Here is a 224,376-nt window from a genome sequence, read left to right on the forward strand (position 1 = left end):
TATGTTAGCTTGTCATTCTTGACAGCGCACGGTTTACCTTAGTCGCGATATTTCAACCCAAGGGGTCACCAGCATGTCCGAAATGCGTCTTTCCCATGTCATCGCTGGATTTGTCGCTGTTCTGGCCGGATATGCGGGCAGCGTGGCCATCATCTATCAGGCAACTTTGGCAGCTGGCGCGACGCCTGCGCAGGCCAGCAGTTGGATGCTGGCTCTGGGTTTGGGGTGCGGAATTTCGAGTATCTATCTGTCACTTCGCCACCGCGTGCCGATGTTAACAGCTTGGTCCACGCCTGGCGCGGCTCTCTTGGTGGTGGCTCTGCCGGGTGTGCCACTGGAGCAAGCCATTGGAGCCTTCGTGGGCTGTGGCGTGCTTTTGTTGCTGACGGGCCTAACCGGCTGGTTCGAAAAGCTGAACGATTGGATCCCCGATGCTTTGGCGAATGCGATGCTCGCGGGCGTCCTCTTTCGTTTTGGGGTCGAGGCCTTTGGATCCCTGCAGGTCGACATGGTCTTTGCCGGCACGATGATCGCCGTCTATGTGCTCGCCCGCAGCTTTGCCGCGCGCTTTGCCGTGCCATTGCTGTTGATCTATGGCCTAGGGTTCGCCGTGGTGACAGGCGCCTTTGACCTCTCCGCATGGCAAGGTGCGGGCATCGCGATGCCGGTGTTCATCATGCCAGAGTTCAACGTTTCGGTTCTGATCTCTGTCGGCGTCCCGCTCTATCTTGTGACAATGTCCTCGCAAAACATGGCCGGAGTCGCCGTGCTGCGCGGCGCTGGGTATCGGGCACATGTATCGTCCGCGCTGAATGTCACCGGATTTCTGACCACGGTGCTCGCGCCATTCGGAGGCTTTGCCTTCAACCTCGCCGCCATCACCGCCGCCATTTGCGCCAATGAAGAAGCAGGCGAAGACCCCAAGACCCGCTATTGGGCCCCTGTGTTCAGCGGCCTGATGTATATCCTGCTGGGCATCTTTGGCGCGGCGGTCATCGGGCTGTTCCTCGCCGCTCCGAAAGTCTTCGTCGCTGTGCTCGCGGGTCTGGCGCTGTTGCCTACAATCGCAGCCTCTTTGTCGGCCTCCCTTGCTACACCTGCCCACCGCGAGGCGGCATTGATCACGTTCTTAACAACCGTGTCAGGCATCTCCTTCTTTGGCATTGCCGCGCCGGTCTGGGGATTGCTGTTTGGTGCGCTGGCCTATGGGCTCACAACGCTGCGAAGGTGATCGCTTCTTTGTTTCCTGACTGAACTCCCTGCGCTAGCATCGTCGCAAACGCAGGGGGATTGAGATGGAGATACGACCGCTCACAGGTGCTTTAGGTGCCGAAATTCTGGGTGCAGACGTTAGGGATCCCAACCAGTTCGACGCGATTCAGGCGGCCTTTGCGGAACACTCCGTGATTGTCATGCGCGACCAGTCCATCTCTCCCAACGATCACCTGACCTTCGCCCGCCGCTTCGGCCCCATCAACGTCAATCGGTTCTTCAAACCCGTGGACGGCCACCCGGAAATCGCAACGGTGCTTAAGGAAAAAGACCAGAAAGAAGCCGTCGGAGAAGGCTGGCACACGGATCATTCCTACGACCAGATCCCAGCACTCGGGTCGATCCTGCATGCCATCGAGATGCCGCCCTTTGGCGGTGACACGCTCTTTGTGTCCATGGGTGCAGCCTATGAGGCCCTCTCAGGCAAAATGCGGGGCTTTCTGGACGGGCTGACCGCGATCCATTCCTCGCGTCACGTCTTTGGCGCAACCATATCAGACAGCGAGGCTGCCAAAAGCGGACGGTTGTTTAACGCCGAAGCCGCCACGCAGGATGCCCGTCACCCGGTTGTTGTCACACATCCTTTAAGCGGGCGGCGCGGCTTTTACGTCAATCCAGTCTTCACCACCCACATCGAAGGCCTGAGCCCTGCCGAGTCCGACGCCCTGCTGCAGATGCTTTATGCCCACTGCATGCAGCCCGAGTTCCAATGCCGTGTGCGCTGGCAGGTAGGTGATTTAACGATGTGGGACAACCGTGCCACCTGGCACAAGGCGATCAATGACTATCACGGCTATCGACGCCTCATGCACAGGGTAACAGTAGAGGGCGTGGCGCTCAGCTAACACCCAATAAAAAACGCCGCCCCAATCTGGGACGGCGTTCTCGAAAAACCAAAGTGGCGAGGCTTAGAAGCCCAGACCTTCGTATTTCTTTTTGAACTTGGAAACACGGCCGCCCGCGTCCATCAGGCGAGAGTTGCCGCCGGTCCATGCTGGGTGCACGGATGGGTCAATATCCAGCGCCAGCTGGTCGCCTTCCGCACCCCAGGTAGAGCGCATTTTGACAACGGTGCCATCGGTCATTTTGACGTCGATGAAGTGGTAATCTGGGTGTGTATCTTTTTTCATCAGTCCACTCCTTACGCCTTAGGCGCCTTGTAGTTGGTGTCTTCTGCGATACGTGCGGATTTACCGCGACGGGAACGCAGGTAGTACAGCTTGGAACGACGTACGCGGCCACGGCGTACAACGGTGATGCTGTCGATGTTGGTGGAATACAGTGGGAACACACGTTCCACGCCTTCACCAAAAGAAATCTTGCGAACTGTGAAGGAACCCGCGATGCCGGAACCGTTTTTGCGAGAAATGCAAACGCCTTCGTAGTTCTGAACACGAGTGCGGCTGCCCTCGGTCACTTTAAAGCCTACGCGAACGGTGTCGCCGGCTTTGAAATCTGGGATATCTTTGCCCAGAGAGGCGATTTGTTCCGCCTCGAGTTCTGCGATCAGATCCATCTGACCTTCTCCTATTTTGCCCGTGGTTTGGTCCACGAAGTTAGGTGCCGTCTAAGAACTCTGTGTCTTCACCGGGTCCGCAAATGCGCCCGCCAGAGGGTAGCCGTCGTTGCTTGTGTCTCTTTTGCGATCCGCGTCGCCCTCGAAGAAGAAAGCGATATGCCAATACACAAAAGGCCCGAACGACTCAGAAAGAGTGCCGGACGGGCGGTGTATAGGGGGGAAATGGGGGGCTGGCAAGGGGGCTTAGGCCCGCTTTTGCTGGGATTTTGACCGCCCAAGGGTCAAGAAATCAAGGCCCGTGCGTTCTTCGGCCAGCAAGACTACCTCGGCGGCCGCGCGTGCGTCTTCTTCGGCGTCGTGGTGGTGAAACACAAGCCCAAGTTCCGACTTCAGGTTGGCAAGCCCATGCCCCCCGTTGCCCTTAAATTCCGGCCATGCGCGTCGCGCCACAGACACGCTATTGATCCATTCGCTGCTTAGCGGTCCAATTCCATAGGCATGACACGCCATATCAAATGCCTGTTTGTCGAAGGTGCTGTGCTGCACAAGTATGCTTTCTTCCAGGCGATGCCTGAGGGCTTCCAGAACCTCAGGGAAAGCCGGGGCACCCGCAACCCTGTCAGGCCCAATGCCATGCAGCTGAATATTGAACGCCGAAAAAGGCTCTTCCGGATCGACCAGATAGCTTTCCGTTCGCAAATCTCCGGATACCGAAACATAGGCGAGGCCGATCTGACAGATGCTATGCCGACCACGGTTCGCGGTTTCCACATCAACGGCAATGAACCTATACATCGGAAACTGTGCGCAAGCAGAAGGTCACGTGTCTGCCTTCTTTGCCCATAAATCCGGCCGCCTCTCTTGCGTCAAAGCCTCACTCTGTGCGCGCCGCCAGTCTTCGACCTTACCGTGATTGCCAGAGGTCAGAACCTCGGGGATCTCCATCCCGCGCCATTCAGCAGGCCGCGTGTACTGCGGATGCTCAAGCAGCCCGTTTGAATGGCTTTCGTCCTCGATGCTTTCAGCATTCCCCAGAACCGCAGGCAACAATCGCACCGTCGCGTCAATCATCGCCTGAGCCGCAATTTCGCCGCCCGTCATGACGAAATCCCCAAGCGAGACCTCTTCGATCTGATAGTGATCCAGCACGCGCTGATCCACGCCCTCAAAACGGCCACATAGCATCACCACACCGTCATTGCGCGCCCAGTCGCGGGCCATCGCCTGATCAAAACGGCGTCCACGTGGGGACAGATACACCAGCGGACAGCGCCCTTTAACCGACTTCAACGTGTGATCGATGGCTTTGCCCAAAACGTCAGGCCGTAACACCATTCCTGCACCACCACCTGCAGGCGTGTCGTCCACATTGCGATGTTTGCCCTCGCCAAAAATCCGCAGATCCGTGGTCTCAAGCTGCCATTTCCCGTCCTTCAGCGCTTTACCCGTCAGGCTCTCGCCAAGCACGCCAGGAAAGGCTCCGGGGAAGAGCGTGATGATGTGAGCGGCCCAGATATTGTGCAGCTTTGGCGCTTGCGTCATCAACTCGCGCGGCTTGAGCGACGCGCTCATGGATTTGCGCCCATGCGACTTGGTCAGATTACCCTTGCCCCCATGCGACAGCATGCCATGGGATTTGGATCCAGCGGATTTCGGTGTGTCACTCATGTCGCGCTTTTGGCCATAGAGCGTCTGAATTGCAAGCCTCTAGCCCTCTTGGCGCCGTGCCCGCCAATAAGCGCGCCGTGCTTGCAGTTTGGCTTGTTTCAGCTCCATCGGATCCAGATCCTGACGATTGAGCGCCAGATAGGTTTCCGCCAGCTCCGCAGGCAACGTGCCATTGGCGATGCCCGTGGGATGCAGCAGATCGCGGTGCTCTGAGAGCTGTGGTAAATGATCAATCGCAGCCTCTGCAGGGCCAAGCCTGAGGGTGCCAATATCTTCGAGCCATGCGCGATGGACGGTCACAGGGGCGATGGCCGTCGCGATCTCATCGGCGCAGGCGGCCAGATCACATTTCGCGGCGGGCGTGGTCATATAGGTTTCAAGGTCGCTCACCATCGGACGGCTGCGCAGATGTTGGCTGTAGCAGCTTTTCGCCCAGGGTTCGGTTTGGCGCAGGGTCAGAAGAACCGCGATGTCATGATCCGCGAAGCCTGTTTGGTGCAGCTCTTCGATCAGGATCGAGAGCGTTTTCGGGGCGGTGTCATAACGTGTCTTGCCGTGACGACCGGGCATCGAACCCGCGAGGTCTTCTTCCGTAATCAAGACATCGCGTGGGTCTTGCGCGTCGAATTGGGCGAAAAACGCTTGGATGGCCTCGCGCAGAAGCTCTTCGGTTTCCTCATCGCTATTTCGCGCAAAAAGCCAGGCCGCAAGGCGCAGATCCTTGGTTTCCTCGGGCGTGTTGACCCGCACCCAATCCGCGATCTTGCCTGCGTTCTTGCGCATCGTCGCCTGCAGAGACGACGTGCCTGTCTTGTGAAACCCCGCATGGATCAGCAGGCGCGGCATAGGGTTAAAACAACCCATCCGGAGGATCCGCGATCAGGCGACCAGCGGCCATATCGACCGTGGGGACTACGGCTTTGGTGAAGGGCAAAAGCACGGTGGCTTTCAAGCCTGGCCCATGGACTTCCAACAGATCATCTGCGCCATTATTTTGCACGGATTTCACATGACCGAGCGTCGTACCGCCAGTGTCGCGCACCTCTAGGCCAATGAGGTCGGTGTAATAGAACTCGTCTTCCTCAAGTTCCGGCAACCGATCCCGCGGCGCATAAAGCTGCGTGCCTTTTAGGGCGTCAGCCTCTTCTTTGGTGGTCACACCTGAAAGCCGCGCGGCAAGGCCGTTCTTGATCGACCGCGTGAGCACGAGTTCAAAAGATGTCGCGCCATCCTCCGTCGTCAGAGGCGCATAGTCCGCAATCGCCTCGGCCTCAGCGGTAAAGCTCTTAAGGCGCACTTCGCCATGCACGCCGAATGCTCCGGCGATTGCTCCTACGCAGATGAGATCGGAAGGGGTGGTCATGAGGCGACGTCCGTTTTTGCTCTTATTTGGGTGATAGCGCGTTGAGGGTGCGGGGGCAAACATGGAGACATTGATTTCTTGTTTTGCTGACGTACCTTGCTTGGAAAGTAGGTTGGCTGGGGCCGTCACCCAGGATTTTTGACAGAGAGGTTTTTAACATGCGGACAATGGCTGCCTTTGTCTTCCCCGGGTTTCAGACGCTGGATTTCTTTGGCCCTATGGAAATGTTGGCAGGCTTTTTTGATGAAATAGATTTGGTGACCGTGGGCATTGATACAAATGCTGTACCAAGCAGACATGGCCAAAAAATCGTGCCAGATTGCGGGATCGACGCGGGTGACACCTATGATTTGTTATTCGTCCCCGGTGGCGACGCCGCCTTGGATCTCGCGAAAGATCCCAAAGTCATGGACTGGCTGCGCGTCGCATCAGGTAATGCCGAAAGGGTTATGGGTGTTTGCACCGGTACCGTCTTGCTTGGCATGGCAGGTTTGCTTGATGGGAAACGGGCAACGACGAACAAGCTCGATTTCAAAGCAACCGTTCCACTGGCACCAAATGTCGATTGGGTCAAACAAGCGCGTTGGGTTCAGGACGGTAAGTTTTTTACATCTTCGGGGGTGTCGGCCGGGATGGATATGGCGCTGGCCGTGGCCGCGGATTTGTTTGGAATTGAGAAAGCGCGCGAAATGGCCGAGGGCTGCGAATATGTCTGGCAAGAAGATCCAGACAACGATCCTTTCGCGGCTGGCGCTGGGCTCGTTTGAGCTGAGCCCTTCTGGGTTGGACAAAAGGTTACCTTACCTCAACCGGCAACGCCCTTCGCCGATCTTCCCAACCCTGCTGCTCAAGTTCAGGCGTATCGGACGCCTCCTGCGGGAAGCCCACGCATAAATACGCCACCAACGACCAGTCCTCAGGCACATCCAGATCCCTATTCAACCGAACCGGATCCAAAATCGAGACCCAGCCCACGCCAAGCCCCTTGGCCCGCGCGGTCAGCCAAAAGAGGTTGATCGCTCCGACCACAGAATAGCGGCGCATCTCGGGCATCGTGCCTGCGCCAAGGCCTGCGCCCTTGTCTGTGGCCTCATCACAATAAATCGCCAGTTGCACCGGGCTTTCGTGCATACCCGAGAGCTTCAGGCCCGCATAAAGTTTGGCCTTCTCGCCGGAATAGCCCTGAAGCGCCTGATCATTGGCTTCTTTGAAATTCTCAAAAGCTGCCCCGCGCGCCGCGTCGCTTGCGACACGCACCACACGCCAAGGCTCTGACAGACCCACCGACGGGGCCTTTAAAAACGCGTCGAGGCACTCCGTTAAGAGCGCCTCGTCCACTGGATCGGTTTTGAAATGGCGAACGTCGCGGCGCCATTTCAGCAACCGGTCGAGGTCATTTTGGAACGCGTCAGAAAACGCCGCCATCTCTAGGCCCGTCTTACTCTTCTGCCGCTGCTTCTTCAGCAGGAGCCGCTGCTGCTTCGGCTGCTTCCGCGGCTTTAGCTGCTTTTTCTTCCGCACGGTCTTGTGCTTTTTTACCAGGCGTACCTTTGTTCGGGTTGTTACGCTCGGTCTTCGCGTTCACGCCAGCCGCTTCCAGGAAGCGTGCGACACGGTCGGTAACCTGTGCGCCTTGACCAACCCAATACTGGATGCGCTCAACGTCCATTTTCACGCGCTCTTCGCTGTCTTTAGGCAGCAGAGGGTTGTAGGTGCCGAGCTTCTCGATGAAGCGGCCGTCGCGTGGCATGCGGGAGTCCGCTGCTACGATGCGGTAAAAAGGACGCTTTTTGGAACCGCCGCGGGCGAGACGAATTTTCATTGCCATGGTGAGTATCTCCTATGAATGGCTGTATCGGGGATAGGCCCCGTTATTCCTGATGTTTCTTGTGATGTCGGATGACTTCCCCAATGATGAAATTGAGGAAAGCCTTGGCGAAGTAGGGATCCAGGTCGGCTTTTTTCGCCAGGTCTTCGAGCCGTGCGATCTGCAGGCTTTCGCGCGCAGGATCGGACGGAGGCAGCGCGTGTTCAGCCTTTAGCTTGCCCACGGCCTGTGTGTGTTTGAACCGCTCGCCCAGAGTATAGACGAGGATCGCGTCCAGACGGTCGATCGAGTCGCGGTGCTCGGCGAGGATTTCTGCCGCGCGTGCGGTGGCGTCAGTCATGCGTCAGCTCCTTTGGCTTGCGGTTGATTTGAGTATTTGGGGCAAGATGAAATCATTTCTTTTTCCCAAATCCAGAGAGCCCTGGCGGCAGAGCGCCACCGCCGAGGCCGGGCAGGCCGCCAGGCATGCCTTTGCCGAGGCCACCGGCCCCCAGTTGTTTGGCCGCCGCTTCCAGCGCTTTGGGGTCCATGGCGGATGGGTCCATACCCGCAGGCATCTCGGGCATGCCGCCTTTGCCAAACATGCCCTTCATGGCCTGTTTCAGCATGCCGCCTTTGCCCATTTTCTTCATCATGTCTGACATCTGACGCTGCATCTTGAGCAGCTTGTTGAGGTCCGAGACCTCCATGCCAGCGCCTTTGGCGATCCGTTTTTTGCGCGACGCCTGCAGGATCTGCGGGTTGGCGCGTTCTTTCTTGGTCATGGACTGGATCAGGGCGATCTGCTGTTTCAGGATCTTGTCATCCATCCCAGCCGCTTGCGCCTGTTTCGCCATTTTGCCCATGCCGGGCATCATGCCCATGACGCCTTCCATGCCGCCCATCTTGAGCATCTGCTCGAGCTGCATTTTCAGGTCATTCATATTAAAGCGCCCCTTCTGGAAGCGCTTCATCATCTTTTCGGCTTGTTCAGCCTCGATGGTTTCCTGAGCCTTCTCGACCAGAGCAACAATGTCGCCCATACCAAGGATGCGGCCTGCGATCCGGTCCGGCTCGAAGGTTTCGAGCGCGTCCATCTTTTCGCCGAGGCCGACGTATTTGATTGGCTTGCCGGTGACCGCGCGCATGGACAAAGCCGCACCGCCACGGCCGTCGCCGTCCATTCGGGTTAGAACGACGCCTGAGATTCCGATCTTGCCGTCAAACTCTTCGGCGACCTCAACGGCGACCTGACCGGTCAGGCCATCAACCACCAAAAGCGTCTCGCGCGGGTTAACCGCGTCGCGGACGTCCTCGACCTCTTGCATGAGGGTCTGGTCGATTTGCAAACGGCCCGCGGTGTCGAGCATATAGACGTCATAGCCACCAAGCGTCGCCTGTTGTTTGGCGCGTTTGGCAATTTGAACCGCGCTTTCCCCTTGCACGATAGGCAAGGTGTCCACACCAATCTGCGTGCCAAGGATCTCAAGCTGTTGCATCGCCGCCGGGCGGTAGATGTCTAGCGACGCCAAAAGCACGCGTTTGCCGTCTTTTTCCTTCAGACGTTTGGCGAGCTTACCAGTTGTCGTCGTCTTACCCGAGCCCTGCAGACCGACCATCAGGATCGGGGCGGGTGGGTTGTCGATCTTGAGCGCGCCGGGATCTTCGGCGTCACCCGCCAGAACATGTTTCAGCTCGTCATGGACGATCTTGACGACCTGCTGGCCCGGCGTAACCGATTTCGTGACCGCTTGACCTGTGGCCTTATCCTGAACCGCTTTGACGAAATCACGCGCAACCGGAAGCGAGACGTCGGCCTCAAGCAGAGCAACCCGCACTTCGCGCAGAGCCGCTTTGACGTCATCCTCAGACAGGGCGCCTTGCTTGGTAAGCCGATCAAAGACGCCAGAAAGGCGTTCGCTGAGATTTTCAAACATCGCTTTCGGCTCCTTTTCAGCCCGTCACGTTTCAATAAAGGCCGAGATAGTCACGACCCGCCCATTCGCCAAGATGTTCCAAACGCCCAATGCACGAATGCCCCCGTGGGCGAAACTCGCTGACGGGGGGCGATCCTGGCAGAGGCCTAGGACCGGAAGTTTTGACGGACTTCCGGAATTAAGCGGGTCTCTAAAGGAGTGGGGGAAAGGAGTCAAGCAAGGCCAAATAAGGCGCAATCTGGGCGAATTGTGGCGAAAATCTGGCGAAAAGCGCGGGTTTCGAAACAAATTGGTTAAGAAACCCTTAAATGGTCACAATTGGATTGAGTTGCTGTTGTATTACTGTCGTAAAAGTAGAACATACAATCTTAACGGGAAAAAATTCCGAGCGGACAAGCGATAATAAATGCCTCGTAAGACTTTGAACACAAGCAGTAGTTTCCGGCAGGGCTTTGGGTGGGCCCCGATTTACGTGGCGACCTCATTGATCGGAATACTTGTCGCTGGGGCTATTCTGTATTTCGTCGAACAGCGCAATCGCTCCGAGTATGAAAGTGAAATGCGTAGCAAGCTTCAGTATGAACTGAACAAAGCAGCGCTGGATCTATCGCTGGTTTTTCAGCGCAACGCGGATACGATCCGTGCGGTCTCTGCTCTGATCTCGATTGAGCCGGATATCTCGTTTGAAAGGTTCTCCGAGTTTTCAGAAAAGATTTTTGTCGATCACAATGACTTTCTGCAAATCGCCGCAGCACCGGATCTTGTGGTTGACCGCGTCTATCCGAACACGCTCGCGGACGGCTTACTGGGTCTCGATTACCGTGCACCTGGCAACGAAGAATTAATGGGGCATGTGCTTAGGGCGCGTAAAGCGCAGTCGGTGCTATTTTCAGGGCCGGTGGACTTGTTTCACGGCGGTCAAGGCGTGATTGGTCACGACGTCGTTTATCTTGAAGGCGCCAATGGCGAGCCTCAGTTCTGGGGGTCGATCAATCTTGTGATCGACTATGAAGAAGAATTGCACATCCTGGGTCTGGACGATGTTCCCTATCGCCTTGCGATCCGCGGCAAAGACGCGCGTGGCAGTCATGGGGCCATTTTCTGGGGAGACAGGTCCACCTTTGCGGCGGATCCCGTGTTCGCGACAGTGAACCTTCCGGTTGGATCCTGGGTTATGGCTGCTGCTCCTACTGGGGGCTGGCACAACTATTCAGCTAGCGTCACCCGGTTCTACGGTATTGTTGCCGGGACGACTCTGATTGTCATTCTGCTGCTCAGTGCGGCGACGCGTCTTGTCCAGTTGCGCATTCGGGCTGTGGCTCAGATGTCCAGTGCGATCAACTCGATCCAGGATGGCTTTGCCTATTACAACAGTGATGACCGACTGGTCGCTTGCAACGAAAAGTACCGCGATTTCCATGGTGGCGCCTCAAAACTTTTCACCGCAGGAACGAGGTTCGAGGACATCCTCCGGTCTGGCGTTTCTCGTGGCCACTATGCAGAGGCGATTGGGAACGAAGAGGAATGGCTTCAAAACCGCCTGGCCCAACACAGAGCGTCTGAAGGGGCCGTCGACCAAAAGCTCGACGATGGTCGTTGGGTGCGCATGTCAGAATCGCGCACGCCTGATGGCGGTACAGTGGGTTTCCTGATGGACATCACAGAACTGATGAATGCCAAGGAAGAGGCCGAGCGCGCCAATCTCGCGAAATCCGAGTTCCTGGACGTTATGAGCCACGAACTGCGCACGCCCCTCACTGTTGTTCTCGGCGGTACGCCCTTCTTGGTTAAGCCAGAGCTTTTGCCCGCAACCCAGAAAGTCACCGCGCGGCTCGCGTCTATGGGCGACGAGGCCGCGCCGATTGCAAAGGATGTCGACACGATGCTCACGTCCTACAAAAGTCTTGCAGGCAAGGTCGAGCGGTCAGCCAAGAGCCTCCTGACTCTGATCAATGAGGTTCTGGATTACTCCAAAATCGAAGCAGGCCGTATGAAGTTGGCACGCGAAATGACCTATTGTGACGAGATCATCGAAGATGTCGTCGAAGAATACCGTAACAAAGCGGCCGAAAAGGGACTCACAATCGAAACCGAATCCCCGGAATTGGCCATCTATGCGGACGAACCACGTGTGCGTCAGGTGCTTGAAAATCTGGTCAGCAACGCGATCAAATTCACGGAAGATGGCAGTGTTCGCGTACAGGCGCAGACGTTTGGCGACTTTGCGCGCTTCAGAGTGATCGATACCGGTATTGGGATCCCTGCAGACCGCGTCGACGGAATCTTTGAAAAATTCTCGCAAGCCAATACGTCCGATCGGCGTCGCGCTGGCGGAACTGGACTGGGCTTGGCCATTTCCAAGAAATTCGTCGAAATGCACGGTGGCACAATTGCTGTGACAAGCCGCGAAGGCGAGGGCAGCGAGTTTTCTTTCACCATTCCAAAGCACATGGTGCAAAAATCTCGGGCCGACGTGGAGCAACGCGCAAAACCGGCAGCATAATGGCGCGAAACTTGGCTTGAAAACTGCCCGACTTGCTGACAGAGGTCCCCTGGTCTGATCGATCCAAGGGAGCCTCAAGATGGATGCGTCTTCGAAATTTCAGGATAGTTTGCCGATAAGCTCGGATGCTCTGTTGGCGCAGCTTGACGATTGGGGCATCGGCTATCGCCTGTTTCATCACGTGCCCTTGCGGACAGTTGCCGACGCCAAAGAGGTCGAACGGGACATGATGACCCCGGGTGAGACAGCCTTTCTGACAAAGAATCTCTATCTGCGGGATCGCAAGAAACGCAACTATCTGGTGACGCTCGATCAGGACCGCGATGTGGACCTGAAGGCACTGGGCAAGGCCTTGGGCGTCGGGGGGCTGTCCTTTGGCTCTGCAGATCGTTTGCTGGAAAACCTTGGCATCCGCCCTGGGGCCGTCAGCCCTCTGTCCATGGTCAACGGGGCCAAGGCAGGCGTGACCTTTATTCTGGATCCCAAAGCGCGTGAGGCGGATGTGCTGTTCTTTCATCCGCTTGTGAATGATCGCACCATCGCGATCACTCTGGTCGAGCTAGAGGTGATCTTTGGCCATATCGGCGCAGAGATCACCTGGTTGCCCGAACTTTAAGAGTTACGCCGCCAGATCAAGTGTCTCGACGGTTTCGGCATTCACGAAGGTCACATCCTGCAGGCCAAGGAAGCCGAAGAACACCTTCAGATGCGGCGTCAGGAAGTCAGCCGGAGAGCCGATCTGAACGCCTCCGGAAGCGACGGCAACGATGACTTTCTTGTCCGCCAAAAGACCCACCGGACCGTTTTCAGTATAGCGGAAAGTTACGCCGGCACGGGCCACCTGATCGACCCAGGCTTTCAGAACCGCCGGACCCGAGAAATTGTAGATCGGCGTGCCAATCACGATCGTGTCGGCTTTCTGCAGCTCTTCGACAATCGTGTCCGAGAACGCCAGCGCTTCGGCCTGTGCGTCGGTGCGGTCTTGCGGTGGAATGAACGTGGATGTCACCCAGCCCTCATCCAAAAGCGGAAGTGGCTCGGCGAGGTCGCGACGGATCACTTCGGTCGCGTCGAGTTTGGCGACAATATCGGCAGACAGACGACGAGAGACAGAATCTTGTTGGCGCGCAGAGGCGTCGATGTGCAGAACAGTATGGGACATGGGTCTTTTCCTTTGCTTGTCTGCCTCCCAAAATGGACCTTGCAATTTTGAACTCAACAGGCGTTAATGCGCATCTAGTGTTGGAATTTGCACAGGTTAACGATGGACAATTGGGATGAAATCCGCACCGCCTATCAGGTTGCGCGTTTGGGCACCGTAAGCGCGGCGGCTGATGTACTGGGCGTGCACCACGCGACGGTTATTCGCCACATCGACGCGCTTGAGGGTCGTCTGGGCGTCAAACTCTTCCAGCGTCACGCACGTGGCTATACTGCGACCGAGGCTGGCGAAGATCTGATGCGGGTTGGTCAGGCGACCGACGATCAGTTCGGCCAGCTCGAAGGCCGCATCAAAGGACGCGGCAGTGATGTAAGCGGCGAATTGGTTGTGACCTCGCTGGCCAGCATCGCGCCATTGCTCAGTCCGGTCCTTGTCGAATTTCAACGAGACTATCCCGATCTGTTGATCCGCTATCTCACGGATGCCCGCGTGTTCCGCCTAGAATATGGCGAGGCGCATGTTGCGATCCGCGCGGGCTCGGTGCCGCAAGAGCCTGACAACGTTGTGCAAAGGCTGGGGTATCTGAACGTCGGGCTCTATGCGTCGAAATCCTATGTCAAAGAGCATGGCAAGCCGGACGGCGTTGAAGATTTCAAGAACCACCGCTTCGTGGCGGATGACAGCCTGAAAACCCGCGCGCCTTTCCATAAATGGCTCTTTGAGGTCTCGCCCCGCGAAACCCATGTGTTCCGAGGCACAGATCAATTGGCGCTCGAAAACGCGGTTTTCGCGGGGGCTGGTATTGGTTTCCTGCCACGCTTTGTTGGTGAAACCCGAGACGATGTGGTCGAGGTTATGGAGCCTCTGGATGATTGGCACGGCAACCTCTGGCTTGTGACACACGTGGATCTGCACCGAACCGTCAAAGTCCAGTCCTTCCTGACATTCCTTAAAGACCGCGCGAAACATTGGATCTAAGGCTCTCGCGACCCGCCCAAGGGCATTTGGCGATGCTGACGTTTTCGGCCCTTGTGGCCGGGTCGTTTTCGCTCGGCTCTTTGGCAGCAAACGAGATTGCGCCGACGGCCTTGACTGCGCTCAGGTTCCTGATTGCGTCTTTCGTGATCGGAGCCGCTGCCCTCGCAACAACCGGCCTGCCTAAAAGCGCCGCGCGAGCGCCATGGCGGTATGTCGTTTTGGGTGGGCTGTTTGCGATCTATTTTGTGCTGATGTTTGAAGGCCTCAAGACAGCGCCGCCGGTCAGTACGGCGGCTGTCTTTACCCTGACGCCGGTGATGAGCGCGGGTTTCGGGTATCTGCTGCTGCGCCAGATTACGACCCCTCGGATGGCGTTGGCCTTAGTGATCGGGGCCATAGGCGCGATCTGGGTGATCTTTCGCGCAGACCTCGCGGCCTTTCTGCGGTTCAATGTCGGGCGTGGTGAGGTGATCTATTTCTGGGGTTGCGTCGCCCACGCGCTCTATACGCCGCTTGTGCCCAAACTGAACCGCGGAGAGCCGCCGGTCGTTTTTACCTTTGGCATGCTGCTTGCTGGTTTTGTGATTTTAACCGTGATCGGCTGGCCTCAAATCATCGCAACCGATTGGGCGGCCCTCCCGATGATCGTCTGGGTCACGGTCTTCTACCTCGCGATCTTTGCCTCTGCTGCGACCTTTGTCCTGCTGCAGTTCGCAGCCCTAAACCTGCCAAGCGCCAAGGTCATGGCCTATACCTATCTGGTGCCAAGCTGGGTGATCCTCTGGGAAATCGGACTGGGGAATGGAGCGCCGAAACTTCTGGTCGCAGTCGGCGTGTTGATGACCTGCGGCGCGCTCTTACTGCTTTTGCGTCAGGAGGCGTGATCGTCGCCAAGCTCAGTTTCCAGGAACTTCTCAAAGGCCTCAAGGTTCACCGGTTCAAACTGCCCAAAGGCCTGCATCCAGACCGAGGCGTCCTTCATGGCGTTGGGCTCGAGTTTACACCATTTCACCCGCCCGCGTTTTTCCTGACTGATGAGGCCAGCCTTGGTCAGGATCGTCAGATGCTTCGAGATCGCTGCCAGGGACATTTCAAAGGGCTCAGCGACATCGGTCACGGCCATGTCGTCCTCCAGCAGCATCGTGAGGATGCTGCGGCGGGTTGGATCGGCCAAGGCACTGAAGATGTCGTCAAGCGAAGTCATTGGCGGGACTTTATAGATCCAAGCAAAGTAACGAAACCCAGGATCGGCTCGACAAGCTCTCAAAGATCGGCTTAGGTCGCAGCGATTTACTGCGAGTTCCAAAATGCCAATGCGTTACTGGGCCGCCATCCTGCTTTTGGCCGTAGGGTGGGGCGCGTCTTTCTTCTTTAATGAGATCCTGCTCAGAGAGCTTGGACCTTTGATGGTCGGGCTTGGGCGTGTCGGATTTGGCGCTTTGGGGTGCTGGATCTGGCTGGTTGGTACGAAGGTGACCCGCGGAGCAGCTGTGGGGTTGGGCGGCGCAAGCCTTGTTGCATTGGTTCTCTTTAGTGCGTTCCAATACGCCATCCCGCTGACGATCTACCCGCTGACCCAGCAGTATATCACCTCTTCTGCTGCGGGGATTGTGAACGCTATGACGCCGATCATGGTGGTGATCGTCAGCCATCTCTGGCCACAGGGCGAGAAGATGACACTCTTGCGCAGCATTGGCGTTCTGTTCGGCTTCCTTGGTATTGTTCTCTTGGCCCTGCCATCCTTAAAGGGGCAGGGCGAGTCCGATCCCGTCGCGCTTTTAGCCACAATGGGTGCGCCGCTCTGTTATGCGATTTCGATGAACCTGATCCGATGGCTCGATGCGATGGATCGCGTGCTTCTGACCACGTGGTCTCTGAGCATAGCCACCGTGATGCTCGCCCCCTTCGCTTTTGCAGTCGAAGGCATTCCAGTGATTGAGCAGAGGGCAACTTGGTACGCGCTCTTTGTGATTGGCTTCGTTCTGACCTCAGCGGCTTTCATCCTCTTGTTTTGGCTGATCCCGCGCGTGGGCGGCACGACCGCATCGACGATCACCTTCATCGCGCCGGTGTCGTCGGTGCTCTTGGGCGTGTTGATCCTGCAGGAACAATTGCTGCCGATTCACATGATGGGCATGGGAATGATTTTCATGGGGATGATCTTTGTCGATGGTCGGTTGCTGAAATTCCTCGGGCGCTGATGTCACAGCGCCTTCGCGCCTGAGTCCAAAGTTCAACCAAATCGTTAAATATTGCCAATTGGCAATTTTAGCCATTTGCTAACCAATTCACGCAACGCGCGCGCCGGTAGGGGATTTGAAATAGTGTTTAATTACAGCGTATTGCACGTCATTTCCCCGCGTCATCCCGCCGCTTGACTCTAAACACCCACGCCCTTAGCACTGCGCTCAGGTTCAACCATTGGATTTGCGCGTGCCCGACCCGAGCGACAGAGATCAACTGAAGCATCTCGAAGAGCGGATCGAGGCGGTCAAAAAGACCCAGGCACCCAAACCTCATATGGAGGAACACTATTCTCAGGCACAGCTGGCCTGGCGGATGGTGATTGAGCTTGTGGCCGGTATGTTGATCGGCTTTGGGATTGGGTACGGGCTGGATACCTTGTTTGGAACGCAGCCGCTTTTCTTAATCCTGTTTATATTTTTGGGTTTCGCCGCCGGGGTCAACGTGATGATCCGCAGCGCACGCGAAATTCAGGCGAAACAAGAGGCCGACTCGCAAGAGGACGCCGAGTAGAGACGAAGAGGATAGTCACGTGGCAAAAGACGCACACGGCGCAGAAGAAGGCGGTCTGGTCTTTCACCCAATGGATCAGTTCATTGTGAAGCCTCTGTTTGGTGGCGACCACATTGGCATGTTCACCATCACCAACGTGACCCTTTGGATGGCGCTGGCCGTTGTCGCAGTGATCGCGATGATGGTGTTCGGCACCTCGAGCCGCAAAATCGTGCCGGGCCGCAGCCAGTCTGTTGCCGAGCTTGCTTACGGCTTCATCTACAAAATGGTCGAAGACGTTGCCGGCAAAGACGCGGTGAAGTTCTTCCCATACATCATGACGCTCTTCATGTTCATCGTCTTCGCCAACTTCCTTGGCCTGATCCCGATGTCCTTCACCACCACCTCGCATTTCGCTGTGACTGTTGTTCTGGCTCTGCTGGTTTTCGTCACCGTAACTGTGGTTGGTTTCGTTAAGAACGGCCTTGGCTTCCTCGGCCTCTTCTGGGTGTCCTCAGCGCCACTGCCGCTGCGCCCGATCCTGGCGATCATCGAACTGATCTCTTACTTCGTGCGCCCTGTCAGCCACTCTATCCGTCTGGCCGGTAACGTTATGGCGGGCCACGCGGTTATCAAAGTTTTCGCAGGCTTTGCGGCCATCGCAGTTGTCTCTCCGGTTTCCGTTGTAGCGATCACCGCGATGTACGGTCTGGAGGTCCTGGTGGCCTTTATCCAAGCCTATGTCTTCACCATTCTGACTTGTGTTTACCTGAAGGACGCTCTGCATCCGTCGCACTAAGGTACGAGCCGGGCTGAAGCCCGGCCTACGCAAGCCAAACGAACTTCACCCTATTCAGACTAACTTCCAACGTAAGGAGAAATCACCATGGAAGGTCAACTCGCACACATCGGCGCAGGTCTCGCAGCTATCGGTTCCGGCGCAGCCGCAATCGGTGTTGGTAACGTTGCTGGCAACTACCTGGCAGGCGCTCTGCGCAACCCATCCGCAGCAGCATCCCAAACCGCGACGCTCTTCATCGGCATCGCGTTCGCAGAAGCACTGGGCATCTTCTCGTTCCTGGTTGCTCTGCTTCTGATGTTCGCCGTCTAATCCAGCGGAACAATCCTTACGTGCGGGCTGGCGCGCTTTAGCCGCGCCGCCCGTAATCAAACGGAAGTTCCCAGGAGGACGTTATGGCGACTGATACACACGCCGCCGAGGCAGCATCAGCTCCCGGCATGCCACAGCTGGACTTTACCAATTGGGGCAACCAGATTTTCTGGCTACTGGTCACGCTCGTCGTGATCTATGTCGTCCTGTCGCGCATCGCACTGCCGCGCATTGCAGCAGTTCTTGCCGAGCGTCAGGGGACGATCACCAATGATATCGCCAAAGCCGAAGAGCTGAAGGCGCAAGCGGTAGAAGCAGAAGAGGCCTATAACAAGGCGCTCGCAGATGCACGGGCGGAAGCCTCTCGCATCGTTGCGGAAACCAAAGCAGAGATTCAGGCCGATCTGGACGCGGCCACCGCGAAAGCGGATGCAGAGATCGCGGCCAAAGCGGCCGAGTCGGAAAAGGCCATCGCCGAGATCCGTGCCGGTGCGGTCGAGAGCGTCCAAGCGGTTGCGACCGATACGGCAAGTCAAATCGTAGCGGCCCTGGGCGGCAAGGCGGATGCCAAAGCTGTCAAAGCGGCTGTGACCGAGCGGATGAAAGGCTAAGAGACATGCGTAAACTGGCTACTCTTTTCGCCCTGACCGCGGCCACCCCGGCATTTGCTGCCTCCGGCCCGTTCTTCTCGCTGACGAACACGGACTTCATCGTGACGATGGCGTTCATCCTGTTCATCCTCGTGCTGTTTTACTTCAAAGTGCCTTCCATTCTGGGCGGCATGCTGGACAAACGCGCCGAGGGCATTCAGTCCGAGCTCGACGAAGCCCGTGCGCTGCGCGAAGAAGCTCAGACCATTCTGGCCTCTTACGAGCGCAAGCAGAAAGAAGTTCAGGAGCAAGCGGATCGCATCGTGGCGCAAGCCAAAGACGAAGCGGTTGCGGCGGCGGAACAAGCAAAGCTTGACCTGCAGGCGTCTATTGCACGCCGTCTGGCGGCTGCTGAGGATCAGATTGCCTCTGCTGAGGCATCGGCGGTCAAAGAAGTACGTGACCAAGCGATCACCGTCGCGGTTGCGGCTGCGGATGCTGTGATTGCCAAGGGCATGACAGCGACTGACGGCAACAAGCTGATTGATGCTGCGATTGCAGAGGTTGATGCGAAGCTGCACTAAGCCTCGCTAGATCGTTAAACACAAAGGCCGCTCTTTTGGGCGGCCTTTTGTTTTCGGATCCTTTGAAAGGATCCGATGTCGATTTCTTTTAAAGAAATCGCGGCCTCATTCCCGCCCTTGCTCATGCTCAAACCGTTGCTTGGCAATCTCTTCGTTTTTCTGCGCTTTTCCATGGTCCTCAAGCGCGCGTTCCACATAGCTGAGATGTGCCTCAACCGCCGCCCGCGCAGCCTCCGGATCCCGCGCCTGAAGCGCGTCGTTGATCGCGCGGTGCTGCTCTAGCAAGACCTCACGGGTTGTGCGCAGTTTGAACATGACAGAGCGGTTATAAAACACGCCTTCGCGCAACAGATCATACATCGAGCGCATCATATGCAGCATCACGACGTTATGGCTCGCCTCGATGATGGCTTGATGGAAATCCGCATCCAGCCGCGCTTCATCCGTTGGGTTGCGCTTCGGGTGGGCGGCCTCCATCTTCTCAAACACCGCGTTGATGACTTTGAGGTCGGTATCAGACGCAAAGGTCGCCGCACGCTCAGCGGCCAGCCCCTCCATGTCGCGCCGAAACGCAATGTAGTCAAAGACCGCCTCATCGTGGCTTGCAAAGAGCGAGGTCAGCGCCGGGGCGAAGGCACTGCCCAGGACGTCGGCCACAAAGATCCCGGCGCCTGCTTTGGCGCTGAGCAAGCCACGGTCCTGCAATTCGGACACAGCCTCCCGCAGAGACGGGCGCGAGACGCCCAACTTGTCCGCTAGCTCGCGCTCGGCAGGTAGGCGTTCACCGGGGCGCAAAATGCCCCGCAGGATCAAAAGTTCGATCTGACGAACCACAGAGTGGCTGAGTTTTTCGGGCGTTACTTTCTGGAAAGGCATGACGCTTTTTGGCGGGTTCGGGCAAACTGGTCAAGTGATTTGACCACATTCTTGATGCTCAAACCGCCCTTAAAGGTCAGGTCTATTGACTTTATAAAAGGTCACAGTTACTTACTTAAAATCGTAATTTTAGTGTGTGAGTCGCTATGTCCTTGAAAGAAAATTTCGCGCGCCGGGCCGAACGCATGAAAGCCTCTGAAATTCGAGAGCTTCTGAAGCTCTTGGATCAACCGGATATCATTTCTTTTGCCGGCGGGATTCCCGATCCAGCTTTGTTTCCAACGGACGCCTTTGCAGCAGCCATGAGCAACGCGGTGAGCGGAGATGCGGGGGCCTTGCAATATTCGTCCAGCGAAGGTTACGCGCCTTTGCGGGAATGGCTTGCGCAACATATGACCGAATTGGGCGTGCCTGCGGATGCCGACAACATCTTCATTACGTCAGGGTCCCAACAGGCTCTGGACTATCTCGGTAAGCTATATTTGTCCGCGCAAGACACGGCCCTGGTCACATGGCCAACATATCTGGGCGCGTTGGGGGCCTTTAACGCCTATGAAGCGCGCTTTGACCAGTTGAACCTGACCGGCAACAGAGGCGCGGATGACTATGCCGCGGGGGCAGAGGCGGCAGGAGGTGCGGTTAAGTTCGCCTATCTTTCCGCCGATTTTTCCAACCCAACCGGAGAAACCGTAGACCGTGCGGGTCGGCTGAAATTGATCGAGGAATGCGACCAGATGGACTGCGCCTTGATCGAGGACGGCGCTTATCAGGCACTGCGGTATGACGGTGAAGCGGTTCCCCCGATACAGGCGCTGGAGGTGGCGCAAAAAGGCAGCCTTGAGGAATGCCGGACGATCTATTGTGGCAGCTTTTCCAAGACTCTGTCGCCGGGGTTGCGCGTTGGATGGGTATGCGCGCGTCGCGACGTGATCCAAAAACTCGTTTTGATCAAGCAAGCCGGAGATTTGCACTCCGCAACGCTCAACCAGATGGCGGTCTACCAAGTGGCGGAAAGTCTGTTTGAGCGCCATATTCCCAAGTTGCAAAAAACCTATGCGGCGCGTCGTGATGCGATGTTGGCGGCGCTTGCTCGAAACATGCCAGAGGGCGTTGAGTGGACGCGTCCAGAAGGGGGTATGTTCGTCTGGCTTACCCTTCCCAAAGGTCTTGATGGCAACGATCTTCTCGCACATGCGGTCGACGCCCACCGCGTGGCGTTTGTACCCGGAGGAGCGTTTTTTGCGGATGGTTCCGGAAGCAATACGATCCGATTGAGTTTTTCTTTGCCGCCAGAAGACGTGATCAACGAGGGCGTGGCGCGTCTTGGGGCGGCGATGCGCGATTGCATCGGCCGATCCTAGAAACATTCGCATTTTATTAAAGTTTTTCGCACAGGCTCGTATCTATGCGATGGGCGATACTTGTTTTGACGGTTTTGGCGGGCTGCGACAGCCCCGGTTTTGGGTTTAGTGCCGCAGAGGCCACACGGATCGACGCCGGTGGCCATGCGTTCTCGCTCAGGCGATCGGGCAATGTCGTGCAAGCCATTCGTACAAACTTCGTGCGCCGGCCGGATATCAATCTGATCGGTCGAGACGCAGAGCTGGCGATCGAGCGCACCTATGGGTGTCGCGTCACCAAGATGCGTGGGGATGTTGCGTTGATGGTAGCTCAGCTTGATTGCGAACGCGCGCCGCGCGATGGGGACTGGGCACGGTGGGTGAAACCTAGGCGTAGTCTGGCGTCTTGCTTGGGTCATATCTCGTCAGGCCAAGCCGGCCGGCGCAAGGAAATTGACCTAGTTTGCTTTTAAACGGATTTTTGCATGAAAATTGAAGCAGGACTTTCGGCATAGTTTCCGAAAACACCGCAGCGCTGAAAGCCTGCGCGCTCGTAGAGTCGATGCGCGTCGTAAAGCGAATTGCCGGTTTCCAGCTTGAGGTCCTTGAGGCCCATGTCGGCTGCAGCGGCTTCCAGATGGGTCAAAAGTGCTGCGCCGATACCTTTGCCCCGTGCTGTGGGTGACACAAACATCGATTTAACCTCACCGTAGTCGGCCATTCCCGCGAGTGCGATACAGCCTAGCGCATCGTCTCCGTCCCAAGCCGCAAAGAAATGGATATGGTCCTGACAAAGTTCGGATATCTCTAGGTAGTGATTGTCTTCAGCGTCAAAAAGCGACTGCATCAAGGCGTGGCTCGCTTCCAATAAGGCAGTGGCTTGCGGCGTGCGCGGGTCAGTGGGTCTTATTGTGAAATCACTCATGAGATGTCCTGAAACGGTCTGGATGAAGTGTGCCGTGCGCCAAAGTGGTAGGTCTAGTCATTGAGCGACCTCGTGATCTGTAGCGAGGAAAATTGGAGCGGTACGCCTAGGAAATAAGCACGTTGGTTCACGCTGGGAGGTAGGCGGCGGGTTGACGTGATCGTTTGGTGCATACCTCGCGCGCCCGCCGTTCACGTACCCTTGCTTTGCGTGGCCAACGGCTAGATCGCTATGGCGGCATTCCCACCGATCGGCGCAATATATTGTGGATAACTCTTGTGGATATACCGTATTCAGGGGAAATCCGTTGACAGGATCGCCTTTGGCTCCGCAGACTCAAAGCCAAAGGAATCATAAGGAACTGCTGCTTGCGGTTTTCCAAACTCAGACTGACAGGCTTTAAAAGCTTCGTAGATCCGACGGACCTCATCATTGCCGATGGGTTGACCGGCGTTGTCGGTCCCAATGGCTGCGGTAAGTCGAATTTGCTGGAAGCCTTACGCTGGGTGATGGGCGAAAACCGCCCCACCGCGATGCGTGGCGGTGGTATGGAAGACGTGATTTTCGCAGGCGCTGCGACGCGGCCAGCGCGCAACTTTGCCGAAGTCGCCTTGATGATCGACAACAGTGAGCGGGTCGCGCCTGCAGGGTTCAACACCGAGGATGCGATCGAGATCGTGCGGCGGATAACGCGCGATGTGGGCTCTGCCTATAAGGTGAACGTCAAGGACGTGCGCGCGCGCGATGTGCAGATGCTCTTCGCCGATGCCTCCACTGGCGCGCATTCCCCGGCTTTGGTGCGGCAGGGGCAGATTTCCGAGCTGATCAACTCCAAACCCAAGGCGCGGCGGCGAATCTTGGAAGAGGCGGCTGGGATCTCGGGGCTTTATCAGCGGCGGCATGAGGCCGAGCTGAAACTCAAGAACGCGGAACTGAACCTCACTCGCGTCGATGATGTGATCGAACAGCTGGCTTCGCAGCTTGCGAGCCTTGCGCGGCAGGCCAAACAGGCCGCACGCTATCGGGCCATCGGGGCAGAGCTGCGTCAGTCCGAAGGTATGTTGCTGTATCGCCGCTGGCGCGAGGCCGAAGAGGCGCGGGCCAAGGCCGCTGACGATCTGAAAACCGGCACGATGAGCGCAGCGCAGGCCGAAAGCGCGGCACGCGCGGCCGCCAAAGTGCGGGAAGAGGCCGACGCGATGTTGCCGCCTCTGCGCGAAGAAGACGCGATTGCGAGCGCCGTTCTCCAACGGCTGTTGGTGCAGCGAGACAGCCTGAAGGATCAAGAGGATCACGCCCGTCAGATCATCACCACTCTGACAAATCGGATCGATCAGTTGACGCGCGATATGGCGCGCGAGGCTGAGCTGAACAAAGATGCGGGCGAGACGATCTCGCGTCTGGAATGGGAGCAGCGCGAGCTGGCGAAAGCCGCGGAAGGCCATGAGGATCGGCTTGAGACCGCAAGCTCTGAGGCGCGCGAGGCGGCGACCGTGTTGCAGGATCGCGAGACCGACCTGGCCGAGCTGACCGAGGATGTGGCGCGTTTGGCGGCGCGGCATCAGTCGGCGCAGCGATATCTATCGGATATGCGTCGCCAGCTCGAGAAAAACGAAGCCGATGCAACGAAGGCGCGTGAGGCCGTGGACGGCAGCAAATTCGCTTTGGCCAAGGCCGATCAGGATTTCGAAACCGCGCAGGCCGAAGAGACCGCTGCCATCAAGTTGGCGCAAGAGGTTGAGGAGCAACTCACCGCAGCCGAGGACGCGCGTGCCGAGGCGCAATCGCGCGAAGCGGACGCGCGTGCGGAACGGTCCGAGGCTGAGGGCGAGTTGAATGCTCTGCGCGCCGAAGTCACGACGCTCGCGAAATTGGTCGAGCGGGACACGGCAGAGGGTGGCCATATTCTGGACCGTCTACAGGTGCAGCAGGGGTTCGAAAAGGCGCTTGGTGCGGCGATGGCCGACGATCTGCGCGCGCCTGAGGTCGAAGAGGACGGGCCAAGCGGTTGGCATGTGCTGCCGCAATATGATCAGGTGCAGGATCTGCCTGCAGGCGTGACCTCTTTGGTGCAGCACGTCTCGGTGCCAGAGGTGCTGGAACGCCGGATGAGCCAGATTGGGCTGACCACGGCTGAGGATGCTTTGGCGTTGCAGCCGCTGTTGAAACCGGGGCAGCGGCTCGTGTCCATTGAGGGTGATCTCTGGCGCTGGGATGGGTTCCGGGCCTGGGCTGAGGACGCGCCTTCGGCTGCGGCCTTGCGCTTGCAACAGCTCAACCGTTTGGAAGAGTTGAAACAGGAATTGGCGCGGGCCACGGCGCGGGCGGATGGCGCGGTGCAGGCACATGAAAGCCTGCAGCAACGCTTGCGGGATCTGACCGAGGCGGATCGTTTGGCGCGGGAGGCTCGGAAGTCTGCGGATCGTGCTCAGGCTGACGCGGCGCGGGCTTTGAGCCGGGCTGAGGCAGATCGCAATTTGGCGGCAGGCAAGCTGGAAACTCTGGGTCAAGCTGTTGCACGCCACGAAGAAGAGGCGATGGAAGCGCGGGGTCGCGTCCAAGAAGCCGAGCGCGCGATGGGCGATCTTGGCGATCTGGATGCCGCACGGGCGGGTGTTGAACAGATCAAACTTACGGTCGAGGCTGCTCGGATCACCATGATGTCCAAACGCTCGGCCCATGATGAGGTGCGTCGCGAGGGCGAAAGCCGCACGGCACGCAGCCAGCAAGTGTATAAAGAGATCAACGGCTGGAAGCACCGACTGGAAACTGCCGAAAAACGCAGCTCAGAGCTGTCTGAACGCAAGGTGACATCCGAGGCCGAGCTGGTGGATGCGCAGGCCGCTCCCGAAGAGATTGCAGCCAAGCGCGCAGAGCTTGGCGCGCAGATCGAGGCCTCGGAAAAGCGCAAGGGCGAGGCGGCGAATGCCTTGTCCGAAGGCGAGAGCGTGTTGCGCAAGGCCGAGCAGGGCGAGCGGGACGCGGAACGCGCGGCCTCGGATGCACGCGAGGCGCGGGCACGGGCCGAGGCCCTGGCGGATGCGGCGCTGGAGAGCGTGACGCAGGCAGCCGAGCGCATTCAGGACGAGATGGAATTGACGCCTGAGGGCTTGCTGAAAACACTGGATCTGGCGCCGGAGAACATGCCGTCGAGCCATACGATTGAGGGTGATGTGAACCGGCTGAAGCGCCAGCGGGATGCTTTGGGCGCGGTGAACCTGCGGGCCGAAGAAGACGCGCGTGAGGTTCAGGAAGAGCACGATACTCTGGTGAATGAAAAGCAGGACCTTGAGGAGGCGATCCGCACGTTGCGGTCTGGCATTGCGAGCCTGAACTCTGAAGGGCGCGAGCGTTTGTTAACGGCCTTTGAACAGGTGAACGGCAATTTCGCGATGCTGTTTAAGCATCTTTTTGGCGGTGGCGAGGCGAACCTTGTGATGGTCGAGAGCGAGGATCCGCTGGATGCGGGTCTTGAGATCATGTGCCAGCCGCCGGGCAAGAAACTCTCGACGCTGTCCTTGTTGTCGGGTGGCGAGCAGACGTTGACGGCCTTGGCGCTGATCTTTGCGGTCTTCTTGGCGAACCCCGCACCGATCTGCGTGCTGGACGAGGTCGACGCGCCTTTGGATGACGCAAACGTCACGCGGTTCTGCGATATGCTGGATGAGATGCGCCGTCAGACGGATACGCGGTTCTTGATCATCACCCACCACGCGGTGACCATGGCGCGGATGGACCGGCTGTTCGGCGTGACCATGCAGGAACAGGGCGTGAGCCAGTTGGTTTCCGTGGATCTGAAGGCGGCTGAAACCTTGGTGGCCTAAGCCACGTGGTTAACATCCCATTGAGATTTCATCTCTAGGTCTAATTCTGCTGCAATCCTTTGCAGTAGAAGGAGGTGATTTGGTTGAGAGACTCAACATTTCGACGACTGATGTTGACGATCGCGGCGCTAAGCCTGCTTGTTGCCTGCATCAGGCTTTGGATCAGCCTTAAAGGTTCGTGAAAAAGCAAACCCCGCAGAGCAGCCACTCTGCGGGGTTATTTAGGTGATCTGTGAAAGAACACATTTCGACACGAGCAGCATTCTCCACTTTCCTTTCAAAAAAGTAAAGATGCCGCCAAAATCGTGGTTAAAGCCGCGACAAGAGTGCTGCTGTTGGCCAAGCGTCTGCAGGTAGGCCGAGACGTTGCTGTTCAGCTTGCACGGCAGCCCGCGTTCCGGCACCCAGGATACCGTCAATTTTGCCAACGTCATGCCCGCGGGCTTGTAGTTTGCGCTGCAACTGTTTCATCTCGGCGCCCTGCAAGCCAGGCTCAGGATTGCCTTGATTATAGGGTGCCGCGCCCTCTAGGCGGGTCGCGAAATAGGCGGCGGTGGTGACGTAGATAAAGCTCTGGTTCCATTCAAAATAGACCTTAAAGTTCGGGTAGGCGATAAAGGCCGGACCCTTGCGGCCTTGCGGTAGGATCAGGGACGCTGGCAGGTTCGCGAGCTTTCCTTCGCGGGGTTTCACACCCATGCGCGCCCAGTCGCGGGCATCAAGCGTGGTGTCCACGCCAGACAGCGACCAATCCATATCGGCGGGCACGGTGACCTCTTGCAGCCAAGGCTCGCCAGAGCGCCAGCCGAGGTGGTTGAGCATCTTGCCGCCGGACATCAACGCATCTACGGCAGAGGTCTTGAGACGCACATGGCCGTCTCCGTCGCCGTCTACGCCGTTCTCGATGATGTCGCCGGGCAGCATCTGGACCATGCCGATTTCACCCGCCCAGGCGCCGGTGGTTTTGGTTGGTGAGAAGTCGCCCTGCGCGTAAAGCTCAAGTGCCGCAAAGACCTGCGGGCGGAACAATTCGGGGCGACGGCAGTCGTGCGACAAAGTCACCAAAGAATTCAACGTATTAAAGTTGCCCTGATAGCCGCCGAAGTCGGTTTCAAAAGCCCAGAACGCCAGCAGTACCCCGCGAGAGACGCCGTAGTCGCGCTCGATCCGGTCAAAGGTGCGGGCATATTCCTGCCCTTTGGATTTACCGGTGTTAAGGCGGTTTGAGCTGATCAGGCGTTGAGAAAACTCCAGAAATGGCTTCTGGAAAACCCCCTGAGCGCGGTCTGCGTCCAGCGTTTTTTGATCCTGCGAAACCGAGGCGAAGAAGTCGTTCACCATGCCGCGCGAATACCCCATGGCGCGGGCTTCTTTTTTCAAATCGTTGACGAAACCGTTAAAAGATCCGCCGCATGGCGTGTTGGCGGCGGCGACACCGGCGCTGAAAACCAGCGCGGCGATACTCGTGACTAGGCGCATGAAAAACCCTCGTGGCTGTTGTTGGCCGAAAGGTTAACACGCTTTTTTTGCGACGTCGTGGTTACAGAAGCGCGAGTAGGAAAATTATGACCAGCATCAGGCCCCAAGCGCGCCAGAGGGCGGTAACTGCGGCATCAATGTCATTCGCCGTGAGGCTTTTGCGACCGAAATCGTGAACAAAAGGATAGTCCACAAGTTGATTGTCATAGGTCCGAGGGCCAGAGAGCGCGATATCCAAAGCGCGCGCCATGGCGGATTCGGGCCAACCTGCGTTGGGCGAGCGATGCAGGGCGGCATCGGCGCGGATGTCGGTCCAGAGCGTCAGGCCTTTGTGTGTGACCGCAATCAAGAGCGCGGTCAGGCGGGCGGGGATCCAGTTTAGCACATCGTCCAGACGTGCAGAGGCCCAGCCGAAATCCTTATAGGTTTCGGTCTTGTACCCGATCATACTGTCGGCGGTATTGACGGCTTTGTAGATCAAGAGCCCCGGCAGGCCTGCGATAAGGAACCAGAAGGCGGGGGCGATGACGCCGTCCGAGAGGTTCTCGGCGGCGCTTTCGATGGCGGCGCGGCTGACGCCGGAGTCATCCAGCGTTTTGGTCTCGCGGCCGACGATTTTCGCGACGGCTTTCTGGCCGTCTTCGACTGAGGTGCGAAGGGCTGTGGCGACGTCTTTGACGTGATCCACCAAGGAGCGTTGTGCCAGAAGGATTGCTGCGATGAGCAAGGTTGGCAGCCAGCCGAGCCAAGAGATGACGCAGCCGATGATCCAGCCGCCGACTACCAGCGCCACGGCCACGAGTACCCCTTTCAGTTTGCGTGATGCGCCCGTATTCAGCTGTGTGTCCATCCATGAGATCGCTTTGCCCATGAGGACGGCAGGATGGGGCACGCGATCCCACAGCCATTTTGGTTCTCCAAAGAGGGCATCAAGCAGAAGGGCGAGGCAGAGAATGCTGGCGGTACTCATGAAAAACTCTTGTCGATGGCGGCCTCAAGCTGGTCCCAGCGGTCGGGCGCGGGTAGGCCGAGGCGGATGTAGGTTTTGGAATAGGGGAAGATACGCGACCAGATGTGGTTTTCTGCGAGGCGGGTTTGGGTGGTCTCGGCGTTCTGGACTTCGTAGAGGCGGAAGAGGGAACAGCCACCCGCGATGCGCGCGCCTTTGGCGATCATCATCTGGTCAAGGCGGTCTGCGTCGGCGGCCAGACGCGCGCGGGTGGTCCTCGCCCAGTCGCTGTCGCTGAGGGCCTCGGTGCCGATGGCGAGCGCGGGGCCAGAGACGGCCCAGGGGCCGATGTGGCCCGACATTTTGGCAATCAGATCGGGGCGGGCGATCATGAAGCCAAGGCGCAGACCGGCAAGGCCCCAGAATTTGCCGAAACTTTTGAGGATGACGCGATCGCCGTCTAGGGCTGAGGCCATGAGAGAGCGTTCTGGTGCGATGTCGCAGAAGCTTTCGTCGATGACGGTGGCTTTTGTGATCAGATCGCCGAGGCTCCAGAAATGGCCGGTGGGGTTGTTGGGATGCACCAACACGCGCAGCTCTTGCGAGGTGCCGACGGACCAGCCCTGGGCCTCGAAAGAGGCAGCATGTTCATTGTAAGTGGGCTGCGGAATATCCACCGTGTTGCCTGCAAAGAGGGAGGGCATCCGACTGATGAGCGCCGAGGCTCCGGGGGTGGCGAGGATGTCGAGGCTTTCGGGCACATTCCAGAAGCGGCGCGCGGCCTCGGTTAAACCCGTCTGAGCCGAGGAGTCTGGCAAGGCGGTCCAACAATCTGGGCTAAACGCGGGCAGCGGATAGGGCACCGGGTTGATCCCTGTGGACAGGTCAATCCATGTCTCTCGCGTGCCGCCATAGCGGGCGATTTGCGCGTCCAGATTGCCGCCGTGATCTCTTGTTTCGCCCATGATTGGCCCTTTGCTATCGCCTGTTCCTTCGCGGAAAACAGGCTGTTTTGCAAGGGGGGAGCATGGGGGCAGAGCGGCGGGTCTTTGCCTGCGCAAGATGCACCGGCACATGCCCGCCGCGTAAAGACGTTCTGCGCTATCCGCGCCCGTGCGGTTCCAGATAATCCAGAACCGGATTGATCGGCACGATCCGATGCGGGTTAATGCTCTCGTGGCTATAGTGATAGTGGCGCACGATGTGATCCATATCCACGGTCTCGGCGACGCCCGGCATCTGATAGAGCTCGCGCGTATAGGCCCAGAGGTTCGGGTAGTCGATCAGCCGCTTGCGGTTGCACTTGAAATGCAGGTGATAGACCGGATCAAAACGGATGAGCGTGGTGAAGAGCCGCCAATCGGCTTCTGTCAGGCGGTCCCCCATGAGGTAGCGGTTGTCCGCGAGCCGTGCCTCAAGCCAGTCGAGCGTGTCAAACAACGGGTGCACGGCGGCGTCATAGGCCGCTTGCGTCGTGGCAAAGCCCGACTTGTAGACGCCATTGTTCAGCGTGTCATAGATCCGCGCATTGACCTCTTCGATGGCGTCGCGCATCTCTGCGGGCCAGTAGTCAACCGTGTTGCCCGTGATCCCGTTAAAGGCCGAATTGAACATGCGGATGATTTCAGAGCTTTCGTTGGACACAATCGTCTCCTGCTCTTTGTCCCAGAGGATCGGCACGGTCACGCGACCGGAATAGGTGGGGTCGGCGCGGGTGTAGAGGTTGTGAGTGAACTGAGAGCCATAGAGCGGATCGCCCTGCGCGACGCCGTCTTTTTCAAAGGTCCAGCCCTGATCGAGCATGTCCGGATGGACCGCCGAGACGTCAATGTGATCGGACAGCCCCTTCAACGCGCGGAAAATTAGCGTGCGGTGCGCCCAGGGGCAGGCCATAGACACATAAAGATGATAGCGCCCGCTTTCGGCCTTGAACCCAGCCTTGCCGCTTTCGCCCGCGCTCCCGTCTGCGGTGATCCAATTGCGAAACTGCGCGGCAGAGCGCACGAATTTCCCGCCACTGGATTTGGTGTCATACCATTGATCCACCCATTTTCCGTCAACCAGCAGGCCCATTGAGATCTCCTTCAATATTTGCAGTTAACCTAGAGCGCCAATACGCGGGCGCATAGTGAACTGATGCAGAAGAGTTGCGCTTTGACGCACAATTGCAGTGAGCCTGCCGGGCTGTCTTGATTTTCGGGCGATGCGCGCACAAGTTGAGTGTCGGGTAAGGGTATGAACGCGATGAATTTTCTTCCGAAAGAGGTTCAGGCTGGGCTGGACGCTGCGCGCAAGCGCGATCTGAAACGCAAAACGCGCATGCGTGTGCGGGTGGGCGACGAGGTCTATCCGCTGCTGCGCTTTGAGGACAACGGCTTTACGCTGGATAGCGCCAATGCGCCCTATTTGCGGGGGCTGGTCGATCTTTATGACGGCTCAAAGCACCTCTATCAGTGCCTGATCGTGGCTTCGCAGGAAGAAGACGGCGAGATGCTATACGAATTCAAACGCGCGACGGTCGCGGAGGATCAAGCGCCGTTGGATTTTGCCCGCGATGAAAACGCGCCGGTCGCCTTGGTGACGGACCAGCGCGATTAAGTCTACTGTAGATCTTTGAACGCTTCGGCCAGACGCTCGACCGCAGTCTGAACCACGCTACGCGGCGTGGCAAAGTTGAACCGCAGGAAGTTCTCGCCACCTTTGCCAAACGTCGGGCCGTGGTTCACCGCGATCCGGGCGTCTTTCTCAACCCGCTTTGTGAACTCTTCGCGCGCCATGCCGGTGCCCGAGAAATCGACCCAGCCCAGATAGGTCGCTTCCATCGGCATCGACGCAAGCCCCGGAATATCGGCAATCGCTGCATCCAGCAGCTGGCGGTTGCCGTCCAGATAGGTGACCAGAGCATCCACCCATTTCGCACCTTCTGGCGTATAGGCGGCCTCGGCCATATAGAGGCCAAAGCTGTTGGGGCTGAGGCCAAGCGCGGCCATACGGCCTGCAAAGCGCGCGCGCAAATCCGGGTCAGGAATGATGACATTGCCCGAATGGCTGCCCGCGATATTGAAAGTCTTGGTGGTCGCGGTCATCATGACCAGACGGTCCATGATCGAAGGATCCACCAGCGTCATGGGCGTGTGTGTCACGCCCGGAAAGACCAGATCGTGGTGGATCTCGTCACTCACCAAAATCAGATCGTGACGTTTCGCAAAATCGGCCACGCCTTGCAGTTCTTCGCGCGTCCAAACTCGTCCGCCCGGGTTGTGCGGAGAGCAAAGGATCAGCATGGTCTCGTGCCCTTTCATCTGCGCGTCCCAGGCGTCGAAGTCCATTTCGTAGCGGCCATTTTTATTGGCCAATTCGCATTCCACAACCTCGCGGCCTGCAGCTTTAATGACGCGCGCAAAGGCGTGGTAGACTGGGGTCATCAGGACGATGCCGTCTCCGGGTTGTGAAAAGGCGTCAACGCAGACGGCTGTGCCATTCACCAACCCATGGGTGGTGAAAATCTCGGGCGCGGTGACTTTCCAGCCATGGCGGTTTTCCATCCACCAGCAAATCGCGTCTTTGTAAGGCGCCTCATCGCCGTAATAGCCATAGACACCCTGATCCTGCATCTTGGTGATCGCGTCGGCCACGCATTGGGGCGGGCGGAAATCCATATCGGCCACCCACATCGCGATGCCATCTTTGGCGGGCACGCCGTAGATCGGCTCCATCATGTCCCATTTTACGGAATGGGTGCCAAAGCGATTGATGACTTCGTCGAAATTCATGGGGGACCTCACTCTAACTGTTGTCCCGCACGCTACCCGAAAGCGCGAGACGTGCAAGAGCCGTTGCAGATGAAAGCTGCTTGGCCTATGTCAGCCTTATGTTAAAGCCGATCCTGATCCATCCCGATCCCCGTCTGAAAAAGACCTGCGCGCCGGTTGCCGACCTGACCGACGAGCTGCGCAAGTTGGCCGCTGATATGCTGGAAACCATGTATGATGCGCCGGGCATCGGGCTGGCTGCGCCTCAGATCGGCGTACTGGATCGTCTGATCGTGATGGATTGCATCAAAGAGGGCGATCCGGAACCGGTGATCATGTTCAACCCCGAGGTTCTGGCCTCCTCAGACGACACCAGTGTCTATGAGGAAGGCTGCCTCTCGATCCCCGATCAATACGCCGAAGTGACCCGCCCCGCAGAGGTCCGCGTCGGCTGGATCGATGAGAACGGTAACCCGCAGGAAAAGGACTTCGACGGGCTTTGGGCGACCTGCGTGCAGCATGAGATCGACCATCTGAACGGCAAGCTGTTCATCGATTATCTCGGCCCGATGAAGCGCCAGACCATGACGCGTAAATCTGCGAAACTGAAACGTGAAAGGGCGCGTGCATGACCGTCCGCAAGTGCATCCCATGGCCGGACAAACGTCTGCGGACCACTGCTGAAGAGGTCAAGGACCTGACCGATGAGGACCGCCAGACCTGGCAGGATCTGATCGACACGATGGAGGCCATGCCCGGCGTTGGCATGGGCGCAAACCAGATCGGTGTCATGCGTCAGTTGATCGTTGTGGATGCCTCAAGCGAACGTGGGCAGGCCGTGAAAATGGCAAACCCCTCGATCCTGCACAGCTCAATCGAGGATCGCGAGCACGAAGAGGCCAGCCCCAACTTGCCCGGCGTCTCCGCCAAGATCAAACGCCCGCGTGCGGTCACGGTGCGCTATATGAACGAAGACGGCATGGTCACACGCCGCGATTTTGTTGGGCTCTGGGCGACGTCGGTGCAGCATCAGATCGACCATATCAATGGCAAAATGTATTTCGATCACCTCAGCCGCACTAAGCGCGAGATGCTGATTAAAAAGGCGCGGAAGTTGGCATGAGGGTTGTCTTCATGGGCACGCCGGACTTCTCGGTTCCGGTGCTGGAGGCTTTGGTTGCGGCGGGTCACGAGATCTCTGCGGTTTATTGCCAGCCGCCACGTCCTGCCGGTCGCGGCAAGAAACTGCGGCCTACGCCTGTGCACGCCCGCGCCGAGGCTTTGGGCCTTGAGGTGCGCCACCCTGAATCGTTGAAGACACCTGAGTCTCAAGCGGATTTCGCAGCGTTAAGCGCAGATGTCGCCGTGGTCGTTGCCTACGGGCTTTTGTTGCCCCAGGCCATTCTGGATGCCCCCAAACACGGCTGTCTGAATATCCACGCGTCGCTTCTACCTCGCTGGCGCGGCGCAGCCCCAATCCACCGTGCGATCATGGCGGGTGATGCGGAAACCGGCGTTTGCATCATGCAGATGGAAGCAGGCCTTGATACCGGCCCCGTCCTATTGCGCGAGGCCACGCCGATTGGCTCCGAAGAAACCACAGCCCAGCTGCATGACCGTCTAAGCCAAATGGGCGCTGAGGCCATCGTCGCAGCGCTGGCGAAGCTCCAAGATCTCACACCAGAGCCACAACCTGATCAGGGCGTGACCTATGCCCATAAGATCGACAAGGCTGAGGCGCGGGTGGATTGGGCTGAAGACGCCAAGGACATCGACCGCAAAATCCGCGGTCTCTCGCCCTTTCCCGGCGCGTTCATCGAATATGACGGACAACGCATCAAACTCCTGGCCTCGCGCTTTGTGGAGCTCAATGGCGCGGCGGGCACGTTGCTCGACGATGCATTGACCGTGGCTTGCGGAACTGGAGCAGTCCAACTGACCCGCTTGCAACGGGCAGGCAAATCCGCGCAGACTGCAGAGGAATTCTTGCGTGGCGTGCCGCTGACCAAAGGCATGTCGCTACTTTAGGAGGCCTCTCATGTTCCCAACTCTGATCGGCACGGTCGTGATCGCGGGTATCGTGGGCTATCTCTCTGAAAAGACGAGCTTTACCCGCAATGGCATCCTGCCCTCGATCATCATCTGCGTGGGCGGGGCCTTCCTATTTTATTTCGTGAGCCTGATGTTCGGAATCTCATTTGGCGCGCCGGGCATAAATGCAATCATCGCCTCAGTTGGCGCCTTGATCATCATTCCGACCCATTGGCGCAAATAGCTTCGGCTTTCATCTTGCCAAAAATACTCAAAATCCCACGTTATCCGCGCGGGGGACGTGCCTTGTAGACAGGCAGCCGCCAGCCAAATTGCAGAGACCCTGCACGCAAACACCACGTCACCGTGGCGCAGATCGCAAGGGTACCAAACCCTTGCATGCCAAGGGCCGTCGCGCCGACGGCACTCAGGGCACCCACGAAAGCTGCCGTCACGTAGATCTCGCCCTGTTTCAGAACCAGCGGCACCTCGTTGCAAACCACATCGCGCATGAGGCCGCCCATCGTGCCCGTCATGATCCCCATCAAGACCACGATGACCGCGCTATGCCCCAGATCCAGAGCGACACCGGTGCCCGCGGCGACTGCGACGGCGAGCGCAATAGAGTCGAGCCAAAGCAAAACGCGGTACCGGCTTTCAAAGAGATGTGCTGAGAAGAAGACCAGCAGCGCCGCCGCGACCGCGACCAAAATATAGCTCGGCTGCCCCACCCAAAAGACCGGGTCGCGTCCGAGCATGAGGTCGCGCAATGTGCCGCCTCCGACCGCCGTGAGGCAGGCGACAAAGGCAAATCCAACGGGGTCAAGCTGCGCTCGGCTGGCGACCAAGGCCCCTGTCAGTGCAAAGACAAAGACCGAAGCGAAATCGAGGAACACCAGCGCGGTCATGAGTCTTTCTTGGGCTTAAACGGAGCCATACCCGCCCTCGCCAGCTCGTCGGCTTTTTCGTTTTCGGGATGGCCTGCGTGCCCTTTGACCCACTCCCATGTCACGGAATGGCGAGCCTGAGCGGCGTCAAGTCTTTGCCAAAGCTCGGCATTTTTCACGGGCTTCTTGTTAGACGTCCGCCAGCCATTGCGTTTCCAACCGTGGATCCAGCCGGTCACACCGTTTTTCACATAAGCGCTGTCGGTGACCACTGTGACTTGGCTCGCGCGCTCCAGCGTCTCAAGCGCCATGATCGCGGCCATGAGTTCCATCTGATTATTGGTGGTTTCAGCCGCGCCGCCCGAAAGCTCGCGTTCTTTGAGAACCTCGTCGCCCTTCATGGCACGCAACAAAACGCCCCAGCCTCCGGGGCCGGGATTTCCGGAACAGGCGCCATCGGTATATGCAAAGAGGTCAGTCATAGGGTGGCGATAGCCAATCCGGGCGGGGGGCGTCCAGTGGAAAGTGCCTCAAAGCCCGCGCTGGGCGGTGATCAAGACAAAGGGATGCACTTCGCCAGACAGGCCCGCGCCTTGGCCGACGGTCCAGTCTTTCACTGTGAACCCGCGTGTCGCTAGATGGTCGCGCAGTTCATCCTCGTGAAAATAGGAATAAAACCGGCCAATCGAGTCGCGCTTTTCCCCTTCGCCGAGCTTTAGGCCAAGATAGAGGTGACCTTCGGGTTTCAGGGCCGTGTGGATCGCGTCCAGATGTCTTGGGAAGTCCGAGCGAGGCGCGTGCAAGAGGCTAAAGGACGCCCAGATCGCGTCGTATGCCGCCACTTCGGTGAGGTCGTCAAACAGGCCGACCCGCGCATTGACACCACGCGCGCGGGCGGCGTCTACGAATTCCTGCGTTGCGTCAATGGCTGAGACCTGAAAGCCAGCCCCCAGCATCTGTTCAGAGTGATGCCCGGGACCGCAGCCGAAATCCAGAATATGCGCGCCGGGGGAAAGATGCGTGAGGAAGCGGCTGAGGGCCGTGCTTTCTTCCTCGGTCATGGCGACCTTTTGATACGCGTCCACCTGTTTGGAATAGGTTTCAATGGTTTCGCGGTCGGCCATGTTGTGTTCCTTATCCGGGGATTTCAACGTCTCTGAGAACGCGGGGGACTTTGAAATTCACGCGTTCGACGGCGGTTTCGACGACCTCCACCGCGACGTCATATTTGTCGCGGAAGGCGTCAATGACCTCGTTGACCAGAACCTCCGGTGCTGATGCTCCAGCAGTGATGCCAAGCGAAGAGATCCCCTCCAGCGCGCGCCAGTCGATGTCTTTGGCGCGTTGCACCAGCTGTGAATAGTTGCAGCCTGCCTTGGTGCCGACCTCGACCAGACGCTTGGAATTGGACGAATTCGGAGCGCCCACCACCAGCATCGCGTCGCATTGTGCGGCCATGGCTTTCACGGCCATCTGGCGGTTGGTTGTGGCGTAGCAGATGTCCTCTTTGTGAGGGCCAACGATTGTTGGGAACCGTGCGTTCAAGGCCGCGACGATGTCGATTGTGTCGTCCACCGATAGGGTGGTTTGGGTCACAAACGCCAGCTTGCTTTCTTCGCGTACTTTCAGCGTTGCGACGTCTTCAACGGTCTCGACCAAAAGGACTTCGCCTTCGGGCAATTGTCCCATGGTTCCAATGGTTTCCGGGTGTCCGGCGTGGCCGATCATAATGATCTGAAGGCCCGCATCAGAGTGACGTTCTGCTTCGATATGGACTTTGCTGACAAGCGGGCAGGTGGCGTCGACATAGATCATTTCGCGACGCTCTGCCTCGGCTGGAACGACTTTCGCCACCCCATGCGCCGAGAAGATCACCGGGCGGTCATCGGGGCAATCCGAGAGCTCTTCGACAAAGACAGCGCCTTTGTCACGCAGCCCATCTACGACGAATTTATTGTGCACGATCTCGTGGCGCACATAGACCGGCGCGCCCCATTTCTGCAGCGCCATCTCGACGATTTTGATCGCGCGATCCACGCCTGCACAGAACCCACGCGGCGCGGCCAGATAGATTTGAAGATTGGGCTTGGACATTACGACCTCAACTGACGTTCAAGACAGAGCTAGAGGCTCCCTTCACATTCGTAAAGGGGCCTCGTGCTGCTGATGTAGTCAGAAGGGTGTTTGGATCAATGCGACATGAATGATCCAAGGCGTTCCGGCTATTTCGCCGGAACGTAGTCGTCAGAGTTGGTTTCGCCCGGCATTGGGTCGCGTGGAGGGCGGCCAACCACGTCGCGCAGACCTTCCAGATCGATGAAATTGTCGGCCTGACGGCGCAATTCATCAGAGATCATCGGAGGGTTAGAGCGGATCGTAGAAACCACGGAAACGCGTACGCCCTGGCGTTGCAGGCATTCGACCAATGGGCGGAAATCACCGTCGCCCGAAAACAATACAATATGGTCTACATGCGGAGCGAGCTCCATTGCGTTGACCGCCAGTTCGATATCCATGTTCCCCTTCACCTTTCGGCGACCTTGGCTATCGACATATTCTTTGGCGGGTTTGGTGACCATGGTGAACCCGTTGTAGTGCAACCAGTCTACCAGTGGCCGGATCGGAGAGTATTCGTCGTTCTCGAGCAGAGCGGTATAGTAAAACGCTCGCAGGAGTTTCCCCCGACGCATGAACTCTTGCCGAAGCAGCTTGTAATCGATGTCAAATCCGAGCGATTTCGCAGCCGCGTACAGATTTGATCCATCGATGAACAGCGCAAGCCGTTCGTCTTTGTAAAACATCAAATGTCCTTTCATTAAAACCGCGCATGGCTGTGAGTGTGGTGAGTGTAGTGTTGCATGCGCAGCGCTTGTAATTTAATTTTGCAAGTGCCTTTCAAAGGTGACCAACCAATACTTGTGTATCTTAACCTATCACTATGGACAGGTGGTGAAAAAATAATGAATGAAATCAGCATTTTGGCGCTGGGTGGAAATTCAAATTCTGATTTCGGATCGCCGGGAAAGACACTGGTACACGCTATAGGTGTGCTTCGAGCGCGCGGCTTATCCATTGAAAAAACAAGCAAATTCTATGCGACGCCCGCTTTCCCCAAGGGAAGTGGCGCAGATTACGTAAATGCGGCGCTTTTGATCAATTCGAATCAAAATCCGAGGGAATTGCTGTCTCTTTTGCATGAGGTTGAGGCAGATCTTGGACGCACCAGAGAGGCGCGTTGGGCAAGCCGGCCGATTGATATCGACCTGATTGCGTACGGGCAAAGGTTGCTGCCGGATGCCGAAACGCATGCGAAATGGCGGGGGCTTTCACCTAAAGATCAGGCGACGCTTTGGCCCGATCAATTGATACACCCTTTGGATCGCGATCGTCTTGGTCTTGCCTGCCGGCTAGCGACGCGTTCACGGACTGGGTCACCAACGCGTTAATGATGGAAAACCTGCCTGATCCGACCGAAAAAAGGAAAAGAGCTTTGAGCTGTGACTATTCCGCGAAGGAATGGCCCTAGATAGCGGGCTTCTAATCCCATTGACGAATGGAGTGCCCGCATGGCCCGCGTGACAGTTGAAGACTGCGTTGACAAGGTTCCAAACCGTTTCGAGCTTGTGATGCTCGCTGCACATCGTGCACGCGAAGTCTCTGCAGGTGCCGAAATCACCGTGGACCGCGACAACGACAAAAACCCTGTCGTGTCCCTGCGCGAGATCGCTGAGGAAACTCAGACCGCGGACGAGCTGCGTGAGCGTCTGATCGAAAGCAACCAGCACCAGATCGAAGTCGATGAGCCTGAAGAAGATCAAATGGCTCTGTTGATGGGTTCCGAGCCAGCGGACAAGCCAGCAGAAGACGACCTTTCTGAGGAAAAACTGCTGCGCGCACTGATGGAAGCACAAGGCCAGGGCTAAGCCCCTTGGGGAAATGAAGGCGCATTATGATTCCGGCTGATGATCTGGTCGAACTGGTCCGCGCCTATAACCCTAAAACCAATGAAAAGCTGATCCGCGAGGCCTATGATTTTGGCCTTGCGATGCATGAAGGGCAGTTCCGCCATTCCGGCGAGCCCTATTTTTCCCACCCCATCGAAGTCGCGGCAATCCTGACGGAACAGCAGTTGGATGATGCCACCATCATCACGGCGCTGTTGCATGACACGATTGAGGACACCAAAGCCTCTTATTCCGTCGTCACAGAAAAATTCGGCGAAGAAGTCGCGATGTTGGTGGATGGAGTCACAAAGCTGACCAACCTTCAGCTTAGCTCGACCGAGACCAAACAGGCCGAGAACTTCCGCAAGCTGTTTATGGCGATGTCCAAGGACCTGCGGGTGATCCTGGTCAAGCTCGCCGACCGTTTGCACAATATGCGCACGATCCGCGCGATGAAGCCGCATAAGCAGCAGCAAAAAGCGCGTGAAACCATGGATATCTATGCCCCGCTCGCGGGTCGCATGGGGATGCAGTGGATGCGCGAAGAGCTTGAGGACTTGTCCTTTAAGGTGCTTAACCCAGATGGCCGCGCCAGTATCATTCGCCGCTTTATCATGCTGCAGAAGGAAACCGGCGATGTGATCCAAAGGATCACCGGCGATATGATCGCAGAGTTTGAAAAGGCGGGCGTTGAGGCCGATGTCTTTGGTCGCGCCAAAAAGCCCTATTCGATCTGGCGCAAGATGCAGGAGAAGGAACAGAGCTTCTCGCGTCTTTCTGACATTTACGGCTTCCGGATCATTACCAAATCTGAAGAAGATTGTTACCGGGCCTTGGGCGCGATCCATCAGCGCTGGGCCGCTGTACCTGGGCGCTTTAAGGATTACATCAGCCAGCCGAAATCCAACGGCTATCGCTCGATCCACACCACGGTGTCCGGGCGCAACGCGCGGCGGGTCGAGGTGCAGATCCGTACCCAGAAAATGCATGATGTGGCCGAAACCGGCGTTGCGGCGCATTGGTCTTATCGCGACGGTGTTCGGGGCGAGAACCCTTTTGCCGTCGACCCTGCGCGCTGGATCCGGTCCTTGACCGAACAGTTCAACACTGAAGAAGACCACGACGAGTTCATGGAAGCTGTGAAGCTGGAAATGTACTCGGATCAGGTGTTCTGCTTTACGCCCAAGGGTGATGTGGTGAAACTGCCGCGCGGAGCGACCCCGATTGATTTCGCCTATGCGATCCACACGCGGATCGGCAACGCTATTGTCGGCGCCAAAATCGACCACATGCGTGTGCCGCTTTGGACGCGGGTGAAGAACGGTCAGTCCATCGAGATCATCACCGCCGAGGGGCAAACGCCACAACCGACCTGGCTAGAGATTGCCACCACCGGTAAGGCGAAATCCGCGATCCGGCGGGCTCTGCGTGATCTGGACCAAGAACGCTTTGTGAAGCTGGGCTATGAACTCGCACGCTCTGCCTTTGAGAGGGTAGGGAAGAAAGCCACCGAGAAAGTGTTGGATATGGCGGCCAAGCAGCTGTTTCAATCCAGCCGCGAGGTGCTTTTGGCGCATCTGGGCAGCGCGCAACTGAATGCCTATGAGGTCGTGCAAGCGGTCTATCCAGAACTGACGCCAAGCGAAGGCGAAGAGGTTGCTGCATCCAAAGCGGTGATCGGTTTGACCGAGGGCCAAAGCTTTAATCGCGCGCCGTGCTGCGAGCCTTTGCCGGGTGAACGTATCGTGGGCATCACCTTCCGCGGAAAAGGTGTTGAGGTGCACTCGATCGACTGTGAACGCCTGATCGGTTTTGAGGATCAGCCGGAACGTTGGCTTGATCTGCATTGGGAGGTTGGCAAGCACCAAGCCATCCACGGTGCCACGTTGAAAATGACACTGTCCAATGACGCCGGCGTCCTGGGACGAATTTGCACATTGATCGGCGAGCAGGGCGCGAATATTGCAGACCTTGAATTTACTGATCGCAAACCCGACTTCTATGCCCTTGAGGTTATTGTCGAGCTGAGAGATGCCGAGCACCTGCATACGCTCATGATGACTCTGCAAGCGGAATCAGACGTCGCGGCCATAGAACGAGTACGCGACCCAAACCGCGCAAGCCCACAGGCTGCGCCAAAGGAATAGGACGGGCTCTTGGTCTTTAAGCGCCGAGACAGAAGATCGATCCTGCAAGCCGCGCTGGATTTTCTCTGGCCGCGCGGAGGCTGGACGCGTGCGTTCTATTACATTCGTCATCGTTTGCGGCGTCTTCCCGGATCTCCGGAACGGATCGCGCGTGGAGTTTGGGCCGGCGTTTTCGTGACCTTCACGCCATTTTACGGGCTGCATTTCATCGTGGCGGCCTTGGTGTCGCGGCTTGTGCAAGGCAATCTTTTGGCGGCGTTGCTTTCGACGTTTTTCGGCAATCCTCTGACCTATATTCCGATTGGGGTCGTGTCTTTGCAGACCGGCCACTTCCTGCTTGGCACTGAGTTTGAACGCGGCTCCGAGCGCTCGTTGATCAACAAGTTCACCGATGCCGGCGGCGATCTCATGCATAACTTCTGGGCGATCTTTTCGGATGCGCGCATGGATTGGCATGGGCTGCAGATTTTCTGGAGCGAGGTGTTTTACCCTTATCTGATCGGCGGCATTGTACCGGGCATCATTGTGGCGACGATTGCCTATTACCTATCGGTGCCGGTCATTCGGGCCTATCAGAAACGCCGCGCCAAAGGGATCCAGAAGAAATTTGAAGCCCTAAAGGAACGCGCGGCGAAGGTGAGTGCCCAAACAGAAGCAAGTGACACACCAGAGTCCTAACTGGACTTAAGAGAATCGCTGTTACCTCTCCAGAATCCGCCTTATTTTCCAATTCAGACATCGAATTCAGGAGTCTCGCCATGCGCCTTGGAGTGAACATCGATCACGTTGCCACCGTTCGCAACGCCCGCGGATCCGCCTATCCGGACCCGGTGCGCGCAGCGAAACTTGCCGAAAAAGCCGGCGCGGATGGCATCACCGCCCACCTTCGCGAGGACCGGCGTCACATCATGGATGAAGACATCGACCGCCTGATGGCAGAGCTAGAGGTGCCGTTGAATTTCGAGATGGCGGCCACCGAAGAAATGCAAAAAATCGCGTTGCGTCACAAACCCCATGCGGTCTGCATCGTGCCAGAAAAACGCGAGGAGAAGACCACAGAGGGTGGCTTGGACGTGGTCGGTGACGACAACCGCTTGGCCGGTTTTGTGTCGCCATTGGTGGACGTCGGTTGCCGCGTCTCGATGTTCATCGACGCGGACGCGCGTCAGGTTGAGGCATCCAAACGCATTGGGGCTGCCGTTGTTGAGCTCCATACGGGTGCGTATTGTGATTTGCACTATGAAGGTCGCTTTCAGGAACGCGACGCAGAGCTTAAGCGCCTGTCGGATATGGCGACCTATGCGCATTCTTTGGGTCTAGAGGTCCATGCCGGGCACGGGTTGACCTATGACACAGTGACCCCGATTGCGGCCTTGCCAGAGGTGATGGAGCTGAACATTGGCCATTTCCTGATGGGTGAAGCGATGTTTGTCGGCCTAGAGGCTTCCATTGCAGAAATGCGCCGCCTGATGGAGGCCGCGCGCACCGTCGACGCTTAATCTTGCGTTAGCCATCTTCTGGTGGTCTGTTTGGTCAAAGATTTATGGCGAACAGACAGGTTACAGAGCGATGTTCAGTGCTGAGATTTTCTTGATTTTGATTGGCTGGGCCGTCGCGGGTGGAAGCCCGGGGCCTGCTACTCTGGCGGTCTCGGGTGCTGCCATGGGCGGTGGGCGCGCGGCTGGACTTGCGATGGCGGCGGGTGTGGTTGCTGGGTCGGCGAGCTGGGGTGTCGCTGCGGGATTGGGTATGAGCGCTTTGATGCTGGCAAATGCCTGGATCTTTGAAATCATCCGCTATCTTGGCGCGGGATACTTGCTGTATCTGGCGGTGAAATCTTTGAGGTCTGCGCTCAAAGGCGGCGGGCTTACGATGCAGACGGTCTCGGTTGAGCGCCTGTTTGTGAAAGGATTTCTCATTCACATCACAAATCCAAAGGCGATCCTGGCGTGGGGGGCCATCTATGCGATTGCCTTGCCCGCAGGGGCCGGGGCCGCACAAGTCTGGCAGCTTTTTGGGTTTTTGATTGTGACATCCATGTTCGTGTTTTTTGGGTATGGGATTTTATTTTCCAACCCAGCTATCGTTCGCGGCTATACTGCGGCGAAGCGTTGGTTTGATGGTATCTTCGCGGCACTATTTGGGGCGGCCAGCCTCAAGATCCTGACCGCGAGATTGGAGGTTTAGATGAAACATTGGATAATGGCTGCATTGGTGGCGTCGGCGGCATCGATGGCCAGTGCGCAAGAAGCCGTCGATTGCGATTGGCAAGCGCGCGCGGACGCGATTGTGGAACCTTGGGAGGACTTCTCTCGCACATTCGCCAACGGCAATGTGCGTCTGGCCCTGCTAGATATGGTGGAGCCTGCGGCTGCGGCCTTTCATATACTGATCATCTCTCCGCCCTATGACGAGCTTGGTGTGCGTCAGTGTAAAACCTTGGGCATGGGCGGTGGTGCGGGCTTTTCCGGCGTCACCTTTGAGGCGTTGGATGCGGCCTATGATCCGTCTGTGGGGCTGATATTTGACCTGCCGGTGTCCACCTATGACGGCAGCAGCGGAGATTTCGTTACAGGAAACCTGCTGTTCACGTTGAATCAAGCGACAGGCCAGATTGACGCTTGGTTGGATTAGTATATCTGGGCCAGAGCAAGCCCTAAGGGGCGGTAAGGAAATCACTTTATGATCCTAGGCATCGGCACTGATCTGGCCAATATCGAACGTATTCAGGGGACGCTGGACCGCTTTGGCGACCGCTTTAAAAACCGTGTTTTCACCGAGCTTGAGCAGCGCAAAGCCGAGCGTCGCAAAGACGTGGCGGGCACCTACGCCAAACGCTGGGCCGCGAAAGAAGCATGCTCTAAGGCGCTGGGCACAGGCCTTGCGATGGGGATCGCCTGGAAAGACATGAGCGTCAGCAACCTGCGCACAGGTCAGCCGATCATGCATGTCACGGGCTGGGCTAAGGAGCGTTTGGACAAGATGACGCCCGCGGGTCACGAGGCCACCATCCACGTCACCCTGACCGATGATCACCCCTGGGCGCAGGCCTTTGTGGTGATCGAAGCCTTGCCGATCCGTAACGAACCTGCAACGCCGGGTTGACAGTCCGCGCCGGGAACCGCATGTAAATCCGGACGAAATTCCCAAAGGGTGACCCATGGCGACTGAGGCCGAGAAAAAGCCAAACGGCATTATCGAAACCATTAAAACGGTGGTTTACGCGCTGTTGATCGCCGGGATCTTCCGGTCTTTGTTCTTTCAGCCGTTCTGGATCCCGTCGGGGTCGATGAAAGACACGCTGCTGATCGGCGATTTCCTCTTCGTCAATAAAATGAGCTATGGCTATTCCTACGCCTCTTGCCCGTCGATCCGCATTCCGCGCTTTGGCATCGACATTGATGCGCGCGACATCTGCGGGATCTTTGACGGCGACAACAAACGCCTCTTTGGCTCTGAACCAGAGCGCGGAGACTCCGTTGTTTTCCGTCACCCGGTGAATGGCACAGACTATATCAAACGTCTCGTCGGCCTGCCCGGTGACACAGTGCAAATGAAGAACGGCGTGTTGTTCATCAATGGCGCAGCCGTTGGCTTGAAGGCGGGCGGCGTGTTTGAAGAAACCTACGACGCGCAAGGTCCGCAAGGTCGCTTCCCTCGCTGTGAAAACGCACCTGTCGGCCAAGGCGGCACCTGTGAAAAGACCCGTCTGATCGAAACCCTACCGGGCGGTGTTGAGCATTCTGTTTTGAACATCGACAATTCCGGCACGGACAACACCGGCATCTATAATGTGCCTGAAGGCCACTATTTCTTCATGGGTGACAACCGCGATAACTCCACGGATAGCCGCGTGCCTCAACAGCTGGGTGGCGTTGGCTTTGTGCCGTTTGAAAACCTGATTGGTCGCGCGGACCGGATTGTGTTCTCTTCTGCCGGACGCAGCCTCTTTGCCTTCTGGACGTGGCGCGGCGACCGTTTCTTTAAGGCGATCGAGTGAAACTTTCTGCTGAACTGAAAGCTCTGGAAAACCGTCTGGGTCACCGCTTTGGTGACCCTGCGCTTTTGGTGCGCGCGGTGACTCATAGTTCAATGTCTTCGCCAACGCGGTCTGACAACCAGCGACTCGAGTTTCTAGGCGACCGCGTGTTGGGCCTTGTGATGGCCGAGGCATTGTTAGGCGCGGATAAAGCCGCGACCGAAGGCCAGCTTGCGCCACGGTTCAATGCTTTGGTCCGTAAGGAAACCTGTGCGGAGGTTGCCCGCGAGATTGATTTGGGCGCGGGTCTAAAACTGGGCCGCTCTGAGATGCTGTCGGGTGGCCGCCGCAAACAAGCCTTGCTGGGCGATGCGATGGAGGCGGTCATCGCAGCCGTCTATGTGGACGGAGGCTTTGAGGCCGCCAAAGAGCTGATCCTGCGTCTTTGGGGCGACCGCGTGACGCGTGTCGAAGCGGATGCGCGCGACGCCAAGACCTCTTTGCAGGAATGGGCGCAGGCGCGGGGGCTTCAGCCTCCGAAGTATGAAACGGTTTCCCGCAGCGGACCAGACCACGCGCCGGTCTTTACGATTTCGGCCACGCTGGAGAATGGCGAAAGCGATCAGGCGACAGCAGGATCAAAACGGTTGGCGGAACAGGCCGCTGCCAAAGTGCTTTTGGATCGCCTGACCTCGTGATGGCAAGGCCATCTGGCACAACCATGAATTCTACGCTAGAAGCACGGCTTCTGAACACGCGAAGGACCGCGACATGAGCACACGCGCCGGATTTGTTGCCCTGATTGGCGAACCCAATGCCGGGAAATCGACCCTGACCAACCGCATGGTGGGGGCGAAGGTCTCGATTGTGACCCACAAGGTGCAAACCACACGCGCGCGCATCCGTGGCGTGGCGCTGGAAGGTGAGAGCCAGATCGTCTTTGTCGACACGCCCGGCCTGTTCCGTCCGCGTCGTCGTCTGGACCGCGCCATGGTGGCGGCCGCTTGGGGTGGCGCTGCGGACGCTGATATCATCGTGCTGATGGTCGAGGCCCATCGGGGCATCACCGATGGGGTTGAGACGATCCTTGAAGGGCTGGAAGAGATCGGCCAGGGCCGCCGCGTGGCGCTGGCGATCAACAAGATCGACAAGGTGAAATCCGAAGTGCTGCTGGCGCTGTCCGAAGAATTGAACAAACGCTACAGCTTTGAGCGGACCTTCATGATTTCGGCCGAAAAGGGGCATGGCGCGAAAGATCTGAAAGAATGGCTGGCCGCGGAATTGCCAGAAGGGCCTTGGCTCTATCCAGAGGACCAGATCGCCGATCTGCCCATGCGCATGATTGCCGCCGAAATGACCCGCGAGAAACTGACCCTGCGCTTGCATCAGGAATTGCCGTATCAGTTGACTGTCGAGACTGAGGCCTGGGAAGAGCGCAAAGATGGCTCGGCCCGCGTTGACCAGATGATCTATGTTATGCGCGACGGCCATAAGGGCATCGTGCTTGGCAAAAAGGGCGAGACGATCAAGGCGGTATCCAAGGCTTCGCGCGAAGAGCTTGAGGAATTTCTCGGCCGTCGTGTGCATCTGTTCTTGCAGGTCAAAGTCCGTCCGAACTGGCTTGAGGAAAAAGAGCGCTATTCCGAGATGGGACTCGATTTCAAAGACGGCAACGCATGACGCGATTAACCGCAGAGTTCTGGGTGAGCGCCTATCTCAACCGGCTGCGCCTTTACGAGATCCCGGCCTTTGTGGTGACCCATGGTGACGACACGGCTGGGGCGGTTTTGGTCAAACTGAACACGCTAGACGGCAATGCCAAGGCTTTTCAACGCAGCTTTGATCTTATGAGCGGCGAACGCGCCTGGATGGTTCTGGCCGAGGGTGCCGAGTCTGATGTCGACGCGGCATTGGCCAAGCAGCGCAGCTTTGATCCGGATCTTTGGGTGATTGAGGTCGAAGATCGGCAAGGTCGGCACCTTCTCGATGAACCGGGGCTGGCTGACTGACCGTCGGAAAATGAGTATTTTTGGCCAGATGAAGATCCCGCGTCCTTTCATCTTGCTCTAAATACTCAAATCCCACTGCGGCCACTGGCGCAGGCCTTTGCGTTCTGCGCATATTGACGCCATGGATTGGCGAGATCAGGGCATCATTTTATCTACGCGCAAGCACGGCGAGACCTCGGTGATCCTTGAGGTCTTTACGCCCATGCACGGTCGTCATGCAGGCGTTGTGCGGGGGGGCGTGAGCCGAAAGATGACTCCGATCCTGCAGCCCGGCGGGCAAGTCGATTTGCATTGGCGCGCGCGGCTTCAGGAACATATCGGATCGTTTTCCGTGGAACCTTTGCGCAGCCGGGCTGATGCTCTGAGTGACCGATTGGCGCTGGCGGGGCTTAATGCGGTGACGGCGCTGCTTGGCTTTGCTTTGCCAGAACGCGAGCCCCATGAGGCGCTTTATGCGCGCACCGAGCCTTTGTTGGATCTTTTGGGGCAGAACGATCTTTGGCCTCTGGCCTATCTGCGTTGGGAAATGGCGCTGCTCGAGGATCTGGGCTACGGGCTGGATCTGGGCAGCTGCGCTGTGACGGGGACAACGGAAAACCTGATTTTTATCTCACCCAAGTCGGGGCGCGCCGTGTCCAAACAGGGGGCCGGAGATTGGGCGGATCGGCTTTTGCCCCTTGTACCATGCCTCAAAGGGCAAGGGGACAGCAGCGATCAGGCCATACTAGAGGCCCTCTATGTCACCGGGTATTTTCTTGAGCACAAGCTGGCCGCCAGCCTCGGCAACCGCCCACTGCCTGAGGCACGTGCTCGGTTTGTGGATCGGTTCAGCCGCCAGATTGCGCGGTGAAGACCATCTCGCCGCCTTGGTCGTTAGACAAGATCAACACGTCGCCTGCGATCTCGACAAGGGTCATGCCATTGAGCGCCGTAAAGAAAATCTGTTCTTGATCCAAATCTGCGCAGGCTGCACGGGTCGCGCGTAAAGCTGAAAGCGAAAACCATGGGTAGGGCGAGGTTTGCTCTGCCGAGAAGCTGTTACAGGGCGCTTTTCCGCTGACAGAGCCCTCGGCCGGGAACATCATTGTCGCGCTCGCGGGGTAGGTTGCGCCGTCAACGCTGCGCAGAATCCATGTTTTGTCGGCGGCACCGTAGCCGGTCAAAGTTTCATCTGCCTGGCAGGCTACAAGGCAAATCGACAACGCTGGAACAAAAAGCTTCATGCCTCTTCGTATAGGGCAAGAATGAGGTCGACCAAAGTCACAAGACTCTGACCAGAGACCTCGGGCTGTTGTTTCGCGAGCAGTCCGAGACCCAAGTGGCTTGCATAGATCAGATGAGCCAGTTCGGCATTCGTGAGATCTATCTCGGTAAGCAGGTCTTTGATCAGTTCCAGGCGCTGTGCGTCGATGCGTTTGATCGTTTCACGAGCCAGTACGCTTTCTTGCGCCCAGGACCGCAGTGCGGCTTCGGTGCCCGGTGTGTTCAACCCTGTTCCGGTTTCTGCGTTGATCTCGGTCACAAGGCGCAGCTTGCTGACGGCTTTGGCGTCGAGTTCACGCAAAGCCTGCAGTTTCGCGGTCGCATGGGTTTCCCAAGCCAGAAGCAGCGCTTCGTGAAAGGTCGGGACGTCTTTGAAGTGCCAGTAAAACGAACCCTTGGTGGTGTCGAGGTCCCGCGCCAAAGTCTCAGCGCGCAGCATGCTGGGACCTTTTGAGGTCAGCGCCGCAACACCTGCGGCGATCCAGTCCTGTGGAGAGAGACGATTCTTGGCCATGCTTTAGGGATAAGTGCTCTTTGCACCTGCAGCAAGGCTCGTAGTACTACGACCCGCGCATCAGCGGTGTGATGCGCGGGACTGTGTCTATTATCCCAGCAAACGGCGGGCGATCACCTGCGCCTGGATCTCGGCCGCGCCCTCAAAGATATTGAGGATGCGGGCGTCACAAAGGATCCGGCTGATGGTGTATTCCAGCGCAAAACCGTTGCCGCCGTGGATCTGCAGACCATTGTCCGCGGCAGCCCAAGCCACACGCGCGCCCAGGAGTTTCGCCATGCCCGCTTCTAGGTCGCAGCGGCGGTCGTTGTCTTTTTCCCAAGCCGAGAAATAAGTCAGCTGGCGCGCGATCATGATTTCCACTGCCATCATCGCCAGTTTGCCGGCAACCCGTGGGAATTCGATCAAAGATTTGCCGAATTGTTTGCGGTCGATTGCGTATTGCATCGAGACATCCAGCGCCGATTGCGCCACGCCAACAGCGCGGGCTGCGGTCTGGATGCGCGCGCTCTCAAAGGTCTGCATGAGCTGCTTAAAGCCCTGACCTTCTTCGCCACCCAAAAGGTTCTCGCCTTTGACCTTAAAGCCATCAAAGCTGAGTTCGTATTCCTTCATGCCGCGATAGCCGAGAACTTCGATCTCTGTTCCGGTCATGCCTTCGGTTGGGAAGGGGTTTTCGTCGGTGCCAGGCGTTTTCTCGGCGATGAACATTGAGAGGCCGGTGTGGTTGATGGTGTCAGGCTTGGTGCGCGCCAGAAGGGTCATGATCTGAGTGCGGGCGGCGTGGGTGATCCAGGTTTTGTTACCGGTGATCTCCCAATCGTCGCCGTTCTTCACAGCGCGTGTGCGCAGGGAACCGAGGTCGGACCCTGTGTTTGGCTCAGTAAACACAGCGGTTGGCAGCACTTCGCCGCTGGCCAATTTCGGCAGCCAATGTTGTTTTTGCTCTTCGGTGCCGCCACAAAGGATCAGCTCGCAGGCGATCTCTGGCCGTGTGCCCAGAGACCCCACACCGATATAGCCGCGCGAAAGTTCCTCGGTCACAACCGCCATCGAGGCCTTGGACATGCCAAAGCCACCGTATTCCTCGGGCAGGGTCAGGCCAAAGACGCCCATATCTGCCAGTTCCTGGATGGTTTCCAGCGGGATCAGCTCGTCCTTGAGGTGCCATTCGTGGGCATGGGGCAGGACTTTTTCGACCGTGTAGCGGCGGAATTGCTCGCGGATCATTTCGAGCTCTTCGTCCAGACCCGAACCGCCGACGGTGAGGTTGGCCGATTGTTCTTGCATCAGCTCAACCAGACGCAGACGCGCGGCTTGGCTGTTGCCTTGGTCACAGAGCGTCATGACCGCTGGGATCATCAACCCGCGCATTTCGTCCTGTGTCAGACCCATGTCCTGCAGGCGGATGATCTCGCCCTGGCTCATGGGGATGCCGCCATAGATCTGCCAGAGGTATTCGCCGAAAGCGATCTGGTGGATCAGCTGTTCAATCTCGCCGAATTTGCCCTCGGACTGCAGCTTCTCCGCCCAGCCTTGCATTTGTTTGAGCGATTGCGCGTAGGTCGCAAGCCACGCCAGCGCATGGGCGGCGGTCTGGTTTTCCTCGATTTTGCCGCCAGAGACGCGGCCTTCGACCGTGACCATCCCGCGCAGTTTTTCGGTTGCGGTGTCGACCAATGCATCCACCGGGGCAAGCGCCGCGCCGGTCAGATCCAGAAGATCAGAAATCAATGCAGATTGGGTCATGTCGAGGTCCTGTCCGTCGTGCGCCATGAATCATATCCTTTGTTATGCTGCAGTGTGACATATCTATTATGCATCTGCAGCGCAATTAAAATACGTCAAGAGCATTAAATGAATAAAAATGTTACGCGACGAAATTTTGCACCTTCCCTTTAGAGATCGACTTTCAACACGCCGCCCGGGTCTTTGGCGCGGGATTGGCAGAGGATGATCTGGCTTTCGCGTTGCTTGTTGGAAAGCACGAAATCGCGATGCTCGGCCTCGCCCTCAAGCAAGCCGCATTTGCAGACGCCGCAGATGCCGTCAGAGCATTTCACATCCACATGAACTCCGTTTTCAGCCAAGACATCTGTGGCGACACGGTCGGCGGGCACGAGGATCTGACGCCCGTCGTTCAGTTCCAGCGTGAAATCATGGTTTTCATAATCGGGCTGCTCTGGAACGTTGAAATATTCCAGATGCCGCGCCTCTTCCGGGAACCCTTGGCGCTCGGCCGCTTGCATCACGCCGTCCATGAAGCGATCCGGCCCGCAGGTATAAACGTGCCAGCCGTCCTGATGGTCCTTCAACACCGCATCCAGATCGGCGCGGGTGCCTTCGTCTGAGAAATGGAAATGGACTTTGTCGGCCCATGGGAACCCTGCGAGATCGTCAAGATATCCGGCCGAGGCGCGGCTGCTGCAGGAGTAATGCAGCGCGAAATCAGCCCCAAGTGCATGCAGTCGGTGCGCAAAGGCGATCATCGGCGTGATGCCGATGCCGCCGCCCATGAGGAAGGTTTTGGTGGCGGTTTCGTCCAGCTCAAAGTGGTTGATGGGTTTGCTGACAAAGACGCGGCGGCCTTCGGTAAAGATGCGATGCAGGAACTTCGAGCCGCCACGGCCCTCGTCCTCACGCAACACGCCGATTTCATAGGTGCCGCGGTCGGCGGGGTTGCCGGACATTGAATATTGACGCAGGAACTCTGGCGCGACGACCACATCCAGATGCGCGCCTGCGGTCCATTCGGGCAGGGCACTGCCGTCAAAAGCGGTGAAGACGTACTTGGTGACGTCAGACGTCATCTTCTCGACCTTGGCGATTTTGGCCATGACGACGGGGCTGTCAGCGTCGATGGAAAAGCGGTGGATGTGGGCGGTTTCGCCCTGGGCGGATTTCGCTTTGTAGTCCTCCGCGGAAATCATCGCCTCATAGGCTTTGATGCCCGCCTCGCGGTCCATTGGGAACGGGTAGGGATGTGGGTGGGGCGCGAGCATGGCGGGGTAGACCGCGAGCGTTTGATCTTCGTATTTCAGGTCCAGATCAGTCTGTAGGTCGCGGCGGTTCACGGGCTCATCCGTCGGATGATACCCTCCGTCTTCGCCGAGTTTCAGGTCCCACCACCATTTCTTGGTGTCATTCAGACCACCCCGTTTCATGCGGTCATCCAGCTTGGCGAGCATCGGCGCGGCGGAGGGGATATTGGAGGCAGCCCAGCGGAAAGGGGCCTCGGCAAAGAGGCCTTCGAGATTCCAGGGGCAGGTCTTCATGCAACGTCCGCACATGGCCCCGCCTGGGGTGGTGATGCGGTAAGTTGCGCATTTCTGGCTGTCGGATTTCCAGATCTCATAGCCGTTGAACATCAGTTTTGGGCCAGCCGTGATCGCGCCAGAGGGGCATTCGCGCGCGCATTTGTTGCAGTTCTCGCAGAAGTTCTGCAGGCCAAAGTCGATGGGTTTGTCGTGCGTCATTGGCATGTCAGTGGTGACGACGCCGGACTTGAGGCGCGGGCCGAGATATGGGTTCAGGATGACTTCGCCGATGCGCGAGACTTCTCCGAGGCCTGCGAGCAACAGTAAGGGGGGCTGGAGGACCTCGCCGTCCATCACGGTGTGGGCTTTGGCCTGATAGCCGAGGTTGCGGATCTGTTTGGCGATAACGCCGCCCAAAAGTGAAAACCGCAGATAGGCGCGCATCGATTGGGCAACGGCGATCCAGTCGTCGCCGGAAGAGCCCTCCATGGTCTCATAGCCCTGGTCGATGATCATCGAGATCGCTTGATCCTGCGTCGGATGGATCTCGGCCCCTGTGGCGTCGTGGCTGTACCAGGTCCAGTCGGGGCATTCGGAAATGCCGACGGCGTCGACGCCGAGGAAATAGCTGGCGGCCTTGATATTCGCGGCATTGCGCTGGGCGTCTGTGGGGCGGGAGCCGTCAGGATTGGCGGGGCCGTCTTGTAGCAGAACAAAGGCCCCCAGCGCGCGGCGTTGCGCGATCGAAGGCGCGGCCTTGCGGGCGTAGTAGCCACCCTTTGCATTGTCCTGCAGTGTTTTGCCCATGTCGCCGAACTGCGCGCGGGCGAACATGTCGGCGCGCTTGGGGACGCGGGCGACATTGGCGCGGTCGATATAGGTGGTTGGCTCATCGACGCGTTTCAGACGTTCGAATGGATGCGGGCCGTCGGCAAAGTTGCGTTTCTTATATGGGTCGCCGTTCAGAGCCCCCTTGGCGTGACCTTTGCCCAACCACCAGCCGGGGCCTTGGGTGGACCAATAGGGCTGGGCCTCCATAGGGGCGATGGGCACATCGATGGTCAGATCAAGCGCGCAGGTGACCGCTGCGAGGCCGAAATTGCGGCCGATCCAGGGGGCCGCAATGCCGTCCCCGTCGACGTAGCCGAGACCCGCAGCGACAGCGAGCGTGTTGAGGTCTACGTCCGAGGCAGTGGCGGAATGGGATTTGGCCGAGACGCCAAGAATGCGCAGGTAGTTCCCAATAACACTGGCGGTTTCATTGGCGCGCAGGGCGGCGCGGTGGTGGAGCGCATCCTTGAGCCAGTCCACGCCCGGTTCCTCGCGGATATCGCGGGGGTTTTCATAGAGGAAAACGATGGCGTGCGTATGGGTGTCAATGCTGCTGGGTTTGGCTTCTATACTGTCGCGCAGATCGGCCATGATGGCGTCGATGCCAGCCGCCAGAGTCTTGGTCTGGCGGGTGCGCAGGTCCTCAGAGAGGCGCGCGACGCCGGGGTTCACGCGGGTCTCGGAAAGATGTGCTTCACTTGGCAGGCGGCAGATCCCCACCATAGAAGCGTCGTTGAAATAGCCAAAAGATTTCAAGTGGTTCGCGCGCTCTTCAGGGTCCGTTGGGATACCGCTTTTGGCAGGGTTCACCAAGCCATCACGCAGGGCGTCAAGCATAGCTTGGTATTCGTCCATCGCGTTTACGATGCTCTCGGGCATGTCAGGGCGCACGAAGGACAGGGGCTTCATCGCGGGGATTTTGGCGAGGTTCGCGGCCTCGACCCTCGTCAGTTTTTCAAGCGGATAGGGCCCCAGATGGACGGGCCGTTTCTTGTCAGAGAAAAACCGAACCGTCATGCCGCATATCCTTCTTCACTGGCCGCACGCCATGGTTGCGTCGGCTCCGCTACAAGGAGGACTGTAGTGGAAAATTAACGGTTTAATAGACCCTTTGGTCAAAAGTTCTGGTGATGATCCACTGGCAGCCCGCTTGGCACCGTTTCAGGCACGACCGACGCCTGTGCTGCGGCTTTCTCGCCCGTGAGAGCGCCAAGAAACGCGACCAACGCGTCGATATCGTCTTCGCTCACCTGTTTGAGCGCGATATCCAGAACGCCTGCCTGCCGCGCCATTTCGAACCGGTCGTTTTGGATCATGAAGTCAGCGGCGCGGAACCAAGGCACGTCGGGCAAAACCAGATCGCTGCGTTGCCATGTGGCGCGCCCCTTTTCCGGGTTCATGTGATGGCGCACCATTGCCTCAAGTGTCGGGTAGGCGCCGTTGTGGCCGTAGGGACCGGTCAAAGCAACATTGCGCAGCATGGGTGTGCGGAACCGGTAAGCGTCGGCCAGGCTGTCGCTTTCCCCCATACGGCCGACATCGCGGTTGATCAGGTCGAATTTTCGGGTGCGTCCGGGGCCAAAGGCAGGCAGGCCGAGAGCGTGGAACCCTTGGTCCGACAGCAGGCTACCAACGTGGCAGTTTGAGCAACCGGCCGTGCCGAAGAAGAGCTCCATGCCCTCGCGCTGCAAGCTATTCAAAGCGGTGGAATCACCCGCGAGATAGGCGTCAAAGGGGCTGTCGAAACTGGTGAAGTCTTGGATAATAAAGGCAGAAATCGCATTTGCAATTTCGACCATCGTAACGTCCTCAGCCGTGTCGATGTTGTCATAGGCAGCCACAAAAGCCGCGCCATAGGCCGGGATTGTCCGCACACGTTTCGCAAGAATTGGCCAGACATTGTCGATCCGGTCAAATCGCGCGCCGACGACTTCGTTCTCGCCGGTATTGCCTGCCATTTCGATCTTGGAGGTCACGGGGAACATGGCTTGCGCCGCGAGGATGGTCTCAAGCCCCATGGGCAGCCATTCTTCGGCGGGCGTGTCAAAGCCGTTTCCGTAAATGTCGTCAACGCTGATACGGCCATCATGCATCACAACATCGATGTCTTTGTGGCCCAGATTCCAAAGCGCGGGTGCATTGCGTGGCACGCGCCGGATGACGGGGTTTTCACCGGTTTCGGACACGCGTTTCGGACCCAATCCGACCCCACCTTCGCCGAGTCCCAACGACAACCCATCTGAGGTTCCAAATGCCGGATGATGACAAGTTCCACAGCTAATATTTCTGTTCCCCGACAATATTTTATCGTAAAATAACAGCCGACCGATCTCGGCCTTTTCTGGCGAGTGGGGGAGGAAATCTGACGCGGTCAGAGGCTCTGGAAGATCTGAGGAAAAAACCGGGCCTGCCAGAAGGGCTGACAGCGTAATTGGGAGTAGACGATGAAGAAACATGTGCTTGCTTTGATGCTTTTGGCGGGACCCGCTTTTGCCGATCTGGAGACCGCGCGGGACCTGATGGAAGCGGGCGAGTTTGAAGCGGCGCGCGAGATGTTCTTGCCATTGGCGCGCTCTGGGAATGCGGACGCCGAGGAATTGATCGGCGTTATGTATGCGATGGGTCTTGGTGTTGAGCGCGACGATCAGCGGGCGTTTGAATGGTATCTGCGAAGCTCGCTTAAAGGACATCCCGGCGCGCAATCCGGTATCGGATGGTACTACGAGATCGGTCGCGGCATGCCCGCGCCGGATTTGGTGCGCGCTTATATGTGGTACACTTTGTCCGCCATCGGCGGCGATCCCGACGCGGCGATTAGCCTTGAAGAGGTGGTCAAAAAGATGACCCAAGCTGAGATCGATAAAGCGCATATACTCGTCGAAGATTACAGAAGTTGGATGTACCCGCTTCGTTAATTCTTTACGAAAAAGCCTTCATGTACAGGCAAATATGCGTGTTTGCCTGTACTTTTTTCACTTACGCAGCGACCGAGTTCCCAACCTTCTTCGCGTAGCGTTTTGGTTTGCCGGTTTCCGGGTCAATAATGGTCTCAACCGAGTACTGGCAGATGTATGCACGACGCGGTTTGTCGGTGGTGTTTGGCCCGGACCGATGCAAAGTTTCTGACGAGAAGGCGACGATCGTGCCAGCGGGGCACGTCATGGCCTTGCCGGGATCTTCGCCGGAATATCCGTTGAGCTCGTTGCTTTCCTCAAGCCATTCATGAGGGTCGAGTCCCGGAGACTCATTAAGATTCCTTGGCAAAACATAGACGCAGCCGTTTTCTTCGGTCGTGTCATCAAGGGCGATCCAAATCGTCAGATAGGCTTTGTGATCAAACCCCACATAGGCGCCATCCTGATGCCACGCAAAGCTGGCACCGGTGCCCGATCCCTTAACCACGAACTGTTCATTAAACAGCGTGCCAGAATCGCCAAGGCAAGTTTCATTGATCTTTGCGATTGTGTTGCCCAGCAGAAAGGCCTCGAGTTCGGGAAACTCTTCGTGGCGGTGTGCAAGAAACCGGCGCGCGGATCCCAGACCGATTTTATGTTTGCCGCTGTGCCCGCCGTCGTCGATTGGTTCGTCCAATAGTGTCTGACAGCTTTGAAGCAGCATTGACAGCTCGGCGTCGGACAATGCGCTGGGGAAAACCGCGTATCCGTTTTCGCGAAATGACTGATGTGTAGTGTTCATCATGTTTCTCCTCTCTCATATTGCAAAATAGCGCACGAATTTGATTGTTCTTTGCGAATTTAACCAATTACATTGCATTTATGGTCGATATTGCCGCACACCCGCTTATCGTTGTTGAACCAGGAGCTGCGATTTGGAAGCGCTCCGATCAGCCGGGCCATGCTTTCCGTCCGCAACGCCACGCTGAGCTTGTGGTTCTCTTGGCGACGGCTGGACACGCCAGCTATTTCATCGACGGAAATATAGTAGATTTGACGTCAGGCACGTTGCTCTGGGCGCTTGCGGGGCAGGCGCATTTCCTGATGCAAGATTCCAGTGATTTTGACATGTGGGTGCTGTTGATCTCTGACCGAGTTCTGACCAATGAGCTGCGCAAGTCTCCTCTATTTCCGCCTTTGACGAAAGATGATCGCGGAGGGGCGCAGTTTGCGCGCGTACTAAGTGGCGCAGATTTGGACGCATTGACGAGATTGGCCGGTCTGGTGAAAGAGACAGCGGATCCCGAGGCGCAAAGGGTTGGCTTTCAATGGTGGATGACGCGCGCCTGGACTGCTTGGCAAAATGCGTCGACGGGAAAACGGCGCGCTGTGCATCCTGCCGTGGATCAAGCCGTTTTATCGATAGAGACGGATGTGACCAAAAGCTGGGAGGAGGTTTGCAAACCTATCCCGCTCAGCCCAGGTCGCCTGGCGCGATTGTTTAAACAGCAGACCGGGCAATCACCTTTGGAATTTCGCAATGAGCGGCGGTTACAGCGGGTAGACGATCTTATGAACTTGACCAACCCGCCGGACTTGTTGACGGCCTGTCTTGATGTCGGCTTCGGCAGTTACTCTCAGTTTTTTCGCGTCTTTCGAGACCTTAGAAATATGTCGCCCCGAAGCTATTATGCTCCGGGGCGACACGAGATTTTGTCAAAAGATGTGAACGATTAGTTCAGGTCTTTTGCACGTCCTCCGTTGATGTCTGCTTCTGCTTCAGCAACAGCTGCGGTCAGAGCGTCAAAGATTTTCTCGCCACCCTGAACGTTCTCTTTGAACCAGTCGTAAACAGGTGCCGCAGCGTCTTTGAAAGCAGCTTTCTCTGCTGGGGTTGGAACGTAAAGGTCACCACCACCGGCAACAAAGTCAGAGTATGCCTGAATGGACTTACGCTTAGGAGATGCGAAAGTCGCCTGTTGCAGTGCGTAGAAGCCGTCAACAATAACAGTTTTCAGATCATCTGGCATGCCCATGAAGGTTTCGTTGTTCATCCACCACAGCGCACCCATGTAGGCGTGGCCGTCGAGAGTCACATACTGCAGACCCGCATCTGGGAATTTCATGCCCATGATGTCGGTGATGCCGTTTTTGGACCCTTCAACAACGCCGGTCTGGAAAGAGGTGAAGAGCTCTGGCCATGGGATAGGCGTTGGGGATGCACCCAGTGCACGCACCAGTTCCTGCGGCAGGTCGGCCACAACAGTCCGGATTTTCAGGCCTTCCATGTCGGAAGGATTCTGAATGCGGCGCTGCGTGTTTGCGAAGTTACGCCAGCCGCCGGTGTTGCCGATGGTCATCAGGCGGATGGTTCCACCGGAGTCTTCCAACGCCATGTCACGCATGGTGCGTGTGAAATCGCCAGACATGACGTGCTCTGCAACACGGTCGTCCGCCATCAGGTAAGGCAGGTCGAGAACCTGAACATATGGGAACAGGCCTGCTGCACCACCGGAGGTCGAGATGTTGATGTCGATGGTGCCATCAGAAACACCCTGCAGACATTCCGCACCGTTGGAGCACAGCTGAGTACCGATGAACAGTTCGACTTCAATCGCGCCGTTGGATGCGGCTTCGACATAGTTTTTAAAGACGATCAGACCGTCATAGTCTTCGTCGTTTTCGTTGGAGTTGGCTGTTGCACGCAGCTTGTAGTCTGCGGCCGTCGCCGTCATCGCGGTGCCTGCCAAAAGGGCAGAGACAGCGATCGTTTTGATCATAGTTTTGAGCATATAGTTACCTCCCATGAGCTCGAAGTACTTGTTAATTCAGAAAGCCGGTCAGACGCGGAACAGTCAGCGAAATCGCGGGTACAAAAGTGATCAAAAAGATCACGAAGATTTCCACCGCAAGGAAAGGCAGGATCGCCTTTGCAATGGTGGCCACCTTTTCTCGGGACACCGCCGCGGCCACGAACAACACGAGCCCCATGGGCGGTGTGGCGAGGCCAACGGTCAGGTTAACGGACATGATGATCGCAAAGTGGATCGGCTCGACGCCAAGGCCCAGGAAGACGGGGCCGAGGATTGGGCCTAGGATGATGATCGCAGGGCCTGCATCGAGGAACATACCCACAACGAACAGAAGAAGGTTGATAAGGAACAACAGAAGCAGCGGGTTCTCGGTGAGCGTCAGGATCCATTGCGCCAAGAGCTCCGGTGCGTGGCTCAGGCTGACGACGGTTTTGAACGACATCGCCGCGCCAACCAGCAAAAGGACAACCGCAGAGGTGATGCCCGCGCGGGTCAGAACGTCTGGCAGCTCACGGAACTTCAGCGTGTTCAGAACAAAGAGCCCGATGACCAGCGCATAGGCAACGGCAACGGCTGCGGCCTCAGTCGGGGTAAAGACACCACCGAGGATGCCGCCCAGAATGATGACAGGTGTCATCAGCGGGAAGAAGGCTTTCAGAGACGCCTGACCCCGTGCTTTCCAGGTGTATTTCTCTGTGGCGACTGGGAAGTCATAGCGGTCGGCCATGACCTTGATCATCAGCATAAGGCCAACGCCGACGAGGATGCCGGGCACAATGCCTGCAAGGAACAGAGCGGCGACGCTTTCGCCCATCACATAGGCATAGATGATCATAATGCCTGACGGCGGAATGATCGGACCGATGACCGAGCTCGCAGCGGTGATCGCCGCTGCGAAACGGGTGGTGTAGCCCTGTTTCTCCATCGCGGGGATCAGCATGGAGCCAAGCGCCGAGGTGTCTGCCACTGCAGAGCCTGACAGCCCTGCAAAGAGCATAGAAGACAGGACGTTGACGTGGGCAAGGCCTCCGCGGAAGTGACCCATGAGGGCCTGGGCGAATTCGACCAGACGCAGGGTGATGCCACCGCGGTTCATAAGCTCTCCGGCCAGCATAAAGAAGGGGATCGCCATCAGCGGGAAGCTGTCCATACCGTTGTAGAGGTTACGGTATAGCAGCGTGATATCCCGTTCCTGAGCGGCCAGCCACAAAAGCGCGCCGGGGGCTGCCAAGAGGCAGAAGAACACCGGCAGGCCGATCAGGAGGAGGAAAAGAAAGACGGGTAGGAACCAGAGCAACATTATTCAGCACCTCCAGACACAGGGCCGCCAATGACGGGCAGGCTCTCGCCTCCGCCAAAGAGAGAAATCACACGACGCAGGATCAGCTCGACATTGACGAGGATCAAAAGCACGACGCCGACGAACAAGGACAACATCATCCAGCTGCGCGGCACGCGGTACCATTCGTCAAAGCCAAGTGAGGTTGGGACATAGAGCGACGCCGTTGCAAAGCGACCGCCGAGGCCGTTGACCTCTTTCCAGCCAATCTGGACGGCAAAGATAAGCACGACCAGACAGACCACCAAAAGGATGATCTGCAAGAGTTGCAGGGCTTTGGAGGGCAAGAGCGAGTCAATCACATCAATCGCCACAAAGCCTCCGCTACGGAAGGCTGTGGGTGCCATGAGGCCGGTCATCCAAAGCATACAGAACCGCGCGGCCTCATCAGGCCAGGGCAGCGCGTTGTTGAGGATGTATCGGAAAAAGACCTGGATCAGGATGGCAACAACCATCGCCGCAACAGCGACAACGCCGATGCCACGACCAATGCGCAGCAAGAGGTCGTTGATCACCTTTAACACCGTGGCCAAGGCCAGCAAGAAACTCATATTTTTTACCTCCCACGCAGCCTTAAGGGGGCCGCGACCCCTAGTCGTTTGTCGAGAAGACTCCCATTTTTCCTTTGAAAAACCCAAGAGCCTCGCCGTCGCCGCGCATCGTGGCGCGATCGATGGATCCCAGAATGATCGTGTGATCTCCGGCATCTATGGTTTGGACTTGGGTACATTCGAACCGCGCCAGACAGCCGTCGATCAGGGGCGCATCTCCCTGATTGAACGTCAAATCCATATCGCGCAGCCCATAGGCGTCTTTCGCAATCGCCCAGCACAGATCAACCTGATCTGCGGCCAGAACGTGAATGGCATAGTGTTTTGCATTCAGAAAATGCACCGCCCGCCGAGAGCCCTTGTCTGGCGACCAAAGCGCCAAGGCAGGATCCAGCGAGACGGACGAAAAACTATTGGCGGTGATCCCGATGGGGCCATCTTCGGTCATGGCGGTCACGATGGTGACTCCGGTGACAAACCGACCGAAAGCATCGCGCAGAAGGCGCGTGTTGTCCGCGTCTGGAACAAAGCTTTCCTGAGTTTCGGTTTGCGTCATGACGTTCACGGAACCTCCTTGCCGAGTGCGGCCTCATAGAGAGTGAACCATGCTTCGCGGCTCAAAGATACTTTCATCGCATCAGAAATGGTCTTGATGCGATCGAGATTGTTCGTACCCAGCACCGGCAGAATGTTCGCAGGGTGGCGCAAGAGGAAGGCCACGGCAACGGCCGCCCGATCCACGCCGACCTCGGCGGCAATCGCGTCCATGCGTTTCGCCAGATCGCTGTCCTGCGTCATCAGCCCGCCGCCGCCCAGAGGGGACCATGCCATCATAGGCTGGCCATTCTTTTGGTGGAACGCGATGTCGCCATTGGTGAAAGGTGAGATTTCTGACAGAGAGATTTCCAGTTGGTTGGTGACAAGCTTATTGCTCATCGCCGATTGCAGCAGATCCCAGTCCCACGGGCGGAAGTTCGATACGCCGACGCTGCGCACTTTGCCTGATTTTACCAGATCATCCAGCGCCGCGCCGGTCTCCTCGTGATCCATCAGCGGATCCGGGCGGTGGATCAGCAGCAGGTCGATGTGATCAATGCCCATACCCTTGAGCGACTGGTCGACAGAGGCTTCGATATGGGCACGAGATGTATCGTAATATTTGACCGGCGCATGGGACCAACGGCCAATCGGCGCGATGATGTCGCATTTGGTGACGATCTCCATCCGGTCGCGCAGCGCAGGGTTGGCGCGCAGGGCACCGCCCAGGATCTCTTCGGCGCCATAGTCGCCATAGATATCGGCCTGATCAAAGGTGGTGATACCTTGGTCCAGACATGCCTGAATTTTTGCCTCGACATGGGCTGGCGAGGTGTCTTCGACATCGCCAATGCGCCACATGCCATAGACCAGTCGGCTGAAGCTGAGATCAGAAGTGAGGGATACGCGATCCATTATTTGCGCTCTCCTACGCCCAGTGGCGTTGCAGGTGTGGATGCCGGAACGCGGCCATAAGCCTCTGGCATCGAACAGGTTTTCAAGTGTGGCATGACGAGTTTGCCGAAATATTCGGCTTCGTCAATGTGTGGATAGCCCGAGAAGATAAAGGCGCGGATGCCCATCTTTTGGTATTCTTCGATCTGGCTTAGGACTTGATCTGCGCTGCCGACGAGGGCCGCTCCACAGCCCGAACGCGCGCGACCGACGCCAGTCCAGAGGTTTGGTTCCACATAGCCGAATTTATCTGCCAGCTCGCGCGCCTTGGCTTGGTGTGCCACGCCCAGCGAAATGCTGTCATGCGCACGGTCACGGATCAGTTTGCCGTATTCGTCATCCAGCTTGGATACGATGTATTCTGCGTATTCCCGCGCCTCGGCCTCGGTGTCGCGCACGATCATGTGGACGCGCAAGCCGTAGTCCAGCGTGCGGTTGTACTTTTCGGCCACAGCGTTCACATCTTTCATGCGCTGGGCGAGGTTTTCTTTGGGCTCGGGCCACATCAGATAGACGTCGCAATGCTGACCGCAGAGGTCGAGCGCCGCAGGGGAGTAGCCGCCAAAGTACAGCAGAGGACCGCCGGTCTGATATGGCTTGGCCGGATCGGTGGTCAGGCCTTCGAAGTTATAGACTTCGCCTTTGTAATTGATCTCGTCCTGCGTCCAGGCCTGTTTCAGGATCTCGACCACTTCACGAGAGCGCTGATAGCGGAAGCCGCTTTCGGCCACTTCACCGGGGAAATCCGAGCTGATGATGTTAACGGTCAGACGCCCCTCAAGCATGTGATCGAGCGTCGCAATGGTGCGCGCCAGCATGATCGGTTGCATTTCGCCACAACGCACAGCGGCGAGCAGGTTGATCTTGTCCGTGATGGGCGCGCAGCCTGCCACAAAGCTCAGAGTGTCCTGGCCAACTTGATAGGAAGAGGGGCATAGGATGTTGCGAAAGCCCTGTGCTTCAGCGGTCTTCACGATGTCAGAGCAATGTTTCCAGGACGACCGCAGGTCGCCATTCGGAACGCCCAGAAACTGATAATCGTCCGAGCAAAGTGCTGAAAACCATGACACTTCTGCGGCGTCTAGGTCTGGCGACGTGATGGGGACGACGGTCATTGATTCCTCCGAAGGCGAGCAGGCATTTTCATCTTGCATAACCAGCGCTTTGATGTAGATCAATGGTGTATCAATTTTTTTTGTTAGCGGTAGCGCGGTCACATGACGTCCATCGGCGAAGCAACAGCGATCCCTCTTTACTTGCAGATCAGCGAGACTCTGATCCGCGAGATCGGCTCTGGCCGACTAGAGGATGGCGCGCGTCTGCCGCCTGAACGCGCGCTTGCCGTTCGGTTCAACACAACCGTCCGCACGCTGCGCAAAGCCCTGTCAGAGCTCGAGAAAAAAGGCCTCTTGGAGCGGATCCAAGGGTCTGGAAACTATGTGCGCAGCAGGGATCAGGTCCTCAGCATCTATTCGATGCTGCGTCTGGAGCTGCACGAGGGCGGCGGGCTGCCGACGGCGCAGTTCCTTTCGGTAGATGAACTCAGAAAACCTTCAGACTTGCCGGATTTCGGTCGCAAGGGCTGGGGCACGCGATTCCGCCGGTTGCGGTTCATGGATAAGATTCCAGTTGCGGTCGAAGAGATTTGGCTTGATGGATCCGCCGGTCACGTGGATCCCAAACAGGTGCAGGATTCGATGTACCGCTACTATCGCTTGGCGCTGGATGTCTGGATCAGCCGCGCCGAGGATCGAGTGGCGATCGGAACCGTCCCTGATTGGGCACCCGAAGCCTTCGGGAAAACCCACGGTGACATTACAGGATATGTAGAGCGGTTGAGCTGGGCCAAGGATGACGCCCCCGTTGAGTTCTCCCGCACTTGGTATGACCCAGACAAAGCACTTTACGTGCAGCGTCTGACTTAGGAGCAAGAATGTCTAGAACGACACATTACGGAATCATCGGCTGCGGCATGATGGGCAACGAACATATGCGCAATATTGCGCTGTTGCCGGATGCCAAAGTCTCTGTGATTTTTGAGCCCGACGCGGGGATGCGCCAGGCGGCGCAACATGTTGAACCCGATGTGGCTTTCGCCGACAGCATCGAAGATCTGCTGGCCTTTGAGAATTTAGATTGCGTGCTGATCGCCAGCCCGAATTTTCGCCATGTGGAACAGCTGGAGCTAATGGCCGAAAAACGCGCTTTGCCGGTTCTTGTGGAAAAACCGCTCTTCACGGATCCGGCGGATGTCGCGCGGATGGATGCGTTTATTGCGAACTACCCCGCACCGGTCTGGGTTGCGATGGAGTACCGCTATATGCCGCCGATTGCTGCCTTTCTGGAGGCGGCCGATGAGGCGACTGGCGGGATCAAAATGCTGACCATTCGCGAGCATCGCTTCCCGTTTTTGCCAAAGGTCGGCAACTGGAACCGCTTCAACGCCAAGTCCGGCGGCACCTTTGTTGAGAAATGCTGTCACTTCTTTGATTTGATGCGTTTGACCATCGGGGCTGAGCCCGTGCGCGTGATGGCCTCGGGCGCCCAAGATGTGAACCATCTGACGGAAACCTATGACGGTGCGGCCAGCGATATTCAGGACAACGGCTATGTCATCGTTGATTTCGATAATGGCGCGCGCGCGATGCTGGAGCTCTGCATGTTTGCTGAAGGGGCAGAGTATCAGGAAGAAGTCTTTGCTATTGGCCCCAAAGGCAAGGTCGAGGCGCAGGTGCCGGGGCCGGGTCGGTTCTGGCCTGCGCATCTGGGCGATGCCCCTGTGCCGAAACTTGTGATCAGCCCGCGTAACCCCAAGGGGCCTGAAGTGCGGGATATTCCGGTTGATCCTGACATCCTTGAGGCGGGCGATCACAATGGCTCGACTTTCTATCAGCACCAAAAATTCCTCGAAGTGGTGCGCGGCGAGCGTTCCGAACCCGAGGTCAGCTTCAACGACGGCAAGATGGCCGTGCTGATGGGCATGGCGGCCCAGCTCTCGATTGCCGAGCAACGGGTCGTGAAAATGAGCGAGATGCTCTAAACAAAGTTCAGAGGCCCCGCGGGGCCTCTTTTCTTTTATGAAGTGTCGCTTTCTGCAATCAGATTTCGGGAATCTACAGGCTTAATCAATCGTTCGTTCGCATGATCTCTGTTAAAAGGAGAGCCATATGAACGCACCACTTCAACGAGGCCGTGGCGGTGGACGTGCCGCCCGCCGGGCGCTGCGCACAGCCGTAAATTTCGACATGCTGCCGGGTTTGACCCGCAAGATTCCCCTTTGCGAAGTGATGGATGGCGCGCAGGTCGAAGCGATTGACGCGGCCTCGATGGATATCCTTGAGAACGTTGGTGTGCAGTTTCGCGACGAAATCGCCTTGGCAGATTGGAAACGTATTGGCGCCAAGGTCGAAGGAGAACTGGTCTATCTGGATCGCGGCCTCGTACGCGAGTTGATTGCCTCGATCCCGTCGGAATTCACCTATCACGCGCGCGATCCGCAAAAGAATGTTGCCTTGGGCGGTAATGCCTCGGTCTTTGTGCCGATGACAGGCGCGCCCTTCCTGCGAGACCTCGGCGATGTGCGCCGCAACCCGACGCTGGATGACTTGGCGATGTTTCATAAACTCAGCCACATGCTGCCAGCGCTGCATTCCTCGGCCCACCATATTGTCGAGCCCTATGATCACCCGATCAGTCATCGGCATTTGCGGATCACATATTCCTCGATGAAGCATTCCGACAAGATGTTCATGGGCATGACCACCAGCCCCAAGAACGCCGAAGACGTCATGGACATGTGCGCGATCCTCTTTGGTGAGGAGTTTATCGACAGCCATCCGGTGACGACGGGCAATTGCAACGGCAACAGCCCGCTGGTCTGGGATGAAACCATGCTAGGCGCGATGCGGGCGTTTTGTAAGCGGAACCAGCCTGTGCTGTGTTCGCCCTTCGTCTTGGGAGGTGCCAATACGCCAGCCTCTGTGCCTGCGACGGTGGCGCAGCTAAACGCTGAGGCTTTGTCGGCTCTGGCCTATACGCAAGTCATCCGCAAGGGCGCACCGGCGATCTATGGGCACTACCTGTCGACGGTCTCTATGAAGTCCGGAGCGCCTATGGCGGGGACACCGGAAATCAGTTTGATGAATTTCATGATCGGTCAGATGGCACGCTACTATGATGTGCCTTGGCGGACCTCCAACACTTTGGGGGGCGCGAAAACCTTTGACGCGCAGGCAGGCTATGAAAGCGCCACGACTCTGCAAGCGGTGATCCATGCGGGCGCGAACTACATCTGGCATTCCGCCGGCTGGAATGAGGCCGGCATGCACTGTTCCGTCGCAAAATTCATCGTCGACGCCGAGCAATGCGCCATGGCCTATCGCATGGCCGAAGGCCCGAAATGGGGTGACTTTGATGCCGCTTTGAAAGCTGTGCCGGACGTTGGGCCGGGCGGGCACTATCTTGGGCATCCGCACACGCAGGACAATTTCCAAGAAGCCTTCTTCATGCCAGAGCTCTTTGACAACAACTCAATCGAGCAATGGGTGGCCGAAGGCGAGGTCGAGATCACGGAACGGGCCTTGGGGCATGCGAAAAAACTCTTGAGCGAGTATCAAGAGCCGACGCTGGATGTGGCCAAAAACGAAGAGCTTCTGGACTATATCGCCCGTCGTGAACGCGAGATCCCGGCAGAGGATGCGCTGAACCAAGATTACTGATTTATGCCTTCGGCGGGGATATTTTTGGCAAGAGAAAGATCGGTTTCATCTTGCCCAAAAAATACTCATCTTTGCGTACGGCTATTCACTGCGCGCGCGATGTTCTTGCCAGCGCAACACGGCATTGGCGCCGATCTGGCGGAAAGGCTGAGGCGGCAGGCGGCTTGGGCGATCTTCTGACGTGAAGTGCTTTGTGATGTCTGATGTGACGCCACAAGCCAATTCAGCTGCTCCAATGCCGGTCAGCGTGCCACGTGCAGTGCCTAGACCATTCTGTACACAGGCCGAATAGATCCCATTTTCGACCTCGCGCATGACCGAGACTCCATTCATGGAGAGGCAGAGATGCCCGGCCCAAACGTGCTCCATTTGGAGGCCTGCAAGTTGTGGAAAGCGGCTGTCGAATTTGCGCTGCATGACGCGTGCAGCCCGAGCCATGTCGCGTGGCGAGGGTTTGGAGTTGGGCTTTAGCATCGCGCAGGTGCGCGTCACGATGCGGTTGCCTCCTTGCGCCGTGTCGATCCGGCGCATTGTCGTACCCATAGGGTCTGAAGGAGTGATACCCCATCGGCTTTGACCACCAAGTTTCGCGAGGGCTTCGTCATCCAGATCCGGCGTCATCGAGGCATAGAGAAAGATTTGCATGAGACGGCCTTTTTCAAGGCCAAAGCTTTCTAGATGACCGTTCACTGACAGAATGACTTTGCCGGTCGAAACCAATCCGCCCCGCGTTTTGACCACCCAAGCGGTGGCGTCTTTTGCGATGTCGACCACGGGGGACTGCTCATAGATGTCAACACCATCGCCGCGCAGCCCATCTGCAAGGCCTCGGATATAGCCAGCGGGTTGCAGCACAACTGTGCCCGGTGTGTAGAGACCCGATTGATAGTGCGCGCTGCCGGTGAGGTCTTTCATCTGTTGCGCGTCGAGCGCTTCTGAGGTTTCGCCCAAAGACGCCAAATGCGCCGCGTAGCTGTCGTTGTGCGCTTTGGCGCGCGCGCTGGCGGCTCCGTTTACCTTGCCGCATTCGTCAAAGAAATTGCGGTCGATCTGGTAGTCTACGACGGCCTCGCGCGCGAAGGAAATGGCCATGCGGTTCAACCGGATCATCGCTTTGTCATCACCGCTGCCGGCATAGTCATCCGATGTCAGATCATGCGGCAGGTCTATCATAAAGCCAGAGTTCCGCCCTGCCGCGCCTTCAGCGATGTGCCCAGCTTCGAGCACGACGATCGAGGCGTCTGGTGCAATTTGTTTAAGACGGCGCCCGGCGGAAAGGCCGGCGAAGCCGCCGCCGACAATGACGAAATCCGCAGTCTGCGATCCGCTCAATACGGGTCCGTATGTTTGTGGGCCAAGGATGGTATTCCACGCCGCCGGGCCTAAGTGGACCGGCAGGCGTTTAGCGCGATACGCCATCAGTCGACAGCTTCGTCTTCGTCGTCAGACAGGTCGATCCAGATGGTCTTGAGCTGCGTGTATTGGTCATGGGCGTGAACAGAGTTGTCGCGCCCGCCAAATCCTGACTGTTTATAGCCACCGAAGGGGGTCGAGATGTCTCCTTCCCCAAAGCTGTTGACCGTCACCGTACCCGCCCGCAACTGCCGTGCGCCACGGATGGCGCGCTTGGCGTTCGCAGTGAAAATCGACGCACAGAGCCCGTAGTCGGTATCGTTGGCGACAGAGATCGCTTCGTCCAGACCCGAGATCTCGATGACCGAGAGGATCGGTCCAAAGATCTCTTCACGCGCCAGACGTTGATCGTTACCCGAGATCTCGACCATCGTGGCTTCGACGAATGCGCCATCATGGGATGCGCCTCCGAAAATGACCTCGCCTTCGCCCAAGTAGCTGCAGACTTTGTCAAAATGCGCTTTGCTGACCAGGGCCCCCATGCGGGTTTCCGGGTTCAGAGGGTCTCCGATGTTCCATTGCTGGGCGTGATGCGTGATGCGTTCGCAGAGCTCGGCTTTGACGTCTTTGTGGACGATCAGGCGAGAGATCGCAGAGCAGTTCTCGCCCATATTCCAATAGGCACCACTGACGATATGCTGTGCCACGCGGTCGAGGTTCTCGGCGTCATCCATGACGATAGCCGGGTTCTTACCGCCCATCTCCAGCACGACCTCTTTGGCGTTGCTTTCGGCGGCATAGGACAGGAAGCGTTTGCCTGTGGCTGTGGAGCCGGTGAAAGACACCATGTCGATATCCATATGCCGCCCGATAGGTTCGCCGACCTCAGCGCCGCCGCCGGGGAGGATGTTGAGAACGCCCGCGGGTAGGCCTGCTTCGGAGGCAAGCTCTGCGAGGCGTAGCGCGGACAGGCTGGTTTCCTCGGCAGGTTTGACGACCACAGAGCAGCCCGCTGCTAGCGCAGGGCCGATTTTCCAAGCCAGCATCAGAAGCGGGAAGTTCCAGGGTAGAACCAATCCAACGACCCCGATGGGTTCGCGGACGACCATCGCGATGTGGTCATCAGAGGCAGGGGAGACCTGATCGTAGATCTTATCAATCGCCTCGGCGTGCCATTTGATGCAGTGGATGCTTTCAGGGATGTCCACGGTGGCGCAGTCATAGATGGTTTTGCCGCTATCGAGACTTTCGATCACCGCCAGTTCGTTCTGATTTCGCGTCATCAGTTTGCAGAGACGGATCAAAACGTTTTTGCGCTCGGACGGAGGCATTTTAGACCAGCGCCCGTCGTCAAAGGCTTCGCGGGCCTTGGTGACGGCAAAGTCCACGTCCTCAGAGCCATAGGCTGCGATTTCGGTAAGCGTGTCGCCGTTGGCCGGATTGGTCGTTGTGAAGGTCGCACCCGTAGCAGCAGGTCGATAGCTGCCATCCACAAAGCCCGCGTTCGGCAGCGTCAGATTGTCGGCGATGGATTTATATTCTGCATGTGTGAGCAAGTCGGCCATAGCTTATTTCCCCGCCTTAATATCTGCGATTGTGGATTTGAGAACGCGTGTTACCTGTTCCAGCGCGCGTTTGTCGTCTTTGTTCAGACCCTTCAGAGGTGCGCGCATCGCGCCGGCGTCGATGCCGTTCATGGTAACGCCATGTTTGATGGTCTGAATGAATTTGCCACCCTGCTCGAGCACCCGCATCAGAGGCATCATGGCGGACATGATTTTGCGCCCCTTGGCAAAGTCTCCTTCGACAACGCAGGCCTCATAGAGGGCCACATGTTCTTCGGGCAGAAAATTGGACCCGCCGCACACCCAGAAAGGCGCGCCCCAGGCAAAGAACTCTAGCGCCTGATCGTCCATGCCGCAGCCGAGTTGGATATGCGGGTAGTCGCGCGCCAAAAGGTGGACGCGGTTGATGTCGCCCGAGCTTTCCTTGATGCCGCAGAAGTTGCGAGACCGGACCACGCGGTCCAGGAACTCTTCGCCCATCATCGTGCCCGTGCGGTGTGGGTAGTTGTAGAGCATCACTGGCAGGTTCGCGGCCTTATCAATCGCCAAGGCGTTTAGCGCGTTTTCGCGGTCGGTCGGCACAGCATAGGGCGGCGAGGCCAAGAGGATCGCGTCGGCACCCATCTCGCGCGCGGCGGTGGCAAGGGCCACGGAATCCGCGGTGAGCATCGCGCCTGTGCCAACAACCAGCGGCACCCGGCCGTTGATGCGGTCCTTGGTGAACTGCGCCAGCTCGACACGTTCAGCCACGGTCTGGGCATAGTTCTCGCCCGTGGAGCCGCCGGAAATCATGCCGTGCACGCCATGGGAAATCAAAAACTCAATCACCTCGGCCAGCGCGTCCCAATTGGGCATGCCATCGGCGTGGTAGGGGGTGACGACGGGCGTATAGATGCCGTCAAATCGGAAGATTGGGGTCATTGGGTCCTCATGCAGGCATTTGTGGGGGAAGACTGCCAAGCGGCACGTCCAGAGCGTCCGGAAAAACGAAGAGTTCGATCTGATTGCGCGAAAGGTTCCAGTGGTCGATGGCGAGTTGCGCGGCGGTGTCAGCGTCCCGCGCCTCGATGGCTTCGATTATGGCGTCATGTTGGCGGCTGGCCAGTTCACGCTCTTTGCTTAAGGCGCTGGCGGAGGGATTGTAGAAGGTGATGCTCAGGCGCGCGTGATCGATCAGAAGCCGATTGAACGAGGGCTGCAGATAGATATTGGCGGCCATCTCTCCGGTGATTTCATGGAAGCGATTGTTGGTCAGCGCACGATCGGCCGCATGGCCTACGTCGAGTGCGTGTTTGAACGCGGATTGTGCGTCTTTCAGCGCGGTGATCTGAGCGCGCGTGGCATTGAGTGCAGCCATACGCAGGATCGCACCGTAGACCATGGGGGCGGCCTGAAAGAAGCCGCGCATCGTCGCAAAGGACATGTCGGATACGCGCGCACCTCGGTTGGGTTGCAGCGTTAAATACCCTTCGCCTGCCAGTTCACGCAGTACTTCGCGCAGTGGGGTGCGCGAGAGGCCGAACTCTTGCGCGAGCTGCGCCTCATCCAAATCCGCACCCGGTGCGAGCGACGTCGTGAGGACCGCGGATCTTATGTGATCCGCGAGCGCGCGTTTGGGGCTTTTGTCTGTGTCAGGCATCTTGCATTTCGTCTTAGGTTGCGAATCTTGTATTTGCGAAATATACAATATGTATACAAAATTGCGACCCCGTTCCAGAAATGACCGACACGCCTGTTCAACGTTTCACGTTTATCCTTGTAGAAGAGTTCTCTCATCTCGCGTTTTCCTGCGCCGTGGAACCGTTGCGCATTGCCAATCTGGTCAGTGGCAAGACGCTTTATGACTGGCAGTTGATTTCCGAAAACGGCGAGACAGCGACCTGTTCAAATGGCACTGTTTCACTGGTGGATGGTGGGCTTGAGGACATTCAGAGCAGTGCACGGCTGTTTGTGCTGTCTGGTATCCACATGAAAAACCATGTCACCTCAAGCCTGCTGGCGGTCCTGCGTCGTCACAGAGCCATGGGCACGCCTTTGGGGGCTTTGTGCTCAGGGGCGTGGATCCTCGCAGAGGCGGGCTTTTTGGACGGCAAAGAGGCCTCGATCCACTGGGAGTATCACGACAGTTTCAGCGAAGCCTTTCCGGACGTGAATCTGGTGCGCAACGTCTTTGTGGCGGATGCACCGTTTTTGACGGCTTCTGGGGGAACCGCGGCGGCGGATCTGATTTTGCATCTGATTGAGGCGGAGCACGGAGAAGAGCTGGCGCTCGCCGTGGCGGACCAGATGGTTTACAACGCTGTGCGCGCGGCGACCGCCGAGCAGAAAGTGTCGCTGCAGTCGCGCAATGGCATCCGAAATGCCCACCTGGTGAAGGCGATCACGATTATGAAAGAGGGGTTGGAGACGCCAGTGTCCCCGACCGTCATCGCCGAAGATCTGGGTATTTCGACACGGCAACTTGAGCGTCTGTTTGGCAAGTTCCTGAACACGTCTCCGAAGAAATACTACATGGAGCTGCGTTTGGACAAAGCGCGCAATCTTTTGGTGCAGACCGATCAATCCATAACGGATGTGGCGTTGGCCTGCGGCTTTGAGAACTCGGGACATTTTTCGCGGGCGTATCGCACCGCTTTTGGGCATGCGCCCTCGTTGCAAAAATCAAAACTCACTTAGGTTCCGTGGGCGGAAACTTTGAAAGTTTCCGACTCCGATTTCTTCTAAAGAAATCGTGGCCTCTAGCTTTCCAGGGGGCGAAGGCTTAGGCACAGCCTATGAGTAAAATGACCCTTTTCGCTGTTTGCCCTCCCGGGCTTGAGGATGTCCTGCTGGCTGAGGTGACCGCACTGGGCTGGCCCGAGGCGCAAGCCATACCCGGTGGCGTAGAATTTGCAGGCGACTGGCAGGACGTGTGGCGCGCCAATATGTGGCTGCGCGGCGCGACCCGCATTTTAGCGCGGCTGGGGTCTTTTCGCGCCTTCCACCTCGCACAGCTTGATAAGCGTGCCCGGAAATTTGACTGGGCTTCGGTGTTGCGTTCCGACGTACAGGTAAAGGTCGAAGCAACAAGCCGCCGCTCCAAAATCTATCATGCGGGGGCCGCCAAACAACGCTTCGAACGCGCGATCTCTGAAACGATTGGCGCCCCAATTGGCGGAGACGACGCGATTGGCATCAAAGTCCGAATTGAGGATGACCTTGTCACCATCAGCCTCGATACCTCTGGTGAAAGTTTGCATAAACGCGGCCACAAGGAAGCAGTTGGAAAAGCCCCGATGCGAGAAACGCTTGCTGCGCTTTTTATGCGCTCTTGCGGGTATGATGGACAGGAACCATTGCTCGATCCCATGTGCGGGTCTGGCACTTTCCCGATTGAAGCTGCGGAATGGGCTATGGGGCTTGCCCCTGGGCGGGCGCGAAGTTTTGCGTTTGAACAGCTCGCAAGTTTTGAGGCAGAGACCTTGGCGGCTATGCGTGCGTCATCTCCAACTCCAACCGCGTTGCGGTTCTTTGGATCTGACCGCAATGCAGGCGCGATCCAGATGGCGCAGGCCAATGCCCAACGCGCGGGTGTTCAATCTGTAACGTCTTTTCAGCACGCCGCGATCAGCGATCTAAAACGGCCGGACACAGAGCCAGGACTTGTGATGATCAACCCGCCGTATGGCGCGCGTATCGGCAATAAGAAACTTCTCTATGGTCTTTATGGATCCATGGGGCAGGTCTTGAAGGAGCAATTTCAGGGGTGGCGTGTTGGGGTTGTGACCTCTGATACAAGCCTTGCACGCGCCACTGGCCTGCCGCGTCTGACAAACGGCGCGCCGCTGCCGCACGGAGGCCTAAAGGTGCGGCTGTTTCAGTCTCAGCTTTAGGTTATTCCGCCGCGACGGGCACTTCGTAGCTAAGCAGCTGCGTAAAGCGGCGGGCCGCTTCGCCCATCATATGCGTGATCCGTCCACCTGAAATCGTCGCCTCAATCGCCTTGGTGTCCGCATTCACCACCACAAGGTCGGCGCGTTTCCCATAGTCTATGACCCCGCGGTCACTGAGGCGCAGCACTTCCGCTGCATTGGTCGAGATCATAGCCCAAGCTTTTTCCAAAGACATGACGCCGTCCTCGGCCAACTTGAATGCTGCCTGCGCCAAGGCCGGATAGTAATAGTCAGAGACCAGCACGTCGCAAAGTCCAGCCTTTACCAAATCTATGGCTGCAATATTGCCTGATTGGCTTCCGCCCCGAACAATATTGGGTGCGCCCATTAGCACTGGGTCATTCACAGCCTTTGCCAAAGCCGCTGGGGTGCGCGAGGTCGGAAATTCACAGACTTTTGCGCCGATCAAAGAATAGGTCTCGCGCGTGGTGCCATCTGGATCATCGTGACTGCCATAGGTAACGCCCATCTGGTCAAAGGCCTCAGCCAGTTTGCACAGATGACGCGGAACCTCCTTGTCCTGATCGCGGGCGGCCCAAACCATTGCCATATGTTCTTCAGAGGTGCGGCCATTCTTTTTGGCCCAATGGGCGATGTCTTCAGGGCGGGCGTGGCTCATTTCAATCGCCTCATCGAGGTGATTGTTAAAGATCACATAGTCGACGCCGAATTTTTTGATCGCGGTGAGCAGACGCTCGCGCGTGCCCACTGTATGGGTTTCACAGCGAATTTGCACGCGCAGATCGGTTAACATGCGATGGCGATAGGCCGCGACGGATGCAAGAAAGCTTTCAGCGAAATCGGGGCCGCGATGACCGCCCTCCCAGCTCCAGCTCTGGGCCATCCATGCGGTTGTGACGCCATTGGCCGCGGCATCCCGGTCCGTGGCGCGCAGCCCGGTTTCCATCGGAAAAAGGGCCGAGGGGCGTGGGGCCATATGGCGTTCAAATGCATCGCCGTGCAGATCAATAATGCCGGGCAAAATCAGATAGCCGGTCAGATCGACGGCCGGGAATGGGCCTTTAGAGATCAGCCCATTTGCAATCGCTAGCGAACGCTGTTGCAAAGATCCGTCGCGCAGGACAGTCGCGCCTGTCAGGCGCAAAGGGGAAAGATGAGAAATCATTAAACTGCTCGCCACTGTTTGGTGTTGAGCTACACTTGTTTTATGAACTCATCATGACAAAAGCCCTTGTTTTTATAGGTGAAACCAGAGCCACAAAAGTTGTTGGGATTTCCTCAACTACTTCCCAGGGCAAACCGCTCAATCGCATGAAACTGACCGTCCTTGGCCTCGCCAGCAAGTGTTAGGCTGCGAATCTCAAAGGGGCTGGGGAGATGGGGCTGAATCGCTTCGGACAACTGGGTTTCGATTGTAGGCAGCTCGGATTTTGCCAGTTTTCCGCTGAGTGTCATGTGAAAGTGAAAGTCTTGCAGGACATATGGGTATCCCCAGCGCATGAGGTTGTCTTCCTGACTTGGTGTAAGACCCGCAGCGCGGCGGCGGGCGATCTCGGCCTCTGGGGCAGGGGCACGAAACGCATCAAAAGCCTCAACAACAGACGCGGCCAATGCGTTCAGTTTGGTTTCATCCCCAACCGGCGTGAGAGCCAAAAATCGTCCGATCCGTTGCAGGGACAGCGCTTCTAGAGTGACGCTATCTAATCCGGCGCAAATCTGGGCGGTCTGATCTCTAAGTGTCTCAAAATCATAGCCTTCCGCCAAGCGAAACGGAGGCTTCATCGTCGCATGGAACCCATATTTCCGGGGTGTCGCGGTGATCTGCGAAATGGGTATGGGCAGATCGGCCAAGTCGGGGTGTGGCACTGCCTTGCCGGCCTCAAGATCCCAACCTAGCCAGGCCGCACCAAAGTCTGCCAAGGGGCCTGGCTCGGCTGTGAAATAGATGGCGTAGCGTTTGAACATCGTGAGGGCCTCGTAGGTTTTGTGACGCCCGCTGTCGCAGGTTTGCGTGACAAAGCGATGACATATCCTCAAAGGCGCGACTTGCAAAGCGACGCGCCACTTGATAGGCCCTTCGCATCCGTTGGGGTGCCTTCGCGTAAGGCTGAGAGGTCAGAGACCAACCCATCGAACCTGATCCGGGGTCAGCACCGGCGTAGGAAACGGAGACTTGATGATCGCGGCCAAACCCGCACCCGTTTCCCCAAACCGCCGACAAGACCCCAAGATATTTGGAGGACGCGCATGGTACGTGCGGCGATGACGATTGCGGGATCTGACAGCGGTGGCGGGGCTGGCATTCAGGCTGACCTTAAGACTTTTTCCGCCTTGGGCGTGTTTGGGACCTCGGCGATTACAGCGATCACAGCGCAGAACACGGTGGATGTGACAGCGGTCGAAGTCCTGCCTAACGAGGCGATTGCAGCTCAGATTGCGGCGGTTCTCGATGACATCGACATCCATGCGATCAAGATCGGGATGCTTGGGTCTCCGGCGCTGATTGAGACCGTGGCACGGTCGATTGAGGGTTTTGACGGGCCAGTGGTTCTGGATCCGGTGATGCTCTCGAAATCGGGCGTGGCTTTGTTGCCGGATGATGCGGTGGACGCTTTGGTGTCGGTTCTGGTTCCGCGCGCAACGGTCGTGACGCCAAACCTGCCCGAAGCGGCGCGGATCGTGAGTGAAGACGGGCCCAGCACGGATGAGGGAACCCAGGCGCAGGGGCGGCGTATTCTGGATCTGGGCGCGCAGGCTGTCGTGATGAAAGGCGGTCATGCCGAGGGCGAGATCTGTCGCGACTGGCTGATCACGGCGGATTATGCGGTTTCCTTTGAAGCCCCACGCATAGATACGCGCAACACACATGGTACGGGCTGCTCTATGTCCTCTGCGATTGCGGCAGAGCTGGCCAAAGGGGCGGCGCTGACAGATGCGGTCGGCACAGCCCATAACTGGCTCCATCAGGCGATCCTCGCGGCGGATGATATTGACATCGGCAAGGGCCATGGTCCTGTCCACCATTTCCATGCGCTTTGGTCGTGAGTGTTGATTTCACCATAAAAGGCGCCGGGGTGGCCGGGCTTTGCGTTGCAACCGAGCTTGCCCGGCGCGGGGCAACGGTGCGCGTGTTGGACCCGAATGGCGCTCCCGGTGAACACGGTTGCAGTTGGTGGGCGGGTGGCATGCTCGCGCCTGATTGCGAAGGCGAGGTGGCCGAGGAGCCTGTGGTGCGTTTGGGACGCGGAGCCGCCGCGTGGTGGGCCGCTCAAGGCGTGGATGTGACCTACAACGGTTCGCTGGTTTTGGCACTGGGTCGCGACCGAAAAGAGCTGGATCGCTTCGCACGCCGCACGGAAAATCACGAGATGATCGACAAAGCCGCCTTGTCCGCGCTTGAGCCGCATCTTGGCGAGCGATTTTCCCGCGCGCTTTACATGGAGGCAGAGGCGCACTTGAACCCGCGTCAGGCCTTGGCGCATTTGGTGTCTGAGCTTGCGCAGCGTGGTATAGAAATTACCACCGCAGACCCCGAAGGTCAGGTCATCGATTGCCGAGGCCTAGCCGCGCGCGACAGTCTTACCGATCTGCGTGGCGTCAAGGGAGAGATGGTGGTTCTACGCGCGCCTGACGTGACATTGAGCCGTCCCATCCGGCTGCTGCATCCACGCTTCCCGCTCTATATCGTTCCGCGCGGAGACGGCATCTTTATGCTGGGCGCGACGCAGATCGAAAGCGGCGAGCGCAGCCGCGCGACGGTGCGCTCTGTGATGGAACTCTTGAACACCGCTTATGCTCTCCATCCCGCCTTTGGCGAGGCAGAATTGCTTGAGATCGGCGTTGATGCACGCCCAGCCTTCCCGGACAACCTACCACAGATCACCTCGAAGGGTGGGATTACTTACGTGAATGGGCTCTTTCGGCATGGGTATCTCTTAGCACCTGCGATGGCGCAGATGACGGCGGAATTGGTGATGAACGGCAAGCAGCCGGAACTTTGGAAGGATGTGGCATGAAGCTCTTTGTGAATGGTGAGGCGCAAAAGGTTGTGGCGGAGACGCTGGCTGAGGCTCTTGATGTGCTGGGCTATGGAGAAGCCAAGGTCGCGACGGCTGTGAATGAGGATTTCGTGCCAGCCGGATTGCGGGCCGGACATGCATTGAACGACGGCGACCGGATCGAGATCGTCGCGCCACGGCAGGGGGGCTGAGAATGCCAGTCTTTTACGGAACAGAGATCGCCTCGCGCCTGATGCTCGGCACCGCGCAATATCCCTCGCCTGCGATTTTGGCGGATGCGTTTCGGCGGTCGCGTGCAGGCATTGCGACGGTTTCTGTGCGTCGCGAGGCGGGTGAGGATCAGGCGGGGCAGGCCTTTTGGGAGCTGATCAAAGAGCTGAATGTCGCGCTCTTGCCTAATACCGCCGGATGCCATTCCGTGCGCGAGGCCGTCACCACCGCCCATATGGCGCGCGAGCTGTTTGACACGAAATGGATCAAACTCGAGGTCATCGGCCATGCGGATACGTTGCAGCCTGACCCTTTTGGTCTGGTGGAGGCCGCGCGGATCCTGACGGAGGACGGGTTCCAGGTCTTTCCCTATTGCACCGAGGATCTCGTGCTCTGTGACAAGCTGCTCGATGCGGGCTGCGAGGTTCTGATGCCCTGGGGCGCGCCGATTGGCACGGGGCTTGGCTTGAATAATGTCTATGGTCTGCGCTCCCTGCGGTCTCATTATCCCGACGTGCCCTTGGTGGTGGATGCAGGCCTCGGCGTGCCGAGTCAGGCCGCTCAAGCCATCGAGATGGGCTATGACGCGGTGCTTTTGAACACCGCCGTTGCTAAGGCCGGAGACCCTGCGGCGATGGCCGAAGGGTTTGCGTTGGCGGTGGAGGCTGGGGCAATGGCTGCCGCAGCGGACCCGATGGAGCCACGAGATATGGCGGCTCCCTCGACGCCGGTCCTGGGAAAGGCGTTTTTGTGATGGGCTTGCCTGCGTTTTACCCGATCTTTGACGATGTGGCCTGGATCAAACGGCTGGTACCTTTGGGCATCAAACTGGTGCAACTGCGGATCAAGGATCAGCCTGAAAATGTGATCCGAGCGCAGATCCTTGAAGCGCAAGAGATCTGTCGCGCGCACGACTGTGCCTTGGTGATCAATGACTATTGGCAGCTTGCGATCGAGCTTAAGTGCGACTGGGTGCATCTGGGCCAAGAGGATCTGGATGACGCAGACGTCGGCGCGATCAAAGCGGCGGGTCTGAAACTCGGGCTGTCCACGCACGACGGTCCAGAGCTCGCACGCGCTTTGGCGCAGGAGCCGGATTATGTGGCGTTGGGGCCTGTCTATCCGACCATTCTGAAAAAGATGAAATGGCATCAGCAGGGGCTGGGCAAGGTCTCCGAGTGGAAAGATTTGGTCGGTGATGTGCCTTTGGTCGCCATTGGCGGCATGTCGGTCGAGCGTGCAACGGGCGCGTTTGAGGCGGGGGCCGATATCGTGTCTGCGGTCACCGACATTACGCTGAACGAGGATCCCGAAGCGCGGATCAAAGCATGGCTCGAGGTCTGCCCATGAGCCGCTATGCGCGTCAATCTGCGGTGCCCAGCTTTGGGCCTAAAGGCACAGCTGCCCTGCGCAAAGCACGCGTGCTTGTGATTGGCGCTGGCGGGTTGGCGGCTCCGGTAATGCAGTATTTGGTTGGTGCTGGCGTTGGGTTCATCCGGCTGGTGGATCCAGATCGCGTGGACCTCAGCAACCTGCACCGGCAGACGTTGTTTCGCGAGGACGACATTGGCGCGCCTAAGGTGACGGCGGTTGCGGCGCATATGGGATCTCTGAATTCCGAGGTCGAGATTGATGCGGTGAAAGCGCGATTTGATCCGACTTTGGCGCGAATGCTGTGTCAGGACGTAGACCTCGTTCTCGATTGCGCCGACAGTTTCGCCGCGAGCTATGGGGCCAGTGATTATTGCCTTGAAGCAGGCCTGCCTCTGATCAGTGCCTCGGTTGTGGGGACCGAAGGCTATGCGGGTGGTTTCTGCGCGGGCACGCCAAGTTTGCGGGCGCTGTTCCCTGATTTGCCGGAGACGCTGGGCAGTTGCGACACGGATGGGGTGCTTGGCCCGTCAGTAGGCGTCATCGGCAGCCTACAGGCGCAGATGGCGCTTGCGGTTTTGACCAAAGCCCAGCCAAGCCCGCTAGGTCAGCTCGTCCGATATGACGCGCTGAGCCTGCGCTTTAGCCAGTTCCGCTTTGATGGGGCACCAGAACCCGAGGTCGGCTACCGCTTTATTGGCGCACAAGAGATCAGCCCGATTGATCACGTCATCGACCTGCGTGCCGAGGACGAAGACGGCCCGGCTATCCCCCTAACCGAACGCCGCACTGTTGCCGAACTGGCCGAAAACGGAACCTCCGCGACGGCTGAGGGCGCGCGGATTGTGCTGGCCTGCCGCTCGGGTCAACGGGCTTGGAAGGCCGCAGACGCTTTAACCAAACACGGACATGAGAACATCGCGCTAGTCGCTCTGGGCGGCGGTGCTGTAGATTAACTAGGAGATAGAATTCATGAAGAAACTCTTGATGGCAGCGGCCTTTCTGACCGCGACGCCTGCTTTCGCCGCCGACAAGATGACACTTTTGCTCGATTGGTTTGTGAACCCCGACCACGGCCCGATCATTGTCGCGCAGGAGCTGGGCTATTTCGCGGACCAAGGCCTTGAGGTCGAAGTGATCGCGCCTGCAGACCCAGCGGATCCACCAAAACTGGTGGCCGCTGGCAAAGCAGACCTCGCGATTTCCTATCAGCCGCAGCTACACTTGCAGGTGGCCGAAGGCTTGCCTCTTAAGCGGGTTGGCACGTTGGTCGCGACGCCTTTGAATTGCCTCTTGGTGCTTGAAGACGGCCCGATCAAAACGCCCGCAGACCTCAAAGGCGGCAAGATCGGCTTCTCGGTCGCAGGCGTTGAAGAAGCTTTGCTGGTCGCGATCCTTGAGAAATACGGCGTTGGTTTTGACGAAGTGGAACTGGTTAATGTGAACTGGTCTCTGTCGCCATCCCTGATGTCCGGCCAAGTGGACGCGGTAATCGGCGCCTACCGGAACTTTGAGCTGAACCAGATGGAAATCGAAGAGGTGCCCGGCAAGTGTTTCTACATCGAAGAAGAGGGCGTTCCGACCTATGACGAGCTGATCTATGTCGCGAACCCAGCGACCATGGACGCTGACATGACCCGCCGTTTCCTGCGCGCGACTGAACTGGCGACGCAATACATCGTCAACAACCCAGAGAAATCCTGGGAGATCTTCTCCGGCACATCACCTGAACTGCAGGATCGTCTGAACGCAATGGCTTGGGTCGATACATTGCCACGGTTCGCGCTGCGTCCAGAGGCGCTGGATGAAGGTCGCTACACCCGTTTTGAGGCGTTCTTGGCAGCCTCTGGTTTGGTTGAAGGCACGCGTCCGGTTGCCGATCTGGCAGTCGATCTGGGTGCAGAATGAGCTACGGCGTCATTTTCCCAAAATGGCGTGAGGCGGCGGGTCAGTCTTGGCCCGCCTACACCGACCACGCCTTTGTGCGTGGGCTGAAGGACGGCTCGCTGCCCCGCGAGGCGTTTTTGCATTATCTGGTGCAGGATTACGTCTTTCTGATCCATTTCTCACGTGCCTGGGCCTTGGCGATCACCAAGGCTGAAACGCCCGAGGAAATGCGGTTGTGTGCAGGCACGGTCAACGCGCTGATCAACGAAGAGATCGCGTTGCATATCAAGACCTGTGCTGAGGCTGGGATTTCGGAAGAAGAGCTCTTCGCAGCAGAAGAACGTCCCGAAAACCTCGCCTATACACGCTACGTGCTGGATGCAGGTCATTCCGGAGATCTCCTTGATCTGATGGCTGCCCTTGCGCCCTGTGTGATGGGCTATGGCGAGATTGGCGCGCGGTTGATTAAGGATCATGCGCCTGATTATGCCGAATGGATCGGCACCTATGGGGCTGAGGACTATCAGGGCGTTTGCAAAGAGGTCGGTGCTTTGATTGATGCCGCCGTGGCGCGGCGTCTGGGCGACAACCCAGAACAAAGCCCGCGCTGGGCTCGGCTTTGCCAGCATTTCACCATGGCGACCAAGCTTGAGGTCAGTTTTTGGGATATGGGGTTGAACCCATGAGCAAGGCCCCGGCGCTTTATCTTTCCGGATCGGCTTCTTTTGAGGACACGCCTGTGTTCACGGGGCTAGATCTAAAGGTCGCGGCGGGGCGATGGACCTGTTTGCTGGGCTCTAGCGGGGTTGGGAAATCCACGATCTTGAAGCTTTTTGCTGGGCTGGCGGATCAGGTGGACTTTACAGGGCAATTGGGCGCTGAGGGGATGGATCTGGATGGATCTGTCGCCCTGATGGCGCAGGATGATCTGTTGATGCCCTGGCTGACGGCCCTTGAAAACGTCCTGCTCGGCGCGCGTTTGCGGGGCGATAAGCCTGACACAATGCGTGCTTTGGACGTGCTTGCGCGTGTCGGATTGTCAGAAAAGGCGGGTCAAAAACCTGCTGAGCTTTCCGGCGGGCAACGTCAACGCGTCGCGCTGGCGCGCACCTTGATGGAGGATCGTCCGATTGTATTGCTGGACGAACCTTTCTCTGCGCTCGATGCCAAGACACGGGCGCAAATGCAGGACCTGGCGTGCGAGCTTCTCGCGGGCCGCACTGTGCTTTTGGTGACCCATGACCCTGCCGAAGCCGCGCGATTGGGCCATCAGATCATTTTGATGACCGAAGAGAACACCCAAGCAATTACCCCTCCACAAAGCGACGCACCCCGTGCTGCAACTGATCCTGACGTGCTGCGCGCGCAGGGCGATATGCTTGCTTTGCTCTGTGCTGAAACCCCTGACTAAAGAGACCCAAATGCGCGCGACCGACTACCTTAAAGAGCAATGCCAGAGTGACTGGACCGCGGCCACGACCCATGCGTTTACCGACGCTCTGGCCGATGGCAGTTTGGACCTGGAAAAAATGGTCGGGTATCTGCAGCAGGACTATCTGTTCATTGAGGATTTCGTCCGGCTTCTGGCGTCAGCCATTGCGCATGCGCCGACCTTGCCGGATGCCATCCCCGCGGCGCAATTCATGGGCGTGATCTCTGGGCCAGAAAACACCTACTTTCTGCGCAGCTTTGAGGCGTTGGACGCCCAAAGCGACGCGCTAGCCACTGAAGAAACCGTCGCGTTTCAGACCCTGATGCGCAAGGCGGCACGGTCTGGTCGCTATGAGGTGATGCTCTCGGTTTTGGTCGTGGCAGAGTGGGTCTATCTGGAGTGGGCGCGCCCCTTTGAAGATCGCGCAGACGCGCTGCCATTCTATTTCGGTGAATGGATTACGTTGCATTGCGGTGCAGGCTTTGAAGGTGTCGTGGCCTATCTGCGCGGGCAATTGGATCAGGTCTGGGACGGTCTGGACGCCGCCGCAAAGTCTGATGTTGTCGAGATGTTTACTGCGGCTGTGGCCTGTGAGCGCGCGTTTTTTGACGCGGCCTGGGCCGGTTTTGAGGTCGCGACATGAAACCTTGGCAGGCCGGCATAGCTTCGACAGTTTTGGGTTTGGCGATCTGGCAGGCCGTGGTCTGGACCTTCGACCTGCCGAAGTTTATTTTGCCGAGCCCCGGTTTGGTGGCGGAAACTCTTTGGAAAAGCCGCGCGCTGATAGCTGAAAACGCTCTGGTGACGTTAAGTGAGGTGCTTGTTGGTCTGGTGCTAGGGGCGATCCTCGGAGGGCTTTCTGCCATAGGCCTAGCAGCGTCGCCGATGGCGCGGGCCTTGGTACGGCCGATGCTGGTCTTTAGTCAGGCGGTTCCGGTCTTTGCTTTGGCGCCGATCCTGACGCTCTGGCTGGGCTATGGGCTTTGGTCCAAGGTCGCGATGGCTCTGATCATTATTTATTTTCCGGTAACCTCGTCATTTTTTGACGCGCTGATGCGTACGAACAAGGACTGGCTGGGATTGGCGCGTGTGATGGGCGCGACACCGTTTCGCGTGATGTGGCATATTCGGATCCCATCGGCGCTGCCGGGGTTTGCCTCGGGGCTGAGGTTGGCGGCGGTCTATGCGCCGATTGGGGCAATTATCGGCGAGTGGGTTGGGGCCAGCAAAGGGCTTGGCTATCTGATGTTGTTGGCCAATGGGCGTGCCAAGATTGATTTGATGTTTGCGTCTCTGATTGTCTTGGCCGTGCTGACACTGTGTTTGCACGCGGCGGTGGATCAATTCTGTCGTAAGGTGTTGGATCGTCCCGCTTAAGTGGGGCTTTGCCCCCTAGGCTGCGCCAATTCACCCAGGATATTTCTAGCAAGAGAAAGTGGTCAGCTTAGGCGGCCATAGAACGTCATGCGCGCGCTTTCGGAGAGCTCTATGCCGGGTTCGGAGTTATATGCGAGCACGGCCAACATGCGCGTTTTGTCGCTTTCGTTTGGGGACACGCGATGGATGGAATTGCGACCGCGGAATAGCACCAACGTGCCGGGATCCATATTGAGGACTTTGGGTGCGGTCTTGCCATCCAGAAGTGCGGCGACGCCGTCGTAGTTCATCTCTCCGACGTCTGCGTCACGCAGGTCTTTGATGTATTCAAAATCGCTGCCGGCGTCGGGTTTCTGGATCAGAAGGGTGATGGCGAAAGAAGAGTTGTCAAAATGCCAGCCCAATTCCTGACCCCTTTCCGCGTAGTGGATATTTATTGAGGACAAGCCGTCCGCATAGGGATGCAGCGCGGATTCTCCGGTGACATGCTTGACGAAGTCACGAAACAGCGGTGCATCGTAAATCGTGCGCAGGGGAGAGTCTGCAGCCACGACATCATCGCAGATGCAGCCCTTTGATGAGACGACGTGACGGTTCGCTGGGTGATCCTTGTCAAACGCAGGATTTTCAGGAGTCAGGTAGACCGAATGGCTCTGTGTGCAGAAGTAGGCTTTGGATTGGCCTTGCTTGGCCTCATTCTGCATAGCTTCCAATGCCGACGAAGTGATGAAGTCTGGGAGAACAAGCACGCCCGCGCTGTCCAAAGCCTCTTTGCATCGGTCTAAGAAGGACGGAGCTGCGAGCGGGTATTCGGCCGTTTGAACGATCTCTTCTATGGACATGGCTTGCCTCCTGACTTGTGTAGTGATGTCAGACTTGCACGTGTTCCCCAGCAAATCACGTCTAATTGCGGCACGATGGGACGATTTCGATGAAAGCAAACGGGCCGGCCTCTTGCGCAGAGTCCGGCCCGAAAACTTTCGCAAAGAGCGCTGTGCTTAGCCGATCGCGGCTGCTTTCACGTCGCTGTCGATGTAAGGCAGGTATTGTTCAAAGTTGTCGCTGAACATTTGTACCAGTTTAGCAGCTTGGGCATCATAGGCCGATTTGTCGTCCCACGTCCGGCGCGGATCAAGCAGTAGTTCTGCGACACCTTGAACCTGCACAGGCACATCAAACCCAAAGTTCGCGTCCTTGCGGAACTCGGCATTGGCCAGAGAGCCATCCAGAGCCGCAGTCAAAAGCGCACGGGTTGCGCGGATTGGCATACGGGAGCCAGTGCCATAGGCTCCGCCGGTCCAGCCGGTGTTGACCAGCCAGCAGGTCGCGCCATGCCGGGCGATCTTTTCACGCAGCAGGTTGCCGTAGACTTCGGGGCGACGCGGCATGAAGGGCGCGCCAAAGCAGGTCGAGAAGGTGGGTTCCGGTTCGGTCACGCCACGCTCGGTTCCGGCCACTTTGGAGGTGAAACCCGACAGGAAGTGATACATCGCCTGTGCCGGAGTCAAACGCGCGATTGGAGGCAGAACACCGAAGGCATCACATGTCAGCATGATGATGTTTTTCGGATGGCCACCCATCGCAGATTCCGACGCGTTGGAGATATAGTGCAGCGGGTAGGCGCAGCGCATATTCGCGGTCAGGCTGTCGTCGTTGAAATCCAACTCTTTGGTGTCTGGATCAAACACCATGTTTTCGATCACGGTGCCAAATTTGGAGGTGGTCGCGTAGATCTCTGGCTCTGCTTCTTCAGACAGGTTGATGGTTTTTGCATAGCATCCACCCTCGAAGTTGAAGGTGCCCTGATCAGACCATCCGTGCTCGTCATCGCCAATCAGTACGCGATCCGGATCTGCAGAAAGCGTTGTCTTGCCGGTGCCAGACAGGCCAAAGAAGACCGCGGCATCCACTGGATTGTTTTTCGCGTGGTTGGCAGAGCAGTGCATCGGCATGATGCCTTTTTCAGGCAATAGGTAGTTCAGCAGGGTAAAGACGGATTTCTTATTCTCACCCGCATATTCCGTGCCACCGATCAGGATCAGCTTGCGATCAAAGTTCATCGCAATCACGGTTTCTGTGCGGCATCCGTGCTTGGCTGGATCGGCCTGGAAGCTCGGGCAGTTGATCACGGTGAAATCCGCGGTAAAGTCTTGCAAGTCTTCGGCATCTGGGCGGCGCAGCATGGTGCGGATGAACAAACCGTGCCAGGCTAGCTCTGTCACCATGCGGACATTGATCGAATGGCGCGGGTCTGCACCACCGACGAGATCTTGAACGAAGTACTCTTTGCCCTTCATATGGGCGAGCATGTCTTCGTAGAGCGCATCAAATCCGGCCGGATCCATCGGCGCGTTGTTGTCCCACCAGATGGTGTCTTCTACGCTTGGCGTTTTGACCACGAATTTGTCTTTAGGAGACCGGCCCGTGTATTTGCCAGTGGTGGTGAGGAATGCGCCACCTTGGCCCAGCGTACCTTCGTCGCGCGCGAGTGCGGATTCGATCAGGGCTGGTTCCAGATAGTTATAATAGACATTCCCCAGACCTTCGATCCCTTGATCTTCGAGGCGGAATTGCGGGTTTACCCGTCCAAATGTCATCTTTCAGCTCCTGTTTCCGCAAGCGATGCGGGGATTAAAGTAAAGCGCGGGCCGTTAAATAGCCGCTTCTGAGAGCGCGTATTTAGCAGCCGCAGAAAGCTCTTATCATGGCGTTTTAGGGGATGAACAGGTCACAAACGGGTAGTTAGCGCAATCAATGCAATGTTATCGCAAACGCATTGAAACATTCGGAAATCATCGGAAACCATTAGCGCCAGATTAACACATTTCGCAAAAAATAGTGTCCCCGAAGGGGTGATTCGCTGTTTGGGATTGATTGATTGGCAAAAAAAGGCCCATAATAAGGAAAAAAATAGGCACAAAGAGCAGTATAAGGAATAATCCGATGTCCAAGATTGCCTTGGTGGACGACGACAGGAATATCCTGACGTCGGTATCCATGACTCTTGAAGCAGAAGGCTTTGAGGTCGAAACATACAATGACGGCCAGCAAGCGCTGGACGCCTTTAATCGCAAATTGCCCGACATGGCGGTGCTCGACATTAAAATGCCGCGCATGGATGGTATGGATCTGTTGCAACGCTTGCGCCAGAAAACCACGATGCCTGTGATCTTCCTCACGTCCAAGGATGATGAGATCGACGAGGTGCTGGGTTTGCGCATGGGCGCAGACGACTATGTCAAAAAGCCTTTCAGTCAACGTCTGTTGGTCGAACGTATCCGTACACTTTTGCGTCGTCAGGATGCAGAGAACGGCGTTGTGCCTGCGGCAGAGACCGAAGAGACCAAGGTTCTCCAGCGCGGAGAGTTGACGATGGATCCACTACGTCATGCGGTAACCTGGAAGGGTCAGGACGTGACGTTGACGGTCACTGAATTCCTGTTGTTGCAAGCATTGGCGCAACGCCCGGGCTTTGTGAAATCCCGCGACCAGCTGATGGATGTGGCCTATGACGATCAGGTCTATGTCGACGATCGTACCATCGACAGTCACATCAAACGTCTTCGCAAAAAGATGCGCATGGCCGACTCAGAGTTCTCTGCAATTGAGACGCTCTACGGCATCGGCTATAGATACAACGAAGAGTAATGGCACTCGCCGAACAGATAAGCGTGGGACGCATGTCGCAAGGTCGCGAGGGGGAAGTCGTTCTCGGGGACGACTGGGTGGCCCCTGAAGCAACGGTCGAAAAGGAAATGCGCGGACGTCGTGAGCGTCGGCGTATTCTGCCGTTGAGCCGCTCGCCGCTGACGCGCAAAATCATCACGTTTAATCTGATCGCCTTGGTGATGCTGCTTGCGGGCGTTCTGTATCTGAATTCTGCGCGCGACAATTTCGTTGAAGAACGCAAGGCGAGCCTCGCCAGCGGTGCCTCTTTGATATCCGGAGCATTGCAGGTTCAAATGCCCTCTGGCGCGCCAGTCAATCTGGTGACTGGGGATGGCGTTGATGTGGCCGGAACGCTCGACAAAATGGACCTGCGCGCGGGTGTACAAGTCTTTGTGGTGGATACATCCGGCAATCTGATCGCTGCGAAAGAAGGACCTATGGGTGTCGCCAGTGATGATGCCCCAGCGACCCCCTTGACCGACGCGATTGCCTGGGTTTGGGCGCAGGTCGCTGGCGACGATGCGGCGCTTGCCACAGCCTCAAACCTAGACGAGCTGGCAATTTCATTTGCCGAAAGCGGAAATGCTCTGGCGACCCTGACCGCAGATAACGGCGAAAGCGTTTATGCGGCCTCAGCCCTTTTGCAACAAAACGGGACTGAATTGGGCACGGTCGTCATGACCAGCGCCGTTGGCGAAGTGGATCAGATCGTGCGTGGCCAGCGCGAACTGGTGTTGCAGATGTTCCTGATTGCGACGTTGGTTTCAATTGGCCTTTCCATGGTTCTGGCCTCTACGATCTCTAACCCGATCAGCGATTTGGCCGCCGCAGCCGAGATTGGTCGTGACAAAGACGCGCGCAAAAAGGCCAATCCGGGTCGCGTGCGTATACCAGATCTGACAGCGCGCCCTGATGAAATTGGCCGCCTGAGTGGTGCTTTGCGTGGCATGGTGAGTGCGCTTTACGAGCGGATCGATGGCAACGAACAATTCGCAGCCGATGTCGCCCACGAGATCAAGAACCCTCTGGCGAGCCTACGCTCTGCCGTTGGCTCATTGCGTATGGTGAAACGCGATGACCATCGCGAGAAACTGTTGAATGTGATCGACCACGACGTGCGCCGTTTGGATCGTCTGGTCAGCGATATTTCCAATGCGTCTCGTCTGGATGCAGAGTTGGTTAAGGAAGAAGAAGAAGCCTTTAATCTGCTCGAAATGATCGACAATCTTGGTCAATATCTGGGAGAGGATGCCAAGGGAAAAGGCATCGACTTTATTTCTGATCTTCCGCGTGAACCTATTGAAATCAACGGGCTAGAGGCGCGCTTGGCGCAGGTGTTTGTCAATCTGATCACCAATGCCATCAGCTTCTGCGAAGACGGCGACGCGATCCGGGTCTGGGCACGCCAACGTCAGAACCGCGTGTTGGTTGTTGTCGAAGACACGGGGCCGGGTATTCCAGAGGAAGCGCTGGGTAAGATCTTTAATCGCTTCTATTCGCAACGTCCGGCCGATGATTTCGGAAATAACTCTGGCCTCGGTCTGGCGATTTCCAAGCAAATCGTCGAGGCGCATGGTGGCGTGATCTGGGCTGAAAATATTCGCCCAACCGACGCCGATATTACGTCAGAGCCTTTGGGCGCACGTTTTGTTGTCGGTCTACCCGTCTAAACTTCATGCCCGGTGACGATCTTTCCGACGCCGGGCCTTTGCCTCAAACCATTCTTCACGCCAGCTGCGTTGCCGCCCATGGCAAGGCCGTTTTGATCCTCGGCGCCTCCAGCGCTGGAAAATCCGCGCTGGCCTTGGACCTCATGAGCCGCGGCGCAGAGCTGGTTTCAGATGACCGTACGCAGCTAACATTACGAGCGGATCACCTTGAGGCGGACGCAGTGAAGACCATCGCCGGCTTCATAGAAGCGCGGGGCGTTGGTATCCTAAGGGCAACGCCCAAAGGGCCCATGCCCCTTGCTTTGGCCATTGATTTAGACAAAGAAGAAACGACGAGACTGCCAAAACACTACACATTTACGCGATTTGGGGTCACAGTACCCTTGTTGTACCGAGTTCCGTATCCACATTTTGCACCTGCAATCCTGCAGTTTCTCAAGGCTGGGCGAGGTCATCTATGACCCTGAACTTCACCAAAACTCCGCATCGCGTTGTGCTTGTCACAGGGCCGTCGGGCGCTGGTCGATCTTCTGCGATCAAGGTGCTTGAGGACCTCGGCTTTGAAACCATAGACAATTTGCCGATCCGCTGGGTGACGCCATTGCTGGCTGGGCAAAAACTTACGCGCCCGCTGGCCCTATGTCTTGATACCCGAAATCGTGATTTCTCGACTCAAGCGCTTTTGGATTTGCTCGACCAACTCGAGGAACATGACCCGGAGCTCCTTTACCTAGACTGTGCGCGGTTCGTATTGCAGCGCCGCTACAGTGAAACCCGACGCCGCCACCCCTTGGCCCCACAAGAAGAAGCCATCGTTGGGATCGACCGGGAATGTGATCTTTTGTCTCCGATCCGGGGCCGCGCGGATACACTGATCGACACATCTGAACTGTCAGTTCATGGGTTGCGCGAACGTCTTGAGGCGCGCTTTGCAGCGCATGGCAAGATGCCTCTAGCAGTGACGTTGACCAGTTTCAGCTACAAGCGCGGCTTGCCTCAGGGCGCAGATCTTGTGCATGACTGTCGGTTCCTCAAGAACCCATATTGGGACGAAACCCTGAGGGCACTGAACGGACGCGACTCAGCCGTCGGCGAATATATTTCACAGGATTCTCATTTTGATGAATTCTTTGAGAAACTCACTGACACCACGCTTTTCCTCCTGCCTGCTTATCAAAAAGAGGGAAAAGCCCACCTTTGCATCGCCATCGGGTGTACCGGCGGGCAACACCGTTCGGTTTTTGTGACGGAAAAACTGGCGCAGGCCCTTGCAGAGCATAACTGGCAAGTGTCAATTAGGCATCGCGAACTGGATCGGACGCACTCACCCGACTCCAAGTCCGCAACCGGCCTGTAGCGGAGAAGCAAAAGCGTGATTGGAATAGTCATCGTGGCGCATGGAGGATTGGCGAGAGAGTATCTCGCAGCAATCGAACATGTGGTTGGTCAACAGGCCGGCATCCGCGCGATTACGATTCAGGCCGAGGATGATCGTTCAGCCAAACAGATCGAGATCTGCGATGCGGCGGAGTCCGTGGACGAAGGGCAGGGTGTTGTTCTGGTGACCGACATGTTCGGAGGGTCTCCGAGCAACCTTAGCCTGCAGGCCTGTCGCCCCGTGAACCGACGCATTCTTTACGGTGCGAATCTGCCTATGTTGATCAAACTGGCCAAATCCCGCCGGTTGCCTCTGGCGGATGCAGTGGACCGTGCTTTGGCGGCAGGGCGCAAGTATATTGACAGCAAGAATATGTCAGCTGGCTAAAATAAGCGGCGACTATAAGGGACAGAATGGCGGACGCAACTTCTCGGACACTGACGATTGTCAACGAAAAGGGCTTGCACGCACGCGCGTCGGCGAAGCTGGTCGAGCTGGTCGAAGGCTTTGATGCCGCGGCCGAAGTCAGTAAAGATGGCTTGAGTGCTGGGGGCGACAGTATTATGGGGCTTCTGATGCTGGCGGCCTCTAAGGGGACCACCATCGACGTGGAAACTAATGGGCCTGAGGCACTCGCCTTGGCAGATGCGATCGAAGCCTTGGTCGCGGACAAATTCGGAGAAGGGTTCTAGCGGCCAATAGGCCGCTGGATCTGTGTGGGGACGGACGCTTGCTGGATAAGACCTCTGAGATCAAAGTCGCATCGGACGACAATACCATCGAGGTCTATGACCGTCGCACGCTGACCTATGCGAACTCTTTTGATGATCCGTGGACGTCCACAGCGATCCGCGTGATTGAGTGGTTCACGGGCAAAATCACCATCCTGCGCATGGTGCGCCGCTTTGAACGTCAGAACGGCAATCATCGCGGGCAAAGGTTCTGGAAGGGTGCTCTTGATGTGATGGGCATCGACCTGACCACGCCTAATGAGCAACTGGCGAATATCCCCAAAGAAGGCCCCGTTGTCGTGGTTGCGAACCACCCGCATGGCATGGTCGATGGGATGATCTTGGCGGAACTGATCGGCCGTGTGCGTGAAGACTACCGCATCCTGACTCGCTCGGTTTTGACAGGCTTGGATGAAACCGCGACCTCTTTCATGATCCCGGTGCCGTTTCCTCACGATCCGGAAGCGCAACGCAAGATGGTTGAGATGCGCGCGGCGGCTATGGCTTACCTCAAAGACGGCGGCGTCGTGGCCCTTTTCCCATCTGGCGTTGTGTCGTCGTCCGACACAGCTTTTGGCCCTGTCATTGAACGAGAGTGGAATGTCTTTACCGCGCAGCTCATTCGCCGCTCTGGCGCGCGGGTTGTGCCGATCTTCTTCCCGGGTGCAAATTCGCGCTGGTATCAGGTCGCCAATCGGGTCTCTGCGATTCTGCGACAGGGCCTGTTGCTGCATGAGATCGTGAAAGCCTGCAACAAGCCTCAAAGCCCGGTCATCGGTCCCGTTCTAACAGACGAGGAAATGGAGCCGCTCCACAGCAACCCGCGCGGTTTCATGAGCTGGCTGCGCGACCATACGCTTGGCCTCGGCAAATAAGCCGTTTCATCTTGCTTTAAGTACTCTTGGGTGAGACCCGTCATACAAAAGCTCGAGGAGCTTTTGAGGGTCGAACGGGCGGCGCCCAGGCCTTAGGGCAAGGGGGCAAAGCCCCTCTTAACGTGTCGGAACCGGAACCTCGCCACGGTAGTCATAAAACCCGCGCTTGGATTTACGACCCAACCACCCAGCCTCGACGTATTTCGTCAACAGAGGGCACGGGCGGTATTTAGTGTCGGCCAATCCGTCGTGAAGCACATTCATGATGGCGAGACAGGTGTCCAGGCCAATGAAATCCGCCAGTTCCAGCGGTCCCATCGGGTGGTTCGCACCCAGCTTCATCGCCGCATCAATGGAGGCCACGTTGCCCACGCCTTCATAAAGCGTATAACAGGCCTCGTTGATCATCGGGATCAGAATGCGGTTCACGATAAAGGCCGGGAAATCTTCGGCGGAGGCTGCGGTTTTATCCAGAGCGTTTACGATCCCCAGACAGGTCTGATAGGTCGCATCATCGGTCGCAATGCCTCGGATCAATTCGACGAGCTTCATCAAAGGCACCGGGTTCATGAAATGGAAACCCATGAATTTCTCAGGCCGGTCTGTGCGGCTTGCAAGGCGGGTGATGGAAATCGAAGAGGTGTTGGACGTCAGAATAGTCTCGGGCTTTAGATGCGGCACCAAGCCTTCAAAGATCTTGTACTTGATTTCTTCGTTCTCGGTGGCGGCTTCGATGACCAGATCGGTCTGCCCGACCTCAACCACGTCTTGCGAGGTTTTGATGCGACCCAAAGCGTTTTGCATATTGTCGGCGGTGATCAAATCACGGCTCACCTGACGTGCCATATTCTTGTCGATCCGCGCTACGGCGGCTTCAAGAGCCTCAGCGGAGATATCATTCAGCACCACATCATAGCCCGCCAAAGCCATCACATGCGCAATCCCGTTGCCCATCTGACCTGCGCCAATGATGCCGACTGATGCCACACTCATGCTGGAATACCCCTTCGCCTGTGAGGCGACTTTACGCATAGGCAAGAGCTGGCTGCAAGGGGCGGAGATGTCAAAAAACCGAGTCGAATTGTCCCCTTAGCAAATTGCTAACAGGAATCACGCAGAGTGACCGATGGGTGAGAAATTGGGGGTAATATGTCGTTTCATCATTCGGTTCAAAGATCGCTAAACTATGATCCCGTGCGCTACGGGACGTCTCGCATTTCGTTTCGGGGGCCTAAGAAGGACCTATCAGGGCGCTATGTGGCCTTTCTGGGGGGCTCGGAAACCTATGGGAAGTTCATTCAAGATCCCTTTCCCGATCTTGTCGAACGTGCCTTGGGGATGACCTGTGTCAATCTTGGCTATATGAACGCGGGCGTGGATGCCTTTATCCACGAGGCCGAAGTGCTGTCCCTTGCAGCAGGTGCCGAAATCACAGTCATTCAGCTGATGGGCGCGCAGAATATGTCCAACCGGCTTTATCGCGTGCATCCGCGTCGCAATGATCGGTTTCTAACCGCCTCTTCGATGATGAAGTCCGTGTTCCGCGAGGTGGACTTCACCGAGTATAACTTCACGCGCCATATGCTGCAGGACATCGCGGCACAGGCCAGCGACCGGTTTTCCTTTGTCACCGGAGAGCTGCGCACCGCCTGGAGCGCGCGCATGCTGCAATTGCTGGACGCTTTGCCGAGCAAGAAAGTTCTTCTGTGGTTTTCTGACCATCGCCCTCCCAAAGAGTCTCAGATATTGCCGGGCAAAGACCCGTGGTTTGTGGATAAAGGCATGATCGACCGGTTGCGGGATCATGTGGATGGGATCGTCGAAGTACGCGTCACAAAGAAGGCACTGGAACAGGGCAGCAAGGGCAAACACTTCAGCCCGGTGGAATGGTCGGCGGCCCAGCACATGTTCGGCCCTATGGCCCATGCCGAGGCTGCCAAGGCTTTAGTAGAAACTTTGAAACCCATGATTTCAAAAAAGAACAGGCCCCTCTGAGGGGGCCTGCCAAATCATGGTATCGCGGATCGCTTAGCCGAGTTTCTCGGTCAGCTCTGGAACGGCTGCAAAGAGGTCAGCCACCAGACCGAAGTCAGCCACCTGGAAGATCGGTGCTTCTTCGTCTTTGTTGATCGCAACGATGATCTTGGAGTCTTTCATGCCCGCAAGGTGCTGGATCGCGCCCGAGATGCCGACAGCGACATATAGCTCAGGAGCAACAACCTTGCCGGTCTGACCAACCTGCCAGTCGTTTGGCGCAAAGCCAGAGTCAACTGCGGCACGGGACGCGCCAACAGCAGCACCCAGCTTGTCAGCCAGCGCTTCGATGATGGCGAAGTCTTCTTCCGAGCCAACACCACGGCCACCGGACACAACAACGCCAGCGCTTGTCAGCTCTGGGCGATCGCTTTCGGCAACCTTGTCTTCAACCCACTCAGACAGACCTGGGTTTTCAGCAGCAGCCAGCGCTTCGACGCCAGCAGAGCCACCTTCGCCAGCCGCTTCAAACGACGCGGTACGGACGGTGAAGACTTTGGTCGCGTCAGAGGATTTGACCGTCTGGATCGCGTTGCCCGCATAGATCGGGCGTTCAAACGTGTCGCCGTCGACAACCGCGGTCACATCAGAGATCACCATGACGTCGAGCAGAGCTGCGACGCGTGGCAGGATGTTTTTCGCGGATGCGGTCGCTGGCGCTGCGATGTGGCTGTAGTCACCTGCGATAGAGGTGATCAGAGCCGCGATTGGTTCCGCCAGACCGTTGCCATAAGAGGCATCGTCTGCGCAAAGAACTTTCGCAACACCGTCGATTTTGCCAGCCGCTTCGGCTGCGCCACCGCAGGATGCGCCTGCGCAAAGAACGGTAACATCACCCAGGGACGCCGCTGCTGCGACGGCTTTGGCGGTTGCGTCTACGGCCAGTTCGCCGCCAACAACTTCTGCAAGTACAAGAACAGCCATTATACAGCTCCCGCCTCTTTGAGTTTCTCAACCAGCTCATCCACAGAGCCAACGATGATTCCAGCAGAGCGCGCTTCTGGCTCAGAGGTTTTGACGATTTCCAAACGTGGGGTCACGTCAACGCCGTAGTCCGCTGCGGTTTTCTCATCCAGAGGCTTTTTCTTGGCCTTCATGATGTTTGGCAGAGACGCGTAACGTGGCTCGTTCAGACGCAGGTCAGCGGTGACAATCGCAGGCATTTTCACAGAGATGGTCTGCAGGCCGCCGTCGATTTCACGGGTGACTTTCGCGCTGTCGCCGTCGATGTCCAGCTCGGACGCGAAGGTCGCCTGGGACCAGCCCAGCAGAGCAGACAGCATCTGGCCAGTTGCGTTCATATCGTTGTCGATCGCTTGCTTGCCGGCGATGACCAGACCAGGCTGCTCTTCTTCGACAACTTTCGCGAGGATCTTGGCAACGGCCAGAGGCTCGATGTCTTGGTGTACGTCGTCCGCGGCCACAACCAGGATCGCGCGATCAGCACCCATTGCAAGGGCGGTGCGCAGGGTTTCCTGAGCTTGTTTCACACCGATGGACACGGCCACGACTTCGTCTGCCTTGCCTGCTTCTTTCAGACGGATCGCCTCTTCGACGGCAATCTCGTCGAAAGGGTTCATCGACATCTTAACGTTGGCGAGATCTACACCGCTGCCGTCCGCTTTGACGCGTACTTTCACGTTATAGTCGATCACGCGCTTGACAGGTACGAGGACCTTCATGGGCGATTTACTCCTTAGGTTAACGAGCCAAAAAGACTCGCGGAAAACTCTTTCTCGGCGGTTTTACTCAAATGCTGCACCGCAAAACAGTGCAAAATCGTCATGTTTGTATTCCGGAACGTCGCGTTCTTAGGAATCTCTGCGCCAAAGGGGCAAGAATTTCCTAAAGGAACCTGACCTTTGGTCAGCTCTCGCGTGTGGCGCCAGGCACCCACAAAACATCGTCTTTTCCGTTGTTATTTGCGACGCGGGCGGCCACGAAGAACCAATCAGACAGGCGATTGAGATAGGTCACGGCATGGGTGTTCACGTCGCTTTCAAGAGCAAGTTCGGTCGCCAAACGTTCGGCACGGCGGGCGACAGTGCGGCAGACATGCAAATAGGCCGCCAGCGCAGATCCACCGGGCAGGATGAAGCTGCGCAGGGTTTCCAGATCGGCATTCATCTCGTCGATCTCGGCCTCAAGGCGTTTGACTTGAGCCTCGATCATGCGCAGGGGTGGGTATTCTGCCTCGGCGTCTTTGGCCATGTCCGGGCGGCACAGGTCTGCGCCCAGATCGAAGAGGTCGTTTTGGATTAGGGACAGCCGCTTATCCATGGTGCCATCTGCATGCAGACGCGCGACGCCAACATGCGAGTTCAATTCGTCGCTCGTGCCATATGCCGAGACGCGCGCATCATGTTTGGCAACTCGGTCGCCATTGCCGAGCGCAGTGGTGCCTTTGTCCCCAGTACGGGTGTAGATTTTGCTAAGAACAACCATCAGCGGCCTCCTCCGAACCAGACAAACACAAGGATCAGGATCACGGCCACGAATTGCGCGGCGATACGCAAACGCATCAGTTTGTTGGCATATTTACGGTTGAAATCACCGCCGCGGGCAAAGCCTCCGACGCCGATCATAAGGACGATCAGCACCGCAAAACAGGCGATGGCCGCGATGATAAAAAGAGGGTCTTGCAGCATGTCTGCGCTCCTGTTCGGGCGGGTTTCCCCTTACTTAGAGTGTGGCGCGTAATTTGCGAGGGTTTTCTGTGTCACACCCTGCGGATGATGTTGTCCAATGCGCGCGTTGGCAGAATGCGCCGCAGGAACCCCATGAAATAGGTTGGGGTGGTCACATAGTAGCGTGGCTTCGGATTCTTTGCAGTCACCGCACGCAAAAGTTTCGCGGTGACGGCTGAGGCTGGCAGTTCAAACGCATCTTTGCCGCGATCCTCATAAAGTCGCTTTAGAAGGCCACGCCGATAGTGTTCGGCGCGTGCAGAGCCCTCCCAGTTGATCCATTTCTCAAAATGCGGGATCGAGTTGACGCGGATTTTCGACGTCACGGGGCCAGGTTCAATCAGGATGAAATGGATCGGCGTGTCGCGCATTTCCAGACGCATCACATCGGTTAGGCCCTCTAGGGCAAACTTGGACGATACATAGGCCCCACGCCAGCGCGCGGCGACCAATCCAAGGACCGAGGAGTTGTTCACAATGCGCCCATGGCCTTGCGCGCGCATGACGGGGATGACCTGTCGCGTCAGTTCATGCCAGCCGATGACATTGGCCTGATAGATGGCGCGCAGGGCGCCCGAAGGCAGGTCTTCGACCGCGCCCGGGACTGCATAGGCGCCGTTGTTGAAGAGGGCGTCCAATGTGCCACCGGTCGCGGTGAGGACCTCGGCGAGGCCAGAGGTGATGGTGGCTTCGTCCTCATAGTCGATCAGCGGGCTTTCAAAGCCTTCGGCTTGCAAGGCCGCGCAGTCGTCGGGTTTGCGGCAACTGGCAAAGACCCGCCAACCCGCCTCGCGCATTCCGCGCGCCGCGTCAGCGCCGATTCCAGATGAACAGCCTGTTATCAATATAGATTTCTGCGCCATATGCCCCTCCGCTCGCTTGAGGTTTTATGCAAGCAAGCTGGAGCCTACGCAATGACTAGCTGGTGAACGCAGAAAGGAACCGTCTTTTGACCCACCCAACACGGCCAGAATCCAAAGACCGGAGTTTCACCCACCCGCGCACCGAGCCGTCGAGCAATTTAACACGTGTGTCCACCGCAAGATTGTCTACCACGACAAATTCAGTTCCAGGACCCGTGCGCATGTTCACGTTGTCGGCTCTGATGCGACGAATTTCCGGCGACGGTTCAGCCGTGGAGAGGCTAAACACCAATTTCCGGTCATTGGGAACATCTGTGGCAGACATGGTATAGTTGGTAATACCGCGTCCGGGAACAGTTTCATCTGCGATCGCCATGCGGGTCACGATCAACCCAGTCTCAGATGTCTCGGTCTTGTTTTCGCGCAGACGAATTGCGGCTTGTTCGACACCTATCGTCGAGGACGTTGGACTCGTGTTTTGCGTCGCCGCAATCACTGCGGAGATGCGTGGCTGAAAATCTGGACCGCCACTTACTTCATAAAATGCCCACCCAAGAAAGGCGAAACTTAAAAAAATGAAACGGCTCACGCTCGTTACTCCACGCAGTTCAGCCCCCACCAATTGGCCTTACTGACTGCTCGAGAATACAGCGCATTGTCCCCGGGTTTCCCCGATGCGAGCGACCGTTCTTTTAGACGTTTTCCGCGTGATGCAGAAAAAAGGGCTATGTTGACCACAGCTCGCTTGTCGCGATTCCATCCTCACTATATCACGGTGACATGAGTGAAATCCTAGACGACGACGAATTCGAATCCTACGAAGTTGCAGAACCGCTACACCGGGCCATTGGCGATCGGTATCTGACCTATGCGCTCAGCACGATTATGCACCGGGCTTTGCCGGATGCGCGCGATGGTCTGAAGCCGGTGCATCGCCGTATCCTCTATGCGATGAACCGCTTGAAGCTGGCCTCAAACGGTAAGTTTCTGAAGTCAGCTAAGATTTCAGGCGACACCATGGGGGATTTCCACCCGCATGGAGATGCGGCGATCTATGACGCGATGGCGCGTTTGGCGCAGGATTTCGCGGTGCGTTATCCACTGGTCGATGGGCAGGGCAACTTCGGCAACATTGACGGAGACAACCCGGCGGCCTCGCGCTACACCGAGGCACGGATGACCTTTGTCGCTGAGGCGATGCTGAAGGGTCTCGATGAAAACGCCGTCGATTTCCGTGACAATTACGATGGGCGTCTGACGGAGCCGGTGGTTCTTCCGGCGGAATTCCCGAGCCTCTTGGCCAATGGCGCTGCGGGCATTGCCGTGGGCATGGCGACAAACATCCCGCCTCACAACATTGCGGAACTAGTGGATGCTTGTATCCACCTGATCAAAACACCAGATGCGCGTGACGACACGCTGTTGAACTACGTACCGGGACCAGACTTCCCGACCGGCGGCGAGATTGTCGAGCCTAAGGAAAGCATCGCGAATGCTTACTCCACTGGGCGCGGGTCCTTCCGTCTGCGCTGTAAGTGGGAGGTCGAGGATCTGGGGCGTGGTCAGTGGCAGGTCGTCGTCACCGAGATCCCGTATCAGGTTCAGAAATCCAAGCTGATCGAAAAGATTGCCGAGCTGATTCAGAACAAGAAGGTTCCGATCCTCGCCGATATCCGTGATGAATCCGCCGATGATATCCGCGTGATCCTTGAGCCGAAATCCAAGAACGTAGAGCCCGATATCCTGATGGGCACGATGTTCAAACACAGCGATCTTGAGGTGCGCTTTAGCCTCAATATGAACGTGTTGATTGATGGTGTGACGCCTAAGGTTTGTTCGATGAAGGAAGTGCTGCGCGCCTTCCTTGATCACCGGCGCGAGGTATTGGGGCGGCGCTCTAAACACCGGATGGAGAAGATCGATCACCGTCTTGAGGTGCTCGAAGGTTTCATCATCGCTTTCCTCAATCTGGATCGTGTGATCGACATCATCCGCTTTGACGACAAACCCAAAGAGGCCTTGATGGCCGAAACCTGGGGTGGCGCTTTTGCGCGGGCGACGTCAGAGGCGGATTACATCTCGCCTTTGCCTGCCAAAGACGAGGGTGAGCTGAGCGAGGTTCAGGCAGAAGCGATCCTGAATATGCGCCTGCGCAGCTTGCGTCGGTTGGAAGAGATCGAACTGGTCAAGGAACGCGATGCCTTGATGGAAGAGCGCGCGGGGCTTGAGGATCTGTTGGCCTCTGAGGACCTGCAATGGGGCCGCATCACGGAACAGCTGCGCGAGACCAAGAAGAAATTCGGCAAGGATTTCGAAGGTGGCGCGCGTCGTACGGCCTTTGCCGAGGCCGGCGATTTCGAAGAAGTGCCGATCGAAGCCATGATCGACAAAGAGCCGATCACGGTGGTTTGCAGCCAAATGGGCTGGATCCGGGCGATGTCAGGCCATATCGACCTGACCCGAGAGTTGAAGTTCAAGGATGGCGACGGGCCAAAATTCATCTTCCACGCGGAAACCACGGACCGGCTCTTGGTCTTTGGCACGAACGGGCGCTTCTATACCGTGTCTGCGGCGAACCTGCCCGGTGGCCGCGGGATGGGAGAACCTCTGCGTCTGATGGTCGATCTGCCGAACGAGGCGGATATCATTGATATCTTTGCGCATCAGCCGGATCGCAAGCTGTTGGTGGCCTCCACGGCGGGCGATGGGTTTGTGGTGGAAGAAAACGAGATCCTCGCGCAAACACGGACTGGTAAGCAGGTCCTGAACGTGCGGGCTCCGTCGCAGGCCTTGGTGTGTAAGCCGGTCGACGGGGACTCTGTCGCCTGTGTCGGTGAAAACCGCAAAGTCCTGGTGTTTGATCTGGATGAGCTGCCCGTCATGGCGCGCGGCAAGGGTGTCCGGTTGCAGAAATACAAGGACGGCGGCTTGTCGGATGCAGCGACCTTCACGCGGTCTGAGGGCCTGAGTTGGAAAGATCCGGCGGGTCGTACACGCACCGAAGTCGAACTGGCGGAGTGGACGGGTAAACGCGCGGGGACAGGCCGTATGGCACCGCGCGGATTCCCACGGGATAACAAGTTCAATTGAGGGACGTTGCGGAAGAGGCGGGCTGAAGCCCGCCCTACGGGTTTTTGTTTCTAGGGTAGGGCGGGCTTCAGCCCGCCTCCACCGCCTCAACTTCCTCGACATTTAGCCACACCCCTCCCTCAGGGCGTAGGGTCAGGATCATGACGGGTTCTGGATCTTTGCCTTCAATCGGCGTGAACTTGAATCGCGCCAAGAGGGTTGCCAATATGATCACTGCTTCTTGCAAAGCGAAGCTTGCCCCAATGCAAATGCGAGGTCCGTCGCCAAAAGGCAAATAGGCGTAACGATCTGGTTTCTCTCCCATAAATCGATCAGGGCGAAAGGCGTCTGGGTTATCCCAAAGCATCTCATGGCGGTGCAGCGCGTAGATCGGGATCATGACTGTATCGCCTGGCAAAATCTCCCGTCCGCACAGTGTGTCCTTGGCCTGCGCCGTTCGGCTAACGATGCCCGCGGGTGGATAAAGCCGCAGGGTCTCATCGATGATAGCGCGGATGAAAGGAAGCTTGGAAACGTTATCTCCGGTGGCAGAGCCATTCAGCACGGACTGCGCCTCAGCACGGGCCCGGTCTTGGACATCCTGATCAAAGGCACAAAGGTAAAGTGCCCAGCTGAGTGCCAGCGCCGTGGTTTCGTGGCCCGCCACGATGAAGGTCAACAAATTGTCGCGCAGCTCTGCGATATTCATTGAGCGTTTGGTCTCGGGGTCTTCGCCTGAGAGCAGCAGATCCAAAAGGTCAGGGATGTCTCCTTGGCCTTGTTCGCGTCGCGCCTCGATAGAGTCATCGGCGATTTGTTTCATCTCGCGCAGGGCCGCGCCTGACATCAAACGGCCGGGACGAGGCACCCAATTGGGAAAGCCGAGAATGTCAAAAAGCGAGACCTTTCCAGCCTCGGCAATATAAGCGTCAATCGCGTGATGCACGTTTTGGGAATCGATATCGCTTTTGCCGGAGAACGTGACGTCGGACGTCACATCAAAGGTCGCGCGCACCATTTCAGTATAGAGGTTCACCGCTTTGGGTTTCTGCGCCTCGATCCGCGCGCAGGCGTTTTCTGCGGCTCGGGTCATGATGGGCGCAAGGTTCATAACATTGCGATGCGAAAAAACCGGAGCGGCAGCTCGCCGTTGCCACCGCCAATGCGCGCCTTCGGCGATGAACAGGCTTTCCCCGATGGCAGGGCGAAGCAGAGATTTCGTCGTGTTGGACTTGGGGTAATCATCAAGCCGTTCCAGCAACATGCGCCGGATCGCATCGGGATCCATCACCATATGCCAGCGAATGCCTGTGCGCCCAGAGACCATGGGCTGCTTCACGGCGAGCCACGGCAAAATGCTAAGCACATTGCGCCGCGCCGCTTGCAAAGAAGCCCAAACGCCCATTGGCTCGCGGCCCAAGTCGATGTGAACAGGCAGTTTTTCCGGCGAGGCTTTGGCTGGCACCACGGGTCTCCACTTGGTTTGGCTAGAAACAATCTATGTCGAAAATTGGGTTTTGACAGCGGAACCTTGCTTAATCAGCCCTGTAGATTGTCGAAATGCGGGCGATCGGCTAAGTCAGTTAACCAAACAACGGGGAAAAACCATGAAACGCTGGATCGCCCTTGCGGCTTTGGTAGGTTTGGTCGCTGCATGTTCGCAGCCCGAGGAAACGGCTGAACGTTTGGATCTTGGCGACTTTGTGCTCGGTCACAATGTCGTTGTCGCGCCCGATTTGCAGAAGGGGCCGACGTCCCGAAACGCCGAACCCGAAGAATTGATTGCCGCGGTGCAAGGGGCCGTTGCCTCCCGGCTCGGGAAATATGATGGGGACCGCTTGGTGCATCTCGGCATCAACATTGGCGGCTATGCCTTGGGGCGGCGCGGTATTCCTCTGATTTACACACCGAAATCTGCCTTCGTTGTCACTGTTACCGTCTGGGATGATCGTGCGGGCGAGAAATTCACCAAAGAACCCAAGCAATTGCTGATCTTTGAGAATTTCGGCGACGGGGCCGTGATTGGCACCGGTTACACCCGCTCTCGCGACCAACAAATCGCGACGCTGGCCAACAATACTGCCCGCAAAATCGAGGCTTATTTGGCGGAGAATGCGATCTGTATGACCGACGACGCGACCGAAGAGCAACTTGCAGAGTGCTGGCCCTTGGATGAGGCGAACTGAGTCGCTCTGATCTCGCCCCAAAGCGCAATAAAATGCGCCATTTCAAGCGCCTCAAAACTGGCGCTTGATTTTTCTTCCTGAACCCAATACATCGCGCCCGAAGAGTAATTGGGCCAATGAGAGGCCCCCAAACACAGAAGGCGCCTCTATTATGGCAAAGGAAAAGTTTGAACGTTCCAAACCGCACTGCAACATCGGCACCATCGGCCACGTTGACCACGGTAAAACCACTCTGACCGCAGCGATCACCAAGCAATTCGGTGACTTCAAAGCGTACGACGAAATCGACGGCGCACCAGAAGAAAAAGCCCGCGGCATCACCATCTCGACTGCACACGTTGAGTATGAAACCGAAGCACGTCACTACGCACACGTCGACTGCCCAGGCCACGCTGACTATGTGAAAAACATGATCACCGGTGCGGCGCAGATGGACGGCGCGATCCTGGTTGTGAACGCGGCTGACGGCCCTATGCCTCAGACTCGTGAGCACATCCTGCTGGGCCGCCAGGTTGGCATCCCAGCCATGGTTGTCTTCATGAACAAAGTGGATCAGGTTGACGACGAAGAGCTGCTTGAGCTGGTTGAAATGGAAATCCGCGAGCTGCTGTCTGAGTATGAATTCCCAGGCGACGACATCCCTGTGATCGCTGGCTCCGCTCTGGCGGCTCTGGAAGATCGTGACGCAAACATCGGTTCCGAGAAAATCGCTGAGCTGATGGCGGCTGTTGACGAATACATCCCACAGCCTCCACGTGCGACTGACCAGCCGTTCCTGATGCCAATCGAAGACGTGTTCTCGATCTCTGGTCGTGGTACCGTTGTGACCGGCCGTGTTGAGCGTGGCGTGATCAACGTGGGTGACGAAATCGAAATCGTTGGCATCAAAGACACTCAGAAAACCACCTGTACTGGTGTTGAGATGTTCCGCAAGCTGCTGGACTCCGGTGAAGCAGGCGACAACATCGGCGCGCTGCTGCGTGGTGTTGACCGTGAAGCCGTTGAGCGTGGCCAGGTTCTGTGTAAGCCAGGTTCCGTTCAGCCTCACACCAAGTTCGAAGCAGAAGCCTACATTCTGACCAAAGAAGAAGGTGGTCGTCACACCCCATTCTTCGCGAACTACCGTCCACAGTTCTACTTCCGGACTACTGACGTCACCGGCACCGTGAACCTGCCTTCCGGCACTGAGATGGTTATGCCAGGCGACAACCTGAAGTTCGACGTTGAGCTGATCGCACCAATCGCGATGGAAGCAGGTCTGCGCTTCGCGATCCGCGAAGGTGGCCGCACCGTTGGTTCCGGTGTTGTTTCTAAGATCGTTGAGTAATTTGGGTTCGGTGGGGTCAAAGCCCACCCTACGCAAGACTTACGGAAAGGCCGTCCTTAGGGGCGGCCTTTTTTTTGTGTGCAGATCCTTTGAAAGGATCTGACGCCGATTTCTTTTAAAAAAATCGCTCAGGCCGGCCGCTCGATATGCGGCCTTATCGGGTCACATTTTCAACGGATGACGTGCACAGCCGAAGGGGAGTGCCGAACCACCCTCGCAGCCGTCGAGCCGATGAAGTAATCGCCAAAGCCGGGTCTGTGCGATGCGAGAATGATACAATCCACGTCGTGGGTTTTCGCATATTCGAGGATTTCGTGCGCGGCGTTTCCAGAGGTAAGAACCCGCTGAGATCCGGGTAACTTGTTCGCCGTTTCCTCAAGACGTCCTTCGACCTCTTCGCGCGCCGTGATCAAGGCTTCGGCAAGCACATGCGATGTTGCATAGACTGGAATGGCTTCGAGAACATGCATGACGGTCACTTTCGCGTCGTCATCCGCCAGTGTTTTGGCCGCGCGGAAAGAGGCTTCTGTGTCATGCTCCTCGTCGAAGAGAACAGGTAAGAGAATGTTCTTGTACATGCGGTGGTCTCCTTTCACCAGTTGAGTGGCTGAAGAAGAAACTAAAGGTGTTGCCGCGTCTGGTCCTTGAGATAGATCAAGTCGCTGTTGCGAGCGAAACATCGTTAGAATTGGTGAAAGACGTGGGTTTCGACACGATCAGCAAGTGACCTCTACCCAAATGAACGAAAATTGGCCGACCCTGTTTGGGGCCGGCCATCCATCCCATAGGGATCACACTTGGTGTCTTAGCAGACGATCTCTTAGCCCGCAGGCAAGATCACTTTGTCGATGACGTGGATCACGCCATTGCTCGTCACGATATCCGCTGCTGCGACGGACGCATCGTTGATCATGACACCGTTATCGAGGTCGATCATGATGTCGCCGCCCTGAACAGTTGCTGCAGTCATATCGTCAACCAGATCGGTGGACATGACTTTGCCAGGCACCACGTGATAGGTCAGGATCGAGATAAGCTGCTCTTTGTTTTCAGGCAGCAGCAGGCTTTCGACGGTGCCGGCTGGCAGTGCGGCAAAGGCCTCGTCGGTTGGCGCGAAAACGGTGAACGGACCGTCGCCTTTGAGTGTATCGACTAGTCCAGCGGCTTGGACTGCTGCGACAAGAGTGCTGAAGCCTTCGGTGCCTGCGGCTGTGTCGACGATGTCTTTCTGGCTGCCAGCAAAGGCAGGGACTGCGACTAGGGTTGCCAGTGCAAAAGTTGCTGCGCGGATCATTTTGGTCTCTCCATGTATAACATTTCAGAATGCCCTCGTGAGCATCTGACGGGGTTACGGGGAAAGATTGGCCTTGGATCAGGCGGAATTTTTGCAATCTGGGGTTGTCGACGGGCGCTGCCGACCTAAGCCACGGTGTTTTTCTTTTTCAACTCACGATTTAGTGTGGCGAAGTTTATCTGAAGAGAAGTTTTCGGTTCCATTTTCGACGCTGGCACGTCGCTCAGAAGGTGAATTTCTCTTCAAGCATCCTCGCGACACAGCGCCTGCGACAGGCAATGCACACCGCCGCCGCCTAGCGTAAACATCGACATATCCGGATCATAGACCTCAAACCCTAGCGCCCGCATTTTGGCGTTCAGATCCGTCGCGCCCGCCATTGACAGCACTTTTCCATTTCCCAGAGCTACCAAATTCACCCCTAGGTTTTTGGCCTCGCGGTAAGAGACATCCACGATTTCGATCCCCCAACCTTTGACGATGTCGACAAGCCAAGGCTCCATGGCGTCGATACAGGCGACCGCAAGCTTTTCCGCCAATGGTACGATCAGCCCGTCCATATGCACGAATTCTCGGCTGATCGGAGCAACCACGGCCTCCCAACCCTCAGCCCGCACAAACTCTGCCACCTGCTCAGAACCCTCTTTTTCCGAGCGTTCGCCGCAATAGCCAATCAGAATGCGACCGGGTTCGATGATATTGAAATCTCCGCCTTCGAAATGCCCCGCGGTGGCGTATTTCCAGATTGGGATATTGTGGTCCTGATAGAACTGGATAGCCGTCACATAATCCGCGCGGCGGCATTTGAGCTGCATGTGACAGATCAATGCGCCCCATGGGCTCATGGCAGAGCTATCGCGGGCAAAGAAGTTGCGATGCAGGGCCTCGTCGCTTTGCAGATAATGGCAATTGACGCCGTTCTCTTCATAGATCGAAACCATTTCCGCGTGCTGCGCCATCGCAAGTTGCAGATCGAATTTGACGCCGGTTTTGTCGGCATTCGCCAGTGTGCGCCCGATCAGCGGCCCGGCCTCAACCCATTTGTAAAACTCGGGCCGTCCTAGCAGAACATGTTTGAGCGGCGAATAGTCGTTGTTGATGCCCCAGCTCGCCGATAGATCCATATGCGTTGTCATTTTGCCCTCCCGTATTCTCCCAGATGGAATCATTGCAGGCGACCGATGATTTCCCAAATTATTTCTGCATCTTTTCAAATATTATCGCCGCGAGGATGTGCCCCAACGTCACAAAATCCAGCGATTGCAGAGGGTTCAATTGTCCGAGATTTAATTGTCTGACAATTGAATTTGGAGGGTACCGTGTCTGTATCAATAACCAGTATTTTGAAAGCCGCTCGCACACATTGCGAGGAAGAGATCATGCCGAATGTGGACGCCTGGAATGCGTCTAGTGTCTGGCCAAGGGCGAGTTCTGACAAGGCGGCAGCGCTTGGGCTGACCGGGCTTTATGCACCAGAGGAGTTTGGCGGGCAGGGGCTCAGCCTTGGCGATGGCATCCAGGTTTACGAAGAACTGGGGCGCGGCGATGGTGCTTATGCGTTCGCTTTGTCGATGCACAATATCTGCACCTACGCCGGGTGTGGTTTCGGCACAGAAGCTTTCAAAGCCGAATGGGGCCGCGAGCTGACCTCTGGGCGCAAGCTCGCCAACTTTGCTCTTACCGAGCCGCAATCTGGATCAGACGCCTCCAACATGTACAGCCGCGCTGTGATCAATGCGGATGGTACCTGGACGATCAGTGGTGCCAAGGCCTGGGTATCTTTGGCAGGTGAGGCGGATATCTATTTCACGGTGGTCAAAACTTCAGACGAGCCGGGTCACAAGGACATGGCCATGATCGCTATTCCGAAAGATACGCCGGGTCTGAGTTTCGGACCGCGCTATGAGACGCCATCATATAATTTCCTGCCGATGTCTGAGATGTATTTGGATAATGTGGTGGTGAGCGAGGACAATATCATCTTGCCGGTTGGGCAGGGTCTGCAAGGGTCACTCATGGCGATCGATATTGCTCGGGTTTCGATTGCGTCGGGGTGTTGCGGTTTGATGCAGTCCGCTTTGGACACCGCGCTGGCCTATAGTCACAACCGCAAAATGTTCAAAGGCACCAATTTGGATCTGGATGGCATTCAATGGATGCTCGGAGAAGTAGCGACAGATCTAGAGGCCTCTCGTCTTTTGTACAAAGCGGCCGCTAACGCTTTAGGTACAGACCAAGGTCCCCTGATGGCCGCGCATGCAAAGCGGTTTGTACCGGATGCGGCGGTGAAAGCGGCGAACACCTGCACGCAGGTTTTGGGTGGTATGGGTTTGCTTAAGCCTTACGGCATGGATCGGCTGTCGCGCCTGTCTCAGATGCTGCGGATCGTGGATGGCACCACAGAGATCAGCCGAGTTGTGATTGGACGCTCGCTGAAAGCCAGGGCGAAAACGCTTCCGGTGCCAGTGATCCCAAAAGGGTTTGGTGAGGCCTGAGGCTAGTAGCCGCAAAAAAGGCCGCCCAAATCGGCAGCCTAGCGGCGAGTCACACTGAAGTTGGGGCGCTTAAGCCCCATTGCTCCCCGCGACCAAACTGCGGTCGCAGGGAGAGGGACGTGTTGCCTTAGCCGTTTTTCAGGATCGAGCGCACGTGTGCTTGGGTCTGAACAAAGCTGTCATCGCCATCATCGTTGATGGTGTTCAGCAGGTGAACGATGGTTGCATCTGACACGGTGGACAGGTCAGCTTCGGGAGCGAACTTTTGGATCAGGGCTTCATTTGCGCCTGTCGCGTTTGTCATTGCGGATGCTGCACCAGTTGCTGCGATAAGAGCGACGACGGAGGCTGTAAGAATGCGTTTCATGATATTTTCCTTTCGGTTTCGTTAGACGGGGAGTAGCCGTCAGAGCTTGGAGTTGTTGAGAACGAATTAGCCGTTCTTCAGGATCGAACGAACGTGGGACTGGGTCTGAACAAAGCTATCATCGCCATCGTCGTTGATGGTGTTCAGCAGGTGTACAATGGTTGCGTCAGACAGTGTGGACAGGTCTGCTTCAGGTGCAAATTTCTGGATCAGAGCCACGTTTGCGCCAGATGCGTTGGTCATTGCGGATGCTGCACCAGTTGCGGCGATCAGGGCGACGACGGAAGCTGTAAGTACACGTTTCATAATGTATTCCTTTCGGGTTGTAGGACGGGGAGTGACCGTCTGGTTGGGTGCCAGTGTCTTGCTGACGAGTTCAAGCTAGGGATCGGATTGCTGAGTTTGAAATCACGAAATGGCACACGCTGGCTCACGCCGTTATGAGTTGAAAAGAGCAGCATTCGTACAGGGTGCTGCGCATTTCTGCACATCAAAGGTGCGCATCAATATACAAAGGGATGTGTCACACACAGGCCGTGGTTTTTTGAGAGTGCCATGTGAAGTTCCAGCGTTCCGATCCCCGCAAAAAAAATCGTTCACCATTTTATGAGTGCTATTTTTTCGCTTTTGTTTCAAAAGTTTCACTGATCTGTGTACAATGGGATACCGTAAATTGGCCTAGTCTTGCTTCGAATCCCGCAGAAATGCGCAAGTAAGAGTCTTTCCCTCTTGCAGTTTTCGTGAGTCTTGCGTAATTCCAGCGTCACCGTAGGGGTATAGCTCAGTTGGTAGAGCGACGGTCTCCAAAACCGTAGGTCCCGGGTTCGAGCCCTGGTGCCCCTGCCATTAATTTCAAACACTTAGTGGTTTTTCGCGAAACGGCCTCGCCGTATTTTGTGCGTTTTTTTGTGCGAAATGCAGAAATTTGACACTGGCACTGTGTTGATACCGGTGCCCGAACCCAAACAATTGATTCCTGATTGCCGTCTCAACCAGACGAACCAAGCATCAAAGCAGCTCCGTGTCGGATCCTGCGAACAGGTAAGTGTTCGATCTGCTCCACTTCTTCTAGCCACATCTCTGAACCAGGGTCTCCGGATGGTCCGTTGGCATCCCAGTGAAGTTCAGCCAATGCATGAATTCCAGCGACGGTCTTGGGGACGGTGGCAAACATCTTTCGCTCTAGTTCCCGTCGCGTTTCCCAAACCGCTTCCGTGTCTGGATCATCAAGATTTCCAGTAGGGCAGCTATCGTTGGTCGCCTTTAGAGCTTTCCAATGCTCCAACATTGAAACTAGCGGATCTTTTCTGGGATCGGAGAACTCCTGTGCTTCCAACTGTATGGTCTCTAGCTGGCACTTGGATAAAATAGACAAATCTAGATTTGCGACTTTGAGCAAGACGTCGACAACATTTTCCGACTTGGCTTCAACCAACTGGCCCTGAACATCTGAAGAAGCGCGTTCAGAAGGACCTAGCCGCGCTGCGAGTTTTGATACTAGAGTCATAGCGACACCTCATTTTTATCCCCATCAACCAAGATGGAGAGATGTGTGAATGGTATTGAATTTTTATGTCAGTGTGTTAATTTATTATATCTGTGATTTGAAATAGTCAACACGGAGTGGAAATAATTTATAACAGGGTTATAAAAATGAACTCTTCGCAATTAAGGATGGCGCGAGCCGCTACCCGACTTAGCGTCAGGGAATTGGCTGAATTGGCTGGTGTTACGCCGGCCACCATTTCGAGATTTGAAACCGAAAAGGGTGGATTGCAAATGAAGACAGTACAATCGATTCAGGGCGCCCTCGAAAAGCTGGGCGTAGTTTTCGTCGCCAAAAACGGTGGGCCCGCGGGTATTCGCTACGAGCCAATTCAAGAAGACTAATTCAGAAGGCGTCAAAGTTCTCTTGGTTTTGCGAAGATGGACGCGCACCTCTTGTCAGCATCATTCGCCTTTGGGATCTTTCTCGCGCCCATTCGATGATGGACTCTCTGTGACGCTTGCCAATCAGCGGGTCAATTTTCGGAAAACCAGAAGTTTCCTCTAAGTTCTTAGCATTCGACCTTAACCAAGTTACATCGTGACCAAGCATTCGGGCGGCGTCCTTCTCCGTCACAAATAGTGATCTCTCTGGCATAGTTGCTCCTCCGACAAGCGTGTGTGCATTGCAGCATTTGGGCCAATCAGAGAGGCTATTAGCAAGCAAATTGTGGAGATAGACTTGGCAAAAAGAACTAAGAAACCGCCAACTTCGTTGACTGACATCTATGCAGAATGGCTTGATCAAGTTGCTCGTTTATCCCGTGACAAAAACGATGCCAGACTGACCAAGGTTTTGGAACTCATGGAGCTTGCCGCGCCGATACAGGCGCAATCCAAGGCAGACCTTGCGATCAAATTTATGATGGGTTTCGGGGCGCGTATGGAAGACGAACATCCAATTCAAAAATCGCTGCACCAGGATATGGATTTTATCCTGGCAAGTCTCAACGCATAACTAGATCGAGAACTCCCAATGGATAATGAGCTCCAGAGACTTCAAAAACAGCAAGCAACTAAACCCACTTTCAAAGGACTGCGGTTAAGCAAGAAGGCAATCGCTGCTTTGGAGGAGATGGCCTACACGGGCATGTCGCTGCATATGGCAGCCGATAAGCAAGGGATGCGACGTGACAGTCTAAGGAAGACCTTCGACCGGTTTGAAGTTCGTCAGGTATTCAATCAAATCATCGCGCATATTCGACAGAATGCGGCTCAAGACGCTTATCTTAGAATGGTGGAACTCGCACAAACAGCGAAGAGCGAAGCGGTTCGAGCCGATGCCAACAAATGGTTGGCCGGCGTGGATGCAATTGCCCCGGTGCGAAAGTTGGATGCGCGAGTACAGCACAGCGTTCAGTTTGGTGGGTTCGATTACAGCGACATTGCTTCGACTGACGGAGACGCACCGATGGAAGGCAGTCCTGAGGCAGCTTCTAAGCGCTCCGTACGCCACTAAGTGATCCTCGGACTCAACAGTGCGCAACATGCTCTAACGGGCAACCTTGTGGGCTCCTGGGACCACCCCCTTCGCATATTGATCGAAGCGGCCACCCCCTCCAAAAAAATCGGCCTTGCACCATTACCTCTAGGCATCACATCTGCGTCGATGCTAATTCTCCAAATTTCATTTTTCCGTATTTGGTATCAAACACGTTTCGCCTCGGTATCCATCATAATTGCGGCGATCAATTATTTCTCCGCGGTAACCTATCACGGCAAAAATCAGCACTTCGACAAGCCACATCGTAATCGACCAAGCTTCATGCAGCTCAATACCGGTTGGTCCCTCTCGAAAGTCTTGATGAACCAGTATGTTTCTAAATCGAGAGATTAACTCGAAAGCGTCGATATTGTTGTTGGACTTAGAATATTCTTGAAGACGCGGACTTTTGTCGAGCAATCCTTCGTTTACTTTCGCGTGGCTTGCCGCAGAACGCGATTTGTCGGCGAATGAAATTGTTCTGTTGGCCAGCATGGACTTCGACCAATCTGCTCGGTACTGCAAAATGAAATTCACTATCGCTTCCAGGGCAGAGTGGGCAGCGATCAATGCCAGTTCGGGCCCGATCTTTCGCGACAAACTTGCGGCTCGATAGAAGTTGATTGTTTGATCAAGCGCCCGACAAGTGGTGAGATCAGAGCGTGAGACGCAGAAAAGCTTATATAGGTTAGGAAGTTCGTTCTGTAGCTCTATGTCAAACCAATTTGTCTGAGCAGGCGAAACATCAACTTTAGTGAAGCCCAACATGCGAAATGCAATTTCGCCATTTTCCTGGAAGGCGAAGACGTTGCCGAATCCACAGTTTGCACCTTTGAGGAACGTCATGAATCTTATGAAGTTTCGCAATGAAGACCATGGTTTTTCTGAGGAAAGGCGAACATTAGACTCTACTTTGCATGGGCTTCCGTGATCCGATCGAAACGGGATAATTTTCATCACCGTTCCAACGGGATACTCCAAAACAATCGGCTTATTGAGGAATTTTGGCGCTGACCAAAGAACCGCCGAAAAGCTTGATGCGGTCTTGGTGTCTACAAGAATGCAGGGCACATTATTAGGCGTTGCCGTAACTTTGGCAGGATCTGCACCCGAAGGCGCTGTGCGCTCTGTAACAATAACTGGTATCGCAGCGTGTTGGGCCTTGTACTTTATCTCAAATTTCGCGCGAAGCGCACTGAAACCATCAGGGGCAAAGGTTCCAAGAGAAAAAGATATCTCACCTTCTTGGCCGTACGACGTTTCAATTTTAGTTGGACCTACCTGCTTTCCATCGACTTCGAGGCTTTCAACCTCAATTGTGAAACTGGGCAAATTTCCGGTGTCGAAAAACTGATCTGCTTCAAGCATCTGTGTATGTCCTGGCAAAGTCCAAACTTTGATTTGGCTATGTTTAAAATTGTACTGTTTAGTGTGTAACCGCGCAGATTCTGTGCGCAGCATGGTTAAAAATATTCATTTCCAGCAGTGTATCATGATTTTTTGATAGCAAGTTCCCATATGCGTCGCTCGCAAAAAAAGGGCTTTTTTGACAACTAAATCTCAAGAAGAAAACACAGGGAGTTCACCATAATTATATTTATACTTCAAAATCTTAGACAAAATTTCTACCCACGGGATCCCTTTGTTAAATGTTCGCAATGTAGCGTGTTTAAGGCTTTGAGCAGCAATCTTGGGCAGGCGTACTCGCTCAATCAAACCCAAAAAAGTAATCGTTAAAGTTGTGCGCATACCGTCGATCTAGTTAATCTCCAAATATTATACGCAAAGGAAGAATTTTCATGCCACCCACTACGCGACGAGTTTACAAGATTGATGACGCAACACTAGTTAGTGTCTTTTCCAGCCTTGCGGACTTATTCCCGGGCAAGTCGTCTTCTTCAACTTTCGTATTGGCCCAGGGAATTACAATGCTACCCGAAGACTTGGCCGGAGCCGAGGGTTTAGGTGGACGGTTTGCGTTCGAGACAGCGACGCTGAATATTGCCATTCAACATGAATCAAGCCTGAATGTTTTCTTTCGCAGATCAACCAAGCATCAAAATGGCAACACGGAACCATCTGCGCGTTACGATGAGTTTGACGTTAACTTTGGCGGACGAGACCCTTCTTTCTGGAACGAAAACAAAGATCTTGTTGGTGAAGTTCTAAAATTAGTCTCTTGTGATAGCGAAGTTCCCGAAACTGTTTCGGATGAAGATTCGGTGCTGTCCGAGCTTATACGAAGCTTGAATGCTACCCATCGTCAAATGCTAGGTAGTCTACAGGAATCCTTAAAAGACAGCATCGATAGGCGCGCAGAACTCGAACGCGAAGCCGAGAAAAAAGACACGGCAAGGGCCGAAAAACACGCCGAAGAAATCGCCAAATTGGAGGCAGAACGAGAAAAGCTTCAACTCCAATCGTACCGATCCGAGCGCCGCAAAATCATGCAACAGCTCACAAACGATAAGGCTTTAAAGCAGCGTCGCGAAATGACACCGCCTGGTTTGATTAAGGTTCGCTGGGCTGTCTTTGTTTCGTCAATAGTTTTGGGTCTAATTTCTTTCTACATCACTTATTTGAGCCTTTCTCAGATAGCTCCAGAAGAGTCGATGGCTCTCAGTATTTCCAGTTCCCTACCTGAACAAGCGGACGGCTCTCTGGTCGCACAAGTTGTTCAACAAGCATTGGGTACCACGAATTGGTACCTGATAATTAGAAGCGTGTTCTCATCACTGGTAGGCATTGGAGCTTTTGCATATGCCGCAAATTGGTTGCGGACTTTTTACGACAGTGAAGTAGCTGCAACCCGAGCGGTGGACCAATTTAATCACGACTTGGTGCGAGCTAGCTGGGTTATCGAAACCGTTTTAGAAGTTAAGCAAGAGCATGACAGTGTTGTACCTAATCACTGGATTGAAGGTGTGACACGCGGACTATTTGCTGATAACGGGGCGCAATCCCAAGCTGACGAGGGAATTCAAGCCCTGAAGGCGCTCTTAGGTTTCAGCGCTGGAGCGTCTTTTGGCCCAGACGGCCCGAAGGTTGAGCTCAACCGAAAGGGGGCAAAAAAGCTTTCTGAGGATTGAGCTTCATCAGTTTTCCAGGAGCTCGAGCAAAAATGACTGTTTGCAGTGAAAGCTTCAATCAGTAGAGGGCCAATGCTAGGTCTGAAGCTCAATCTTCTGGAAAAGCGGCATTAGATACCAAAGGTTGTTCCCAGGAACTGCGCGGAGCATTTGTTTCCGATCCCATTCCGTGAATTGGCCTTTCTCAGCGGCAGCTCTGGAGGCCGCTGCAACACCTTCGCCGACACCCTTGGCAAGTCCCATCGAAGGACCAAGCAACCCTTCCAGAGTGCCTCTCGTACGATATCGAGACACTTCTTCCCCCGAGAGAGACAGAGCGCCCCCGAGCAACGCGTTAGCCGGTGCGTGGACCTCCATCAACCAACCAGCCAGACCGGAACGATCAAGTGCATCTTCCCATAGAGCGACACCTTCTTTTCTTTCGTATCCTCCCAAATCCGACTTGATGTGAGAGACCATTACGCTGAGCGCCAACATAGTAACAACCGAGGCAAGCGCATCTCCATCAGCCTTCTGAATGCTGGCTAGAAGGATCCTGTGATAGGCGGAAAATGCAAAGGTTTTGAACTGAAAGAAGAACTTGCCGGCTTCCGACGAAAACGTCAAAGGGCGATCTTGATTTGGTGTAGGCACCATCAGATCGAACTCGCGTGTCATAGCGTCATTAAACGCTCGAAAGGCTTCCTTGTCGTCCCAAGCACGCCCCTGAGCCAACCATAGGGTTCCATTGAGGTCACCATGTTTCTGAACTTGCTTTGCTATACGATCTGCCATCCAAGGCTCGATTCCGTTTGCAGCAAGGAACCTCGTTTGTTTTTGGGTCGCCTTTCCACTGGCCATTGCTACCGCAGCTTTAGACATTCTGGACGCGACGAACGCACCGCCTACAGTTTTCCAGCCCGCATTCCACGGAACAATTCCAGCGACGTAGCTAAACGTCCGGCCAATTTCACCAACAATACGTTCACCGCGCGTCTTGCTGCTAAAAGGATCGACTAAGTTTGCGATCTCCATAGCGCGACCATTGAGGTACCATTCGGCGGCAGCGCCAAGTTCGCTCGCCTCTTCAAGTCCCAACTTCATCCGTTTCGGGTCGGTCAGTGCGGTAAATGATCCGAACGCGGCCTCGACACCCGCTTCACCTACTACCTTTCCCAAATCAGGCATTGCTGAGATTGTGAAGCCTCCAAGAAGCCCTGTGTACGAAAGAGTCCGGGAGACCCGACTTGCTGCGACCCAAACATTCCGTGGGTCACTAGGGAGCATGTAAGTCCCGCGAATTCTCTCTTTCATCGCAAGAATGTCTCGTCGCGCAGCGTTAGCGTCTCTCTCTACCTGCTTCTTCTTGCGTGAAGAGCTTGCGGCTTTTGTTAGCCGTGTTTCCTCTTCATTGATTTTTTGAATAGCGCCACTGAGCTCGATGTCTCCAAACTCACGGATAAGTTCAAAATCCGGAACAAGAGTTTCAAAGTACCTTGTCATGATCACACGCGCATCCGACTCCAACCAAGGTTCCAGAACCTCGTCCGGCACGTCCAAAACTCGGGTTCTAGAAGGCTTGCTAAGAACAGCTTGGTAGGCATGTTGCCCTGGCGCAAGTCCGCGGATAGTACGAACCGTTTCCTCAACTTCTGATTTGATTTCTATATCGGATTTCGCGGCCAGAAATTCGTCATACTCAATATCGTCCATAGCACGCGACAGGGCGCCAGAGAGGGATTTATCCAGTTCCAGGCGTTGGAGTGCATCGCTCCGCTTCTTTGCGAACTCTTTCTCCAAGATTGGAAGAATATCATCTGAGGATCCGTCGCCTAGGTGGCGGGTTATTTTTTCCGTGTTGTAGATGCGGCTTAAGTAGGACCCTGCGTTTTTCACCCGCATGCCCTCGGGGAATATCCCAAGCTCTTCTGCTTCTTTCTTGGTAGGTTCAAAAAGTAGGGTCCGTAGGGCTGCCGCGGTCTTTTGAACTTGCGAAATAGGATGTTTGTCGTCGCGACGCAGCGCCTTTGCGACTTCCTCCGCAAACTGTGCGCTTGAGAGTTTTCTATCGTAGCCAAACAAATGAGACCATTTACCGGTTACCGGAGCAGTAAAGTGTCCAACCAGGCCAACCGGCCCGTCCTTTGCGTAATTGGCATAGTTGCGAACGAATTCCGCGTGCAGTCCGGCGAGTTCGTTGTTCCGGCGAGTTTTGATCCTAGTTTCGACCGGCGCTCGGCCACTTAAAACGTGCTTCCCTGAAGAGTTAACTTCGTATTCAAGAATTGGTTCAGCCAAGCGCGCCGACGCTGCTCGAACCGATTGAAAATCGTGGAGCATAGAGCGGAGCAGTGGATCCGTGCCCATAATTGGACGACCAACGACAGGTAAGTTTCTAACGGTGCTGAAGAGTTTTTCTTTTCTCAAGCTAAAGTCTTCGGTGTTTTCTGCTGCGCCAACGGATCTAAAGCTCGAGTCGATATCATGAATGGCTTCGGGGAGCCGCTCTGCGCTATGAGAAGCGGCCTTGAAGGCTTCCGGTGACATTTTACCTACGGCAGCGCCTAGCAGGCCTCCTAGAAGCACGCCGCCGCCAATTGCATATACTGTCTCCGCACCCGTGCGAGTTTGCTGGGAGGAATGCAGGGCCAGTTCATCGATTGCAATTGCCGCAGCGTTGGCACCTGACACCGTCATTGCGGTCTTTCCGATGCTGACACCGCCTTTGGCACCTTTAACGACCGCACCACCGGGTAACAACGAAGTCGGAGAAAGAATAGCCGCGGAAAATCCTGCTAAATTTCCCCATGCGCCTGCTTCATGGATCGCAGTTTTGTCTTCGATTTCACGGTCTATCTGAGCAAGCGCCAAGGCGGTTTGTTCGGCGTTAGGAGAGTTAGCCAGTCTGTCCGCATAAGGCTCATACTTGGTGCCTTGGACTTCGTCCCATGATCGATATTCTGGATCTCGATCAATAGAATGATCAAACGAGAAACCAGTGAGCGCTGAAACAACCGGATTTTCTTGGCGAAATGCTGCTCCCAACACATCCAAACCAGACTGTTGAGTTTCCTCACCCAAATCCAGCCCTTCGCGAAGTGCTAATTGACCAGGTTCAACTTCATCGTAAACCAAAGGCATTAGTTTGCTTTCCTTTCAAATCGATCAATCTCAGTTTTAGGATTGAACAAGCCAGGGTTGGCACGCATGTAGCGGCGCCCCATGGCGTGCATCGCCCGGTTTTGGTTTTGCAGTGTGCTGTTAACCGGTGGGTGAGGTGCCAACGATGGATCGAAAGTAAAGCGAGCCGGAAGCAAGTTCAGGACATCATCGAACAAGTAATACAGCTGATAGCTCGGCGGCTCTCCCCGGCTCACCTGGGCGTTGGTTCGGTCGTCTGAAACCAGGTAAATATGTTTCGCCGAGATCCGGTTTTCTGTCTCGCTCCTGCCTGTGAGCACAGCCGGCAGGTCATCTTCCTCGAGATTGTCCCCAAAGACAAAATGACTGATCTCGTCTTCCAACTGCTGCGTCATCCACTCGTGCGACCCGTCAATCTTATCCCAATGCTTCTGCGGGGGATGCCTCATAATTCTAAGAGGACCCGAGACCTCGTTCACGCCATAGGACCGGTCAAAGTAGTCAAGCGTTCGAGCGACCGAGCGATCAACATCTCCGGTAAGTTCAAACTCATCGATGAACACTAAACGAAACGTTGCCAGTAGTTCGGCCTCTTGATGGAAAGGCACGAGAGCTTTGACGTTTTCCTCTTCCGCTCGCCCCAACCGGGGCGACGAGAATACCGACGTGTCGAAATGGTCAATCAATGTGTTTAGTTTCAGTTTGCCTGCATGTTTTTTTGCCGCCTCGGAAATATTCTTCGGGACATTTTCTCGGTTCTCAACAATTCGCATACCAGCTTCAGTAGGGCTCATGACTTTCGCGTACCGGCGATAGTCAGTTGCTTCTCTTTCGATTTGCCGACTGCCCTCGTAGCTTGAAAATGCGCCTGAGGTTTGTTCGTCCAATAGATTGAACAACTCAAGAGCATGTCCCACTTTCTCCGGATCAGAGGACTGAACGCCAGCAAACAAAGCATCCGCAAATGACCTTGGCGCAAAGCCGGTTCTTTTCGCTAGTGAAGCTGCCAATGCCACGTATTCAGGCTTTGAAATCGGGTTCTCTTTGCCAATTTGCGAAAGGTAAAGTTCATCAAGCTGAGTTTTTTGCTTCGAATTCCTTGCATTCCAGTGAACTGACTCATCATCGAGGTCGAATATCGTTTGCTGGATCTGGAGTTGCGCTTTCCGTGATGCATGAAGTTTGTTCGCCAAGGAAATTTGATCCGCATCCGAAAGATCATGGTTCTCAAAAATCTCTTGTTCGGTCAGAGAAATGTCGCCGTTTTCAATTCTGCTTGCATATTCCTCCGCGGCGGCTTCCTCCTGGCGACCACGCGAAAGGCGCACATCATTTAGTGCCTTAGTCGCCATACTCCGAAGTTCGATGTCATCGATATGGTCAATAAATTCTCGGCTGGCAGAGATATCACGAGCTTTCAAAGTCATCTTGCGCGCGGCCCAGTTTTGGACGTCGCGCACGGTCATACCGCTGAGGAACGGGTTGGCCTTGATCACCGAGGCTTCAACAACCTCGGAAACCAAAGTGCCTGCTTCCTGCTTTAGGACTTCAATTGCACCCCCAGCACCAAAGAAATGAGCTAGGTATTCTGTTGCGTGATTGACAGGAAGATCGGCTGCACGCAACGCGTCTTGGTTTTCACGACGAAAGTGGGCAAACATCTCGGAGGACTTTGCCCGATCCGCTCGCAAAGCAAGAAGTTCGGTATCAGTCAGTCCTTTCGCCCATTCTGGCTTGTGGCGTTTAACTAGGGCCTTCCACGTACCTTTCAGAAATTGATGTGGCCCTAACGCCGTGGAGTTCGGGTTCTGAGCAGTGTTTCTCCCAGCACTCTCTGCGTGGATGATGCGGCCTTCGTAGCTGTCGTTTGAAAGACTTTCTGCCAATCCGTTCGCTTCTACTTGCTTCAATCGTCCTTGCGCAGCGATGTCGAGTTTAACCCTTTCCGTCGCAGCAATGTCAGCGTCATTTAACAACTTATCTAGTTCGTCTTTCTCGGCTTGGGACAAGTCTGATCGACCGATCAATTGCCCCAACCGCAAGCGAACAAGGTCTATTTTGGCGGCTCCGCGCAATTTCCGCAGGTATAGTTCGGCTTCAGCGGGAGTTTCCCGGATCCAAGCTGTGGTGGCCCGAAACTCAGTAATCCGTTCCAACTCCTGATACTTTGCTTGTGCGGCTTCACCGTCGCCCTGAACTACTAAGTTCGCGTAGTCTTGCGCCAATAGATCACGCTGCGCAGCAGTTTGCTGATCCGCTTCGCGCTGATCTCGCACCGTGCTTTGTCGGTTCAGGCCATTGAAGCGGCTGGATGCTTCCCTTTCAGCTGCAAGAACAATCTCGTCTTTTAAGACTGCATCGATACCTTCTTCCGATTTCAGGGACTGAATGTAGAGACCCGACGCTTCCTTGAACCCGGCGGGGTCAAACTCATACTTGGCCGCCAACTCGCTCATGTTGGTTTGAAGATCGATGGAACGGGTAGCGAGGAATTTCGCCTTAGCGGCAACGTTGTGTGCTTCACCAAGTTCCCCACTGAGTGGGCCCTTTAGGTCGACCTTCAGCTTGCCATCGACGTCCCGGTACAAAGCGTTCAATCCATTTTCGCGCGCTTGGTCGATTGCCGCCGGCTTTACGAAGTCTGCACCCGCTTTTGCAGCGTTTGCGAGAGCGGCCCAGCCGTCCCCAGCTTTGGGTACATGAACAGCGACTTGTGAAACGGCTCCTCGGCGGATGATTTCTGGAACACGTGCCATTGATAGAGCTCCTCGTTCGTTTCTATCCCGCCATGGGTTTATGGTAGGATAAGGTTGTCTTTATTTTGGAGACAGCAGTTGTCCCAAATAGCTCGAAAACATCTTTGTTTTGATGATTGACTATCTTCTTTTTTGAGACGCAGAATTTGTGAACGTCTTTAATTCGACGATTGCATCGTCTTCGATTTGAAGATGGGTTTTCGCTTTTCCGTTTTTCCCAGATGGGTTGTTTGCACGGGCTTTCAGAACCGGGAAATCCTGACCATTCGCCCATTCACGATAGAGTTTTCTTCCAGTAATGTTTGGGCTGTGTGGCAGCGGAAGCTCCGTGATTTCATACTCGGGCGTTTTTGGTGTTCCGTGGACACCAAGTGATCCCATTTTCCTAAGCACCAGAAAGCCTTTGGCTTGAAGGTCATGAAATGCATTCATCGCTGTGTTGTCGGCCACTCCAATTCTCTCGGCAGCCTGGCGGACACTAAGTTCTATCTTGCCATTGTTGTTATGTTTCGGACCGCGCCATTCCAGTTTGACCCAAGGATATAAGGCCTGAGCCGATGTCGAAAGGGCCCGCCACGCAGGCTCTTCCATCATGTTTCGGACCAATTTTGTGAAGTGTTCGCCACGAGTTTCTTTGCCGGGTTTTGGCATGATGCCTCCAATATATTTTTCTTGTGTTTGGGTTGGGAAACTATGAGGCGTTTGGTTGGACACGGCGTTCTTGCAACCATTCCAACACATCTGCGCCTTTGTATAAGACGCGGCTTCCTGACTTTATGTAAGCGGGGCCTTTTCCTGCGCTCCGCCACTTGGCAAGTGTTTGTTTGGCGGCAACGGTATTTAGCTCGGGCGCGCAAGGCGAGTAGAAACGGTCTGCTTCGATATTCATTGGGTACTCCTCGTATAGTCCAACCCGTTCAGGGTATGACGAGGAATGTTTGAGAATAACCTATTCGGGAAAAGCCAAATTAGTTTCGGAAATTCAAATTAATTTCCGAAAACAAACTACTTGGCCGGATTGTAGATCTGGCGAAACAACTCGCCCATTCGATCGTGCAAGGTCGTCGCCCCGACTGTCGCCCCATAAGTTTCTTCTATGTAACAGCGAGTAAGATATACAGCGTCTTTCCTGTTAGCGGGGCGGTTTCCGGCTTCGACCAAGGCTAAGAGCCAACTTTGCACCTCCGCCCAATCGCATGCTGGTGGGCGACCAACTGGCCTTACGTCTTCTGTAACGTCAGATCCAAAGTAGTTTTCTCCAACTCTAGACACAGAAACCCTTTTTCTCTCGGTGCGGTGGAACAAGGGGATATGTTTAGTTTTGATCCTCAAGTTCTGAAACGAGGTGGTGTCGAATTTGATTTTGTTTTCGTCCCATTTAAGGTCTAGCGGAACAAAGGCCGGGCAAATACACGAATAACCTTGGAGTCTTTCTAGATTGTCTGCATCAAGGCTTGGAAGATTTTTAACTTCCACTAGCGCTTCGTCTGAGATGCCCTCGATCACTATTTCTCTTTGCAGCATCTTCGTGAAAACGCTCTCCCACGCGGAGTTTAGGCACTGCACATTTCTTAAGTTAATTTCATCATTGATACCGTCAGCGACCCTGCGCCAATAGAATTCATGTTCTTTTGGTATTTTTATTTGTGATGAAATTGATCTGTAAATATCCCGCATTGCGATCCCATTGAGTTCCAGCTCGTTTTCGCTTGGAAAGTTCTCGAAGGGAGATTCTGGAAAGCAAGCCCAAGGATCAGGGGCCAATGGGTCAAATCTTCCATCAAGGTCCTCATCGTCGCCATCAATACCGCCTCCGATTTGTTCTGGAATACGCCCGTATGCGACCCATTCAACAAACTCAGACAAAAAGCAGTATTCGGGAACTCTAACCTCTTTGAGGTATACCGTCATATCTCGCGAGCCTGCTGATTTGAAAAAGTAATCAAAGCATTTTCTCGATTGGGATTAGGAGCGATGGATGAAGCGAGGACTTCCAGTGCCTCGCGTTTCTCGTGCCTGTATTCCGACAAATCATAGGTGGCCGTGATTGTTGAATCGGAGTGGCCAAGCACCTTTGCTGCAACAAAGCGCGAGACTTTGCCGGTTTCGTTTCCACTGGTCATGATAGTAGTGGCGGTTCGACGAATGTCGTGAAAACGCCATCCGGAAGTTGATGTTTCACTTTGAAGGCTCTTGAGGAGTTTTGACCCTGGCCAGATGGGCTTGTCTTGAATGCTGGAAAATATGAAGTCGCACTTTCTTGGTTGCTTCGATATGAGTTCCGCCATCGCCTTGCTAAGCGGTACTTCGTGTGCCTTGGCGCTATCTCTCTTTGTGGCCTTCATCTTTTCTCGAGGAATAACCCAAACGTCTCCTCGAATTTCCTCCCATCGGATTTGAGCTACATTCGAAAGGCGTTGCGCGGACAGCATCAACAATTGAATGAAAGGACCAAAGGGATATGGTCTCGATTGCGCCGCCGTCCACAGAGCGGTCCACTCGTCATCAGATAGAACTCGATCACGTGTTTGAGCTTTAGCGCCGACTTTCAGACCAATCCAAGGGTTTGCTTCAATCCATTGTTCATCAGCAGCCCAAGAAAACATTGGGCGCAAATAACGCACAACTGCCGCTGCTCGTAGTGGGGAAGACTGTTGGGCTACGTGTTTTCTTAAGTCTAGGCCGTGGTGAATGCTGACGTCAGTAGTGCGAACATGCCCAAGTCTGTCCCTAGCCCAAATATCCCAAACCGATTGTACATCATGCCAGGATCGCATCTCAGAAGAACGGGCTGTTTTGTAGCCTTCGAAGATATCTGCCACTGTTCGGGGATTTTCTTCTACCACATGAAGAAGTGCTTTTTCCTTGGCAGCATCTGCCTTAATACGGGCTTCCTTAACCGAAACAGTTGGGAAGGTGCCTAGTCGCTCTCGAGTACGCTTGCCTCCCCGGCTTACAATTACCTCCCAAACCTTTAAGCCTTTCTTTCCCACGCGCAATATCAGCCCGCGAACCAGCTCATCGCGCACCTCATAGCCTCTATCGGTTGGCTTAAGATCACTTGCCTTGCGTTCTGTAAGTCTGATCTTCATTTTGTGCGTTTCTTGTGCGTTTTGTGCGTTATCCAGAAATTTCTCTAACGATACCTATATATCTAAAGTCAGCTATTACAAACGAATAGGTATCATTGGAAATGTCCTGACATTACTGACCCACGAACTCCAAAACCGTAGGTCCCGGGTTCGAGCCCTGGTGCCCCTGCCATTTCTCCAAAAATTGCGTCTATGATCCGGATGCGCTGCGTTTTTCGGCGCGCCAGTCCCACGGTGTTTGCGTGTCGGCTTGCCAAATGCCTATACCTTTTTTCTTGGCAGCCTCTGCATTGGGGACATATGGCCCCTTGTCGCGGTAAGCCCACACAACGCCTGCATCGACCAGAGCCTCGGCGATATTGACTCCATCAACCCAACATTTCGCCAAGGGACGCCCATAGCGGTCTTTTCTGCTGTATTGGCAAAAAACGGTGCGCCCGCGCACCAGTGCTTTGAGAGTCTCTGTCGCTGCATTGGCGCAATCCCATGTTTCACCGGAAGCAGCGTTGCAGGTCTGTCCACGCTCAGCTGCGTCGATATCAATCAGACGCATATTTTCCCCAAAGAGTTTGAGGTTGTCGCCATCTATGAAGCTGACAGCTTCAGGCGGGGCTGTGACACTTATGGTATCGGCCTTCACAAAGTACGGCGAGGCCACGAGCATCAGGAAGGAGAAGAGGAGTTGTAGTCTAAGAGCCATGCTGCTTGTTAACACAGGTTAACGCGAGTGCAGCCTGTCATCGTGTCAAACAGTTAACGATTAGCGCTGCGTCACAACAGAGAGTGAGGCCCCTTGAATTCGTCGTCGGTGCGGCGTATGTCACCACCTGATCTAACCAGAGAAGAAAACCCATGGCCCGCACGAACCCGCTTCAGTTCATCCAGCAAACCCGCGCCGAAGTCTCCAAGATTGTTTGGCCGACCCGTCGCGAAGTGCTGTTGACCACGGTTATGGTGTTCATCATGGCGGCCTTGTTTGCCGCGTTTTTCTCTGTGGTTGATATCCTGATCCGCATGGGCCTTGAGACGATCCTCACCATGTTTGGCTAAGGCCAAAGCCTGACAAAGCGCTTGAATTTCCCCGAGGGTCGATTTAAGTCCAAAGTCAATTGAATGTGGCGCGTAGCGAATCAAGCTCCGCGCCCGTTTTTTATCTGGGAGGCGGCAATCCCGCCTTGGGCAAGTCGCGGCAGGTGCCGCAGCAAACACGAGAAAGAACGGTCATATGGCAAAGCGTTGGTATTCCGTAAGCGTCCTCTCGAACTTTGAGAAGAAGATCGCCGAACAGATCCGTCAGTCTGCAGAAGAGCAAGGGCTTGAGGATCAGATCGAAGAAGTGCTGGTTCCAACCGAAGAAGTGATCGAAGTCCGTCGCGGCAAGAAAGTCCCGACCGAGCGTCGTTTCATGCCGGGCTATGTCCTCGTGCGTATGGAAATGAGCGATCAGGGCTATCACCTCATCAGCTCGATCAATCGCGTCACCGGCTTCCTTGGTCCACAAGGCCGCCCTATGCCAATGCGTGATGCCGAAGTTCAGGCGATCCTGGGCCGTGTGGCCGAGGGTGAAGAAGCGCCGAAGCTGATGATCTCCTTTGAGGTTGGCGAGAAGGTCAAGGTCAACGATGGTCCGTTCGAAGGCTTTGACGGCATGGTTGAAGAGGTGGATGAGGACAACCAGCGCCTCAAGGTGACTGTGTCCATCTTTGGTCGTGAGACACCGGTTGAGCTGGAATTCCTGCAGGTGTCCAAACAGGGCTAAGCCCGTCACATCGCAGTTCATGAAAGCCGCGCGGGGAACCGACGCGGCTTTTCTTTTGGTCTGAAAGCGACACCGGATATGGTCGCGCCGGAGTTGACCGGTGGGAATCCCTCTTTAGGCTCGTGGTCAAAGCCAAGAGCAGGGGAGGGCTCATGAGCGACCAGATGATAATGCCACAGGACTGGACGCCGGAGCAGCAATTGTTCCCGCATCAGGTCGGCTTTACCTGCCCTCCGTTTGATTTCGATGCAGCCCCGTCGGATTTCCTGCGCATCGCGCCGCGGTCTGTGGGCGTGCATGGGTGGATGCTGCATGATCCGGATTATCAGCACGGCCTCGACCAGCGAAAACGCAACTTTGGGATGCTTGAGGATTTTGTCCACTGCATGGCGCGCAATGGAGTCAATGTGGCTGGGCAGGTGGGGTCTAATTGGGTCCACGCAAGCGGTTTGGGGGTTGAGGGTATTCGCCAGCACTGTGCGGATTTATCTGACCGCTATGGGCTTAAATTTAATATGGCGGGCTATGCGATGGTCGAAGCCCTGCGCGCGATGAATGTCGAAAAGGTTGCGCTAAACGCGGCTTATCATTGGCCGGCTTGGTGGCAGGGCACCGTCGGTTTTCTGAAGGAAGCGGGCTTTGACGTGCTTTGGGCGGGCAACTTCCACGATCAAGGGTGGTTTGACAGCCAAGAGGCAGTGAACGCGAAACGTTGGATCTTTGATGGAGATCTGGCCGCCAAGAGTTTCGACTATGTGGCCGAGCAGGCTCCGAATGCCGACGCTTATCTGATCAACGGCATGTGCAATTTCCGGTCTGGGCCAGACGGCGTGCCCGAGCGGCCGCTGCAATTGACGCCCATGCTCGAAGAACGCCTCGGCAAGCCTGTGATCGGCCATGACACTGCGCTTTATTGGGCGATCTTCCGAGATCTGGGCATCGCACCCGAAGGCAACCACGGCACACTATTGGAGAGCTTCCATGCATAAGATCGTCGCGCTTTGGGCAATTCCCCGCTCCACCTCCACGGCTTTTGAATGGATGATGCGGCAACGGGGTGATCTGGATTGCCTGCACGAACCGTTCGGTGAGGCCTGGTATCAGGGCGAGGATCCTATGTGGCCGCGATTTGCTCCGGGGGAAAAGGTCACGCCGGGTTTGACGCTTGAAAGCGTGTGGGAGGACATACAGGCGCGGGCAGAAAAGGGGCGGGTGTTTCTGAAAGACTTTCCGCATTACATCAATCACATGTGGGATCCGGAGTTCCTGTCAAACTTCACCCATGCCTTCCTAATCCGCGATCCGGCCAAGACGATCTCGTCCATGTACAACAAATGGCCCGACTTTGATGAGGCAGAGGTTGGCTTTCCCGAGCAACGCGCGCTTTTTGATTTGCTATGGGCTTTGAACGGCGCCCCTCCGCCCGTGATTGATAGCGATGATCTTTTGGAGAACCCCGAAGGCATGGTCGAAGCCTTCTGCGACAGCGTCGGCATCCCGTTCATACCCGAGGCCTTGACATGGGAAGCAGGCGGAGACCCCTCAGAGCATAGCTGGTGGGATGGCGGGTCCTTTCACCACAACCTTGCTAAGTCGACGGGGCTGACCCCTCAGGTGCGGAAATATGTAGAGGTCGCTGATGCGCCTGATCGTGTGCAGCGCGTGCATCGGCGGATGAAACCACATTATGATCGGCTCTATGCCCATCGGATCACGCTCTAGGTCTTGAAATTGTCCCCTTGCGGTCCGACTTCGTTCCGGGTGAGGTATGTGCACCAGATTTGAGGGGATCAGCATGACAACAGCGTCTATGGGTTTGATTGGCGTCGGCACAATGGGCAGCGCCTTGGCGCTCAATATTGCCGAGAATGGCCACGACATTGCGCTCTATAATCTTGACCCCTCTACCATTGATGATCTGATCTCAGGCGCGGGCGATCTCGCGCCGCGCTTGACCAAAACGGAAAGCGTTGAGGCGCTGGTGGCCGCAATGCCTACACCGCGCGCTATCGTTTTATTGGTGCCTGCAGGTGGCCCAGTTGAGGCGTCGATTGACGCTTTGCTGCCCCATCTTGCCCCGGGCGACACGATCATCGATGGCGGCAACAGCGATTTCCGCGACACCATGCGGCGCACGGAACGGGTCGAGGCCGCAGGGTTCCAATACCTCGGAGTCGGTGTCAGCGGCGGCGAAGAAGGCGCGCGGCATGGGCCGTCTATGATGGTCGGCGGGTCCAAAGCCTCTTGGGAGCCACTTCGCCCAGTGCTCGAAGCGATTGCCGCGAAATTTGAAGGCGATCCTTGTGTCGCGCACCTCGGTCCTGATGGCGCTGGGCACTTTGTTAAGACCGTTCACAATGGCATCGAATATGCCGATATGCAGATGATTGCTGAGGTCTATGGCCTGTTGCGGGATGGCGAGGGCCGCAAGCCCTCCGAGATCGCGCCGCTGTTTCATCGCTGGAATGAAGGCGCGCTGCAGAGTTACCTGATCGAGATCACAGGCAAGGTTCTGGACGGCGTGGACCCAGAAACCGGCCAGCCGATGATTGATCTGATCGTGGATCAGGCTGGGCAAAAGGGCACTGGGCGCTGGACTGTGATCGAAGCGATCCGCATGGGGCAATCGGCCTCTGTGATCGAAGCAGCCGTGGGCGCGCGGGTTCTTTCCTCAGAACGTGTCGTGCGTCAGGCAGCGTCCAAAGTCTTGGCCGCGCCAGAAACGACGACAGCGACATTTGATGAGGGCGATTTGGAGTCCGCGCTGATGGTGGGTCGCATTCTTGCGTACGCGCAGGGCTTCCGGATCCTGAAAGCCGCCTCTGAAGAATTCTCTTGGGATCTCGACTATGCCCGCATCGCCGAGATCTGGCGGGCAGGGTGCATCATTCGCTCGGCCTTGCTGGACGACATATCTCAGGCCTTCCGGTCTGACCTGCCACATGGACGCCTCATCTTGGCTGATGAGTTTGCGGGCTTGCTAGAAACCCATATAGGTGCGCTGCGCCGTGTGGTCGCGCAGGCCGTGACGATTGGCTTGCCCGTCCCAGCTCTGTCCTCGGCGGTGTCGTGGTACGACGAAGTGCGTCAGGCACGCGGCACGGCGGATATGATCCAAGGTCAACGCGATTTCTTCGGCGCCCATGGGTTCCGTCGTATCGACAAAGATGGGGATTTCCACGGGCCTTGGTAATCCCCCAAGCCCCCTTGCCAACCCGCCGATTCCCCTTTAAACGCCGCCCATCGCCCCGAGTCCCGCTCGGGGTGTCTTATCTCGTGGGAGAAGGAGGGATCGCGATCCCAAGCTCGGACCACGCAACATATCCCGGGTGGAACGCGTTTCACCCACGTTGAAAGGAAACGATCAGATGGCGAAGAAGCTGGCTGGTACAATGAAGCTGCAGATCCCTGCAGGTCAAGCCAACCCATCCCCGCCCGTCGGCCCTGCTCTGGGTCAGCGCGGCATCAACATCATGGAATTCTGTAAAGCGTTCAACGCGAAGACACAGGAAATGGAACAAGGTGCGCCTTGCCCAACCGTGATCACATATTATCAGGACAAGTCCTTCACCATGGACATCAAGACGCCTCCTGCGTCTTACTACCTGAAAAAAGCCGCTGGCCTGAAGCCAGTGGGCAAGCGTAACCGTCCTCGTGGTGCTGAAAACCCAGGTCGGGAAACCGTTGCATCCGTATCTGTAAAGCAGGTCCGTGAGATCGCCGAAGCGAAGATGAAAGACCTCTCCGCGAACGACGTCGAAGCAGCAATGCAAATCATCATGGGTTCCGCGAAATCCATGGGCATCGAGGTGAAGTAATGGCGAAACTCGGTAAACGTACCCGCGCAGCACGCGAAGCATTTGCTGGCAAGTCCGACGTCTCTGTTGAAGAAGCAGTGGCACTGGTCAAAGGCAACGCTTCTGCGAAGTTCGATGAAACCGTCGAGATCGCTGTTCAACTCGGTGTAGACCCACGTCACGCAGACCAAATGGTTCGCGGCGTTGTTGGCCTGCCAAACGGCACCGGCAAATCCGTACGCGTCGCAGTTTTCGCACGTGGCCCAAAAGCTGAAGAAGCTCAGGCTGCAGGCGCAGACATCGTTGGCGCAGAAGACCTGATGGAAACCATCCAGGGCGGCACCATCGACTTTGATCGCTGCATCGCGACCCCTGACATGATGCCAATCGTTGGCCGTCTGGGTAAAGTTCTGGGCCCGCGCAACCTGATGCCAAACCCTAAGGTTGGCACCGTGACCATGGACGTTAAGGCTGCGATCGAAAACGCCAAGGGTGGCGAAGTTCAGTTCAAAGTCGAAAAAGCCGGTGTTGTACACGCAGGCGTCGGCAAAGCCTCCTTCGACGAAGGCAAGCTGGTCGAGAACGTACGTGCCTTCATGGGTGCAGTTCTGAAAGCCAAGCCTGCTGGCGCAAAAGGTGCTTACGTTAAGAAGGTGGCACTGAGCTCGACTATGGGCCCGGGCGTGACCATCAACGTGGACAACGCTGCAGCTGAGTAAGCTCAGATTAAAATGAAGTTAATGAAAGGCGCTCTTTGGAGCGCCTTTTTCTTTTTGTCACATTTAGAGCCTTGCATGTGTTTTGAAATTGAAGCTAGGCTGCAAAACACCCCATTAGTTAGCCTTAAAAGCGAGTAAGTCGGGTTTTCGTGTTTTTCCAAGTGAAAGGGGCCACACCTAGACACTGGAATTGCGCGTGGCGACGACATTTAATGTACTGCATTTGGGCAATCATACCCTGATCGAAGGGGATGATTTCACGGATGGTGCTGAGAATGCCGAGGATTTGGTGGGCATGACCTTGGGGTCTGACTCTGATCCTCTCTACAACCACTTTCATACGTTCGAACCGTTTTCCACACCCGATGATTCCACCTACGGAGACACGTTGCTCGACAGCTACGACATGTTCGAGATCGACGGGGGCTTTCCGCAGATCTTTGACGCGTCAGCGACCTATATCGCAACGCTGACCTACGTGGATGGCACCACCGAAAATGTGTCTGTTGTGGTGTTTCAGGATGACGAAGGCGAAACCTATATCGCGCCTGAGGCAACGCAGAACGCGGATATGTCCGCACTGGAAGCAAAACCCATTCAATCGATTTCGCTTCAGAGTGTCGATTATTCGGCGGATCACGACATGCATGTCGATCTGCAATCTTGGAATTATGCTGTCTGTTTTGCGGCAGGAGTTAAGTTGCAAACTCCGCTTGGCGAGGCTGCTGTGGAAACGCTGAAGATTGGCGACGAAGTCCTGACTGTTGATAATGGTGCACAACCGATCATTTGGAGCGGCACCTCAATGCAAGAGGTCACAGACTCTAACCGTCCCATTCGAATTGTAGCCGGAGCCCTTGGCGCCGGGATCCCGACGCGCGATCTGGTTGTGTCACCTCAGCATCGCGTGTTGGTGAAATTGCCGGCGAACAATGAATTGGCGCCAAAAGAGGTGCTCGTGCCAGCGGCTAAACTTACGGCCTTGCCGGGTGTCTATGCGGATCCGAATTATGAGAAGGTTCGCTATTGTCACGTCTTATGTCCCAAGCATGAGATCGTCATTGCTCATGGTGCGGAGGTTGAAACGCTTTACATTGGTAAAATGGCCGAAGAAGCCTTGGGCGAAGAGATGATGGCAGAGATACGAGAGGCCTGCTCGCAGCATGGTATAGAACAGCTAGATCCAGCGAGGGATTTGCTCGACGGCTCTGAAAGCGCAGATCTTGCAGCGTATTTTGCCGGTAAGAAAAAGCCTGTTTTGCAGAGATTGAGTTTAGAACCTAGCGCAAGCTTTGGCGCTGTTTGTACGCCATAGGGCTTAAAACCTGTTCAAAGCCTATGATGAATACGACATCGGGATTATCTTTCAAAAAGGTACGCCGCGGGCGATTGAAGACATCAAGGCTGACGCTGCCGCAGTGTTCGCGCCATTTGACAAATCCGCGGTTCATGCGCGGTTCTGGAGCTACACTTTCGGCAAGTTGAGAAAGAAAGGTTAACGCCCAAACGTTAACCTGTGTTAAGCTGCGGGAAAGCAGACGCGGAGACAGGCCAAAAAAGCTGACGATCAGGGCAGCTTACCTCTTGTTCTGTGCCTTAATCCATCCTAAATGAAATCCTCACAAGCCAGCGTACGATTCGTCGTGCGCTGTTTTGTGTTTCGTCCAAGACGGTGAGTGAGGGTTTCCCTCTTAATATCTTGCCTGAGACGGGAAAGACCAGATTGACCGAGGGCTTGACCTCGGGCGGTTTTGGCTCAGCCCCGTAGCGGACCTGAACGCTGGGCTGACGCTCGGCAAATATGAGCCGGAGGGCGTGAAGCCTTCCAAATTTGGAGTGAAACTGTGGATAGAGCACAAAAAGAGAAGGTGGTCGAGGAACTCGGCCAGATCTTTGAAAGCTCTGGCGTCGTTGTGGTTGCCCACTACGAGGGTCTCACAGTTGCTGACATGCAGTCTCTGCGCGCGAAAGCACGTGAATCTGAGGCTGCTGTTCGTGTTGCCAAAAACAGGCTCGCCAAAATCGCCCTTGAAGGAAAGCCTTGCGAAAGCATGGGTGAATACCTGACGGGTATGACTGTTCTGACCTATTCCGAAGATCCTGTTGCGGCCGCGAAGGTTGCAGAGGACTTCGCCAAAGAGAACTCGAAATTCGAGATCCTCGGCGGTGCAATGGGTGAGAATGCTCTGGATCGTGCTGGCGTTGAAGCCGTGTCCAAGATGCCTTCTCGCGAGGAGCTTATCGCTTCCATCGTGGGCTGCATCGGCGCACCTGCTTCCAACATCGCTGGCGCAATTGGCGCACCTGCAAGCAACATCGCATCTATTCTGTCTACCATCGAGGAAAAGGCAGAGGCTGCGTAAGCAACTTATTGAGAACCGCGTAGCGGCTTAGGCACGCACGTTGGAACACAAACTTGAAAACGGAAAGAAGCTAAAATGGCTGATCTGAAAGCACTTGCTGAAAGCATCGTAGGTCTGACCCTGCTGGAAGCACAAGAACTGAAAACAATCCTCAAAGACGAGTACGGCATCGAGCCAGCAGCCGGTGGCGCTGTTATGGTAGCCGGCGCAGCAGGCGGCGACGCAGGCGGTGCAGCAGCTGAGGAAAAAACTGAATTTGACGTAATTCTGAAAGCCGCAGGCGACAAGAAAATCAACGTCATCAAAGAAGTCCGCGGCATCACCGGCCTGGGCCTCAAAGAAGCAAAAGAGCTGGTCGAAGCAGGCGGCAAAGCCGTCAAAGAAGGCGTCGACAAAGCAGAAGCAGAAGACATCAAAGCGAAGCTGGAAGCAGCTGGCGCAGAAGTCGAGCTCAAGTAATCATTGCCGGGATATTCCCGGTTTTGATGTGGCAGGGTGCGGAAAACCGTTCCCTGCCGTACCTGTCTTAGAAAGGCCCTTTTGAGTAAGGGGTTTTTCTAAGACGAGGTCTAAGGATCGAGTGGTGCGTGGTGGGACACACACCGAGAATGGATCCAATCGTCTGTCTCGAAAGGGCGGGGTGCCGGGGCCCGACGGCATGCTCTCCCATTGAGAAATGAAAGGTGTCATCGCACATGGCTCAAACCTACCTTGGCCAAAAACGCTTGCGTAAATACTACGGCAAAATCCGCGAAGTTCTGGATATGCCAAACCTCATCGAGGTTCAGAAATCCTCCTATGATCTCTTCCTGCGTTCCGGTGACGCAGAGCTGCCGCTGGACGGCGAAGGCATCAAAGGCGTGTTCCAATCGGTTTTCCCGATCAAGGACTTTAACGAACAATCCGTTCTGGAATTCGTCGACTATGAGCTGGAAAAGCCGAAGTACGACGTTGAGGAATGTATGACTCGTGACATGACCTACAGCGCGCCGCTGAAGGTCACTCTGCGTCTGATCGTCTTTGAAGTTGACGAAGACACAGGCGCGAAGTCTGTCAAAGACATCAAAGAACAAGACGTCTTCATGGGCGATATGCCTCTGATGACACCAAACGGCACTTTTGTGGTGAACGGCACCGAGCGCGTGATCGTGTCTCAGATGCACCGCTCCCCTGGCGTGTTCTTTGACCACGACAAAGGTAAAACCCACTCGTCCGGTAAACTGCTGTTTGCCTGCCGCATCATCCCATATCGCGGCTCTTGGCTGGATTTCGAATTCGACGCCAAAGACATCGTTTTCGCACGCATCGACCGTCGTCGTAAGCTGCCTGTGACCACCCTGCTTTATGCGCTGGGTCTGGATCAGGAAGGCATCATGGATGCCTATTATGACACCGTTGAGTACAAGCTGGAAAAGAACAAAGGTTGGGCAACCAAGTTCTTCCCTGATCGCGTGCGCGGCACCCGTCCGGCCTATGATCTGGTCGACGCAGCCACAGGCGAAGTGATTGCCGAAGCGGGCAAGAAAGTCACTCCTCGTGCGGTTAAGAAACTGATCGACGAAGGCGCAGTGACTGAACTGCTGCTGCCATATGACCAAATCGTTGGCAAATATGTCTCCAAGGACATCATCAACGAAGAGACTGGTGCGATCTATGTCGAAGCGGGCGATGAGCTGACGCTGGAATATGACAAAGATGGCGACCTGATCGGCGGTACCGTCAAGGAACTGATCGACGCGGGCATCACCACGATCCCAGTTCTGGACATCGATAACGTTAACGTGGGTCCATACATGCGCAACACCATGGCGCAGGACAAAAACATGAACCGCGAAACCGCGCTCATGGATATCTACCGCGTAATGCGTCCGGGTGAGCCACCCACCGTCGAAGCGGCGTCTGCTCTGTTTGACACGCTGTTCTTTGACAGCGAGCGCTATGATCTGTCCGCGGTTGGCCGTGTGAAAATGAACATGCGTTTGGCTTTGGACGCCGAAGACACCATGCGCACCCTGCGCAAAGAAGACATCGTGTCCTGCATCAAAGCTCTGGTTGAGCTGCGCGACGGCCATGGCGATGTGGACGACATCGACCACTTGGGCAACCGTCGTGTGCGTTCCGTTGGCGAGCTGATGGAAAACCAATACCGCGTGGGTCTGCTGCGTATGGAGCGCGCGATCAAAGAGCGTATGTCCTCTGTCGAGATCGACACTGTGATGCCTCAGGATCTGATCAACGCGAAACCAGCGGCGGCTGCGGTACGTGAATTCTTTGGCTCTTCTCAGCTGTCTCAGTTCATGGACCAAACCAACCCGCTGTCTGAGGTGACGCACAAACGTCGTCTCTCGGCGCTTGGCCCAGGCGGTCTGACCCGTGAGCGTGCAGGCTTTGAGGTTCGCGACGTTCACCCGACCCACTATGGTCGGATGTGTCCGATTGAAACGCCAGAAGGTCCAAACATTGGTCTGATCAACTCGCTGGCAACCTTCGCCCGCGTGAACAAATACGGCTTCATCGAGACTCCATACCGTAAGGTTGTCGACGGTCAGGTCACCGATGAGGTGAACTACATGTCCGCGACCGAAGAGATGCGGCACACAGTGGCGCAGGCGAACGCGACATTGGATGCGGACGGCAAGTTCATCAACGAGATGGTCAACACTCGTCAGTCCGGTGACTACACCATGGCCCCTGTTGGCGCCGTCGATCTGATCGACGTGTCTCCAAAGCAGTTGGTCTCTGTGGCGGCCTCCCTGATCCCATTCCTTGAAAACGACGACGCGAACCGGGCGCTTATGGGCTCGAACATGCAACGTCAGGCGGTTCCACTGCTGCGCGCTGAGGCGCCTCTGGTTGGTACCGGTATCGAGGAAAAAGTGGCTATCGACTCCGGCGCTGCGATCCAAGCGAAACGTGGCGGTATCATCGACCAAGTGGATGCACAGCGTATCGTTATTCGTGCGACCGAAGACCTTGAGCTCGGCGATGCTGGCGTCGACATCTATCGTCTGCGCAAGTTCCAGCGTTCCAACCAAAACACCTGCATCAACCAGCGTCCGCTGGTGAAAGTGGGCGACACGGTTGGCAAAGGCGAAGTGATTGCCGATGGTCCGTCCACCGATATGGGTGAGCTGGCTCTAGGTAAGAACGTGGTCGTCGCGTTTATGCCTTGGAACGGCTACAACTACGAAGACTCCATCCTTATCTCCGAGCGCATCGCGCGTGATGACGTGTTTACTTCGGTTCACATCGAAGAATTCGAAGTCGCTGCTCGTGACACCAAACTCGGCCCAGAAGAAATCACCCGCGACATTCCAAACGTCGGTGAAGAAGCGCTGCGTAACCTCGACGAGGCGGGCATCGTTTACATCGGCGCGGACGTTGAGCCGGGCGATATTCTGGTCGGTAAGATCACACCAAAAGGTGAATCCCCAATGACGCCAGAGGAAAAACTCCTCCGTGCGATCTTTGGTGAGAAAGCCTCTGATGTTCGCGACACCTCTCTGCGTGTGAAACCAGGTGACTTTGGAACCGTCGTCGAAGTGCGCGTCTTTAACCGCCACGGTGTGGAAAAAGACGAACGTGCGCTTCAGATCGAGCGCGAAGAAGTCGAAGCTCTGGCACGCGACCGTGACGACGAACTCGCGATCCTGGACCGCAACATCTATGCGCGTCTGAAAGACATGATCATGGGCAAGGTGGCCGTCAAAGGCCCGAAAGGCGTCAAGCCGAAGTCTGTGATTGATGACGAGCTGCTGGAAATGCTGACCCGCGGTCAGTGGTGGCAGCTGGCTCTGGAAGACGAGGATGATGCGCAGATCGTAGAGGCTCTGCACGAGCAATACGAAGCGCAGAAACGCGCGCTGGATGCACGCTTTGAGGATAAGGTCGAGAAAGTCCGCCGTGGCGACGATCTGCCTCCGGGTGTGATGAAGATGGTCAAAGTCTTTATCGCGGTGAAGCGTAAGCTGCAGCCGGGCGATAAGATGGCGGGTCGTCACGGGAACAAAGGTGTTATTTCCAAGGTTGTGCCTATGGAAGACATGCCGTTCCTCGCGGATGGTACGCCGGTTGACTTCTGTCTGAACCCGCTGGGTGTTCCGTCGCGGATGAACGTCGGTCAGATCCTTGAAACCCACATGGGCTGGGCCGCACGCGGTCTGGGCATCAAGGTGGACGAGGCTCTGGGTGAATACCGTCGTTCCGGCGATCTGACCCCGGTTCGCGAAGCGATGCATGACGCCTATGGCGACAACGTCTATGACGAAGGCATCGCGAACATGGACGAGACTGCGTTGATCGAAGCAGCGGGCAATGTGACCCGCGGTGTTCCGATCGCAACGCCAGTCTTTGACGGCGCGAAAGAGGGCGACGTGAATGACGCTCTGGTGCGTGCGGGCTTTGATCAGTCCGGTCAGTCGATCCTGTTTGACGGCCGTACCGGTGAACAGTTCAGCCGTCCGGTCACCGTCGGCGTGAAATACCTGCTGAAACTGCACCACCTTGTGGACGACAAAATCCACGCGCGGTCTACTGGTCCATACTCGCTGGTCACCCAGCAGCCTCTGGGCGGTAAAGCGCAGTTCGGTGGTCAGCGTTTCGGGGAAATGGAAGTCTGGGCTCTCGAAGCTTACGGCGCAGCCTACACCCTGCAGGAAATGCTCACCGTTAAGTCGGATGACGTCGCGGGCCGGACCAAGGTCTATGAAAGCATCGTCAAGGGCGAGGACAACTTCGAAGCGGGCATCCCAGAATCGTTCAACGTTCTGGTCAAAGAAGTCCGTGGCCTCGGCCTGAATATGGAACTCCTGGACGCGGAGGTGGAGGAATAAGGGCCTCGCGCTCTTATTCCCCTTCCCAATGCTTCCGCTCTAATTTGAGGTAAACAAATGAACCAGGAACTGACGAACAACCCGTTTAACCCATTGGCTCCACAGAAGATTTTTGACGAGATCAAAGTCTCTCTGGCGTCTCCGGAACGGATCCTGTCTTGGTCTTACGGCGAAATCAAAAAGCCAGAGACCATCAACTATCGGACATTCAAACCAGAGCGCGACGGCCTGTTCTGTGCGCGTATCTTTGGCCCGATCAAAGACTACGAATGTCTCTGCGGTAAATATAAGCGCATGAAGTATCGCGGCGTTGTCTGCGAGAAATGTGGTGTTGAAGTTACCCTACAAAAAGTACGACGCGAGCGTATGGGCCACATCGAGCTGGCCGCACCGGTCGCACACATCTGGTTCCTGAAATCGCTGCCTTCCCGCATCGGCCTGATGCTGGACATGACTCTGCGTGATCTGGAACGTGTTCTGTACTTTGAAAACTATGTTGTCACCGAGCCAGGTCTGACCGACCTGACCTACGGCCAGATGCTCACCGAAGACGAGTATATGGACGCGCAAGACACCTTCGGCATGGACGCGTTTACCGCGAACATCGGTGCGGAAGCGATCCGTGAGATGCTGTCTCAGATTGATCTTGAGTCCGAAGCAGAGCACCTGCGTGCCGAGCTGGCCGAGGCGACCGGTGAACTGAAACCGAAAAAGATTATCAAACGTCTGAAAGTTGTGGAATCCTTCCTGGAATCCGGCAACCGCCCAGAGTGGATGGTGCTGACCGTGATCCCAGTGATCCCACCAGAATTGCGCCCGCTGGTGCCTCTGGATGGCGGCCGTTTCGCGACGTCTGACCTGAACGATCTCTATCGTCGTGTGATCAACCGGAACAACCGTCTGAAGCGTCTGATCGAGCTGCGCGCGCCTGATATCATCGTGCGTAACGAAAAGCGGATGCTGCAGGAATCTGTGGACGCTCTGTTTGACAACGGCCGTCGTGGTCGTGTGATCACTGGCGCGAACAAACGTCCTCTGAAATCCCTTTCCGATATGCTGAAAGGTAAACAGGGTCGTTTCCGTCAGAACCTTTTGGGTAAGCGCGTAGACTTCTCTGGCCGTTCGGTCATTGTGACGGGTCCGGAACTCAAGCTGCATCAGTGTGGTTTGCCGAAGAAGATGGCGCTCGAGCTGTTCAAGCCGTTCATCTATTCGCGCCTAGAGGCCAAAGGCCTCTCGAGCACTGTGAAACAGGCGAAAAAGCTGGTTGAAAAAGAACGTCCAGAGGTCTGGGATATCCTCGACGAGGTGATCCGCGAACACCCTGTGATGCTGAACCGTGCGCCAACCCTGCACCGTCTTGGCATTCAGGCGTTCGAACCTGTTCTGATCGAAGGTAAAGCCATCCAGCTGCACCCGCTTGTGTGTTCTGCGTTTAACGCGGACTTCGACGGTGACCAGATGGCGGTTCACGTTCCTCTGAGCCTTGAGGCCCAGTTGGAAGCCCGTGTTCTGATGATGTCGACGAACAACGTTCTGTCGCCAGCAAACGGCGCGCCGATCATCGTTCCATCTCAGGATATGATCTTGGGTCTGTATTACGTCTCCATCGCGCGCGACGGGATGAAGGGCGAAGGCATGGTCTTCTCCTCCATCGAAGAAGTCGAGCACGCGCTGGATTCTGGCGAAGTGCACCCGCATGCCAAGATCCAGGCCCGTATCCCTCAGATCGACGAGAACGGTCTTGAGGTGATGAAGCGCTATGAAACGACCCCAGGTCGCGTCAAGCTGGGCGCTCTGTTGCCACAAAACGCAAAAGCGCCGTTTGAGCTGGTGAACAACCTGCTGCGGAAACGTGACGTTCAGAAAGTCATCGACACCGTCTACCGTTATTGCGGTCAGAAAGAGTCGGTCATCTTCTGTGACCAGATCATGTCCATGGGCTTTAAAGAAGCGTTCAAGGCAGGCATCTCGTTCGGCAAAGACGACATGGTTATCCCTGATGACAAATGGGGAATCGTTGATGACACCCGGGATCAGGTGAAAGACTTTGAACAACAGTACATGGACGGTCTGATCACTCAGGGCGAAAAGTACAACAAAGTTGTCGATGCTTGGTCCAAGTGTAACGACAAAGTCACCGACGCCATGATGGGCACGATCTCCGCGGCAAAGACCGACGAGAACGGCTCTGAGGCAGAGCCAAACTCTGTCTACATGATGGCTCACTCCGGTGCGCGTGGCTCGGTCACTCAGATGAAACAGCTGGGCGGGATGCGCGGCCTGATGGCGAAGCCGAACGGCGACATCATCGAGACCCCGATCATCTCGAACTTTAAAGAAGGCCTGACCGTTCTTGAGTACTTCAACTCCACCCACGGCGCCCGTAAGGGTCTGTCGGATACGGCGCTGAAGACTGCGAACTCTGGTTACCTGACCCGTCGTCTGGTTGACGTTGCGCAGGACTGTATCGTTCGCATGAACGACTGTGGCACCGAGAACGCGATCACCGCCGAAGCAGCGGTCAACGACGGCGAAGTCGTCGCGACTCTGGCAGAACGTATTCTTGGCCGTGTGGCTGCGGATGACATTCTGCGTCCGGGCACTGACGAGGTGATCGTTGCCAAAGGCCAGCTGATCGACGAACTCATGGCAGATGAGATCGACGAGGCGGGTGTTGCCTCTGCACGCATCCGTAGCCCGCTGACCTGTGAGGCCGAAGAAGGCGTCTGTGCGCAATGTTACGGTCGTGACCTTGCTCGCGGTACCATCGTGAACACGGGCGAGGCCGTCGGCATCATTGCGGCACAGTCCATCGGTGAACCTGGTACACAGCTGACCATGCGGACCTTCCACATTGGTGGCGTTGCACAAGGTGGCCAGCAATCCTTCCAGGAAGCCTCCCAAGAGGGCACCATCCGTTTCGAGAATGCCAATATTCTTGAAAACGCGCAGGGTGAAACCTTGGTTATGGGCCGCAACATGAAGCTTGAGATCGTCGATGAGGCGGGCGAGGTTCGTGTGACCCATAAGCTGGGCTATGGCTCTAAGCTCTTCGTCAAAGACGGTGGCAAAATCGGCCGCGGCGAGAAGCTGTTTGAATGGGATCCGTTCACTCTGCCGATCTTGGCTGAGAAAGACGGTAAGGCGAAATTCGTTGACCTCGTATCGGGCATTGCTGTCCGTGACGTGACCGACGAAGCGACCGGCATGACCCAGAAAATCGTCTCCGACTGGCGTTCTGCGCCTAAGGGCAACGAGCTGAAGCCAGAGATTATTCTGGTCGACGCAGATGGTGAGCCAGTGCGCAACGCAGCCGGTAACCCAGTGACCTACCCAATGTCTGTGGACGCGATCCTTTCCGCCGAAGACGGTCAGGATGTGAAAGCCGGTGACGTTATCGCGCGTATCCCACGCGAAGGTGCGAAGACCAAAGACATTACCGGTGGTCTGCCACGGGTTGCGGAACTCTTTGAAGCGCGGCGTCCGAAAGACCACGCAATCATCGCGGAAATCGATGGTTACGTGCGCTTTGGTCGCGACTATAAGAACAAGCGCCGCATCTCGATTGAGCCTGCAGATGACGCATTGGAAACCGTCGAATACATGGTGCCAAAGGGCAAGCACATTCCTGTTCAGGAAGGCGACTTTGTCCAAAAAGGCGACTACATCATGGACGGCAACCCTGCGCCGCATGACATCCTGTCCATCATGGGTGTCGAAGCGCTGGCGGATTATATGATCGACGAAGTGCAAGACGTTTACCGCCTGCAAGGTGTGAAAATTAACGACAAGCACATCGAAGTCATCGTGCGTCAGATGCTGCAGAAGTGGGAGATCCTGGACTCTGGTGAAACCACGCTGCTCAAGGGCGAGCATGTCGATAAGCAAGAGTTTGACGCGGCTAACGAGAAAGCTCTGGCGCGCGGCAAACGTCCTGCACAAGGCGAGCCGATCCTGCTGGGTATCACCAAAGCGTCCTTGCAGACCCGTTCGTTTATCTCGGCGGCGTCCTTCCAGGAAACCACCCGTGTTCTCACCGAGGCCTCTGTCCAAGGTAAGAAAGACAAGCTGGTTGGCCTGAAAGAAAACGTCATCGTGGGTCGTCTGATCCCAGCCGGTACCGGTGGCGCGACGCAGAAGGTCCGCAAGATCGCGCAAGAGCGTGACAATGTGGTCATCGAAGCACGTCGTGAAGAGGCCGAAGCCGCTGTGGCTCTGGCAGCTCCGAGCGATGGCGACTTCTCTGCCGAAGATATCTTCGACAGCGGTTTCGTCGACGTGCCTGAGAGCCGCGAAGAGTAAGACGCTCTTTAAATGAATTGAGAGACCCCGGTGCTGCAAAGCGCCGGGGTTTTTCTTTGGGGTTCCCAGTTCGGATTTTCCGACTTAGGGTCGCGTCGTTGAACGTCAGGACAATCCCAATGCATGACAACGCCAAAGGCAGCCTTTTGATGGTCGGAGCGATGATCGGTTTCACGGTCAACGATGCGATTATCAAGGTGATCGGCGGACATATCCCATTGTTTCAAATGGTGTTTTTGCGAGGGATTCCGGCGACGCTCTTCCTGTTGCTTCTGGCCTGGCGTATGGGGATCCTGCGGGTTCAGGCACCAGTTCGCGATTGGGCTCTGGCCTCGTTGCGCGCGGTGATGGAAGTCGGAGCCGCGTATTTCTTTATCTCGGCCTTGTTGCGCATGGAACTTGCGAATGTCACGGCGGTTCTGCAGGTGCTACCTCTGTCCGTGGCACTGGGCGCGGCGCTGGTGTTCCGAGAACCCCTGGGCTGGCGGCGCGTCTTGGCCATTCTGATTGGCTTTTGTGGCGTCATGTTGATCGTGCGACCCGGACCGGATGGTTTCACCGAGCAATCGATCTTTGCGCTGATCGCTGTGGCCTTGGTCACAATTCGAGACCTCGCCTCGCGGCGCATGTCCAAGGCGATGCCGTCGATCATGGGCGCGGCCATATCCTCGGCGGCAGTGGGCCTCGCCGCAGGATTGGCCAGCTTGTCCGAGCCTTGGGTCGCGATGACGTCCTCGGATTTCGCCTATCTCGGCGCCGCCGCGATTGTGGTTGCTTTGGCTTATCTTTGCTCTGTTATGGCCATGCGCGTGGGCGAGATCACTTTTATCGCACCGTTCCGCTATTCGGGTCTGATCGCGGCCTTGATCATCGGCTTCCTCGTGTTCGGCGATTGGCCGGACGGGGTGACTTTGCTGGGCGCGGCCATCGTCGTGGCAACGGGGCTTTTCACACTGTATCGAGAAAGCGCCGCGCGTCGAAAGCCTCAGCCGTCGGAATAGATCTCGCGAACGCGGGCGTTGTCGATGGCAAAGAGGTCTTTGATCAAGGCCTCGTCTTCCTTGGACATCGGTTGAAAATCCAGTCGGGTGACATTCGACTTTTGCCGTGAATCGTTGAACGCTCCGTGCCCGCGAATGTACATCTCCTGATCCGTGAAGGTGACCGACGGCATCGCATGGTTCATCTTGGTGTGCGAGAAATTCATGATAGATTTGCGGACCGAGGGCTGCACAACCATTGCAAGGGCAACGCCGTAGTATTGCAAAACCGATGGTGTGATTTCCAAACCAGCGGATGAAGCCCGCGCCGAGAACCCGCGGTTAAAATCGACCGTCATCATTTCGTTCTTGGCGATGAGCGGCGCGCAATCATCAACAGCCTCTCTGAGGCGTTCGACGAAGTTTACCGCAACCGCATCATCATCATCCTGGCGAAACTGAATCGTTGGCAGGTCTGTTTCAATCCGATGCGTATTGATAATGCGCTGCATTGCGGGCCTGTGCCGTTCGGACGGCCAGGGCACGATGATCGCCTGAGGAATGTCTTCGACCAAGGCAAACAGACGCTCTTGGTATTCATCTGGCATGCACATGCCAATGGCGATGAGGAACTGGAAGTTTGGATCCGTTTGCGCCTTGATGCCCGGCAGCGTCAGAGCCTCAAAGGATCGGAACCTCTCTTCAATTCTTTCGGGTGCATAGAGGTAGGCGCGGCGCTCTTCCAGCGTTTCATGGCCCACCTGAAAACCGCCGTAAGCGGGATAGGAAAACCTGCATAGTCCGATGACTTGCATGTCTTGGCTTTTCATATTGGGCCCTATCTTTACGCGGTTTTTCACCTTGAATCATGGCAGTGAGGCTTTGTTTTCGCAATGAAGAAAGTTGAGGGGGCGTGAACTTTCACATTGTTCAAATTTGCACAATTTCTGTAATTTAATAGGCATTGAGTTCGCAAGGTCACAGCGCCATTTTCTCTATCAAAGACGCGCCCAATGGGGGCAGCGTTGCTACCTTTGATTGGAGACTGACATGAAAGACGCAATGACAAAGTCTGACCTGCAATTGACCCTCCGCCCAGCAGCAGATCGCGGTATGGCCAACTTTGGTTGGTTGCAATCGGCACACAGCTTTAGCTTTGGCAACTACTATGACCCTGACTTCATGGGGTTTGGGAACCTGCGTGTGATCAATGATGACAAAGTCGCGGGGGGCAGGGGCTTTCCCAATCACCCCCACAAGAATGCTGAGATCTTTTCCTATGTGACCAAGGGTGCCTTGGAGCACCGGGATAGCATGGGCAATGGGTCCGTCGTCGGCGAAGGTGGCATCCAATACATGAGCGCTGGACGGGGTGTGACCCACTCAGAGTTCAATCCCTCTGACACAGAAGACATGCAGTTTCACCAGATCTGGTTGATGCCTGCGGTGGCCAATACCGAGCCCGCATATGACACACGAGACCTCACGACCGAGGACAAAGATGGCAAGCTGAAACTCTTTCTGTCGTCGGACGGGCGCGACGGGTCTATGGTGACGCAAGCAGATGCGAGTGTCTATGCAGCGACCCTGACCGGCGAGCAGCAGATTGACTATGATCAAAAGCCGATCCGCAAAGGATGGGTGCAGGTGATCAAAGGCAGCCTGACTGTCAACGGAACCCAACTGACCAAAGGCGACGGTCTGGCGATTGAAGGGGGCGGAGTGCTGACATTCGCGCAAGGCGACGAGGCAGAGTTCCTGTTGTTTGGTCTTGCGGCCTAGGTGCCATAGACAAGAGGCCGTTCCCAACTGGGGGCGGCCATTTTACAGCCAACCTGCCTGCTGTTGACACAACGCCCGACTCCCCCTATACGCGCGCCTATCCGGCACGTGGAGTCTGTCCACTATGCCGAAATCATATCTGTAGTGGCTCAAGGTCAGAGCACTTTTATCACTCTGACCCTCTGTTACCCCACCGCGACGTTCACCTCGGAATGGGAACGTTTGCGGCTTTTTTGCTTTGGTCTGCAGGGATGTGGATCAGGTGAGGGACAGGACGGGTCAGAAATGTAACCGCTCGGGGTGACCCGGGCATAAGTTGAGAAACGGGAAAAGAGACCCTATGCCAACGATTCAACAGCTGATCCGCAAACCGCGCCAGCCTAAAATCAAGCGCTCCAAGTCCCAGCACCTGGAGCAATGCCCACAGAAACGTGGCGTTTGCACACGCGTTTACACAACCACTCCTAAAAAGCCGAACTCCGCGATGCGGAAAGTTGCGAAGGTTCGCCTGACCAACGGCTACGAAGTGATCTCCTACATCCCAGGTGAAAGCCACAACCTTCAGGAACACTCTGTGGTTCTGATCCGCGGCGGCCGTGTAAAAGACCTTCCAGGTGTGCGTTACCACATCCTGCGTGGTGTTCTGGATACCCAGGGCGTCAAAGACCGTAAGCAACGTCGTTCCAAGTACGGCGCGAAGCGTCCTAAGTAAGAAGGATATTTATAGATGTCTCGTCGTCACGCTGCTGAAAAACGCGAAGTATTGCCTGACGCCAAATATGGCGACCGCGTACTTTCCAAATTCATGAACAACCTCATGATAGACGGTAAAAAATCCGTCGCAGAGAAAATCGTCTACAACGCGCTGGATCGCGTTGAGAACAAAGTTAAGCGCGCTCCTGTTGAAGTCTTCCACGAAGCACTCGACAACATTAAGCCGTCCGTCGAAGTTCGCTCCCGCCGTGTTGGTGGTGCAACTTACCAGGTTCCGGTTGAAGTGCGCCCAGAGCGCCGCGAAGCGCTGGCCATCCGCTGGCTGATCACTGCTTCTCGCGGCCGTAACGAGAACACCATGGAAGAGCGCCTCGCAGGTGAGCTTCTGGATGCTGTGAACTCTCGTGGCTCCGCTGTTAAGAAGCGGGAAGACACTCACAAGATGGCCGAGGCGAACAAAGCCTTCAGCCATTACCGCTGGTAATTCGAAAGGCTCATTGACAAATGGCACGCGAATATACGCTGAACCACTACCGTAACTTCGGTATCATGGCGCACATCGATGCAGGTAAAACCACCTGCTCCGAGCGCATCCTGTACTACACCGGTAAGTCTCACAACATTGGTGAGGTGCACGATGGTGCGGCCACCATGGACTGGATGGAGCAGGAACAAGAACGCGGGATCACCATCACCTCCGCTGCGACGACCACTTTCTGGGAGCGCACCGAAGATGGCCAAACCGCAGACACTCCTAAGCACCGTCTGAACATCATCGACACCCCAGGCCACGTTGACTTCACCATCGAAGTTGAACGCTCCCTCGCGGTTCTCGATGGTGCGGTTTGTGTTCTGGACGCAAACGCAGGTGTTGAGCCTCAGACTGAAACCGTTTGGCGTCAGGCTGACCGCTATTCTGTTCCACGGATCGTTTTCGTGAACAAAATGGACAAGATCGGCGCGGACTTCTTTAACTGCGTAAACATGATCGAAGACCGCACCGGCGCGCGTGCTGTTCCAGTAGGTATTCCTATTGGCGCAGAAACCGAGCTGGAAGGCCTTGTTGACCTCGTGACCATGCAAGAATGGGTTTATGAGGGCGAAGACCTCGGCGCATCTTGGGACAAGCGCGACATCCGCCCTGAGCTTCAGGACATGGCGAATGAGTGGCGCGAAAAGATGATCGAAACTGCCGTTGAGCAGGACGAAGAAGCCATGGAAGCTTATCTGGAGGGCGAAGAGCCATCCGTTGAAAAGCTGCGCGAGCTTCTGCGTAAGGGTACTCTGGCGCTGGACTTCGTTCCGGTTCTGGGCGGCTCTGCGTTCAAAAACAAAGGTGTTCAGCCTCTCTTGAACGCTGTGATCGACTATCTGCCGTCCCCACTGGACGTTGTTGATTACATGGGCTTCAAACCAGGCGACGAAACTGAAACCCGTGACATCGCCCGCCGCGCGGACGACGAGATGGCGTTCTCTGGTCTGGCGTTCAAAATCATGAACGACCCATTCGTTGGCTCTCTGACCTTCACACGTATCTACTCTGGTACGCTTGAGAAGGGCGACACCTTGCTGAACTCCACCAAAGGCAAGAAAGAGCGCATCGGTCGTATGATGATGATGCACTCCAACAACCGTGAAGAAATCACCGAAGCATTTGCTGGTGACATCATCGCGCTTGCCGGTCTGAAAGACACCACAACCGGTGACACGCTCTGCGCTGTTAACGATCCTGTGGTTCTGGAAACCATGACCTTCCCAGATCCGGTGATCGAGATCGCGGTTGAGCCTAAGACCAAAGCTGACCAAGAGAAAATGTCTCAGGGTCTGCAGCGTCTGGCGGCCGAAGATCCATCCTTCCGTGTTGAGACTGACCTGGAATCCGGTCAGACCATCATGAAAGGCATGGGTGAACTTCACCTGGACATCCTTGTGGACCGTCTGAAGCGCGAATTCAAAGTCGAAGCGAACATTGGTGCGCCACAGGTTGCGTATCGTGAGACCATCGGCCACGAAGTTGAGCACACATACACCCACAAGAAACAGTCTGGTGGTTCCGGTCAGTATGGTGAAGTTAAACTCATCATCACCCCAACCGAGCCAGGCGAGGGTTACTCCTTTGAATCCCGTATCGTTGGTGGTGCGGTTCCAAAGGAATACATCCCAGGTGTTGAAAAAGGCATCCAGTCTGTCATGGACAGCGGCCCTCTGGCTGGCTTCCCAGTGATCGACTTCAAAGTTGCTCTGATCGACGGTAAGTTCCACGACGTTGACTCCAGCGTTCTGGCGTTTGAGATCGCTTCCCGTATGTGTATGCGTGAAGGCATGCGTCTTGCTGGTGCGAAACTGCTTGAGCCAATGATGAAGGTCGAGGTTATCACTCCTGAAGAGTATACCGGCGGTATCATCGGTGACCTGACATCCCGTCGTGGTCAGGTGTCTGGTCAGGAACCACGCGGCAACGCTGTTGCGATTGACGCATTCGTTCCACTGGCAAACATGTTTGGTTACATCAACACACTGCGTTCCATGTCTTCGGGCCGCGCGCAGTTCACCATGCAGTTTGACCACTACGATCCAGTGCCAAACAACATCTCTGAAGAGATCCAAGCGAAATACGCATAACCGGGGCGGCGGGCTGAAGCCCGCCCTACCCACAACCCGTAGGTCGGGCTTCAGCCCGACACCCCATTAAGGAGGCCATTATGGCAAAGGAAAAGTTTGAACGTTCCAAACCGCACTGCAACATCGGCACCATCGGCCACGTTGACCACGGTAAAACCACTCTGACCGCAGCGATCACCAAGCAATTCGGTGACTTCAAAGCGTACGACGAAATCGACGGCGCACCAGAAGAAAAAGCCCGCGGCATCACCATCTCGACTGCACACGTTGAGTATGAAACCGAAGCACGTCACTACGCACACGTCGACTGCCCAGGCCACGCTGACTATGTGAAAAACATGATCACCGGTGCGGCGCAGATGGACGGCGCGATCCTGGTTGTGAACGCAGCTGACGGCCCTATGCCTCAGACTCGTGAGCACATCCTGCTGGGCCGCCAGGTTGGCATCCCTGCAATGGTTGTTTTCATGAACAAAGTTGACCAGGTTGACGACGAAGAGCTGCTTGAGCTGGTTGAAATGGAAATCCGCGAGCTGCTGTCTGAGTATGAATTCCCAGGCGACGACATCCCTGTGATTGCTGGCTCCGCTCTGGCGGCTCTGGAAGATCGCGACGCAAACATCGGTTCCGAGAAAATCGCAGAGCTGATGGCGGCTGTTGACGAGTACATCCCACAGCCTCCACGTGCGACTGACCAGCCGTTCCTGATGCCAATCGAAGACGTGTTCTCGATCTCTGGTCGTGGTACCGTTGTGACCGGCCGTGTTGAGCGTGGGGTGATCAACGTTGGCGACGAAATCGAAATCGTCGGCATCAAAGACACTCAGAAAACCACCTGTACTGGTGTTGAGATGTTCCGCAAGCTGCTGGACTCTGGTGAAGCCGGCGACAACATCGGTGCGCTGCTGCGTGGTGTTGACCGTGAAGCCGTTGAGCGTGGCCAGGTTCTGTGTAAGCCAGGTTCCGTTCAGCCTCACACCAAGTTCGAAGCAGAAGCTTACATTCTGACCAAAGAAGAAGGTGGTCGTCACACCCCATTCTTCGCGAACTACCGTCCACAGTTCTACTTCCGTACAACTGACGTCACCGGCACCGTAAACCTGCCTTCCGGCACAGAAATGGTTATGCCAGGCGACAACCTGAAGTTCGACGTTGAGCTGATCGCACCAATCGCGATGGAAGCAGGTCTGCGCTTCGCGATCCGCGAAGGCGGCCGCACCGTTGGTTCCGGTGTTGTGTCCAAGATCACTGAGTAAGGACGTGGCGGTGGGGTAAAACCCCACCCTACGCAAGACTTACGGAAAGGCCGTCCTATGGGGCGGCCTTTCTTTGTTGGCGATTTGCGTAAAGACTTGAACCTTGCTGAAACGGCTTTTGCTCTGGATAGTTGCCTTTACGCCGACACTGAAAGGAGCCTTCAATGACCAAGTCTGACACGTTAGTTGAACCAAACTCCGTGCATGCCGACGTGTCGAAGGAAATAGAAGAAAACCTGCTTGCTTCGCTCGCCGTTTTGAATTCTCAATCAATGAACTCCACCATCGTACTCACTAAAAGAGCCTCTGGGGGAAAGCTGCTGGCCGGAGTTTCAGGAACAACGTCTTATGGATGGTTCTTGGTGAAACTAATGTGGGTTGACGAGGAACATAGAAGAACTGGTATCGGCACAACGCTAATGCAAGAAGCAGAGCAGCGTGCCAAATCGCTGGGGTGTCATGGCGCATGGTTAGATACGTCAAACCCAAAGGCTCACGAGTTCTATCTTCGTCTCGGGTATTCTGATTTCGGCAAGTTGAGCAACCCACCGGGCAATGAACCATTGGGACACTGTCGTTGGTTCATGAAGAAGGTCCTTCGGCCGGAATAATCTAATTTTGTTCGGGAGTACTCTGGTTTTTTAAAGCGGTCTTTTGAATTCAATCCGGAACAAGGCGCATAGCGCCGCCGGGCAGCGCCCGACCTCCCGCACGGGAGGGCGCTATCGCCAACGTTTCGGCATACGCTACGATCAAAGAATGCGGATAGATAATCCGCCCCACGCCATCAAAGCGCGCCCACCCGAGGTCGGGCGCTGCCCGGCCTGCAAACCCTCATAAAAACCCCTTGCCAACAAGGCCCTCGCGCCATATACCGCGCGAGTTCTCAATAGAACGCTAAGGCGGGGTGATTCCCGCCTTTTCGGGTTCGATGAGGGTTCGCGGTGGTCGCAGATCCTCCTCTCAACTCCAACGCCTAAAAAAGGCTGACGAAATGCAAAGTCAAAACATTCGCATTCGGCTGAAGGCTTTCGATTACCGTGTACTGGACGCCAGCACTCAGGAAATCGTTAACACTGCAAAGCGCACTGGCGCTGATGTGCGTGGCCCGATCCCTCTGCCCAATAAAATCGAGAAATTCACCGTTCTGCGTGGTCCACACGTAGACAAGAAATCTCGTGATCAGTTCGAGATCCGTACGCACAAGCGTCTGCTCGACATCGTGAACCCAACCCCACAGACCGTTGACGCGCTGATGAAGCTCGATCTGGCGGCGGGCGTTGACGTTCAGATCTCTGTTTAAGGGGGCTGAACATGCGTTCCGGAATTATCGCGAAGAAAGTGGGCATGACCCGCTTGTTCATGGAAGACGGCAAGCAGATCCCTGTGACCGTTCTTTCCCTTGATGGTCTGCAAGTTGTAGACCAGCGCACCGCAGACCGCGACGGCTATACCGCTGTTCAGCTCGGCGCCGGTGCAGCCAAAGCCAAGCGTACCTCTAAAGCGATGCGTGGCCATTTTGCGAAAGCAAAAGTCGAGCCTAAGCGCAAAGTTGCAGAGTTCCGCGTGAGCGAAGACAACCTGATCGAAGTCGGCGCAGAAATCTCTGCCGAGCACTTTGTTCTGGGTCAGAAAGTCGACGTTGCGGGCACATCTATCGGTAAAGGTTTTGCCGGTGCGATGAAGCGCCACAACTTCGGTGGTCTGCGCGCGTCTCACGGTGTGTCTATCTCTCACCGTTCGCATGGCTCCACAGGTCAGTGTCAAAACCCAGGCCGCGTTTTCAAAGGTAAGAAAATGGCAGGTCACATGGGTGCGGTTCGCGTCACAACGCAGAACCTTGAGGTTGTCAAAACCGACGCCGACCGTGGTCTTGTGTTCATCAAAGGCGCCGTACCTGGCTCCAAAGGTGGCTGGGTGACCGTTAAGGATGCCGTCAAAAAGAAACTGCCTGAGAACGTGCCGTTCCCAGCCGCAGTGAAATCTGCTGCAACTGAAGCACCTGCTGAAGAAGCACCTGCGGAAGGTGGTGAAGCATGAAACTTGATGTGATCAAACTGGACGGCGGCAAAGCCGGTTCCGTTGAGCTCTCTGAGGACCTGTTCGGTCTGGAGCCTCGCGCGGACATCCTGCACCGTGTGGTCCGTTGGCAGCGTAACAACGCGCAAGCCGGCACCCACAAGGTAAAGACCCGTTCCGAGACCTCTTACTCCACCAAAAAGATCTATCGCCAAAAAGGCACCGGCGGCGCACGCCACGGTGACCGTAACGCGCCGATCTTCCGCGGTGGTGGCATCTACAAAGGTCCTGTTGTCCGTTCCCACGGCCACGACCTGCCGAAGAAGTTCCGCAAGCTGGGCCTCAAGCACGCACTGAGCGCGAAAGCGAAAGCAGGCGAGCTGGTTGTGATCGAAGACGCAGCCGCAGAAGGCAAGACCGCTGCTCTGGCCAAACAGGTGAAGAACCTGGGCTGGAAACGTGCTCTGGTCATCGACGGTGCTGAAGCGAACGCAGAGTTCAAGAAAGCAGCCGCAAACATTGAAGGTCTGGATATCCTGCCAACAATGGGCGCAAACGTTTATGACATCCTCAAGCGTGACACTCTTGTGATCACCAAAGCAGGTGTCGAAGCACTGGAGGCTCGACTGAAATGAGCGCGAAGGCAGAACACTACGACGTGATCCGCAAGCCGGTCATCACTGAAAAAGCGACCATGGCGTCTGAAAACGGCGCGGTTGTTTTCGAAGTGGCGATCGACAGCAACAAACCTCAGATCAAAGAGGCCGTAGAGGCTCTGTTTGGTGTAAAGGTCAAAGCGGTTAACACCACGATCACCAAAGGTAAAACCAAACGCTTCCGTGGCATCCAGGGTAAGCGTAAGGACGTGAAAAAAGCATATGTGACGCTCGAAGAGGGCAACACAATCGACGTGTCCACCGGACTGTAAGTCGTTTTTCACGATTGATTTGGAAAACCCCGGCCTCGGCTGGGGTTTTTCGCATTTGTTGATCCTGATCAGGGACCGCGTCAGCCTTGGCACGTAAACTGACCTCAATGTGAGGAGTTAACGATGCTGAAAATTACCAAACCAAGTGACAATCGCGTGGATCTGGAACTTTCTGGAACGCTGGATGCCGGGAGTATGCGCGACGCCCTTTCTGAGTTGATTGAAAAATCCGAAGGGGTGAGCAGCGGGAAGATGCTCTATAAGATCTCCGGTTTTGCTTTCCCGACCTTGGGGGCGATCGGGGTCGAGATGGGATATGTGCCGAAACTCTTTGGGCTCTTGGGGAAGTTTGACAAATGCGCGGTGATGTCTGACGCCGCCTGGATCCGCACCGCTGCCGAGCTTGAGGGGCGCATGTTTCCAGGCATCGACATAAAGGCCTTTGGGATGGAGGACGGCGATGCGGCAGAAGCGTGGCTGGCGCAAGACCGCGGCCATTCGATGCCGGTTTAGCGGTTTCATTTGACCTAAAGAAGGGCGTCGGATAGCTGCGGTGGTGCTACGTTATAGTTTATCGACCTCTTCTCCTTCACCGGCGTTTTGCATTCGATCTTGCCAAGACGCTGGCCGGGCTGCCGCCTGATGTGGGCAGCACTTTCATAGGAGACGACGGGATGGCCTCTGGCACCGTGAAATGGTTCAACGAAACTAAAGGCTAAGGTTTTATCGCACCTGAGGATGGCGGTAAGGACGTGTTCGTGCACATCCGTGCGCTGGAGCAATCTGGTCTGCGCACGCTGGCGGACAATCAGAAGGTCAGCTACGAGCTGCAATCCGGCCGTGACGGCCGCGAGAGCGCTGTGGATCTGGCGCTGGTTTAAGCTGTGCCGATAGAGAGACTGAGGAACCCCTGCGCGAGCGGGGTTTTTTTAGATTCTAAATTCATTGGAGTGCAATTTTGGCGGAAGAAAAATTCGTCTATACGATTGAAGACTTAGAAAAGGCAAAGTTAGATCTGGATCGATGGCAGCGTCGCTCTGACAATGATCGGTCTAACAATCCGAATAAATATCTGTCAGACATCAGAGAAGCTAGAGATAGAGTACGTTTTATTGAATCTCATCTAAAAGCAATGGGCGTTTTAGAGCGAACTCCGGAAGAGATACTCAAACAAAGTTTGGATAGTGCGTTTCCGAATGCCAAAAGCAAAGAAGTGGTTTCGTTCAACGGGCGTAGATTCCAGAGAATTTTTGAACCTTTGGGTCGAAGTAGATCTGGCAAGGTTTCAAGGTGGGATTCTAAGTGGCTTGAGCTTTAAGGGATAGCGCGGGGTTGATCTGCTGCGCGGAATCAAGGCCGCAGGCCGCCGCGCCAAGCGCCGTCCCGCCCCCATGGGGCGGCGCTTTTGGATACGGTGTGGTGGCTGGATAGGGCTGACGGGTTTGGCGGGGATTAAGAGGTGGATTGAAGCGTTGGAAGCGCCACCCCGCGGACCGGCTTTGCAACGTTGGATTTAAAGGTAATCCCCATTGCCACCACCCCCCATCCCTGCTAAACGCAGCCATCGCTTCCGGCCTCAGATTCGTTCTGGGGCCTGTTGCTTTTTTCTTGGGCACCTTCGGGGGCCTATAATTCTGCCACCTTCGGGGGGCTTACATCGCGGGTTAGGGACCTCATAAGCCCATCTCGCACTGCTAAAACGGAAGACAGTAAACATGGCACTCAAGTCGTATAAACCGACGACGCCGGGCCAGCGTGGGCTGGTTCTGATCGACCGTTCGGAGCTTTGGAAAGGACGTCCTGTCAAATCCCTTACCGAGGGTTTGACCAAGTCGGGCGGCCGGAACAACACCGGACGGATCACTTCTCGTCGTCGTGGCGGTGGCGCAAAGCGTCTGTACCGGATCGTTGATTTCAAACGCAACAAGTTTGATGTCGCGGCAACTGTAGAGCGGATCGAATACGACCCGAACCGGACCGCGTTCATCGCACTAATCAAGTATGAAGATGGCGAGCAAGCCTACATCCTGGCGCCTCAGCGTCTGGCAGTTGGCGATCAGGTCATCGCGTCTGCGAAAGCGGACATCAAGCCGGGCAACGCAATGCCGTTCTCTGGCATGCCTATTGGTACCATCATCCACAACATCGAGCTGAAACCAGGCAAAGGCGGCCAGATCGCCCGTGCAGCTGGTACTTATGCTCAGTTTGTTGGTCGTGACGGTGGCTACGCTCAGATCCGCCTGTCTTCGGGCGAACTGCGCATGGTCCGTCAGGAATGCATGGCCACCATCGGTGCGGTATCCAACCCAGACAACTCTAACCAGAACTACGGTAAAGCTGGTCGTATGCGCCACAAAGGCATCCGCCCGTCCGTCCGTGGTGTTGTTATGAACCCGATCGACCACCCTCACGGTGGTGGTGAAGGTCGTACTTCTGGTGGTCGTCACCCAGTGACACCTTGGGGTAAGCCAACCAAAGGCAAGCGCACCCGCAACAAGAACAAAGCGTCGCAAAAGCTTATTATCCGCTCGCGTCACGCCAAGAAGAAAGGGCGTTAAGATATGTCTCGCTCTGTTTGGAAAGGTCCTTTTGTCGACTCTTATGTCCTCAAAAAGGCAGAAGCGGCTCGCGAAAGCGGTCGCAACGAAGTGATCAAGATCTGGTCCCGTCGTTCCACCATCCTGCCACAATTCGTTGGCCTGACTTTTGGTGTGTACAACGGTCAGAAGCATGTTCCTGTTAACGTCACCGAAGACATGATCGGTCAGAAGTTCGGCGAATACTCTCCGACTCGTACCTATTATGGCCACGCGGCTGACAAAAAAGCGAAACGGAAGTAAGTCATGGGCAAGGCAAAAAACCCCCGCCGCGTGGCAGATAACGAAGCAATGGCAAAACTGCGCATGCTCCGTACTTCCCCGCAGAAACTGAACCTGGTTGCTGGCATGATCCGCGGCAAGAAAGTTGAGAAGGCTCTGACCGACCTGACTTTCTCCAACAAGCGTGTCGCAGCAGACGTGAAGAAATGTCTTCAGTCCGCGATTGCCAATGCTGAAAACAACCACAACCTGGATGTCGACGAGCTGATCGTGGCAGAGGCTTACGTAGGTAAGAACCTGACCATGAAGCGCGGTCGCCCTCGGGCCCGTGGTCGTTTCGGTAAGATCATCAAGCCATTTGCTGAGATCACCATCAAGGTGCGTCAAGTTGAGGAGCAAGCCTAATGGGACATAAGGTAAACCCAATCGGTATGCGTCTTCAGGTCAACCGCACCTGGGACAGCCGCTGGTACGCGGACACGAAGGACTACGGCAACCTGTTGCTCGAAGACCTGAAGATCCGTGAATTCGTAAAGACTGAGTGCAAGCAAGCTGGTGTTGCACGTGTGATCATCGAGCGTCCGCACAAAAAGTGCCGCGTCACGATCCACACCGCACGTCCAGGTGTCATCATCGGTAAGAAAGGTGCAGACATCGAAGTTCTGCGCAAGAAAATCGCATCGATGACCGAGTCTGAACTGCACCTGAACATCGTCGAAGTGCGCAAGCCGGAACTCGACGCGGCTCTGGTTGGCGAGTCCATCGCACAACAGCTGGAACGCCGTGTGTCTTTCCGTCGTGCGATGAAACGCGCGGTTCAGAACGCAATGCGCATGGGCGCACTGGGTATTCGTGTGAATGTTGCGGGCCGTCTTGGCGGCGCGGAAATCGCACGGACCGAGTGGTACCGTGAAGGCCGCGTGCCTTTGCACACCCTGCGTGCAGACATCGACTACGCACATGCTGAAGCGATGACGCCATACGGCATCATCGGGATCAAAACCTGGATCTTCAAAGGTGAGATCATGGAACACGATCCAGCAGCACGTGATCGTCGCGCTCAAGAACTCCAGGACGGCCCAGCACCTCGCGGTGCAGGTGGCGGTCGTCGCTAAGGGAGACTGATCAATGCTTCAACCAAAGCGTACTAAATTCCGCAAGATGCAGAAGGGCCGCATCAAAGGCGAAGCGAAGGGTGGCTCCACTCTGAACTTCGGCTCCTACGGCCTGAAAGCAACCACCCCTGAGCGTGTGACTGCGCGTCAGATCGAGGCAGCCCGCCGCGCGATGACCCGCCACATGAAACGTCAGGGCCGTGTTTGGATCCGCATCTTCCCAGACACTCCTGTGACCTCTAAGCCTGTCGAAGTTCGTATGGGTAAAGGTAAAGGTTCCGTGGATTACTGGGCGTGCAAGGTAAAGCCTGGCCGCGTGATGTTTGAAATCGACGGTGTCAACGACGAGATCGCGCGCGAAGCGCTGCGTCTTGCTGCGATGAAACTGCCGGTGAAAACCCGCGTTGTGGTCCGCGAGGACTGGTAAGGCGTTGGTGGGGTGAAACCCCACCCTACGGTGAGAAGTTGGCCCCCGGCGCGAAAGCGGCGGGGGTTTTCTTTTGGTTTAGACGTTCAGAAAACGAACGCCGTTCTCACGCCCACTTATAATTAAAACTCACCGAGATCCGCTCGTCTTCGGACATATTCGTCGGCACTTCGTGGCGCAGATAGCTTTCCCACAAAAGCACGTCGCCCACCTTCGGCGTTTCATAAATAAACGTCCGAAGATCCCTGCGCGCGTCTTTTCGGCGGGGGGGATGGGCCATCATCATCGCATGGCGGGGGTCTTCGAGTTTCAACGCCGAGGTGCCCTCGGGCATGGTCACATAGGTGGTGCCCGAGATCACCGAATGCGGGTGGATGTGGCTGCCGTGGCTGCCGCCTTCGGGGAGGATGTTGATCCAGAGGTCCTCCAGTTCCAGCGCGCGACCGTCGAGTTCCAACTCAAGGTCTTCGGCAAAGGCTGCGACATGCTGATCCAGCACTTTCACCAGATCCGCAAAGATCGGGAACCGCCAGGGCAGGTCGGTTAGAGACGCATAGGACGTGTAGCCTGGATAGTTATTGGCCTCGCACCAGTCATGGCCCGCGTCGTCGTCTTCGGCGATCACAAGGCAGGATTGCTCAAGCTCCTGCGCGTCGATGGCGGGGGCGTGTTCTGACAAAGCAGCACGGTAGAGGCGGGTCACAAAGAGAGAGTCGATTTGGGCCATGGCCCCTCATAACGTCGCGCGAGTTTTGGGGGAAGGTTTAAAGCTCCTGTAAACGGTGCGCGGTATCAAAGGGTATGATTGCGCGTACATTTTCCTTGTTGATGCCGGTTCTGTTCCCGAGTTGGCGGTTTTTCATGACGGTCGGGCCGTCCCCGCGTGTGGAATATCGTGAGAAGGGTGGGGTATGGCGCGAGAGCCATCCGAAGCCTGCGCATCTGTCGGTGGGGCGGATGGCTGCACGGATGTTTGGCAACCATCAACGCAATACGCAGCTTTATACGGTGGCTTTAGCGGAACGTTTGGTGGCGGCGCCCAGTGATCACAGTCGGGATGAGTTGATGCGTTTGGTTTCCGAGGCGCATCGCGTGCCGGCACAGCTGCAGTTCCGACTGGTCTTTGTGATGCGCGAGGGTGAAGAACTGATCTCCGAGGCGATCTATAAGAGCGAGCTGTTTGCGGCGGAGGATTTCCTATGACGCTCGAGCTGGCCATACGTGTGACCGAAGTGATGCTGGCGTTTGCGATGATCCAGCAGGGGCTCGAGCATCTGCACGACAAGGGCAGGGCGCTCTTTGCTTTGCGCATCGCTTTGTGTCTGTGGGTGCTGAGCGGGGTGACGACGGGCTTTGCGCTGTTGGGGCTGTTTGCGACGTCGCTGGTGCATCTTCATCGGTTTGGTGGGCCTTACAACGGTGGCTCTGACAAGATGACGATCCTGATCGTGACCTGTCTGATGGTCGCGCGGCTTGGGCCGTCGCCTTTGTGGGCAGAGCTTGCGATGGCCTATCTCGCGGTGCAGCTGGTGCTGTCTTATTTCGTGTCGGGCTATGTGAAGATCGTAAAGCATGAATGGCGATCGGGGCAGGCCTTGGTGGATGTTTTTGCCTTCTCGGCCTATCCGGTGTCAGAAAGCCTGAGGGGTTGGGCCACGCGGCCGCGTCTGTTACAGGGCATGAGCTGGGGCGTGATGGGGTTTGAGGTGTTGTTCCCGCTGGCGTTGCTGCATCCATTGGCGCTTTACGCGGGACTCGCGGTTGCCGCCACCTTCCACCTCGCAAATGCCTTTCTTTTCGGGCTAAACCGCTTTTTCTGGATCTGGATCTGCGCCTATCCGAGTTTGATTTGGTTTCAGGGGCGTTTAGAGAGCTTTACCCCTTAAAAACTTGAATAATTCCCTTGCCCTAACCCCTCAAACCCCATAGTAAGCGGCATCTCACGATTCCCGGCGACGGGATTCGTGTGTTTTTTGTTGGTCCACCAGGTCCAAGGGTCACCCTAAACATATTGTTAGGCGCCCTCTGGTGTAAGAGAAGGAAAAGGCGACATGAACGCCAATGAACTGCGTGATAAATCCGCAGACGAGCTTCGCGATGAACTCGTTAAGCTCAAGAAAGAAAGCTTCAACCTGCGCTTTCAGCAAGCAACCGGTCAGTTGGAAAACACTGCGGGCATCAAGGCGGCACGCCGTCAAGCCGCACGAGTAAAAACCATCCTGAACGAAAAAGCCCAAGCGGCTGCAGAATAAGGAGCTTGAGACATGCCTAAGCGTATCCTTCAAGGTGTTGTCACCAGCAACGCAAACGAACAAACCGTAACCGTGTCTGTCGAGCGTCGCTTCACACACCCTGTTCTGAAGAAAACCATTCGTAAGTCCAAAAAATACCGGGCGCACGATGAGAAGAATGCTTTCAACGTAGGTGACAAAGTTCGCATCATCGAATGCGCACCTAAGTCGAAAACAAAACGCTGGGAAGTTCTGGAAGCTTAAATCACAAGCTTCCCGGACGACTTAGCAAAGTCGAAACCCTAGGACCACATGGCACGCATCGCCGGTCCTAAAGGTCGGGAGAAACCACATGATCCAGATGCAAACAAACCTGGATGTTGCTGACAACAGCGGCGCGCGCCGTGTTCAGTGCATTAAGGTGCTGGGTGGCTCCAAGCGTAAATACGCATCGGTTGGCGACATCATCGTCGTCTCCGTTAAGGAAGCCATTCCACGTGGTCGCGTTAAAAAAGGTGACGTCCGCAAGGCCGTCGTCGTGCGCACCGCAAAAGAAGTTCGTCGTGAAGACGGGACCGCGATCCGCTTTGATCGCAACGCAGCTGTTATCCTGAACAACGCAGGCGAACCAGTTGGCACCCGTATCTTTGGCCCAGTTGTTCGTGAACTGCGCGCAAAGAACTTCATGAAAATCATCTCGCTCGCGCCGGAGGTGCTGTAAGATGGCTGCTAAACTGAAAAAAGGCGACAAGGTCGTCGTTCTGGCCGGCAAGGACAAAGGCAAAGAGGGCACAATCTCTTCTGTTGATCCTAAGGCTGGCAAAGCAGTGGTAGACGGCATCAACATGGCGATCCGTCACACCAAACAGACCCAGACCTCGCAAGGTGGTCGCATTCCTCAGGCAATGCCGATCCAGCTGAGTAACCTGGCGTATCTGGACGCAAACGGCAAAGCGACCCGCGTTGGCTTCAAGGTAGAAGGCGACAAAAAGGTTCGTTTCGCGAAAACCACAGGAGACGTGATCGATGGCTGATACCTACACACCACGTCTGAAGTCTCAGTACACAGACTCCATCCGTACCGCTCTGAAAGAAGAGTTCGGTTACAAGAACGACATGCAGATCCCTAAGCTGGACAAAATCGTTCTGAACATCGGTTGTGGTCGTGCGGCTGTTAAAGACTCCAAAAAAGCTAAGTCCGCTCAGGCCGATCTGACTGCAATCGCAGGCCAGAAGGCGATGACCACCGTGGCGAAAAACTCCATCGCTGGCTTCCGTGTTCGTGACGGCATGCCGATGGGTGCCAAGGTGACCCTGCGCGGTGACCGCATGTATGAATTCCTCGATCGTCTGATCACCATCGCGATGCCACGTATTCGTGACTTCCGTGGTGTGAAGCCGTCCTTTGATGGCCGCGGCAACTTTGCCACTGGTCTGAAAGAGCACATCGTATTCCCAGAAATCGATTTCGACAAAGTCGACGAGAACTGGGGCATGGACATCATCATCGCAACCACCGCAAACACCGACGCCGAAGCAAAGAGCCTGTTGAAGCACTTCAACATGCCGTTCAACGCTTAAGCGCGGGAGAGGATATCATGGCTAAAAAATCTATGATCGCACGCGAGAAAAAGCGCGAAGCTTTGGTTGCAAAATATGCTGCCAAACGTGCCGAGCTTAAAGAGATCGCAAACGACGAAAGCCGTCCAATGGAAGAGCGTTTCAAAGCGCGTCTGAAACTGGCGAAACTGCCGCGCAACAGCTCGGCAACCCGTCTTCACAACCGCTGTCAGCTGACCGGTCGTCCTCACGCTTACTACCGTAAGCTCAAGGTCTCCCGTATCGCGCTGCGCGAGCTGGGTTCTGCTGGTCAGATCCCTGGCATGGTTAAATCTAGCTGGTAAGGAGAGAGCATTATGAACGATCCTATCGGTGATATGCTGACCCGTATCCGTAACGGTCAAATGCGCGGCAAGAGCACTGTCTCGACCCCTGCATCTAAACTGCGCGGCTGGGTTCTGGATGTACTGGCCGACGAAGGCTACATCCGCGGCTACGAAGCAACCACTGGTGCCGACGGCCATCCAGCATTGGAAATCAGCCTGAAGTACTTCGAAGGCACTCCTGTTATTCGCGAACTGAAGCGGGTTTCTAAACCTGGTCGTCGCGTTTACATGAGCGTCAATGACATCCCAACCGTCCGTCAGGGCCTGGGTGTGTCGATTGTCTCCACCTCCAAAGGTGTGATGTCTGACGCAAGCGCGCGCTCCAACAATGTTGGCGGCGAAGTGCTTTGCACGGTCTTCTAAGGAGAAGCTGAATGTCTCGTATTGGTAAAAAACCGGTCGAGCTGCCAGCAGGCGTAACTGCCTCTGTCTCCGGCCAGACCATCGAAGTTAAGGGCCCAAAAGCGACCCATAGCTTCACCGCAACCGATGATGTGACCCTCGCAGTTGAGGACAACGCTGTCGCGGTTACGCCGCGCGGCAAGTCCAAGCGTGCACGTCAACAGTGGGGCATGTCCCGCACTATGGTTCAGAACCTCGTCACCGGCGTGACCCAGGGCTTCAAAAAAGAGCTGGAGATCGTAGGTGTTGGTTATCGTGCACAGATGCAGGGCAATACCTTGAAACTGGCACTGGGCCTGTCCCACGACGTCAACTTTGAAGTTCCAGCCGGCGTAACGGTCACCGCACCGAAGCCGACTGAGATCATCATCGAAGGCACCGATCCACAACTCGTTGGCCAAGTCGCGGCAAACATCCGCGAATGGCGTAAGCCAGAGCCTTACAAAGGCAAGGGCATCAAATACAAAGACGAGTATATCTTCCGCAAGGAAGGTAAGAAGAAGTAAGGACCAGACACATGGCAAACAGCAAACGGGAACTGTTCCTCAAGCGCCGCCTGCGCGTCCGGAACAAACTTCGCAAGGTCAACGTTGGCAAGCTGCGCTTGTCCGTGAACCGCTCCAACAAAAACATCAGCGCACAGCTGATCGACGACGTTCAAGGCGTGACTCTGGTCTCTGCTTCCTCTTTGGAAAAAGACATCAGCAACGGCAAGAACAACATCGAGACAGCAACCAAAGTGGGCGCTGCGATCGCAGAACGTGCAGTCAAAGCTGGCTACACCGAGGCGTATTTCGACCGGGGCGGTCGTCTCTTCCACGGCAAAGTGAAGGCTCTGGCCGACGCTGCGCGTGAAGGTGGCCTGAAAGTCTAAGTCAGTGCCGGGCTGAAGCCCGGCCTACAGATCCGTAGGGCGGGCTTCAGCCCGCCTTACATTGCAGACGGCACGGCCGTCTCGATGATCCGGGGCCCCAATTTGGGTCACTTGGGTTGGCAAATCGGCGCTTCGCCGCGCCAGAACACAAAGGAATGCCACATGGCAGAACGTGAAAACCGCCGGGGTCGCGGTCGCAACCGCGAAGAAGAAACCCCAGAATTCGCAGACCGCTTGGTCGCGATCAACCGCGTCAGCAAAACCGTTAAAGGCGGTAAGCGCTTTGGCTTTGCTGCTCTGGTTGTCGTTGGCGACCAAAAAGGCCGCGTAGGTTTCGGTAAAGGTAAAGCGAAAGAAGTACCTGAAGCGATCCGCAAAGCGACCGAGCAAGCGAAACGTCAAATGATCCGCGTCCCTCTGCGTGAAGGCCGTACTCTGCACCACGACATCGAAGGTCGTCACGGCGCAGGCAAAGTCATCATGCGCACAGCACCAGAAGGTACGGGTATCATCGCCGGTGGTCCTATGCGTGCGGTATTTGAGATGCTGGGTGTTAAAGACGTTGTCTCTAAGTCCATCGGGTCTCAGAACCCTTACAACATGATCCGCGCAACCATTAACGGCCTGGGCAAGGAAGCTTCCCCACGTCACGTTGCAGCGCGTCGTGGCAAAAAAGTTGCTGACATCCTGAAAAAGGACGAAGCACCTGCGGAAGCAGAAGCGTAAGGAGCTTGATCAATGGCTAAGACTATCGTTGTAAAACAGATCGGGTCTCCGATCCGTCGTCCAGCAGATCAGCGCGCAACTCTGATCGGCTTGGGCCTGAACAAGATGAACAAAACCCGTGAGCTGGAGGATACTCCTTCGGTACGTGGCATGATCAACAAGATCCCACACATGGTGAAAATCATCGAAGAAAAAGACTAAGTTTCTTTTTCACCTAAAGCTTTGAAAAGCCTCCGATTTCTCGGGGGCTTTTTCTTTTTTTGAAAAAAGTTTGGGGGTGCCGGGAATAAAATCCACCCCCGTTCGTAAGTGAAGTATCCGCTGCATGAACGCAGCCCAGTTTTTTACTTAGGAGCCCAACCCATGAACCGTTTTATGATTATCGCGACTGCCGCTGCTTTGTCCGTCACCGCCTGCACCTCTTATGCCGCGGGCCATGGCCACAAGGACGTGAAACTGTCGGACGCAGGCTATTTCACCGATGGCCACGACATGACGCTCTATACCTTTGACAAGGACGATGCCGGCAAATCCAACTGCAACGCTGGCTGCGCCAAAGCTTGGCCTCCGCTGATCCTCGAAGGCAAAGCTGACGCACTGCCAGAGGGCTTCAGCGTGATTTCCCGCAAAAACGGCGATCAACAGGTAGCTTATAACGACCAACCGCTGTACCTCTGGGTGCAAGACAAGAAGCCTGGTCAAACGACAGGCGACGGCGTCGGAGGCACCTGGCACATCGCAAAGCCTTAATCGGCTTTGCTGGCGGGCGGCTTCCCCGGGCCGCTCGCCGCCCTTTTACGGAGGCCCTTTATGGCCACATTTGATGTGCAGCTTAAGGAGTCGCTCCCGCACCTTTGGAGGTATGGGTTTTCGCTGACCCGTGCGCATCACCAGACAGATGATCTGGTCCAGGACACGGTCGAAAGAGGCATTCTCAAACGCTCCCTCTGGGACGCGCTGCATCCTCTCCGGCCATGGCTCATGAAAATCGAACTCAACATCTTTCGTGACAAATACCGCGCCAAGGCCCGCGCGCAGGAAGTGGCGATGGAGGATGATTTCGACATCGGTGCGGATGATCGCACAATCGAGGCCCGCTCGGAACTGCGTGCTGTGATGAAACGCATGAACGACCTGCCGGACGAGCAACGCCAACCGCTGTTGCTGGTCTCGATTGGCGGTCTCAGCTACGCGCAGGCCGCCGAGGTGCTGGACGTTCCGATTGGGACGATTATGTCTCGGATATCGCGGGCGCGGGCGTTTCTGAACAAAGAAGCGGCCCCTCAGGTGCCCGGCATTCGGAGCGCGACATGACGGACTATCGCAACATAGAAGAGAAGATCAGCGCTTATCTGGACAATCAGATGTCTGAGGCGGATCGCGCAGCGTTTGAAGTCGAGATGGATGGTAACCCAGAGTTGGTTGCCCGCATCGAAAGATGGTCTGCGACCGAACAGCTCTTTGCATCGTCCATCCCAACGCCGTCAGATGCCCATTTGGATGCGCTGCTTTCGGCCAGCACGGCAGCCAATACCAATCGATGGCCCGGCCTGCGGATCGCCGCCATGCTCGTGGTCTTCGCCTTCGGCGGGGTCGGGGGCTATGGCCTCAGCCAATTCACGACAAACCCTCAGACCACCATCATCGTGCAGGCCACAATGGGCGCGACCAACTCTCACCGTGTCTTTGCAGCCGAGAAACGCCACGCGGTCGAAGTGACGGCGGATGAGACAGAACATTTGCAAACCTGGCTTGCCGACCGAATGGGCCGCGAAATGACGGTGCCCAACCTCTCGGCCTTTGGTCTGACTTTCCTCGGCGGACGCATGCTGCCCTTTGATGACCGCGCAGCGGCGCAATACATGTATGAAACCGCGGATGGCAAACGCGTAACCCTTTTCATGACCCGTCTGGATCAGGACGAGAACACCGACGTGCAGGTGCTGGAAGACCAAGGCCTCACGTCCCTAAGGTGGCAAAGCGGCGAATGGGTGTTCATTCTGACTGCACCATTGGAGCAACAGCAATTGGCCCCAATGCAGGTCGAAGTGCGCGATACCCTGCTCTGAAACATAACAACCAAAACAGCTATGCAAATGGCGCATAGCGGCCTGACGCTTTTGGCGATTGTTGGGCTGCGATCTGCGCATTAATTACTGGGGCAAGTGGAGGAGAGATAAACACTGGCCGGGTTCCGGTCACCGTATGAAGGATTAAGTCCATGGCTAACGCTGTATCTGTCGCCCCATCCGCAAACCCAGTTGTCGCCTATGTGCGCTCTGCAATTTCCTCCGTTCAAGAATACCTGGCACGCCGCGCGGAATACAACAAAACCGTCTCCGAGCTGCAGTCCCTGAGCAACCGCGAACTGGCCGATCTGGGCCTGTCCCGCGCGTCCATCTCTAGCATCGCTTACGAGCACGCGTACCTGAAGTAATCAGGCCAACACTCCCCAAATTTTAGTCGCCCTCGCATCGTCGGGGGCGATTTTGTTTTTGAAAGCAGGCTTTCAGCGGGATTGAGTGAGGTTTGTCGACCAACCACCGTAGCCTTGCATTTTCTGCATAGTGCTACAGCGGGAATGTGCGTTGTTTGGGCGCTAACATGGCGCTATCTGGAGCGTGTCAAAAGGACAAACACAAGACTGCCGGAAAATACGTTCCGGTCCGAAATTAAAGGAAAATATCATGGCACAGGCCATCACAAACATCGAAACAGATTTTGGCTTTGCACGTCGCGTGCAGGCTTTCATTGCAACCTATCGCGAAGCACGCCTTGAGCAGCAGAAGTTCAATGAAACTTTCCGCGAGCTCAACGGTCTGAGCGACCGCGAACTGGCCGACATCGGTATCCGTCGGGGCGACATCGAAGACATCGCCCGCGCACATGTTGCAGGCAAGTAAGACCACCACTCACGGTTCAAAGAACGCTCTCAAATCTGAGGGCGTTTTTTTGTGCCTTGGCTTATTCTGAAAGATAGGCCCAGGTCTTTAGGGCGACAGGGGTTGTATCGCAGTTCGCCAGTACAAGATCGCGCGCGACAAACCGTCCCGCCCGCCGGCTTTCAGGAGCGCTTGCCAGGCAAAGATCCGGGGCGGAGGCCAGCCGCAGCTCTGCCGTGTCTGACCAGGTAAACACCTGACCCGCACCGCCTGTGCAACGAGCCAGCGCAAATCCCTTTGAAACATCAAGGCAAAGGTCGTCAAAAGTGGCGGATTTGATTTGCCCCTGATCGTCATGCATGAACTGCACATCCCCGCCGCGAGGTTTGCAGGAATGCAAATGCGCGCGATCAGACAGGCCGCGGCCAACGGTATCCAAGCAATATCCCAGCGCGTCAGGCTCATCCAAATTGTCGGCCAGATATAAAACTGGCGCGGGCGTCTGCAGCGCTGGACTCTCGGCCAAAGCTGCTACCGGCAACATGGCGCATAGGGCGATAGAAACTGCTTTCATGTCGATCTCCTCTGATGGTCAGAGATTAAACGGCGCGCGCGTCAATTTCCGTCGCGCAACCCGTGGCTTATGAACGGTTCCATTAAAGCAGCCCACGCTTGCATTGGTCAAAACGAAGGTCTATACGCCCCCGGTGGCGAGTCTCGTCACAGAATCAACAATCAAGAAAAGCCGTGTTTGGCCCGCTTACGCTTCAGGGGTCAGTTCCGGCAAAGGAGAAGCGATATGAAACTGCACGAGTTGCGTGACAACCCAGGTGCCGCCAAGAAACGTATGCGCGTTGGCCGTGGTCCGGGTTCCGGCAAAGGTAAAATGGGTGGCCGTGGTATCAAAGGCCAAAAATCCCGTTCCGGTGTTGCAATCAACGGTTACGAAGGCGGCCAAATGCCTTTGTACCAACGTCTGCCTAAGCGTGGCTTCAACAAGCCAAACCGCAAGGCATTCGCGGTTGTAAACCTGGGCCTGATCCAGAAATTCATCGACGACAAGAAACTGGACGCAAAAGCGACCATCACCGAGGAAGCTCTGGTTGCTTCCGGTCTGGTTCGCCGCGTGAAAGACGGCATTCGCGTTCTGGCGAAAGGCGAGATTTCCGCGAAAGTGACCATCGAAGTCACCGGCGCATCCAAATCTGCCGTTGAAGCTGTTGAAAAAGCGGGTGGCTCTCTGACAGTCACATCCGCGGCAGCAGCTGAATAAGAGGTTGTGAGCGGGCAATTGACCGCTTACATAGTCCTCTGAGTTTTCTTAGACGCCGCCAGAGCCGAAAGCTCTTGGCGGCGTTCGCATTCAAAGAGAGATCCTAATGGTATCTGCAGCAGAGCAAATGGCGGCGAACACCAGCTGGTCCGCATTGGGCAAAGCGACTGATCTTCGCAACCGCATCTTTTTCACCATCGGGCTGTTGATCGTGTATCGTCTGGGCACCTTTATTCCGGTGCCTGGTATCGACTCGATCGCGCTTCGTGAATTCATGGAACAGGCCGCTGGCGGTATCGGCGGTATCCTGACCATGTTCACCGGCGGCGCCTTGGGCCGGATGGGGATCTTTGCTCTGGGCATTATGCCTTATATTTCGGCCTCGATTATCGTTCAGCTTCTGACCTCGATGGTTCCAGCCCTGGAGCAATTGAAAAAAGAAGGCGAGCAGGGCCGCAAGAAAATCAACCAATACACCCGCTATGGCACGGTGTTCCTGGCGACGTTGCAGTCCTACGGTCTGGCCGTGTCCCTGCAGTCCGGTGAGCTTGTTACCAACCCGGGCGGCTTCTTTATCGTTTCCTGCATGGTCACGCTCGTGGGCGGCACCATGTTCCTGATGTGGCTGGGTGAGCAGATCACTGCGCGCGGCATCGGTAACGGTATCTCTCTGATCATCTTCGTCGGCATTATCGCCGAGATCCCAGCGGCTCTGGCGCAGTTCTTTGCCTCTGGCCGCTCTGGTGCGATCAGCCCTGCTGTGATCGTTGGCGTGATTGTTATGGTCGTCTCCACCATCGCCTTCGTGGTCTTCATGGAGCGCGCGCTGCGCAAGATCCACATCCAATACCCACGCCGTCAGGTCGGGATGAAGATGTATGACGGTGGCTCTTCCCACCTGCCTGTTAAGGTCAACCCATCAGGCGTTATCCCTGCGATCTTCGCGAGCTCTCTGCTCCTGCTGCCGACCACGATCTCGACCTTCTCTGGCAACAACACCGGTGCGATTATGTCGACCATTCTGGCCTATTTTGGTCCCGGTCAGCCGTTGTACCTGTTGTTCTTCGCTGGCATGATCGTCTTCTTCGCGTATTTCTATACCTTCAACGTCTCCTTCAAAGTCGATGACGTTGCAGACAACCTGAAGAACCAAAACGGCTTTATTCCTGGCATTCGTCCAGGCGCGAAAACGGCCGAGTATCTTGAGTATGTTGTGAACCGCGTCTTGGTTCTGGGTGCTGGCTACCTTGCGGCAGTTTGTCTCCTTCCAGAGATTCTCCGTGGCCAACTGGCAATTCCTTTCTATTTTGGCGGCACCTCCGTGCTGATCGTTGTCTCGGTCACCATGGACACCATTCAACAGGTCCAAAGCCACTTGCTGGCGCATCAATATGAAGGCCTGATCGAGAAATCACAGCTGCGCGGAAAAGGGAAACGACGCGGCAAAAAGGGAGCTGCTCGTCGATGAACATTATTCTGCTTGGCCCACCGGGCGCAGGTAAAGGGACCCAAGCGGGTCATCTGGTTGAAACCCGCGATATGATCCAACTGTCCACTGGCGACATGCTGCGTGCCGCCAAGACGTCTGGAACTGAAATGGGCAAGCGCGTGGCCGAGGTCATGGACCGCGGCGAGCTGGTCACCGACGAGATCGTCATCGGCCTGATCCGCGAAAAGCTGGAAGGCGACAAGAAGGGCGGCTTCATCTTTGACGGCTTCCCTCGGACGCTCGCGCAAGCCGATGCGCTTGAGGCGCTGCTGAATGAGTTTGGCGAAAAGCTGGATGCGGTGATCGAGATGCAGGTTGAGGATGATGTCCTTGTTGACCGCATCGTAGGTCGCGCACGTGACGCAGTTGCGGCTGGTGGCACAGCGCGGGCGGATGACAATGAGGAAAGCCTCAAGATCCGTCTGATGGAATATTACAAAAAGACCAGCCCGCTGATTGGCTACTACCACGCCAAGGGCGATCTGCAGTCCATCGACGGGCTTGCATCAATCGAAGAGGTTCAGGGCTCAATCGCCAAGATCCTCGGCTAGATCTAGCCAAAGAGTATACGAAAAGCCCTCGGATTTCCGGGGGCTTTTTCTTTTTTCGAACTTTCTCAAAAAAGTTTTGAATAGTTTTCCGACCCGGCGCGTTGACCTCTCAGAACGGAATACGACGGAATACAAATCCTTGGGAGGAAAGACTATGAAAAAACTGATGACAGCAGCCGTAGCAGCTATGGTTCTGGCAGCACCGGCCTTTGCTGGGGGGCACGCGGCCTGGAAATCTGTCGGCGACGAAAGCCTGATCGCTTTTGGCTCTGTGAAAAAAGATGTGGTCGGCGAAGTTCACACCTTTAGCGAAGTTGCGGGCACCGTCAGCGACAGCGGCGACGTTGCGATCACCATTCACCTGGGCTCTGTTGAAACCAATATCGACATCCGCAACGAGCGTATGATCGAACATGTCTTCAAGGGTATGGACGCTGTTGCCGAACTGAATGGCTCTGTCGATATGGACGACGTGAGCGAGCTTGCTGTGGGCGCGACCACTGTCACAGATTTCGAAGGCACGCTCAGCCTTGCAGGTGTCACCTCGGACATCGAAACCGAGCTTTTTGTTGCGCGTCTTTCTGAGGACCGCGTTCTGGTCACAACCTCTGACATCATCATGCTGTCCACCGCCGATATCGGCGTGAATGCAGGCGTGGACAAGCTGATGGAGCTGGCCAAGCTCCCAGGCATCACACGTGTCAGCCCAGCGACCGTTCGCATGGTCTTTGAAAAGTAATCCCACCGTCCCGGGGTGTCGCGTCCCCATGAGGCACCCCGGGGCAAATTGGAGTATGACGATGAAGAAAATTGCACTTATGGCAGCGGCACTGGCCGCTCTGTCGACAGCGGCCATGGCAGAAGGCGATATCAAGGCCGGCAAGAAGGTTTTTAAGAAATGCAAAGCCTGCCACAGCCTGAAACCTGCGGACAACAAAGTTGGACCAACGCTGTTCAACATCATTGATGCAGCCTCTGGCGCGAACCCGGATTTTCGCTACTCCAAGGCGATGGCCGAGGCGGGTTTGACCTGGGACGTAGAAACCCTGTCGGCGTTTCTGACCAAGCCCAAGGATGTTGTGCCTCGAACCTCGATGGCGTTTTCAGGTCTGAAAAAGCCCGAGCAAGTTGACGACTTGATCGCCTATTTGCAGAGTGAAATGGAAGCCGAGTAGTCCAAGAAAGCCTCTTACTGCGAAATGCTAAGATCTTTGCGTCGCCAGAACCCTCACAAGGAGGTTCAAGCTGGATTGCCCGAGGTCTTCCCCCGTATCTGGCGCTATGCGTTTTCCCTCACGGGATCCAGAGACGGCGCGGATGACCTCGCCCAGGCAGCCTGTCTGCGCGCGATTGAAAAGGCCAGCCAGTTTAAGGTGGGCTCGCATTTGGACCGTTGGATGTTTCGGATTACGCATAATCTTTGGATCAGTGAATTGCGCAAAGACAGGGTTCGCAAAGGAGGGGGGCTGCCGGTGATCGACGTATCCGAGATTCCCGATCCGGCGCAAAACCCGGAACGTGCATATGATCGCAAAGAGGTACTGAAATCTGTGCTAGACTTGCCAGAGGCCCAGCGGGCCACGGTATTTCTGGTCTATGTCGAAGGCTACTCTTACAAGGCTGCGGCAGAAATACTAAATATACCCTTGGCAACGGTGATGAGCCGCCTTGCCACCGCACGCGCAAATTTGGGACGCAAGTTTCGCGACCACGAAGGATTGAGCAATGCAAGATAGACATTTCTCGGACGAAGAACTCGTCGCCTTTCTGGACGGCGAAGAGGATTACGCGCCCGTCGATGCGATCCGCGAAGCTTTGCGGACGGATAGCGCCTTGGCTGCACGTCTGGATGCGCTCAAACTGGATATGGACGCACTGGCGGACAGTTTTGATCTGTTGCAGGCGCCGGAGTTAGAACTAGAGGCGATGACTCCCGCCGCTCCCCGCCGTGCTTGGGGGGCGCTTGCTGTCGCGGCCAGCCTTGCACTGGCGATTGGGTTTGGCGCTGGGTCGTGGAATGCGTCCAAGCCTCTAGAGGGCTGGGTGGCCTATGTGGCGGCCTATCAGGCGCTTTATACCCATGCCACGCTGGATCACATCGCGCAGACACCAGAACAGCATGCCGCCGAACTGGATCGCGTGTCCTCAGTGATCGGCAAGGATTTTGCGCTCGAGCAACTGACGGCCTTCCCTGAAGTGGACTACAAACGCGCGCAGGTGCTGGCCTTCGAGGGGCGCCCTTTGGTGCAATTGGCCTTCGCCAGCAAAACCGGGGTTCCGATTGCGTTGTGCATCATTCGGTCGGACGACCCCGAGATGGCTGCAGGATTGGTCGAAACAATGCGCCTTGAGGGCCTCAGCTCTGCCGTCTGGAGTCACGGTGACTATGAATACCTTCTGATCGGCGGCACCGAAGACGGATTGATCAAACGCATGGGGCAGGCCTTTCAATCCATGGAGATCTGACCTATCTGACGACAGAGCTTTGGTGAATTTTGCCGAGCGCAAGGAATAGGTTGATAAACGGTTGACCCAGCCTTGTTTCCCCCTTAAAGCAACCCATCTCCTTCGGAGAATCAAATTCGGCAACGTGGGTCGCTCCCACCGCGCAGAGCACCTCGATCAGCTATAGCCCGACGGTATAAACGCCTCGGGCTTATGTTGTGAAAAAAGGTTCTGGAGCTACGGAACCGCAACGAAAAGGAAAGACATACGTGGCACGTATTTCTGGCGTGAACATCCCGACGCATAAGCGCGTCCCGATCGCCCTCACTTATATCACCGGCATTGGCCATACTTCCGCGAAAGCGATCTGCGAAGCAGTCAACATCGACGAAACCCGTCGTGTGAACGAACTGTCTGACGCAGAGGTTCTGGCCATCCGCGAGCACATCGACGCAAACTACACCGTAGAAGGTGACCTGCGCCGCGAAGTGCAAATGAACATCAAACGCTTGATGGACCTGGGCTGCTACCGCGGTCTGCGTCACCGTCGTAACCTGCCGGTTCGCGGTCAGCGTACCCACACCAACGCTCGTACTCGCAAAGGCCCTGCAAAGGCCATTGCTGGTAAGAAGAAATAAGGGAGGGTCTGACCAATGGCACGTGATCGTCGCGTAACCAAGCGTAAGGAACGGAAAAACATCGCAGCAGGCGTTGCGCATGTGAACTCTTCCTTCAACAACACCAAGATCCTGATCTCTGACGTTCAGGGCAACGCAATTTCCTGGTCCTCTGCTGGCACCATGGGCTTTAAAGGCTCTCGTAAGTCTACGCCTTATGCTGCTCAGATGGCTGCGGAAGACGCGGGCAAAAAAGCACAAGAGCATGGCGTTAAGACCCTTGAGGTCGAAGTTCAGGGTCCAGGTTCTGGCCGTGAATCCGCGCTGCGCGCTCTGGCTGCGATCGGTTTCAACATCACTTCTATCCGTGATGTGACCCCAATCGCGCACAACGGCTGCCGCCCACCAAAGCGTCGCCGCGTATAATAGACCTACTCGCTGGGGCCCTGCATTTTTGCACGGCCCCAGTCCGTCATTTTGAAACCTCGGGCGTTTGACCCTGATTGATCATGGGGGTTGAACAAGAATGGAGGGACGCATGATCCACAAAAACTGGGCAGAACTTATCAAGCCAACCCAGCTTGAAGTTAAACCGGGCAATGACCCGATGCGCACTGCGACTGCCATCGCAGAACCTCTGGAGCGCGGCTTTGGCCTGACGCTCGGCAACGCGCTGCGCCGCGTTCTGATGAGCTCGCTGCAAGGTGCGGCCATCACCTCCGTTCAGATCGACAACGTTCTGCACGAGTTCTCTTCTGTTGCGGGCGTTCGCGAAGACGTCACCGACATCATCCTGAACCTCAAGCAGGTTGCTCTGCGCATGGAAGTCGAAGGCCCTAAGCGTCTTTCGATCAATGCCAAGGGCCCTGGTGCGGTCACTGCGGGTGATATCTCTGATTCTGCGGGCATCGAAGTTCTGAACAAAGAGCACGTGATCTGTCACCTCGATGACGGCGCGGATCTCTACATGGAACTGACCGTCAACACCGGCAAAGGCTATGTCTCTGCGGACAAAAACAAGCCAGAGGATGCACCAATTGGCCTGATGCCAATCGACGCGATCTATTCTCCGGTCAAGAAAGTCTCCTATGACGTTCAGCCGACCCGTGAAGGTCAGGTTCTGGACTATGACAAGCTGACGCTGAAAATCGAAACCGATGGCTCCATCACCCCTGAGGACGCTCTGGCCTTCGCCGCGCGCATCCTTCAGGACCAACTGTCCATCTTCGTGAACTTCGACGAACCAGAAGCTGCTGGCCGTCAGGACGAAGACGATGGTCTTGAGTTCAACCCGCTTCTGCTGAAGAAAGTGGACGAGCTGGAACTGTCCGTGCGTTCCGCAAACTGCCTGAAGAACGACAACATCGTTTACATCGGCGATCTGATCCAGAAGACCGAAGCAGAAATGCTGCGTACGCCGAACTTCGGCCGCAAGTCTCTGAACGAGATCAAAGAAGTGCTGTCTGGCATGGGTCTGCACCTCGGCATGGACGTGGACGACTGGCCACCAGACAACATCGAAGATCTGGCTAAGAAATTCGAAGACGCGTTTTAACGCGTCGGTGGGGTGAAACCCCACCCTACGAAAACCCGGTAGGGTGGGGTTTCACCCCACCACACCTCAAATGCCCGGACATCCGGGGACATATGGGCAATCCCGCCCCAAGGAGAGCGACCGACACGCATCGGAAGCCAGACAAAGTACAGCCCACCCAAGGGCACTGAAAAAGGAATGAAATTATGCGTCACGCACGTGGTTACCGCCGCCTGAACCGTACACATGAACACCGTAAAGCGATGTTCGCGAACATGGCGGGCTCTCTGATCGAACATGAACAGATCAAAACAACTCTGCCAAAAGCAAAAGAACTGCGCCCGATCGTTGAAAAACTGATCACCCTGGGCAAGCGCGGCGATCTGCACGCACGCCGTCAGGCAGCCGCCCAGCTGAAGCAAGACAAGCATGTTGCGAAACTGTTTGAGGTGCTTGGCCCACGTTTCGCAGAGCGTAAGGGTGGCTACATCCGCGTTCTCAAAGCGGGCTTCCGCTATGGCGACATGGCGCCAATGGCGATCATCGAATTCGTAGAGCGCGACGTTGATGCAAAAGGCGCAGCTGACAAAGCACGTCTGGCCGAAGAAGAAGCGGCTGCAGAATAAGCAAAGAGCTTAAAGATTTGACGAAGAACCCCTGTTCGCCTGAACGGGGGTTTTTCTTTTGGGCGTCTGTGCTTTAGACGAGTCATCGTGCAACAAAGGGTGGCTCACATGTCGTTTCGAATGTCCGTTTTTGACATCCAGGGTTTGGCCTTTGGGATTCTCATGGCCAGTCTTGGCGTGGTATTTCTGAAATCTGCGGGTTTGGTCACGGGGCAAACCGCAGGGATAGCTTTGCTGCTCTCCTATGTCTTGCCAATCGGCTTTGGTCCGTTGTTTTTCGCAATTGGTTTCCCATTTTTGCTCTTGGCCTGGTCTAAACGCGGCGCGGTGTTTGCCTTTCGCACGGTCATTGCCTTGCTGGGGATCTCTTACCTGTCCCAGGTTCTCAGTGGTCTGATCGTGTTTGAACAGCTCAGCCCGGTGCTGGCTGCCATTCTCGGAGGGGCCACCAGCGGCGCAGGTCTTATCGCGATTTTTCGGCACAATGCCTCGGCCGGAGGTATGACGATCCTTGGCATACTGATCGAGCAAAGAACCGGCTTTAAAGCTGGCTGGTTCCAGCTTTGTATCGACGCGCTGGTGTTCCTTGCATCGGCCTTTGTGCTTTCTCCGACCCAGCTGATCTATTCGCTTTTGGGCGCAGTGATTACCAATATGGCCATCGTCTGGAATTTCGACGTTGCTCAAAGCACCACCGGGCGCCCCGGCTATGGGCGGTCAAGCAATGACGGTGGTTAAGGCAGTAAAGCGCTTATTTTGCCCCGACTAACCCACGCGCTTTGCGTCGGTTATGACGGTTGTAAATAATCCGAGCGACGATATTGGCGTAGCCCCAACTGCAGATGTGATAGATCCCAGGCACACGGGCGATCCGAGCCGCTAAGCGATAACGGGGCATCTGCTCCCACAGGACGAGAAACGCATCCCAGCCGACAAAGAGTTGTCCCTTGTGCATCACATGCAAAAGACGGGTCGCCTCATCCTCTGTGACACCCCATTCAGCCAGGTCGATTTGGTTGAGGTCTTCAAACCCGACTGGCAGGTCACGCTGTTTCGAGTAGTCCTCATAGTGGCACATCTCGGCGCTACAGACCGGGCAATCGCCATTATAAAGCGCGCGGGTGTCGGGGGACTGGGACATGGTCTTTCTCCACCTGTTTCACCTCAGATATAGGTCGCAGCTATGGTGACGGCAACGCGCAAGGACGTCTTGCCGCATCTCCTCTGGTCTGAGACCCAGAAATTATTGCTCCACTTCCTTGGGGCTTTTGTGCAGGTTAACGGCAGCCAGACATAGGACGCCCAAATGCCGCTTACTCTTCCAGAAAAAATCGAAGGCCCAGCCGCTTGGATCGGCGCAGATATGCAAAGCAAACAAGATCTCTGGCTCTATCATCTTTCCCCGACCGAGATCGCCGACATAGAGGCCGCAGCACGTCACTATCTGTCTTTGGGCCGCGATATCGGTGAAATCCGCCAAGAGGATTTTCCTCTGCGGGTGTTTGACGCACATTTGGCCGCCCTGACGCAAACCCTGATCAATGGCCACGGTTTCGAAGTCCTGCGGGGACTGCCGATAGAGCAATACACACAAGAAATGTGCGCCGCGATCTTCTGCGGGATTGGCGCGCATTTGGGGTCAGCGCGGTCACAGAATGCGGATGGGCATATATTGGGGCATGTACGTAATATTGGCGCGGATCCAAATGACCCGAACTCACGCATTTACCAGACAGCAGCGCGTCAGACCTTTCATACAGACAGCGCGGATATCGTTGGCCTCATGTGTTTGCGCGAAGCCAAAGAGGGCGGGGACTCGCTCTTGGTCAGTGCGGAAAGCATCTACAACCGCATGCGCGCGGAACGTTTGGACCTGCTGGAGCTCTTGTTTGACCCGATCGCCACCGACCGTCGCGGAGAGGTGCCCGAGGGGATGGAGCCCTTTATGACCATCCCGCCGCTGATCTGGCATGAGGGCAAGCTGACCGTGTTTTATCAACGGCAATATATCGACAGCGCCCAGCGTTTCCCCGAGGCAATGCGTCTGACGCCGGCCCATATCGAGGCGCTGGATATGTTTGATGATCTGGCCAACGATCCGAGCCTTCACCTGACTATGCGCCTTGCGCCAGGAGATTTGCAGTTCGTCTATAATCACGCGCAGCTTCACGACCGTACTGGTTTCACTGATTGGCCCGATCCTGCCCAGCGGCGGCATTTGTTCCGACTGTGGCTGTCTCCGACCGGAGATCGTCCGCTACCCGAAGTGTTCAAACAACGTTATGGCAGCATCGAGATTGGCAATCGTGGTGGGATTATCACCTCAAAGACCCGGCTTCACGCACCGCTCGATTGATCCGTCAGGAGTTTACGCAGATCGCCTCTGATGATCTTGCTCGTAGTGGTCAGGGGCATCTGTTTGATGAAATGCAGCTCGCGGGGATACTCATAGGCGGCCAGTCGCGTCTTTACATAATTGCTGATGTCCTGCGCCAGCTCGTCTGAGGGTGCAAAGCCCTCAGCCAGTTGGATGAAACCGGTCACGATCTCTCCGCGCAACTCGTCCGGTTTGCCTACCACGCCTGCCATGGCCACGGCTGGATGGGTCAGAAGACAATGCTCGATTTCTGCAGGGCCAATGCGATAGCCGCTCGAATTGATCACATCATCATCGCGCCCCACAAACGCAATGCGACCGCTGGGTGTTTTGCGCCCCTGATCTCCGGTCAAAAGCCATTTCACGCCATCCACGGTCCGGAATTTCTCTGACGTGGCTTCGGGACGGTTCCAATAGCGGAGAAACATTACCGGGTCAGGCGAGCGCACTGCGATATCGCCTTGTTCGTCGACCCCAAGCGGCTCGCCGGTTTCCGCGTCAAGCACGTCGACCTCGTGACCCGGGACAGCAAACCCCATAACGCTGGGTTCGGGTGCTGCAAGATCCGCACAAGACGACACGATCATGTTGCATTCGGTCTGCCCGTAAAACTCGTTGATGGTAACACCCAGCGCTTTTTGGCCCCATGCGATCAATTCTTCACCCAGCGCTTCTCCGCCGCTCGCGACTGAGCGCATCTTGATCCCGAATTTTTCGGCATCGGGATATTGGCGCATCATTTTGATCGCGGTTGGGGGCAGAAATGCATTTCGAATGCCCTGAGATTTGATCAAGTCAAACGCCGCCTCGGCACTGAATTTCTGGAACCTGCAGGCCACCACGGGCACCCCGTGGTGCAGAGCGGGCAAGAGCACATCCAGCAAGCCTCCGATCCAGGCCCAATCGGCGGGAGTCCAGATTTTGTCCTCCGGCTTTGGAAAGAAATCGTGGCTCATCTCGATCCCGGGCAGATGCCCAAGCAAAACCCGATGCGCATGCAGAGCGCCTTTAGGGTTGCCTGTTGTGCCCGAAGTATAGATCAGAACCGCAGGATCGTCGGCGCGGGAATTCACAGGCGCAAAAGATGTGCGTTGCACGGCAGAGGCTTCGTGAAATCCGATAATATCTCCATCGGGGCCGTCGATTGAAATGATCGTTTTCAAGGCGGGCAGATCTTGGCGAATGCTCTCAAGCACCTCGGCCATTTGCGCATTCGTAACGACGACCGAGGCGCCGGAATCCTGTAGCCGATAGGCCAAAGCGTCCGGCCCAAACAGCGTAAACAAGGGCTGCGCAATCCCGCCCATCTTATAGATCGCGATGTGACTAACCGCGGCCTCAAGGCACTGTGGCAAAAGCACGCCAATCCGGTCGCCCTGCTGCGCGCATCCGGACAGAACATGCGCGAAGCGAGAGGACATTTGGCGCAGATCTTCGAAGGAATACTCGCGCGCCTCGCCCTCAGCATCGATATCGATCAAGGCCAGCCGATCAGGCTCGACGCTCGCCCATTTGTCGCAAACGTCGACGCCAATATTATAGAACTCTGGCACATCCCATTGAAACGCCTCGCGCGTCGCAGCGATCGTAGCTTCACGGTTTAGCATCTGTCCCTCCCATTAAATGAACGATTGTTCATTTTCGCAAAAGTGAGCGAACATAGAAGGGCTGTCAAGCGCAGCCTGCAAATCGTCCAAAAGTTTATAGATCTAAACGTAACTCTAAGAGGCATTTTTGGGGAGAACCGTTGACCTGTTAGGGGCGGCGTTTAAAAGTCTCTTAGCTATTTGCCAAAACAGGAACTGCCCCATGTCTCTGCGCCCCCTCGGACTCGTTGTCACCGCTGCCGCCTTGGCCGTACCCGTCATCTGGTGGCCAGGTATTGCGCAGGGTCGGGATGTGATCGCGCTGTTCAGTCAGTATCTTGGCATTTGGGCTTTGATTGCCATGGCACTCTTGCAAGTGATTGCCACCCGCTGGCCCGGTGTCGAAGCCATCTTCGGCGGCTTGGATCGCGGGTATATCCTGCACAAATGGCTGGGGATTGGCGCCATGGCTGCAATCCTATTGCACGACACGATTGACGCGGAAATGGATGGTCTTGGGCGCGAAACCGCCTTGGTGGAACTGGCCGAAACCCTCGGAGAACTCAGCCTCTATGGCATCCTGATCCTTGTCGTGATCACCATCGCGACCTTCATTCCCTATCACCTCTGGCGCTGGACCCACCGTTTGATGGGGTTCTTCTTTATGGCAGGGGCGTTCCACTATCTGTTTATCCTCAAGCCATTCGCGAACGGAGACCCGCTGGGCCTTTATACAAGTGCCTTCTGCGCCCTCGGGATTGTCGCGTTCGTCTATCGCCTGTTGCCTGCAGGTATGCGCAGCTCCAAACGTTATGAGGTCTCTGACATCACAGAAACCGGCAATGCGATGGCGATCACGATGACGCCAAAGGGTCGTGCTCTGCGTCACAAGGCTGGCCAATTCGCCTTCCTCAGCATCGAAGGAGCCGAGCCGCATCCTTTCACGATCTCAAGCGCCCCGCGAGAGGATGGCAGCATTCGCATGACCGTGGCAAAATTGGGCGACTATACCAATCGCATGGCGCGGACCCTGAAAACAGGAACAGCTGTGCGGCTTGAAGGCCCTTTCGGGCATTTCGAACGCCGCAACACGCAAGACCCGGAGCTTTGGATTGCCGCAGGCGTTGGCATCACGCCCTTCCTGGCCTGGTCCGAAGCGCTTGATCCGGCAAGCGGCCCTGTGCATCTGGTCTATTGTATCCGCGACGAGGCCTCTGCCGCGCATCTGACGCAACTCAACGAGCTGGCTTTGGCCAAACCCAACCTGACCCTGCATATCCAAAACTCTGCGACGGATGGTCGGGCGACGGCCGATAGCATTCTGGCGAAAACCGGCGTTTCTACGGATCGCCTGACAGTGGCATTCTGCGGCCCAATGCAAATGCGCAAATCCCTGATCGAGGGTTTCCGTCGCGTGGGTGTTTCTCCCTCTCGTTTCAAATTCGAAGAATTCGAGATCCGCACCGGCATTGGTCTGCGACGTCTTGCGGCCTTCTTGTTTGAACGTGTGGTTGCGCCAAAACGCACCTAGGCTTCATCTTGCCAAAAATACTCATTCTAACGGACAGGCCGGGGCATCGCCTCGGCCTTGCTGTCTCTTGCAATGCGCGCGCCTCCTGCGCATATCAAAACGACTACGATCCAACCAAGGCCTCCCTATGATCCGCGCAACCCTTGCTGCCGTCTCTCTTGTCTTCGCCACTCTGGCATCTGCGGAAACCAAAGTCCCGACGAGCCAAGTGGAAATCCAACTTGGCTTTGCGCCTTTGGTGAAGGAGGCCGCTCCCGCTGTGGTCAATATCTACGCCAAACGTGTGGTCGAGACGCGCCAAAGCCCGTTTCAAGGTGATCCCTTCTTTCAAAACCTGTTTCGCGATTTCGGCACCACGCGGCCGCAGGTGCAGAACTCATTGGGATCTGGCGTGATCCTGTCAGGCGAAGGCATCGTCGTGTCCAACTATCACGTCGTCGGCATGGCAACGGATATCCGTGTTGTCCTCAACGACCGCCGCGAGTTCGCAGCACGTGTTCTGTTGGGGGATCAGCAAAGCGACCTCGCGATCCTTCAATTGATCGACGCGCCGAAAGACATGCCGCACCTCACTTTGCGCGACAGCGACACCGTCGATGTCGGAGAGCTTGTCCTGGCAATCGGCAACCCATTCGGCGTCGGCCAAACTGTGTCCAGCGGCATTGTGTCAGGCCTTGCGCGGTCTGGCACTGCGGCGGGCGCGGGGCAGGGGTATTTTCTGCAAACTGACGCACCGATCAACCCGGGCAACTCGGGCGGCGCTTTGATTGACGTCAACGGAGACCTCATCGGCATCAACACGCGTATTCTGACGCGGTCGGGCGGCAGCAATGGCATCGGTTTCGCCATTCCCACAAATCTGGTCGCGCAATTTGTGGCGCAAGCCAAGGCCGGTAACGACAGCTTCCAACGTCCCTGGGCCGGCGCCTCTGGCCAGCCCGTCGATGCGGATATGGCCGAAAGCCTCGGGATGGATCGCCCTGGAGGCATCGTGATTTCCTCGCTGCACGAGGCCAGCCCCTTGCGTGATGCGGGGCTCGCACCGGGCGACGTGATCCTTGCGGTGGATGGTCAGCCGGTGAATACAGGGTCCGAGATGATTTTCCGCATGTCGGTGGCCGGGCTTGGCTCTGAAGCGGATCTGACTGTGTTGCAGAAGGGGCGCGCGCAAATCGTGACGGTCTCTCTGACCGCTCCACCCGAAATCCCGGCGCGCGAGACGATCACCACGGGCAGACGTTCGGCCATTCCAGAGGTGACCTTATCCAATATCAACCCAGCCGTCATCGCCAGCTCTCGGCTGCCGCTTGGGGCCGAAGGCGTTGTAATCGAAGATCCCGGCCCCTCGGGCGCGCGGGCTGGTTTGCGCGCTGGGGATATCCTGCGCGCGGTCAACGGCGAAGAAACGCCCGACACGAAATCTGCCCAACGCGCCTTGCGTAATGCCGGTAGCCGTATCACCTTGGCGATCGAGCGTGGGGGTCAACAGATTCTCATGCGCTTCAGGCTCTAACCCCAAGGCGACCCCAATGGCCGATCTCTTCGGAGACCCTCAGACCCAGACCCAAGACACAGCCCCGCGCCCCTTGGCAGATCGCTTGCGCCCACAGTCTTTGGGCGAGGTGATTGGACAAGAGCAGGTTCTAGGGCCCGATGCGCCCTTGGGCGTGATGCTGGACGCGGGCAGCCTGAGTTCGCTGATTTTCTGGGGGCCACCGGGCGTTGGTAAAACCACCATTGCGCGGCTTTTGGCGCAGGAAACGGATCTGCATTTCGTCCAGATCTCGGCGATCTTTACGGGTGTGCCAGAGCTGCGAAAAGTTTTCGAGGCAGCCAAGATCAGGCGGGCAAACGGGCAGGGAACCCTTTTGTTCGTGGACGAGATCCACCGCTTCAACAAAGCTCAGCAGGACGGGTTCCTGCCGCATATGGAAGACGGCACGATCCTTTTGGTGGGCGCGACCACCGAAAACCCGAGTTTTGAACTGAACGCCGCTGTTCTGTCGCGGTCGCAGGTCTTGGTTCTTGAACGCCTGAAGCTCTCAGATCTGGAACGTTTGGCGCAGCGCGCCGAGACGGAACTGGGCAAAGCGCTCCCGCTTGAAGGCGCGGCGCGTGAGGCTTTGCTTGAGATGGCCGACGGCGACGGCCGTGCTTTGCTCAATCTGATCGAACAGGTTGCGGCCTGGAAAGTCGACGGCAAGCTCTCAACCGATCAATTGGCGACGCGTCTGATGAAACGGGCGGTGAACTACGACAAGTCGGGGGATGAGCACTACAACCTGATTTCAGCGCTGCATAAGTCGGTGCGGGGATCCGATCCCGACGCAGCTCTTTACTGGTTTGCGCGGATGCTTGAGGGGGGCGAAGACCCACGATTTCTGGCGCGACGGCTGGTGCGTATGGCCGTCGAGGACATCGGTCTCGCCGACCCGCAGGCACAGGCGGTTTGCTTGCAGAGCTGGGAGACCTACGAGCGGCTTGGCTCGCCAGAGGGGGAATTGGCCCTGTCGCAAGCCGTGGTCTATCTGGCGCTCGCCCCCAAGAGCAACGCGAACTACGTGGCCTACAAGGCCGCACGCAAAGCGGCCAAAAAGACAGGGTCGATGATGCCGCCGAAGCATATCCTGAATGCGCCGACAGGCCTGATGGAGGAACAGGGCTATGGGGCGGGGTATGCCTATGATCACGACGCAGAGGACGGCTTCTCGGGGCAGAACTATTTCCCCGAGGGCATGAAGCGCCCAGAATTTTATACTCCGGTTGAGCGTGGTTTTGAACGCGATCTTGCCAAACGCGTCGCCTATTTCGCCAAACTGCGGGCACAGCGTGGTAAGGGCTAATAATCCGAGGTCTCAGTCGGTGTTTTCGATGTTTGAACCTAGCGTTCGAGTTTGATAGCGCAAGGCCATCGGCCAGAGACTCGCGTCCCGGCCAGCAACCTAAAAATACGAGGCGACAATGAAAGTCGGATTTCTTTACGAGCACCCCACCTGGTCTGATGATCTGCGGACATGTTTTGCGAAAAACGGGATTGAGCTTGTTGCGATCAATGTTGCCGATGCAGCCTTTCTGACATCGAAATCTGATTTCGATTTCGACCTCTGCATCAACCGCGTGAATATGATGCCCTCTGAAGGGCGCGCCTCTTCGGTTGCGGCACATACGCTGCATGTTCTTCATTTGATGGAGAGCCTGGGTATCGAGGTCATTAACGGCTCACAGGCGCATTTCGTCGGAGCCTCCAAGGCCGTGCAAAACGGGATCTTTGAAAGCCTTGGGCTGGATTGCCCGAAATCCGTCGCCATCTACCGCCCCGAAGACGCCCCTGCCGCCGCCGAGACCATCGGCTTTCCTGTGATCGTTAAGCCTAATATTGGTGGTTCCGGATCTGGTGTGGCGCGGTTTGATACGGCGCAAGAGCTGCGTGATGCGATAGCTGACGGCAGCTTGGATCTGGGCATCGACGGCACCGGACTTGTGCAGGAATACATCCGCTCGGACGGCCATGTGTACCGTGTGGAAATTCTGGACGGGGCACTGTTTTACAGCATTCGCCAGCAGGTGGTGGAAAACCAGTTCAACTATTGCGCCGCAGATGGCTGCAGCATCAGCTTTGACGAAGAACCCGCAGCCGATGACTTTGATATGTGCGTGATTGGCAATGACGGCATCGTCGCCAACGAAGTGCCCGCCGAGATTCTGCAAAATGTTCTGGATATCTGTGCCAAATCCAAAGCCGACATTGGTGGCGTCGAGTATTTCCTGCGCGAAGACTCTGGCAGCGCCTGTTTCTATGACTTTAACCCCTATTCCAACTTCGTCGGCAACGGCGAGGCTCTGTTCGGCTTTTCGCCTGAGCAACGTTTTGTGGATTTCGTGAAATCTCGGATGGGCTAAGGGTCCGGACCCGTCCCCAAGGTTGACAAAAGCCGAGGCAGGGGCGAGAGAGCCGGGATGTTTTTGAACCTGACATATGTGGCGCTGGGCGGAGCCTTGGGCGCAGTGATGCGCTATCTTGCGGGGCTGGGCGTGATCCGCCTTGTCGGAACCGGATTTCCGCTGGGCGTTGTCACTGTGAATATTGTCGGGTCGTTTCTGATGGGGCTTTTCGTGGTCTTTGCCCATCGCAAGGGGATCATGCATCTGAGCCCTTTGGTGATGACGGGGTTTTTGGGCGGGTTCACTACCTTCTCGGCCTTTTCTCTAGAGGCGGTGACCCTGTTTGAAAAAGGTCAGACGGGGGCTGCAGCCTTCTATGTGGCTCTGTCGGTCGGGGCGTCGATTGCGGCGCTGGTCTTGGGGCTTTGGATCGCTCGGGGGATTTGGGCATGATTGGCGTGCAAACGATTGAAGTCGCGGTGGGCGATGCGGATATGCGTCTGGATCGCTGGCTGAAGGCGACTTTCCCGCAGCTGAACCAGATCCGCATCGAAAAAATGTGTCGCAAAGGCGAGCTCCGTGTGGATGGCGGGCGGGTGAAACCTGCGACGCGGCTTGAGGCGGGTCAGATGGTGCGCGTGCCGCCCCTACCGGATAAAGCGCCAGAGCCGAAACCGCGCAGCAATCGTATCTCGGCAGCCGATGAAAAGCTGATCCAATCCTGTGTGATTTATCGTGACGATCACATTATTGCTTTGAACAAACCTCCGGGTCTGCCGACCCAAGGCGGCAGCAAGCAGACGCGCCATGTGGACGGCCTTTCTGAGGCATTGAAGTTTGGCTACGAGGAAAAGCCGCGCCTTGTGCATCGGCTGGATAAGGACACATCGGGCGTACTGCTGCTGGCGCGCACGCGGCAGGCGGCGCAGGCCCTGACGTCATCGATCCGCCACCATGCCACGCGCAAGATTTACTGGGCCGTGGTGGCTGGCGTGCCGACGCCTTACCTGGGCGAAATCAAATATGGGCTCGTCAAAGCTCACGGCCATGGCAAACGCGGTGAAGGCGAGAAGATGCATGCGGTGCATCCGCGCGATGTGGGCTCAACACCGGGCGCAAAACGCGCGTTGACGCAATATGCAACGCTCTATCGTGTGGCCAGCCGCGCGGCTTGGGTTGCAATGGAGCCGATCACCGGTCGTACTCACCAATTGCGCGCCCATATGGCCGAGATCGGGCATCCGATCATTGGCGACGGGAAATACGGCGGCTCGGGGCAAGAGAACCTTGGCGACGGCTGGGGCGCGCAGTTGGGTGGCATCATTTCCAAGAAACTGCACCTGCACGCGCGAATGATGAGCTTTGAGCATCCGGGCACAAAATCCGTTATGACGGTCACAGCCCCAATGCCGGATCACATGGCCCATACCTTTGAGACCTTCGACTGGACGCCCGATATGGCGCAGGAAGATCCCTTTGAGGAGTTGCGATGAGCGACCTTAGGCTGGTGATCTTTGACGTCGACGGGACGTTGGTCGACAGTCAGGGCGACATCGTGGGATCCATGTCTCGTGCGTTCGCAGCGCTGGGCAAGCCGGCCCCCGCGCGGGAAAATGTTCTGTCTATTGTTGGTTTGTCTTTGGATGTGGCCATGCAGCGGCTAGCACCTGAAGCATCACTGGGTGAGCAGATCGATTTGGTCGACGCCTATAAGCAGGCCTATCAGGACCTGCGCGCGGCCAAAGGCAGCGTGGAGTCTTCGCCGCTTTACCCCGGTGCGCGGCAGATATTGGACGCCTTGCGTGCGCAGCCCTACACATTGTTGGGCGTGGCGACGGGCAAGTCTCGGCGAGGGTTGGACAGCTTGATCGCGGGACATGTGCTGGAGGGATTTTTTGTGACCGAACAGGTCGCGGATCATCATCCGTCCAAGCCGCACCCTTCGATGATCGAGGCTGCCATGGCTGAAACGGGCGTTGACGCAGCGCAGACGGTCATGATCGGAGACACCAGTTTTGACATGTCCATGGCCCGCGCCGCTGGCGTGCGTGGCATTGGCGTGAGCTGGGGATACCATGGCCGCGAAAAGCTGGCCGATGCGGAATTCATCATAGACCGGTTCGAGGAGCTTCTTCCGGTTTTGGATCAAATGTTGGGATAGAAATATGTCTGGCTGGAATACGGCAAAACGTTTTTGGAAATCTGCCGCGGTTGCGGAAACGGAGGTGGGCTTTGCAGTCGAGTTGGATGGGCGTCCTTTGAAGACCCCAGCAAAGACTCCGGCAGTGGTTCCAACCCGAGCCTTGGCCGAGGCGATTGCAGCAGAATGGGATGCGCAAGGTGAACAGATTGATCCCATGTCCATGCCTGTGACGCGCTGTGCGAACTCGGCTTTGGACAAGGTCGCGCAGCAGCATGCCGAAGTTGCCGACATGTTGGCCGAATACGGCGGCACAGATCTTTTGTGCTATCGCGCGGACAGCCCCGAGGCGCTGGTTCAACGTCAGGCCGAGGCCTGGGATCCGGTTCTGGATTGGATAGCAGAAACTTACGGCGCGCGCCTGACACCTGTGGCCGGTGTGATGTTTCAGGGACAGGATGCTGGCGCGCTGGAATCGCTCCGACTCAAGGTCCACGAAATGGACAATTTCGAGCTCGCAGCCTTCCATGACCTCGTCTGTTTGTCCGGTTCGCTGGTCTTGGGATTCGCGGCTGTTTCCGATTTCGCACCAATTGATGAGCTTTGGTCGCTTTCTCGCATCGACGAATCTTGGCAAGAAGAGCAGTGGGGCGAGGACGAAGAGGCGCAAGAGCAAGCAGAAATTAAGAAAACTGCGTTTAAAAATGCATATTTGTTCAATCGTTTGCGCAAACAATAGGCGTTTTCGGGCAGTCATTCCAAAAGTTCGCAAACCGCCTAAAATTTAATCGCCATTGTAATAGATACACTTGACCTTCCTCGGAAAATTCGTCCAAACTCGGCGCTACTGGGATGGGGAGCACTCCACTCGGTGAAAACGATTCCAATAAAACGGAATCGAAAGCCGCCCAAAAGGGCGACAAACCAGGAAGAGGTAAAAATGAAAAAATCCGTTATTTTCGGCGCTGCGGCACTCGCTCTGTCTGCTGGCGCTGCGTTTGCTGGTACGCTTGACGACGTCAAGGCGCGCGGCAAACTGAACTGTGGTGTGTCCACCGGCGTTCCAGGCTTTGCTGAGCCTGATGCGAACGGCGTATGGCAGGGCTTTGACGTTGCTGTTTGCCGTGCGGTTGCAGCTGCTGTTCTGGGTGACTCCACCGCAATCGAATTCGTTCCTACCACCGGTAAAACTCGTTTCACCGCGCTGGCAGCAGGCGAGATCGACATGCTGGCACGTAACACCACATGGACCTTCTCTCGTGACGTTGACCTGAAGTTTGAATTCGTCGGTGTGAACTACTACGACGGTCAGGGCTTCATGGTTCCAACCGCACTGGGCGTTTCCTCTGCGAAAGAGCTGGACGGCGCGACTGTTTGTATCCAAACCGGTACAACCACCGAGCTGAACCTCGCGGACTTCTTCCGCGCGAACAACATCTCTTACGAGCCAGTGCCAATCGAAACCGGTTCCGAAGCTGTTCAGCTGTTCCTGTCCGGCGCATGTGACGTTTACACCACTGACGCATCCGCTCTGGCGGCGCAGCGTGCGAACTTCGCAAACCCAGGTGACTACGTTGTTCTGCCAGAAATCGTATCCAAAGAGCCACTCGGCCCACTGGTACGTCACGGCGACAACAACTGGGGCGACATCGTTCGTTGGACTCTGAACGCTCTGATCACTGCAGAAGAGCTGGGTGTTACTTCTGACAACATCGCAACTCTGGGCGCATCTGCGAACCCATCCACTCCAGAAATCAACCGTCTGCTGGGTACCGAAGGTACTCTGGGCGAGATGCTGGGTCTGGACGCAGAATGGGCGAAGCGCGCTATCATGGCGGGCGGTAACTACGGCGAAGTCTTCGCGAACAACATCGGTGAAGACACCAACATCGGTCTGGCACGTGGCGTAAACGCCAAGTGGACCGACGGTGGCCTGATCTACTCCCCACCATTCCGGTAAGTTGATCTTAGGAGAGGGCGTGGAATTTCCACGCCCTTTTCTTATCTGGGGCGTTTTCTGACAATTTATCAAATCGACAGGGCGCGGCATGCACGGACCTCAACGACTCCGCGTATGTATCTGGTTTCCGTTTCCTGTTTTCGTCGGTCAACGCTGTAGCTATTGAAACTCTGCCACCTCTTAGAGCGCTGCTTGCTCGGAGACGGCTTCTGCTGACAGAGGACACATATGTCCACAATCCCTGATCCAGGTGTGAGTCAAGACGGCTTCCGTATAGGAATGCTGATCAACGACACACGCTACCGCGCGTACACGTTCCAGTTTATCGCGCTTGTGCTGCTGATCTTTGGCATCGGCTATCTGATCTCCAACCTTTTCGCCAACCTTGAACGCGCGGGTTTGAATATCTCGTGGGCGTTTTTGGGCGAGCCTGCTGGTTATGACATCAACCAGCGCCCCATCGACTATACGTCACAATCCACCCATGCCCGTGCATCCACCGTAGGCGCGATCAATACGTTGATCGTGGCTTTCCTGGCCTGTGTTTCTGCGACGGTTCTGGGCGTCATCGCAGGTGTTCTGCGTCTGTCCAACAACTGGTTGGTCGCACGCTTGATGAGCATCTACGTCGAAGCCTTCCGCAACGTGCCGGTTCTGATCTGGATCCTGATCATCTTCCTAGCGATGTCCAACGCGCTGCCGCAGCCTCGGGCTTTCCGCGGAGAGAATGCGACGTCAGAGATGTGGCTCGACATGGTCGCCTTCACGAACCGCGGGGTCTATATCCCAGCGTTTGAAAACGGCAGCGGATCGATGGTCTTTTGGCTGACCATTCTGGCGTCGATTGTCGGCGTGTTTGTCTACCGTCGCTATGCGCGCAACCTGCTTTACAGCACCGGTCGCATGCTGCCGACAGGCTGGCCATCCTTGGCGATCCTGATCGTGCCGGGCGTGATAATGTACTTCCTGTTGGGTCAGCCAGTGGGTCTTGAGCGTCCAGAACTCAAAGGCTTCAACTTCCAGGGAGGCGTTCACCTCCGTCTGTCGTTGATTGCGCTTTGGTTCGCTTTGGCGATCTATACAGGGGCCTTTATCGCGGAAAACGTTCGTGCCGGGATCCAAGCGATCAGCAAAGGTCAGACCGAAGCCGCTGCGGCCCTGGGTCTGCGTCCGGGTCGGATCATGAACCTTGTGATCCTTCCACAAGCGCTGCGCGTGATCATTCCGCCGCTGATTTCCCAGTATCTGAACATCACCAAAAACTCGTCTCTAGCGATTGCGGTGGGTTACATGGACATCACCGGCACGCTGGGCGGCATCACGCTGAACCAGACCGGCCGCGCGATCGAAGCCATCCTCTTGTTGATGCTGTTCTATCTCACCGTCTCGCTGACGATTTCGGTGGTCATGAACATCTACAACAACTCTGTTAAGTTGAAGGAGCGCTGATATGTCTGATGTATCCTTTGTGCGTCACGACCAGATCCCTCCATCGCCGCCACCGGCGCGCGAAGCAGGGGCTGTGAAATGGCTGCGCGAGAACCTGTTCTCGGGATGGATCAACTCGATCCTGACCATTCTGGCAGTCTACTTCGTCATCAAGATTGTGATTGGTGTGTACCCATGGTTCGCCAATGGCGTCTGGGAAGGTGGCAGCCGCGCGGATTGCGTCGCTGCGCTGGCAGGTGAGACGGGCGCGTGTTTTGCCATTCTGGCGGAACGCTGGAACCAGCTTTTGTTCGGGATCAGCTACCCGTCTGACAGCTACTGGCGTCCATTCCTGGCCTTTGTGCTGCTTCTGCCTTGTGTGTCGCCCGTGTTGTTTAATGGCCTGCCACGCAAGATGCTGGTCTTGACCCTGCTTTACCCGTTCATTGCCTTCTGGCTGATCTGGGGCGGCACCATTCTGGCGCCAATCGTAGGTCTGATCGGTTTCATCGCGGGCTACTATGCCTTCCTTGAAGGCGAGAAGCGCTCTGGTTTTGTGTTGGGACTGGTTGCAGGTCTGGTCGCCGCCATCATCGTATGGCGTGTGGGCGGAATGCTCTCGGGTGCGGCCTCTGGGTTCATGGCCTTTGAGCCGGTGGCAAGCCGCGACATGGGGGGCTTTATGCTCAACATGATCCTGGGCACGATCTGTGTGTCACTGTCGATCCCTCTGGGTATCGCACTGGCGCTAGGGCGTCAGTCGTCTATGCCGATCATCAAAGGCATCTGCGTTGTCTTTATCGAATTCGTGCGGGGCGTACCGCTGATCACCTTGCTCTTCGTGGCAAACGTGGTTCTGGCGTATTTCTTCCCACCGGATGCCAATATCGACCTGATCCTGCGGGTGATCATCATGATCACGCTCTTCTCGGCGGCCTATATTGCCGAGGTGATCCGTGGCGGTCTGGCAGCCCTGCCGAAGGGCCAATACGAAGCCGCAGACAGCTTGGGGCTGAACTATTCCCAGGCGATGCGTCTGATTATCCTGCCGCAAGCGCTCAAGATCTCCATTCCGGGCATCGTGAACGTGGCGGTGGGTCTGTTCAAAGACACCACGCTGGTTTCGGTGATCTCCATGTTCGACCTCGTCGGCGCCATCCGTGGCCCGATCCTAGGGTCGGCCAACTGGACCGGGATCTACTGGGAAGTCTTTGGCTTTGCTGCCCTTCTGTTCTTTGTCGTGTGCTACGGCATCTCTCAATATTCGCAGTGGCTCGAACGCCAGCTGCAAACTGATCATAGGGATTAATCTCAATGACGAATGCTCAAATGAAAGTATCCGACGAAGTCGCGATCCAAATCCAGAAGATGAACAAATGGTATGGCTCGTTCCACGTTCTGCGTGACATCGACCTGACTGTTTATCGTGGCGAACGGATCGTTATCTGTGGCCCATCGGGCTCCGGTAAGTCCACGCTCATCCGCTGTATCAACGCTCTGGAAGAGCACCAGCAGGGTCTGATTGAGGTCGACGGGACGGTTCTGTCCTCTGACCTCAAGAACATCGACAAGATCCGGTCCGAGGTCGGCATGTGTTTCCAGCACTTCAACCTCTTCCCGCATCTGACGATCCTTGAGAACTGTACGCTGGCGCCGATCTGGGTGCGTAAAACACCTAAGAAAGAAGCCGAAGAACTGGCGATGCATTTCCTTGAGAAGGTGAAAATTCCGGATCAGGCGAATAAGTACCCAGGTCAGTTGTCTGGTGGTCAACAGCAGCGTGTGGCAATTGCCCGCTCGCTCTGCATGAAGCCGCGGATCATGCTGTTTGACGAACCAACATCGGCTCTGGACCCAGAGATGATCAAAGAGGTTCTGGACACCATGATCGAACTCGCCGAAGAGGGCATGACCATGCTCTGCGTGACCCACGAAATGGGCTTTGCGCGTCAGGTGGCGAACCGCGTGATCTTTATGGATGCGGGTCAGATTGTGGAGCAGAACGAGCCAGAAGAGTTCTTCAACAACCCACAAAGCGACCGGACCAAGCTGTTCCTCAGCCAGATCCTCGGTCACTGATCTGTTTGAAAATCTTTGGAAAGGCCTCGCGGTTTCGCGGGGCCTTTTCTGTTCAGCGGCACGGCCTTGTGCCGGGCTCAGACCAATTCGCGTGGGATGATGAAATCGACCAGTTGCCCCGTGTTGATCCGAAGGTCTCGCCAATCCGAGATCGGGAAATCCAGTACCGCCGTCGCGCAGGTCGGGTAGTCAAAGTAACGCGGGTGATTTGGAAAGCGATCAACAAGCTCTCCCGCCAATGCGGCAATGCCGGGGTTATGCGCGATCATCGCAACAGTGTCGGCTTTGGCGTGCTGCAACTGGTTAAACATTTCTTCAGGAGCCGCATGGTAGAGGCTGTCGAGATACCGCGTTTCCATGTCAAAGCCGATGTGCGCACAGGTCTCAACCGTCCGCTTTGCTGTGGAACACAGAACTTCTTGCGGCCAATATTGCCTGTCGCGCAGCCAATCGCCCACCGCCTGTGCCGAGACATAACCACGCTTGTTGAGCGGCCGTGCGTGGTCAGGTCCGGCGTGCTCCCAGCTAGATTTCGCGTGGCGGATCAGGATCAGGCGTTTGGTCATGTGATATCGGGTCCCAGAAAGGCGCGCATATGGAATTCGGATTGCGCGGGCAGGCGACCAAAGGTTTGCGACACCGGACATGCCAGCCGCACCTTGCAACCTTGCATACATTCACGGCCCGCGGGCGATGATATGTGCGATTTGCAGGCGGTGACGTCATAGCCGTCTGGCGTGAGGGCATTGACTGGGCAACTGGAAAAACAAGGTGTCTCTGCACAGCTCAAACAGGGGCCTTCAGGAGGATCTGGCAGCGCAACAGCCTCTCGCAAGGCCAAAGCACCCCTAAAAGATACCATCATCCCCGCGCGGTCATGCACCAAAAGGTTGACCGGAGAGCTATGGCATCTCTGGGTTCTTGTGGCCCATGTGAAAAACGGCGGGTAGGGCGGACCGTCGGATGGAAAGAACGCCTTTCCAGCAAGTTCATCTGCGAGCGCGCCGATTACCCGCTTTGACCAATGATCCATGGGATCTTTGGGTTTCTCAAATTCGGCCGATGAAGTGAAGATTGGCCAGAAAGACGGCTCATCCGGCCCCAACATCATAAGCGTTTGAAACCCAGCGAGGTCAGTATCGTGCTCTAGATCGACCGAAAATGCCCCTAGAATGCGCAGCGCCTTGGCTCGGCACAGGTGGTCCAGCTCCTCATAGGTCATTTGCGAAAGAAGGGCAGCGCCAGAACCCATCCGAGTTTCGCTGGCCGTTCATCCTGCCATTGCAGGCCAACCGTCATATCGTCATGTCCCGCCTCGGGCTGCGCGATATAGGTGCCAAAAATCCGATCCCAAAGGGACAGAGAAAATCCATAGTTGCTGTCATGCTCATGGCGGTGAACCGAGTGGTGCACGCGATGCATGTCCGGCGTCACAAGGACCATGCGCAGCAGGCGATCAAACCCCAGCGGCAGGCGCAGATTGGAATGGTTGAACATGGCAGTGCCATTGAGCAGGATCTCAAACACAACAATCGCCAGCACCGACGGCCCGATCAAATAGACCAATCCGATCTTCAACAGCATCGAGAGGGCGATTTCCACGGGATGGAACCGGATCGCCGTCGTCACATCCATATCCCGATCCGCATGGTGAACACGGTGCAAACGCCACAGGATCGGTATCTTATGGGTAATCAAATGCTGCGCCCAGATCGCGAAATCAAAGATCAAAACCGCCAGAACGAACTCGACCCACAAGGGCCAGCCTAGAGCGTTAAAAAGGCCCCAGCCCTGCGCGCTCGCATCCAACGCAGCTCCAGCCGCCAAAGCCGGTAGAACCAAAGCCACCAGCCGCAGGGTCGCCGTGTCGATCAACACAAGACCCCAATTGGCGAGCCAACGGCTTTGACGTTTTTGCTGACGTGGTCGACGCGGAAACAGGGTCTCGGCACTCGCCAAGGCGATGAAAAGACCTAGAAATACCGACAGGCGAATGAGAGCTTCGTTTTCCATGGAGAGACCATGAAAGCCGCGCGCAGGGCTGTCAATTCTGACAGCGACACAATTGCGTTAAGCGCGAATAAGAGACCCTGCGCCGTGGTCTGTGAAGAGCTCTAGAAGGCAAGCATTCGGGGCACGCCCGTCGAGAATAACCACCGCACGCACTCCGTCTTTGATGGCGTCGAGCGCGGTCTCGGTTTTCGGGATCATGCCGCCTGCAATTGTGCCATCCTCGATGAAATCACGGATCATTTGCGCGCTAAGCTCGGTGATGACCTCGCCGTCCTTGTTTTTCACGCCCGAGACATCGGTCAACAGCAACAGGCGGTCGGCTTTCAAAGCTCCCGCGATGGCGCCAGCGGCGGTGTCTCCGTTGACGTTAAACGTCTCGCCATCACGGCCTGCGCCCAGTGGAGCGATCACCGGGATTGTGCCGTTCGCGGCCATATCCTGAAGGACGGTCGGGTTCATATAGGAGGGCGTGCCGACGAAGCCCAAATCCGGATTGGTCTGATCACAGATCATCAGGTTCGCGTCTTTGCCAGACAGGCCCACAGCCTTGCCGCCCGCCATATTGATCGCCTGCACAATCCGTTTGTTAACAGTGCCAGAGAGCACCATCTCGACGACTTCGACGGTGGCTTTGTCTGTGACACGTTTGCCGTTCACGAACTCCGATTTTATCTCGAGCTTATCCAGCATCGCGTTGATCATCGGTCCGCCGCCATGCACGACGACCGGCTGAATGCCGACCATCTGCATCAGAACCACATCGCGCGCGAATTCCTCCATCGCCTCGTCAGAGCCCATGGCGTGACCGCCGAGCTTAATGACGACGGTTGCACCCGTATAGCGCTGCATATAGGGCAGGGCGGATGACAGGGTGCGGGCGGTGGCGATCCAATCGCGGTTCATGTTTTGCGTTCTCATGCGTAGGTCCTCTGACGGACGGGTTTAGCGGGTTCGGGGCTGGGGGCCAAGCTTTAGATCAGGTTCGCGATCAAGGCGCGTAGGGTCGGGATGCCGTCGCCTTTTTCCGAGCTGGTCAAAACGATTTCAGGAAAGGCCGCTGGGTGCTTAGACAGTTTGCTGCGCACCTGATCCATAATCTTGGCGCGGTCCTTTTCCTTGACCTTATCGGCCTTGGTCATGACGACCTGAAACGTCACAGCGGCGCTGTCGAGCAGGGACATGATTTCCTCGTCCACGTCTTTCACGCCATGACGGCTGTCAATCAGCACAAAGGCGCGGCGCAGGCCAACGCGGCCTTGCAGATATTGCTTGAGCAGGCGCTGCCATTTTTCCACCACCGCCAGCGGCGCATTGGCAAAGCCATAGCCCGGCAGGTCGACCAGATAGTGGCTCTCGGTCAGGGTAAAGAAGTTGATTTCCTGCGTGCGGCCCGGCGTATTGGAGGCACGTGCGAGACCCTTGCGCCCTGTCAACGCATTGATCAGGCTGGATTTGCCGACGTTCGAGCGGCCCGCGAAACAGACCTCAATCCGGTCATCCGCCGGCAGGCCATTCATGGCCACAACGCCCTTCAGGAAGTCCGCATTGCTGCCAACGAAAAGCTTGCGGCCCTTTTCGCGGCTGATCTCATCAGGCTCTTCGACAATAGGGAAAGGCAGTTGCATCAGATCAGCCCCAACTTGTCGCCAACACGGACGAGGCCGCCTTGGGTGACGGCTATTTTGACGGAGAAGTCTTTGTGCCCGAATGTCTGCAAGGCACCCAGAGTATCCGCATCGCGCTCGCCTGTGTCAGGGTTTGATGTGGTCGCCATGCACCGTTCGGTGCGTTCGCGGACGCTCACCACAGCATCACCCAAGCGCAGGTCGCGGCCGACCCAGTCGAGCTCTTCCCACGCGGGCAGACCGTCAAACCAAATATTGCCGCGCCAACGATGGATCGACAGATCCTTGCCTAACTGCGCTTCTACAGCTTTGTGAGACGCATGGTTGCAGAGTGTCAGCGACGGCCAGCTGCTGTCGGTGAACCCTTGCTCCGACGCTTCGATCAGTTTCACAGGCTTGGCACGCCCCTCTGGCATCAGCGGCATGACCCACTCCAGAAACGTGGCCTGATCCGCGTTTGGATCAAACAGCAGATCGTCCAGATCAGGGTGGCTGAGGCGCAGTTGATGTGCTTCGGTCTTGCAGGTGATTGCCATCAATTTCGGAGACCCAGCCGCACGCGTGAAATTGGTGCAGCGCACCCAATTGGTGCCATCGAGTTTCGCGGCCTCATGGGCGACGGCCCAAAGACGATCCCCGGGCATGCTCTGCCCGGGGACCAATGTGACTTCACTTACTTCTTCCCGCCCATGCGCCTTAATGGGGTGGCGCCAGAGCGACGTGACGGTCAGTGTCATTTCTCTTCCTTCGGCTTGCGCTTGAAGCCCGATTTGATGTTGCCAAAGACATCAGGCTTATAGCCGTGGATCCGCATGATCGAATATTGCTGAATGAAGGTGATCAGGTTGTTCGCGATCCAGTAAACCACCAGACCCGAGGCAAAGCTGCCCAGCATGAACATGAAGACCCAAGGCATCCAGGCAAAGATCATCTGCTGGGTCGGATCAGTTGGGGCCGGGTTCAGCTTTTGTTGCAGCCACATGGAGACACCCAGGATGATGGGCAGAACACCAAGGCTGAAGATAAAGAAGAAGCTATCCGGGCTTGGCGTTGCATAGTTGAGCAAACCAAACAGGTTCAGGATCGAGCTTGGATCCGGTGCCGAGAGGTCGGTGATCCAACCCACCCAAGGCGCGTGGCGCAGTTCGAGCGTCACGAAGATCACCTTATAGAGCGAGAAGAAGATCGGGATCTGCAGAAGGATCGGCAGACAGCCCGCAGCCGGGTTTACCTTTTCCTTCTTGTAGAGCTCCATCATGGATTGCTGCATTTTTTGACGGTCGTCGCCGGCCGCTTCTTTCAGCTTCTCCATCTGCGGCTGCAGTTCTTTCATCTTGGCCATGGACGCATAAGACCGATAGGCCAGCGGGAAGAGCACGATCTTGATGATCACGGTCAGACCAATGATCGCCCAGCCCATATTGCCGATCAGCTCGTTCAGGTAATGCAGCAGGGCAAAGATCGGCTTCGTCAGGAAGAAGAACCAACCCCAGTCGATGGAATCAAGGAACCCGGTGATGCCGCCCTCACGCTCGTAGGCGCGGATGGTGGCCCATTCTTTGGCACCGGCGAATAGCTGGCTGTCGACAGTGATGGTTTGGCCCGCGGCAATGGTTTGCGTCGGCATAACGGCCTCGGCTTGATAGATGCCGCGACGGTCGTCGTATTTGCCAACGGCTTTGAAGCCAGAGTTCTGCGACGGGATCAGCGTCGCCATCCAGTAGTGGTCGGTAAAGCCGATCCAGCCGTTTTCCGCGACGGAAATGGACTCTGCCTTGGCACCTTCGGTCTGGTTGAACTCGAAGTCGACCATATTGTCATAGCTGGTCTCGGTGAGTTCGCTGTCGGTCATCGAGATCAGACCTTCGTGCAAGATGAAGAAGTTCTTCAGATCCACGGGTTCGCCATGACGGGCGAGGATGCCGTAAGGCGCCAAAGACACGGTGCCCGCGCCTGTGTTCTCAACCGTCTGTTTGACCGAGAACATGTAGTTCGCGTCAACCGAGACTTCGCGGCGGAAGGTCAGGCCCGCGCCATTGTCCCACGCCAGAATGATAGGCGAGGTTTCGGTCAGCGCGTCGCCCGTTTCCAGCGACCAGATGGTGTTTGCGCCAGGCACTTCATCAAGGCTCAGACCTGCGCCTGGGGCCCAGCCATAAAGCGCGTAATAACCGCCTGGCTCTGTACGAGGTTTAAACAGGTGAACGATGTCCGCGTCGGGCGCCTGAGTTTCGCGATAGTCTTTGAGGGACAGATCGTTGATGCGACCACCCTGCAAAGAGATGGAACCTTTCAGGCGCGCGGTCTCAATGGCGACAGTTTCAACTTGTACCGCTGGCGCCTCAGCCTGTGTGGTTTCGCCGGTCGATGTGGTGGACACAGGCGCGGCTGCTGTTGGCGTTGCAGTTTGCGTCGCCGTGGTGGCGTTGGGATCTTCGGTGACCGGAGGCTCTGCCGGTGGGAAGAAATACATCCAAACCAAAAGAACGGCGAGGCTGAGGCCTGTTGCCAGAATTAGATTCTTATTGTTGTCGTCCATGACGCGGGGCCACCTGTTTTCCTGGACGTCCCGGCGATTGCCGCGCGCGCCCGTCTTTAACCTTTGGATGCACCTATGCTTTGCCCGGCACAGGGACAAGGGTGCAATAGCTCAGGGTGGTTCAACAGAGGTCAGCGCCAAAGGTCAAGCGGATTCCCCCTGTGGCGGCTTGGCAGGCGGGGGAACGGGCGGATTTACCCAGTTTTTCGGTCCAGAGAGGGGAGTGACGACAGTTTCTTCGCATGCGCGCGCATCCAGGGAATCGTGTCTTTCAGTGGCATTGGACGCGCAATTCCATAGCCCTGTACATGCCCACAGCCCAATTGCGCGAGCATCGTGTGTTCGCCAGCGGTTTCCACGCCTTCGGCCAAAGTCTCAATCCCCAACTGTTCTGCCATGGTCACAATCGCGGCGATAAGTTTCTGTTGGTCCTGATTGCGATCGACCTCTTTGACAAAAGAGCGGTCGATTTTGAGCCGATTGGCGGAAAACCTTTGGACAGAACTGATAGAGGCATGGCCCGTCCCAAAATCATCCAGATCAATCAGGCAGCCCATTTTTGACAAATCGCGCAGGTTTCGCGCGACCACCCCATCGGGAGTTCCGGCGATCACGGATTCCAGAACTTCGATCCCGATCCGTCGCGCCGGGATCTCATGCCGCTCCAATTCCCACCCAATGCGTTCAGCAAGCATCGGATTGTGCAATTCATCGCCCGAAAAGTTGATGCCCACGCGTGCGACGTGATGCCCCTTCAAGTCCCAATCATGTAGGGCCGAAATGCTTTGGCGCAGCATTTCTTCAGACAATTGTTCCAACTGACCAAATTCGGCCAAAGTGTCCAGAAAGTCGCCGGGCGGCATGATGCCGTGTTGGGGGTGGTTCCATCGCGCCAAGGCTTCAAATCCCGTGATTGCACCAGTTTCAGTTGAAACTTGCGGCTGAAACCAGGCGATGACTTCGTTATTTGCCAGAGCATCCCGCGCCTCTTCACAGATTTTTTTGCGCGATTGGTGCTTTAGCAGAAGCGCGGGAGAAAAGGCGCGAATAGAGGAATTGCTGGCGCGTAAGGCCGCAGACAGGGCGATGGCAGCGCCCTCTTCAAGCGCGGACAGAGCATGGTCCTGCATCTGCCCGCTGATGCAAAACCCGACAGAGACTGTCACACGTGTGCTGTTTCCGTCGATCAAAACCGGACTTTCAAGCGCCGACTTGATGCGATTTGCCATATGAATGCAGATTTCCAGGTCCAGATGTTTGACAGGATGGAGCATGCACTTAAACGACCCCTCTGCGATGCGCGTGATCAGATCGCCATCTCGCAATACATGGGTCAGGCGGTCTGCAAGGCTGCGCTGGAGTTGGAAGCCGGCTGTGTCACCATGCCGACTCAAGAAATCCGGGAGGCGGTCGACTTGGACAATGAAACAGGCAGTCTTTTGGTGGTGCAGTGACAGTTTTTCAGGCCAATCATCTGTCAAAGCCTCAAGTTGAGCCGGAGTCGGCAGGCCCGTCAGACCATCCCCATTGGCTGCAATCACGGAAACAGACTGAGCCTGGCGAAATGCCAAAAATGCAAAAGGCAGCAGCAGGCCCGACATGAAAAAGCCCAAGGTGCCACCCAATTGATAGGCGATCGCACTAAGGGGAACGATGCAAAACACCAAAAGGCGCGCGTCAATTTTAGCTACCAAGGATTGCACCGAGGAGATCAGATCGTTCAGTTTCAGAATTTGCCCCATGCGCAGACCATCCAAACCTAATCAGAGTTGGATGGTCAGATTATGTGCGGAGGGTGAGTCGAAGCTTAACGTAACTTGGGAGGGAGGTCGGAATCTGCTTCGAATTTTACAGACCCCAATTCGAGGCCCGCGAAATCAAAGAGTTTCGGGTCCAACAGATGCGACGGCCGCGCGTTCATCAGGGCTCGGAACATGACCTGGCGACGTCCCGGACTGTTCTTTTCCCATTGGTCCAGAATCTGCTTTACCTGTTGGCGTTGCAGCCCGTCTTGCGACCCACAAAGATCGCAAGGGATAATCGGATAACCCATCGCCTTGGCGAATTTCTCGCAATCCTCTTCGGCCACATGCGCAAGGGGGCGATAAACAAAGAGGTCGCCTTCTTCGTTAACGAGCTTTGGCGGCATTGTCGCCAAACGGCCTCCGTGAAAGAGGTTCATAAAGAAGGTCTCGAGAATGTCATCGCGGTGATGGCCCAAAACGACAGCCGAGCAGCCTTCTTCGCGCGCGATCCTGTAGAGGTTGCCGCGCCGAAGCCTTGAGCAGAGCGCACAATATGTGCGGCCCGCCGGCACCTTGTCTTTTACGATGGAATAGGTGTCCTGATATTCAATCCGGTGCTCAACGCCCATGCGTTCCAGAAATTCAGGAAGGACGGTGGCTGGAAAGCCCGGTTGTCCCTGATCAAGATTGCAAGCAAGGATATCGACAGGCAACAGTCCACGCCATTTGAGCTCGTGCAGTACGGCCAAAAGCGTGTAGCTGTCTTTGCCACCTGACAAGCAAACCAGCCAGCGTGCGCCACGTTCTATCCATCCGTATTGTTCGATCGCTTCGCGCGTATAGCGCACGATCCGTTTGCGCAGCTTCTTGAAGCTCGCGGATGATGGCGCGCCGGCAAACAGTGGGTGAATATCGTCTTTATCTTCGTCAAGCATGTGCCGCATATGCCAAAGTTTCATTGCTGAGAAAAGCAGGAAACACAGCGGTTGCTAAGAGTGCCAAGACGTACCCCTCGATCTGGGTGATTGGAGACTTAAATGAACCGCGAACTGCTAGGTCGTCTTTTGCTGTCGGTCTTTGACGCAATATACGTGATCAACCTCGTATCGCGCCCCGATCGCTTGCGGGACATCAAGGTCCAGCTGTCGCGGTTGGGTTTGAGTTTCGACGACCCGAAGGTGGTTTTGTTTCCTGCCTCGCGGCCAGTCACCTCCGGCGATTTCCCGACGCGCGGCGCGAAAGGATGCTTCGAAAGCCATTTAGCAATATTGCGAGACCTTGAAACGAGAGGGCTAAACCGCGTTTTGATCCTCGAAGACGACGCGGACTTTTCAAGCAATATAGACGAAATACTTTTCCCGCTGCTGAGAGATCTTTCCCAGAGCGAATGGGACATATTCCTGGGGTATCCGCCGGATGGCTTTCGGCCTTCGAACTCAGGACTTGCGCGGCTTCCTGCTGATGTGCCGTCTGTTAAGCTTCACTGCTATGGCGTCACAAAGGACGCCGCCCATTTAGCAGTTCCATTCCTGGAGAAAATTTACATGCGACCTGGAGGCCATCCCCTCGGAGGCGCAATGCATGTGGATGGCGCCTACAATTGGTTTCGAAAAGCATATCCCGACGTAAGAACGCTTATATCCATGACGCCAATTGCACATCAGAGGTCATCTAAAACCGACATACATCCGCTGAGTTGGTTTGACCGGTGGCCCATCCTGAAAGATGCGACAAAGTCTCTAAGACGGCTTCGTGTTGCTTTAAATTCGACCAAGCTCTTTTAGCTGACGCTGCAGGCTGGTGGCTTCGGGCGCTCCAATATCCAACGCAAAGACATAGGCATGCGTGAGATAGAATGCTTTAGCGTCTATCGCTGCGGCGCATTCCGCCGCCTCAGTATAGAGCGCGACCAGAGCGGGTTTGTCGTCCCGCTCGTGCGCTTTCAAAAGCCGCGCGTCTAAGGTGCTCATTCCGCCGCGATTTTCTGGCGACGTTTGGCGATTTTCTCGGCGACCCATTGGTGGAACAGATGGGTCGGCCCGTCCATCGCAGGTGAGAACCGTCCGCCGTCAAAACCCGGCGCATGGCGGCCGCGCTGCATGCCTTCGACCACAAAGACGTCCTCTTCAAAGACCACTTTCCACTGCGCCGCGTTTTTGGCGCGCAGGGCCTCATCGGTGTCCTCTTCGGAATAATAGAGGTGAATATGTTCCGCCGTCTGATCCATGGCCTTGGGTTCCAGAATAATCGCGAACGCATGATCGCGCTGGGCGCCGAGCATCACATTGGGGAAGACTGTGATATATTCCGCGCCTTCGTTCCATTTGTCTGAAAGCCCAGGAAAATCCGGGAAGACCTCACCGTTCTCGCCTTCGATCTGACGATAGACCAAGGTGCCTTGGCCGGAGTATTTGCCGGGCTCTTCGATATTATAGTGATCCTCAAGGCGGGAATAGCTGTTTAGGCCGGGGTGCACCCAAGGCAGGTGATAGCTCTCGCAATAGTTCTCGACTGCGAGTTTCCAGTTGGTTGCGACGTCCAGACGAAAATAGCTGCCCTCACCGCCATGAATATGCGGGCTGTCAAATTCGGACCAGCGGGCCATGAGGTCGGCGTTCACCTCTTCAAAGGGTGCAGCAGTTCCGGAAAGGTTCACGAAGACGACATCACGCCAGATGTAGCTGGGCACTTCGATCAGACCTAAAGTGCTGCGGTCCATATCGTCATGGGTGTTCATGCCGGGGCCGCCCACATGCGGCGTGGCGACCAGTCGGCCATCCGTGCCGTAGCACCAGCTGTGATAGGGGCAGCGGATCGCGCCTTCGATCTTGCGAGGCTCGCTGACAAGGATCATGCCGCGATGGCGGCAGATGTTGTGAAACACACGCACTGTGCCTTTCTTGTCGCGCAACAGCAACAGCGGCGCGCCGAGGAATTCGATGGGTTTGGCGTCTCCGGGCTCTGGCACATCGGCGGCAACCGCAAGGCCTGACCATTGCTCATAAAGCAAAGCATCTCGCTCCTCGGCAAAAACCCTGGGATCGGTGTAATGGGCATTTGGCAAACCGTTCGCCTTGGCAATCGGGCGGGCTACGCCTGAGATGTCTGTGACCATAGCTGCGTCCTCCGTCGCTGGTGGGATAATGCTACGCCCGAAATCGCCCGACGCAAAATATCATGGCGACAGGAGTTTTCTCACAGCGACATCAAACGCCTGTTTCTGGCCCCTGTGTGAGGCCTGAAACGGATCAGAACGGTTTGTCCCACCAATGCTGAGTCGTCGGAAACTTTGGCGGCAGGCCAACGTCCTGACGCAGATGATCTGACAGCACTTGCGTCGCGTCGGGCCTGCGAGGCGCGGGTTTCAGCGCTTCTTTGATCAGAACGATAACAATCCGCCTCAGGCCGAATTGCTGGATCAAATGCGCCAGCATCAGTTGCAGGTCCTGCAGCGGGGACGGGTTTTCAGTACGAGTCATGGGTTTTGTCGCCTCGTGCGGCGATCCTCTATCAATGGTGAAAATGGGAGTCCGGGTGTGGACGAAAGATCAGATTTTGGTCTGAGAATGGTTCAAACGAGAGAAGGGGAAAGGCGGATTAAACCGCGTTGCGCCATGTCCCGCCGGTAAAGCCGATTAGACGGTGGCGATAACGTGCTGCGATAGACATGGTACGCCTCCTCTGGCTTAGCGTTGAACTGACGCTGTTATAGGCGGCGCTGGGTTTTTTGATAGTGGGGATTTCCTGTACCCCCGAGACCTCAGTCTTTCGTCGCGGAATTGCAACAGCCCTTTGAGTGGGTGTCGGTGCCCGGCACAGGATCATAACCACTGCTGCCCCAAGGGTGGCAGCGCCCGATACGGCGCAGGGTCAAGAGGCTGCCTTTGATGCCCCCGTGTTTTTCCAAAGCCTCAAGCGCATAGGCGGAACAGGTCGGCTGATAGCGGCAATTATGCCCGACCCATGGGCTAAAGATCAGCCTATAGGCGCGCACGGGCAGGGCGGCGATATGGGCGAGCGGGCTCATGTGCGACTCTCATGCAGCTTTTTCAAAGCATAGATAAGGTCGCGTTTGAGCTCTTCAAAGGGGCGGGCGGCGGTGACCTCGGCGCGGCCGATCAGGACATAGTCCCATCCCGCGTGACCTTTTTGGGGCAAGATCGCCCGCGCGGCCTCACGCATACGCCGTTTTGCGCGATTACGCGCGACTGCGTTGCCGACTTTCTTGGAGCAGGTAAAGCCCACGCGCACAGCCTGCGGATCATGCGGCTCGCCGTCGCGGCGTTTGCGCGCCTGAACCATCATGGATTTCGTGCCCTGCCGACGAGCGCGCGACGCCGCCACAAAATCCTTGCGGGTTTTAATGACGTTCAGACATGACGAAGCCGCCGGAGGGGTCTCCCCCGTTGTGGCTGAGCCATCTTTGGGGGCCTCCGGCGGCGTCATATTCTTTACCTAAAGGCTGAGGCTTACGCGCTCAGCGCCTTGCGGCCACGTGCACGACGTGCGTTCAGGATCTTGCGACCAGCTTTCGTAGCCATACGCGCACGGAAGCCGTGGCGGCGCTTGCGAACCAGGTTGCTAGGTTGGTAGGTGCGTTTCATCGCTCCGTCTCCGTACTTATTAAGGGGCCTGCGCCGACTCACATCGGGCTGACGTTCTATTCGAAGCCCTGCCTATAGGGGTGGCTTGGGGGGAAGTCAAACGCCGATCCCCGGTTTTGCAACAAAAATGCTGCGGTCGGGGGTGGGAATGTTTCAATTCCATTACAATATGGCCGCTTTCATCACAGAAGACGTGATCAAGTTCAAGCGCCTGTGAACACCCTTTCGATCTTGCGCACTAAAGGACATCTTGGGGTCACCCGAAGCCAAGAGATAGGTAAGATGTCAGATATGAGTGAAGCCCCAAAGTCCGGATTGGCCAAGCGCCTGCCGTTGATCGCAATTCTTGTGGTGGCCGCAATCGGAGCCTTTACCCTGCGCGACTATCTCACCTTTGAAACCCTGCGCGACAACCGCGAGGCCCTGCTGGCCTTCCGCGATGCGAACTACTTCGCAACTGTGGCTGTCTTTATGTTGGCCTATGTAGTGATCGTGGCCTTCAGCCTGCCCGGCGCGACCATCGCAACGCTCACGGGTGGCTTTCTCTTCGCGACCTTCCCGGGCGCATTGTTCAACGTCACCGCAGCCACTATCGGCGCGATCCTGATCTTTATGGCCGCACGTTGGGGTCTTGGCGAACGGCTCGCGGCCAAGATGGAAGGCTCTGAGGGCGCGGTGAAGAAAATCAAAGACGGCATTGATGAAAACCAATGGTCAATGCTGTTCCTGATCCGCCTTGTGCCAGCAGTGCCGTTCTTTGTGGCGAACCTTGTCCCCGCGCTCGTGGGCGTGCCGCTCAACCGCTTTGCCATCTCGACCTTCCTCGGCATCATCCCGGGCGGCGTGGTCTATACCTCTGTCGGCGCTGGCCTTGGCGAAGTCTTCGCTCGCGGCGAAACCCCGAACCTTGGCATTATCTTTGAACCTCAAATCCTGCTGCCGATCCTTGGCCTCTGTGCCCTCGCAGCGCTTCCTATCGTCATCAAAGCCCTGCGCAGCCAAAAGGACTGATCCCGATGAAACACATTAAAACTGATCTTCTCGTCATTGGAGCGGGTTCTGGCGGGCTGTCCGTCGCAGCAGGCGCAGTCCAGATGGGCGCAGATGTAACCCTGCTTGAGGGCCACAAAATGGGCGGAGACTGTCTGAACTTTGGCTGTGTGCCCTCAAAGGCACTGATCGCCAGCGGCAAAGCGGCCTGGGGTCAGGCGCATGCCTCAAAGTACGGTGTGGCGGATGTGGTGCCTCAGGTGGACTACGCCGCTGCGAAGGATCACGTCGCCGATGTCATCGCGGAAATCGAGCCCAACGACTCGGTGGAGCGTTTTGAAAGCCTCGGTGTGCGGGTCATTCAGGAATATGGCGAATTCGTCTCGGACCGTGAGGTTAAAGCCGGCGACACGCTGATTAAGGCCCGCCGTGTTGTGATTTCGACCGGCTCCTCGCCTTTCGTTCCGCCGATCCCCGGTTTGGACACTGTGCCCTATCAAACCAATGAAACGCTGTTTGAACTGCGCGAGCAGCCAAAGCACCTCTTGGTGATCGGCGGCGGCCCCATCGGCATGGAAATGGCGCAGGCGCATCGTCGTCTTGGATCCGAGGTCACAGTCATCGAAGGTATGAAGGCGCTGGGCAAGGATGATCCGGAACTGGCCGCGATCGTTCTGGAAAACCTGCGCGCAGAAGGTGTTCAGATCGAAGAGGGCGCTTTGGTCTCTGAAGTGCGCGGCAAAGAGGGCGCGATTGAGGTCGAAGTCCAAGACGGCCGCGTCTTTAAAGGCACCCACCTATTGATGGCGGCAGGTCGCAAACCCAATATCGACAAGCTGAATCTTGAGGCCGCAGGCATTGAGACCACCCGCACCGGCATCAAGGTTGACGCCGGCATGCGCACCAGCAACCGTCGCGTCTACGCCATTGGTGATGTCGCGGGCGGCCTGCAATTCACCCATGTGGCCGGATACCATGCGGGCCTCATCATCCGCTCCGCGCTCTTTGGCCTGCCTGCCAAAGAACGCACCGACCATATCCCTTGGGCCACCTACACCGAGCCAGAAATGGCCCAAGTCGGGATGACGGAAGCGCAAGCGAGAGACGCGCACGGCGACGCGCTCGAAGTCGCGCGCTTCCACTACACCCACAACGACCGCGCCATTGCGGAACGCAAAACCAAAGGCCTGATCAAAGTCATGGTCGTCAAAGGCCGCCCTATCGGAGCCTCCATTGCAGGCTATCAGGCGGGTGAACTCATCAACCTCTGGGCGCTCGTGATCGCCAACAAACTGAAAATGTCCGCCGTCGCCAATATGGTCGCACCCTATCCCACGGTCGGAGAGTTGAATAAACGTGCCGCAGGTGCTTATTTCTCTCCAAGACTATTTGAAAACCCTAAGGTGAAATCAGTGGTGCGCTTCGTGCAGCGCTGGCTGCCTTAAGGCCCACGGCAAGGACCCGGCGGCGCATATGCTTAGAACCCTCTCAGGACGGTTTCTCATTCTGACCATCATCTTTGTGATGGTGGCAGAAGTCCTGATCTTTGTGCCGTCGATTGCGCGGTTCCGTGAGGACTATCTCTTGTCGCGTCTTGAGCGCGCCCAGATCGCGTCGCTGGCCTTGCTGGCCGACGATATGATCAGCAAAGAGCTTGAGACCGAGCTGTTGCGCAACGCCGAGGTCTATAACGTCGTGCTCAGACGCGACGAGGTGCGCCAGCTGATGCTCAGCTCAGAGATGCCAGCGCCTATTCAGGACACATTCGATTTGCGTGATCCTTCCGCGTGGACGTTGATCTACGACGCGATGGCGCGCCTGTTTAAGCCAGAGCCCGAAGTCATCCGCGTCATAGGCGCACCGGTCCTTGAGGCCGGCTTGCTTATCGAAGTCACGATCTGGACCAAAGACCTGCGCAACGCCATGGTGGATTATGGGCTAAACATTCTGATCCTCTCCGCTGTGATCTCGATCTTCACGGCGTCCTTACTGTTTGTCGCTGTGCGGATGATCCTGGTGAAGCCCATCAAAGGCGTCGTCGGCTATATGCAACGCTATGCCGCCGCGCCCGAGGACGCCCGCCGTATTATTCAGCCCGGCGCAGGGGTTGAAGAGCTGCGCGAAGCAGAAGTGGCGCTGCAGACGCTTCAGACTGAACTGACTGCGGCTTTGAAGCAGCGTGAACGCTTGGCTCAACTCGGCGGCGCCGTCGCTAAAGTCAGCCACGATCTGCGCAATATTTTGACGTCGGCTCAGCTGTTCACCGACCGCATCGAGATGTCCGAAGACCCGACGGTTAAACGCATGGCCCCCAAGCTCGTGAACTCGATCACACGCGCGGTGCATCTTTGCGAAAGCACGCTGGCATTCGGGAAAGCCGAGGAGCCAGCCCCTAAATTGACGGATGTGCCCATCTCCGACGTGGTTCAGGATGTGGTGGAATCTGAAAGCCTCGCCATCGGTGATTTTGATCTGAAACTCACCAACAAAGTGGCTCAAGGCGCGTTGGTCATGGCCGATGCCGAGCAGCTCTACCGCGTGATCCACAACCTAGTCCGCAACGCGCGACAAGCGATTGTCGCCGCAGGGCAGGCAGGCGAAATCACGATTTCGCTCGATGATGCCACAGACCATAGCCTCATCCGCGTCAGTGACACTGGCCCTGGTCTGCCACCCAAAGCGCTCGAGCATCTTTTCAAGCCATTTCAAGGCGGTATGCGCAAAGGCGGCACCGGTCTTGGCCTTGCGATTTCCTCTGAGCTGATCCGAGGTCATGGCGGCGAGCTGACCCTTGAGAAGAGTGATGAAAGCGGCACGGTCTTCAAAATCTTTCTGCCAAAGGGCGACGCGGCAGAAATCTGAAAAAAGTCACTTTTTGCGCTTGCGAGTCGCGCAGCTTAGGATTAAACCGCCCCTCACACCGCGCTCTGGTAGCTCAGCTGGATAGAGTACTTGACTACGAATCAAGGGGTCGGGGGTTCGAATCCTCCCCAGAGCGCCATTTTCCCAAAATAGCTGATGCTAAGCCTGAACTAGTTCTCATGCGGATCGCCATCGTGCTTACGTTTGCAAGGCATGCGCTCCAGTCGGGCAATTCACGGGGAGCCGCAAACATCCGCTACCCCACCTGACTCCCCTGACCGAAAACCTCCTCAATCCTCACGAAATGCCTTGTTGAAGTAATCAACAAGCGGTTTTGTCAGATAGTTTAGGGGAGAGCGCTCAGAGGTCTTAATAAAAGCTTCCACAGGCATACCGGGGAGTAGCTCTTGACCCTCAAGCTTTTCCAACTCGCCACTCAATGGAAGCAACTCTGCCTGATAATAGGACAACCCCGTGCGCTCGTCGGTGAAAACGTCAGCCGACAGTCGCGTAACCTGTCCCATGATTTCAGGCGTAAACCTCTGATCAAAAGCCGAGAACCTAAGCGAGACCTCTTGGCCAACATGAACTTGGTCTATGTGGATCGACTCGATGCGGGACGAAACGACCAATGGCTGGTCTTGAGGGATCACGAACATGATTGGTTGCGCCGGGGATATGACGGATTGGACTGCGAAAATTTGGCTGTCATAGATGACTCCGGAAACAGGCGTACGGATTTCCAGTCGCGCAAGGGTTTCAAGCAATGCCAAGCGGCGCTCTGACAGTTCCAACTCTTGGTGCCCGATCTCGCGCAGGCTGGTGATGGCCTCTTCGCGGGTCTGGGTCTGGAGCCTAAGTTTTTGAATTTCCAAACCGGCGATCTCGCCTTTCAGCAGGGCAATATTAGACTGAAAGCTTCCAATCTCCCCCTTAAGACGAGAATGCTCCCGCCGTTGCGCAATCAGGCGGTTTGCCTGCGTCAGGCCTTTGTCAAAAAGCGCTTGAATGTCAGAGAGTTCTTCCGCGACGAGGACCTCTTGTTCTTTGAAGGCGCTCAGTTGGGATTGCGCGCCTTGAATTTGGTTGGACGCCTGAAGGATTTGTTCTTCAAGCTGCGCCGTTTCCTGTTCAAGCGCGTCTTTGCGCGCATGGAAAAGGCGCTCTTGGCCTTTCAAAAGCTCGGTAAATTGTGCGTTTTCGCGAAAGCCTTTCGTGGGGTCGTCCCCAAAGGAAAGGCTCTCAGCATCGTCGCGTTCGGCAACCAATCGCGCGCGGCGGGCGAAAAGTTCAAACAGCTGACCTTCGACGATGGCCAGTTCCGAGGTCAAAAGCGTATCATCCAGATGCAGCAGAACGTCTCCGGCGTCCACATGATCTCCGTTTTTGACATGAATATCACCGACGACTCCTCCTTCTGGATGCTGGATGACTTGGCGGTTGCTTTCTACTTGGATCATACCCGAGGAAACCACGGCACCAGATATTTTGGCGTTGACGCTCCAAACACCCAACCCGCCGACAAGGCCGAGGATTGCCAGATAGCCAATCGAAAGCGGCAAGCGCGCGGTCCAAGTTTTTGTCGGGCGTTCCTGCGCGCTCATGCGGTTGCTCCTTGACGCAGAGATTGCTGGACCTTGTCTTTGTTTTTCAGGCTGGATTGCAGCACTTCGTCGCGTGGCCCGTCGGCCTTGATGCGTCCGGCGTCAATCACGACCAAACGGTCGCATTCCGCGATGGCCATTGGACGGTGCGTCATGATGATGACCGTGCGATCTGTCGATTTAAAGCCGCGAACAGCCTTGTTGAGGGCCTCAGACCCTTCGGCATCAAGCGCCGAGTTTGGTTCATCCAGCACCAGTAAAACCGGATCGTCATATAGGGCGCGCGCAAGGGCGATGCGTTGTTTTTGACCGCCTGAAAGCTGACTGTCCTGGCCGTGCACGATGGTTTGATACCCATCTGGCAGGGACAGGATCATGTCATGAGCATTGGCGCGTTGGGCGGCCTCAACGACTTTTTCGTCGTCAGGAGTTTCGGACATACGCGCGATGTTTTCGGCAATCGTTCCGCTGAAAAGTGTCACGTTTTGAGGTAGATAGCCGACGTATTTGCCGAACTCGTCCAAGTCGTATTGGGTGAGTGTCGCGCCTCCCAAACGGACCTCGCCATTTGCTGGCTGGATAATCCCCATCAAGGTTTTTGCAAGTGTCGACTTGCCAGAGCCGCTCTTGCCAATGATGCCAACGACGCTTCCCGCAGGGATGTCTAAATTGATGCCCGAAAGAACGGGCTGACTGGTGTCTGGTGCAAAAACGCCAAGGTTTTTCATTGCAACCCGCGCTGCAGGCCGCGGCAGGCTTACGGCGGGTGCTTCCGGCGGTGTTGCGCGCAAAAGGCCGCCCAACTCTCGCCAGCCGGCGAGAGACCGTACGACGACTGGCCACTGCCCTATGGTTTGTTCAATCGGTGCCAAGGCGCGGCCCAACAGGATGGATCCGGCGATCATCGCTCCGGCTGTCATTTCGCCCTGCAAAACCAGCCAGGCACCAACAGCCAACATTGTGGACTGCAGAAACATGCGAAAGGCCTTTGTCATAGCAGAGAACAGCCCGGTCCAATCACTTGCGCCCATCGTCTGGTCCAACCCGTTTTCTCGCAGACCATGCCAGCGATTGGCCACAGCTGTTGTCATGCCTTGAGCACGAATTAATTCCGCGGAATGACGTGCTTGATCGGCGAAACTATGGGCTTGTTGTGAGGCGGATTGCGCCTCTGCGGTTTTGGCGCGGGTCAGCCAGTTGTTGAGCAGAGTAACAATGATCAAAAGCCCTCCACCCGCAACGGCCATCCATCCGAGGACCGGATGAAAGACAAAAATTGCAGCGACAAACAGCGGTGTCCAGGGCACGTCAAACAGAGCGAGCATCGCTGGAGAGGTGAGCGTCGCTTGAATTGTCTCAAGATCACGCAGGCCTGCGACCGGTGAATTGCGAAACTTAGGGTTCAGCGACTGCTTAAGGACTGCGCGAAAAACCCGGTCATCCAGAGAGGTCTGAAAGCGGGCCCCAAATCGTGCGAGAACGCGACCGCGTGCGTAATCCAAGATCCCCATAAGGCCAAAGAGCACCGCCACCAGAACAAAAAGCGCAACCAAGGTTTCCTCGGATCGCGAGCCAAGAACGCGGTCATATACCTGCAGCATGAACAGCGGGCCAGTTAGCATGAGGAGGTTCACGAAGACACTGAAAACAAAGACAGAACCGAGCAATCCAGAGGCCTTTCGGCGCGCCATGACCAACTCTGCTTTACCCAATTTGCTCATTGCCAATGCTCCAGACTAAACGACGTCAAATCCGTATGTGTCCGAATCTCTATACGGAGGAAATCGGGCGCGACAAAGCTCAATTTCTAATGGCCCAGCGCGATTGCCCGCAAAAACCCGCGTACCAAAAACGAACAGACCGCGCCGTTTTCGCCCCGCTGATGGATGCCGAATTCGGTCACTTGCAGACCCATTTCGGACGTCCGAAAACTGCGACTTGCCGCGGCTACGGTCTTTGTGAAACACTCCGCTGAACGTTAGGAGTTGTACTTCATGGCCTACAACCGAGGTTATGCCTTCTTGATCGCCTCGGTGTTTGCCTGGCTGCTGACCTTGGTATTGTTGGTCCAGACATTTCTGGTGTCCCCCTACATTGGTGGGGTGTTTCAAGCCAATGTCGGCGCAGGTTCAATCGTCCTTTTGCAGTCCGTACCAGATGGGCCAATCGAGGCCTCGGGGCTTGTGCCAGGCACGCAGGTTGTAGCCGTAGCAACAGCCGATGGCAGGCGTCTTGATTTGACCGGGCGAGAGGCCATCCTGGGGCGGCACGAGACCGCGAATTTCTCGATCTATAACCAAACGCTGAATGACAAAGAGCGGTTCTGGGACGTGCTCAATGAAGGCCCGTTCGACCTGATTGACGAGTACGGGCGGGCCTATCCGGTAACGCCAATTCAATCCCCTAAATTGACCGACATCGATTTTGAAACCCTGTTGAAAATGATCTTGGCCTTGGTCGTAATCATGGTGGCCGTCGGCATCTGGGTGTTTGCGCCGCCGAGCTATGCGGTGACGATGCTTGCAATCAGTGGCCTGGGGCTTTCCGTCAATATGATCTGTGGCGCGTTTCTGGCGCTAAGCGAAGTAACGATTGCGCCGGGGATCTTTCATGGAGTCATTTCTTTGGCCTCCTGGGGCGGGGCCAGTTTCTCTTTTGCGCTGCTGACGGTGATCTGGCATTTCCCCAGGCGGATTACGCGCGTGCCCGTGGCCGAGATTCTGTTCTGTATCGGCATTTTGTTGCAGTTGAACATCATGTTTCAATGGCAAGAGTTGCCGTTGAATTCTTTCGAGATCGCCCACCTCTTACCCGCCCCCGTTGCGGTTTTCGCAAGCGCAGTTCAGTGGTTCAATACACGCGGTAGACCAGTTGAGCGGGCGTCGGTTATTTGGTTCTCGCTGACGATCTATGGGTTGGTGACACTCGTTTTGGTGCTCTATTCGATCCCGGTTGTATTCGACACGCCGCCGATCCTTGGCCCCGCCATGGCAAATGTCTTGCTGGCGTTAATTTTCTTTGGCATCGCTTTGGGAACCTTGCGCTATCGTTTATTTGATGTGCATTGGATCTGGCTGCGGGTCTTGGTCTGGGTTTTTGCCGGGTTCCTTGTCCTCGCAGTTGATCTGGCCTTGGCCTATTTGCTCAATCTGAACCAACTCCAGATTCTGCCGCTTGCGCTGTTGGTAGCAGGCTGGGTGTATTTTCCTATTCGGAATCGAATGATCGAATGGCTGTTTGGCGACAAAGTCATTCAAGTGAGCGACCATATTCCGGAGTTGCTCGAGCGGTTTAGTTCAGTGCGCAATCAGGACGAAATCGACGGGCGCTTTGTGAGCTTCCTCCAACAAATCTTCAAAGCGCAAGAGGTCGCTTCGATCGATCCTATTGCACTGGAACAGTCCAAGGTCGAGAACCATGGGCTGTTTTTGCGGGTGCCGATGGTCACAAAAGGGCGTTCGATGAAGCTTGTTGGGAAGGCCAATGGGCGGCAGTTGTTTTCCGGAGCGGAAAAGAAAGCCGCGGACAGTTTTTTGCGGCTGGTGCGCTCTATCCAAGACGGAAATCATCGCGAAATCCAGCGACTGGACGAAGAACGGCGCCGCATAACGCGAGATCTTCATGATGACGTGGGTGGTAAGCTGCTCACCATGATCTACCAAGCCCCGAACGAGAAATCAGCCGAACAGGCACAAGAAGCACTGCAGGCTCTCAAAGAAACGGTGGCGGTTCTTGAGGATGCACAGGAAACGAAATTCGAAAACGCTTGGGCCGTCCTGTATGAAGAGATGTCAGAGGTTTTGCCCAACATTCAATTCGTGAACGAGCATGCCGCGCATCGGGTTCTGTCGTCACGGGAATACGTGAACCTAAAGCGGATTGTTCAAGAGCTTACGTCCAACGCGATGAAATATGCGGTGCCTGGATCTCTGGTGGTCACAACAGGCAGCACTGATAACGATGACATCGTCCTGCGTTTTCAGAACGACGTTGCCAAGCGCCCCGATACCTCGCTGAGTGGGATGAGAGGGCTGACAAACATTAAATCACGGGCCTCTGAAATGGGGGGAACTGTTGAAATAGTGATGCCGTCAGAGGAACGGTCGGAGTTCGCGATAAAGATCACCTTGCCCGCTGAGCCAACTCCGTAGATGGCTTAAACCAGGCCCGCGCGTTCGGCAAAGATTGCAGCTTCGCTTCGGCTAGAGATCTCTAGTTTTTCATAGATCTTGCCAATATGGGTGGCGACGGTATGGCGGGAAATTTCAAGAAAGCCCGCGATCTCGGGACGCGAAAACCCACGTGACAAAAGCACGAGAACTTCGGTCTCCCTTTCGGTCAGCACATCGACCCTGATGTCATCGGCATCTGCGACCTTAGGTTCCTGACCGGGTACGATCCGTTGATCATTGACCATCGCGATGAGCTTGCTCGTGATCGAAGGCGTAATAGCCGGACGACCGTCTCGTATACCAATAAAATTCTCGGTGAGTTCCTCGATGCTTCGGTCTTTAAGAAGATATCCCTGCGCACCATTGGCCAGGGCTCCCGCTAAATGAACTCCCTCGTCGTGAATGCTGGCGATAACGACATAGGCCTTGGGATGTATGGCGAAAATCTCCAGAAGAAAATCTTCACCGGACCCGTCAGGCAGGCTCAGATCCAAAACAATCAGGTCAAACGCGCGCTTTGCGATAATTGGGCGAGCTGCACTAAGAGTAGAGGCCGCGACGATCTCTGGCGATACAAATGCCCGGTTCAACACTTCGGTTAAACGATGCCGGGCGCCTTCGTGGTCTTCTATGAGCAATATAGACTGCATGGTCTCTGCATACGTTATTGTTTCCAAATCGCACTCGTTCACCTGAACTATATCCCCCCCTCAAGTGACGGATATCGCGACTCTTATCCTACTTCTAAACTTTCGTTGACGTTTGGGAAGGCGTCGCGCTCGTTTTCGAAATTTAGGCGTCGAAAGACGCAATTGTGCACATCGAGCCAATAGGGGCGGCTCGTTTCAGGGGATGAAGATTAATGGCAAATTCTGGTTTTGACAAAGTACGCGACATGCGCGGTGACAACGATATTGACGTTGGTGACGGCGGCAGCCGCATTACAACAGGTAATGGCGACGACACGATCACAGCCGGCAATGGTTACGATAAGATCAAGGCTGGCGGCGGCGACAATCAGATTTCCGTTGGAGATGGCGGCAGCAGTATTTCCACCAATGGCGGCGATGACACGATCACCGCAGGTGACGGGTTTGATCGCATCAGCGCTGGCAACGGCGACAACGATATCAATGTCGGAGACGGCGGAAGCTTTATCAAAACCGGTCGAGGAGACGATCTGATCGTCAGCGAAGACGGGTATGATTTTATCTTTGCAGGCGACGGTAACAACGAGATTGATGCGGGCGACGGTGGGTCGTTCATAAAATCGGGATCTGGTGACGATACAATCACCACCGGCGAAGGCTATGATAAGATCTTCGCAGGGAATGGAAACAACGAGATTAGCACTGGTGACGGTGGATCCTTCGTTCAAACCGGCAGCGGTGACGATACGATTGAAACCGGGGATGGCTGGGATTTTGTCCACGCAGGAAACGGCAACAATCAGGTAGATATTGGCGATGGCGGTGGGATGGTTCTCACTGGTTCGGGCGACGACAACGTCACGATTGGCGATCAGGGCTTCGCCTTCGTCCACACCGGCAGCGGGGATGACCGCGTTACCGTTCAGATTGACGAGCACCTCTGCTTTGCAAAACTGCTCGGTGGGAACGGCGTTGATACGCTGGTTCTGGACATCAGCCTCGACACTTATAAAAACGAGTATTTCCAAGCGGAGATGGCATACTTCCTCGAGCATCGTGCACCTGATGGTCGCCCCTTCTATTTCCGCTCGCTCAACATTTACGTGCATAGTTTCGAGCAGGTGGAAGTCGTCGTCGATGGTGTATCCCTTGACCCAATCGATCTGGATGTTGTGGCCTCAGACGACGCCGTGACACTCAGCGAAGACGACGGCGCAGTTTTGTTTGGCTCGGTGGTTGACAATGACGACGTACCCAATGGTCTGGCTCAGGTAACTTTGATCCAAGGCCCTGTCGCAGGTGTCTTGGACTTGGCGCCTGACGGAACGTTCTCCTTTGACCCAAATGATGAATTTGAGTCTCTCGCAGAGGGTGAGGTCGCCGAGGTCACCTTTATCTACGAAGTCTCTGATCTGGACGGCGACACGTCTCAAGCAACCGCGACGATCTCAGTCATTGGCGATAATGATGCTCCATTCTTGGTTGCCGGAACTCTGGACGCGGCGGAAGACGGCGCGACCGTAGACATTGACCTGGCGTCTTTGGGCGATGACGTGGACAGCGACGATGACGGGTCCACCCTGACGTATTCCGTGACCAGCAACCCAAGCGAAGGCAGCGCAAGCATCTCTGGCACAACGCTGACTTTCGATCCGGGTGCCGATTTCCAAGACTTGGCCGTGGGCGAAACCCGCGATGTGACGATCCAAGTCACTGCTGAGGACGCCCATGGTGCGACGGCAGTAAACACAGTGACGGTGACCGTGACTGGCGCCAACGACGCTCCAACTCTTGCGGCGGCGCTTGCGTCTGCTGATGAAGACGGAGCGACGGTTGATGTGGACCTAGCGGCCCTAGGTGCGGATGTTGACAGCGACGATGATGGTTCCACCCTGACGTATTCCGTGACCGGCAACCCAAGCGAGGGCAGCGCAAGCATCTCTGGTAGAACGCTGACCTTTGACCCGGGCGCAGACTTCCAAGACTTGGCCGTGGGCGAAACCCGCGATGTGACGATCCAAGTCACTGTCGAGGACGCCCATGGTGCGACGGCAGTGAACACAGTGACGGTGACCGTGACTGGCGCCAACGACGCTCCAACTCTTGCGGCGGCGCTTGCATCTGCTGATGAAGACGGAGCGACGGTTGACGTGGATCTCGCAGCTCTGGGCGCGGATGTCGACAGTGACGACGACGGTGCAACGCTCACTTACAGCGTGACCGGCAACCCAAGCGAAGGCAGCGCAAGCATCTCTGGCACAACGCTGACTTTCGACCCGGGCTCTGATTTCCAAGACCTAGCGCTGGGCGAGACCCGCGATGTGACGATCCAAGTCACTGCCGAGGACGCCCATGGTGCGACGGCTGTGAACACGGTGACTGTGACCGTGACTGGCGCCAACGACGCTCCAACTCTTGCGGCAGCACTCGCTTCTGCCGATGAAGACGGCGCGACGGTTGACGTGGATCTCGCAGCCCTAGGTGCGGATGTCGACAGCGATGATGATGGTTCCACCCTGACGTATTCCGTGACTGGCAACCCAAGCGAAGGCAGCGCAAGCATCTCTGGTACAACGCTGACCTTTGACCCCGGTGCCGATTTCCAAGATCTCGCACTGGGTGAGACCCGAGAGGTAACGATCCAAGTCACTGCTGAGGACGCCCATGGTGCGACGGCAGTAAACACCGTGACCGTGACTGTCACCGGCACCAATGACGCGCCAGTTTCGCAGGCGATCAGCGGTGAAGTCGCCGAAGAAGGCACCAGCGCCGAAGCATTCTCGCTTGGAATCGCAGACAGCTCGACTGTGCCAAACGCAGGCCTTTTCTATGTTCTGGATTACGAAAACCAGAGCCTCACCGAGGTCTTCCGCGCGGTTGGCACCATCGACACGCCTTTGCAGGCCGCGCAAAGCCTGAATGTGACCAACGGCATGGTATTGTCTTTGAACGGCAACAACGCCGATTGGGGAGCCGTCGCGGCCTCCATCGTTGACGGTGTCGACACCTGGGCGGACCCCAACTTGTTTGAACTATCTGGGTACACCGGGAGCATGGTCGCCGATCCGCGTGGGTTCGTTTTGTATCGCGACAGCGTCTCCAACGCGACGCTGACAATTTCTGTGCCAGACGTAGAAACACCAGATGGTCCAACGACTTATGAGATTTCAGCAGAGATCGTTTCGTTCCAGGACAATCGTGTTGGGAATATTGACGTGGGCGCTGTGCAATTCACATCAGTTCCACAACCTGCGCCGGATACGGTGACTGTGTCCGCTGATTTCAGCGACGTGGACACAACCGACACACATAGCTTCAGCGTGGATACGTCAGGGACACAGGGAGAGGTCACAAATAACGGTGACGGCACCTTTACCTATTCGGCCAACGGAGCTTTTGAGCATCTGGCAGAAGGCGAAACCGCGACCGATACCTTCACCTACACGGTGAATGATGACAGCGGAGCGGCCAATGACAGCGCCACCGAAACCGCCACAATCACAATCACGGGAATTAACGACGTCCCGACTTTGGCCGAGGGTAGTATTGCCGCCAATGAGGACGGAGGTGCTGTTAATTTCGATCTGTCCGGCATAGGCGATGACGTCGACAGTGATGATGATGGCTCCACACTCAAGTATACCATCACAGGCCAACCGGGCGAGGGGATTGCCAGCATTTCCGGCGCGACTCTGACCTTTGATCCGGGCTCAGAATTCCAGGATCTCGGGCAGGGCGAAACCCGCAATGTGGTGATTCAGATTACTGCCGAGGACGCACATGGTGCGACGGCGCTGAACGATGTGACCGTAACCGTGACCGGTGTGAATGACGCTCCAACTCTGGCGGATGGGCTTGCATCTGCTAGCGAAGACGGCGCAACGGTTGATGTCGATCTCGCGGCTCTTGGCGCGGATGCGGACAGCGACGATGATGGGTCAACGTTGACTTATTCCATCACTGGCACCCCGAGTGAGGGAAGCGCGAGCATTTCTGGCACAACCCTGACCTTTGACCCGGGTTCTGATTTCCAAGACCTAGCGTTGGGCGAAACCCGCGATGTGACGATCCAAGTTACCGCCGAGGACGCCCATGGTGCGACGGCAGTAAACACAGTGACGGTGACCGTGACTGGCGCCAACGACGCTCCAACTCTTGCGGCAGCACTTGCGTCTGCCGATGAAGACGGCGCGACGGTTTACGTGGATCTCGCAGCCCTAGGCGCGGATGCGGACAGCGACGATGATGGGTCAACGCTGGCTTATTCCATCACTGGCACCCCGAGTGAGGGAAGCGCGAGCATTTCTGGCACAACCCTGACCTTTGACCCGGGTTCTGATTTCCAAGATCTCGCACTGGGCGAAACCCGCGATGTGGCAATCCAAGTCACCGCTGAGGACGCCCATGGTGCGACGGCAGTAAACACAGTGACGGTGACCGTGACTGGCGCCAACGACGCTCCAACTCTTGTGGCGGCGCTTGCGTCTGCCGATGAAGACGGCGCGACGGTTGATGTGGACCTCGCTGCTCTGGGCGCGGATGTCGACAGTGACGACGACGGCGCAACGCTCACTTACAGCGTGACCGGTCAGCCAAGTGAAGGCAGCGCGTCTATTTCCGGCACGACCCTGACTTTCGACCCGGGTGCCGATTTCCAAGATCTCGCACTGGGCGAGACCCGCGATGTGACGATCCAAGTTACCGCCGAGGACGCTCATGGTGCGACGGCTGTGAACTCCGTGACTGCGACCGTGACCGGTGGCAACGACGCTCCAACTCTTGCGGCAGCACTCGCTTCTGCCGATGAAGACGGCGCGACGGTTGACGTGGATCTCGCAGCCCTAGGCGCGGATGCGGACAGCGACGATGATGGGTCAACGCTGGCTTATGCCATCACTGGCACCCCGAGTGAGGGAAGCGCGAGCATTTCTGGCACAACCCTGACCTTTGACCCGGGTTCTGATTTCCAAGATCTCGCACTGGGCGAGACCCGCGATGTGACGATCCAAGTTACCGCCGAGGACGCCCATGGTGCGACGGCAGTAAACACCGTGACCGTGACTGTCACCGGCACCAATGACGCACCAGTTGCGCAGGCGATCAGCGGCGAAGTTGCCGAAGAAGGCACCAGCGCGCAGGCCTTCTCGCTTGGAATCGCAGACAGCTCGACTGTGCCAAACGCAGGCCTTTTCTATGTTCTGGATTACGAAAACCAGAGCCTCACCGAGGTCTTCCGCGCGGTTGGCACCATCGACACGCCTTTGCAGGCCGCGCAAAGCCTGAATGTGACCAACGGCATGGTATTGTCTTTGAACGGCAACAACGCCGATTGGGGAGCCGTCGCGGCCTCCATCGTTGACGGTGTCGACACCTGGGCGGACCCCAACTTGTTTGAACTATCTGGGTACACCGGGAGCATGGTCGCCGATCCGCGTGGGTTCGTTTTGTATCGCGACAGCGTCTCCAACGCGACGCTGACAATTTCTGTGCCAGACGTAGAAACACCAGATGGTCCAACGACTTATGAGATTTCAGCAGAGATCGTTTCGTTCCAGGACAATCGTGTTGGGAATATTGACGTGGGCGCTGTGCAATTCACATCAGTTCCACAACCTGCGCCGGATACGGTGACTGTGTCCGCTGATTTCAGCGACGTGGACACAACCGACACACATAGCTTCAGCGTGGATACGACGGGCACCCAAGGAGAGGTCACAAATAACGGTGACGGCACCTTTACCTATTCGGCCAACGGAGCTTTTGAGCATCTGGCAGAAGGCGAAACCGCGACCGATACCTTCACCTACACGGTGACCGATGACAGCGGCGGCACTTCGACTGAGACGGCAACCATCACCATCACAGGCCAGAACGACGCACCAGCCGCTGCGGCTATCGATGCTGGGACAGTGGACGAGGACGGCGGATCTCAGACGATTGATCTATTGGCGAGTGCGACGGACATCGACGGAGACAACCTGTCTGTGTCTGGCATTAGCGTTGTGGACGACATGGGCGTTGCTCTGAGCTTCACTGACAATGGCGACGGCACGATCTCGATTGATCCGATCCAATATGGCGAGGATCTGGGGCAGGGCGAAAGCCGCGTTGTCACAATCAGCTATGACATTGACGATGGCAAAACCACGGTCAGCAATACTGCGACGATGACCGTGACCGGCGTCACCAACAATATCGCGCCAACGGCACAAGATACGGCAGTTGCGCCAGAGGGCGCGGGTTTTGTCTTTGATGAAAACCCAGTTGTGACGTCGCAACAAGTGTCTACAACCGATCAATATCAGAGTGGATCTTATCAATACGACGCGAACAGTGACTATAATCCATCGGTCATTGCCATTGGCGACGGGGGGTACGCAGTTGCCTGGCGTGAGATTGACGCCGAATACTCAGGCACAACCAGAACATCGCAAACCGACCAGATTGCCGTACAGATTTACGGCGCAGATGATCAGCCTGTTGGTGCAAAGATGCTGTTTGGAGAAATTGATACCTCTTACAGCGGCGACACGGATGTAGACCGAGCCTATGAGTACAATCCCCGTATGGTCAGCATGTCTGACGGTGGCTTTGCCATGACGTGGGAGGGTGACTACCGTAGCTATTCCGGTACGACACAAACCCGGTACGAACGGGATATCTACGTTCAGGTGTTTGATGCGACTGGATCACCGACGAGTTCGGATCCAATCAAAACCTCACAAACTTTGTCGGTCACGAATGGCAACACAACGGCCTATGACGCATTCCAGGACTATCAGCCAGAGATCGCAGCATTGGCGGACGGCGGTGTTGCAGTCACCTGGCGCGGCACCCACTATGATGCGGCCGGGTCGACATTCGTGTCCGGGTCGCGTGAGCAAAACATCTATGTGCGCGCCTATGATGCAGATGGAACAGCCCGAGGTGCAGAAGTTTCGCTCGGGAGCGATGACAGGTCCCGGACAGGAGACGATATCGACCGGCACTACGACTATAATCCTCGTATTGCTGCTTCTGAGGACGGAAGTTTTGCGGTTGTCTGGTACGGTAGTTACAACACCTATTCCGGCACGACCTATACCGGGTCATCTAACGATGTGTTCATGCAGTTGTTTGATGCCGACGGTGCCGAGCAGGGGTCGGTTATCCAGGTTTCTCAAACGGTTGAATACCAAAGCGGTTCCGCGACCAATGACGCCTATAACGACAACAACCCTGAAATCGCAGCTCTTGCCAACGGAGGTTATGTCGTTGCTTGGAGTGGACGCCATGCCGAATACAGCGGCACGACGCAAGTGTCCTCGGAAGAAAACATCTGGGTGCGTGTCTATGATGCAGACGGGCAACCGGTTTCCGCGGAGCTTTCGCTGGGCGAAGTCGACACGTCGCGCTCATCGGACAATCTGGACCGTGCCTATGACTACAATCCAAAGGTCGCGGCAACCGCGGATGGCGGTTTTGTGGTTACCTGGTACGGAAACCATTATGCCTACAGCGGCACAACGGCCATCGAGTACACGCGCGACATTTTTGTTCAGAAGTTTGACGAGAACGGCGACGCCGTAACGAGTTTACAGCAGATCAGTGAAACCGGTTCGAGGACCACAGGCAACTATCAAGTCTATGATAGCATCGCAGATTCCGATCCTCAGATCACCGATCTTCTGGGCGGTGGCTTTGTGGTCGCATGGTATTCTAATCAGCAAACCTACAACGGTTCCACATTTGTCGAAAGCCAGCAGGTCGTTCAGGCCCAAAGGTTCGACGAAGACGGCAATGCAGTTGACGATTTGATTACGCTGGGCAATGTCGTCCAAGACGCAGGCGGCTATGACCGTTCCCAAGACAGTCAGGCTCGCGTCACGGCTTTGAATGACGGTGGGTTTGCCATCACTTGGTACAACTACACGAACTACTACACCTCTTCCGGAAGCTACACGGGCAATAGCACTGACGTGTACGTGGCAGCGGTTCACGCAAGCGGCGGTGGCACAGAGCTGACTGATCCGGTCGAGGTCGACGTCGCCAATCTGATTGATGATGCTGATATTCCCGATGGCGACCAGCTGACGGTCACGGTGGCGACCGGGTCCAACGGCTCGACCGCGACGGTGAATGGCACGGTGATTTCCTTGCTTCCAAACGCGGCCTATTATGCGGCGCTGGGCAAGGATGAGACCGAGGACGAGACCTTCACCTATACGGTCACGGATCTGGCCGGAGCTCAGGCGACAGCGACCATCACGCTGACGGTCACCGGTAACAACGACAAACCCGAAGCCAATGCCATTTCTGGTGCTACGGACGAAGACGGCCCTGCGACAACGTTGACAGCAGACTTCACGGACGTCGACACCAACGACACCCATACCTATTCGGTGAATACTGCCGATACGCTGGGTGTTGTGACCAATAATGGCGATGGCACCTTCGATTATGATCCGAACGGCGCATTCGAGGCTCTGGCCGTTGGTGAGACCACAACCGACACCTTCAAATACACGGTGCGGGATGCTGCCGGTAAATCATCGACGGCAACGGCCACAGTGACGATCACGGGCGAAAACGATGCGCCGACGGCACAGGCGGCCGCGATATCGAACGGGTATGTGTATGCCGAAGTTCCGGAAACCAACCAGCAACAGGTGTCTGTTACTGATCCATACACCAGCGGATCGCGCACTTATGATGCGAACTACGACAGAGAGCAGCAAGCTGTTGCCTTTGGCGACGGTGGCTACGCAGTCGCATGGCGGCAACAGGATGGAACCTATTCTGGAAGTACGCAAGTGTCGCGAGAAGACCAGATCGCGGTGCAGATCTATGATGCAGAGCACAATCCGGTCGGAGGTATCCAAACCTTTGGCGAGGTCGACCAAAGCAATATCTACGACGACTTAGATCGCTCTTATGATTACCGTCCGATGCTGACAGAAATGCCGGACGGCGGGTTTGCGATGGTTTGGTACGGGGATTACCGGTCCTACACGGGCACAACCACAACACGCTATGAACGTGATATCTTTGTGCAAGTGTTTGATACCAATGGCGATCCAACAAGCACGGATCCAATTCAGGTAAGCCAAACCGTCCACGCGACAAATGGCTCGATCACGCAGTTTGATGCCTTCCAGGATTACAATCCAACCATCGGAGGCCTTGCTGACGGCGGCGTGGCGATCACCTGGCAATCGCAGGAATATGCCTTGAGCGGCACGTCAGTCATCACCACGTCACGTGACCAGCAGATCAAAGTTCAAACCTTTGACGCAGATGGCACCGCACGCGGCAGTGCGGTGGAGCTTGGAAGCGATGATCGGTCGTATAGCGGCGACAATGTTGACCGTCACTTCGAGTATGAACCCCGTATCGCGACCTCGGACGACGGCGGTTTTGCGGTGGTCTGGCATGGCAGTTATTCTAACTACAGTGGCACAGCTTACGTGGGCCAATCCCAAGACGTCTTTATCCAGTTGTTCAATGCTGACGGAACTGTTCAAGGCGCGACCCAGCAAGTAAGTCAGACGGTGGACTATACCTCTGGCAGTTCCACGCAAGACGCGCATCGTGACTATAATCCAGAAGTCACAGCGCTTTCGGATGGTGGCTATGCCGTTGTCTGGTACGGTGAGCACAGCACTTACAGCGGGTCCACGAGAACCTCTTCAGAAAACAATGTCTATGTGCGAGTCTATGATGGAAATGGGCAAGCCGTGAACCAAGCGGTTTCGCTTGGATCGGTGGACACGTCTTATTCCACTGACACCTATGATCGTCACTATGATCGGGCGCCTAATATCACGGCGACCGAGGACGGAGGCTTTGTTGTTGTTTGGCAGGGCGACTACAACGACTACAGCGGCACGACGCAGACCGGCTATGACTCCGATATCTGGGTGCAGCGCTTTGATGCTGATGGCGTACAAGTTGGCGCGAGTGAGAAGCTGAGTCAGACCGTTTACCGAACAAGTGGGTCGTCAGAGTATGACGAGTTCCGCGATTACAACCCGGTTGTCACAAACCTCGAAGGCGGGGGCTATGTTGTCGTTTGGCAAAGTAACCAAAGGACTTTCAATGGGTCTACCTTTGTCAGCAGCGAGCTGCTCATCCAGGCGCAGCTGTTTAACGCAGAGGGTGAACGTGTTGGCGATGTGATAGACTTTGGGACCGTTGCTCAAGACAGCTCTGGCAATGACCGCTCGTCCGAGTCTTCACCCGAGGTTGCGGCGCTGTCAGGCGGTGGTTTCGCAATCACTTGGTATAACAACACCCAGAACTACAGCAGTTCGGGATCATATCTTGGGAACTCCACAGATGTGATGGTTGGTGCTGTTCAGCCGATTGGCAATGGTACCTTGGCTGACGGCGTTGTGGTTGATGTGGCCGACAAGATCGACGACATTGATCTGGCGGGTGGCGATACCCTGACGGTCACTGTCGACGCGGTAGGGTCCAATGGCTCCACAGCGACGGTCAATGGTACAGAGATTACCATTTCTCCGAACCTGACGCTTTACGCGCCGCTGGCCAAAGGCGAAACGGCTGAAGAGACCTTTACCTACACCGTGACAGATGCCTCCGGAGCGCAAGCCTCTGCGACGCTCACTTTCACCGCACGCGGCGAAAATGATGCGCCGGTTGTTGAGAGCGTGACCTACAGCGCGCTCGACAGT

The 224,376-nt window shown here is 56.2% G+C and carries 237 protein-coding genes, 2 tRNA genes and 1 riboswitch (1 of these 240 cut by a window edge); of the genes, 150 read left to right on the forward strand and 89 right to left on the reverse strand.

Annotated features, from left to right (window positions below):
* Positions 1-73: 73 nt before the first annotated feature.
* Positions 74-1,231 (forward strand): benzoate/H(+) symporter BenE family transporter, encoded by a 1,158-nt coding sequence (locus HZ995_RS08495; RefSeq protein WP_209355250.1) that lies wholly within the window; start codon positions 74-76, stop codon positions 1,229-1,231.
* Positions 1,232-1,295: 64 nt separating this feature from the next.
* The gene (locus HZ995_RS08500) at positions 1,296-2,117 is read left to right on the forward strand and encodes a TauD/TfdA dioxygenase family protein (RefSeq protein ID WP_209355251.1); all 822 of its coding nucleotides are present in this window, start codon (positions 1,296-1,298) and stop codon (positions 2,115-2,117) included.
* Positions 2,118-2,180: 63 nt separating this feature from the next.
* Here HZ995_RS08500 and rpmE read toward each other — a convergent pair whose 3' ends face one another.
* The 6 genes from rpmE to rimM form a co-directional block, all read right to left on the reverse strand.
* Positions 2,181-2,402 carry a 50S ribosomal protein L31 gene (gene rpmE / locus HZ995_RS08505; RefSeq protein ID WP_209355252.1) on the reverse strand — a complete coding sequence of 74 codons (222 nt, stop codon included), beginning with the start codon at positions 2,400-2,402 and terminating at the stop codon, positions 2,181-2,183.
* 11 nt (positions 2,403-2,413) lie between these two features.
* Positions 2,414-2,788 (reverse strand): 50S ribosomal protein L19, encoded by a 375-nt coding sequence (gene rplS / locus HZ995_RS08510; RefSeq protein ID WP_209355253.1) that lies wholly within the window; start codon positions 2,786-2,788, stop codon positions 2,414-2,416.
* 246 nt (positions 2,789-3,034) lie between these two features.
* Positions 3,035-3,586, reverse strand: a complete 552-nt coding sequence (locus tag HZ995_RS08515; RefSeq protein ID WP_209355254.1) for an exonuclease domain-containing protein — start codon at positions 3,584-3,586, stop codon at positions 3,035-3,037.
* A 24-nt stretch (positions 3,587-3,610) separates the two neighbouring features.
* Complete coding sequence (trmD, locus tag HZ995_RS08520) at positions 3,611-4,417, reverse strand: tRNA (guanosine(37)-N1)-methyltransferase TrmD (protein WP_209358214.1); 807 nt, start codon at positions 4,415-4,417, stop codon at positions 3,611-3,613.
* 81 nt (positions 4,418-4,498) lie between these two features.
* Positions 4,499-5,323 carry a sulfotransferase gene (locus HZ995_RS08525; RefSeq protein ID WP_209355255.1) on the reverse strand — a complete coding sequence of 275 codons (825 nt, stop codon included), beginning with the start codon at positions 5,321-5,323 and terminating at the stop codon, positions 4,499-4,501.
* Complete coding sequence (rimM, locus tag HZ995_RS08530) at positions 5,310-5,822, reverse strand: ribosome maturation factor RimM (RefSeq protein ID WP_209355256.1); 513 nt, start codon at positions 5,820-5,822, stop codon at positions 5,310-5,312. The genes HZ995_RS08525 and rimM overlap by 14 nt, the downstream gene beginning before the upstream one ends.
* A 158-nt stretch (positions 5,823-5,980) precedes the next feature.
* Here rimM and HZ995_RS08535 point away from each other — a divergent pair, with 158 nt between their 5' ends.
* A complete protein-coding gene (locus HZ995_RS08535) occupies positions 5,981-6,589 on the forward strand; it encodes a DJ-1/PfpI family protein (RefSeq protein ID WP_209355257.1) in 609 nt (202 codons plus the stop codon).
* A 28-nt stretch (positions 6,590-6,617) separates the two neighbouring features.
* Here HZ995_RS08535 and bluB read toward each other — a convergent pair whose 3' ends face one another.
* The 4 genes from bluB to ffh are packed head-to-tail and all read right to left on the reverse strand — an operon-like array spanning position 6,618 to position 9,566.
* Complete coding sequence (gene bluB / locus HZ995_RS08540; protein ID WP_209355258.1) at positions 6,618-7,247, reverse strand: 5,6-dimethylbenzimidazole synthase; 630 nt, start codon at positions 7,245-7,247, stop codon at positions 6,618-6,620.
* Between the two features lie 13 nt (positions 7,248-7,260).
* Positions 7,261-7,650, reverse strand: a complete 390-nt coding sequence (gene rpsP, locus HZ995_RS08545; RefSeq protein WP_209355259.1) for a 30S ribosomal protein S16 — start codon at positions 7,648-7,650, stop codon at positions 7,261-7,263.
* A gap of 43 nt (positions 7,651-7,693) precedes the next feature.
* Positions 7,694-7,990, reverse strand: a complete 297-nt coding sequence (locus HZ995_RS08550) for a chorismate mutase (RefSeq protein WP_209355260.1) — start codon at positions 7,988-7,990, stop codon at positions 7,694-7,696.
* A 52-nt stretch (positions 7,991-8,042) separates the two neighbouring features.
* Positions 8,043-9,566, reverse strand: a complete 1,524-nt coding sequence (gene ffh / locus HZ995_RS08555) for a signal recognition particle protein (protein ID WP_209355261.1) — start codon at positions 9,564-9,566, stop codon at positions 8,043-8,045.
* A 406-nt stretch (positions 9,567-9,972) separates the two neighbouring features.
* Here ffh and HZ995_RS08560 point away from each other — a divergent pair, with 406 nt between their 5' ends.
* Positions 9,973-12,069: a sensor histidine kinase gene (locus tag HZ995_RS08560; RefSeq protein WP_209355262.1), complete on the forward strand. Its 2,097-nt coding sequence runs from the start codon at positions 9,973-9,975 to the stop codon at positions 12,067-12,069.
* 79 nt (positions 12,070-12,148) lie between these two features.
* Positions 12,149-12,685, forward strand: coding sequence for a prolyl-tRNA synthetase associated domain-containing protein (locus tag HZ995_RS08565; protein WP_209355263.1), 537 nt, complete (start codon positions 12,149-12,151; stop codon positions 12,683-12,685).
* 3 nt (positions 12,686-12,688) lie between these two features.
* On the opposite strand, the gene HZ995_RS08570 is transcribed toward HZ995_RS08565, so the two are convergent.
* The gene (locus tag HZ995_RS08570) at positions 12,689-13,231 is read right to left on the reverse strand and encodes an FMN-dependent NADH-azoreductase (protein ID WP_209355264.1); all 543 of its coding nucleotides are present in this window, start codon (positions 13,229-13,231) and stop codon (positions 12,689-12,691) included.
* 102 nt (positions 13,232-13,333) lie between these two features.
* Here HZ995_RS08570 and HZ995_RS08575 point away from each other — a divergent pair, with 102 nt between their 5' ends.
* Entirely contained in the window at positions 13,334-14,209 is an 876-nt protein-coding gene (locus HZ995_RS08575; protein WP_209355265.1) for a LysR family transcriptional regulator, read from the forward strand.
* 32 nt (positions 14,210-14,241) lie between these two features.
* A complete protein-coding gene (locus HZ995_RS08580) occupies positions 14,242-15,093 on the forward strand; it encodes a DMT family transporter (RefSeq protein ID WP_209355266.1) in 852 nt (283 codons plus the stop codon).
* Here HZ995_RS08580 and HZ995_RS08585 read toward each other — a convergent pair.
* Positions 15,081-15,413, reverse strand: a complete 333-nt coding sequence (locus HZ995_RS08585; protein ID WP_209355267.1) for an ArsR/SmtB family transcription factor — start codon at positions 15,411-15,413, stop codon at positions 15,081-15,083. The genes HZ995_RS08580 and HZ995_RS08585 overlap by 13 nt on opposite strands.
* Before the next feature lie 103 nt (positions 15,414-15,516).
* Here HZ995_RS08585 and HZ995_RS08590 point away from each other — a divergent pair, with 103 nt between their 5' ends.
* The 6 genes from HZ995_RS08590 to HZ995_RS08615 all read left to right on the forward strand — a co-directional run bounded on the left by HZ995_RS08590 (position 15,517) and on the right by HZ995_RS08615 (position 19,230).
* Positions 15,517-16,410 carry a DMT family transporter gene (locus tag HZ995_RS08590; RefSeq protein ID WP_209355268.1) on the forward strand — a complete coding sequence of 298 codons (894 nt, stop codon included), beginning with the start codon at positions 15,517-15,519 and terminating at the stop codon, positions 16,408-16,410.
* A 232-nt stretch (positions 16,411-16,642) separates the two neighbouring features.
* Positions 16,643-16,966 carry an AtpZ/AtpI family protein gene (locus HZ995_RS08595; protein WP_209358215.1) on the forward strand — a complete coding sequence of 108 codons (324 nt, stop codon included), beginning with the start codon at positions 16,643-16,645 and terminating at the stop codon, positions 16,964-16,966.
* Positions 16,967-17,036: 70 nt separating this feature from the next.
* Positions 17,037-17,744: a F0F1 ATP synthase subunit A gene (locus HZ995_RS08600; protein ID WP_209358216.1), complete on the forward strand. Its 708-nt coding sequence runs from the start codon at positions 17,037-17,039 to the stop codon at positions 17,742-17,744.
* Positions 17,745-17,831: 87 nt separating this feature from the next.
* Entirely contained in the window at positions 17,832-18,056 is a 225-nt protein-coding gene (locus HZ995_RS08605; protein ID WP_022572950.1) for a F0F1 ATP synthase subunit C, read from the forward strand.
* Positions 18,057-18,139: 83 nt separating this feature from the next.
* Positions 18,140-18,667 (forward strand): F0F1 ATP synthase subunit B', encoded by a 528-nt coding sequence (locus tag HZ995_RS08610; protein WP_209355269.1) that lies wholly within the window; start codon positions 18,140-18,142, stop codon positions 18,665-18,667.
* 5 nt (positions 18,668-18,672) lie between these two features.
* Complete coding sequence (locus HZ995_RS08615; RefSeq protein WP_209355270.1) at positions 18,673-19,230, forward strand: F0F1 ATP synthase subunit B; 558 nt, start codon at positions 18,673-18,675, stop codon at positions 19,228-19,230.
* A gap of 105 nt (positions 19,231-19,335) precedes the next feature.
* Here HZ995_RS08615 and HZ995_RS08620 read toward each other — a convergent pair whose 3' ends face one another.
* A complete protein-coding gene (locus HZ995_RS08620; protein WP_209355271.1) occupies positions 19,336-20,106 on the reverse strand; it encodes a FadR/GntR family transcriptional regulator in 771 nt (256 codons plus the stop codon).
* 146 nt (positions 20,107-20,252) lie between these two features.
* On the opposite strand from HZ995_RS08620, the gene HZ995_RS08625 reads away from it, so the two are divergent.
* The gene (locus tag HZ995_RS08625; RefSeq protein WP_209355272.1) at positions 20,253-21,467 is read left to right on the forward strand and encodes a PLP-dependent aminotransferase family protein; all 1,215 of its coding nucleotides are present in this window, start codon (positions 20,253-20,255) and stop codon (positions 21,465-21,467) included.
* A gap of 44 nt (positions 21,468-21,511) precedes the next feature.
* Positions 21,512-21,919 carry a hypothetical protein gene (locus HZ995_RS08630; RefSeq protein ID WP_209355273.1) on the forward strand — a complete coding sequence of 136 codons (408 nt, stop codon included), beginning with the start codon at positions 21,512-21,514 and terminating at the stop codon, positions 21,917-21,919.
* Here the strand turns inward: HZ995_RS08630 and HZ995_RS08635 are convergent.
* The gene (locus HZ995_RS08635) at positions 21,916-22,371 is read right to left on the reverse strand and encodes a GNAT family N-acetyltransferase (RefSeq protein ID WP_209355274.1); all 456 of its coding nucleotides are present in this window, start codon (positions 22,369-22,371) and stop codon (positions 21,916-21,918) included. The two genes, HZ995_RS08630 and HZ995_RS08635, sit on opposite strands and share 4 nt — an antisense overlap.
* Positions 22,372-22,739: 368 nt before the next feature.
* Between HZ995_RS08635 and smc the strand changes: the two genes are divergently transcribed.
* The gene (gene smc / locus HZ995_RS08640) at positions 22,740-26,195 is read left to right on the forward strand and encodes a chromosome segregation protein SMC (RefSeq protein WP_209355275.1); all 3,456 of its coding nucleotides are present in this window, start codon (positions 22,740-22,742) and stop codon (positions 26,193-26,195) included.
* A 309-nt stretch (positions 26,196-26,504) separates the two neighbouring features.
* On the opposite strand, the gene HZ995_RS08645 is transcribed toward smc, so the two are convergent.
* The 4 genes from HZ995_RS08645 to HZ995_RS08660 all read right to left on the reverse strand — a co-directional run bounded on the left by HZ995_RS08645 (position 26,505) and on the right by HZ995_RS08660 (position 30,696).
* Positions 26,505-27,674, reverse strand: a complete 1,170-nt coding sequence (locus tag HZ995_RS08645) for a lytic murein transglycosylase (RefSeq protein ID WP_209355276.1) — start codon at positions 27,672-27,674, stop codon at positions 26,505-26,507.
* 61 nt (positions 27,675-27,735) lie between these two features.
* Positions 27,736-28,644, reverse strand: coding sequence for an adenosylcobinamide-phosphate synthase CbiB (gene cbiB / locus HZ995_RS08650; RefSeq protein ID WP_209355277.1), 909 nt, complete (start codon positions 28,642-28,644; stop codon positions 27,736-27,738).
* Positions 28,641-29,588: a threonine-phosphate decarboxylase gene (locus HZ995_RS08655; RefSeq protein ID WP_209355278.1), complete on the reverse strand. Its 948-nt coding sequence runs from the start codon at positions 29,586-29,588 to the stop codon at positions 28,641-28,643. The genes cbiB and HZ995_RS08655 overlap by 4 nt, the downstream gene beginning before the upstream one ends.
* A 136-nt stretch (positions 29,589-29,724) precedes the next feature.
* Positions 29,725-30,696: a glutathione S-transferase family protein gene (locus HZ995_RS08660; RefSeq protein ID WP_209355279.1), complete on the reverse strand. Its 972-nt coding sequence runs from the start codon at positions 30,694-30,696 to the stop codon at positions 29,725-29,727.
* A 171-nt stretch (positions 30,697-30,867) separates the two neighbouring features.
* Here HZ995_RS08660 and HZ995_RS08665 point away from each other — a divergent pair, with 171 nt between their 5' ends.
* A complete protein-coding gene (locus tag HZ995_RS08665; RefSeq protein ID WP_209358217.1) occupies positions 30,868-31,221 on the forward strand; it encodes a hypothetical protein in 354 nt (117 codons plus the stop codon).
* A gap of 2 nt (positions 31,222-31,223) precedes the next feature.
* Here HZ995_RS08665 and HZ995_RS08670 read toward each other — a convergent pair whose 3' ends face one another.
* Positions 31,224-32,396, reverse strand: coding sequence for a MalY/PatB family protein (locus HZ995_RS08670; RefSeq protein WP_209355280.1), 1,173 nt, complete (start codon positions 32,394-32,396; stop codon positions 31,224-31,226).
* Between the two features lie 98 nt (positions 32,397-32,494).
* On the opposite strand from HZ995_RS08670, the gene def (HZ995_RS08675) reads away from it, so the two are divergent.
* Genes def (HZ995_RS08675) through HZ995_RS08690 form a run of 4 tightly spaced genes read left to right on the forward strand, consistent with a single transcriptional unit; the run spans position 32,495 to position 34,650 of the window.
* Positions 32,495-33,007, forward strand: coding sequence for a peptide deformylase (def, locus tag HZ995_RS08675; protein ID WP_209358218.1), 513 nt, complete (start codon positions 32,495-32,497; stop codon positions 33,005-33,007).
* Positions 33,004-33,498, forward strand: coding sequence for a peptide deformylase (gene def / locus HZ995_RS08680; RefSeq protein ID WP_209355281.1), 495 nt, complete (start codon positions 33,004-33,006; stop codon positions 33,496-33,498). The genes def (HZ995_RS08675) and def (HZ995_RS08680) overlap by 4 nt, the downstream gene beginning before the upstream one ends.
* On the forward strand, positions 33,495-34,403 hold the full coding sequence (gene fmt / locus HZ995_RS08685; RefSeq protein WP_209355282.1) for a methionyl-tRNA formyltransferase: 909 nt from the start codon (positions 33,495-33,497) through the stop codon (positions 34,401-34,403). Before def (HZ995_RS08680) ends, fmt begins: the two co-directional genes overlap by 4 nt.
* A 10-nt stretch (positions 34,404-34,413) precedes the next feature.
* Positions 34,414-34,650, forward strand: a complete 237-nt coding sequence (locus HZ995_RS08690) for a hypothetical protein (RefSeq protein WP_209355283.1) — start codon at positions 34,414-34,416, stop codon at positions 34,648-34,650.
* Positions 34,651-34,690: 40 nt separating this feature from the next.
* On the opposite strand, the gene HZ995_RS08695 is transcribed toward HZ995_RS08690, so the two are convergent.
* The 5 genes from HZ995_RS08695 to HZ995_RS08715 form a co-directional block, all read right to left on the reverse strand.
* Positions 34,691-35,314 carry a trimeric intracellular cation channel family protein gene (locus tag HZ995_RS08695; RefSeq protein ID WP_209355284.1) on the reverse strand — a complete coding sequence of 208 codons (624 nt, stop codon included), beginning with the start codon at positions 35,312-35,314 and terminating at the stop codon, positions 34,691-34,693.
* The gene (gene rnhA / locus HZ995_RS08700; protein WP_209355285.1) at positions 35,311-35,775 is read right to left on the reverse strand and encodes a ribonuclease HI; all 465 of its coding nucleotides are present in this window, start codon (positions 35,773-35,775) and stop codon (positions 35,311-35,313) included. The genes HZ995_RS08695 and rnhA overlap by 4 nt, the downstream gene beginning before the upstream one ends.
* Before the next feature lie 48 nt (positions 35,776-35,823).
* Complete coding sequence (locus tag HZ995_RS08705) at positions 35,824-36,417, reverse strand: class I SAM-dependent methyltransferase (protein WP_209355286.1); 594 nt, start codon at positions 36,415-36,417, stop codon at positions 35,824-35,826.
* A gap of 10 nt (positions 36,418-36,427) precedes the next feature.
* Positions 36,428-37,387: a 4-hydroxy-3-methylbut-2-enyl diphosphate reductase gene (gene ispH / locus HZ995_RS08710; protein WP_209355287.1), complete on the reverse strand. Its 960-nt coding sequence runs from the start codon at positions 37,385-37,387 to the stop codon at positions 36,428-36,430.
* 128 nt (positions 37,388-37,515) lie between these two features.
* Positions 37,516-38,094, reverse strand: coding sequence for an NYN domain-containing protein (locus HZ995_RS08715; protein ID WP_209355288.1), 579 nt, complete (start codon positions 38,092-38,094; stop codon positions 37,516-37,518).
* Between the two features lie 159 nt (positions 38,095-38,253).
* Here HZ995_RS08715 and folK point away from each other — a divergent pair, with 159 nt between their 5' ends.
* The 13 genes from folK (at position 38,254) to recO (ending at position 48,222) form a co-directional block, all read left to right on the forward strand.
* Positions 38,254-38,739 carry a 2-amino-4-hydroxy-6-hydroxymethyldihydropteridine diphosphokinase gene (folK, locus tag HZ995_RS08720; RefSeq protein ID WP_209355289.1) on the forward strand — a complete coding sequence of 162 codons (486 nt, stop codon included), beginning with the start codon at positions 38,254-38,256 and terminating at the stop codon, positions 38,737-38,739.
* Positions 38,740-38,859: 120 nt separating this feature from the next.
* Positions 38,860-39,216: a DNA-directed RNA polymerase subunit omega gene (gene rpoZ, locus HZ995_RS08725; RefSeq protein ID WP_209355290.1), complete on the forward strand. Its 357-nt coding sequence runs from the start codon at positions 38,860-38,862 to the stop codon at positions 39,214-39,216.
* A gap of 26 nt (positions 39,217-39,242) precedes the next feature.
* The gene (locus tag HZ995_RS08730) at positions 39,243-41,384 is read left to right on the forward strand and encodes a RelA/SpoT family protein (protein ID WP_209355291.1); all 2,142 of its coding nucleotides are present in this window, start codon (positions 39,243-39,245) and stop codon (positions 41,382-41,384) included.
* A 9-nt stretch (positions 41,385-41,393) separates the two neighbouring features.
* Entirely contained in the window at positions 41,394-42,062 is a 669-nt protein-coding gene (locus tag HZ995_RS08735) for a DUF2062 domain-containing protein (protein WP_209355292.1), read from the forward strand.
* 80 nt (positions 42,063-42,142) lie between these two features.
* Entirely contained in the window at positions 42,143-42,883 is a 741-nt protein-coding gene (locus HZ995_RS08740) for a pyridoxine 5'-phosphate synthase (RefSeq protein WP_209355293.1), read from the forward strand.
* 70 nt (positions 42,884-42,953) lie between these two features.
* Positions 42,954-43,571: a LysE family translocator gene (locus tag HZ995_RS08745; RefSeq protein ID WP_209355294.1), complete on the forward strand. Its 618-nt coding sequence runs from the start codon at positions 42,954-42,956 to the stop codon at positions 43,569-43,571.
* The gene (locus HZ995_RS08750; RefSeq protein WP_209355295.1) at positions 43,572-44,018 is read left to right on the forward strand and encodes a hypothetical protein; all 447 of its coding nucleotides are present in this window, start codon (positions 43,572-43,574) and stop codon (positions 44,016-44,018) included. It abuts the gene before it with no gap.
* A gap of 48 nt (positions 44,019-44,066) precedes the next feature.
* On the forward strand, positions 44,067-44,489 hold the full coding sequence (acpS, locus tag HZ995_RS08755; RefSeq protein WP_209355296.1) for a holo-ACP synthase: 423 nt from the start codon (positions 44,067-44,069) through the stop codon (positions 44,487-44,489).
* A gap of 55 nt (positions 44,490-44,544) precedes the next feature.
* On the forward strand, positions 44,545-45,384 hold the full coding sequence (gene lepB, locus HZ995_RS08760; RefSeq protein ID WP_209355297.1) for a signal peptidase I: 840 nt from the start codon (positions 44,545-44,547) through the stop codon (positions 45,382-45,384).
* Positions 45,381-46,061 carry a ribonuclease III gene (gene rnc, locus HZ995_RS08765; protein ID WP_209355298.1) on the forward strand — a complete coding sequence of 227 codons (681 nt, stop codon included), beginning with the start codon at positions 45,381-45,383 and terminating at the stop codon, positions 46,059-46,061. The genes lepB and rnc overlap by 4 nt, the downstream gene beginning before the upstream one ends.
* A 73-nt stretch (positions 46,062-46,134) precedes the next feature.
* Positions 46,135-47,043: a GTPase Era gene (gene era, locus HZ995_RS08770; RefSeq protein WP_209355299.1), complete on the forward strand. Its 909-nt coding sequence runs from the start codon at positions 46,135-46,137 to the stop codon at positions 47,041-47,043.
* Positions 47,040-47,372 carry a DUF1491 family protein gene (locus HZ995_RS08775; protein ID WP_209355300.1) on the forward strand — a complete coding sequence of 111 codons (333 nt, stop codon included), beginning with the start codon at positions 47,040-47,042 and terminating at the stop codon, positions 47,370-47,372. The genes era and HZ995_RS08775 overlap by 4 nt, the downstream gene beginning before the upstream one ends.
* Before the next feature lie 121 nt (positions 47,373-47,493).
* The gene (gene recO, locus HZ995_RS08780) at positions 47,494-48,222 is read left to right on the forward strand and encodes a DNA repair protein RecO (protein ID WP_209358219.1); all 729 of its coding nucleotides are present in this window, start codon (positions 47,494-47,496) and stop codon (positions 48,220-48,222) included.
* On the opposite strand, the gene HZ995_RS08785 is transcribed toward recO, so the two are convergent.
* The 5 genes from HZ995_RS08785 to HZ995_RS08805 all read right to left on the reverse strand — a co-directional run bounded on the left by HZ995_RS08785 (position 48,200) and on the right by HZ995_RS08805 (position 55,693).
* Complete coding sequence (locus HZ995_RS08785) at positions 48,200-48,595, reverse strand: META domain-containing protein (RefSeq protein ID WP_209355301.1); 396 nt, start codon at positions 48,593-48,595, stop codon at positions 48,200-48,202. The two genes, recO and HZ995_RS08785, sit on opposite strands and share 23 nt — an antisense overlap.
* Positions 48,592-49,149: a TetR/AcrR family transcriptional regulator gene (locus HZ995_RS08790; protein ID WP_209355302.1), complete on the reverse strand. Its 558-nt coding sequence runs from the start codon at positions 49,147-49,149 to the stop codon at positions 48,592-48,594. The genes HZ995_RS08785 and HZ995_RS08790 overlap by 4 nt, the downstream gene beginning before the upstream one ends.
* Before the next feature lie 90 nt (positions 49,150-49,239).
* On the reverse strand, positions 49,240-50,925 hold the full coding sequence (locus tag HZ995_RS08795) for an acyl-CoA dehydrogenase family protein (RefSeq protein WP_209355303.1): 1,686 nt from the start codon (positions 50,923-50,925) through the stop codon (positions 49,240-49,242).
* Positions 50,926-51,047: 122 nt separating this feature from the next.
* The gene (locus HZ995_RS08800) at positions 51,048-54,254 is read right to left on the reverse strand and encodes a reductive dehalogenase (protein ID WP_209355304.1); all 3,207 of its coding nucleotides are present in this window, start codon (positions 54,252-54,254) and stop codon (positions 51,048-51,050) included.
* Positions 54,255-54,352: 98 nt separating this feature from the next.
* The gene (locus tag HZ995_RS08805) at positions 54,353-55,693 is read right to left on the reverse strand and encodes a cytochrome-c peroxidase (protein ID WP_209355305.1); all 1,341 of its coding nucleotides are present in this window, start codon (positions 55,691-55,693) and stop codon (positions 54,353-54,355) included.
* On the opposite strand from HZ995_RS08805, the gene HZ995_RS08810 reads away from it, so the two are divergent.
* A complete protein-coding gene (locus HZ995_RS08810; RefSeq protein WP_209355306.1) occupies positions 55,682-56,152 on the forward strand; it encodes a tetratricopeptide repeat protein in 471 nt (156 codons plus the stop codon). The genes HZ995_RS08805 and HZ995_RS08810 overlap by 12 nt on opposite strands.
* Positions 56,153-56,213: 61 nt before the next feature.
* On the opposite strand, the gene HZ995_RS08815 is transcribed toward HZ995_RS08810, so the two are convergent.
* Positions 56,214-56,936: a phytanoyl-CoA dioxygenase family protein gene (locus HZ995_RS08815; RefSeq protein WP_209355307.1), complete on the reverse strand. Its 723-nt coding sequence runs from the start codon at positions 56,934-56,936 to the stop codon at positions 56,214-56,216.
* Positions 56,937-56,977: 41 nt separating this feature from the next.
* On the opposite strand from HZ995_RS08815, the gene HZ995_RS08820 reads away from it, so the two are divergent.
* Entirely contained in the window at positions 56,978-57,868 is an 891-nt protein-coding gene (locus HZ995_RS08820; protein ID WP_209355308.1) for an AraC family transcriptional regulator, read from the forward strand.
* On the opposite strand, the gene dctP is transcribed toward HZ995_RS08820, so the two are convergent.
* Genes dctP through HZ995_RS08850 form a run of 6 tightly spaced genes read right to left on the reverse strand, consistent with a single transcriptional unit; the run spans position 57,865 to position 63,440 of the window.
* Complete coding sequence (gene dctP, locus HZ995_RS08825) at positions 57,865-58,923, reverse strand: TRAP transporter substrate-binding protein DctP (protein ID WP_209355309.1); 1,059 nt, start codon at positions 58,921-58,923, stop codon at positions 57,865-57,867. The two genes, HZ995_RS08820 and dctP, sit on opposite strands and share 4 nt — an antisense overlap.
* 31 nt (positions 58,924-58,954) lie before the next feature.
* Positions 58,955-60,244 carry a TRAP transporter large permease gene (locus HZ995_RS08830; RefSeq protein WP_209355310.1) on the reverse strand — a complete coding sequence of 430 codons (1,290 nt, stop codon included), beginning with the start codon at positions 60,242-60,244 and terminating at the stop codon, positions 58,955-58,957.
* The gene (locus HZ995_RS08835; protein ID WP_209355311.1) at positions 60,244-60,834 is read right to left on the reverse strand and encodes a TRAP transporter small permease; all 591 of its coding nucleotides are present in this window, start codon (positions 60,832-60,834) and stop codon (positions 60,244-60,246) included. Before HZ995_RS08835 ends, HZ995_RS08830 begins: the two co-directional genes overlap by 1 nt.
* 40 nt (positions 60,835-60,874) lie before the next feature.
* Positions 60,875-61,390 (reverse strand): flavin reductase family protein, encoded by a 516-nt coding sequence (locus tag HZ995_RS08840; protein ID WP_209358220.1) that lies wholly within the window; start codon positions 61,388-61,390, stop codon positions 60,875-60,877.
* A gap of 5 nt (positions 61,391-61,395) precedes the next feature.
* Positions 61,396-62,286 carry an aldo/keto reductase gene (locus tag HZ995_RS08845; RefSeq protein ID WP_209355312.1) on the reverse strand — a complete coding sequence of 297 codons (891 nt, stop codon included), beginning with the start codon at positions 62,284-62,286 and terminating at the stop codon, positions 61,396-61,398.
* On the reverse strand, positions 62,286-63,440 hold the full coding sequence (locus HZ995_RS08850) for an LLM class flavin-dependent oxidoreductase (RefSeq protein WP_209355313.1): 1,155 nt from the start codon (positions 63,438-63,440) through the stop codon (positions 62,286-62,288). The genes HZ995_RS08845 and HZ995_RS08850 overlap by 1 nt, the downstream gene beginning before the upstream one ends.
* A 102-nt stretch (positions 63,441-63,542) precedes the next feature.
* On the opposite strand from HZ995_RS08850, the gene HZ995_RS08855 reads away from it, so the two are divergent.
* The 3 genes from HZ995_RS08855 to HZ995_RS08865 all read left to right on the forward strand — a co-directional run bounded on the left by HZ995_RS08855 (position 63,543) and on the right by HZ995_RS08865 (position 67,043).
* Entirely contained in the window at positions 63,543-64,250 is a 708-nt protein-coding gene (locus tag HZ995_RS08855; protein WP_209355314.1) for a GntR family transcriptional regulator, read from the forward strand.
* An 8-nt stretch (positions 64,251-64,258) separates the two neighbouring features.
* Positions 64,259-65,365: a Gfo/Idh/MocA family protein gene (locus HZ995_RS08860; protein ID WP_209355315.1), complete on the forward strand. Its 1,107-nt coding sequence runs from the start codon at positions 64,259-64,261 to the stop codon at positions 65,363-65,365.
* Positions 65,366-65,492: 127 nt separating this feature from the next.
* A complete protein-coding gene (locus tag HZ995_RS08865) occupies positions 65,493-67,043 on the forward strand; it encodes a trimethylamine methyltransferase family protein (RefSeq protein ID WP_209355316.1) in 1,551 nt (516 codons plus the stop codon).
* Positions 67,044-67,124: 81 nt separating this feature from the next.
* Here HZ995_RS08865 and HZ995_RS08870 read toward each other — a convergent pair whose 3' ends face one another.
* From HZ995_RS08870 to HZ995_RS08885, 4 genes are read right to left on the reverse strand one after another with little or no spacing between them, the layout of a single operon-like run.
* Positions 67,125-68,465 carry an NAD(P)/FAD-dependent oxidoreductase gene (locus HZ995_RS08870; protein WP_209358221.1) on the reverse strand — a complete coding sequence of 447 codons (1,341 nt, stop codon included), beginning with the start codon at positions 68,463-68,465 and terminating at the stop codon, positions 67,125-67,127.
* A complete protein-coding gene (locus HZ995_RS08875) occupies positions 68,462-69,961 on the reverse strand; it encodes an aldehyde dehydrogenase (protein ID WP_209355317.1) in 1,500 nt (499 codons plus the stop codon). The genes HZ995_RS08870 and HZ995_RS08875 overlap by 4 nt, the downstream gene beginning before the upstream one ends.
* A 3-nt stretch (positions 69,962-69,964) precedes the next feature.
* A complete protein-coding gene (locus HZ995_RS08880; RefSeq protein ID WP_209355318.1) occupies positions 69,965-70,882 on the reverse strand; it encodes a dihydrodipicolinate synthase family protein in 918 nt (305 codons plus the stop codon).
* A gap of 7 nt (positions 70,883-70,889) precedes the next feature.
* Positions 70,890-71,600 (reverse strand): GntR family transcriptional regulator, encoded by a 711-nt coding sequence (locus tag HZ995_RS08885; protein WP_209355319.1) that lies wholly within the window; start codon positions 71,598-71,600, stop codon positions 70,890-70,892.
* Between the two features lie 80 nt (positions 71,601-71,680).
* On the opposite strand from HZ995_RS08885, the gene HZ995_RS08890 reads away from it, so the two are divergent.
* Together HZ995_RS08890 and HZ995_RS08895 are read left to right on the forward strand one after the other, a co-directional pair.
* A complete protein-coding gene (locus HZ995_RS08890) occupies positions 71,681-72,637 on the forward strand; it encodes a GlxA family transcriptional regulator (RefSeq protein ID WP_209355320.1) in 957 nt (318 codons plus the stop codon).
* 98 nt (positions 72,638-72,735) lie between these two features.
* A complete protein-coding gene (locus HZ995_RS08895; protein ID WP_209355321.1) occupies positions 72,736-73,833 on the forward strand; it encodes a THUMP domain-containing class I SAM-dependent RNA methyltransferase in 1,098 nt (365 codons plus the stop codon).
* A gap of 1 nt (position 73,834) precedes the next feature.
* Here the strand turns inward: HZ995_RS08895 and HZ995_RS08900 are convergent, their stop codons facing one another.
* Positions 73,835-75,019, reverse strand: a complete 1,185-nt coding sequence (locus HZ995_RS08900) for an alpha-D-ribose 1-methylphosphonate 5-triphosphate diphosphatase (protein WP_209355322.1) — start codon at positions 75,017-75,019, stop codon at positions 73,835-73,837.
* A gap of 113 nt (positions 75,020-75,132) precedes the next feature.
* On the reverse strand, positions 75,133-75,819 hold the full coding sequence (locus HZ995_RS08905) for a DUF1045 domain-containing protein (RefSeq protein ID WP_209355323.1): 687 nt from the start codon (positions 75,817-75,819) through the stop codon (positions 75,133-75,135).
* A 112-nt stretch (positions 75,820-75,931) separates the two neighbouring features.
* A riboswitch (TPP riboswitch) is annotated at positions 75,932-76,036 on the forward strand.
* A gap of 65 nt (positions 76,037-76,101) precedes the next feature.
* Between HZ995_RS08905 and thiD the strand changes: the two genes are divergently transcribed.
* From thiD to HZ995_RS08960, 11 genes are read left to right on the forward strand one after another with little or no spacing between them, the layout of a single operon-like run.
* On the forward strand, positions 76,102-76,899 hold the full coding sequence (thiD, locus tag HZ995_RS08910; protein WP_209355324.1) for a bifunctional hydroxymethylpyrimidine kinase/phosphomethylpyrimidine kinase: 798 nt from the start codon (positions 76,102-76,104) through the stop codon (positions 76,897-76,899).
* Positions 76,896-77,870 carry an FAD-dependent oxidoreductase gene (locus tag HZ995_RS08915; protein WP_209355325.1) on the forward strand — a complete coding sequence of 325 codons (975 nt, stop codon included), beginning with the start codon at positions 76,896-76,898 and terminating at the stop codon, positions 77,868-77,870. The genes thiD and HZ995_RS08915 overlap by 4 nt, the downstream gene beginning before the upstream one ends.
* The gene (gene thiS, locus HZ995_RS08920; protein WP_209355326.1) at positions 77,867-78,064 is read left to right on the forward strand and encodes a sulfur carrier protein ThiS; all 198 of its coding nucleotides are present in this window, start codon (positions 77,867-77,869) and stop codon (positions 78,062-78,064) included. The genes HZ995_RS08915 and thiS overlap by 4 nt, the downstream gene beginning before the upstream one ends.
* A gap of 2 nt (positions 78,065-78,066) precedes the next feature.
* Positions 78,067-78,837 (forward strand): thiazole synthase, encoded by a 771-nt coding sequence (locus HZ995_RS08925; protein ID WP_209355327.1) that lies wholly within the window; start codon positions 78,067-78,069, stop codon positions 78,835-78,837.
* Entirely contained in the window at positions 78,837-79,433 is a 597-nt protein-coding gene (locus tag HZ995_RS08930; protein WP_209355328.1) for a thiamine phosphate synthase, read from the forward strand. Before HZ995_RS08925 ends, HZ995_RS08930 begins: the two co-directional genes overlap by 1 nt.
* The gene (locus HZ995_RS08935; protein ID WP_245168626.1) at positions 79,412-80,410 is read left to right on the forward strand and encodes a HesA/MoeB/ThiF family protein; all 999 of its coding nucleotides are present in this window, start codon (positions 79,412-79,414) and stop codon (positions 80,408-80,410) included. The genes HZ995_RS08930 and HZ995_RS08935 overlap by 22 nt, the downstream gene beginning before the upstream one ends.
* 16 nt (positions 80,411-80,426) lie before the next feature.
* Positions 80,427-81,362: an ABC transporter substrate-binding protein gene (locus HZ995_RS08940; RefSeq protein ID WP_209355329.1), complete on the forward strand. Its 936-nt coding sequence runs from the start codon at positions 80,427-80,429 to the stop codon at positions 81,360-81,362.
* Positions 81,359-82,027, forward strand: a complete 669-nt coding sequence (gene tenA / locus HZ995_RS08945) for a thiaminase II (RefSeq protein ID WP_209355330.1) — start codon at positions 81,359-81,361, stop codon at positions 82,025-82,027. Before HZ995_RS08940 ends, tenA begins: the two co-directional genes overlap by 4 nt.
* On the forward strand, positions 82,024-82,752 hold the full coding sequence (locus HZ995_RS08950) for an ABC transporter ATP-binding protein (protein ID WP_209355331.1): 729 nt from the start codon (positions 82,024-82,026) through the stop codon (positions 82,750-82,752). Before tenA ends, HZ995_RS08950 begins: the two co-directional genes overlap by 4 nt.
* A gap of 10 nt (positions 82,753-82,762) precedes the next feature.
* Positions 82,763-83,416, forward strand: a complete 654-nt coding sequence (locus tag HZ995_RS08955; protein ID WP_209355332.1) for a TenA family protein — start codon at positions 82,763-82,765, stop codon at positions 83,414-83,416.
* Entirely contained in the window at positions 83,413-84,150 is a 738-nt protein-coding gene (locus HZ995_RS08960) for an ABC transporter permease (protein WP_209355333.1), read from the forward strand. The genes HZ995_RS08955 and HZ995_RS08960 overlap by 4 nt, the downstream gene beginning before the upstream one ends.
* A 62-nt stretch (positions 84,151-84,212) precedes the next feature.
* Here the strand turns inward: HZ995_RS08960 and HZ995_RS08965 are convergent, their stop codons facing one another.
* Both HZ995_RS08965 and HZ995_RS08970 read right to left on the reverse strand, forming a co-directional pair.
* The gene (locus HZ995_RS08965; protein ID WP_209355334.1) at positions 84,213-84,992 is read right to left on the reverse strand and encodes a HalD/BesD family halogenase; all 780 of its coding nucleotides are present in this window, start codon (positions 84,990-84,992) and stop codon (positions 84,213-84,215) included.
* Between the two features lie 156 nt (positions 84,993-85,148).
* The gene (locus tag HZ995_RS08970; protein WP_209355335.1) at positions 85,149-86,747 is read right to left on the reverse strand and encodes a phosphoenolpyruvate carboxykinase; all 1,599 of its coding nucleotides are present in this window, start codon (positions 86,745-86,747) and stop codon (positions 85,149-85,151) included.
* A gap of 346 nt (positions 86,748-87,093) precedes the next feature.
* Here HZ995_RS08970 and HZ995_RS08975 point away from each other — a divergent pair, with 346 nt between their 5' ends.
* Genes HZ995_RS08975 through HZ995_RS09005 form a run of 7 tightly spaced genes read left to right on the forward strand, consistent with a single transcriptional unit; the run spans position 87,094 to position 92,473 of the window.
* Positions 87,094-87,798 carry a response regulator transcription factor gene (locus HZ995_RS08975; protein WP_209355336.1) on the forward strand — a complete coding sequence of 235 codons (705 nt, stop codon included), beginning with the start codon at positions 87,094-87,096 and terminating at the stop codon, positions 87,796-87,798.
* Positions 87,798-89,489, forward strand: a complete 1,692-nt coding sequence (locus HZ995_RS08980) for a sensor histidine kinase (protein ID WP_209355337.1) — start codon at positions 87,798-87,800, stop codon at positions 89,487-89,489. Before HZ995_RS08975 ends, HZ995_RS08980 begins: the two co-directional genes overlap by 1 nt.
* A gap of 5 nt (positions 89,490-89,494) precedes the next feature.
* Positions 89,495-89,950, forward strand: coding sequence for an HPr kinase/phosphorylase (locus HZ995_RS08985; protein ID WP_209355338.1), 456 nt, complete (start codon positions 89,495-89,497; stop codon positions 89,948-89,950).
* On the forward strand, positions 89,947-90,846 hold the full coding sequence (gene rapZ / locus HZ995_RS08990; RefSeq protein WP_209355339.1) for an RNase adapter RapZ: 900 nt from the start codon (positions 89,947-89,949) through the stop codon (positions 90,844-90,846). Before HZ995_RS08985 ends, rapZ begins: the two co-directional genes overlap by 4 nt.
* Before the next feature lie 15 nt (positions 90,847-90,861).
* Positions 90,862-91,254, forward strand: a complete 393-nt coding sequence (locus tag HZ995_RS08995; protein WP_209355340.1) for a PTS sugar transporter subunit IIA — start codon at positions 90,862-90,864, stop codon at positions 91,252-91,254.
* Positions 91,255-91,280: 26 nt separating this feature from the next.
* Complete coding sequence (locus HZ995_RS09000; protein WP_209355341.1) at positions 91,281-91,559, forward strand: HPr family phosphocarrier protein; 279 nt, start codon at positions 91,281-91,283, stop codon at positions 91,557-91,559.
* Between the two features lie 38 nt (positions 91,560-91,597).
* A complete protein-coding gene (locus HZ995_RS09005) occupies positions 91,598-92,473 on the forward strand; it encodes a lysophospholipid acyltransferase family protein (RefSeq protein ID WP_209355342.1) in 876 nt (291 codons plus the stop codon).
* 117 nt (positions 92,474-92,590) lie between these two features.
* Here HZ995_RS09005 and HZ995_RS09010 read toward each other — a convergent pair whose 3' ends face one another.
* A complete protein-coding gene (locus HZ995_RS09010) occupies positions 92,591-93,466 on the reverse strand; it encodes a 3-hydroxybutyryl-CoA dehydrogenase (protein ID WP_209355343.1) in 876 nt (291 codons plus the stop codon).
* A 156-nt stretch (positions 93,467-93,622) separates the two neighbouring features.
* Between HZ995_RS09010 and HZ995_RS09015 the strand changes: the two genes are divergently transcribed.
* On the forward strand, positions 93,623-94,468 hold the full coding sequence (locus HZ995_RS09015; protein WP_209355344.1) for a DUF6473 family protein: 846 nt from the start codon (positions 93,623-93,625) through the stop codon (positions 94,466-94,468).
* A gap of 33 nt (positions 94,469-94,501) precedes the next feature.
* Here HZ995_RS09015 and HZ995_RS09020 read toward each other — a convergent pair whose 3' ends face one another.
* The 6 genes from HZ995_RS09020 to HZ995_RS09045 all read right to left on the reverse strand — a co-directional run bounded on the left by HZ995_RS09020 (position 94,502) and on the right by HZ995_RS09045 (position 98,646).
* A complete protein-coding gene (locus HZ995_RS09020; protein ID WP_209355345.1) occupies positions 94,502-95,431 on the reverse strand; it encodes an electron transfer flavoprotein subunit alpha/FixB family protein in 930 nt (309 codons plus the stop codon).
* Positions 95,431-96,189, reverse strand: a complete 759-nt coding sequence (locus HZ995_RS09025; protein WP_209355346.1) for an electron transfer flavoprotein subunit beta/FixA family protein — start codon at positions 96,187-96,189, stop codon at positions 95,431-95,433. Before HZ995_RS09025 ends, HZ995_RS09020 begins: the two co-directional genes overlap by 1 nt.
* Positions 96,190-96,373: 184 nt before the next feature.
* On the reverse strand, positions 96,374-96,952 hold the full coding sequence (locus HZ995_RS09030) for a cob(I)yrinic acid a,c-diamide adenosyltransferase (RefSeq protein ID WP_209355347.1): 579 nt from the start codon (positions 96,950-96,952) through the stop codon (positions 96,374-96,376).
* Positions 96,952-97,155, reverse strand: coding sequence for a twin transmembrane helix small protein (locus HZ995_RS09035; RefSeq protein ID WP_209355348.1), 204 nt, complete (start codon positions 97,153-97,155; stop codon positions 96,952-96,954). Before HZ995_RS09035 ends, HZ995_RS09030 begins: the two co-directional genes overlap by 1 nt.
* Positions 97,156-97,226: 71 nt before the next feature.
* A complete protein-coding gene (locus HZ995_RS09040; protein WP_209355349.1) occupies positions 97,227-98,057 on the reverse strand; it encodes an SDR family NAD(P)-dependent oxidoreductase in 831 nt (276 codons plus the stop codon).
* A 55-nt stretch (positions 98,058-98,112) separates the two neighbouring features.
* Entirely contained in the window at positions 98,113-98,646 is a 534-nt protein-coding gene (locus HZ995_RS09045; protein WP_209355350.1) for an SH3 domain-containing protein, read from the reverse strand.
* Positions 98,647-98,837: 191 nt separating this feature from the next.
* Here HZ995_RS09045 and HZ995_RS09050 point away from each other — a divergent pair, with 191 nt between their 5' ends.
* Positions 98,838-101,147: a DNA topoisomerase IV subunit A gene (locus HZ995_RS09050; protein WP_209355351.1), complete on the forward strand. Its 2,310-nt coding sequence runs from the start codon at positions 98,838-98,840 to the stop codon at positions 101,145-101,147.
* Positions 101,148-101,214: 67 nt separating this feature from the next.
* On the opposite strand, the gene HZ995_RS09055 is transcribed toward HZ995_RS09050, so the two are convergent.
* The gene (locus HZ995_RS09055) at positions 101,215-102,531 is read right to left on the reverse strand and encodes a cytochrome P450 (protein WP_209358223.1); all 1,317 of its coding nucleotides are present in this window, start codon (positions 102,529-102,531) and stop codon (positions 101,215-101,217) included.
* Between the two features lie 202 nt (positions 102,532-102,733).
* Between HZ995_RS09055 and HZ995_RS09060 the strand changes: the two genes are divergently transcribed.
* Together HZ995_RS09060 and tuf (HZ995_RS09065) are read left to right on the forward strand one after the other, a co-directional pair.
* Positions 102,734-103,312 (forward strand): hypothetical protein, encoded by a 579-nt coding sequence (locus HZ995_RS09060; protein ID WP_209355352.1) that lies wholly within the window; start codon positions 102,734-102,736, stop codon positions 103,310-103,312.
* Between the two features lie 151 nt (positions 103,313-103,463).
* Positions 103,464-104,639, forward strand: coding sequence for an elongation factor Tu (gene tuf / locus HZ995_RS09065; protein WP_209355353.1), 1,176 nt, complete (start codon positions 103,464-103,466; stop codon positions 104,637-104,639).
* Between the two features lie 170 nt (positions 104,640-104,809).
* Here tuf (HZ995_RS09065) and HZ995_RS09070 read toward each other — a convergent pair whose 3' ends face one another.
* From HZ995_RS09070 to HZ995_RS09080, 3 genes are all read right to left on the reverse strand, one after another.
* Positions 104,810-105,217 carry a universal stress protein gene (locus HZ995_RS09070; protein ID WP_209355354.1) on the reverse strand — a complete coding sequence of 136 codons (408 nt, stop codon included), beginning with the start codon at positions 105,215-105,217 and terminating at the stop codon, positions 104,810-104,812.
* Between the two features lie 242 nt (positions 105,218-105,459).
* Entirely contained in the window at positions 105,460-105,933 is a 474-nt protein-coding gene (locus tag HZ995_RS09075) for a fasciclin domain-containing protein (protein WP_209355355.1), read from the reverse strand.
* A 242-nt stretch (positions 105,934-106,175) separates the two neighbouring features.
* Complete coding sequence (locus tag HZ995_RS09080) at positions 106,176-107,069, reverse strand: dimethylarginine dimethylaminohydrolase family protein (RefSeq protein ID WP_245168627.1); 894 nt, start codon at positions 107,067-107,069, stop codon at positions 106,176-106,178.
* Between the two features lie 183 nt (positions 107,070-107,252).
* Between HZ995_RS09080 and HZ995_RS09085 the strand changes: the two genes are divergently transcribed.
* Entirely contained in the window at positions 107,253-108,428 is a 1,176-nt protein-coding gene (locus HZ995_RS09085) for an acyl-CoA dehydrogenase family protein (protein WP_209355356.1), read from the forward strand.
* A gap of 127 nt (positions 108,429-108,555) precedes the next feature.
* Here HZ995_RS09085 and HZ995_RS09090 read toward each other — a convergent pair whose 3' ends face one another.
* Together HZ995_RS09090 and HZ995_RS09095 are read right to left on the reverse strand one after the other, a co-directional pair.
* Complete coding sequence (locus HZ995_RS09090; protein ID WP_209355357.1) at positions 108,556-108,795, reverse strand: hypothetical protein; 240 nt, start codon at positions 108,793-108,795, stop codon at positions 108,556-108,558.
* A 66-nt stretch (positions 108,796-108,861) separates the two neighbouring features.
* Positions 108,862-109,101 carry a hypothetical protein gene (locus tag HZ995_RS09095; RefSeq protein WP_209355358.1) on the reverse strand — a complete coding sequence of 80 codons (240 nt, stop codon included), beginning with the start codon at positions 109,099-109,101 and terminating at the stop codon, positions 108,862-108,864.
* A gap of 464 nt (positions 109,102-109,565) precedes the next feature.
* Between HZ995_RS09095 and HZ995_RS09100 the strand changes: the two genes are divergently transcribed.
* Positions 109,566-109,641 (forward strand) — tRNA-Trp (locus HZ995_RS09100).
* 142 nt (positions 109,642-109,783) lie between these two features.
* On the opposite strand, the gene HZ995_RS09105 is transcribed toward HZ995_RS09100, so the two are convergent.
* Positions 109,784-110,302, reverse strand: a complete 519-nt coding sequence (locus HZ995_RS09105; protein WP_209355359.1) for a hypothetical protein — start codon at positions 110,300-110,302, stop codon at positions 109,784-109,786.
* A 146-nt stretch (positions 110,303-110,448) separates the two neighbouring features.
* Here HZ995_RS09105 and HZ995_RS09110 point away from each other — a divergent pair, with 146 nt between their 5' ends.
* From HZ995_RS09110 to HZ995_RS09120, 3 genes are all read left to right on the forward strand, one after another.
* Positions 110,449-110,685 carry a helix-turn-helix domain-containing protein gene (locus HZ995_RS09110; protein ID WP_209355360.1) on the forward strand — a complete coding sequence of 79 codons (237 nt, stop codon included), beginning with the start codon at positions 110,449-110,451 and terminating at the stop codon, positions 110,683-110,685.
* Positions 110,686-111,022: 337 nt separating this feature from the next.
* Positions 111,023-111,298: a hypothetical protein gene (locus tag HZ995_RS09115; protein ID WP_209355361.1), complete on the forward strand. Its 276-nt coding sequence runs from the start codon at positions 111,023-111,025 to the stop codon at positions 111,296-111,298.
* An 18-nt stretch (positions 111,299-111,316) separates the two neighbouring features.
* On the forward strand, positions 111,317-111,799 hold the full coding sequence (locus HZ995_RS09120) for a hypothetical protein (protein ID WP_209355362.1): 483 nt from the start codon (positions 111,317-111,319) through the stop codon (positions 111,797-111,799).
* 168 nt (positions 111,800-111,967) lie between these two features.
* Here the strand turns inward: HZ995_RS09120 and HZ995_RS09125 are convergent, their stop codons facing one another.
* On the reverse strand, positions 111,968-113,191 hold the full coding sequence (locus HZ995_RS09125) for a hypothetical protein (RefSeq protein WP_209355363.1): 1,224 nt from the start codon (positions 113,189-113,191) through the stop codon (positions 111,968-111,970).
* Positions 113,192-113,622: 431 nt separating this feature from the next.
* Here HZ995_RS09125 and HZ995_RS09130 point away from each other — a divergent pair, with 431 nt between their 5' ends.
* Entirely contained in the window at positions 113,623-114,912 is a 1,290-nt protein-coding gene (locus tag HZ995_RS09130) for a hypothetical protein (RefSeq protein WP_209355364.1), read from the forward strand.
* A gap of 75 nt (positions 114,913-114,987) precedes the next feature.
* Here the strand turns inward: HZ995_RS09130 and HZ995_RS09135 are convergent, their stop codons facing one another.
* The 7 genes from HZ995_RS09135 to HZ995_RS09165 all read right to left on the reverse strand — a co-directional run bounded on the left by HZ995_RS09135 (position 114,988) and on the right by HZ995_RS09165 (position 124,580).
* Positions 114,988-118,032: a hypothetical protein gene (locus HZ995_RS09135; protein ID WP_209355365.1), complete on the reverse strand. Its 3,045-nt coding sequence runs from the start codon at positions 118,030-118,032 to the stop codon at positions 114,988-114,990.
* On the reverse strand, positions 118,032-120,788 hold the full coding sequence (locus HZ995_RS09140; RefSeq protein ID WP_209355366.1) for a hypothetical protein: 2,757 nt from the start codon (positions 120,786-120,788) through the stop codon (positions 118,032-118,034). The genes HZ995_RS09135 and HZ995_RS09140 overlap by 1 nt, the downstream gene beginning before the upstream one ends.
* A 120-nt stretch (positions 120,789-120,908) precedes the next feature.
* Positions 120,909-121,502, reverse strand: a complete 594-nt coding sequence (locus tag HZ995_RS09145; protein WP_245168628.1) for a hypothetical protein — start codon at positions 121,500-121,502, stop codon at positions 120,909-120,911.
* Complete coding sequence (locus tag HZ995_RS16210) at positions 121,480-121,677, reverse strand: helix-turn-helix transcriptional regulator (RefSeq protein WP_209355368.1); 198 nt, start codon at positions 121,675-121,677, stop codon at positions 121,480-121,482. Before HZ995_RS16210 ends, HZ995_RS09145 begins: the two co-directional genes overlap by 23 nt.
* A gap of 116 nt (positions 121,678-121,793) precedes the next feature.
* On the reverse strand, positions 121,794-122,699 hold the full coding sequence (locus HZ995_RS09155; RefSeq protein WP_209355369.1) for a hypothetical protein: 906 nt from the start codon (positions 122,697-122,699) through the stop codon (positions 121,794-121,796).
* Positions 122,696-123,880, reverse strand: coding sequence for a tyrosine-type recombinase/integrase (locus tag HZ995_RS09160; protein ID WP_209355370.1), 1,185 nt, complete (start codon positions 123,878-123,880; stop codon positions 122,696-122,698). The genes HZ995_RS09155 and HZ995_RS09160 overlap by 4 nt, the downstream gene beginning before the upstream one ends.
* Before the next feature lie 190 nt (positions 123,881-124,070).
* Positions 124,071-124,580: a thermonuclease family protein gene (locus HZ995_RS09165; RefSeq protein ID WP_209355371.1), complete on the reverse strand. Its 510-nt coding sequence runs from the start codon at positions 124,578-124,580 to the stop codon at positions 124,071-124,073.
* A gap of 152 nt (positions 124,581-124,732) precedes the next feature.
* Between HZ995_RS09165 and secE the strand changes: the two genes are divergently transcribed.
* From secE to HZ995_RS09230, 13 genes are all read left to right on the forward strand, one after another.
* Positions 124,733-124,930, forward strand: coding sequence for a preprotein translocase subunit SecE (gene secE / locus HZ995_RS09170; RefSeq protein ID WP_209355372.1), 198 nt, complete (start codon positions 124,733-124,735; stop codon positions 124,928-124,930).
* A 175-nt stretch (positions 124,931-125,105) separates the two neighbouring features.
* Entirely contained in the window at positions 125,106-125,639 is a 534-nt protein-coding gene (nusG, locus tag HZ995_RS09175) for a transcription termination/antitermination protein NusG (protein ID WP_209355373.1), read from the forward strand.
* A 152-nt stretch (positions 125,640-125,791) separates the two neighbouring features.
* Positions 125,792-126,628 carry a hypothetical protein gene (locus HZ995_RS09180; protein ID WP_245168629.1) on the forward strand — a complete coding sequence of 279 codons (837 nt, stop codon included), beginning with the start codon at positions 125,792-125,794 and terminating at the stop codon, positions 126,626-126,628.
* The gene (locus tag HZ995_RS09185) at positions 126,621-127,361 is read left to right on the forward strand and encodes a sulfotransferase family protein (RefSeq protein ID WP_209355374.1); all 741 of its coding nucleotides are present in this window, start codon (positions 126,621-126,623) and stop codon (positions 127,359-127,361) included. Before HZ995_RS09180 ends, HZ995_RS09185 begins: the two co-directional genes overlap by 8 nt.
* A 73-nt stretch (positions 127,362-127,434) precedes the next feature.
* Positions 127,435-128,832, forward strand: coding sequence for an NADP-dependent phosphogluconate dehydrogenase (gene gndA, locus HZ995_RS09190; protein WP_209355375.1), 1,398 nt, complete (start codon positions 127,435-127,437; stop codon positions 128,830-128,832).
* Positions 128,833-129,007: 175 nt separating this feature from the next.
* Positions 129,008-129,457: a 50S ribosomal protein L11 gene (gene rplK, locus HZ995_RS09195; protein WP_209355376.1), complete on the forward strand. Its 450-nt coding sequence runs from the start codon at positions 129,008-129,010 to the stop codon at positions 129,455-129,457.
* On the forward strand, positions 129,457-130,155 hold the full coding sequence (rplA, locus tag HZ995_RS09200) for a 50S ribosomal protein L1 (protein ID WP_209355377.1): 699 nt from the start codon (positions 129,457-129,459) through the stop codon (positions 130,153-130,155). The genes rplK and rplA overlap by 1 nt, the downstream gene beginning before the upstream one ends.
* A 196-nt stretch (positions 130,156-130,351) precedes the next feature.
* Positions 130,352-131,470 (forward strand): Hint domain-containing protein, encoded by a 1,119-nt coding sequence (locus HZ995_RS09205; RefSeq protein WP_209355378.1) that lies wholly within the window; start codon positions 130,352-130,354, stop codon positions 131,468-131,470.
* A 529-nt stretch (positions 131,471-131,999) separates the two neighbouring features.
* Positions 132,000-132,518, forward strand: a complete 519-nt coding sequence (gene rplJ, locus HZ995_RS09210; RefSeq protein WP_209355379.1) for a 50S ribosomal protein L10 — start codon at positions 132,000-132,002, stop codon at positions 132,516-132,518.
* A gap of 75 nt (positions 132,519-132,593) precedes the next feature.
* Positions 132,594-132,977 (forward strand): 50S ribosomal protein L7/L12, encoded by a 384-nt coding sequence (rplL, locus tag HZ995_RS09215; RefSeq protein WP_209355380.1) that lies wholly within the window; start codon positions 132,594-132,596, stop codon positions 132,975-132,977.
* 236 nt (positions 132,978-133,213) lie between these two features.
* Positions 133,214-137,350: a DNA-directed RNA polymerase subunit beta gene (gene rpoB / locus HZ995_RS09220; protein WP_209355381.1), complete on the forward strand. Its 4,137-nt coding sequence runs from the start codon at positions 133,214-133,216 to the stop codon at positions 137,348-137,350.
* A 57-nt stretch (positions 137,351-137,407) separates the two neighbouring features.
* On the forward strand, positions 137,408-141,655 hold the full coding sequence (gene rpoC, locus HZ995_RS09225; protein ID WP_209355382.1) for a DNA-directed RNA polymerase subunit beta': 4,248 nt from the start codon (positions 137,408-137,410) through the stop codon (positions 141,653-141,655).
* A gap of 119 nt (positions 141,656-141,774) precedes the next feature.
* On the forward strand, positions 141,775-142,656 hold the full coding sequence (locus HZ995_RS09230; protein ID WP_209355383.1) for a DMT family transporter: 882 nt from the start codon (positions 141,775-141,777) through the stop codon (positions 142,654-142,656).
* Here the strand turns inward: HZ995_RS09230 and HZ995_RS09235 are convergent.
* Positions 142,641-143,465 carry a putative rhamnosyl transferase gene (locus HZ995_RS09235; protein WP_245168630.1) on the reverse strand — a complete coding sequence of 275 codons (825 nt, stop codon included), beginning with the start codon at positions 143,463-143,465 and terminating at the stop codon, positions 142,641-142,643. The two genes, HZ995_RS09230 and HZ995_RS09235, sit on opposite strands and share 16 nt — an antisense overlap.
* A gap of 220 nt (positions 143,466-143,685) precedes the next feature.
* On the opposite strand from HZ995_RS09235, the gene HZ995_RS09240 reads away from it, so the two are divergent.
* From HZ995_RS09240 to rplP, 18 genes are all read left to right on the forward strand, one after another.
* Positions 143,686-144,417 carry a pirin family protein gene (locus HZ995_RS09240; protein ID WP_245168631.1) on the forward strand — a complete coding sequence of 244 codons (732 nt, stop codon included), beginning with the start codon at positions 143,686-143,688 and terminating at the stop codon, positions 144,415-144,417.
* Positions 144,418-144,757: 340 nt separating this feature from the next.
* Positions 144,758-145,129 (forward strand): 30S ribosomal protein S12, encoded by a 372-nt coding sequence (gene rpsL / locus HZ995_RS09245; RefSeq protein ID WP_054000841.1) that lies wholly within the window; start codon positions 144,758-144,760, stop codon positions 145,127-145,129.
* A 15-nt stretch (positions 145,130-145,144) separates the two neighbouring features.
* A complete protein-coding gene (rpsG, locus tag HZ995_RS09250) occupies positions 145,145-145,615 on the forward strand; it encodes a 30S ribosomal protein S7 (RefSeq protein WP_209355384.1) in 471 nt (156 codons plus the stop codon).
* Positions 145,616-145,635: 20 nt separating this feature from the next.
* Positions 145,636-147,753 (forward strand): elongation factor G, encoded by a 2,118-nt coding sequence (gene fusA, locus HZ995_RS09255; protein WP_209355385.1) that lies wholly within the window; start codon positions 145,636-145,638, stop codon positions 147,751-147,753.
* Positions 147,754-147,833: 80 nt separating this feature from the next.
* Entirely contained in the window at positions 147,834-149,009 is a 1,176-nt protein-coding gene (gene tuf, locus HZ995_RS09260; RefSeq protein ID WP_209355386.1) for an elongation factor Tu, read from the forward strand.
* Positions 149,010-149,173: 164 nt separating this feature from the next.
* The gene (locus HZ995_RS09265) at positions 149,174-149,620 is read left to right on the forward strand and encodes a GNAT family N-acetyltransferase (RefSeq protein WP_209355387.1); all 447 of its coding nucleotides are present in this window, start codon (positions 149,174-149,176) and stop codon (positions 149,618-149,620) included.
* A 383-nt stretch (positions 149,621-150,003) separates the two neighbouring features.
* On the forward strand, positions 150,004-150,312 hold the full coding sequence (gene rpsJ, locus HZ995_RS09270; protein ID WP_209355388.1) for a 30S ribosomal protein S10: 309 nt from the start codon (positions 150,004-150,006) through the stop codon (positions 150,310-150,312).
* Between the two features lie 11 nt (positions 150,313-150,323).
* On the forward strand, positions 150,324-151,049 hold the full coding sequence (gene rplC / locus HZ995_RS09275) for a 50S ribosomal protein L3 (RefSeq protein WP_209355389.1): 726 nt from the start codon (positions 150,324-150,326) through the stop codon (positions 151,047-151,049).
* On the forward strand, positions 151,046-151,663 hold the full coding sequence (gene rplD / locus HZ995_RS09280) for a 50S ribosomal protein L4 (RefSeq protein WP_209355390.1): 618 nt from the start codon (positions 151,046-151,048) through the stop codon (positions 151,661-151,663). The genes rplC and rplD overlap by 4 nt, the downstream gene beginning before the upstream one ends.
* Entirely contained in the window at positions 151,660-151,956 is a 297-nt protein-coding gene (locus HZ995_RS09285; RefSeq protein WP_209355391.1) for a 50S ribosomal protein L23, read from the forward strand. The genes rplD and HZ995_RS09285 overlap by 4 nt, the downstream gene beginning before the upstream one ends.
* A 123-nt stretch (positions 151,957-152,079) precedes the next feature.
* Positions 152,080-152,469: an STAS/SEC14 domain-containing protein gene (locus tag HZ995_RS09290; RefSeq protein WP_209355392.1), complete on the forward strand. Its 390-nt coding sequence runs from the start codon at positions 152,080-152,082 to the stop codon at positions 152,467-152,469.
* Positions 152,470-152,681: 212 nt separating this feature from the next.
* A complete protein-coding gene (locus HZ995_RS09295; RefSeq protein WP_245168804.1) occupies positions 152,682-152,837 on the forward strand; it encodes a cold-shock protein in 156 nt (51 codons plus the stop codon).
* 77 nt (positions 152,838-152,914) lie between these two features.
* Complete coding sequence (locus tag HZ995_RS09300) at positions 152,915-153,274, forward strand: hypothetical protein (protein ID WP_209355393.1); 360 nt, start codon at positions 152,915-152,917, stop codon at positions 153,272-153,274.
* 397 nt (positions 153,275-153,671) lie between these two features.
* Positions 153,672-154,514: a 50S ribosomal protein L2 gene (rplB, locus tag HZ995_RS09305; RefSeq protein WP_209355394.1), complete on the forward strand. Its 843-nt coding sequence runs from the start codon at positions 153,672-153,674 to the stop codon at positions 154,512-154,514.
* Positions 154,515-154,517: 3 nt separating this feature from the next.
* Positions 154,518-154,796 carry a 30S ribosomal protein S19 gene (gene rpsS / locus HZ995_RS09310; protein WP_072791845.1) on the forward strand — a complete coding sequence of 93 codons (279 nt, stop codon included), beginning with the start codon at positions 154,518-154,520 and terminating at the stop codon, positions 154,794-154,796.
* A 3-nt stretch (positions 154,797-154,799) separates the two neighbouring features.
* Positions 154,800-155,180 (forward strand): 50S ribosomal protein L22, encoded by a 381-nt coding sequence (gene rplV, locus HZ995_RS09315; RefSeq protein WP_209355395.1) that lies wholly within the window; start codon positions 154,800-154,802, stop codon positions 155,178-155,180.
* Positions 155,180-155,890: a 30S ribosomal protein S3 gene (gene rpsC / locus HZ995_RS09320; protein ID WP_209355396.1), complete on the forward strand. Its 711-nt coding sequence runs from the start codon at positions 155,180-155,182 to the stop codon at positions 155,888-155,890. Before rplV ends, rpsC begins: the two co-directional genes overlap by 1 nt.
* Before the next feature lie 13 nt (positions 155,891-155,903).
* Positions 155,904-156,317, forward strand: a complete 414-nt coding sequence (gene rplP / locus HZ995_RS09325; protein WP_209355397.1) for a 50S ribosomal protein L16 — start codon at positions 155,904-155,906, stop codon at positions 156,315-156,317.
* Positions 156,318-156,423: 106 nt separating this feature from the next.
* On the opposite strand, the gene HZ995_RS09330 is transcribed toward rplP, so the two are convergent.
* The gene (locus HZ995_RS09330) at positions 156,424-157,044 is read right to left on the reverse strand and encodes a TIGR02466 family protein (protein ID WP_209355398.1); all 621 of its coding nucleotides are present in this window, start codon (positions 157,042-157,044) and stop codon (positions 156,424-156,426) included.
* 134 nt (positions 157,045-157,178) lie between these two features.
* On the opposite strand from HZ995_RS09330, the gene HZ995_RS09335 reads away from it, so the two are divergent.
* The 18 genes from HZ995_RS09335 to HZ995_RS09420 all read left to right on the forward strand — a co-directional run bounded on the left by HZ995_RS09335 (position 157,179) and on the right by HZ995_RS09420 (position 165,399).
* On the forward strand, positions 157,179-157,520 hold the full coding sequence (locus tag HZ995_RS09335) for a hypothetical protein (protein ID WP_209355399.1): 342 nt from the start codon (positions 157,179-157,181) through the stop codon (positions 157,518-157,520).
* Positions 157,517-158,203, forward strand: coding sequence for an HTTM domain-containing protein (locus tag HZ995_RS09340; protein ID WP_209355400.1), 687 nt, complete (start codon positions 157,517-157,519; stop codon positions 158,201-158,203). Before HZ995_RS09335 ends, HZ995_RS09340 begins: the two co-directional genes overlap by 4 nt.
* Before the next feature lie 165 nt (positions 158,204-158,368).
* Positions 158,369-158,569: a 50S ribosomal protein L29 gene (gene rpmC, locus HZ995_RS09345; RefSeq protein WP_209355401.1), complete on the forward strand. Its 201-nt coding sequence runs from the start codon at positions 158,369-158,371 to the stop codon at positions 158,567-158,569.
* A gap of 12 nt (positions 158,570-158,581) precedes the next feature.
* Entirely contained in the window at positions 158,582-158,812 is a 231-nt protein-coding gene (rpsQ, locus tag HZ995_RS09350) for a 30S ribosomal protein S17 (protein ID WP_209355402.1), read from the forward strand.
* Between the two features lie 88 nt (positions 158,813-158,900).
* Positions 158,901-159,269 (forward strand): 50S ribosomal protein L14, encoded by a 369-nt coding sequence (gene rplN, locus HZ995_RS09355; protein WP_007427594.1) that lies wholly within the window; start codon positions 158,901-158,903, stop codon positions 159,267-159,269.
* Position 159,270: 1 nt separating this feature from the next.
* Entirely contained in the window at positions 159,271-159,582 is a 312-nt protein-coding gene (rplX, locus tag HZ995_RS09360) for a 50S ribosomal protein L24 (protein WP_209355403.1), read from the forward strand.
* On the forward strand, positions 159,575-160,129 hold the full coding sequence (gene rplE, locus HZ995_RS09365) for a 50S ribosomal protein L5 (RefSeq protein ID WP_209355404.1): 555 nt from the start codon (positions 159,575-159,577) through the stop codon (positions 160,127-160,129). Before rplX ends, rplE begins: the two co-directional genes overlap by 8 nt.
* A 17-nt stretch (positions 160,130-160,146) precedes the next feature.
* On the forward strand, positions 160,147-160,452 hold the full coding sequence (gene rpsN, locus HZ995_RS09370; protein WP_209355405.1) for a 30S ribosomal protein S14: 306 nt from the start codon (positions 160,147-160,149) through the stop codon (positions 160,450-160,452).
* Between the two features lie 12 nt (positions 160,453-160,464).
* A complete protein-coding gene (rpsH, locus tag HZ995_RS09375; RefSeq protein WP_209355406.1) occupies positions 160,465-160,857 on the forward strand; it encodes a 30S ribosomal protein S8 in 393 nt (130 codons plus the stop codon).
* A gap of 11 nt (positions 160,858-160,868) precedes the next feature.
* Positions 160,869-161,402, forward strand: coding sequence for a 50S ribosomal protein L6 (gene rplF, locus HZ995_RS09380; RefSeq protein WP_209355407.1), 534 nt, complete (start codon positions 160,869-160,871; stop codon positions 161,400-161,402).
* Positions 161,403-161,413: 11 nt separating this feature from the next.
* A complete protein-coding gene (gene rplR, locus HZ995_RS09385) occupies positions 161,414-161,770 on the forward strand; it encodes a 50S ribosomal protein L18 (RefSeq protein ID WP_209355408.1) in 357 nt (118 codons plus the stop codon).
* Between the two features lie 162 nt (positions 161,771-161,932).
* Positions 161,933-162,496 (forward strand): 30S ribosomal protein S5, encoded by a 564-nt coding sequence (rpsE, locus tag HZ995_RS09390; protein ID WP_209355409.1) that lies wholly within the window; start codon positions 161,933-161,935, stop codon positions 162,494-162,496.
* Positions 162,497-162,508: 12 nt separating this feature from the next.
* Complete coding sequence (rpmD, locus tag HZ995_RS09395) at positions 162,509-162,697, forward strand: 50S ribosomal protein L30 (RefSeq protein WP_058313877.1); 189 nt, start codon at positions 162,509-162,511, stop codon at positions 162,695-162,697.
* Positions 162,698-162,859: 162 nt separating this feature from the next.
* Complete coding sequence (locus tag HZ995_RS09400; RefSeq protein WP_245168632.1) at positions 162,860-163,246, forward strand: COG4315 family predicted lipoprotein; 387 nt, start codon at positions 162,860-162,862, stop codon at positions 163,244-163,246.
* Positions 163,247-163,306: 60 nt separating this feature from the next.
* A complete protein-coding gene (locus HZ995_RS09405; protein WP_209355410.1) occupies positions 163,307-163,810 on the forward strand; it encodes an RNA polymerase sigma factor in 504 nt (167 codons plus the stop codon).
* Positions 163,807-164,565 carry an anti-sigma factor family protein gene (locus tag HZ995_RS09410; protein WP_209355411.1) on the forward strand — a complete coding sequence of 253 codons (759 nt, stop codon included), beginning with the start codon at positions 163,807-163,809 and terminating at the stop codon, positions 164,563-164,565. Before HZ995_RS09405 ends, HZ995_RS09410 begins: the two co-directional genes overlap by 4 nt.
* A gap of 152 nt (positions 164,566-164,717) precedes the next feature.
* A complete protein-coding gene (locus tag HZ995_RS09415) occupies positions 164,718-164,933 on the forward strand; it encodes a DUF1127 domain-containing protein (protein ID WP_209355412.1) in 216 nt (71 codons plus the stop codon).
* A gap of 250 nt (positions 164,934-165,183) precedes the next feature.
* Positions 165,184-165,399 (forward strand): DUF1127 domain-containing protein, encoded by a 216-nt coding sequence (locus tag HZ995_RS09420; protein ID WP_209355413.1) that lies wholly within the window; start codon positions 165,184-165,186, stop codon positions 165,397-165,399.
* Positions 165,400-165,460: 61 nt separating this feature from the next.
* On the opposite strand, the gene HZ995_RS09425 is transcribed toward HZ995_RS09420, so the two are convergent.
* On the reverse strand, positions 165,461-165,952 hold the full coding sequence (locus HZ995_RS09425) for an RICIN domain-containing protein (RefSeq protein WP_209355414.1): 492 nt from the start codon (positions 165,950-165,952) through the stop codon (positions 165,461-165,463).
* A gap of 225 nt (positions 165,953-166,177) precedes the next feature.
* Here HZ995_RS09425 and rplO point away from each other — a divergent pair, with 225 nt between their 5' ends.
* The 12 genes from rplO (at position 166,178) to HZ995_RS09485 (ending at position 174,651) form a co-directional block, all read left to right on the forward strand.
* On the forward strand, positions 166,178-166,651 hold the full coding sequence (gene rplO / locus HZ995_RS09430) for a 50S ribosomal protein L15 (RefSeq protein ID WP_209355415.1): 474 nt from the start codon (positions 166,178-166,180) through the stop codon (positions 166,649-166,651).
* Positions 166,652-166,757: 106 nt separating this feature from the next.
* On the forward strand, positions 166,758-168,119 hold the full coding sequence (secY, locus tag HZ995_RS09435) for a preprotein translocase subunit SecY (RefSeq protein ID WP_209355416.1): 1,362 nt from the start codon (positions 166,758-166,760) through the stop codon (positions 168,117-168,119).
* The gene (locus HZ995_RS09440) at positions 168,116-168,691 is read left to right on the forward strand and encodes an adenylate kinase (RefSeq protein WP_209355417.1); all 576 of its coding nucleotides are present in this window, start codon (positions 168,116-168,118) and stop codon (positions 168,689-168,691) included. Before secY ends, HZ995_RS09440 begins: the two co-directional genes overlap by 4 nt.
* A 154-nt stretch (positions 168,692-168,845) precedes the next feature.
* On the forward strand, positions 168,846-169,430 hold the full coding sequence (locus tag HZ995_RS09445; protein WP_209355418.1) for a YceI family protein: 585 nt from the start codon (positions 168,846-168,848) through the stop codon (positions 169,428-169,430).
* Between the two features lie 61 nt (positions 169,431-169,491).
* Positions 169,492-169,866 carry a c-type cytochrome gene (locus HZ995_RS09450; protein WP_245168633.1) on the forward strand — a complete coding sequence of 125 codons (375 nt, stop codon included), beginning with the start codon at positions 169,492-169,494 and terminating at the stop codon, positions 169,864-169,866.
* A 75-nt stretch (positions 169,867-169,941) separates the two neighbouring features.
* Entirely contained in the window at positions 169,942-170,427 is a 486-nt protein-coding gene (locus HZ995_RS09455; RefSeq protein WP_245168634.1) for an RNA polymerase sigma factor, read from the forward strand.
* Positions 170,417-171,157: a hypothetical protein gene (locus HZ995_RS09460; RefSeq protein WP_209355421.1), complete on the forward strand. Its 741-nt coding sequence runs from the start codon at positions 170,417-170,419 to the stop codon at positions 171,155-171,157. The genes HZ995_RS09455 and HZ995_RS09460 overlap by 11 nt, the downstream gene beginning before the upstream one ends.
* A gap of 248 nt (positions 171,158-171,405) precedes the next feature.
* A complete protein-coding gene (gene rpsM, locus HZ995_RS09465) occupies positions 171,406-171,774 on the forward strand; it encodes a 30S ribosomal protein S13 (protein WP_209355422.1) in 369 nt (122 codons plus the stop codon).
* Positions 171,775-171,789: 15 nt separating this feature from the next.
* Complete coding sequence (rpsK, locus tag HZ995_RS09470; RefSeq protein WP_209355423.1) at positions 171,790-172,179, forward strand: 30S ribosomal protein S11; 390 nt, start codon at positions 171,790-171,792, stop codon at positions 172,177-172,179.
* A gap of 112 nt (positions 172,180-172,291) precedes the next feature.
* Entirely contained in the window at positions 172,292-173,308 is a 1,017-nt protein-coding gene (locus tag HZ995_RS09475) for a DNA-directed RNA polymerase subunit alpha (RefSeq protein ID WP_209355424.1), read from the forward strand.
* A 185-nt stretch (positions 173,309-173,493) separates the two neighbouring features.
* Entirely contained in the window at positions 173,494-173,913 is a 420-nt protein-coding gene (gene rplQ, locus HZ995_RS09480; RefSeq protein ID WP_209355425.1) for a 50S ribosomal protein L17, read from the forward strand.
* A 108-nt stretch (positions 173,914-174,021) separates the two neighbouring features.
* Positions 174,022-174,651, forward strand: a complete 630-nt coding sequence (locus HZ995_RS09485) for a YitT family protein (RefSeq protein ID WP_209355426.1) — start codon at positions 174,022-174,024, stop codon at positions 174,649-174,651.
* 13 nt (positions 174,652-174,664) lie between these two features.
* Here the strand turns inward: HZ995_RS09485 and HZ995_RS09490 are convergent, their stop codons facing one another.
* Entirely contained in the window at positions 174,665-175,054 is a 390-nt protein-coding gene (locus tag HZ995_RS09490) for a thiol-disulfide oxidoreductase DCC family protein (RefSeq protein ID WP_209355427.1), read from the reverse strand.
* Between the two features lie 165 nt (positions 175,055-175,219).
* Here HZ995_RS09490 and HZ995_RS09495 point away from each other — a divergent pair, with 165 nt between their 5' ends.
* On the forward strand, positions 175,220-176,269 hold the full coding sequence (locus HZ995_RS09495; protein WP_209355428.1) for a TauD/TfdA family dioxygenase: 1,050 nt from the start codon (positions 175,220-175,222) through the stop codon (positions 176,267-176,269).
* On the opposite strand, the gene HZ995_RS09500 is transcribed toward HZ995_RS09495, so the two are convergent.
* Positions 176,251-177,897 (reverse strand): acyl-CoA synthetase, encoded by a 1,647-nt coding sequence (locus tag HZ995_RS09500; RefSeq protein WP_209355429.1) that lies wholly within the window; start codon positions 177,895-177,897, stop codon positions 176,251-176,253. The two genes, HZ995_RS09495 and HZ995_RS09500, sit on opposite strands and share 19 nt — an antisense overlap.
* A 202-nt stretch (positions 177,898-178,099) precedes the next feature.
* On the opposite strand from HZ995_RS09500, the gene HZ995_RS09505 reads away from it, so the two are divergent.
* The 12 genes from HZ995_RS09505 to HZ995_RS09560 all read left to right on the forward strand — a co-directional run bounded on the left by HZ995_RS09505 (position 178,100) and on the right by HZ995_RS09560 (position 190,896).
* Complete coding sequence (locus HZ995_RS09505) at positions 178,100-179,407, forward strand: ferredoxin reductase family protein (protein WP_209355430.1); 1,308 nt, start codon at positions 178,100-178,102, stop codon at positions 179,405-179,407.
* A gap of 127 nt (positions 179,408-179,534) precedes the next feature.
* Entirely contained in the window at positions 179,535-180,920 is a 1,386-nt protein-coding gene (locus tag HZ995_RS09510) for a trypsin-like peptidase domain-containing protein (protein WP_209355431.1), read from the forward strand.
* A gap of 16 nt (positions 180,921-180,936) precedes the next feature.
* Entirely contained in the window at positions 180,937-182,250 is a 1,314-nt protein-coding gene (locus HZ995_RS09515; protein ID WP_209355432.1) for a replication-associated recombination protein A, read from the forward strand.
* 118 nt (positions 182,251-182,368) lie between these two features.
* The gene (locus HZ995_RS09520; RefSeq protein WP_209355433.1) at positions 182,369-183,307 is read left to right on the forward strand and encodes an ATP-grasp domain-containing protein; all 939 of its coding nucleotides are present in this window, start codon (positions 182,369-182,371) and stop codon (positions 183,305-183,307) included.
* Positions 183,308-183,364: 57 nt separating this feature from the next.
* Complete coding sequence (gene crcB, locus HZ995_RS09525) at positions 183,365-183,742, forward strand: fluoride efflux transporter CrcB (protein WP_209355434.1); 378 nt, start codon at positions 183,365-183,367, stop codon at positions 183,740-183,742.
* A complete protein-coding gene (locus tag HZ995_RS09530; protein ID WP_209355435.1) occupies positions 183,739-184,782 on the forward strand; it encodes an RluA family pseudouridine synthase in 1,044 nt (347 codons plus the stop codon). Before crcB ends, HZ995_RS09530 begins: the two co-directional genes overlap by 4 nt.
* Positions 184,779-185,450 carry an HAD-IA family hydrolase gene (locus HZ995_RS09535; protein WP_209355436.1) on the forward strand — a complete coding sequence of 224 codons (672 nt, stop codon included), beginning with the start codon at positions 184,779-184,781 and terminating at the stop codon, positions 185,448-185,450. The genes HZ995_RS09530 and HZ995_RS09535 overlap by 4 nt, the downstream gene beginning before the upstream one ends.
* Before the next feature lie 4 nt (positions 185,451-185,454).
* Positions 185,455-186,168: an ATP12 family chaperone protein gene (locus HZ995_RS09540; RefSeq protein WP_209355437.1), complete on the forward strand. Its 714-nt coding sequence runs from the start codon at positions 185,455-185,457 to the stop codon at positions 186,166-186,168.
* A gap of 201 nt (positions 186,169-186,369) precedes the next feature.
* The gene (locus HZ995_RS09545) at positions 186,370-187,389 is read left to right on the forward strand and encodes an amino acid ABC transporter substrate-binding protein (RefSeq protein ID WP_209355438.1); all 1,020 of its coding nucleotides are present in this window, start codon (positions 186,370-186,372) and stop codon (positions 187,387-187,389) included.
* Between the two features lie 228 nt (positions 187,390-187,617).
* Entirely contained in the window at positions 187,618-188,838 is a 1,221-nt protein-coding gene (locus HZ995_RS09550) for an amino acid ABC transporter permease (RefSeq protein ID WP_209355439.1), read from the forward strand.
* A 1-nt stretch (position 188,839) separates the two neighbouring features.
* On the forward strand, positions 188,840-190,126 hold the full coding sequence (locus HZ995_RS09555) for an amino acid ABC transporter permease (RefSeq protein ID WP_209355440.1): 1,287 nt from the start codon (positions 188,840-188,842) through the stop codon (positions 190,124-190,126).
* Between the two features lie 5 nt (positions 190,127-190,131).
* The gene (locus tag HZ995_RS09560) at positions 190,132-190,896 is read left to right on the forward strand and encodes an amino acid ABC transporter ATP-binding protein (RefSeq protein WP_209355441.1); all 765 of its coding nucleotides are present in this window, start codon (positions 190,132-190,134) and stop codon (positions 190,894-190,896) included.
* A 77-nt stretch (positions 190,897-190,973) separates the two neighbouring features.
* On the opposite strand, the gene HZ995_RS09565 is transcribed toward HZ995_RS09560, so the two are convergent.
* From HZ995_RS09565 to ttcA, 9 genes are all read right to left on the reverse strand, one after another.
* On the reverse strand, positions 190,974-191,462 hold the full coding sequence (locus HZ995_RS09565; RefSeq protein WP_209355442.1) for a SixA phosphatase family protein: 489 nt from the start codon (positions 191,460-191,462) through the stop codon (positions 190,974-190,976).
* A complete protein-coding gene (locus HZ995_RS09570) occupies positions 191,459-192,148 on the reverse strand; it encodes a ferredoxin (protein ID WP_245168635.1) in 690 nt (229 codons plus the stop codon). The genes HZ995_RS09565 and HZ995_RS09570 overlap by 4 nt, the downstream gene beginning before the upstream one ends.
* Positions 192,115-192,909 (reverse strand): sterol desaturase family protein, encoded by a 795-nt coding sequence (locus HZ995_RS09575; protein WP_209355443.1) that lies wholly within the window; start codon positions 192,907-192,909, stop codon positions 192,115-192,117. Before HZ995_RS09575 ends, HZ995_RS09570 begins: the two co-directional genes overlap by 34 nt.
* Before the next feature lie 57 nt (positions 192,910-192,966).
* Positions 192,967-193,827: an acetylglutamate kinase gene (argB, locus tag HZ995_RS09580; protein ID WP_209355444.1), complete on the reverse strand. Its 861-nt coding sequence runs from the start codon at positions 193,825-193,827 to the stop codon at positions 192,967-192,969.
* A gap of 53 nt (positions 193,828-193,880) precedes the next feature.
* On the reverse strand, positions 193,881-194,534 hold the full coding sequence (yihA, locus tag HZ995_RS09585) for a ribosome biogenesis GTP-binding protein YihA/YsxC (RefSeq protein WP_209355445.1): 654 nt from the start codon (positions 194,532-194,534) through the stop codon (positions 193,881-193,883).
* Positions 194,534-195,271, reverse strand: coding sequence for an MOSC domain-containing protein (locus HZ995_RS09590; RefSeq protein WP_209355446.1), 738 nt, complete (start codon positions 195,269-195,271; stop codon positions 194,534-194,536). The genes yihA and HZ995_RS09590 overlap by 1 nt, the downstream gene beginning before the upstream one ends.
* Positions 195,268-197,073 carry a membrane protein insertase YidC gene (yidC, locus tag HZ995_RS09595; protein ID WP_209355447.1) on the reverse strand — a complete coding sequence of 602 codons (1,806 nt, stop codon included), beginning with the start codon at positions 197,071-197,073 and terminating at the stop codon, positions 195,268-195,270. The genes HZ995_RS09590 and yidC overlap by 4 nt, the downstream gene beginning before the upstream one ends.
* Positions 197,074-197,267: 194 nt before the next feature.
* Entirely contained in the window at positions 197,268-198,815 is a 1,548-nt protein-coding gene (locus HZ995_RS09600) for a putative bifunctional diguanylate cyclase/phosphodiesterase (protein WP_209355448.1), read from the reverse strand.
* A gap of 65 nt (positions 198,816-198,880) precedes the next feature.
* Complete coding sequence (ttcA, locus tag HZ995_RS09605; RefSeq protein WP_209355449.1) at positions 198,881-199,753, reverse strand: tRNA 2-thiocytidine(32) synthetase TtcA; 873 nt, start codon at positions 199,751-199,753, stop codon at positions 198,881-198,883.
* 102 nt (positions 199,754-199,855) lie between these two features.
* Between ttcA and HZ995_RS09610 the strand changes: the two genes are divergently transcribed.
* Positions 199,856-200,602: a glycosyltransferase family 25 protein gene (locus HZ995_RS09610; RefSeq protein ID WP_209355450.1), complete on the forward strand. Its 747-nt coding sequence runs from the start codon at positions 199,856-199,858 to the stop codon at positions 200,600-200,602.
* On the opposite strand, the gene HZ995_RS09615 is transcribed toward HZ995_RS09610, so the two are convergent.
* The 6 genes from HZ995_RS09615 to rpmH all read right to left on the reverse strand — a co-directional run bounded on the left by HZ995_RS09615 (position 200,579) and on the right by rpmH (position 203,422).
* A complete protein-coding gene (locus HZ995_RS09615; protein ID WP_209355451.1) occupies positions 200,579-200,788 on the reverse strand; it encodes a hypothetical protein in 210 nt (69 codons plus the stop codon). The two genes, HZ995_RS09610 and HZ995_RS09615, sit on opposite strands and share 24 nt — an antisense overlap.
* Positions 200,785-201,933: an aromatic ring-hydroxylating oxygenase subunit alpha gene (locus tag HZ995_RS09620; RefSeq protein ID WP_209355452.1), complete on the reverse strand. Its 1,149-nt coding sequence runs from the start codon at positions 201,931-201,933 to the stop codon at positions 200,785-200,787. Before HZ995_RS09620 ends, HZ995_RS09615 begins: the two co-directional genes overlap by 4 nt.
* Before the next feature lie 133 nt (positions 201,934-202,066).
* Positions 202,067-202,297 carry a hypothetical protein gene (locus HZ995_RS09625; RefSeq protein WP_209355453.1) on the reverse strand — a complete coding sequence of 77 codons (231 nt, stop codon included), beginning with the start codon at positions 202,295-202,297 and terminating at the stop codon, positions 202,067-202,069.
* A gap of 281 nt (positions 202,298-202,578) precedes the next feature.
* The gene (gene yidD / locus HZ995_RS09630) at positions 202,579-202,845 is read right to left on the reverse strand and encodes a membrane protein insertion efficiency factor YidD (protein WP_209355454.1); all 267 of its coding nucleotides are present in this window, start codon (positions 202,843-202,845) and stop codon (positions 202,579-202,581) included.
* Positions 202,842-203,264: a ribonuclease P protein component gene (rnpA, locus tag HZ995_RS09635; RefSeq protein WP_209355455.1), complete on the reverse strand. Its 423-nt coding sequence runs from the start codon at positions 203,262-203,264 to the stop codon at positions 202,842-202,844. Before rnpA ends, yidD begins: the two co-directional genes overlap by 4 nt.
* Positions 203,265-203,287: 23 nt before the next feature.
* The gene (gene rpmH / locus HZ995_RS09640) at positions 203,288-203,422 is read right to left on the reverse strand and encodes a 50S ribosomal protein L34 (protein ID WP_072791770.1); all 135 of its coding nucleotides are present in this window, start codon (positions 203,420-203,422) and stop codon (positions 203,288-203,290) included.
* 282 nt (positions 203,423-203,704) lie between these two features.
* On the opposite strand from rpmH, the gene HZ995_RS09645 reads away from it, so the two are divergent.
* From HZ995_RS09645 to HZ995_RS09660, 4 genes are all read left to right on the forward strand, one after another.
* Positions 203,705-204,433 carry a TVP38/TMEM64 family protein gene (locus HZ995_RS09645; RefSeq protein ID WP_209355456.1) on the forward strand — a complete coding sequence of 243 codons (729 nt, stop codon included), beginning with the start codon at positions 203,705-203,707 and terminating at the stop codon, positions 204,431-204,433.
* 5 nt (positions 204,434-204,438) lie between these two features.
* Positions 204,439-205,857: a dihydrolipoyl dehydrogenase family protein gene (locus HZ995_RS09650; RefSeq protein WP_209355457.1), complete on the forward strand. Its 1,419-nt coding sequence runs from the start codon at positions 204,439-204,441 to the stop codon at positions 205,855-205,857.
* 28 nt (positions 205,858-205,885) lie between these two features.
* The gene (locus HZ995_RS09655) at positions 205,886-207,274 is read left to right on the forward strand and encodes a sensor histidine kinase (RefSeq protein WP_209355458.1); all 1,389 of its coding nucleotides are present in this window, start codon (positions 205,886-205,888) and stop codon (positions 207,272-207,274) included.
* A 62-nt stretch (positions 207,275-207,336) separates the two neighbouring features.
* Positions 207,337-207,413: transfer RNA gene (locus tag HZ995_RS09660), tRNA-Arg, on the forward strand.
* 151 nt (positions 207,414-207,564) lie between these two features.
* Here HZ995_RS09660 and HZ995_RS09665 read toward each other — a convergent pair.
* Complete coding sequence (locus HZ995_RS09665) at positions 207,565-208,878, reverse strand: HlyD family type I secretion periplasmic adaptor subunit (protein ID WP_209355459.1); 1,314 nt, start codon at positions 208,876-208,878, stop codon at positions 207,565-207,567.
* Positions 208,875-210,599: a type I secretion system permease/ATPase gene (locus tag HZ995_RS09670; protein ID WP_209355460.1), complete on the reverse strand. Its 1,725-nt coding sequence runs from the start codon at positions 210,597-210,599 to the stop codon at positions 208,875-208,877. Before HZ995_RS09670 ends, HZ995_RS09665 begins: the two co-directional genes overlap by 4 nt.
* 273 nt (positions 210,600-210,872) lie before the next feature.
* Between HZ995_RS09670 and HZ995_RS09675 the strand changes: the two genes are divergently transcribed.
* Positions 210,873-213,029 carry a sensor histidine kinase gene (locus HZ995_RS09675; RefSeq protein ID WP_209355461.1) on the forward strand — a complete coding sequence of 719 codons (2,157 nt, stop codon included), beginning with the start codon at positions 210,873-210,875 and terminating at the stop codon, positions 213,027-213,029.
* A 5-nt stretch (positions 213,030-213,034) separates the two neighbouring features.
* Here HZ995_RS09675 and HZ995_RS09680 read toward each other — a convergent pair whose 3' ends face one another.
* A complete protein-coding gene (locus HZ995_RS09680; protein ID WP_209355462.1) occupies positions 213,035-213,727 on the reverse strand; it encodes a response regulator in 693 nt (230 codons plus the stop codon).
* 185 nt (positions 213,728-213,912) lie between these two features.
* On the opposite strand from HZ995_RS09680, the gene HZ995_RS09685 reads away from it, so the two are divergent.
* On the forward strand, positions 213,913-224,376 hold the 5' portion of the coding sequence (locus tag HZ995_RS09685) for an Ig-like domain-containing protein (protein ID WP_209355463.1). It continues 321 nt past the right edge of the window; only the first 10,464 of its 10,785 coding nucleotides appear in the window; its start codon is at positions 213,913-213,915; its stop codon lies off the right edge, out of view.

The sequence above is a fragment of the Cognatishimia activa genome (assembly GCF_017798205.1).
GTDB lineage: Bacteria > Pseudomonadota > Alphaproteobacteria > Rhodobacterales > Rhodobacteraceae > Cognatishimia > Cognatishimia activa_A.

Coding starts and splice junctions, on each gene's coding strand:
- HZ995_RS08495 (WP_209355250.1), top strand. CDS start 74: ATGTCCGAAATGCGTCTTTCCCATGTCATCGCTGGATTTGTCGCTGTT.
- HZ995_RS08500 (WP_209355251.1), top strand. CDS start 1,296: ATGGAGATACGACCGCTCACAGGTGCTTTAGGTGCCGAAATTCTGGGT.
- rpmE (WP_209355252.1), bottom strand. CDS start 2,402: ATGAAAAAAGATACACACCCAGATTACCACTTCATCGACGTCAAAATG.
- rplS (WP_209355253.1), bottom strand. CDS start 2,788: ATGGATCTGATCGCAGAACTCGAGGCGGAACAAATCGCCTCTCTGGGC.
- HZ995_RS08515 (WP_209355254.1), bottom strand. CDS start 3,586: ATGTATAGGTTCATTGCCGTTGATGTGGAAACCGCGAACCGTGGTCGG.
- trmD (WP_209358214.1), bottom strand. CDS start 4,417: ATGCTGTCGCATGGGGGCAAGGGTAATCTGACCAAGTCGCATGGGCGC.
- HZ995_RS08525 (WP_209355255.1), bottom strand. CDS start 5,323: ATGGGTTGTTTTAACCCTATGCCGCGCCTGCTGATCCATGCGGGGTTT.
- rimM (WP_209355256.1), bottom strand. CDS start 5,822: ATGACCACCCCTTCCGATCTCATCTGCGTAGGAGCAATCGCCGGAGCA.
- HZ995_RS08535 (WP_209355257.1), top strand. CDS start 5,981: ATGCGGACAATGGCTGCCTTTGTCTTCCCCGGGTTTCAGACGCTGGAT.
- bluB (WP_209355258.1), bottom strand. CDS start 7,247: ATGGCGGCGTTTTCTGACGCGTTCCAAAATGACCTCGACCGGTTGCTG.
- rpsP (WP_209355259.1), bottom strand. CDS start 7,650: ATGGCAATGAAAATTCGTCTCGCCCGCGGCGGTTCCAAAAAGCGTCCT.
- HZ995_RS08550 (WP_209355260.1), bottom strand. CDS start 7,990: ATGACTGACGCCACCGCACGCGCGGCAGAAATCCTCGCCGAGCACCGC.
- ffh (WP_209355261.1), bottom strand. CDS start 9,566: ATGTTTGAAAATCTCAGCGAACGCCTTTCTGGCGTCTTTGATCGGCTT.
- HZ995_RS08560 (WP_209355262.1), top strand. CDS start 9,973: ATGCCTCGTAAGACTTTGAACACAAGCAGTAGTTTCCGGCAGGGCTTT.
- HZ995_RS08565 (WP_209355263.1), top strand. CDS start 12,149: ATGGATGCGTCTTCGAAATTTCAGGATAGTTTGCCGATAAGCTCGGAT.
- HZ995_RS08570 (WP_209355264.1), bottom strand. CDS start 13,231: ATGTCCCATACTGTTCTGCACATCGACGCCTCTGCGCGCCAACAAGAT.
- HZ995_RS08575 (WP_209355265.1), top strand. CDS start 13,334: ATGGACAATTGGGATGAAATCCGCACCGCCTATCAGGTTGCGCGTTTG.
- HZ995_RS08580 (WP_209355266.1), top strand. CDS start 14,242: ATGCTGACGTTTTCGGCCCTTGTGGCCGGGTCGTTTTCGCTCGGCTCT.
- HZ995_RS08585 (WP_209355267.1), bottom strand. CDS start 15,413: ATGACTTCGCTTGACGACATCTTCAGTGCCTTGGCCGATCCAACCCGC.
- HZ995_RS08590 (WP_209355268.1), top strand. CDS start 15,517: ATGCCAATGCGTTACTGGGCCGCCATCCTGCTTTTGGCCGTAGGGTGG.
- HZ995_RS08600 (WP_209358216.1), top strand. CDS start 17,037: ATGGATCAGTTCATTGTGAAGCCTCTGTTTGGTGGCGACCACATTGGC.
- HZ995_RS08605 (WP_022572950.1), top strand. CDS start 17,832: ATGGAAGGTCAACTCGCACACATCGGCGCAGGTCTCGCAGCTATCGGT.
- HZ995_RS08610 (WP_209355269.1), top strand. CDS start 18,140: ATGGCGACTGATACACACGCCGCCGAGGCAGCATCAGCTCCCGGCATG.
- HZ995_RS08615 (WP_209355270.1), top strand. CDS start 18,673: ATGCGTAAACTGGCTACTCTTTTCGCCCTGACCGCGGCCACCCCGGCA.
- HZ995_RS08620 (WP_209355271.1), bottom strand. CDS start 20,106: ATGCCTTTCCAGAAAGTAACGCCCGAAAAACTCAGCCACTCTGTGGTT.
- HZ995_RS08625 (WP_209355272.1), top strand. CDS start 20,253: ATGTCCTTGAAAGAAAATTTCGCGCGCCGGGCCGAACGCATGAAAGCC.
- HZ995_RS08630 (WP_209355273.1), top strand. CDS start 21,512: ATGCGATGGGCGATACTTGTTTTGACGGTTTTGGCGGGCTGCGACAGC.
- HZ995_RS08635 (WP_209355274.1), bottom strand. CDS start 22,371: ATGAGTGATTTCACAATAAGACCCACTGACCCGCGCACGCCGCAAGCC.
- HZ995_RS08645 (WP_209355276.1), bottom strand. CDS start 27,674: ATGCGCCTAGTCACGAGTATCGCCGCGCTGGTTTTCAGCGCCGGTGTC.
- cbiB (WP_209355277.1), bottom strand. CDS start 28,644: ATGAGTACCGCCAGCATTCTCTGCCTCGCCCTTCTGCTTGATGCCCTC.
- HZ995_RS08655 (WP_209355278.1), bottom strand. CDS start 29,588: ATGGGCGAAACAAGAGATCACGGCGGCAATCTGGACGCGCAAATCGCC.
- HZ995_RS08660 (WP_209355279.1), bottom strand. CDS start 30,696: ATGGGCCTGCTGGTTGACGGAAAATGGGTGGATCAATGGTATGACACC.
- HZ995_RS08665 (WP_209358217.1), top strand. CDS start 30,868: ATGAATTTTCTTCCGAAAGAGGTTCAGGCTGGGCTGGACGCTGCGCGC.
- HZ995_RS08670 (WP_209355280.1), bottom strand. CDS start 32,396: ATGAATTTCGACGAAGTCATCAATCGCTTTGGCACCCATTCCGTAAAA.
- def (WP_209358218.1), top strand. CDS start 32,495: ATGTTAAAGCCGATCCTGATCCATCCCGATCCCCGTCTGAAAAAGACC.
- def (WP_209355281.1), top strand. CDS start 33,004: ATGACCGTCCGCAAGTGCATCCCATGGCCGGACAAACGTCTGCGGACC.
- fmt (WP_209355282.1), top strand. CDS start 33,495: ATGAGGGTTGTCTTCATGGGCACGCCGGACTTCTCGGTTCCGGTGCTG.
- HZ995_RS08690 (WP_209355283.1), top strand. CDS start 34,414: ATGTTCCCAACTCTGATCGGCACGGTCGTGATCGCGGGTATCGTGGGC.
- HZ995_RS08695 (WP_209355284.1), bottom strand. CDS start 35,314: ATGACCGCGCTGGTGTTCCTCGATTTCGCTTCGGTCTTTGTCTTTGCA.
- rnhA (WP_209355285.1), bottom strand. CDS start 35,775: ATGACTGACCTCTTTGCATATACCGATGGCGCCTGTTCCGGAAATCCC.
- HZ995_RS08705 (WP_209355286.1), bottom strand. CDS start 36,417: ATGGCCGACCGCGAAACCATTGAAACCTATTCCAAACAGGTGGACGCG.
- ispH (WP_209355287.1), bottom strand. CDS start 37,387: ATGTCCAAGCCCAATCTTCAAATCTATCTGGCCGCGCCGCGTGGGTTC.
- HZ995_RS08715 (WP_209355288.1), bottom strand. CDS start 38,094: ATGTTTTACAAAGACGAACGGCTTGCGCTGTTCATCGATGGATCAAAT.
- folK (WP_209355289.1), top strand. CDS start 38,254: ATGAATGAAATCAGCATTTTGGCGCTGGGTGGAAATTCAAATTCTGAT.
- rpoZ (WP_209355290.1), top strand. CDS start 38,860: ATGGCCCGCGTGACAGTTGAAGACTGCGTTGACAAGGTTCCAAACCGT.
- HZ995_RS08730 (WP_209355291.1), top strand. CDS start 39,243: ATGATTCCGGCTGATGATCTGGTCGAACTGGTCCGCGCCTATAACCCT.
- HZ995_RS08740 (WP_209355293.1), top strand. CDS start 42,143: ATGCGCCTTGGAGTGAACATCGATCACGTTGCCACCGTTCGCAACGCC.
- HZ995_RS08745 (WP_209355294.1), top strand. CDS start 42,954: ATGTTCAGTGCTGAGATTTTCTTGATTTTGATTGGCTGGGCCGTCGCG.
- HZ995_RS08750 (WP_209355295.1), top strand. CDS start 43,572: ATGAAACATTGGATAATGGCTGCATTGGTGGCGTCGGCGGCATCGATG.
- acpS (WP_209355296.1), top strand. CDS start 44,067: ATGATCCTAGGCATCGGCACTGATCTGGCCAATATCGAACGTATTCAG.
- lepB (WP_209355297.1), top strand. CDS start 44,545: ATGGCGACTGAGGCCGAGAAAAAGCCAAACGGCATTATCGAAACCATT.
- era (WP_209355299.1), top strand. CDS start 46,135: ATGAGCACACGCGCCGGATTTGTTGCCCTGATTGGCGAACCCAATGCC.
- HZ995_RS08775 (WP_209355300.1), top strand. CDS start 47,040: ATGACGCGATTAACCGCAGAGTTCTGGGTGAGCGCCTATCTCAACCGG.
- recO (WP_209358219.1), top strand. CDS start 47,494: ATGGATTGGCGAGATCAGGGCATCATTTTATCTACGCGCAAGCACGGC.
- HZ995_RS08785 (WP_209355301.1), bottom strand. CDS start 48,595: ATGAAGCTTTTTGTTCCAGCGTTGTCGATTTGCCTTGTAGCCTGCCAG.
- HZ995_RS08790 (WP_209355302.1), bottom strand. CDS start 49,149: ATGGCCAAGAATCGTCTCTCTCCACAGGACTGGATCGCCGCAGGTGTT.
- HZ995_RS08795 (WP_209355303.1), bottom strand. CDS start 50,925: ATGGCGCACGACGGACAGGACCTCGACATGACCCAATCTGCATTGATT.
- HZ995_RS08800 (WP_209355304.1), bottom strand. CDS start 54,254: ATGACGGTTCGGTTTTTCTCTGACAAGAAACGGCCCGTCCATCTGGGG.
- HZ995_RS08810 (WP_209355306.1), top strand. CDS start 55,682: ATGAAGAAACATGTGCTTGCTTTGATGCTTTTGGCGGGACCCGCTTTT.
- HZ995_RS08805 (WP_209355305.1), bottom strand. CDS start 55,693: ATGTTTCTTCATCGTCTACTCCCAATTACGCTGTCAGCCCTTCTGGCA.
- HZ995_RS08815 (WP_209355307.1), bottom strand. CDS start 56,936: ATGATGAACACTACACATCAGTCATTTCGCGAAAACGGATACGCGGTT.
- dctP (WP_209355309.1), bottom strand. CDS start 58,923: ATGCTCAAAACTATGATCAAAACGATCGCTGTCTCTGCCCTTTTGGCA.
- HZ995_RS08830 (WP_209355310.1), bottom strand. CDS start 60,244: ATGTTGCTCTGGTTCCTACCCGTCTTTCTTTTCCTCCTCCTGATCGGC.
- HZ995_RS08835 (WP_209355311.1), bottom strand. CDS start 60,834: ATGAGTTTCTTGCTGGCCTTGGCCACGGTGTTAAAGGTGATCAACGAC.
- HZ995_RS08840 (WP_209358220.1), bottom strand. CDS start 61,390: ATGACGCAAACCGAAACTCAGGAAAGCTTTGTTCCAGACGCGGACAAC.
- HZ995_RS08845 (WP_209355312.1), bottom strand. CDS start 62,286: ATGGATCGCGTATCCCTCACTTCTGATCTCAGCTTCAGCCGACTGGTC.
- HZ995_RS08850 (WP_209355313.1), bottom strand. CDS start 63,440: ATGACCGTCGTCCCCATCACGTCGCCAGACCTAGACGCCGCAGAAGTG.
- HZ995_RS08855 (WP_209355314.1), top strand. CDS start 63,543: ATGACGTCCATCGGCGAAGCAACAGCGATCCCTCTTTACTTGCAGATC.
- HZ995_RS08860 (WP_209355315.1), top strand. CDS start 64,259: ATGTCTAGAACGACACATTACGGAATCATCGGCTGCGGCATGATGGGC.
- HZ995_RS08865 (WP_209355316.1), top strand. CDS start 65,493: ATGAACGCACCACTTCAACGAGGCCGTGGCGGTGGACGTGCCGCCCGC.
- HZ995_RS08875 (WP_209355317.1), bottom strand. CDS start 69,961: ATGGCCGACTTGCTCACACATGCAGAATATAAATCCATCGCCGACAAT.
- HZ995_RS08880 (WP_209355318.1), bottom strand. CDS start 70,882: ATGACCCCAATCTTCCGATTTGACGGCATCTATACGCCCGTCGTCACC.
- HZ995_RS08885 (WP_209355319.1), bottom strand. CDS start 71,600: ATGCCTGACACAGACAAAAGCCCCAAACGCGCGCTCGCGGATCACATA.
- HZ995_RS08890 (WP_209355320.1), top strand. CDS start 71,681: ATGACCGACACGCCTGTTCAACGTTTCACGTTTATCCTTGTAGAAGAG.
- HZ995_RS08895 (WP_209355321.1), top strand. CDS start 72,736: ATGAGTAAAATGACCCTTTTCGCTGTTTGCCCTCCCGGGCTTGAGGAT.
- HZ995_RS08900 (WP_209355322.1), bottom strand. CDS start 75,019: ATGATTTCTCATCTTTCCCCTTTGCGCCTGACAGGCGCGACTGTCCTG.
- HZ995_RS08905 (WP_209355323.1), bottom strand. CDS start 75,819: ATGTTCAAACGCTACGCCATCTATTTCACAGCCGAGCCAGGCCCCTTG.
- thiD (WP_209355324.1), top strand. CDS start 76,102: ATGGTACGTGCGGCGATGACGATTGCGGGATCTGACAGCGGTGGCGGG.
- thiS (WP_209355326.1), top strand. CDS start 77,867: ATGAAGCTCTTTGTGAATGGTGAGGCGCAAAAGGTTGTGGCGGAGACG.
- HZ995_RS08925 (WP_209355327.1), top strand. CDS start 78,067: ATGCCAGTCTTTTACGGAACAGAGATCGCCTCGCGCCTGATGCTCGGC.
- HZ995_RS08930 (WP_209355328.1), top strand. CDS start 78,837: ATGGGCTTGCCTGCGTTTTACCCGATCTTTGACGATGTGGCCTGGATC.
- HZ995_RS08935 (WP_245168626.1), top strand. CDS start 79,412: ATGGCTCGAGGTCTGCCCATGAGCCGCTATGCGCGTCAATCTGCGGTG.
- HZ995_RS08940 (WP_209355329.1), top strand. CDS start 80,427: ATGAAGAAACTCTTGATGGCAGCGGCCTTTCTGACCGCGACGCCTGCT.
- tenA (WP_209355330.1), top strand. CDS start 81,359: ATGAGCTACGGCGTCATTTTCCCAAAATGGCGTGAGGCGGCGGGTCAG.
- HZ995_RS08950 (WP_209355331.1), top strand. CDS start 82,024: ATGAGCAAGGCCCCGGCGCTTTATCTTTCCGGATCGGCTTCTTTTGAG.
- HZ995_RS08955 (WP_209355332.1), top strand. CDS start 82,763: ATGCGCGCGACCGACTACCTTAAAGAGCAATGCCAGAGTGACTGGACC.
- HZ995_RS08960 (WP_209355333.1), top strand. CDS start 83,413: ATGAAACCTTGGCAGGCCGGCATAGCTTCGACAGTTTTGGGTTTGGCG.
- HZ995_RS08965 (WP_209355334.1), bottom strand. CDS start 84,992: ATGTCCATAGAAGAGATCGTTCAAACGGCCGAATACCCGCTCGCAGCT.
- HZ995_RS08970 (WP_209355335.1), bottom strand. CDS start 86,747: ATGACATTTGGACGGGTAAACCCGCAATTCCGCCTCGAAGATCAAGGG.
- HZ995_RS08975 (WP_209355336.1), top strand. CDS start 87,094: ATGTCCAAGATTGCCTTGGTGGACGACGACAGGAATATCCTGACGTCG.
- HZ995_RS08980 (WP_209355337.1), top strand. CDS start 87,798: ATGGCACTCGCCGAACAGATAAGCGTGGGACGCATGTCGCAAGGTCGC.
- HZ995_RS08985 (WP_209355338.1), top strand. CDS start 89,495: ATGCCCGGTGACGATCTTTCCGACGCCGGGCCTTTGCCTCAAACCATT.
- rapZ (WP_209355339.1), top strand. CDS start 89,947: ATGACCCTGAACTTCACCAAAACTCCGCATCGCGTTGTGCTTGTCACA.
- HZ995_RS09000 (WP_209355341.1), top strand. CDS start 91,281: ATGGCGGACGCAACTTCTCGGACACTGACGATTGTCAACGAAAAGGGC.
- HZ995_RS09010 (WP_209355343.1), bottom strand. CDS start 93,466: ATGAGTGTGGCATCAGTCGGCATCATTGGCGCAGGTCAGATGGGCAAC.
- HZ995_RS09015 (WP_209355344.1), top strand. CDS start 93,623: ATGTCGTTTCATCATTCGGTTCAAAGATCGCTAAACTATGATCCCGTG.
- HZ995_RS09020 (WP_209355345.1), bottom strand. CDS start 95,431: ATGGCTGTTCTTGTACTTGCAGAAGTTGTTGGCGGCGAACTGGCCGTA.
- HZ995_RS09025 (WP_209355346.1), bottom strand. CDS start 96,189: ATGAAGGTCCTCGTACCTGTCAAGCGCGTGATCGACTATAACGTGAAA.
- HZ995_RS09030 (WP_209355347.1), bottom strand. CDS start 96,952: ATGGTTGTTCTTAGCAAAATCTACACCCGTACTGGGGACAAAGGCACC.
- HZ995_RS09035 (WP_209355348.1), bottom strand. CDS start 97,155: ATGCTGCAAGACCCTCTTTTTATCATCGCGGCCATCGCCTGTTTTGCG.
- HZ995_RS09040 (WP_209355349.1), bottom strand. CDS start 98,057: ATGGCGCAGAAATCTATATTGATAACAGGCTGTTCATCTGGAATCGGC.
- HZ995_RS09050 (WP_209355351.1), top strand. CDS start 98,838: ATGAGTGAAATCCTAGACGACGACGAATTCGAATCCTACGAAGTTGCA.
- HZ995_RS09055 (WP_209358223.1), bottom strand. CDS start 102,531: ATGGGCGTTTGGGCTTCTTTGCAAGCGGCGCGGCGCAATGTGCTTAGC.
- HZ995_RS09060 (WP_209355352.1), top strand. CDS start 102,734: ATGAAACGCTGGATCGCCCTTGCGGCTTTGGTAGGTTTGGTCGCTGCA.
- tuf (WP_209355353.1), top strand. CDS start 103,464: ATGGCAAAGGAAAAGTTTGAACGTTCCAAACCGCACTGCAACATCGGC.
- HZ995_RS09070 (WP_209355354.1), bottom strand. CDS start 105,217: ATGTACAAGAACATTCTCTTACCTGTTCTCTTCGACGAGGAGCATGAC.
- HZ995_RS09075 (WP_209355355.1), bottom strand. CDS start 105,933: ATGATCCGCGCAGCAACTTTTGCACTGGCAACCCTAGTCGCAGTCCCT.
- HZ995_RS09080 (WP_245168627.1), bottom strand. CDS start 107,069: ATGACAACGCATATGGATCTATCGGCGAGCTGGGGCATCAACAACGAC.
- HZ995_RS09090 (WP_209355357.1), bottom strand. CDS start 108,795: ATGAAACGCATTCTTACAGCCTCCGTCGTCGCTCTTATCGCAGCAACT.
- HZ995_RS09095 (WP_209355358.1), bottom strand. CDS start 109,101: ATGAAACGTGTACTTACAGCTTCCGTCGTCGCCCTGATCGCCGCAACT.
- HZ995_RS09105 (WP_209355359.1), bottom strand. CDS start 110,302: ATGACTCTAGTATCAAAACTCGCAGCGCGGCTAGGTCCTTCTGAACGC.
- HZ995_RS09110 (WP_209355360.1), top strand. CDS start 110,449: ATGAACTCTTCGCAATTAAGGATGGCGCGAGCCGCTACCCGACTTAGC.
- HZ995_RS09120 (WP_209355362.1), top strand. CDS start 111,317: ATGGATAATGAGCTCCAGAGACTTCAAAAACAGCAAGCAACTAAACCC.
- HZ995_RS09125 (WP_209355363.1), bottom strand. CDS start 113,191: ATGCTTGAAGCAGATCAGTTTTTCGACACCGGAAATTTGCCCAGTTTC.
- HZ995_RS09130 (WP_209355364.1), top strand. CDS start 113,623: ATGCCACCCACTACGCGACGAGTTTACAAGATTGATGACGCAACACTA.
- HZ995_RS09135 (WP_209355365.1), bottom strand. CDS start 118,032: ATGCCTTTGGTTTACGATGAAGTTGAACCTGGTCAATTAGCACTTCGC.
- HZ995_RS09140 (WP_209355366.1), bottom strand. CDS start 120,788: ATGGCACGTGTTCCAGAAATCATCCGCCGAGGAGCCGTTTCACAAGTC.
- HZ995_RS16210 (WP_209355368.1), bottom strand. CDS start 121,677: ATGAATATCGAAGCAGACCGTTTCTACTCGCCTTGCGCGCCCGAGCTA.
- HZ995_RS09155 (WP_209355369.1), bottom strand. CDS start 122,699: ATGACGGTATACCTCAAAGAGGTTAGAGTTCCCGAATACTGCTTTTTG.
- HZ995_RS09160 (WP_209355370.1), bottom strand. CDS start 123,880: ATGAAGATCAGACTTACAGAACGCAAGGCAAGTGATCTTAAGCCAACC.
- HZ995_RS09165 (WP_209355371.1), bottom strand. CDS start 124,580: ATGGCTCTTAGACTACAACTCCTCTTCTCCTTCCTGATGCTCGTGGCC.
- secE (WP_209355372.1), top strand. CDS start 124,733: ATGGCCCGCACGAACCCGCTTCAGTTCATCCAGCAAACCCGCGCCGAA.
- nusG (WP_209355373.1), top strand. CDS start 125,106: ATGGCAAAGCGTTGGTATTCCGTAAGCGTCCTCTCGAACTTTGAGAAG.
- HZ995_RS09180 (WP_245168629.1), top strand. CDS start 125,792: ATGAGCGACCAGATGATAATGCCACAGGACTGGACGCCGGAGCAGCAA.
- HZ995_RS09185 (WP_209355374.1), top strand. CDS start 126,621: ATGCATAAGATCGTCGCGCTTTGGGCAATTCCCCGCTCCACCTCCACG.
- gndA (WP_209355375.1), top strand. CDS start 127,435: ATGACAACAGCGTCTATGGGTTTGATTGGCGTCGGCACAATGGGCAGC.
- rplK (WP_209355376.1), top strand. CDS start 129,008: ATGGCGAAGAAGCTGGCTGGTACAATGAAGCTGCAGATCCCTGCAGGT.
- rplA (WP_209355377.1), top strand. CDS start 129,457: ATGGCGAAACTCGGTAAACGTACCCGCGCAGCACGCGAAGCATTTGCT.
- rplL (WP_209355380.1), top strand. CDS start 132,594: ATGGCTGATCTGAAAGCACTTGCTGAAAGCATCGTAGGTCTGACCCTG.
- rpoB (WP_209355381.1), top strand. CDS start 133,214: ATGGCTCAAACCTACCTTGGCCAAAAACGCTTGCGTAAATACTACGGC.
- rpoC (WP_209355382.1), top strand. CDS start 137,408: ATGAACCAGGAACTGACGAACAACCCGTTTAACCCATTGGCTCCACAG.
- HZ995_RS09230 (WP_209355383.1), top strand. CDS start 141,775: ATGCATGACAACGCCAAAGGCAGCCTTTTGATGGTCGGAGCGATGATC.
- HZ995_RS09235 (WP_245168630.1), bottom strand. CDS start 143,465: ATGAAAAGCCAAGACATGCAAGTCATCGGACTATGCAGGTTTTCCTAT.
- HZ995_RS09240 (WP_245168631.1), top strand. CDS start 143,686: ATGAAAGACGCAATGACAAAGTCTGACCTGCAATTGACCCTCCGCCCA.
- rpsL (WP_054000841.1), top strand. CDS start 144,758: ATGCCAACGATTCAACAGCTGATCCGCAAACCGCGCCAGCCTAAAATC.
- rpsG (WP_209355384.1), top strand. CDS start 145,145: ATGTCTCGTCGTCACGCTGCTGAAAAACGCGAAGTATTGCCTGACGCC.
- fusA (WP_209355385.1), top strand. CDS start 145,636: ATGGCACGCGAATATACGCTGAACCACTACCGTAACTTCGGTATCATG.
- tuf (WP_209355386.1), top strand. CDS start 147,834: ATGGCAAAGGAAAAGTTTGAACGTTCCAAACCGCACTGCAACATCGGC.
- HZ995_RS09265 (WP_209355387.1), top strand. CDS start 149,174: ATGACCAAGTCTGACACGTTAGTTGAACCAAACTCCGTGCATGCCGAC.
- rpsJ (WP_209355388.1), top strand. CDS start 150,004: ATGCAAAGTCAAAACATTCGCATTCGGCTGAAGGCTTTCGATTACCGT.
- rplC (WP_209355389.1), top strand. CDS start 150,324: ATGCGTTCCGGAATTATCGCGAAGAAAGTGGGCATGACCCGCTTGTTC.
- rplD (WP_209355390.1), top strand. CDS start 151,046: ATGAAACTTGATGTGATCAAACTGGACGGCGGCAAAGCCGGTTCCGTT.
- HZ995_RS09285 (WP_209355391.1), top strand. CDS start 151,660: ATGAGCGCGAAGGCAGAACACTACGACGTGATCCGCAAGCCGGTCATC.
- HZ995_RS09290 (WP_209355392.1), top strand. CDS start 152,080: ATGCTGAAAATTACCAAACCAAGTGACAATCGCGTGGATCTGGAACTT.
- rplB (WP_209355394.1), top strand. CDS start 153,672: ATGGCACTCAAGTCGTATAAACCGACGACGCCGGGCCAGCGTGGGCTG.
- rpsS (WP_072791845.1), top strand. CDS start 154,518: ATGTCTCGCTCTGTTTGGAAAGGTCCTTTTGTCGACTCTTATGTCCTC.
- rplV (WP_209355395.1), top strand. CDS start 154,800: ATGGGCAAGGCAAAAAACCCCCGCCGCGTGGCAGATAACGAAGCAATG.
- rpsC (WP_209355396.1), top strand. CDS start 155,180: ATGGGACATAAGGTAAACCCAATCGGTATGCGTCTTCAGGTCAACCGC.
- rplP (WP_209355397.1), top strand. CDS start 155,904: ATGCTTCAACCAAAGCGTACTAAATTCCGCAAGATGCAGAAGGGCCGC.
- HZ995_RS09330 (WP_209355398.1), bottom strand. CDS start 157,044: ATGGCCCAAATCGACTCTCTCTTTGTGACCCGCCTCTACCGTGCTGCT.
- HZ995_RS09335 (WP_209355399.1), top strand. CDS start 157,179: ATGACGGTCGGGCCGTCCCCGCGTGTGGAATATCGTGAGAAGGGTGGG.
- HZ995_RS09340 (WP_209355400.1), top strand. CDS start 157,517: ATGACGCTCGAGCTGGCCATACGTGTGACCGAAGTGATGCTGGCGTTT.
- rpmC (WP_209355401.1), top strand. CDS start 158,369: ATGAACGCCAATGAACTGCGTGATAAATCCGCAGACGAGCTTCGCGAT.
- rpsQ (WP_209355402.1), top strand. CDS start 158,582: ATGCCTAAGCGTATCCTTCAAGGTGTTGTCACCAGCAACGCAAACGAA.
- rplN (WP_007427594.1), top strand. CDS start 158,901: ATGATCCAGATGCAAACAAACCTGGATGTTGCTGACAACAGCGGCGCG.
- rplX (WP_209355403.1), top strand. CDS start 159,271: ATGGCTGCTAAACTGAAAAAAGGCGACAAGGTCGTCGTTCTGGCCGGC.
- rplE (WP_209355404.1), top strand. CDS start 159,575: ATGGCTGATACCTACACACCACGTCTGAAGTCTCAGTACACAGACTCC.
- rpsN (WP_209355405.1), top strand. CDS start 160,147: ATGGCTAAAAAATCTATGATCGCACGCGAGAAAAAGCGCGAAGCTTTG.
- rpsH (WP_209355406.1), top strand. CDS start 160,465: ATGAACGATCCTATCGGTGATATGCTGACCCGTATCCGTAACGGTCAA.
- rplF (WP_209355407.1), top strand. CDS start 160,869: ATGTCTCGTATTGGTAAAAAACCGGTCGAGCTGCCAGCAGGCGTAACT.
- rplR (WP_209355408.1), top strand. CDS start 161,414: ATGGCAAACAGCAAACGGGAACTGTTCCTCAAGCGCCGCCTGCGCGTC.
- rpsE (WP_209355409.1), top strand. CDS start 161,933: ATGGCAGAACGTGAAAACCGCCGGGGTCGCGGTCGCAACCGCGAAGAA.
- rpmD (WP_058313877.1), top strand. CDS start 162,509: ATGGCTAAGACTATCGTTGTAAAACAGATCGGGTCTCCGATCCGTCGT.
- HZ995_RS09400 (WP_245168632.1), top strand. CDS start 162,860: ATGAACCGTTTTATGATTATCGCGACTGCCGCTGCTTTGTCCGTCACC.
- HZ995_RS09405 (WP_209355410.1), top strand. CDS start 163,307: ATGGCCACATTTGATGTGCAGCTTAAGGAGTCGCTCCCGCACCTTTGG.
- HZ995_RS09410 (WP_209355411.1), top strand. CDS start 163,807: ATGACGGACTATCGCAACATAGAAGAGAAGATCAGCGCTTATCTGGAC.
- HZ995_RS09415 (WP_209355412.1), top strand. CDS start 164,718: ATGGCTAACGCTGTATCTGTCGCCCCATCCGCAAACCCAGTTGTCGCC.
- HZ995_RS09420 (WP_209355413.1), top strand. CDS start 165,184: ATGGCACAGGCCATCACAAACATCGAAACAGATTTTGGCTTTGCACGT.
- HZ995_RS09425 (WP_209355414.1), bottom strand. CDS start 165,952: ATGAAAGCAGTTTCTATCGCCCTATGCGCCATGTTGCCGGTAGCAGCT.
- rplO (WP_209355415.1), top strand. CDS start 166,178: ATGAAACTGCACGAGTTGCGTGACAACCCAGGTGCCGCCAAGAAACGT.
- secY (WP_209355416.1), top strand. CDS start 166,758: ATGGTATCTGCAGCAGAGCAAATGGCGGCGAACACCAGCTGGTCCGCA.
- HZ995_RS09440 (WP_209355417.1), top strand. CDS start 168,116: ATGAACATTATTCTGCTTGGCCCACCGGGCGCAGGTAAAGGGACCCAA.
- HZ995_RS09445 (WP_209355418.1), top strand. CDS start 168,846: ATGAAAAAACTGATGACAGCAGCCGTAGCAGCTATGGTTCTGGCAGCA.
- HZ995_RS09450 (WP_245168633.1), top strand. CDS start 169,492: ATGAAGAAAATTGCACTTATGGCAGCGGCACTGGCCGCTCTGTCGACA.
- HZ995_RS09460 (WP_209355421.1), top strand. CDS start 170,417: ATGCAAGATAGACATTTCTCGGACGAAGAACTCGTCGCCTTTCTGGAC.
- rpsK (WP_209355423.1), top strand. CDS start 171,790: ATGGCACGTGATCGTCGCGTAACCAAGCGTAAGGAACGGAAAAACATC.
- HZ995_RS09475 (WP_209355424.1), top strand. CDS start 172,292: ATGATCCACAAAAACTGGGCAGAACTTATCAAGCCAACCCAGCTTGAA.
- rplQ (WP_209355425.1), top strand. CDS start 173,494: ATGCGTCACGCACGTGGTTACCGCCGCCTGAACCGTACACATGAACAC.
- HZ995_RS09485 (WP_209355426.1), top strand. CDS start 174,022: ATGTCGTTTCGAATGTCCGTTTTTGACATCCAGGGTTTGGCCTTTGGG.
- HZ995_RS09490 (WP_209355427.1), bottom strand. CDS start 175,054: ATGTCCCAGTCCCCCGACACCCGCGCGCTTTATAATGGCGATTGCCCG.
- HZ995_RS09495 (WP_209355428.1), top strand. CDS start 175,220: ATGCCGCTTACTCTTCCAGAAAAAATCGAAGGCCCAGCCGCTTGGATC.
- HZ995_RS09500 (WP_209355429.1), bottom strand. CDS start 177,897: ATGCTAAACCGTGAAGCTACGATCGCTGCGACGCGCGAGGCGTTTCAA.
- HZ995_RS09505 (WP_209355430.1), top strand. CDS start 178,100: ATGTCTCTGCGCCCCCTCGGACTCGTTGTCACCGCTGCCGCCTTGGCC.
- HZ995_RS09510 (WP_209355431.1), top strand. CDS start 179,535: ATGATCCGCGCAACCCTTGCTGCCGTCTCTCTTGTCTTCGCCACTCTG.
- HZ995_RS09515 (WP_209355432.1), top strand. CDS start 180,937: ATGGCCGATCTCTTCGGAGACCCTCAGACCCAGACCCAAGACACAGCC.
- HZ995_RS09520 (WP_209355433.1), top strand. CDS start 182,369: ATGAAAGTCGGATTTCTTTACGAGCACCCCACCTGGTCTGATGATCTG.
- crcB (WP_209355434.1), top strand. CDS start 183,365: ATGTTTTTGAACCTGACATATGTGGCGCTGGGCGGAGCCTTGGGCGCA.
- HZ995_RS09530 (WP_209355435.1), top strand. CDS start 183,739: ATGATTGGCGTGCAAACGATTGAAGTCGCGGTGGGCGATGCGGATATG.
- HZ995_RS09535 (WP_209355436.1), top strand. CDS start 184,779: ATGAGCGACCTTAGGCTGGTGATCTTTGACGTCGACGGGACGTTGGTC.
- HZ995_RS09540 (WP_209355437.1), top strand. CDS start 185,455: ATGTCTGGCTGGAATACGGCAAAACGTTTTTGGAAATCTGCCGCGGTT.
- HZ995_RS09545 (WP_209355438.1), top strand. CDS start 186,370: ATGAAAAAATCCGTTATTTTCGGCGCTGCGGCACTCGCTCTGTCTGCT.
- HZ995_RS09550 (WP_209355439.1), top strand. CDS start 187,618: ATGTCCACAATCCCTGATCCAGGTGTGAGTCAAGACGGCTTCCGTATA.
- HZ995_RS09555 (WP_209355440.1), top strand. CDS start 188,840: ATGTCTGATGTATCCTTTGTGCGTCACGACCAGATCCCTCCATCGCCG.
- HZ995_RS09560 (WP_209355441.1), top strand. CDS start 190,132: ATGACGAATGCTCAAATGAAAGTATCCGACGAAGTCGCGATCCAAATC.
- HZ995_RS09565 (WP_209355442.1), bottom strand. CDS start 191,462: ATGACCAAACGCCTGATCCTGATCCGCCACGCGAAATCTAGCTGGGAG.
- HZ995_RS09570 (WP_245168635.1), bottom strand. CDS start 192,148: ATGGGTTCTGGCGCTGCCCTTCTTTCGCAAATGACCTATGAGGAGCTG.
- HZ995_RS09575 (WP_209355443.1), bottom strand. CDS start 192,909: ATGGAAAACGAAGCTCTCATTCGCCTGTCGGTATTTCTAGGTCTTTTC.
- argB (WP_209355444.1), bottom strand. CDS start 193,827: ATGAGAACGCAAAACATGAACCGCGATTGGATCGCCACCGCCCGCACC.
- yihA (WP_209355445.1), bottom strand. CDS start 194,534: ATGCAACTGCCTTTCCCTATTGTCGAAGAGCCTGATGAGATCAGCCGC.
- HZ995_RS09590 (WP_209355446.1), bottom strand. CDS start 195,271: ATGACACTGACCGTCACGTCGCTCTGGCGCCACCCCATTAAGGCGCAT.
- yidC (WP_209355447.1), bottom strand. CDS start 197,073: ATGGACGACAACAATAAGAATCTAATTCTGGCAACAGGCCTCAGCCTC.
- HZ995_RS09600 (WP_209355448.1), bottom strand. CDS start 198,815: ATGGGGCAAATTCTGAAACTGAACGATCTGATCTCCTCGGTGCAATCC.
- ttcA (WP_209355449.1), bottom strand. CDS start 199,753: ATGCTTGACGAAGATAAAGACGATATTCACCCACTGTTTGCCGGCGCG.
- HZ995_RS09610 (WP_209355450.1), top strand. CDS start 199,856: ATGAACCGCGAACTGCTAGGTCGTCTTTTGCTGTCGGTCTTTGACGCA.
- HZ995_RS09615 (WP_209355451.1), bottom strand. CDS start 200,788: ATGAGCACCTTAGACGCGCGGCTTTTGAAAGCGCACGAGCGGGACGAC.
- HZ995_RS09620 (WP_209355452.1), bottom strand. CDS start 201,933: ATGGTCACAGACATCTCAGGCGTAGCCCGCCCGATTGCCAAGGCGAAC.
- HZ995_RS09625 (WP_209355453.1), bottom strand. CDS start 202,297: ATGACTCGTACTGAAAACCCGTCCCCGCTGCAGGACCTGCAACTGATG.
- yidD (WP_209355454.1), bottom strand. CDS start 202,845: ATGAGCCCGCTCGCCCATATCGCCGCCCTGCCCGTGCGCGCCTATAGG.
- rnpA (WP_209355455.1), bottom strand. CDS start 203,264: ATGACGCCGCCGGAGGCCCCCAAAGATGGCTCAGCCACAACGGGGGAG.
- rpmH (WP_072791770.1), bottom strand. CDS start 203,422: ATGAAACGCACCTACCAACCTAGCAACCTGGTTCGCAAGCGCCGCCAC.
- HZ995_RS09645 (WP_209355456.1), top strand. CDS start 203,705: ATGTCAGATATGAGTGAAGCCCCAAAGTCCGGATTGGCCAAGCGCCTG.
- HZ995_RS09650 (WP_209355457.1), top strand. CDS start 204,439: ATGAAACACATTAAAACTGATCTTCTCGTCATTGGAGCGGGTTCTGGC.
- HZ995_RS09655 (WP_209355458.1), top strand. CDS start 205,886: ATGCTTAGAACCCTCTCAGGACGGTTTCTCATTCTGACCATCATCTTT.
- HZ995_RS09665 (WP_209355459.1), bottom strand. CDS start 208,878: ATGAGCGCGCAGGAACGCCCGACAAAAACTTGGACCGCGCGCTTGCCG.
- HZ995_RS09670 (WP_209355460.1), bottom strand. CDS start 210,599: ATGAGCAAATTGGGTAAAGCAGAGTTGGTCATGGCGCGCCGAAAGGCC.
- HZ995_RS09675 (WP_209355461.1), top strand. CDS start 210,873: ATGGCCTACAACCGAGGTTATGCCTTCTTGATCGCCTCGGTGTTTGCC.